The 207,130-nt window shown below is 33.4% G+C and carries 177 protein-coding genes, 42 pseudogenes and 3 riboswitches (1 of these 222 running past the window's edge); of the genes and pseudogenes, 97 read left to right on the forward strand and 122 right to left on the reverse strand.

Going from position 1 to position 207,130, the window contains the following annotated elements; all coding sequences use genetic code 11:
- A protein-coding gene (locus DET63_RS16370) for a BclA C-terminal domain-containing protein (RefSeq protein WP_113937215.1) crosses the window boundary here: on the reverse strand, positions 1–649 show its 5' portion. 578 nt of this gene lie to the left of the window's left edge; the window shows 649 of its 1,227 coding nt (coding positions 1–649); the start codon lies at positions 647–649; its stop codon lies off the left edge, out of view.
- A 704-nt stretch (positions 650–1,353) separates the two neighbouring features.
- Between DET63_RS16370 and DET63_RS16375 the strand changes: the two genes are divergently transcribed.
- The 7 genes and pseudogenes from DET63_RS16375 (at position 1,354) to DET63_RS30640 (ending at position 6,253) form a co-directional block, all read left to right on the forward strand.
- Positions 1,354–1,956 carry a DUF6944 family repetitive protein gene (locus tag DET63_RS16375; protein ID WP_113937216.1) on the forward strand — a complete coding sequence of 201 codons (603 nt, stop codon included), beginning with the start codon at positions 1,354–1,356 and terminating at the stop codon, positions 1,954–1,956.
- A gap of 202 nt (positions 1,957–2,158) precedes the next feature.
- Positions 2,159–2,622: pseudogene (locus tag DET63_RS16380) on the forward strand (ArpU family phage packaging/lysis transcriptional regulator).
- A gap of 17 nt (positions 2,623–2,639) precedes the next feature.
- A complete protein-coding gene (locus tag DET63_RS16385; RefSeq protein ID WP_235661835.1) occupies positions 2,640–3,164 on the forward strand; it encodes a site-specific integrase in 525 nt (174 codons plus the stop codon).
- Positions 3,165–3,469: 305 nt separating this feature from the next.
- Positions 3,470–3,956: pseudogene (locus tag DET63_RS16390) on the forward strand (DUF2716 domain-containing protein).
- Positions 3,957–4,233: 277 nt separating this feature from the next.
- Positions 4,234–5,187, forward strand: a complete 954-nt coding sequence (locus DET63_RS16395; RefSeq protein ID WP_016093785.1) for a nucleoside 2-deoxyribosyltransferase — start codon at positions 4,234–4,236, stop codon at positions 5,185–5,187.
- Positions 5,188–5,562: 375 nt separating this feature from the next.
- Complete coding sequence (locus DET63_RS16400; RefSeq protein ID WP_003193761.1) at positions 5,563–5,838, forward strand: hypothetical protein; 276 nt, start codon at positions 5,563–5,565, stop codon at positions 5,836–5,838.
- Between the two features lie 220 nt (positions 5,839–6,058).
- Positions 6,059–6,253: a hypothetical protein gene (locus DET63_RS30640; protein ID WP_113937217.1), complete on the forward strand. Its 195-nt coding sequence runs from the start codon at positions 6,059–6,061 to the stop codon at positions 6,251–6,253.
- 403 nt (positions 6,254–6,656) lie between these two features.
- On the opposite strand, the gene DET63_RS30280 is transcribed toward DET63_RS30640, so the two are convergent.
- Positions 6,657–6,803, reverse strand: a complete 147-nt coding sequence (locus DET63_RS30280) for a hypothetical protein (protein ID WP_181777923.1) — start codon at positions 6,801–6,803, stop codon at positions 6,657–6,659.
- Between the two features lie 380 nt (positions 6,804–7,183).
- Here DET63_RS30280 and DET63_RS16410 point away from each other — a divergent pair, with 380 nt between their 5' ends.
- On the forward strand, positions 7,184–7,636 hold the full coding sequence (locus DET63_RS16410; protein ID WP_002191492.1) for a CBO0543 family protein: 453 nt from the start codon (positions 7,184–7,186) through the stop codon (positions 7,634–7,636).
- A gap of 464 nt (positions 7,637–8,100) precedes the next feature.
- On the opposite strand, the gene dltB is transcribed toward DET63_RS16410, so the two are convergent.
- From dltB to DET63_RS16430, 4 genes are all read right to left on the reverse strand, one after another.
- Positions 8,101–9,267: a D-alanyl-lipoteichoic acid biosynthesis protein DltB gene (gene dltB, locus DET63_RS16415; RefSeq protein WP_113937218.1), complete on the reverse strand. Its 1,167-nt coding sequence runs from the start codon at positions 9,265–9,267 to the stop codon at positions 8,101–8,103.
- Between the two features lie 92 nt (positions 9,268–9,359).
- On the reverse strand, positions 9,360–9,956 hold the full coding sequence (locus tag DET63_RS16420) for a TetR/AcrR family transcriptional regulator (RefSeq protein ID WP_113937219.1): 597 nt from the start codon (positions 9,954–9,956) through the stop codon (positions 9,360–9,362).
- A 414-nt stretch (positions 9,957–10,370) separates the two neighbouring features.
- Entirely contained in the window at positions 10,371–11,594 is a 1,224-nt protein-coding gene (locus DET63_RS16425) for a multidrug efflux MFS transporter (RefSeq protein ID WP_113937316.1), read from the reverse strand.
- A 115-nt stretch (positions 11,595–11,709) separates the two neighbouring features.
- Positions 11,710–12,279 carry a cysteine hydrolase family protein gene (locus DET63_RS16430; RefSeq protein WP_078178481.1) on the reverse strand — a complete coding sequence of 190 codons (570 nt, stop codon included), beginning with the start codon at positions 12,277–12,279 and terminating at the stop codon, positions 11,710–11,712.
- A 114-nt stretch (positions 12,280–12,393) separates the two neighbouring features.
- Here DET63_RS16430 and DET63_RS16435 point away from each other — a divergent pair, with 114 nt between their 5' ends.
- Positions 12,394–12,993: a TetR/AcrR family transcriptional regulator gene (locus DET63_RS16435; RefSeq protein ID WP_113937317.1), complete on the forward strand. Its 600-nt coding sequence runs from the start codon at positions 12,394–12,396 to the stop codon at positions 12,991–12,993.
- A 384-nt stretch (positions 12,994–13,377) separates the two neighbouring features.
- Here DET63_RS16435 and DET63_RS16440 read toward each other — a convergent pair.
- Positions 13,378–13,902: pseudogene (locus tag DET63_RS16440) on the reverse strand (transposase); the annotation flags it as partial.
- Positions 13,903–13,986: 84 nt separating this feature from the next.
- On the opposite strand from DET63_RS16440, the gene DET63_RS16445 reads away from it, so the two are divergent.
- The 3 genes from DET63_RS16445 (at position 13,987) to DET63_RS16455 (ending at position 15,954) form a co-directional block, all read left to right on the forward strand.
- Positions 13,987–14,694 (forward strand): IS6 family transposase, encoded by a 708-nt coding sequence (locus DET63_RS16445; protein ID WP_049946777.1) that lies wholly within the window; start codon positions 13,987–13,989, stop codon positions 14,692–14,694.
- Between the two features lie 430 nt (positions 14,695–15,124).
- Positions 15,125–15,403: a hypothetical protein gene (locus DET63_RS16450; protein ID WP_113937220.1), complete on the forward strand. Its 279-nt coding sequence runs from the start codon at positions 15,125–15,127 to the stop codon at positions 15,401–15,403.
- A gap of 359 nt (positions 15,404–15,762) precedes the next feature.
- Positions 15,763–15,954 carry a hypothetical protein gene (locus DET63_RS16455; RefSeq protein WP_016093776.1) on the forward strand — a complete coding sequence of 64 codons (192 nt, stop codon included), beginning with the start codon at positions 15,763–15,765 and terminating at the stop codon, positions 15,952–15,954.
- Positions 15,955–16,132: 178 nt separating this feature from the next.
- Here the strand turns inward: DET63_RS16455 and DET63_RS16460 are convergent, their stop codons facing one another.
- The 3 genes and pseudogenes from DET63_RS16460 to DET63_RS16470 all read right to left on the reverse strand — a co-directional run bounded on the left by DET63_RS16460 (position 16,133) and on the right by DET63_RS16470 (position 18,542).
- On the reverse strand, positions 16,133–16,840 hold the full coding sequence (locus DET63_RS16460) for an IS6 family transposase (protein WP_113937221.1): 708 nt from the start codon (positions 16,838–16,840) through the stop codon (positions 16,133–16,135).
- Positions 16,841–16,961: 121 nt separating this feature from the next.
- Positions 16,962–17,287: pseudogene (locus tag DET63_RS16465) on the reverse strand (helix-turn-helix domain-containing protein).
- Positions 17,288–17,498: 211 nt separating this feature from the next.
- Entirely contained in the window at positions 17,499–18,542 is a 1,044-nt protein-coding gene (locus tag DET63_RS16470) for a tyrosine-type recombinase/integrase (RefSeq protein WP_016093774.1), read from the reverse strand.
- A gap of 235 nt (positions 18,543–18,777) precedes the next feature.
- On the opposite strand from DET63_RS16470, the gene DET63_RS16475 reads away from it, so the two are divergent.
- The 4 genes and pseudogenes from DET63_RS16475 to DET63_RS16495 form a co-directional block, all read left to right on the forward strand.
- Positions 18,778–19,128: a zinc-finger domain-containing protein gene (locus DET63_RS16475; protein WP_113937222.1), complete on the forward strand. Its 351-nt coding sequence runs from the start codon at positions 18,778–18,780 to the stop codon at positions 19,126–19,128.
- A 21-nt stretch (positions 19,129–19,149) separates the two neighbouring features.
- Positions 19,150–19,662 carry a helix-turn-helix domain-containing protein gene (locus DET63_RS16480; RefSeq protein ID WP_002187134.1) on the forward strand — a complete coding sequence of 171 codons (513 nt, stop codon included), beginning with the start codon at positions 19,150–19,152 and terminating at the stop codon, positions 19,660–19,662.
- A 535-nt stretch (positions 19,663–20,197) separates the two neighbouring features.
- Positions 20,198–20,389: pseudogene (locus DET63_RS16485) on the forward strand (HNH endonuclease); the annotation flags it as partial.
- A 431-nt stretch (positions 20,390–20,820) separates the two neighbouring features.
- Positions 20,821–21,159, forward strand: a pseudogene (locus tag DET63_RS16495) (SMI1/KNR4 family protein); the annotation flags it as partial.
- Positions 21,160–21,236: 77 nt separating this feature from the next.
- On the opposite strand, the gene DET63_RS16500 reads toward DET63_RS16495, so the two are convergent.
- Positions 21,237–21,617 (reverse strand): DUF4878 domain-containing protein, encoded by a 381-nt coding sequence (locus DET63_RS16500; protein ID WP_113937224.1) that lies wholly within the window; start codon positions 21,615–21,617, stop codon positions 21,237–21,239.
- Between the two features lie 570 nt (positions 21,618–22,187).
- Between DET63_RS16500 and DET63_RS16505 the strand changes: the two genes are divergently transcribed.
- The 6 genes and pseudogenes from DET63_RS16505 (at position 22,188) to DET63_RS16535 (ending at position 31,384) form a co-directional block, all read left to right on the forward strand.
- On the forward strand, positions 22,188–22,487 hold the full coding sequence (locus DET63_RS16505; protein WP_113937225.1) for an ArsR/SmtB family transcription factor: 300 nt from the start codon (positions 22,188–22,190) through the stop codon (positions 22,485–22,487).
- Positions 22,488–23,801: 1,314 nt separating this feature from the next.
- Positions 23,802–23,989, forward strand: a pseudogene (locus tag DET63_RS16510) (ThiF family adenylyltransferase); the annotation flags it as partial.
- 529 nt (positions 23,990–24,518) lie between these two features.
- Positions 24,519–26,150: an insecticidal delta-endotoxin Cry8Ea1 family protein gene (locus DET63_RS16515; RefSeq protein ID WP_113937226.1), complete on the forward strand. Its 1,632-nt coding sequence runs from the start codon at positions 24,519–24,521 to the stop codon at positions 26,148–26,150.
- Positions 26,151–26,733: 583 nt separating this feature from the next.
- Positions 26,734–27,822 carry a phosphotransferase enzyme family protein gene (locus tag DET63_RS16520; protein WP_181777924.1) on the forward strand — a complete coding sequence of 363 codons (1,089 nt, stop codon included), beginning with the start codon at positions 26,734–26,736 and terminating at the stop codon, positions 27,820–27,822.
- Between the two features lie 1,647 nt (positions 27,823–29,469).
- On the forward strand, positions 29,470–30,312 hold the full coding sequence (locus DET63_RS16530) for an arylamine N-acetyltransferase family protein (protein ID WP_113937227.1): 843 nt from the start codon (positions 29,470–29,472) through the stop codon (positions 30,310–30,312).
- Positions 30,313–30,687: 375 nt separating this feature from the next.
- Positions 30,688–31,384 (forward strand): annotated as a pseudogene (locus tag DET63_RS16535) (IS6 family transposase).
- Positions 31,385–32,128: 744 nt separating this feature from the next.
- Here the strand turns inward: DET63_RS16535 and DET63_RS16540 are convergent.
- Complete coding sequence (locus tag DET63_RS16540; protein ID WP_181777925.1) at positions 32,129–32,977, reverse strand: LysR family transcriptional regulator; 849 nt, start codon at positions 32,975–32,977, stop codon at positions 32,129–32,131.
- A 654-nt stretch (positions 32,978–33,631) separates the two neighbouring features.
- On the opposite strand from DET63_RS16540, the gene DET63_RS16545 reads away from it, so the two are divergent.
- From DET63_RS16545 to DET63_RS16565, 5 genes are all read left to right on the forward strand, one after another.
- On the forward strand, positions 33,632–35,737 hold the full coding sequence (locus DET63_RS16545; protein ID WP_113937229.1) for a peptidoglycan D,D-transpeptidase FtsI family protein: 2,106 nt from the start codon (positions 33,632–33,634) through the stop codon (positions 35,735–35,737).
- Positions 35,738–36,201: 464 nt separating this feature from the next.
- A complete protein-coding gene (locus DET63_RS16550; protein WP_113937230.1) occupies positions 36,202–37,647 on the forward strand; it encodes a L,D-transpeptidase family protein in 1,446 nt (481 codons plus the stop codon).
- 541 nt (positions 37,648–38,188) lie between these two features.
- On the forward strand, positions 38,189–39,007 hold the full coding sequence (locus DET63_RS16555; RefSeq protein ID WP_113937231.1) for a C39 family peptidase: 819 nt from the start codon (positions 38,189–38,191) through the stop codon (positions 39,005–39,007).
- Positions 39,008–39,033: 26 nt separating this feature from the next.
- Positions 39,034–39,714 carry a response regulator transcription factor gene (locus DET63_RS16560; protein WP_002069011.1) on the forward strand — a complete coding sequence of 227 codons (681 nt, stop codon included), beginning with the start codon at positions 39,034–39,036 and terminating at the stop codon, positions 39,712–39,714.
- Positions 39,711–41,558, forward strand: coding sequence for a sensor histidine kinase (locus DET63_RS16565; RefSeq protein WP_033707378.1), 1,848 nt, complete (start codon positions 39,711–39,713; stop codon positions 41,556–41,558). The genes DET63_RS16560 and DET63_RS16565 overlap by 4 nt, the downstream gene beginning before the upstream one ends.
- 259 nt (positions 41,559–41,817) lie before the next feature.
- On the opposite strand, the gene DET63_RS16570 is transcribed toward DET63_RS16565, so the two are convergent.
- The 3 genes from DET63_RS16570 to DET63_RS16580 form a co-directional block, all read right to left on the reverse strand.
- Positions 41,818–42,759: a DMT family transporter gene (locus tag DET63_RS16570; RefSeq protein WP_113937232.1), complete on the reverse strand. Its 942-nt coding sequence runs from the start codon at positions 42,757–42,759 to the stop codon at positions 41,818–41,820.
- A gap of 186 nt (positions 42,760–42,945) precedes the next feature.
- Complete coding sequence (locus DET63_RS16575; RefSeq protein ID WP_113937233.1) at positions 42,946–43,674, reverse strand: hypothetical protein; 729 nt, start codon at positions 43,672–43,674, stop codon at positions 42,946–42,948.
- Between the two features lie 134 nt (positions 43,675–43,808).
- Complete coding sequence (locus DET63_RS16580) at positions 43,809–44,393, reverse strand: TetR/AcrR family transcriptional regulator (protein ID WP_060487330.1); 585 nt, start codon at positions 44,391–44,393, stop codon at positions 43,809–43,811.
- A gap of 314 nt (positions 44,394–44,707) precedes the next feature.
- Here DET63_RS16580 and DET63_RS16585 point away from each other — a divergent pair.
- Both DET63_RS16585 and DET63_RS16590 read left to right on the forward strand, forming a co-directional pair.
- Positions 44,708–46,138 (forward strand): annotated as a pseudogene (locus tag DET63_RS16585) (IS4 family transposase).
- A gap of 578 nt (positions 46,139–46,716) precedes the next feature.
- Positions 46,717–47,544: a DUF1835 domain-containing protein gene (locus tag DET63_RS16590; RefSeq protein WP_113937234.1), complete on the forward strand. Its 828-nt coding sequence runs from the start codon at positions 46,717–46,719 to the stop codon at positions 47,542–47,544.
- 124 nt (positions 47,545–47,668) lie between these two features.
- Here the strand turns inward: DET63_RS16590 and DET63_RS16595 are convergent, their stop codons facing one another.
- On the reverse strand, positions 47,669–47,857 hold the full coding sequence (locus DET63_RS16595; RefSeq protein ID WP_002069016.1) for a hypothetical protein: 189 nt from the start codon (positions 47,855–47,857) through the stop codon (positions 47,669–47,671).
- A 359-nt stretch (positions 47,858–48,216) separates the two neighbouring features.
- Positions 48,217–48,362, forward strand: a riboswitch (cyclic di-AMP (ydaO/yuaA leader).
- An 88-nt stretch (positions 48,363–48,450) separates the two neighbouring features.
- On the opposite strand from DET63_RS16595, the gene DET63_RS16600 reads away from it, so the two are divergent.
- The 10 genes and pseudogenes from DET63_RS16600 to DET63_RS30645 form a co-directional block, all read left to right on the forward strand.
- Complete coding sequence (locus tag DET63_RS16600; protein ID WP_080448148.1) at positions 48,451–49,947, forward strand: amino acid permease; 1,497 nt, start codon at positions 48,451–48,453, stop codon at positions 49,945–49,947.
- Between the two features lie 25 nt (positions 49,948–49,972).
- Positions 49,973–50,464, forward strand: a complete 492-nt coding sequence (locus DET63_RS16605) for an MgtC/SapB family protein (protein ID WP_113937235.1) — start codon at positions 49,973–49,975, stop codon at positions 50,462–50,464.
- A gap of 1,231 nt (positions 50,465–51,695) precedes the next feature.
- Complete coding sequence (locus DET63_RS16620; RefSeq protein WP_016093763.1) at positions 51,696–52,382, forward strand: response regulator transcription factor; 687 nt, start codon at positions 51,696–51,698, stop codon at positions 52,380–52,382.
- Positions 52,379–53,455 carry a HAMP domain-containing sensor histidine kinase gene (locus DET63_RS16625; protein ID WP_113937236.1) on the forward strand — a complete coding sequence of 359 codons (1,077 nt, stop codon included), beginning with the start codon at positions 52,379–52,381 and terminating at the stop codon, positions 53,453–53,455. Before DET63_RS16620 ends, DET63_RS16625 begins: the two co-directional genes overlap by 4 nt.
- Before the next feature lie 256 nt (positions 53,456–53,711).
- Positions 53,712–54,473 carry an ABC transporter ATP-binding protein gene (locus DET63_RS16630; RefSeq protein WP_113937237.1) on the forward strand — a complete coding sequence of 254 codons (762 nt, stop codon included), beginning with the start codon at positions 53,712–53,714 and terminating at the stop codon, positions 54,471–54,473.
- Between the two features lie 16 nt (positions 54,474–54,489).
- A complete protein-coding gene (locus DET63_RS16635; protein ID WP_113937238.1) occupies positions 54,490–56,325 on the forward strand; it encodes an FtsX-like permease family protein in 1,836 nt (611 codons plus the stop codon).
- 392 nt (positions 56,326–56,717) lie between these two features.
- Positions 56,718–57,062, forward strand: a complete 345-nt coding sequence (locus DET63_RS16640) for a hypothetical protein (RefSeq protein WP_257140375.1) — start codon at positions 56,718–56,720, stop codon at positions 57,060–57,062.
- Between the two features lie 752 nt (positions 57,063–57,814).
- Positions 57,815–59,347 (forward strand): alpha/beta hydrolase, encoded by a 1,533-nt coding sequence (locus tag DET63_RS16645; RefSeq protein ID WP_113937240.1) that lies wholly within the window; start codon positions 57,815–57,817, stop codon positions 59,345–59,347.
- A gap of 107 nt (positions 59,348–59,454) precedes the next feature.
- Positions 59,455–60,441: a choloylglycine hydrolase family protein gene (locus DET63_RS16650; protein ID WP_002069031.1), complete on the forward strand. Its 987-nt coding sequence runs from the start codon at positions 59,455–59,457 to the stop codon at positions 60,439–60,441.
- Positions 60,442–60,598: 157 nt separating this feature from the next.
- Positions 60,599–60,679 (forward strand): annotated as a pseudogene (locus DET63_RS30645) (serine hydrolase); the annotation flags it as partial.
- A 104-nt stretch (positions 60,680–60,783) separates the two neighbouring features.
- Here the strand turns inward: DET63_RS30645 and DET63_RS16660 are convergent.
- Positions 60,784–61,911 (reverse strand): FtsW/RodA/SpoVE family cell cycle protein, encoded by a 1,128-nt coding sequence (locus DET63_RS16660; RefSeq protein ID WP_113937241.1) that lies wholly within the window; start codon positions 61,909–61,911, stop codon positions 60,784–60,786.
- Positions 61,912–62,098: 187 nt separating this feature from the next.
- Positions 62,099–62,275, reverse strand: a riboswitch (M-box (ykoK) riboswitch).
- Between the two features lie 509 nt (positions 62,276–62,784).
- A riboswitch (M-box (ykoK) riboswitch) is annotated at positions 62,785–62,952 on the forward strand.
- Between the two features lie 277 nt (positions 62,953–63,229).
- Between DET63_RS16660 and mgtE the strand changes: the two genes are divergently transcribed.
- Positions 63,230–64,558: a magnesium transporter gene (gene mgtE / locus DET63_RS16665; protein WP_113937242.1), complete on the forward strand. Its 1,329-nt coding sequence runs from the start codon at positions 63,230–63,232 to the stop codon at positions 64,556–64,558.
- A 160-nt stretch (positions 64,559–64,718) separates the two neighbouring features.
- Positions 64,719–65,816: a phosphodiester glycosidase family protein gene (locus DET63_RS16670; RefSeq protein ID WP_113937243.1), complete on the forward strand. Its 1,098-nt coding sequence runs from the start codon at positions 64,719–64,721 to the stop codon at positions 65,814–65,816.
- A 479-nt stretch (positions 65,817–66,295) separates the two neighbouring features.
- Here the strand turns inward: DET63_RS16670 and DET63_RS16675 are convergent, their stop codons facing one another.
- Positions 66,296–67,165: a LysR family transcriptional regulator gene (locus tag DET63_RS16675; RefSeq protein WP_113937244.1), complete on the reverse strand. Its 870-nt coding sequence runs from the start codon at positions 67,163–67,165 to the stop codon at positions 66,296–66,298.
- A 332-nt stretch (positions 67,166–67,497) separates the two neighbouring features.
- On the opposite strand from DET63_RS16675, the gene DET63_RS16680 reads away from it, so the two are divergent.
- The 4 genes and pseudogenes from DET63_RS16680 to DET63_RS16695 all read left to right on the forward strand — a co-directional run.
- Positions 67,498–69,255 carry an ABC transporter ATP-binding protein gene (locus tag DET63_RS16680; protein WP_113937245.1) on the forward strand — a complete coding sequence of 586 codons (1,758 nt, stop codon included), beginning with the start codon at positions 67,498–67,500 and terminating at the stop codon, positions 69,253–69,255.
- Positions 69,252–70,997: an ABC transporter ATP-binding protein gene (locus tag DET63_RS16685; protein WP_113937246.1), complete on the forward strand. Its 1,746-nt coding sequence runs from the start codon at positions 69,252–69,254 to the stop codon at positions 70,995–70,997. The genes DET63_RS16680 and DET63_RS16685 overlap by 4 nt, the downstream gene beginning before the upstream one ends.
- A gap of 321 nt (positions 70,998–71,318) precedes the next feature.
- Entirely contained in the window at positions 71,319–71,537 is a 219-nt protein-coding gene (locus DET63_RS16690) for a hypothetical protein (protein ID WP_113937247.1), read from the forward strand.
- Positions 71,538–71,747: 210 nt separating this feature from the next.
- Positions 71,748–72,131 (forward strand): annotated as a pseudogene (locus DET63_RS16695) (C40 family peptidase); the annotation flags it as partial.
- Between the two features lie 281 nt (positions 72,132–72,412).
- Here the strand turns inward: DET63_RS16695 and DET63_RS16700 are convergent.
- Positions 72,413–72,625, reverse strand: a complete 213-nt coding sequence (locus DET63_RS16700) for a hypothetical protein (RefSeq protein ID WP_086390030.1) — start codon at positions 72,623–72,625, stop codon at positions 72,413–72,415.
- Between the two features lie 333 nt (positions 72,626–72,958).
- Here DET63_RS16700 and DET63_RS16705 point away from each other — a divergent pair, with 333 nt between their 5' ends.
- The 6 genes and pseudogenes from DET63_RS16705 to DET63_RS16740 all read left to right on the forward strand — a co-directional run bounded on the left by DET63_RS16705 (position 72,959) and on the right by DET63_RS16740 (position 80,187).
- Positions 72,959–73,294, forward strand: coding sequence for a transposase (locus DET63_RS16705; protein WP_113937248.1), 336 nt, complete (start codon positions 72,959–72,961; stop codon positions 73,292–73,294).
- Positions 73,295–73,321: 27 nt separating this feature from the next.
- On the forward strand, positions 73,322–73,510 hold the full coding sequence (gene hfq, locus DET63_RS16710) for an RNA chaperone Hfq (protein WP_113937249.1): 189 nt from the start codon (positions 73,322–73,324) through the stop codon (positions 73,508–73,510).
- Positions 73,511–74,588: 1,078 nt separating this feature from the next.
- Complete coding sequence (locus tag DET63_RS16720) at positions 74,589–75,584, forward strand: ETX/MTX2 family pore-forming toxin (protein WP_113937251.1); 996 nt, start codon at positions 74,589–74,591, stop codon at positions 75,582–75,584.
- 818 nt (positions 75,585–76,402) lie between these two features.
- Entirely contained in the window at positions 76,403–77,113 is a 711-nt protein-coding gene (locus DET63_RS16730) for a hypothetical protein (RefSeq protein ID WP_101168930.1), read from the forward strand.
- A gap of 85 nt (positions 77,114–77,198) precedes the next feature.
- Positions 77,199–77,995, forward strand: a pseudogene (locus DET63_RS16735) (Tn3 family transposase); the annotation flags it as partial.
- 527 nt (positions 77,996–78,522) lie between these two features.
- Complete coding sequence (locus DET63_RS16740) at positions 78,523–80,187, forward strand: M4 family metallopeptidase (RefSeq protein WP_113937252.1); 1,665 nt, start codon at positions 78,523–78,525, stop codon at positions 80,185–80,187.
- A 286-nt stretch (positions 80,188–80,473) separates the two neighbouring features.
- Here DET63_RS16740 and DET63_RS16745 read toward each other — a convergent pair whose 3' ends face one another.
- Complete coding sequence (locus DET63_RS16745; RefSeq protein ID WP_113937253.1) at positions 80,474–81,067, reverse strand: TasA family protein; 594 nt, start codon at positions 81,065–81,067, stop codon at positions 80,474–80,476.
- A 1,013-nt stretch (positions 81,068–82,080) separates the two neighbouring features.
- On the opposite strand from DET63_RS16745, the gene DET63_RS16750 reads away from it, so the two are divergent.
- Together DET63_RS16750 and DET63_RS16755 are read left to right on the forward strand one after the other, a co-directional pair.
- A complete protein-coding gene (locus tag DET63_RS16750) occupies positions 82,081–82,845 on the forward strand; it encodes a DeoR/GlpR family DNA-binding transcription regulator (RefSeq protein ID WP_113937254.1) in 765 nt (254 codons plus the stop codon).
- 18 nt (positions 82,846–82,863) lie between these two features.
- Positions 82,864–83,484 carry an HAD family hydrolase gene (locus DET63_RS16755; RefSeq protein ID WP_113937255.1) on the forward strand — a complete coding sequence of 207 codons (621 nt, stop codon included), beginning with the start codon at positions 82,864–82,866 and terminating at the stop codon, positions 83,482–83,484.
- A gap of 455 nt (positions 83,485–83,939) precedes the next feature.
- Here the strand turns inward: DET63_RS16755 and xerS are convergent, their stop codons facing one another.
- Complete coding sequence (gene xerS / locus DET63_RS16760; protein ID WP_113937256.1) at positions 83,940–85,013, reverse strand: tyrosine recombinase XerS; 1,074 nt, start codon at positions 85,011–85,013, stop codon at positions 83,940–83,942.
- A 1,141-nt stretch (positions 85,014–86,154) separates the two neighbouring features.
- A complete protein-coding gene (locus tag DET63_RS16765) occupies positions 86,155–86,454 on the reverse strand; it encodes a hypothetical protein (RefSeq protein ID WP_258550633.1) in 300 nt (99 codons plus the stop codon).
- Between the two features lie 325 nt (positions 86,455–86,779).
- Between DET63_RS16765 and DET63_RS16770 the strand changes: the two genes are divergently transcribed.
- Entirely contained in the window at positions 86,780–88,123 is a 1,344-nt protein-coding gene (locus DET63_RS16770) for an alpha/beta hydrolase (RefSeq protein WP_235661815.1), read from the forward strand.
- Positions 88,124–88,715: 592 nt separating this feature from the next.
- Positions 88,716–88,937 carry a hypothetical protein gene (locus DET63_RS30650; RefSeq protein ID WP_078178978.1) on the forward strand — a complete coding sequence of 74 codons (222 nt, stop codon included), beginning with the start codon at positions 88,716–88,718 and terminating at the stop codon, positions 88,935–88,937.
- Between the two features lie 506 nt (positions 88,938–89,443).
- Here the strand turns inward: DET63_RS30650 and DET63_RS16785 are convergent.
- The gene (locus DET63_RS16785) at positions 89,444–89,668 is read right to left on the reverse strand and encodes a hemolysin XhlA family protein (RefSeq protein WP_016093737.1); all 225 of its coding nucleotides are present in this window, start codon (positions 89,666–89,668) and stop codon (positions 89,444–89,446) included.
- Positions 89,669–89,802: 134 nt separating this feature from the next.
- Complete coding sequence (locus DET63_RS16790) at positions 89,803–89,991, reverse strand: glutathione S-transferase family protein (protein WP_235661812.1); 189 nt, start codon at positions 89,989–89,991, stop codon at positions 89,803–89,805.
- A gap of 199 nt (positions 89,992–90,190) precedes the next feature.
- On the opposite strand from DET63_RS16790, the gene DET63_RS16795 reads away from it, so the two are divergent.
- Positions 90,191–90,466: a hypothetical protein gene (locus tag DET63_RS16795; protein ID WP_048560205.1), complete on the forward strand. Its 276-nt coding sequence runs from the start codon at positions 90,191–90,193 to the stop codon at positions 90,464–90,466.
- A 67-nt stretch (positions 90,467–90,533) separates the two neighbouring features.
- On the opposite strand, the gene DET63_RS16800 is transcribed toward DET63_RS16795, so the two are convergent.
- The 5 genes from DET63_RS16800 to DET63_RS16820 all read right to left on the reverse strand — a co-directional run bounded on the left by DET63_RS16800 (position 90,534) and on the right by DET63_RS16820 (position 93,776).
- Positions 90,534–90,767: a YuzF family protein gene (locus DET63_RS16800; RefSeq protein WP_113937257.1), complete on the reverse strand. Its 234-nt coding sequence runs from the start codon at positions 90,765–90,767 to the stop codon at positions 90,534–90,536.
- A gap of 194 nt (positions 90,768–90,961) precedes the next feature.
- Positions 90,962–91,195, reverse strand: coding sequence for a hypothetical protein (locus DET63_RS16805; protein ID WP_103945655.1), 234 nt, complete (start codon positions 91,193–91,195; stop codon positions 90,962–90,964).
- 272 nt (positions 91,196–91,467) lie between these two features.
- The gene (locus DET63_RS16810; RefSeq protein ID WP_070169564.1) at positions 91,468–91,632 is read right to left on the reverse strand and encodes a BC1881 family protein; all 165 of its coding nucleotides are present in this window, start codon (positions 91,630–91,632) and stop codon (positions 91,468–91,470) included.
- Between the two features lie 556 nt (positions 91,633–92,188).
- On the reverse strand, positions 92,189–92,650 hold the full coding sequence (locus tag DET63_RS16815) for a CarD family transcriptional regulator (RefSeq protein WP_002130368.1): 462 nt from the start codon (positions 92,648–92,650) through the stop codon (positions 92,189–92,191).
- A gap of 217 nt (positions 92,651–92,867) precedes the next feature.
- Positions 92,868–93,776 carry an acyl-ACP desaturase gene (locus DET63_RS16820; protein WP_113937258.1) on the reverse strand — a complete coding sequence of 303 codons (909 nt, stop codon included), beginning with the start codon at positions 93,774–93,776 and terminating at the stop codon, positions 92,868–92,870.
- Positions 93,777–93,965: 189 nt separating this feature from the next.
- On the opposite strand from DET63_RS16820, the gene DET63_RS16825 reads away from it, so the two are divergent.
- Both DET63_RS16825 and DET63_RS16830 read left to right on the forward strand, forming a co-directional pair.
- Positions 93,966–94,379 carry a GNAT family N-acetyltransferase gene (locus tag DET63_RS16825; protein ID WP_235661811.1) on the forward strand — a complete coding sequence of 138 codons (414 nt, stop codon included), beginning with the start codon at positions 93,966–93,968 and terminating at the stop codon, positions 94,377–94,379.
- Between the two features lie 356 nt (positions 94,380–94,735).
- Positions 94,736–95,035 carry a hypothetical protein gene (locus tag DET63_RS16830; protein ID WP_113937259.1) on the forward strand — a complete coding sequence of 100 codons (300 nt, stop codon included), beginning with the start codon at positions 94,736–94,738 and terminating at the stop codon, positions 95,033–95,035.
- A 323-nt stretch (positions 95,036–95,358) separates the two neighbouring features.
- Here the strand turns inward: DET63_RS16830 and DET63_RS30940 are convergent.
- Positions 95,359–95,481, reverse strand: a pseudogene (locus DET63_RS30940) (recombinase family protein); the annotation flags it as partial.
- 90 nt (positions 95,482–95,571) lie between these two features.
- On the opposite strand from DET63_RS30940, the pseudogene DET63_RS30655 reads away from it, so the two are divergent.
- Positions 95,572–95,766, forward strand: a pseudogene (locus DET63_RS30655) (hypothetical protein); the annotation flags it as partial.
- A gap of 129 nt (positions 95,767–95,895) precedes the next feature.
- Here the strand turns inward: DET63_RS30655 and DET63_RS16850 are convergent.
- The 5 genes from DET63_RS16850 to DET63_RS16870 all read right to left on the reverse strand — a co-directional run bounded on the left by DET63_RS16850 (position 95,896) and on the right by DET63_RS16870 (position 100,373).
- Positions 95,896–96,321, reverse strand: coding sequence for a DUF4879 domain-containing protein (locus DET63_RS16850; RefSeq protein ID WP_113937261.1), 426 nt, complete (start codon positions 96,319–96,321; stop codon positions 95,896–95,898).
- A gap of 411 nt (positions 96,322–96,732) precedes the next feature.
- Positions 96,733–97,671, reverse strand: a complete 939-nt coding sequence (locus tag DET63_RS16855) for a hypothetical protein (protein ID WP_113937262.1) — start codon at positions 97,669–97,671, stop codon at positions 96,733–96,735.
- A gap of 102 nt (positions 97,672–97,773) precedes the next feature.
- Positions 97,774–99,351 (reverse strand): M56 family metallopeptidase, encoded by a 1,578-nt coding sequence (locus tag DET63_RS16860; protein ID WP_113937263.1) that lies wholly within the window; start codon positions 99,349–99,351, stop codon positions 97,774–97,776.
- Between the two features lie 2 nt (positions 99,352–99,353).
- Positions 99,354–99,755 carry a BlaI/MecI/CopY family transcriptional regulator gene (locus DET63_RS16865; protein WP_113937264.1) on the reverse strand — a complete coding sequence of 134 codons (402 nt, stop codon included), beginning with the start codon at positions 99,753–99,755 and terminating at the stop codon, positions 99,354–99,356.
- Positions 99,756–100,016: 261 nt separating this feature from the next.
- Positions 100,017–100,373, reverse strand: a complete 357-nt coding sequence (locus DET63_RS16870; protein WP_113937265.1) for a carboxymuconolactone decarboxylase family protein — start codon at positions 100,371–100,373, stop codon at positions 100,017–100,019.
- Positions 100,374–100,590: 217 nt separating this feature from the next.
- On the opposite strand from DET63_RS16870, the gene DET63_RS16875 reads away from it, so the two are divergent.
- The 4 genes from DET63_RS16875 to DET63_RS16890 all read left to right on the forward strand — a co-directional run bounded on the left by DET63_RS16875 (position 100,591) and on the right by DET63_RS16890 (position 102,545).
- Positions 100,591–101,019: a ferritin-like domain-containing protein gene (locus DET63_RS16875; protein WP_113937266.1), complete on the forward strand. Its 429-nt coding sequence runs from the start codon at positions 100,591–100,593 to the stop codon at positions 101,017–101,019.
- 154 nt (positions 101,020–101,173) lie between these two features.
- Entirely contained in the window at positions 101,174–101,347 is a 174-nt protein-coding gene (locus tag DET63_RS16880; RefSeq protein WP_001025956.1) for a hypothetical protein, read from the forward strand.
- Between the two features lie 120 nt (positions 101,348–101,467).
- Entirely contained in the window at positions 101,468–101,662 is a 195-nt protein-coding gene (locus tag DET63_RS30450) for a homing endonuclease associated repeat-containing protein (RefSeq protein ID WP_220182451.1), read from the forward strand.
- A gap of 544 nt (positions 101,663–102,206) precedes the next feature.
- Positions 102,207–102,545 (forward strand): DUF378 domain-containing protein, encoded by a 339-nt coding sequence (locus DET63_RS16890; RefSeq protein WP_113937268.1) that lies wholly within the window; start codon positions 102,207–102,209, stop codon positions 102,543–102,545.
- Positions 102,546–102,667: 122 nt separating this feature from the next.
- Here the strand turns inward: DET63_RS16890 and DET63_RS30945 are convergent.
- The 4 genes and pseudogenes from DET63_RS30945 to DET63_RS16910 form a co-directional block, all read right to left on the reverse strand.
- Positions 102,668–102,790 (reverse strand): annotated as a pseudogene (locus DET63_RS30945) (recombinase family protein); the annotation flags it as partial.
- A 15-nt stretch (positions 102,791–102,805) separates the two neighbouring features.
- Entirely contained in the window at positions 102,806–103,258 is a 453-nt protein-coding gene (locus tag DET63_RS16900; RefSeq protein WP_113937269.1) for a hypothetical protein, read from the reverse strand.
- 524 nt (positions 103,259–103,782) lie between these two features.
- The gene (locus tag DET63_RS16905; protein ID WP_113937270.1) at positions 103,783–104,673 is read right to left on the reverse strand and encodes an Rpn family recombination-promoting nuclease/putative transposase; all 891 of its coding nucleotides are present in this window, start codon (positions 104,671–104,673) and stop codon (positions 103,783–103,785) included.
- 84 nt (positions 104,674–104,757) lie between these two features.
- A pseudogene (locus tag DET63_RS16910) lies at positions 104,758–105,315 on the reverse strand (recombinase family protein); the annotation flags it as partial.
- 203 nt (positions 105,316–105,518) lie between these two features.
- Here DET63_RS16910 and DET63_RS16915 point away from each other — a divergent pair.
- The 3 genes and pseudogenes from DET63_RS16915 to DET63_RS16925 all read left to right on the forward strand — a co-directional run bounded on the left by DET63_RS16915 (position 105,519) and on the right by DET63_RS16925 (position 106,844).
- Positions 105,519–105,894 (forward strand): annotated as a pseudogene (locus DET63_RS16915) (hypothetical protein).
- Between the two features lie 461 nt (positions 105,895–106,355).
- Positions 106,356–106,551 (forward strand): annotated as a pseudogene (locus DET63_RS16920) (IS3 family transposase); the annotation flags it as partial.
- Between the two features lie 62 nt (positions 106,552–106,613).
- Positions 106,614–106,844 (forward strand): transposase, encoded by a 231-nt coding sequence (locus DET63_RS16925; protein ID WP_113937271.1) that lies wholly within the window; start codon positions 106,614–106,616, stop codon positions 106,842–106,844.
- A 252-nt stretch (positions 106,845–107,096) separates the two neighbouring features.
- Here the strand turns inward: DET63_RS16925 and DET63_RS16935 are convergent, their stop codons facing one another.
- Both DET63_RS16935 and DET63_RS16940 read right to left on the reverse strand, forming a co-directional pair.
- Positions 107,097–107,927 carry an ABC transporter permease gene (locus DET63_RS16935; protein WP_002144230.1) on the reverse strand — a complete coding sequence of 277 codons (831 nt, stop codon included), beginning with the start codon at positions 107,925–107,927 and terminating at the stop codon, positions 107,097–107,099.
- Positions 107,920–109,125: a quaternary amine ABC transporter ATP-binding protein gene (locus DET63_RS16940; protein WP_113937273.1), complete on the reverse strand. Its 1,206-nt coding sequence runs from the start codon at positions 109,123–109,125 to the stop codon at positions 107,920–107,922. Before DET63_RS16940 ends, DET63_RS16935 begins: the two co-directional genes overlap by 8 nt.
- A 247-nt stretch (positions 109,126–109,372) precedes the next feature.
- Here DET63_RS16940 and DET63_RS16945 point away from each other — a divergent pair, with 247 nt between their 5' ends.
- Positions 109,373–110,230 carry a glycine betaine ABC transporter substrate-binding protein gene (locus DET63_RS16945; protein ID WP_002187328.1) on the forward strand — a complete coding sequence of 286 codons (858 nt, stop codon included), beginning with the start codon at positions 109,373–109,375 and terminating at the stop codon, positions 110,228–110,230.
- 100 nt (positions 110,231–110,330) lie between these two features.
- Positions 110,331–111,026, forward strand: coding sequence for an IS6 family transposase (locus DET63_RS16950; protein WP_113937274.1), 696 nt, complete (start codon positions 110,331–110,333; stop codon positions 111,024–111,026).
- Positions 111,027–112,427: 1,401 nt separating this feature from the next.
- Here DET63_RS16950 and DET63_RS16955 read toward each other — a convergent pair.
- Entirely contained in the window at positions 112,428–112,658 is a 231-nt protein-coding gene (locus DET63_RS16955; protein ID WP_235661810.1) for a hypothetical protein, read from the reverse strand.
- A gap of 135 nt (positions 112,659–112,793) precedes the next feature.
- Entirely contained in the window at positions 112,794–112,961 is a 168-nt protein-coding gene (locus tag DET63_RS30285; protein ID WP_158080635.1) for a hypothetical protein, read from the reverse strand.
- A gap of 816 nt (positions 112,962–113,777) precedes the next feature.
- Between DET63_RS30285 and DET63_RS16965 the strand changes: the two genes are divergently transcribed.
- Positions 113,778–113,972, forward strand: a complete 195-nt coding sequence (locus DET63_RS16965; protein ID WP_016096711.1) for a hypothetical protein — start codon at positions 113,778–113,780, stop codon at positions 113,970–113,972.
- A gap of 143 nt (positions 113,973–114,115) precedes the next feature.
- Here DET63_RS16965 and DET63_RS16970 read toward each other — a convergent pair.
- The 7 genes and pseudogenes from DET63_RS16970 to DET63_RS17005 all read right to left on the reverse strand — a co-directional run.
- Positions 114,116–114,337 (reverse strand): annotated as a pseudogene (locus DET63_RS16970) (recombinase family protein); the annotation flags it as partial.
- Positions 114,338–114,663: 326 nt separating this feature from the next.
- On the reverse strand, positions 114,664–114,858 hold the full coding sequence (locus tag DET63_RS16975) for a hypothetical protein (RefSeq protein ID WP_071748230.1): 195 nt from the start codon (positions 114,856–114,858) through the stop codon (positions 114,664–114,666).
- 214 nt (positions 114,859–115,072) lie between these two features.
- Positions 115,073–115,346, reverse strand: a pseudogene (locus DET63_RS16980) (hypothetical protein).
- Positions 115,347–115,717: 371 nt separating this feature from the next.
- Positions 115,718–115,996 (reverse strand): hypothetical protein, encoded by a 279-nt coding sequence (locus tag DET63_RS16985; protein WP_033729712.1) that lies wholly within the window; start codon positions 115,994–115,996, stop codon positions 115,718–115,720.
- 887 nt (positions 115,997–116,883) lie between these two features.
- Entirely contained in the window at positions 116,884–117,255 is a 372-nt protein-coding gene (locus DET63_RS16995; RefSeq protein ID WP_078179034.1) for an ArpU family phage packaging/lysis transcriptional regulator, read from the reverse strand.
- Positions 117,256–117,393: 138 nt separating this feature from the next.
- Positions 117,394–117,994, reverse strand: a pseudogene (locus DET63_RS17000) (Holliday junction resolvase RecU).
- A 565-nt stretch (positions 117,995–118,559) separates the two neighbouring features.
- A complete protein-coding gene (locus DET63_RS17005) occupies positions 118,560–118,841 on the reverse strand; it encodes a hypothetical protein (protein ID WP_033728670.1) in 282 nt (93 codons plus the stop codon).
- Between the two features lie 792 nt (positions 118,842–119,633).
- Here DET63_RS17005 and DET63_RS17015 point away from each other — a divergent pair.
- Together DET63_RS17015 and DET63_RS17020 are read left to right on the forward strand one after the other, a co-directional pair.
- Positions 119,634–119,882: a hypothetical protein gene (locus DET63_RS17015; RefSeq protein WP_033728672.1), complete on the forward strand. Its 249-nt coding sequence runs from the start codon at positions 119,634–119,636 to the stop codon at positions 119,880–119,882.
- A gap of 192 nt (positions 119,883–120,074) precedes the next feature.
- Positions 120,075–120,673, forward strand: a pseudogene (locus tag DET63_RS17020) (undecaprenyl-diphosphatase).
- Between the two features lie 438 nt (positions 120,674–121,111).
- On the opposite strand, the gene DET63_RS17030 reads toward DET63_RS17020, so the two are convergent.
- The 6 genes and pseudogenes from DET63_RS17030 to DET63_RS17055 form a co-directional block, all read right to left on the reverse strand.
- Positions 121,112–121,270 carry a DUF3954 domain-containing protein gene (locus DET63_RS17030; RefSeq protein WP_002204060.1) on the reverse strand — a complete coding sequence of 53 codons (159 nt, stop codon included), beginning with the start codon at positions 121,268–121,270 and terminating at the stop codon, positions 121,112–121,114.
- Positions 121,271–121,344: 74 nt separating this feature from the next.
- Positions 121,345–121,707, reverse strand: coding sequence for a cell division protein SepF (locus tag DET63_RS17035; RefSeq protein WP_078179031.1), 363 nt, complete (start codon positions 121,705–121,707; stop codon positions 121,345–121,347).
- Between the two features lie 129 nt (positions 121,708–121,836).
- Positions 121,837–122,545, reverse strand: a pseudogene (locus DET63_RS17040) (IS6 family transposase).
- A gap of 172 nt (positions 122,546–122,717) precedes the next feature.
- Entirely contained in the window at positions 122,718–125,081 is a 2,364-nt protein-coding gene (locus DET63_RS17045) for a putative mucin/carbohydrate-binding domain-containing protein (RefSeq protein ID WP_113937277.1), read from the reverse strand.
- Between the two features lie 1,688 nt (positions 125,082–126,769).
- Positions 126,770–127,381, reverse strand: a complete 612-nt coding sequence (locus DET63_RS17050; RefSeq protein ID WP_016096720.1) for a GTP pyrophosphokinase — start codon at positions 127,379–127,381, stop codon at positions 126,770–126,772.
- A gap of 126 nt (positions 127,382–127,507) precedes the next feature.
- Positions 127,508–129,007 carry a DHA2 family efflux MFS transporter permease subunit gene (locus DET63_RS17055; RefSeq protein WP_002069076.1) on the reverse strand — a complete coding sequence of 500 codons (1,500 nt, stop codon included), beginning with the start codon at positions 129,005–129,007 and terminating at the stop codon, positions 127,508–127,510.
- A 185-nt stretch (positions 129,008–129,192) separates the two neighbouring features.
- On the opposite strand from DET63_RS17055, the gene DET63_RS17060 reads away from it, so the two are divergent.
- Positions 129,193–130,098 carry a TetR/AcrR family transcriptional regulator gene (locus DET63_RS17060; RefSeq protein ID WP_002204066.1) on the forward strand — a complete coding sequence of 302 codons (906 nt, stop codon included), beginning with the start codon at positions 129,193–129,195 and terminating at the stop codon, positions 130,096–130,098.
- 303 nt (positions 130,099–130,401) lie between these two features.
- Here DET63_RS17060 and DET63_RS30290 read toward each other — a convergent pair whose 3' ends face one another.
- Positions 130,402–130,569, reverse strand: a complete 168-nt coding sequence (locus DET63_RS30290; RefSeq protein ID WP_016096722.1) for a hypothetical protein — start codon at positions 130,567–130,569, stop codon at positions 130,402–130,404.
- 168 nt (positions 130,570–130,737) lie between these two features.
- Between DET63_RS30290 and DET63_RS17065 the strand changes: the two genes are divergently transcribed.
- Together DET63_RS17065 and DET63_RS17070 are read left to right on the forward strand one after the other, a co-directional pair.
- Positions 130,738–131,403: a response regulator transcription factor gene (locus DET63_RS17065; RefSeq protein ID WP_002069079.1), complete on the forward strand. Its 666-nt coding sequence runs from the start codon at positions 130,738–130,740 to the stop codon at positions 131,401–131,403.
- Complete coding sequence (locus DET63_RS17070) at positions 131,396–132,820, forward strand: sensor histidine kinase (protein ID WP_033707389.1); 1,425 nt, start codon at positions 131,396–131,398, stop codon at positions 132,818–132,820. The genes DET63_RS17065 and DET63_RS17070 overlap by 8 nt, the downstream gene beginning before the upstream one ends.
- Before the next feature lie 351 nt (positions 132,821–133,171).
- Here DET63_RS17070 and DET63_RS17075 read toward each other — a convergent pair whose 3' ends face one another.
- From DET63_RS17075 to DET63_RS17085, 3 genes are all read right to left on the reverse strand, one after another.
- Positions 133,172–134,371 (reverse strand): S1C family serine protease, encoded by a 1,200-nt coding sequence (locus DET63_RS17075; RefSeq protein ID WP_181777927.1) that lies wholly within the window; start codon positions 134,369–134,371, stop codon positions 133,172–133,174.
- An 879-nt stretch (positions 134,372–135,250) separates the two neighbouring features.
- Positions 135,251–137,335, reverse strand: coding sequence for a serine hydrolase domain-containing protein (locus tag DET63_RS17080; protein ID WP_113937278.1), 2,085 nt, complete (start codon positions 137,333–137,335; stop codon positions 135,251–135,253).
- Between the two features lie 93 nt (positions 137,336–137,428).
- A complete protein-coding gene (locus DET63_RS17085) occupies positions 137,429–138,598 on the reverse strand; it encodes a serine hydrolase domain-containing protein (RefSeq protein WP_016096726.1) in 1,170 nt (389 codons plus the stop codon).
- 790 nt (positions 138,599–139,388) lie between these two features.
- On the opposite strand from DET63_RS17085, the gene DET63_RS31050 reads away from it, so the two are divergent.
- The 3 genes and pseudogenes from DET63_RS31050 to DET63_RS17100 all read left to right on the forward strand — a co-directional run.
- Entirely contained in the window at positions 139,389–139,499 is a 111-nt protein-coding gene (locus DET63_RS31050) for an HU family DNA-binding protein (RefSeq protein WP_372475978.1), read from the forward strand.
- Between the two features lie 114 nt (positions 139,500–139,613).
- Positions 139,614–140,006, forward strand: a complete 393-nt coding sequence (locus DET63_RS17095) for a hypothetical protein (RefSeq protein ID WP_016096727.1) — start codon at positions 139,614–139,616, stop codon at positions 140,004–140,006.
- A gap of 137 nt (positions 140,007–140,143) precedes the next feature.
- Positions 140,144–140,491 (forward strand): annotated as a pseudogene (locus tag DET63_RS17100) (RNA-guided endonuclease TnpB family protein); the annotation flags it as partial.
- A 469-nt stretch (positions 140,492–140,960) separates the two neighbouring features.
- Here the strand turns inward: DET63_RS17100 and hepT are convergent.
- The 3 genes and pseudogenes from hepT to DET63_RS17115 form a co-directional block, all read right to left on the reverse strand.
- Positions 140,961–141,374 carry a type VII toxin-antitoxin system HepT family RNase toxin gene (hepT, locus tag DET63_RS17105; RefSeq protein WP_002204073.1) on the reverse strand — a complete coding sequence of 138 codons (414 nt, stop codon included), beginning with the start codon at positions 141,372–141,374 and terminating at the stop codon, positions 140,961–140,963.
- Positions 141,364–141,624, reverse strand: a pseudogene (gene mntA / locus DET63_RS17110) (type VII toxin-antitoxin system MntA family adenylyltransferase antitoxin); the annotation flags it as partial. The gene hepT and the pseudogene mntA, both read right to left, overlap by 11 nt.
- A 77-nt stretch (positions 141,625–141,701) precedes the next feature.
- Entirely contained in the window at positions 141,702–142,349 is a 648-nt protein-coding gene (locus tag DET63_RS17115) for a lysozyme family protein (protein ID WP_002069780.1), read from the reverse strand.
- A gap of 482 nt (positions 142,350–142,831) precedes the next feature.
- On the opposite strand from DET63_RS17115, the pseudogene DET63_RS17120 reads away from it, so the two are divergent.
- A pseudogene (locus DET63_RS17120) lies at positions 142,832–143,975 on the forward strand (RNA-guided endonuclease InsQ/TnpB family protein).
- Between the two features lie 255 nt (positions 143,976–144,230).
- Here DET63_RS17120 and DET63_RS17125 read toward each other — a convergent pair.
- The 4 genes from DET63_RS17125 to DET63_RS17140 form a co-directional block, all read right to left on the reverse strand.
- Positions 144,231–144,587: a YxeA family protein gene (locus tag DET63_RS17125; protein WP_113937280.1), complete on the reverse strand. Its 357-nt coding sequence runs from the start codon at positions 144,585–144,587 to the stop codon at positions 144,231–144,233.
- Between the two features lie 341 nt (positions 144,588–144,928).
- Positions 144,929–145,504, reverse strand: a complete 576-nt coding sequence (locus DET63_RS17130) for a replication-relaxation family protein (protein WP_016096731.1) — start codon at positions 145,502–145,504, stop codon at positions 144,929–144,931.
- 22 nt (positions 145,505–145,526) lie between these two features.
- Positions 145,527–146,693 (reverse strand): FtsK/SpoIIIE domain-containing protein, encoded by a 1,167-nt coding sequence (locus tag DET63_RS17135; protein WP_113937281.1) that lies wholly within the window; start codon positions 146,691–146,693, stop codon positions 145,527–145,529.
- Between the two features lie 15 nt (positions 146,694–146,708).
- A complete protein-coding gene (locus DET63_RS17140) occupies positions 146,709–147,023 on the reverse strand; it encodes a hypothetical protein (protein ID WP_113937282.1) in 315 nt (104 codons plus the stop codon).
- A gap of 291 nt (positions 147,024–147,314) precedes the next feature.
- Between DET63_RS17140 and DET63_RS17145 the strand changes: the two genes are divergently transcribed.
- The 3 genes from DET63_RS17145 to DET63_RS17155 all read left to right on the forward strand — a co-directional run bounded on the left by DET63_RS17145 (position 147,315) and on the right by DET63_RS17155 (position 149,256).
- Positions 147,315–147,545, forward strand: a complete 231-nt coding sequence (locus DET63_RS17145) for a helix-turn-helix domain-containing protein (protein WP_002090389.1) — start codon at positions 147,315–147,317, stop codon at positions 147,543–147,545.
- A 107-nt stretch (positions 147,546–147,652) separates the two neighbouring features.
- A complete protein-coding gene (locus DET63_RS17150) occupies positions 147,653–148,918 on the forward strand; it encodes a Y-family DNA polymerase (protein ID WP_002069795.1) in 1,266 nt (421 codons plus the stop codon).
- Positions 148,915–149,256: a YolD-like family protein gene (locus DET63_RS17155; RefSeq protein WP_016096734.1), complete on the forward strand. Its 342-nt coding sequence runs from the start codon at positions 148,915–148,917 to the stop codon at positions 149,254–149,256. The genes DET63_RS17150 and DET63_RS17155 overlap by 4 nt, the downstream gene beginning before the upstream one ends.
- Positions 149,257–149,733: 477 nt before the next feature.
- Here the strand turns inward: DET63_RS17155 and DET63_RS30455 are convergent, their stop codons facing one another.
- The 3 genes and pseudogenes from DET63_RS30455 to DET63_RS30660 all read right to left on the reverse strand — a co-directional run.
- Positions 149,734–149,868, reverse strand: a complete 135-nt coding sequence (locus DET63_RS30455) for a cytochrome c biogenesis protein ResB (RefSeq protein ID WP_142675685.1) — start codon at positions 149,866–149,868, stop codon at positions 149,734–149,736.
- Positions 149,869–149,940: 72 nt separating this feature from the next.
- Positions 149,941–151,146, reverse strand: coding sequence for a macrolide family glycosyltransferase (locus DET63_RS17165; protein ID WP_113937283.1), 1,206 nt, complete (start codon positions 151,144–151,146; stop codon positions 149,941–149,943).
- Positions 151,147–151,435: 289 nt separating this feature from the next.
- Positions 151,436–151,729, reverse strand: a pseudogene (locus DET63_RS30660) (tyrosine recombinase XerS); the annotation flags it as partial.
- 286 nt (positions 151,730–152,015) lie between these two features.
- Here DET63_RS30660 and DET63_RS17175 point away from each other — a divergent pair.
- Together DET63_RS17175 and DET63_RS17180 are read left to right on the forward strand one after the other, a co-directional pair.
- Positions 152,016–153,110 carry a Rap family tetratricopeptide repeat protein gene (locus DET63_RS17175; protein WP_181777928.1) on the forward strand — a complete coding sequence of 365 codons (1,095 nt, stop codon included), beginning with the start codon at positions 152,016–152,018 and terminating at the stop codon, positions 153,108–153,110.
- A complete protein-coding gene (locus DET63_RS17180; RefSeq protein ID WP_113937285.1) occupies positions 153,107–153,238 on the forward strand; it encodes a Phr family secreted Rap phosphatase inhibitor in 132 nt (43 codons plus the stop codon). Before DET63_RS17175 ends, DET63_RS17180 begins: the two co-directional genes overlap by 4 nt.
- A 115-nt stretch (positions 153,239–153,353) precedes the next feature.
- Here DET63_RS17180 and DET63_RS17185 read toward each other — a convergent pair whose 3' ends face one another.
- From DET63_RS17185 to DET63_RS17265, 16 genes and pseudogenes are all read right to left on the reverse strand, one after another.
- Positions 153,354–153,647: an ArsR/SmtB family transcription factor gene (locus tag DET63_RS17185; RefSeq protein WP_113937286.1), complete on the reverse strand. Its 294-nt coding sequence runs from the start codon at positions 153,645–153,647 to the stop codon at positions 153,354–153,356.
- Between the two features lie 89 nt (positions 153,648–153,736).
- Positions 153,737–154,168 (reverse strand): disulfide bond formation protein B, encoded by a 432-nt coding sequence (locus DET63_RS17190; RefSeq protein ID WP_113937287.1) that lies wholly within the window; start codon positions 154,166–154,168, stop codon positions 153,737–153,739.
- Between the two features lie 33 nt (positions 154,169–154,201).
- Positions 154,202–154,495: a hypothetical protein gene (locus tag DET63_RS17195; RefSeq protein ID WP_113937288.1), complete on the reverse strand. Its 294-nt coding sequence runs from the start codon at positions 154,493–154,495 to the stop codon at positions 154,202–154,204.
- 75 nt (positions 154,496–154,570) lie between these two features.
- Entirely contained in the window at positions 154,571–154,771 is a 201-nt protein-coding gene (locus tag DET63_RS17200) for a hypothetical protein (protein ID WP_113937289.1), read from the reverse strand.
- Between the two features lie 65 nt (positions 154,772–154,836).
- Positions 154,837–155,478: a thermonuclease family protein gene (locus DET63_RS17205; protein WP_113937290.1), complete on the reverse strand. Its 642-nt coding sequence runs from the start codon at positions 155,476–155,478 to the stop codon at positions 154,837–154,839.
- Between the two features lie 411 nt (positions 155,479–155,889).
- On the reverse strand, positions 155,890–156,006 hold the full coding sequence (locus tag DET63_RS17215) for a DNA topoisomerase I (RefSeq protein ID WP_002203966.1): 117 nt from the start codon (positions 156,004–156,006) through the stop codon (positions 155,890–155,892).
- A 398-nt stretch (positions 156,007–156,404) separates the two neighbouring features.
- Positions 156,405–156,770: pseudogene (locus tag DET63_RS17220) on the reverse strand (M60 family peptidase N-terminal accessory domain-containing protein); the annotation flags it as partial.
- A gap of 459 nt (positions 156,771–157,229) precedes the next feature.
- On the reverse strand, positions 157,230–158,438 hold the full coding sequence (locus DET63_RS17225) for a macrolide family glycosyltransferase (RefSeq protein ID WP_113937292.1): 1,209 nt from the start codon (positions 158,436–158,438) through the stop codon (positions 157,230–157,232).
- Between the two features lie 242 nt (positions 158,439–158,680).
- Complete coding sequence (locus DET63_RS17230) at positions 158,681–159,520, reverse strand: YitT family protein (protein WP_201055298.1); 840 nt, start codon at positions 159,518–159,520, stop codon at positions 158,681–158,683.
- Positions 159,521–159,618: 98 nt separating this feature from the next.
- Positions 159,619–160,230, reverse strand: a complete 612-nt coding sequence (locus DET63_RS17235) for a GTP pyrophosphokinase (RefSeq protein WP_113937321.1) — start codon at positions 160,228–160,230, stop codon at positions 159,619–159,621.
- 35 nt (positions 160,231–160,265) lie between these two features.
- On the reverse strand, positions 160,266–160,889 hold the full coding sequence (locus DET63_RS17240) for a TetR/AcrR family transcriptional regulator (protein WP_113937294.1): 624 nt from the start codon (positions 160,887–160,889) through the stop codon (positions 160,266–160,268).
- Positions 160,890–161,068: 179 nt separating this feature from the next.
- Positions 161,069–163,024, reverse strand: coding sequence for an ABC transporter ATP-binding protein/permease (locus DET63_RS17245; RefSeq protein ID WP_113937295.1), 1,956 nt, complete (start codon positions 163,022–163,024; stop codon positions 161,069–161,071).
- 656 nt (positions 163,025–163,680) lie between these two features.
- Positions 163,681–165,537: an ABC transporter ATP-binding protein gene (locus DET63_RS17250; protein WP_113937296.1), complete on the reverse strand. Its 1,857-nt coding sequence runs from the start codon at positions 165,535–165,537 to the stop codon at positions 163,681–163,683.
- Entirely contained in the window at positions 165,524–167,293 is a 1,770-nt protein-coding gene (locus DET63_RS17255; protein WP_113937297.1) for an ABC transporter ATP-binding protein, read from the reverse strand. The genes DET63_RS17250 and DET63_RS17255 overlap by 14 nt, the downstream gene beginning before the upstream one ends.
- 169 nt (positions 167,294–167,462) lie before the next feature.
- A complete protein-coding gene (locus DET63_RS30665) occupies positions 167,463–167,594 on the reverse strand; it encodes a hypothetical protein (protein ID WP_258550634.1) in 132 nt (43 codons plus the stop codon).
- 144 nt (positions 167,595–167,738) lie between these two features.
- Entirely contained in the window at positions 167,739–169,238 is a 1,500-nt protein-coding gene (locus tag DET63_RS17265; protein WP_002204021.1) for a DHA2 family efflux MFS transporter permease subunit, read from the reverse strand.
- A 193-nt stretch (positions 169,239–169,431) separates the two neighbouring features.
- Here DET63_RS17265 and DET63_RS17270 point away from each other — a divergent pair, with 193 nt between their 5' ends.
- Positions 169,432–170,337 carry a TetR/AcrR family transcriptional regulator gene (locus tag DET63_RS17270; protein WP_016093733.1) on the forward strand — a complete coding sequence of 302 codons (906 nt, stop codon included), beginning with the start codon at positions 169,432–169,434 and terminating at the stop codon, positions 170,335–170,337.
- A gap of 497 nt (positions 170,338–170,834) precedes the next feature.
- On the opposite strand, the pseudogene DET63_RS17275 reads toward DET63_RS17270, so the two are convergent.
- From DET63_RS17275 to DET63_RS17285, 3 genes and pseudogenes are all read right to left on the reverse strand, one after another.
- Positions 170,835–171,056 (reverse strand): annotated as a pseudogene (locus DET63_RS17275) (DDE-type integrase/transposase/recombinase); the annotation flags it as partial.
- Positions 171,057–171,059: 3 nt separating this feature from the next.
- Positions 171,060–171,324: pseudogene (locus DET63_RS17280) on the reverse strand (tautomerase family protein); the annotation flags it as partial.
- Positions 171,325–171,368: 44 nt separating this feature from the next.
- Entirely contained in the window at positions 171,369–171,917 is a 549-nt protein-coding gene (locus DET63_RS17285) for a DUF4865 family protein (protein WP_113937298.1), read from the reverse strand.
- Positions 171,918–172,154: 237 nt separating this feature from the next.
- Between DET63_RS17285 and DET63_RS17290 the strand changes: the two genes are divergently transcribed.
- Positions 172,155–172,979 carry an MBL fold metallo-hydrolase gene (locus DET63_RS17290; protein WP_113937299.1) on the forward strand — a complete coding sequence of 275 codons (825 nt, stop codon included), beginning with the start codon at positions 172,155–172,157 and terminating at the stop codon, positions 172,977–172,979.
- A gap of 328 nt (positions 172,980–173,307) precedes the next feature.
- Here the strand turns inward: DET63_RS17290 and DET63_RS17295 are convergent, their stop codons facing one another.
- The 6 genes and pseudogenes from DET63_RS17295 to DET63_RS17320 all read right to left on the reverse strand — a co-directional run bounded on the left by DET63_RS17295 (position 173,308) and on the right by DET63_RS17320 (position 179,423).
- Positions 173,308–173,847, reverse strand: a complete 540-nt coding sequence (locus DET63_RS17295) for a helicase (protein WP_098800994.1) — start codon at positions 173,845–173,847, stop codon at positions 173,308–173,310.
- 385 nt (positions 173,848–174,232) lie between these two features.
- Complete coding sequence (locus DET63_RS17300) at positions 174,233–174,805, reverse strand: tyrosine-type recombinase/integrase (protein ID WP_113937300.1); 573 nt, start codon at positions 174,803–174,805, stop codon at positions 174,233–174,235.
- Positions 174,806–175,443: 638 nt separating this feature from the next.
- The gene (locus DET63_RS30670) at positions 175,444–175,653 is read right to left on the reverse strand and encodes a hypothetical protein (protein WP_113937301.1); all 210 of its coding nucleotides are present in this window, start codon (positions 175,651–175,653) and stop codon (positions 175,444–175,446) included.
- 180 nt (positions 175,654–175,833) lie between these two features.
- A pseudogene (locus tag DET63_RS17310) lies at positions 175,834–176,494 on the reverse strand (IS6 family transposase).
- Between the two features lie 406 nt (positions 176,495–176,900).
- Positions 176,901–178,268 (reverse strand): family 8 glycosyl hydrolase, encoded by a 1,368-nt coding sequence (locus DET63_RS17315; protein ID WP_113937302.1) that lies wholly within the window; start codon positions 178,266–178,268, stop codon positions 176,901–176,903.
- 390 nt (positions 178,269–178,658) lie between these two features.
- Complete coding sequence (locus DET63_RS17320) at positions 178,659–179,423, reverse strand: ADP-ribosyltransferase (protein WP_002204075.1); 765 nt, start codon at positions 179,421–179,423, stop codon at positions 178,659–178,661.
- A gap of 725 nt (positions 179,424–180,148) precedes the next feature.
- Between DET63_RS17320 and DET63_RS17325 the strand changes: the two are divergent.
- Both DET63_RS17325 and DET63_RS17330 read left to right on the forward strand, forming a co-directional pair.
- Positions 180,149–180,854, forward strand: a pseudogene (locus DET63_RS17325) (IS6 family transposase).
- A gap of 63 nt (positions 180,855–180,917) precedes the next feature.
- Complete coding sequence (locus DET63_RS17330; protein WP_082179736.1) at positions 180,918–181,055, forward strand: DUF3956 family protein; 138 nt, start codon at positions 180,918–180,920, stop codon at positions 181,053–181,055.
- 130 nt (positions 181,056–181,185) lie between these two features.
- Here the strand turns inward: DET63_RS17330 and DET63_RS17335 are convergent, their stop codons facing one another.
- A complete protein-coding gene (locus DET63_RS17335; protein WP_002204078.1) occupies positions 181,186–181,380 on the reverse strand; it encodes a hypothetical protein in 195 nt (64 codons plus the stop codon).
- Between the two features lie 414 nt (positions 181,381–181,794).
- Between DET63_RS17335 and DET63_RS17340 the strand changes: the two are divergent.
- Positions 181,795–181,953: pseudogene (locus DET63_RS17340) on the forward strand (IS4 family transposase); the annotation flags it as partial.
- A 345-nt stretch (positions 181,954–182,298) separates the two neighbouring features.
- On the opposite strand, the gene DET63_RS17345 reads toward DET63_RS17340, so the two are convergent.
- The 3 genes from DET63_RS17345 to DET63_RS17355 form a co-directional block, all read right to left on the reverse strand.
- Positions 182,299–182,751: a CBO0543 family protein gene (locus DET63_RS17345; RefSeq protein WP_113937303.1), complete on the reverse strand. Its 453-nt coding sequence runs from the start codon at positions 182,749–182,751 to the stop codon at positions 182,299–182,301.
- A 458-nt stretch (positions 182,752–183,209) separates the two neighbouring features.
- On the reverse strand, positions 183,210–183,452 hold the full coding sequence (locus DET63_RS17350; RefSeq protein ID WP_113937304.1) for a hypothetical protein: 243 nt from the start codon (positions 183,450–183,452) through the stop codon (positions 183,210–183,212).
- 45 nt (positions 183,453–183,497) lie between these two features.
- On the reverse strand, positions 183,498–184,691 hold the full coding sequence (locus DET63_RS17355) for an oxalate decarboxylase family bicupin (protein WP_016093805.1): 1,194 nt from the start codon (positions 184,689–184,691) through the stop codon (positions 183,498–183,500).
- A gap of 289 nt (positions 184,692–184,980) precedes the next feature.
- Here DET63_RS17355 and DET63_RS17360 point away from each other — a divergent pair, with 289 nt between their 5' ends.
- Positions 184,981–185,178: a hypothetical protein gene (locus DET63_RS17360; RefSeq protein ID WP_113937305.1), complete on the forward strand. Its 198-nt coding sequence runs from the start codon at positions 184,981–184,983 to the stop codon at positions 185,176–185,178.
- A 172-nt stretch (positions 185,179–185,350) separates the two neighbouring features.
- Here DET63_RS17360 and DET63_RS17370 read toward each other — a convergent pair.
- A pseudogene (locus DET63_RS17370) lies at positions 185,351–186,775 on the reverse strand (IS4 family transposase).
- Positions 186,776–187,117: 342 nt separating this feature from the next.
- Here DET63_RS17370 and map point away from each other — a divergent pair.
- Positions 187,118–187,858 (forward strand): type I methionyl aminopeptidase, encoded by a 741-nt coding sequence (gene map / locus DET63_RS17375; protein WP_016093807.1) that lies wholly within the window; start codon positions 187,118–187,120, stop codon positions 187,856–187,858.
- A 408-nt stretch (positions 187,859–188,266) separates the two neighbouring features.
- Here map and DET63_RS17380 read toward each other — a convergent pair whose 3' ends face one another.
- From DET63_RS17380 to DET63_RS17390, 3 genes and pseudogenes are all read right to left on the reverse strand, one after another.
- Complete coding sequence (locus DET63_RS17380) at positions 188,267–189,175, reverse strand: PhzF family isomerase (RefSeq protein WP_113937306.1); 909 nt, start codon at positions 189,173–189,175, stop codon at positions 188,267–188,269.
- A 247-nt stretch (positions 189,176–189,422) separates the two neighbouring features.
- A pseudogene (locus tag DET63_RS17385) lies at positions 189,423–189,942 on the reverse strand (transposase); the annotation flags it as partial.
- A gap of 23 nt (positions 189,943–189,965) precedes the next feature.
- Positions 189,966–190,391, reverse strand: a complete 426-nt coding sequence (locus tag DET63_RS17390; protein WP_002167259.1) for a DUF4879 domain-containing protein — start codon at positions 190,389–190,391, stop codon at positions 189,966–189,968.
- 426 nt (positions 190,392–190,817) lie between these two features.
- On the opposite strand from DET63_RS17390, the gene DET63_RS17395 reads away from it, so the two are divergent.
- A complete protein-coding gene (locus tag DET63_RS17395) occupies positions 190,818–190,934 on the forward strand; it encodes a YjcZ family sporulation protein (RefSeq protein ID WP_002069235.1) in 117 nt (38 codons plus the stop codon).
- A 677-nt stretch (positions 190,935–191,611) separates the two neighbouring features.
- On the opposite strand, the gene DET63_RS17400 is transcribed toward DET63_RS17395, so the two are convergent.
- Both DET63_RS17400 and DET63_RS17405 read right to left on the reverse strand, forming a co-directional pair.
- Positions 191,612–192,250 carry a nuclease-related domain-containing protein gene (locus tag DET63_RS17400; protein ID WP_002204088.1) on the reverse strand — a complete coding sequence of 213 codons (639 nt, stop codon included), beginning with the start codon at positions 192,248–192,250 and terminating at the stop codon, positions 191,612–191,614.
- A 16-nt stretch (positions 192,251–192,266) separates the two neighbouring features.
- A complete protein-coding gene (locus DET63_RS17405; RefSeq protein ID WP_113937307.1) occupies positions 192,267–192,650 on the reverse strand; it encodes a hypothetical protein in 384 nt (127 codons plus the stop codon).
- A 125-nt stretch (positions 192,651–192,775) separates the two neighbouring features.
- Between DET63_RS17405 and DET63_RS17410 the strand changes: the two genes are divergently transcribed.
- Together DET63_RS17410 and DET63_RS17415 are read left to right on the forward strand one after the other, a co-directional pair.
- On the forward strand, positions 192,776–193,360 hold the full coding sequence (locus DET63_RS17410; RefSeq protein ID WP_113937308.1) for a hypothetical protein: 585 nt from the start codon (positions 192,776–192,778) through the stop codon (positions 193,358–193,360).
- Positions 193,344–193,958 (forward strand): hypothetical protein, encoded by a 615-nt coding sequence (locus tag DET63_RS17415; protein WP_113937309.1) that lies wholly within the window; start codon positions 193,344–193,346, stop codon positions 193,956–193,958. The genes DET63_RS17410 and DET63_RS17415 overlap by 17 nt, the downstream gene beginning before the upstream one ends.
- Positions 193,959–194,011: 53 nt before the next feature.
- On the opposite strand, the gene DET63_RS17420 is transcribed toward DET63_RS17415, so the two are convergent.
- The 7 genes and pseudogenes from DET63_RS17420 to DET63_RS17445 all read right to left on the reverse strand — a co-directional run bounded on the left by DET63_RS17420 (position 194,012) and on the right by DET63_RS17445 (position 197,755).
- Positions 194,012–194,647, reverse strand: coding sequence for a hypothetical protein (locus DET63_RS17420; protein ID WP_002069133.1), 636 nt, complete (start codon positions 194,645–194,647; stop codon positions 194,012–194,014).
- Entirely contained in the window at positions 194,647–195,276 is a 630-nt protein-coding gene (locus tag DET63_RS17425) for a hypothetical protein (protein WP_113937310.1), read from the reverse strand. Before DET63_RS17425 ends, DET63_RS17420 begins: the two co-directional genes overlap by 1 nt.
- Before the next feature lie 318 nt (positions 195,277–195,594).
- On the reverse strand, positions 195,595–196,308 hold the full coding sequence (locus DET63_RS17430) for a transposase (protein ID WP_113937311.1): 714 nt from the start codon (positions 196,306–196,308) through the stop codon (positions 195,595–195,597).
- A gap of 16 nt (positions 196,309–196,324) precedes the next feature.
- Positions 196,325–196,896, reverse strand: a pseudogene (locus DET63_RS17435) (hypothetical protein); the annotation flags it as partial.
- 65 nt (positions 196,897–196,961) lie between these two features.
- Positions 196,962–197,081 (reverse strand): annotated as a pseudogene (locus DET63_RS17440) (DUF6094 domain-containing protein); the annotation flags it as partial.
- A gap of 102 nt (positions 197,082–197,183) precedes the next feature.
- Positions 197,184–197,321 (reverse strand): hypothetical protein, encoded by a 138-nt coding sequence (locus tag DET63_RS30295; protein WP_181777929.1) that lies wholly within the window; start codon positions 197,319–197,321, stop codon positions 197,184–197,186.
- 48 nt (positions 197,322–197,369) lie between these two features.
- Positions 197,370–197,755 (reverse strand): annotated as a pseudogene (locus DET63_RS17445) (DUF6018 family natural product bioysynthesis protein).
- A 411-nt stretch (positions 197,756–198,166) separates the two neighbouring features.
- Between DET63_RS17445 and DET63_RS17450 the strand changes: the two are divergent.
- Positions 198,167–198,475: pseudogene (locus DET63_RS17450) on the forward strand (amidohydrolase family protein); the annotation flags it as partial.
- A 155-nt stretch (positions 198,476–198,630) separates the two neighbouring features.
- Here DET63_RS17450 and DET63_RS17455 read toward each other — a convergent pair.
- The 9 genes and pseudogenes from DET63_RS17455 to DET63_RS17500 form a co-directional block, all read right to left on the reverse strand.
- Positions 198,631–198,726, reverse strand: a pseudogene (locus tag DET63_RS17455) (helix-turn-helix domain-containing protein); the annotation flags it as partial.
- A 269-nt stretch (positions 198,727–198,995) separates the two neighbouring features.
- A pseudogene (locus DET63_RS17460) lies at positions 198,996–199,454 on the reverse strand (Rpn family recombination-promoting nuclease/putative transposase); the annotation flags it as partial.
- A gap of 43 nt (positions 199,455–199,497) precedes the next feature.
- Entirely contained in the window at positions 199,498–200,199 is a 702-nt protein-coding gene (locus DET63_RS17465) for a YrrS family protein (RefSeq protein WP_113937313.1), read from the reverse strand.
- A gap of 238 nt (positions 200,200–200,437) precedes the next feature.
- Positions 200,438–200,872, reverse strand: a complete 435-nt coding sequence (locus DET63_RS17470; protein ID WP_002013690.1) for a hypothetical protein — start codon at positions 200,870–200,872, stop codon at positions 200,438–200,440.
- A gap of 261 nt (positions 200,873–201,133) precedes the next feature.
- Positions 201,134–201,340 (reverse strand): hypothetical protein, encoded by a 207-nt coding sequence (locus DET63_RS17475; protein WP_042889830.1) that lies wholly within the window; start codon positions 201,338–201,340, stop codon positions 201,134–201,136.
- 187 nt (positions 201,341–201,527) lie between these two features.
- A pseudogene (locus DET63_RS17480) lies at positions 201,528–201,752 on the reverse strand (DDE-type integrase/transposase/recombinase); the annotation flags it as partial.
- Positions 201,753–201,775: 23 nt separating this feature from the next.
- A complete protein-coding gene (locus DET63_RS17485; RefSeq protein WP_113937314.1) occupies positions 201,776–202,270 on the reverse strand; it encodes a hypothetical protein in 495 nt (164 codons plus the stop codon).
- 395 nt (positions 202,271–202,665) lie between these two features.
- Positions 202,666–203,058: a hypothetical protein gene (locus DET63_RS17495; protein ID WP_016096790.1), complete on the reverse strand. Its 393-nt coding sequence runs from the start codon at positions 203,056–203,058 to the stop codon at positions 202,666–202,668.
- A gap of 707 nt (positions 203,059–203,765) precedes the next feature.
- Positions 203,766–203,984, reverse strand: a complete 219-nt coding sequence (locus DET63_RS17500; protein WP_002144183.1) for a hypothetical protein — start codon at positions 203,982–203,984, stop codon at positions 203,766–203,768.
- Positions 203,985–204,348: 364 nt separating this feature from the next.
- Between DET63_RS17500 and DET63_RS17505 the strand changes: the two genes are divergently transcribed.
- Positions 204,349–205,449 (forward strand): response regulator aspartate phosphatase, encoded by a 1,101-nt coding sequence (locus tag DET63_RS17505; RefSeq protein ID WP_016096792.1) that lies wholly within the window; start codon positions 204,349–204,351, stop codon positions 205,447–205,449.
- Positions 205,449–205,607, forward strand: coding sequence for a Phr family secreted Rap phosphatase inhibitor (locus DET63_RS17510; RefSeq protein ID WP_016096793.1), 159 nt, complete (start codon positions 205,449–205,451; stop codon positions 205,605–205,607). Before DET63_RS17505 ends, DET63_RS17510 begins: the two co-directional genes overlap by 1 nt.
- A 61-nt stretch (positions 205,608–205,668) precedes the next feature.
- Here DET63_RS17510 and DET63_RS30675 read toward each other — a convergent pair whose 3' ends face one another.
- Entirely contained in the window at positions 205,669–205,791 is a 123-nt protein-coding gene (locus DET63_RS30675) for a hypothetical protein (protein ID WP_256508295.1), read from the reverse strand.
- Between the two features lie 517 nt (positions 205,792–206,308).
- Between DET63_RS30675 and DET63_RS17515 the strand changes: the two genes are divergently transcribed.
- Entirely contained in the window at positions 206,309–206,983 is a 675-nt protein-coding gene (locus tag DET63_RS17515) for a hypothetical protein (RefSeq protein WP_113937315.1), read from the forward strand.
- Positions 206,984–207,130 lie beyond the last annotated feature (147 nt).

The raw sequence follows: 207,130 nt of genomic DNA on the forward strand, positions 1-207,130 counted from the left end.
GAGTTATTCCAGTAGGTCCAGTAGGCCCCGGAGGTCCACCAGAAGGTCCGGTTGCTCCAGTTATTCCAGTAGGTCCAGTAGGCCCCGGAGGTCCACTAGAAGGTCCGGTTGCTCCAGTTATTCCAGTAGGTCCAGTAGGCCCCGGAGGTCCACCAGAAGGTCCGGTTGCTCCAGTTATTCCAGTAGGTCCAGTAGGCCCCGGAGGTCCACCAGAAGGTCCGGTTACTCCAGTTACTCCAGTTATTCCAGTAGGTCCAGTAGGCCCTGGAGGTCCACCAGAAGGTCCGGTTGCTCCAGTTATTCCAGAAGGTCCAGTAGGCCCTGGAGGTCCACCAGAAGGTCCGGTTGCTCCAGTTATTCCAGAAGGTCCAGTAGGCCCCGGAGGTCCACCAGAAGGTCCGGTTACTCCAGTTATTCCAGTAGGTCCAGTAGGCCCCGGAGGTCCACCAGAAGGTCCGGTTACTCCAGTTATTCCAGTAGGTCCAGTAGGTCCAGTAGGCCCCGGAGGTCCACCAGAAGGTCCAGTAGCTCCGGTTATGCCGGTTGGCCCAGAAGGTCCAGTAGCTCCAGTTATTCCAGTAGGCCCTATTTGAGGCAAAGGAAAGGAACATGGAAAAGGTATGTGACAATTCTTTTTAAATTTACTCATTTTTACACCTCCCTTATAAATTAACTACCAATTTATATTTATACTTTAACAACTTATGAGTAAACAGACGCACGGGTGTAAGGAGGAAACCTATAATAATTACATAAAAGGTTTTAAGAGCAAGCCTTTATTTCGCATTCCATACCAAAAAGAGCACTATATATAAGTGCTCTTCGTATCAAAGCTCTTAGTGTAAAAGAGTACGTGATACCAAATGAAATTTTTTCATGGGCGTGAAGTATTTGAACAAAAAAGCTATTTAAATACTAAGTTATCGAGATGAAAAATGGTGCACAAAGTTTTTTGTGCACCACTATATATAAACTATGTCTTGTCTTGTTAATAATATGTCTACCGCATAAAATTGTGAACAGATTAAAGAGAAGATTAAAGAGAAGATTAAATTTAAAAGAGCAACCTTTGAGGATGCTCTTATGACCAGTACCATTACTGTAAAAGAATACGTAATATCGGATCTGTATTTTTCAAAAGGTGTGAATTATTTGAACCCAAAATTAATTTGGCACAACAAAGCAGCTAGCTGAAGTAGCTAACTGCTCCAAACAGTGATGTAACTCTAGATGTATGTATAGTATTGACGAAATATTGAGCTTTATTCAGGAGGGAGAGAAGTAGGCCATTAACATGAAGATGCTCCAATACATATCTTGCAAGTAGTAAATTAATGACGGGGTAGATTGAGAATGGATGATCCGATTAAGGAGATAGTTGGCGCATGGTTTGTTGCAGTAGGGACAATTATTGCTGCGATTGGGAGTACACCTTTAAAAAGATTGAACAGCGAATTAAGAAAAGATTTGAGCGTATGGGGGAATGTATTACAGGCAACGGGGAATGGTCTGGAAGCTGATGGACAAGGAGAAATATCCCTTGAATTGATTGGGAGCGAAATCCAATCAATTGGTAATGTAACGGTTCTAACAGGACTCATTATAGAATTTGAAGATGAAACAAAAAAAAAATTAGTAATTGCAGGAAATTGGATACAAGCATTAGGTGGTGTTACATCAATAGGTGGGGAAATAGAAGATAGTTCCAATATGGATGAATCGTATATCATTATCGGGAATGTGTTACAAGCGACTGGTAATTCATTACAGGCAATAGGTGGAATAGATGAATTGAAAGCTAGTCGGGATAAAGTGGAGGGAATTTCGGAAGACGATGAGGAGGATGGGCAGCTTATAGTGATTACGGGGAGTTGGGTCCAAGCGGTCGGTTCAGTAGTTTCATTAATCGGTCAAATAAGAGAAGAAAGCCAAGAGATAGAAGAAAGTATTTCATAGAGGACTTAATAAAATAATCCTTTTCAAATAACAAAGTTACTAAAATATGAGAAAATGATATAATAATACCAATTAAATATTTAGTCCTACTGGAAGAACCAGCGGACATCAAACCATAAAGAGCATAAGTGATAGTGCTCTATGGTTTGGTGTCCGCTTTTTGTTTTTTTATTAATAAAATAGATAAGGAGTGTTTTTATATATGACGCAATTAACTTTCTTACCTAAAATTGATCGTAAAGCAACACAAGTTCGTTTAGAAGAGATTCTTGAAAATGTTCGTATTTATAGAAAATTTGGGATGATTAGAAATGAGGTGAAGGTCACAGCTTCTTGCGAGGTAAGATATCATGGCCCAACAAACATGGTAGGCAAGCCAGCTGAAGATGTTGCTTTAGCAAATGTTGCAATGAGTGAAAGAGAATTAAAATTACAACGTTTATCTTTTCAAATTGATAAACATTAAGTCGATTTAGCAAAAATCAACGAGATATCATTGTAAAACGATATTTGGAAGATGAGGAAGTCTTTGATTATATGGTTTATAACGATATTGGTATGAGTGAACGTACATATAGAAGAAATAAATCAAATGCTTTTTATAAATTAGCATTTGCTCTTAGATTAGAAGTTTATGAGACTGAAGAATCTGGAGGTAATGAATAATGAATTTTGTTTAGCCAATACGTGATCCAGAGCGAATACAACAGCTAAAAGAGTATTTTAAGGAAAAGAGCTTACGTAATTACATTCTCTTCATTATGGGTATTAATACAGGTCTCAGAATCTCAGATATTTTGAAATTGAAGGTAGGGGATGTTAAAGGCAGCCATATATCTATGCGGGAAAAGAAAACAGGGAAAGAGAAACGAATACAAATTACTGCAGCGCTGAAAAGAGAACTTAAATGGTTTATTGTAGAAAGAGAAGACAATGAGTATTTATTGCAAAGCAGACAAGGTAAGAATCGTCCAATTGGTCGTAGCATGGCATATAAGATATTAAGCGGAGCAGCGGCAGAGTTTGGGTTAGATGAAATAGGAACACATACGTTAAGAAAAACATACGGGTATCACATGTACATGCAAACGAAAAACATAGCATTACTTATGGAGATATTCAATCACTCGTCAGAGAAGGTCACGTTACGTTATATAGGTGTAAATCAAGATGCAATGGATAAAGCAATGACTAGGTTTAAAATCTAATCACTGCTTATTTCTTTTTAAATCTAGGGTATTGCAGCATTTTGGAAAAACTCATGCTAAGAGTATGCAAGATTTTATACAGTTCTAGTAACAAACAAGAATCCAAAAACCGTGCTAGGATAGGAATGTATAAAAAAGTGCATAGATCCATAGAACAAAAAAAGAAGGTTCCTTGGTGAGAGTACGGTTTCCTCCCTTTTCCTTGCTACCAATAAAATGTGTTATGTAAATTAGCAATGAATAAAATATACAATTTCATCGTGGTATTTTAATTATATAATAATATTAGAAAGTAGGTACGGAGTTTGAAAGAATGGATTTTGTTAAATGAACAAGAATATGAGAATGTTTGGGATAGATTTTATGATGAATTTGCTTTTAATCCTAATATAGATGGTGAACAGTCATTTAAATTTTCTTGTCCATATATTACTTATGATTTACCTAATTATTTTGAAGGAAAATGGACTGATGACGATGATTATATTTTTGATCATATATTATTGAAAGCTCTTATTTTATGTACCGAGAAACATGAATATATATATGCGTTAGATTGGCATCATGATAGCTACTGGATGAATCCTAGTTTAAATTTAAACTAGGATTCATCAATGGAAAATCCCATTTTTTCCGGATGGAGATTATTATTTCTTTTTGCAAAAAGACTTTAAGTGGGGTTATTTAGGGCATCCATGGGAAAAAGTTATTTATATTTTCGGAGAAGAATTAATCAAGAATTTCAAAGAATTAAGGGCTAGTAGATTAAAAAAGACCAATGAAAAAGTATAAATTTCACTTCCCATATCGATAATTATGTAAATAAGCTGTCCACATGGGCAGCTTATTTTATTTTTCCGCATAGCGTAGGTTATTTTACAAAATGTTGGTGGTATCCCTATACAGTTACTCATAATTTTCGTACTGTGTAACCCAAAAGAGAAAGTTAAATGAAATCAATGATATCAAGGGATTTAGCGAAGGGGGCAGTTACGCACAATATAAGATATGGGTAAGTCGATTATTTATATGTTAAGATTATACTATAAAAAAGAAAGTAGTGATTGTGATGAGTGAAAGATGTCCGGTTTGTCAAAACTCTATTGAGGAACAACAATTAGTGGGAGTGGGAGGAGGACGTGTAGAGCAATATAAATGTGAGAATTGTGGTACATTTTCCATGGCTGAAGAAGCGAGATTTGAATTAAATGTAGAGCAGAAGAGAAAACTTTCTGCAATTTTAAGAAAGAGAACCATTAGAGGGATGGGGAAAATAATGATTTTTCTTAATCGACCAGATAAAAATCTTTCAGAATTTCCGTATCCTATTTATCTTTTAGAGGATCTATTAAGTGAATATCCAGATAGTGCTTCTGATAGGTTGGATGAATCATTAATAAACTTAGCTAAATTGTCCAAATTTCCAGGTGACCCAGTATATATTCGTGAATCAGATAAATCTCTATTTTTTGTACAGAGTGTTCACTTGTTGGAAATGAAATATATAGCGACCCAACTATTTCAGGACGAACTGATTGAGATATCTAAGCTATCGGCAGCAGATTTCCCTGCACATATTACAGTTACAGCGAAAGGGTGGAATCGTATTGCAGAATTAGAAAAAGGAAGAGAAGCGGATAATAAGCAGGCATTTGTCGCGATGTCGTTTAGTCCAAAAATGGATGGTCCATATAAGAATGCAATCACAAAAGCTATAAAAGAGGCAGGATACCAGCCTATCAGAATTGAAGAAGCGGAACATAATAATGACATAACTGATGAAATTATAGTCAAAATAAGACAAAGTAAATTTGTAATTGCAGATTTTACCGGACACAGAGGTGGAGTTTATTTCGAAGCTGGTTATGCGATGGGACTAGGTAAGACTGTTATATGGACATGTAAAGATGACGATTTTAAAGATATTCATTTTGATACTAGACAATTTAGTCATATTAAGTGGTCAACAGAAAACGAATTATACCAAAAATTATTAAACAGAATTAAAGCAACAATTAATTAAAAACATGGCAGAGTCGTGACCGCTTTTTGGCAGTAAATGTGCCGGTTGTTTTGGAGTTAACGTGATATATTTGTATTGTGAGAAGTGGCTTAAAACACAACTCATAAAGATTCCTTTATAATCTATATGTTGTCTAAACGGTTTCATAATGACGGCACATAAAATCCGAAACCAGCAGATGGTAGTGATTGAATGATACCGTTATTAAGGAGAGCTTTTGCTCTTCTTCCAGTTACTTAATATTGTTGGAATAGTGTAGCGACATTTGGTGATTGGAAGAAGAATAAAACTTCATTTACCGTAATTAAAACACAAATCAATAATTGCTATAAAAGCATCCATTCGGGTGCTTTTTATTTTGGAGGAGGATGAATAATAGATTTAACATTAGATGGATTAGAGCGGTGTTTTAATGAGGCTGTAAATGAAGGTGCAGAGTATTTAGCTGTTCAAATCGAAATGGACGGATTCCCTAGTGATGAAGTAATTATTAATCATAAGCAAAATATTGATACTAAGTTAGAGTATTATAGGAAAACGTACAACGAGGATTTAGAATATAGATACGCTCCAGGTATTCGTATTGTTGGATTTGCATATGGCTATTCGTTCTCAGGGATTCAACACGAATTAGGATTATTAGCGGAATAATGATTAAACCAATAGCAATTATCGTAGGCGCTGCCGTGATCTGGGTGGCGTCTTGTTTGTTGTTAAGGGGTGATAAGGGCTGAAATAGACTTGCAATTTGAAGATTAGATAATAATATTATTACTTTAAAATGCAGAAAGTAGACTAATAAACAAGCTGTTTTTAACTTTTAATCATAGAATATGAGGAATTCTATTCTTAAGAGGAGGTAATCATATTTATGGGATGTAATTGTAATTTCAGACATTGCAGAGATTGTAATAGATTTTGGGATGATTTAATGTTTTGCAGACGCAGACATAGAGATTTTGATGACTGTCGTTGTAGACGTGACCGTGACTGCGATTGTGATGATTGTCGTCGTAGACGTAATCATCATCATGACTGTGATCGTGATGATCGTCGAGATTGTTAAATCTCTTTGAACGAGTGCTTTGAAGAAAAGTACTCTTTTTTTATTTTCATAAAAATATGGATTTGGTGGCCTATTTATTTTAATAATTGTATTGTTTATTCTTTTAATTAACATTGGAGATATTTGTTTTTTTACGTTATTTGTACAAATAACATGATAGCATGAAAAGGAATAATTGCTGTACGTATGAATGTACTAACATTCTTTTTCTATTATTATTTTAAATTAACTAAAATGTACATCAATAAAAGATATAGTTCTAGTTCCTGTTGGTTTGTTATGGATAAGTGATGTTATGTAAGAAGGTTGGTACAAGTTAATAGATGGCAATAGGTAAGATGACTCTAACCGATGATGCAAGGGTTAATCTTATCTATTGTCATCTATATTCAATTATAAAGTATTAGAAATCAAGGCTATAGATAACTGGTATATCCATTCTAGGGAAACCGCCCATACCTGTACCAGGGAAACCGCCTATACCCATTCCAGGAAAACCACCCATACCTGTACCAGGGAAACCTATAATACGATGAGAATCTAATGTCATGTTTTCACCTACTTTTTATAAATAGTTCATATTCTTTTACATGCTATGCTTAAAGAATATAAAGGAGCTTATTCTCATTTTAAATTAGGCAGACTAACTACTGATAACGGTAATTATGTGAACGAAGAGTCTCTTAAGAAGATCGGAAGAGACTTTCATAGGTTTCTAGATACCTTGACTGCTGATAAGTGGTTTTATGTAAACTAGATGTGTATATGGGGTATATTTTTGAGAACAAAATAAGAGATAAGCAGCCTTATAATTTAATCATAACTCAGTTGATTGTAATTATCATGTTGCGTTGGTTTGGAAAACTTTTTTAGTTTAAATTATAAGGAGTAAGGTGAAGATGGTTATAAGGAAAGGAAGGTAGAGTCAAGATGTTATTTAATATTCTAATTGCATTTGTGTTACCTTGGACTGTTGGAATTCTTCACCTTTACAAAAAAGAGAGAAGAATTATCCCTCTGATTGGCTCATTCTTTTGTGTCGTTGCTTTTGTCGTAAATGAATTCGGCTTTTATTGTGGTTTTTGGAGGATTGCTCCTTTCCTTGATCAAAAAACTTTTTCTGCGTTACCCTTTAATATAGGAATTTATCCGATTTTGGCAAGTTACTTGATATTCTTTATAAAGAAAACCAAAAGACCTTACTTGATGGTCTTTTTCATATCCCTATTTACTACCCTTCTTGAAATGACATTAGTTTTAAGTGGAGAAATCGTATATGGTAACGGCTGGAATATTATTTGGACATTTTTTTCCTATATCATCCCTTATATGTGGGTGTACTGGTATTACCTCTATTTAAGAAAGTTAGAAGTCATGAACTAAATCCTGAAGGCAACATAATAGAATTCGAATGTTTTTGATTGCCGAAAACGGGAATTATGTAAATACGAACCCCCTTCAGTAAGCAAACTGAAGGGGGTTTTTCTAGATATATTTAATACAGAGAATAATGGATTATGTTAATAAAAATATATGTGTTATTGATAAAAAAAACGCCATCCTTTCTGCATATTTCTACAAAAAGAATAATGTTTTTTTTCGTAATATGGATAGAAATTCTTTTTAATTTAATAATAATGGAGGATAACTGTTTATAAAAAAAATTTATTCTCACTATACTATACTTTCAATTTCTTCTCTACACTAAAAAACATAATAGTTATTAATAGTATCATAAGAGCCATAATTAAAAGAATTATAGAAGAATATCTAAATAATAAACTGACTCCCATGTTTACAAGCGCAAATATGTGTAACTTCTTAGTTGTGAGAAAAGAGGTCATTCATTAAAAAAAATTGTTTAGGTGACCAGAGAAGATTAGGAAACCGAAACATACGAAATGGAATGTAATCACAATTGCAAGGACATGCATGAACGTATTGTTGGGCCAAAATTTATGCTTCTTATTTTTCCGTTCGAAAATATCAAATGAAATAAACAGAAAAATATGATATAGAGCATAAATAATATATTGAGCAATATCATGACCAGTAATGTGCCAAATTCCCATGACAAAAAAGTTTAAAAAGACGCCAATATATGAAATCATATAGCGATTTTTAATGAGCTTTTTCTTTGTTGCAAAAAAGACAAAGCGCATGTAAATAAAATCACGGAGCCAGAATGATAAGCTCATATGCCAACGATTCCAGAAATCTTTAATATTACGACTGATAAACGGTTTATTAAAGTTTTCTGGTGTTTTAATACCCATCATATAACTGACACCAATTACGAATGAACTATAACCTGCGAAGTCAAAAAATAGATATAAACTATAGCTATACATGTAAATCATATTTGATGAAATTGTGTTTTGGTGAGCTAATGTTGCATCTATAATATTTTCTTTTATTAGGTAAGCAAGTATAAACTTATACAGAAAACCTTGGAAAATACGGTTAATTCCCGTGTATAGTAGGTTTTGATATTCTTCAGCGCTTGGTGGTTTTTGAATATCTTTTTGGAACCTGCGATACCTATCGATAGGTCCGGTCGAAATAGCAGGGAAGAACAAAATGAATTCCCAGAAATTAAAAAATGAGCATTCTTTAATTAAGCCATCGCGAATTTCAAATACCATTTGTACTGCTCTGAATGTTACATAAGATATACCAGTAAAAACAATGAATTTTAATTCAGGTACAAATGGTGCGACTTTTGCCAAAATCAATGGCAAAATCGACAAAATAATAGCCATGCAAAACATGAACGTATTATTATTTTGTTTTCTTAGTAGTAAATAGCCTTTAATAAGGACATATTGCCAAATAATAAATACTACTAACATCATTGCTTGATTTGACTTATCCGAGAAGATAATAGCAAGCATAATAAGCGTTAAGATAGCATTATATTTGCGCAACATTTTACCTCTTAATCCAGCTACGATAGTAGGTATCAATAAAATCCCCACTATAGCAAAAAAATAAAATGATCCATATGCGGTCATGCTGTAACCTCACTTTATAATGTTTTGCAATCCTTCATTCCATTTGGTGTCATGGAATAATGGATTGGCACATGAATTTGGAATTATATAGTTTAATAATCACTCATTGCGTTTTTTGGGTTGCAGATGTTAATAAATACTTTTTCTATAATCGCATATGCCGGAGCAATTTGTTCTTCTGAAGCCCCATGCATAACTTGTAACGCTAATCCATTCATCGAAGCCAATAAAGCCCTAGAAAACGCTTCTAGATCTGGGATTTCTACAGTGGAAGTTTGAGCATATTCTTGAATTAGGTCTATCAATTGGTTCTGTAGAACTCGAATTTCTTCCATAATTTTCGGTGACCAAGCTGCTGCTGCCAATAAACTAAAATACACTTTTCTCCATTCAGAACTTTTGAACTGGTGATGTACTACAAATATTAGTTTTTTCATTTTCTCTGAGAAATCTTGTATATTTGAGAGTTCCTTCTGAATTTCTTTAATCTGTTTTTGCATGACATAGGAGGTAGCGTTAACTAATAATCCCTCCTTTGTTGGAAAATAATAATGAATTAAACTTAAAGTAATTCCCGCTTTTGTAGCAATATCTCGTAATGTAATAGCGGTTGTGCCTTTTTCAGCTAAGCATTCAAACGTAGCCATTAGTATTTGATCCCGAGTAGCTGTTTTTTTAGAATTAGACATTGTATTTCACCTTCTCTTTTAGTTTGGTCAACCGACCAATAAATATAAATTTATACTACTCTATTAGAACATTTTTTACAATACTAAGTACCATCCCCATGTCCACCAAGCTAAGGTTTTGATGTACACCTATATGAAAATTATCTTTCTCTACAGTTAGTTATTTTGAGAATTCAGCTCATTTTTTCTTTTTGGGGGTGTCTACTTTTCTTAAGTTGATGGGCATGGGGTCCCTCCTACATCACGCGATTATCTTAACTTCGATGTGAGAACTATTGGAATAACAATGGTTCTCACATCATTTACATGTATTCAAAGTAAAATTGGTTTATATAATAATCGATCTTTTATACTATTTTATCGAACTATAGAACCCCGTGAACAAGGATTTAGAATACCTTTATTTAGAGACCATCAAGTGATTGTTTTTCTTCTTAATAAGTCTTCTTCTTTTAAATTAAGCTTTTTATATACTCTGTAGTAAACCCACACAGCATTTATCAGTAACAATGTACTTGTAATAAAAAATACATATCGGATACCTATATGGGCCGCCACTTGCCCTCCTAGAACAGAACCTCCAAATACACCCATATATCCTGCTGACATGTTAAAGCCAAAAACCCTACCTGTTAGAGCAGATGGTGTGATTTTCTTAATTAAAACGTTGACTGCAGGAGCCAAGCCAGCTGTGGTTAATCCCAATAAAAATTGAAGTACCATTAACTGCCAAGGATTTTTCACAAAGGCTTCTGGTATAAAAATGAGTCCCGCTACTACAAGGGCGACTAATATTACTTTCTGGGGCCCTATTTTATCGGAAATTTTACCCAATCTTGGTGCGGCAATTATATTTGCCATCCCTGAAGCAGAGAATACGATACCAGCTATCATTGCAATATGACTAGTATCACGGGACAATTGAGTCACATATACTGTGATGATTGGTTCCATTGTATACAATGCCATATATATTATAAAAAAAGTCACAAACATGGTAAGAGTTAAGCTCTTTTCAGGTACATTCCTCCATGTTTCCTTGGCACTAAGCACTTTTTTGTCCTCGCGGTTGAAGGACTCCTTTACAAATAAAGCGGTAATAATAAATGCAATAAGCATCATTGCCCCCGTTATAAAGAATACATTTTGTAATCCAAAATTCTCCGCCATGAAGCCACCGATCATGGGTCCAAGTAAAGAACCCGAAATACTTGCCGTTGAAAGGGTACCTAAAGCCCACCCTGAATGTTCCTTTTCCGTCTGAGTTGCAATTAGTGTAGTACAGGCTGAACTGTATCCTGTTATTACACCCTGTAATAATCTTAATCCTATCAATACATATACATTCGAAGCAAAACCCATACTACCTATAACTATTGCCATACCAAGGCTCGCCCGCAAAAGCATTGGTTTTCGTCCGTATTTATCCGCAGCAAGCCCCCAAATTGGTGAAAAAATGGCAGAAATAATAAAGGTTATGCCGAAAGAAAATCCGGACAACTGTGCAATTAAAGCTGCATTATCAACTCCAAGATGCTTGATATAAAGCGGCAACACTGGTGCAAGCTGACTCATTCCCACACCCGTGACAAACATCCCAAACCAGCAAACAATTAAATTTCTTTTCCAAATCGGCATGAGTATAACCTGTCCTTTCATTTTTTTATTTCTATAACAAATGATGTTCTGAGTAAAATCAAACAAACGCCACTTTAGGAGAAAATCCTTGAGAGGCGTTTGCTTAGTTATGATATTAATCCAGTGTTTTAATCCAAGCGTCAACAGTAACCACATCTGCTTGACGAGGGAATACCTTTTCCATAAGAACGCGGTGAACCTCAGAATCGGCATCTAGACAAGCATCAGAAAGTACCGTTATTGCAAAGTCTTTGTCTGCTGATTCCCTTAAAGTGGATAGAACCACACCGCTTGTAGAAATACCGCAGAGAACAAGCGAATCGATTTGCTGTGCACGGAGGATAACCTCCAGATTACTACCAGCGAATGCACTAAATCTGTACTTCGTTACAACAGGTTCATTTGCTTCAGGCTGAACAGATTCGTGAATTTGTGTCCACGCATCCGAGATAGTCATTCCGCCCATTTTAGTAATGGCTGAGAATCCTTTATTTTGTGGACTCACTTCTGGATAGCCTTCGCTAAATCCTAATCGAATAAAAATAACAGGAATATTATTTTGGCGTGCCGCTTCAACAGCTTTCTGGAATGGAAGTAATACATCTTTATTTTCTGAGAAACGTGATACAATACCATTTTGTAAATCCATAACTAATAATGAGGGTTTACTATTTTGATTTTGCATATTTGCATAACTCCTTTACAATAGGTTAAAATCAAGTGGAGAGTTCTCCGTTTAAGAATTATAAGTGGAGAGTTCTCCGTTTGTCAAGGGATATAAATGTTAGGGAGTGATGGTATGGCAAATAATCAGAATACAGCCCATAATCGGACTGAGCGACGTGACGCTGCCGAGAATCGCCAACGTATATTAAATACGGCTCTTAGGCTATTTGAACACAATGGTGTTGAACAAGTCAGTATGAATCAAATAGCAACAGAGGCAGGAATTGGTGCAGGAACGCTTTATCGCCGTTATAGAAATAAAAGTGAGTTGTGTCTTGATTTGATCAAAGATAATATTGATATGCTTTTTGAGAATATCGAAGCATACTTGAAGCAGAACCAGACTGAGCCGCCAAATCAACGAATAAAAGGCGTACTCAGCTTATTTGTCCGTTTCAGAGAAAAAAAGGCACAATTGCTTACAGGAGTAGAGAATTCTACTTCAAGTAATCCACGATCAAAGGATAAGAGTCCTTTATATTATGAATTGCATCAGCTATTCGTAGAATTATTTGACGAGATGCATAGAACCGAGAAAAACCAACCTAACAGCGTCTTTAGAGCTGATATGTTACTGGCTGCTTTGAGCAGTGATTTCTATTTGTTTCAAAGAGAAATCCGTGGCTATTCGGCTGATATGATTTTGGAGCAACTTTGTTTAACGTTTTGTTAAGATATGAATAATGTCAATTTGCAATTTATCAATTTCATTATATATTTTATAAAAAAGAAGACATAATGAAATTGCCACCATAAAAGGTTCCTTAAATGGGAATCTTTTATCTTTATATCTCCCTTTTCTATCTTCAACAATTAATTCTGCCAGTTAGCAGAATAATTTCCATTTCCAATTATTCCTCCCTTCATTATTTACTATACATACTATAAAAATCAGTATAGTTATATAGTCTTTAAAGGGGTATCGCCACATCGCTATCAAGCTAAGCCCGTGTAACGTCAATGATAAGCAAGATTGTTTCTTTTTTTCGAAAGTCTATACGTAGATGCTTTAAAGATTTGCATACGAAATAAACCCTAACGGGTTTCCTTTTTTGAATTAAGCTGCTTGGTTATCAGACATGGTACAATTATAAACGACACCTAATATATCAAAGACTGTTTTCTTCTCATACCTAGGGGATTTCCGCCCGTTTTGCTGTAGGAGATTGAACAGGCGAAGTAACACCTTTGATAGCTCTTGGGTGTTTTTTTGTATAGTTTGGAATAGAAGAAGAAAATAGTCTTTAATCATATATATGGCTTTATACTCACTAAGCTCTCGTTTTTTCTTCATGAGGAGTAATTGGCGCATTTGAAACATGATAGAAGAACAGAGTAGAATGGCAATCAATTGACCATATAAATGGCACTCCAATCGTTCTGGTTTTATCTTTTTACAATGATGGATTTGAAAGAATGACTTCCACGTTTTAAATAAAATTTCGATTTGCCAACGCAAAGAATATCAGTCATGTACCTGTCCCATCGGGACAATATCTATAGGGGTGTTGGTCATATATACATTGATACCACTGAGTCGTTTACTACGAGGAGAACACTTCATTCCTTTCTTTTTTCTCTTACAACTTGATCTGGTTCTGGTGCAAAAAATCTATAAAACTTGGACATACTGATATTACTACTCTAGAAAAGGTGTGTGATCAGTATAAAAAAGGAAAATTTATTCAAATGGAAGCATTATCAGCCTGATTTAATTTTGTTAACGGTAAGATGGTACCTACGGTATAACCTCAGTTTTCGTGATTTGGTGGAAATGATGAAGGAACGGGGCTTATCTATTTCTCATACCACGATTATGCGTTGGGTTCATCAGTATGGTCCTGAATTGGACAAACGAATTCGTCGTCACCTCAAGCAAACCAATGACTCTTGGAGAGTTGATGAAACATATATAAAAGTTAAAGGGCAATGGATTTACCTGTACCGTGCTGTTGATTCGAAAGGAAACACAATCGATTTTTGTCTAAGCAAAACAAGAGACCGAAAGGCTGCAAAGCGCTTTTTCAAAAAAGCTTTGCGGTCTTTTCATGTATCAAAGCCACGTGTGATAACAGTCGATAAGAATCCGGCTTATCCTATAGCAATTGAACTGTTGAAAAAAGAAAAAAGCATACCTGATGGTATGCAACTTAGACAACAAAAGTACTTGAATAATATAGTAGAACAAGATCATCGCTTTATAAAGAAGCGTATCCGTTCTATGCTAGGGCTCAAATCTTTTGACACAGCTATATCCATTCTTTCTGAAGTAGAAGCAATGCATATGATTAAAAAAGAACAGATTAATTTACGGAACCAGTCTATCCAAAATCAGAAAGAATTCGTCCATCAATTGTTTGGACTTGTAGCATAAGATACGATTCCGTTAGGAATATATATGCTTTATTCTCTTTTACTTTATTTTTGCACCAGAACCTGCAGGAAGAAATACACGCGTCTTGATATACATTCTTTCAACGTTGTGTAAAGGGAATTGGCGAAAATGACATTAAGTAGCCGACTCTACGGAGTATAAACAAGAAGATTCTTAGTCTTCTCCAAGTCACCGAACTAACCAAATGTGAAGCGTGTAGCTAATATATAGTGTTGCGGTGACTTGGAGAAGGTTGGGAGTTATCTTGACCTTGGAAGAGGAACTTTTGCCATTTGTTTTTTTATTTCTCTCTATTAAATATGTGAACTATGGGGATTTTTATAAAACGTAATTTTTGAATTATATAATAAAAGTATATATAATTATACTGATGTAAATATATTAACTGGTTAAAAATGGGGAAATAAAAATGAAGATTAAATTTGATGTAGTTAAAGATGAAAATTTTGATTTTACTTTATTAGAAACAAAATTGCTGAAAACTTTTAAAGAAGTAGATAATGTAGCAATAATTGAAAAGGTTGAAGATAAAATTTTTGAAAAAGATGATGTGCAAACCCATTTAGTGGAGATTACTATTAATGTTACAGGAAATAATATTGGATATAGATCAGCTTCAGCTAGTATATTCATTGTTCTAGAAAGTCTATCAATAGAGCTATTCAATATTAATATTAGTATACATTAAGCATCCAAAACGGGTGCTTTTTTCTTTGTTATATAGAAATTACACATTAAAACAGTGAAAATTCTAATAAGACAAGCATATGATGAATTCGTGACGAGTTATCATATGAGGTGAAACTTGGGGCACCATACTTATTTGTTGAAGGGTACCTAATGACGGGTACTCTTTTTATTTTGCACCTTTTAATAAGGACAAGCATATATTGGAGTATGGGGTTGCCCCACTTCATATATTTGAGCACCTATCGATTATGGGTGCTCTTTTATTTTGTACAAAATGGACATTTGAATTAAATAATTATATAAATAGGTAGAATCTAATTATATGATGTGCATTTTAATCCAAGGGGTACAAATTCGATGCGACGTGAAAAGGATTTGTTGATACAATGGAAGGCGGACTTGCAAGCTGTTCAAGAAGAGAAGAGGCTGAAGAAGAAGGCTAAGAAAAAGAATAAGAAATATAGCATTCCTGATAATACAGCTGACTTCATGAATGGTAAGAATACTTATCGTAAAGAGAATGGGGTATGGAGGCAAAGAAATAAATAGTGTAAGGATAAATGAGTTTGATTAAGTTTATAGCAATTATCGTAGGCGTTACTGTAATCTGGGTGGCGTCTTGTTTTTTGTTAAGGAAAGATAAGGGGTGAAATAGATTTGAAACGGTTCTGGTGCAAAGATTGTATTTATTTGAAAGAGGTATATAGATTCCTAATGGAATCTATTCTTATGCAGCCATTCCAAATAGTTGATGAATAAACTCCACTTCATTTTTGACAGACTTTTCCCGTAAAATAAGTTGGCCTTTTTTAATGATATGCATCGCTTCTATTCCTGAAAGAATAGATTTAGCTGTACGAAAAGATTTCAATCCTAGCATTGAATGAACTCTCTTTTTAATAAAACGATGATCTTTCTCTACAATGTTATTAAGGTATTTTACCTGCCTTATTTGGATGCCCACAGGCATCTTTTTCTCTGTCTTCAACTCTTCAATCGCTATAGGATAGGCCGGGTTTTTGTCCACTGTAATCACACGGGGCTTTGAAACATGAAAAGACTGCAAAGCTTTCTTGAAAAAACGCTTTGCAGCCCTATGATCTCTTGTTTTGCTTAAATGAAAATCAATTGTATATCCTTTTGAATCAACAGCACGATATAGGTACATCCATTGACCTTTGACTTTCACATACGTCTCATCGACTCGCCAAGAATCATTGGTTGACTTAAGATGACGTCGTACTCGCTTATCTAATTCGGGACCATATTGATGAGCCCATCGCATGATAGTTGTATGAGCCAGGGATAGCCCGCGTTCTTCCATCATTTCGACTAAATCACGAAAACTGAGGTTGTGCCGTAGGTACCATCTCACGGTTAATAAAATAACATTCGGTTGATAATGTTTCCACTTGAATAGATTTTGCTTTTCCATACCAATCACATCCTTTTTTAGAGTAATAATATCAGTATGTCCAAGTCTGAAAGACTTTTTTTAGATATTTTGAAGTTTTTGCACCAGAACCTATAAAAGGTGCTATACGAAAAATTTAAATTCATTTAGTGAAATGTTTTTTAATGAAATTAGTATAATCAATAAGAACATCAAAAACTTCCTGTTGTTTTTTAGGGGATAGATCTGACGCTGCTACTTTAATTGATTCTAATTTACTTTCTAGAGGTGCGTTTCGTCCAAACAATTCATTAATGGATACATTGTATAAGTCTGCAATACTCATGATTGAATCTGCGTCTGGGTCAGTTTTTCCATATTCCCAATTGGCATATGTGGTACGTGCGATATTCAGGCGATATGCTACATCGAATTGAGTATACCCCTGTTTTTTCTCAACTCAGCAAGTCGCTTACTTAGTTGAGACATATCATCACATTTCCTTTCTGATTTATAACGTTAGTGTAAAACAGAAAAGTTAAATTGCATCCTTATGACTTATAATAAGTCATAAATTATTTTTATTTGTAATAGTTAGTCTTAATGTTGTGATAATAGAAAGCCATTTATAATTCTATACGCGAAAAAATAGGAAGAAATCGATACATCAAATCGAGAATCTTCCTATTATATATGTTTACTAAAACAATGAATTTCCTATATCTATTGTGGCCAAGTTTTGACGTCTTGTACGTTCCCTTAAATAGCGTTCCGTCGTCATAATAGATTCGTGTCCTAAATAGTCACGTATTTTCTTAAGTTCGACACCTTTTCCCATCAAATGATTCGCAAAGAAATGTCTGCAGGTATGGGGGGTAATTCTATCCTTTCGGTAACGTAAAAATGGTAAGTTTGTTTCTTCAATCTTTTCTGCTACATATTTTGATAAGTAGTCGGCCCTATAGTAAGAGCCATCGGCTTTAGGTAGAAAAGCAGATGTACTAGAGGCGTCCAATTCACTTGTTTGTTTACGCAATTGACGAAGGCGACAGATATCGTCGAGTACATCTTCAAAAATACGAACTTCCCTGGCTTTATTTCCTTTCCCAACTACACGCAAGAGATAAGCATTTAATGAGGAATGGAATACAAGATCTGCCCATTTTGCGTTTGCAACTTCCTCAATCCGGAGTCCAGTAGTCGTAAGAAGGAAAAACAATGTATACATAAAGAAACTTGTTTTCTTCAGTGCATCTAGTATTTCATTTACTTCTTCAGGAAAGAGGTCACGATTGACCAGATCTTCTTTTTTTACAGATACTTTTTTGAGACGACTACTATAGTCATCTGAGAGACCCGTGTTATCATAAACGTATTTTAGAAACTGCTGGACTACCGTTTTCTTTCGACGTAATGTAGTGGCAGCATACTTCTTACTTAGTTGATAGAAGTAGATTTCCATCTCATTATGGGATAAATCGTGAATTGTTCCGATTGTTTCTTTTATGTAGCGAAGAAAATGAGACAAATCATGCAGATAAATCTTTTTTGTTCGTTCACTTCTTTTTTTCGTTAAAGAAGGTTCATCGTGTAGAAATAAATAAACCAATGATTCTTCACTTAATTTAGAATAGTCAATATTCCTGATGCCCATACCCATAATTTTTTCAAAATGACTGCTATCAAAAAAATCTGATTTTGATTTTACAAGTTGGTTACTATGTTCGTAATTTATAATATTCAAATTTAAACACAACCTTTAGTAGAATGAAATATTAAACAAATAATTTGTATATAAATTTTTATGATTCTAATTATACCACAATAAATGCATTATTTATTGTGGTATAAAATGAAATGTTTAAATATATATATTTATTTACCTTAGTGTTTAACGTTTCTATTTAGATGATGTATAACGGAAATGTTTAATTTGTTTTTTGTACATTTCAATCCAAGTGCGGTAGGAGGAGATTTTTTTGACTAATCTTCGTCGGAAAATTTTACATGAAATCTATAAGTTAGAAGATACCCATTGTTCAATTTGCCCTCTGAACAACCTATCAGTGAATTGTACAGATGAGCAAGAACAGGCAAAACAAAGAAACTACAAACATTGCAAAGGTTGTCCCATTTTCGATTCCATCCGAGAGAAAGGAGAGCAATTGAATTCTTTATCGAAAAAGAGTACATTTAATAAGGTACGAGAACGTTATATGGAAAATCCATTTAAGTATCTGCAGTATAAGGAGTACTCAATCACAGATGTAGTAAAAGAAACAGGTTTAACAAAGTATCAACTAAGAAAATGTAAACAACAGCTAGAATAAAAGTTTCGGATGAGGTGAGAAATGGACTATTTATCTTTAGAAGAGGTATGCGATAGGGTAGGTTTAACAAAAAATCAATTAGGCTATTTAATTAAGTATAAACACATCGAACCTATCAATCTGGATACCTGGAAAGCAGATGGTGGATATCGTTTTGAGCAAGAAGATGTAAAAAGGTTAGAGGAATTATACAAAGACTCTTTAACATTAAAAGAAGCGGCTGAATTTCTAAATAAATCTAAGACTTACGTTCATAATGCAGCTAAAGATGGGATATTGCCCTTTAAAGAGATTGCTAAAGGGAAATCTACTGAACGATTGTACTTAAAAAATGATCTGGAAATTTTCAAAGAAAGAATTGAAAATAGATCAAAAGAGGAGTCGAAAGAAAAAAAGCAGCATTTAAGTCTATATCTTGATGAAAAGGTAGTAGAAGCAATAAAGAAAAAGGCTGCAAAGAAAGGATATAATGGCTACAAGAAGTTTGCTGAAGACATTTTATCCGCAGAAGTAAAAGAAGACATAGAAGAATAGAAATTCTAGTGAGAATAGACCTCTAAAAAACACAAAAACGTTCTAAGTGGTCTATTTTTATTTTTAAGAGACTTTTTAACTATCAGGTCTAAATACATTACCTAAGATGACAATGTTGTTTACAGATGAATTTGAGAGGTCGTTTTTTTGGGTCCGTTCCGTAAAAAATTCATTGTAATTACAAAAAAGGGTTTATATATATAATATAGAAAATAGAGGGAAAGATAACAGATAATTTTAAGAGCGTTTTATTTAAGTTGAAAAAAGTGTAAAGAAAGAAATGAGAGGTAAGGATCCCAGGATTATAAATACAAAGACTTCATTTGGAACTTGGTAGGCCTATGAGAATGCTAGAGAGTTCGGGCAGACATATATCGCGGAATACATCAAAAAGCATACAAGCTTTATTTGAAATTTACATAATAAAAAACAGCATATCAAACTATAATAAATTATGAAAAAACAAGAAATATAGTATACATATTTAGGTTATAGTAAACTAAAGTCTTTTCAAAATCCTAAACTAATAGATTATGAAAAGACTGAATTAGCTTTAAAATTTACGGATGAAGAAATTCAATTATTTAAAATAGGAAAAACTCCAGTGCATTATACATGGCATCATCATCAAGACACTGGAAGGATGCAACTTGTAGATTATCAGACTCATCATGATACTGGTCATACAGGTGGATATAAAATTTTTGGAAAAGATAGCGATAAATAGGGAGGTACTTAGCCATGAGTCACATTACATGGATTAATGTAAATGAAAAAAGAGTAACAGATGACCAAATTAAACAATTAGAACAATACGTGAACTACTCGCCACTTAGCAAAGCTTGAAGTGGGAGCTTCTCAGTTCCACGACGAAAGTAACCTTTCGTCTCCCTGAGCGTTACTTTGGGGTGTTCCACCCCTAGATGTCCAACGCTTGGACGCTCTTTTGGTACGGTTGATATTTTACGCAGGAACCGAATGGCTTGGTTTTCGCACTCAATTTTCTTCCTGCAACCTCATATATCAAGTTATCAAAGAACTTCATATAGCTAGTTTATCAAAAGTTTTGGGCTATGCCAAACCGAAATGCATCTCCCACCTACCGTTGGGCTATGCCCTTCACACGCTTGAGGAAGGAGAATTCTTTCGGGGAATTCGTTAAATATTAAATTTCCTAATGATATTCTTGTGTGTGTACAAGAATATGATGGTGGATATCCAACGCCAGATACATTTAATATTCCAAATCAAGATGAAAATTCACTTAATAATCTTTTAACCTTAGATTCTGATAGAAAATATTCATTTCTAGAAACATATAATAATACGAAAGATAGATTACCTGACAAAATATATCCTTTTGCTAGAGATCCATTCGGCAATCTTCTATGCTTTAATTATCGAAACAACACTGATTCACCAACAATCGTATTCTGGGATCATGAGGAAGAAGACATAGAGTAAGCAATATATCCTGTTTGCTCAACACTTACATAATTACTTGCTAGTCTACGTGATTTCGAAGAAGAAGATTGAGGAAACTAAAAAACGACCTAGAATTCTAGACCGTTTTTTTATGATTTACTAATTTTCCAACCATCATCCGTTTTCTCTAGTTCAATTACGATTACTTTTTTAGGATTACCTTTATATACAGCATCAACAGTTACTGTAGCAATTTCATTTTTCTCTTCGATTTTTCGAATTTTATAGCTTTTAAGATCCTTGCTAACGGATTTGATTAGTTCTGCATTTCCGCCCACAAAAGCAACGATTTTCTTCGCTTCAGGAGTGAATAACTCTCCAAAATCTTTTACATTTCCTTCTTTTGCATCTTCGAAATACGCTGTAGCAACTTCTTCGGGATCACGATTATTTCCACATGCTGCAAGTGCTGTAACTGATAAAGCCATTACCACCATTAACATGATTATTCGCGTTAATTTGTTCTTCATTCAAACCACTCCTTATATATAACGTAATTTTAACCCTTAAAAAGGGCTAAATTACTTGTATAAGTATATAATAATTAAAATCGTAAAACTATATATTTTTAGATATTATTTTTATGATATTAAAGGTATTAAAAGTGAAGGGAAGTAGGGGAAATCTACCTATTACTAAAATTTAGATTTCAATTATATACACTAGTATAATAATACTGTCAGAGCATGCTCTGATCAGTCAGCGTTATAGTGGTATAACAGACACATTCATTTTTAAAATCATAAAATCGGATTCACTTATCTTTACTTTAAAAATGGGTATATTGATGGCACTAGTATTTTTATACTGCATAATTCATTAATTCAAAGCTACAAAGAGATAAAATTTCTTTGTAGCTTTTTTAATTACTAAACACATCTAAAAAACTTCACGACAAACACATATTAACTCCGCACATAGCACAAGTTGAAATTATATAATTAATTCATAGTTAAACGCACAAAGAATTTTAATATAATAATATTAGGAATATACATAAAAAATTCTAATAAAATATAAATTGAATGCGAGGTTGTATTATGAACAAATTTAATAATGATAATGTACAAGGTTTAGTTTCTGAAGAAAACGTTGAACTATTAAAAGTTATGGCTCATCCAATACGTCTACAAATTGTTAGTGAATTGGTTAAGAGTAAGAAATTAAATGTAACACAATTAACTAATATTTTGGATATTCCACAATCAACAGTATCGCAACATTTATCCAAAATGAAAGGGAAAGCACTGAAAGCTGAAAGAAAAGGGTTAGAGATTTACTATCATATTCAAAACTCCAAAGCTGATAAAATCATACAAATACTAGATCATGCTAATTAAATTAAAAAAATAGGTGGATGTATACCCAAACACGGATTACAATTCACCTATTTTTTATTTTATAAAAACATAAAAACGTTATAGTATATTTACAATGTCTACTTAAAAGGGATACTACCAAACTTCCATCAACTTAAGGATGTAGACTATTCTTGAAGTTAAAATCCCATACCACCCCCAGAACGAAATTTTTTTCATTTTGCTTGTATTTATTCTCGTTCTTTTTAGCTTGATAGCGATGTGGTACTACCCCCTATAGAAATAGTCTACATTTAGTTTTATTCCTAATTAATCCGTTAAACGGATAATGAATAGTTCTTTGTAACTTATCTTGTGCTCTAGACAAAATAAGTTTAAGTAATAATAGTTTAATCTTTGCCCATCCCCGCGAAGAGGAGAGATTAGAAAAAAAGCGAGCTTTTCTTTTAAGAAATCTTGCTTTTTTCTAATATAAATTCGTATTCTTTGACTCTTGGGGCATGTATGGTGCCCCCTAATATGAGAATAAATCATAGGTGTAAGTGCTCTATAGGCATACGGCAACCATTCCTTCTTTTTTGAGCCACTAGGTAATTTTCATAGTTATTAAAGCAGTTTATTGTACAGAATGTGATTTCGGTGCAGTTATGCAATAAAAAGTCAGCAGTTTTCTTTACCGAACTCAAAAACTAAAAAATAGGCTTACAAGGCACATTTTTTTCGAGTGGCTCCAAAAGTAACGAATTGTTACCTTATGCATATATAGGAAGATACACGATTTAAAATAAACGAATGTATTATACTTTCAACGGTTTTACTTATTATGGAAACGCCACTGCTGACTAGAGCAGGAATCCTGTCACTAGGCCAATTAGATAAGAAATTTCACCAAATAAATTGCGACAGTAACTGCCACAATAACTATTGAGGTTATTAATAGCTCCTCTAATTTTTTTATTTTTCATTCCCTACACCCCTACACAATTGTTTTTTACAATTTTATTCATATATCTTGGACGGCCAAACAAAAACCTAATATATTTATTGTAATTGTTTCCCTTCCTTTTTTAACCCGGTTTTAAAAGCCATTGTTATCCTTCTTTCTTCAATTGTGTTCCGTAAACAATATCTATTATATTAAGTTTAATAAGTTAACGGAAGACATCTTCTGTTATAATTGGAAGTTTTTTATTTTTTTACAAATAGAACACAAATAGAACACATTTTAATCTTATTGTTAAATATAGGGACTATTTTATATAGATAGTCCTTTTTAAAATAATTATTACATACACAGGAGGTTTTTCAATGGATAGGTCTTCCTATTAATGGGAAATGGCAAAAAAGAATATTGGTGTTTATTCAAAAGCGGAACTATAATGACTTGAAATAAGAAAGTCATTATTATGGGAGTAGGTGGATATGAAACAATTCGGTTTTCTAGAATGGGAATAGGGCATATTACAGGTGTTGATCCCGATGAATTTGAAGTTTCTAATATTAACAGAAAAATGATAGCGCTTTGTATAGGGATCCACTTACAACAAACTTAGTGTTTTAATTAAGCTGTAAGATTCTTACAGCTTATAAGATACAAGAAAGTAATCTAATTTTTATATTTATCTTTGATATAAGTTCCTAGAGGGATAATTTTATAGCTAAGCAATATGTACAGGTAGCTATAATTTATGATTACATTCTCGTAATTAATATCAATATAACTATTTATAAAAATAATATATTGTCATTTTTTCTAGAAAGAGAATAAAACTTAGAGTTTAATATAACTGTTTTATCAAGAACTATTAACAATAGAAGGAATTAACATAAAAAAACATTAGTCGCAGGTCTATTGGCTACGGCGGTATCCACAAGCTGTTTCACGCCTGTAAATGCTTTTGGTGCAGAAAATAAGCAACCTCAATTCAAATAAGTTGATGGGCGCGTATGGTGAGGCCTATATACAATATAAATCAACAAGTCTATACATATATCATATTACTTCTTTGATAGGATACATGTAAAAATAATACAACCAGAAAGGACGATTTGATGAAGTACAAAGATCGAAAAGATGCAAAACGTAAATACAAACAAGCCATTCTTACAACAGTAGCAACAATGACTTTAGGAGTTAGTACATTAGGACCCACAGCCTCTGCATTCGCTGCTGAAGGAGATAACATTTCAGTAATCAACCATGTGGAGACTAAAACGGAAAATTCTAAACTGTTAGAAAATAAATGGATGAACAAATTTAATGCTGAAATGACTAATCTAAAGTCGGTGGGAAAATTTACGGGAACTACAATGTCTGAAATTTATAAATTTGCGAATAAAGGCCCTGAACAATTTAACGATACCTTAAGGGCGATAACTATAGCAAGCACTGATCTCATTCCATATGGAGGAATGTTTATTGCTCCGCTAATTAGTGCTATTTGGCCAGAAACAAATGGGATTCAATCACAGCTAAACGCATTAAGAGAAGACCTTACTAAGCTGGTGACAAATGAAATTGATAACGAACAACTTAACTTTCTTAACTCTGAATTTAAAACATTAATTGACTTACAAACAGATCTTGAGCATGCAATAAATGCTGATAATAGCCAGAATACTGATGAGAACACCAAGAATCAACGTGGTGCATGGGCAAATGGCATTGAGCAATCATTTAGGCGTCTTTTAGATCACACTTCGAGTGATAAACACAAAATAACAAATTTACCTATATACACTAAAGTTGCGCTTGCTCATTTACTGTTTTTAGACTCATTAAATAATAAAGCAGTATCTTCTAAAATGAATATTACAGAGCAAAGCTTAAAAGAACTATATACGAAAGATGGGGTTAAAACACTTGCTAATGATTATGTATTGCATATAATGAAAACATATTATGATGCCCCACAAATCAAAAAGATAAAACAGGTACCAGAATTCCACTTCAACCCTGATGATGCAGAGAATCAGAAAAAAGATTTGAAAGATAGACTAAGTAAGGTCGAAGCTGAAAACTCTCAATGGCAAATGAATATAGCGTCTGCTGGGGGCTTTGGGTCGGTGGAAAATAAAGAATATAAATTTAAAAAAGCTATCTTGGAGGATGCTATATCTTCTTATGAATTCGTAGAAAAATTGTACAATACAACAGTCGGTGACCCAATGATTAAAGAACTAGTAGAAGGTAGTGGTGACCCAAGGATTAAAGAACTAGCAAAAGATAGTAGTGAGGTATTTGTTGCTGATGGACCTTACAAAATAGTATATTCAAAAGCAAACAAGGTTGTCAATTTTGGTTCTGATGGGATAGAACATCCAGTAATAGGGGATTTTCATTATGGAAAGAACAGGGAGCGGCAATGGTGGGAATTCAAATATGATGCTGATAAAAAAGCTTATCAAATCATCAACAGAGCTGATGGCAGAGTCTTAGCCTATAATACTACACCTAATGCGGATGATACAGCCCTTGTTACAGAAAATCAGCATAAGCCAGAGCATTATTGGATTTTAGAAGATGCCGGAGCTGGCAATGTCTTGTTAGTGAACTATGAGAACAAAAATAAAGTATTAGATGTTTACGATGAAAAAACAGACGATGGTTCAAGAGTATATGTTAGGGACAAACTCAACAATAGCAATGCACAAAAATTTAAATTAGAATTTCTAAATATTTGACCATACAAAAATTGTTAGACTCGATTTGGTTGTCATACCCCATGCCCATCAACTTAAGGCTTTTACTACCCACAAGTACAAAAAAATCTGGTGCAAAGGTATTGAGATATCAAAAGAGGACAACGGATGCCTAGATACATTTTAATTATTAAATATGCATTCGATTAGAAGGATTCGCTATAAATAGCGAATCCTTCTGTTTTTGTGCAAATAATGACAAATCAAACGTTTGTTTAAAAATTACGGCATGGATGTACCCAGTGTGACATGTGTAATAGCAACCTCTATCTATCAAGGGAATTCCCTTAACAGGTATCACGTCTTCGCCAAATTTTGCAGGACACGGAGTATGGATGCTAAGGTGCCAAATAATCTCTATTTAGCTAGAAAGTCGGCTTAGCGTACACCATACATCTTATTTTGTGTCTAAACGTACATTTTTCTCTTTTTGATATGCTGACCCCATGCCCATCAACTTAGGAAATTCATCGTTCCCCAAAATAAATAAAATAATTGTAAAATTTCCCTATTCACAATATGATAATAATGCAAGGAAAAATAAGGAAGTGGGGGACGTCGATTTATGAGTGTAGGTATTATGCCCCATAACGAGGTTATTAGAATCGGTGATGCATATTTACTTCCATTAGTATCAAACTTGTACGGGTTGCAAGGCTATGAAGTCAAGCCGGTTAAGGCACATACCGGAGGGCGTAATGTCGTTTATACCTGTGAGAAAGAGGGCACTGATGCCAAGATACTTAGAATCTCCTTTTTAAATGACAGAAGTCGAGAAGATTTTCTGGGAGAAGTTGAGTACATCAGGTATTTATTCAAGCATGGAGGAAGTGTATCGGATGTAATCAGCTCAAAGAAGGGGAAACTGCTGGAAGAGATTATCTATAATAATCATACCTTTTTTATCTGTCTATTTAAAAAGGCAAAAGGAAAAATGCTTGTGGAAAATAATTATAGGTACCGGGAAGGAGTTCCGATCTCCGAGTATTATTATAATTGTGGTAAATCCCTAGGAAAACTGCACCAAATATCAAAGGGGTATACTCCTGTCCACCACCGGAATAGTTTTTCTGAAAAGTATAATGCCGAATATATCGATAAACTTATACCTGACTCGTTATCGCTACTTAAGGAGAAGATGATACAGCTCCTTAAAACCTTAGAAGGATTGGACAGGAACCGTGAGTCTTTCGGTATGGTCCATTTTGATTACAACGATGGGAATTATTCGATAGATTTTGATACGGGGCAAATAACCGTATATGATTTCGATAATTCATGTTACTGTTGGTATATGTTTGACCTTGCAAGTCTCTGGACAAACGGAATGGGTTGGATACAATTTGAACCAGATGCCGATAAACGTAAAAAGTTTATGGATAATTATTTTGAAGTAGTCCTCGCAGGATACAAATCTGAGACCAAAATTGAAAATGCGATGTTAGAAAAGTTACCCTTATTTATCAAAGTAAACCTCATGGAATCTATTATAGAGGAATTCGACTGTATGCGGAACAATGGTGAAGAACCGGAATGCGATGAAGAGTTGTCATATCGCATAAAATGCTTGGAAGACGATATTCCGTATATGGGATTTTTCCATAAAATTTACTCGTGCAAAGAACCCTTTGAGTATGAGGAGCGAAATATATAGCCTTTTTGTAGCAACCTTTAATAATTTCTTAAGTTGATGGATGTGTGGCGGTACCCCATGCCCATCAACGTAAGAATTTAAAATTACTCCAAAACGAAAAAATAAGTTTTTTTGTTACAAGTTAGCACAAAATTTCATTCTGGGGGTACTATAAAATTTCCGCTTGATGGCGATCTGGTAGCTACTCCAGTGTACACAATGACAGCATTTCTTGCACCAGAACCAACAAAAGTAATTAAATGTAAAAAATGGTTAAAAATCAAAATGCATGCTATTATTATATAGAGAATTATAAATTAAAAGTGGCATCTGGAAGGAAATATTTATAAATGAAAACAACAAAAGGGAAACTATCTTTTAGCATTGATATTATAGGCTTTATAGCTTCTATAATAATGATTATTGTAACTTTGGTTAATTTTAGAACATGGTTACATCCACTTACATTCTTTACCGTAGGACTAATCTTCTTTATTAATATAGTAAAGACCCTTAAGGGAAAAGGGCGTAATTCAAATTAAAAATTTGATTCTTAAATGCTTATATTTATAAATTTTGTTATTTTCTGTTGCAGAATCCTTATAATAAGGATTCCTTTTTTTGTATCTAAAATTTACAAATAAAAAAAGATAAGATCGGAGAGGATGATCTTATCTTAAGCATAAGGGAAAAACAAGTGACACAAACCATCTTAATTTTTATGATATTATATTTTTGTTAATTTTCGATATAAAACCCATATTTAACATCTATATCAATATTGAGAAATTTATTACAAAATTAGCTATAAATGATTCAAAATCCGAATGTAAACTTTTAGCCATTAGTTTACTTTCACACACCTAAAAACACTAACTTTATTCTAATTCTCCTGGTATCCTCAAAATAGAAATTTATTATTTGATATCAAAAAATAAAGATGTAATTGATTGTAAGATAGTTATCTATGGGTAATTTAACTTGTTTTTTCTTTTTGGGGATATTTGTTTTTTTAGCTTAATAGCGATACATTAGTACCTTCTTGTAGGACAAGGGTTATAACGGGTGTCGGAAAGTTACAAATAATTAGAAAAATTTATATCAATTTACTATATATTACATTTATGTAAAGATTATTGTGAGTACATTTTTTAAAACTTTCCCCTAATAAAGTTTTGAAAGAGTTGTCTCAACATTCTCCATGTTGTAAGTATGCCAAGGAAAGAGAGCCTATATGGGTTCTCTTTTCTTTTAAAATTAATTTTTTAATCTCATATTTAAGTAGTATAAAACTCTATCAGGGATACCATTGCTGTATTTAACAACAAGGGAAGATAAAACCAATAGTATTGTTTTCGCCTTTTTCATAAATGATTATTAAAGATACTATATGAGAAAAGGGATAAATAAGTATATTTTTCCAGAAATTAAAAAATTAGCTAGCAAAAGTTAATTGCCCTGTAAATAAGAAGAACATCAATAGAAAATGAAAGTTTGCCTGAATTATGTCTAAGCTTACAATTTTCTTTTTTTGATATGGTGAGGCTTCTTATGTAAAAACAAGCCATAAAATAACTTGATTTGTTTTTATTACACTTGATTATATATTTATTTAGTGTATCATTATGTTCGATGGTTAAATTTTCTATAAATGGGAGGTTATATACAATGTTGACTGATTTACAAAAAAAATTTTTCTCACGGTTACAGATATCTCCGAAAGAAGATGTAAGCTTTGAAAATTTACATGAAATTCTTCAGCAAATGGCATATGTAATACCTTATGAAAATTTAGACGTTATGAACAAAAATATCCGGAAAATTACTAGAAAAAATGTTCAAGAAAAATTACTCCTAACTCAACGCGGAGGACTATGTTACGAGCTCAATACCGTATTATATTATTTTTTACTTGATTGTGGATTTGATGTCTATCGTATATCTGGTACGGTCTACGATTTAGGTGGTGATAAGTGGAAGCCTGACGATGGACATGTGATTATTATTTTAAATTATAATAATCAGAAATATATTATAGATGGGGGGCTTGCCTCACATCTTCCATTACACCCAGTTCCATTTAGTGGTGAAGTGATCTCATCTCAAACGGGAAAATATCGTATTCGTAAACAGAATACTGAAAAAGGAACTTACCTACTAGAATTGAAAAAAGGAGAAGATGGGGAGAGTGCCCAATTCCTTAATTCTGAACCTACTAGTACATGGTGCACTGGGTTTGCGTTTTCATTAGATGAAATAGATACAAACAAAGTAAATGCTATACAAAATATTATTGTAGAGCACCCCGAATCACCTTTTAACAAAGGATACATTGTCTGCAAATTAATTGAAGATGGACATATTTCACTTACTAAAAAAAGTTTTACAGAAACAAGAAAAGGCCAAAAAAGTAAACGAACTATAAATGAAGAAGAATATCAGCAGATTCTTAAAGAAGTATTTAATATTTCTCTAAATAAATACCTCGATAAAATTTTAGAAAGAGACTAGCTTAAACTAACTCATATAAAATTTCTTTGTCGTTTAAAAATAGATTTGTTTAAATAAAATTACATTTTTATACCTTTATATAATTTCAATTGAGATAGTTAGTATACTTTATTTACAATATGTTTTAAGAGTGGAAAAGTATAATTTTTTATGCAGTATTAGAAAAAGCACTCGAAAGAGTGCTTTTTTCGTTCATAAAATTATAAATCAATATAGCTATAAGAGTAACTGATTTGTATTTTACTTTTAATAGAATAATTTCGAATAATATTGTATTTTAAGGGGTTCTGGTGCAAAAACTTAGAGAAAATTGCAATGAATCTATAAATTTTGGACATACTGATACTATTACTCTAGAAAGGGTGCGTGATCAGTATGGAAAAGGAGAATTTGTTTAAATGGAAGCATTATCAGCCCGCACTAATCTTATTAACAGTAAGGTGGTACCTGCGGTACAATTTGAGCTTCCGTAACCTGGTGGAAATGATGGAGGAAAGAGGATTATCAATTGCTCACACAACGATTATGCGCTGGGTTCATCAATATGGACCTCAATTAGAAGAGAAAGTACGACACAACAAATGACTCGTGGAGAGCCGATGAAACCTATATTAAAGTAAAAGGTCAATGGATGTACTTATATCGTGCGGTTGATTCAGAGGGCAATACAATTGATTTTTATCTAAGTAAATCAAGAGATAAACAAGCAGCCAAGCGCTTTTTCAAGAAAGCCTTGGCTTTTTCGTATGTTTCTAAACCTCGCGTGATAACAGTAGATAAGAACCCTGCCTATCCTGTAGCGATTCAAGAGTTGAAAGAAGAGAAACATATGCCTGAAGGCATACAACTAAGGCAAGCTAAATATCTCAATAATATAGTGGAACAAGATCATCGTTTTATTAAGAAACGTGTGCGTTCTATGTTGGGATTCAAGTCATTTAAAACAGCAACCTCTATATTGAGTGGTGTTGAAGCCATGCATATGATAAAAAAGGGACAGATTAATTTACCGAATCAGTCTGTCCAAAATCAAAAAGAGTTCATTCATCAAGTGTTTGGACTTATAGCATAAAATACAATTCCGTTAGGAATCTACTATTATTCGTGTCCTTCTTCAAATATTTGCACCAGAACCCTTTATTCTCCTATATTTTATTTTTGCACCAGAATCATATTACTTAATTTATTGGGCTATCGTTGTAAGTACGCATTACCCAGACGTAATCCCTTATATAAGAAAATATTTACTATATTAAAGAGTTAGATATTTGCATAATCCCCACGCTATTAACATTTTGTGAATGATTTAAGATTTCGTCATTTTATACATTCCTGTAATAATGTGCATCTTTCTATTTTGCTTTCCAGCATATATTGCTTGTTCAGAGGACTGTTTTAGTTGGGGAGAAGGAGAATTGTGGCGGGAAGTGCAAAATAACCGACATGTATTTATAAAAAGGAGACACAGAGATGACGAATCTCAGTGTTTTTACTTTGCGGTTTATAGCAGTAACCAATGAACGTTTAGTGATAGGATCACATAGATACCAAACTGTTCTTGATTTATTGTAACCACTAATCGCAATCCAATTTATAATTTTGTACCCCCCCTTGTTTCGCGACGATTCCTTCACCATTTAATTTTTTTATCGCTTCAAAAAGAAGGTCACCATCAACTGCGGTTATTTTCCGTAAATTATTCAAATCAATTATAGGAATGAGAAGTTTAGAAGAAATCGCAAAGGAATATGTTTCAATTGAAATGTGTGAAGGAAGTCATATTTGTTATAAAAATATTATTATTTATAGATATTTACTATAAACTCTGTATATTTTCTATGAATTTTCTCATAGTAAGCGACAAAGCCATATCCTTATTTCTAACAAATGTTGTTTCAATTTTTCCATATTGTTCAGGTATTTCATGCCAATAAATATTGGGAATGTTTGAGAAAAAATTTAGAGCTGTAACTGGAAGAACCGTAATGCCTAGACCAAGTGATACGCTATGTAAAATCATTTCTAACATATTAAACTCCATAATTTTCTTAAGAAGAATTCCTTCATCTTTCAACCATTTTTCTAAAACAAAACGATAGCCACATCCGGGGCTAAATACTAAAAATGTTTCATTTTTCAAATCTTGTATATCAAATGTAGGACGATTTGAAAATAGAACAAGTGTCTTCGTACTTACCTTATATTGCTCTAAAGAAGAATCTTGAATCGGACTTGTTACAAAAGCACCATCTAGCTTAAATTCTAGGATGTCTAAGATCAGACGTTGACTAACATCAGTTTTTAAAGAGATATCTACATTAGGAAATTGTTTATGATAGCTGGCCAAAATGGTTGGTAAGGGATGAACAGTATCTACAGTTCCAATATTGAGAAGACCTGTGGGATTATTATCATCTGTAAATGTATTTTGTAATTCTTCGAATTCTTTTAACAATTTATTAACTTTCTTAAGAAATATTTGTCCATCACCAGTTAATGTGATACCCCGAGCATGTCGATAAAACAACAATGTATTTAGCTCTTGTTCTAGCAGTTTAATGCGCGCTGTTACATTTGATTGTACATAATTAAGGTTTCGTGCAGCTGCGGTAATATTTTGAACTCTTGCTACGGTTTGAAAAATTTTTAAGTCTCGAAAATCCAACGTTCTCTCCACCTTTATATGTTATTGTGATCATTTTGAATGATGTGTTCCATTATTTTTAACAATTTTTCATAATACGATTGATAAGTATAGAATGTACTAAAGATAGATTTTTAACTCTTAACTGTAAAAATAGCTTTAGTACATAGAAACTATGGGGGTCTCAATGTACTAAAGCTCAAATATACTAATACATTTATACTTTAAAGAGCTTAAACTTTAAATAATGATGGCTATGTGTTTTGAATTTTTCTTGAATTACATTATTACTTACGACAATATCTTTAATCAACGTATAACTTTTATTTCGTATGTTACAATTATACATTTTTGGAATAAACAGATTTATATAAAAAATCAGTCTGTTGAGAACTTTTATATAAATTCTACGTATTAAATATTTATTTTTCACATGAATTTACACCCTAAATTTTTTCTTGAAATATACATCTTTATATAATCTTTATATAAAATTTATGTTGTTTTCTGTTGCATATGTTTTTATCTAGTGAGTATGGAAATTTTATTATTGGAAAATTTTCAAATAGTTATTGTAGACATAATGTAAATGCAGGGGGAAATACTTTTGGGTTACGTGATGGGGATTTTTTAAGGATATTAGTTCATTGTATTGAGTATTAAAAGGAGATTAATATGAAGCAATCAAAAACATTACAAAAAAACAGGGTATCTATAAGGTTAAATATACTATTTTTGTGCATTTTTTTATCATTTTCAGCTATTATCATTCGGCTTGGAAAAGTACAAATTGTTGACGGGGAGGGTTATAAGAATGCAGTTGAAAAGCAAGAAAATGCGACGGTTAGTACTACTGTTCCACGTGGTCAAATTTTTGATAGGGAAGGTGAGAAAGTGGTTAATAATACTGCTGTTCGTACCATTTCGTATACAAAGGGGAAAGATATCACTTCTGAAGAAATCTTAAAAATAGCAAAAAAGCTCTCGAAAATACTTGAAATAACAGAAGAAGATATAAATAGGTTGACTGAAACAGACAAAAAAGATTACTGGATGCAGTTAAACAAGGAAAAAATGAAAAAAAAGATTACAAAAAAAGATGAAGAAAATCTACGTAAACAAAATATTGAAGGAAAAGAATTTGATAAGAAAATAGATGAATTGAGACGAGGACGCGTCACAGCAGAGGAATTGAATGAATTAAGTCCACAAGACTTAAAGATATTAACTATTAAAGGGAGAATGAATTCAGGTTATAAAATGACACCACAAATTATAAAGAAAAATGTATCTGAGAAAGAATACGCTACAATTAGTGAAAACTTATCTGAATTTCCAGGAGTTGATGCAACTATTGACTGGGAACGTAATTATGTAAATGGTGAATTATTCCGTTCTGTACTAGGTAATATAACAAGTACTGAAGAGGGGCTTCCAAAAGAAAATTTAGATTACTATTTAGTTCGTGATTACGATCGCAATGATCGTATTGGAAAGAGTTATATCGAGCAACGATATGAAGACGTACTACATGGAACTAAGGCAGAAGTTAAGAATGTTACTGATAGAAAAGGGAATGTTATTCAAACGGAAACGATCTCTAAAGGGAAAAATGGCAATAATTTAATTATGACAATTGATATGAAATTACAGAAGGCGGTAGAAGAAATTCTTGAAAAGCAATTAAAAGCTTATAAGGGGTCAGAGCCTCTTTTAGATCGGGCATTTGTAGTGATGATGAATCCGAATACTGGAGAAGTATTATCTATGGCGGGTAAAAAATTAGGGAAGAAAGATCGGAACATAGAAATAGCTGATTATGCTTTAGGTACGATGACGAGCTCATATGAGCTTGGATCAACTGTAAAAGGTGCCACAGTGTTAACGGGATTTGAAACGAAGGCTATTACACCTGGTACAAACTTTAATGATGCGCCTATGAAGTTTAAAGGGACAAAGGAGAAGAAATCTTGGAAAGATTTTGGGATTGTTGATGATTTAAGAGCCTTACAAGTTTCTTCTAACGTCTATATGTTTAATACGGCATTAAAAATAGCAGGAATAGATTACGTACCAAATAGTTCATTAGATATAAAGGCAAGTGCATTTGAAAAAATGAGATATTATTTTGGGCAATTCGGATTAGGGGTTCCAACTGGAATTGACCTCCCAAACGAAACATCTGGAATAATGAAAAAAGAAAATTATCAACCAGGTTTCTTGTTAGACTTAGCTATCGGACAGTACGATACGTATACTCCTTTACAACTTGCACAGTATGTTTCTACTATTGCAAATGGAGGAAATCGATTGAAACCACAAATTTTGAGGGAAATTAGAGAACAAACTACAAAAACTGAAGACATTGGTAAAATTGTGAAATCAATGGAACCAGTTGTATTGAACCATGTAGATATGAAAAAAGAATATATAGATCGAGTAAAGGAAGGGTTTAGACGTGTATTTCAAGAAGGTGACGGAACTGGTGTGAGTACTTTCAAAAACCTTCCTTATAAGCCTGCTGGTAAAACTGGAACAGCACAAACAGTTTATGGAGGTGATGATAATAGTGTTGGTAAGGATCAGGAAGGCAATCGTGTTCGTTGTTATAATTTAACTTTAACAGGGTACGCTCCATATGATAAACCGGAGGTGGCATTTTCTGTTGTTGTCCCATGGATAATTAATGACAAAGGCAATAAAGTTAATTCAATAATTGGTAAAGAGGTTTTAGATGCGTATTTTAATTTGAAAAATAATCAGGGGAAGTATGCAAACTAAAACTATGTAATAAGGAAGTAGAACTAAATTGACTTAAGGCAGTAATCTGAATGAATACTGTAGAAAGACATGGAATTGGGAACTATTTTTAAAATATGAAATAATTTGATAGCGATGGGGGCCGTAGCTATCAAGTTACAACTTTAAAGCCCCTAAATGGAAAAGTTGTATTTTTTGTGGCACCGAATTTCATATTTATCGTTTTGGGAAACTTGTTTTGCTAGATTTTCAGGCATAGAGTGGGGCCACTATTTATAATGATTTATTACTTATATAAAAATATTTAGTGTGAATGAAAAATTTATCTATCATTTTTTATGTGTCGTTTATTAAAAGTCTAAATTAGATCAATTAATTGCGATAGAATCTGTTCAAAGATAATGGGATTTTAAGAATAATAAGGTACATTAGTCAATAATTTTAGTTTAAAATCTATTGACTTTGGTGTAAACGGGGGAAGTTTGATGAACAACAATAGAATAAATGAGTCAGTTGAAGAAGCTGATAAAAAAAGAGTAAGATCAAGCAAATGTTTTACAAATTGGAATCTTATTGCAGTGGGTGGTGGTATAATCACACTTCTCATTGGGGGAATGATTTATTATCAGGCAACCCACTTCAATTCGAATGTTACAATTAACGACACAAAAGTCGGTGGTCTGAGCGCTGATCAGGCAATACAGAAATTAAAAATATCTGGACTAGCAAACAAAGTCTATGTAGACCAACAACAAATTTTAGATGAAAAAGATACAAAAATGGAACTTGCAGAAAAAGATTTGCCTCAAATTAAGAAACTATTAAAAAGCCAGTGGACACTTTTCCCTTCCTCAAAGGAAAAGAATTATTCATTGTTACCAGAAAAGGCAGATCAATATCGTAGTAAAACGATGAAAAAACTTGTAGAAGAAAAGCTCATCTCTATGAATAAAAAATTAAAAGAGCCTCAAGATGCTATGGCGAAGCTCGAACAAGGCAAAGTTGTTATCTCCAAAAGTGTTGAAGGAAAACAGTATGACATTACGAGTTTACTGAAAGATTATGACAAGCAGAAGCATAGAAGCGAAATTCATTTGAAGTCTGTATACATACAGCCTATCAAAGAAGACGATCCGATTATCAAAAAAGAGGAGAAAGCACTACAAAATCTTCTTCAGCAGTCCGTTGATTATAAAGTGCAGAATGAAGTTTATCCTTTAAAAGCGAAAGGTTTAATTCAAAATGCCTCTATGTCAAAGGATATGAAAGTTACAATCGATGTGAGCAATATTAAGAACAAGGTTACTGAAATTAACAATGCTAAATCAACATTAAATAAAGATTTTACATTTAAAACTCATTCTGGGGCGGTCATATCAGTAAAAGGACAAGGCTATGGCTGGGCACTGGATGTTGAAAAAGAAGCAAAACAAATTCAACAAGGCTTTGAGAAAGGCGAAAAATCACTTTCTACTTCTAATATTCACGGAAATGGTTGGAAGAAGGAAGGGATCGGCTATGAAACAACATCGAATAATGGCATCGGAGACACGTATGTGGAAATTTCAATTGCAGAGCAACAAATTTGGATTTACAAGGATGGAAAATTAGCAGTTACAACAAATGTAGTAACTGGGAAACATAGCACGGGTGAAGATACTTCACCAGGTGTGTGGTACGTTCTTTATAAACGATCACCGTATACACTTAAAGGTAGCGCAGTAGGTAAAGGTGATTATGCAGTTAAAGTAGATTACTGGGTTCCATTCACAAATAGCGGTCAAGGATTCCACGATGCTGGCTGGCGAACAAACTGGGCAAATAATGCCTATTTAACTGGAGGATCGGGAGGATGTGTTAACCTTTCTCCTAGTATTGCAAAAAATGTGTATGATAATTTAAGCACTTATGAACCGGTTATCGTGTACTAGTAAATATCAATCTCGTGTGAGGCGATGTATGTATTAAGAAATTAAATTTATAAAAGAATCAGTGAAATCAATATGGAGGATAGGATGGAACTTTAATTAGCTGGAATACTACGAATCATATAGAAAAAGTTGAACAAGCAAATAATCAACACGAAAATAATGCTGATGTATGGATTTGGTCTAAATTAGACGAGTAAACGTTTCGTTTATGTATGACTTTTGAATCGGTACTTTTGTATTCAATCCAGATATGAAAAGTATACCGTGTGAATTTTAAACATATTAAGCAAACTACATTATTGTAAGTAGGTGCATTTTTTCCCTGTTTTTGAATTCATGATGTGTGATGAAATGGTTCAATGCATAAAAATAGTAAATATTGCATATCGATAGCACGATTTTTTACACATACGATTAATACGTGTAAGAGTCGTTTTTATATAATCTTGATATAAATTTTACTTTGTCTTTCTATAAATATGATTTTATATAGATATGAACAAATTAAACTCTCCTTAGAAAGTAATAAGGAGAGATACTCATGAATAAAATTAGAACGACAACATTCTGTTTATTCACTCTAGTGGTGTTAGGTACAAGTATTGAGATGTCAAATAATGATAGCCCAACAATTACTAATAAACAACGTGCCTTAGCAAATGAAGTGAAACAAAGATTAGAAGTAGAAGAAAAGCGTAATGTATCTGTAGAATCCGCCAATGAAGTGGTAGTTGAAAATGAAAATGTGCCTATAGGACAAGAGAAAGAAATTGCAAGACCATTGGATGTTCCACTGATTTTACAAAAGCCAGAATTGATGCGTGGTTGTGAAGTAACGAGCCTTGCAATGGTACTACAGTTTTCAGGTGCGCAAGTCGACAAGATGGAGCTTGCTTCAAAAATAAAACATGTACCATTTCAGAGAAATGGTTTGAAGGGAAATATGCATAAAGGGTTTATCGGGAATATGGCTACTTTTGATAAACCTGGATTAGGTGTATATGTGGAACCGATTTTAAAATTGGCAAAGTTATATGTCCCAGAAGAAAAAGTGAAGGATTTAAGCCACAAAGAACCTCAGCAAATCTATGAGGCGATAGATCAAGGGTTCCCTGTATGGGTATTAACAAATGCTCGTTTTAAACTGTTACCCGATGATCAATTTTATACATGGAGAACATACGAAGGGGAAATGAAAGTGACATATCATCAGCATAGTGTCGTAGTGATAAATTATGATGACCAATATGTATATATTAATGATCCGCTAAAGACAGAGAAACATATAGCGATTAATCGAGATGATTTTGAACAATCATGGGTTCAAATGGGAAGGCAAGCCATGACCATTTCCATATAGATAAGCATAGATCGGATGAGAATTATATGAAGAAAGTGTTGATTATTGAAGATGAAAAAATCATAAGAGAGGCGGTAGCACAATATTTCTCTCATGATGGATATGAAGTAATAACAGCGGAGGATAGCCGAATAGGATTAGAATTATTTACTGCACATGATGATATCAATTTAATCATATTAGATATTATGCTCCCAGTCATGGATGGATGGTCAGTGTGTAGACGTATTCGTAAGAACTCTACTGTTCCTATTATCCTATTAACAGCTCGAAGTGATGAGGATGATACATTACTTGGGTTTGAACTAGGAGCCGATGATTATGTAACAAAACCATTTAAACCAGCTATTTTACTAGCGAGAGCAAAGCGTTTATTCAAAGAGACAACTCAAATTGTACAATTCCAGGACTGCATTGATTTATGTGGTATTTATTTAGATAAATCGGCACGTTCTGTTTCTATAGATGGAAAAAAAGTAGATTTTACACATACAGAGTTTGAAATTTTACTATCGTTAATGCAGCATAAGGAGCAAGTATTGACAAGGGACACGTTAATTACGAACATTTGGGGATATGATTATGTTGGAGATGATAAAACATTAACTGCACATATGCGTAATGTACGTGTGAAGCTAGGCGACAGGGCAAAACATATTACAACTGTTGTTCGAACGGGCTATAAATTCGAGGTAGACAGAAGATGAGAAAGAAAATAGTTTTTCAATTGTTTTTTCTAACGTTTTTATTATGCTGTATGATTATTGCTGTTATATTTTTTGGACAAATGTATGTGATGAATTACTTGTATATAGATAAAGAAAAAGAACATGTTCAGAAGCAATTACAACAGTATAATACATTTTATGAAGCTTATAAACAGGATGAAAATAAACTGCAGAGTAAAGAACTCTCATATGAAAATCAGAAAGGCATTATGATTGCAAGGCTTGATGAAGCAGCAAATATTAAGAAATTACCGTCAGGAGATTATTATATAAAAGCGATAAATAAAAATGATCCAAGTCGAACATCTAAAGTTGTATTTAATAATTTAATTAATGCAAAGAAAGATATGGATCCTAATTTCAGTATTTTAATTACAAGTTTAATTAATAAGACGACCAAAATAGCTATTATGGATACTGCAAGTAAAGGGTCAAATAAAGACATAGTTATTCCTACAACATTAAAAATAAAAGGTTATGATGGAGGGTTTGTCTCGCCTACCTATTATCAAATAGACAAAATCATGATGTCAGGTGTTAAAAATGGGATGAAGATTTTTTCAAAAGAAGAAAGCGAAAAATATTATTTTTTAGAAGGAATTGTAAAAGAAATAAGTTTCCCAGTTTACTTCAATTCAAAAATTGATAACACATTATATAGTAACGAAGTGTTTGCAAATCGTATTTTACAATTTCAATCGGAGTGGATTACCGATAAAGTGAAATTAAACGGAGAAGAATGGGTACAAAACGAGATTAGTATAAATGGAATCAAGTATTTAGAAACCATTAAACCAATATTAAAAGATGGACAAGTGAAAGAATTTATTTATTCATTGTCTTCTCTACAGCCAATTACAAAAGCAACAGATATAATGAGCGATTACTATGTATATATTATTGCATTTGTGCTGGTTCTATCGCTTATTGTGTCTTTCTATTACTCAAGAATCATTACAAAACCATTATTGAAAATTAATGAAGCAACCAAAAAAATCATGGAATTTGAGTTTGAAGACCAGCTTTCTATAAAGTCTAAAAATGAAATTGGGGAGCTATCCTCCAATATTAATCAGCTTTCAGAGAGAATGGAAGGGTATATCAATCAGTTGAAAGAAGATTTAGAAAAAGAAAAGCAATTAGAACAAACAAGAAAAGATTTTATTGCAGGTGTTTCACACGAATTGAAGACACCACTCAGTGTCATGCAAGTATCGGCATCTATGTTGCAAGACGGGATTGCGCCTGAAATGAACCAATATTATTGGGAAGCGTTAGAAAAAGAAATAGAGAAAATGAATGTACTGATTGATGAGATGCTCAATTTGGCTAAATATGAATCAGGAACGTATCAAATACAGATGGAACAAGTCAATATGGGGGATTTTATTCAACAGGCTGAAAAAGATTTACACGGTCAAATTGATGAAAAGTCACTGCAAATCAAAATGAATATTGATGATGTGCGTGTGAAGGGAAAAGCTAATTTATTGGAACAAGTGATAACGAATCTGTTTACGAATGCAATTCGTTATACAGATGCGAGACGAATGATTGTGATAGAGGTAATAGAAGAAGAACATGGCGTATATATAGGGTTTGAAAATAAAGGATCGCATATTGCAGAAGAAAATATAGAGAAAATATGGGATCAATTTTATAGAGTGGATAAATCAAGAAAACGAGTATGCGGTGGTACTGGCCTAGGTCTTTCGATTGTAAAGAACATATTCGAATTACATACTGCAGAATACGGTGTAACCAATACGGAGGATGGGGTATTGTTCTACTTCCGTTTAGAAAAGTGGGATACAAAACAGTAACGTGCTTTTAGCTTCAAAAATAGTCTAAATCCTTAAGTTGATGGATGTGGGGTACCGCCACATCGCTATCAAGCTAACAAAACAAAGTACCCCTAAAATGAAAAAACGCTGATTTCTCAAAGTAATTAACTGTAGTGAAAGAAAATTTTCATTGTGGGGGTACATTAAAATTTAGCTTGATTGCCGTGGGGCACTAATAAAAATATAAAAAACTACTGAACTTATTCGTTACTCCCAAAAGAAGATATTGATGAATGCTTTAAAATACCCGGATTAAAGAAACACCAGCTATCATAACAATTAAACCGAAAATTTGTATTGGTTTGACTCGATTTTTCGAAGAATTAAGCAGGCCAAATTGTTCTACCAGCAAACTACCAGTGATTTGACCAAATAAAGTAAGGATTACAGTTTGTCCATTTCCAATTTGATTAACGAGGTATACATTTATTAGAACATAAGCCCCACCTAATATCCCTCCAATCCATATCCACCATGGAGCTGACTGCTTAATAGGTTCTTTAATATTTGTGTAAGAGCGATCCATTATCCCGGCAATTATAATTAAGGTAATGGTGCCTACAAAGAATGAAACAAAGGCTGCTTGTGAAGAAGAATGAAGAACCTTTCCTAATTGACCATTGATAGCAATTTGTATAGCCAGTAACATTCCAGCTATTATACCTACTATACGCCAAATCCATTGATTTAACATGCTTTCCCTGTCTGTTTGAGAAGGTTGTTTTTTATTTTTTGTCTCTTGTATAGCTATAGCTAAAAAGACTCCTATTAAAACTAATACCACACCGAAGATTCGGTTTAATCCAAAAGAATACTGTATTGAATTAAACAAACCGTAATTATCTATTAACATACTCATTAAAGTCATTCCCAATATGGGCATTATCGCTGTTTGTACACTACCTAATTTAGGGAATAAAAGTATATTGGTCGTTAAAGCAACTGCACCACCAATTCCCCCCAGCCATATAAAGATTGGTTGACTCAGAAATAAGTCTAATGGAATACCTAATGGTGAACCACTAATTAATAGTGTGATAAGTAAGAAAATTAGTCCTACACCAAATGAGATCATTGAAGCTAAAAACGGAGAAATCACGAATTTTCTTAATTTGGCATTAATGGCTGTTTGCACAGCAAAAATAGCTCCGAAACTTATAGCTAGAAGTATTGCAAACATAGAAATCCCCCCTATTTTATCGAATTAAAATTCAGTCTTTTCCACTGAAATATTCTCTTTTAAAAAAATTAAAACGACGACATTAATTATTTCACAGTCGTCGTCACATATAATGAATACAATACGTTCAGGATTAATTACATTTAAAAAACTTATGTTTTTTATTTCAAGAAGGCTCTGTCATTATTAATTTTTTTGATCTTTTATCCATTGTAGCCAATAAGAAAACTCACATGCTAAATGCATTTGATGAGATTTAATAAGGCTATTAGGACAAAGTGCTGGAAATTCAACACTAGCTCTTACTTCAACCCCCTTGTTAGTATTTTTGAATTGGTGTCGAACTCCACCAATAACAGTACCGTCTTTCGTACGTGCAACACCTGCAGATTGGTACTGATAAGAGTTGTCTCTAGGTGTTTTTAATCCTGTTTCGTCACCATAAACAATGAAGAATTGAACAGGAAATGGAGAATTACCAGTAAATTCAATGACCTCTTGTCCATTTTCTTCTATAGGTCTTAATACATAATGATCTGGGCAAGCGGATAAATTTACTAGATCATTTTCTGGTGATTGCTTTAGCATAAGATTATCAAATTCACGTGAAATGTCCTCTGCTGTAATTCCATCTAAGTGGAAATCTGTTTTGGAAAATTTTCGTCTCTTTCCAGAAAAAGTAACACAGAGACGCATAATCATTTCGCCTAGACTAAGTTTAGATTTTAACTTATCGTACATTTCATTATAGGAATAACGCATCTTTAGTTCAGTTAGTTTTTTTACTAATTCGTCCGTATCTTTTATTTGTGGCTCTTTATGCCCCAGTATACGAAAAGTCTTTTTAATACGTTTTCTTTTCCATTTTGTAAGTTGTTCATTGGAAATATTTTTTCCTTCAATATAAATTTTCATATTAATTCTCCTGTATTCTTAATCAATTGTTTTTCCAACAATCGTTTTTCAAACTTATTGTTAGTCAGTTTACTGAATAAAACCAAAGTATTTCTTTAAAACATATCTAGGAATAGAATTTCCATGGTGCTATTTTAGATATCTTCTTTTTGATCGTACTTTAATGTGGTTAATATTAGATTAATCATCTCTTTCTTCGTATCAAGATTTAAATTTATCTCCGAATGGGCAATACTACTAAGACCATATAAAATAAATCCAGAAGTTAAAAATGAGTTGTCGGTGTGGAAAATCCCCACTTTCACCCCGTCTTCAATTACCTGCTGAATTAGTGGGCGTAATTGCATGAATAATTTTTGCTCAAGTAGGTAATGTTGTTCTGTCTGAAATGAACTCGCATCTTTGTATGGTGCTAGTTTTTCAACAAATGTCCAAAATATATCTAGAGAATTTTTCATTTTTTGCATAACGAGCAATTCATTCGAAGTAAGTATTTGCTGAATTATTTCTATATTTTTTACAATAAAATCATTTAAAATCTCATCAACAAAATCTTCTTTAGATTTAAAGTAATAATAAAATAAACCTGTCGCTACACCTGCATGATTAACGACATCCTTTATGCTAAATCCTCCCATACCGTTTTTCATATAAAGTTCAAAACCTATATCCATTAATTCTTGACGCCTTATATCAGGTTCTTTTGATATTCTTTTCATAATTTATCTCCTACCGTATTATTTTTACGACTGAATCTGATTCAATGATAAATGACTGAACTTAATTCAGTCAAGCGTTATTGAATCAGATTTAGTCAGTTATTAATAGAAACATTGCATCCATATTTAAAACATCGTGACTTTATTTTGAACCCATATGTACAATTTTTCGTTTTGGGAGTACTTTAAAAGCATAGCTTGACAGCAATGTGGTGCTATCCTATCGCTATCAAGCTAATAAAAAGAAATGTCACCCTAAAATGAAAAAATACGCTATTCTTTCTGTAGAATCATAGGAAAGGATGGCGTTTTTTATGTCTGTTTCTGTGTCTGACGAATTACAACTATTTGCTCAAGAGATCCAAAGCTTTTTATCTCCAAATACCTTACGGGATCTTGCTAGAGATGTTGGTTTTGTACAACGAACCAGTAAGTATCAAGCAAAAGATTTAGTAGCTTTATGTGTATGGGTGAGCCAAAATGTAGCTATGACTTCTTTAACTCAGTTATCTAGCTGTTTAGAAGCATCAACAGAAGTACTCATCAGTCCTGAGGGACTGAATCAACGGTTTAATAAGGCGGCCGTCCAACTTTTACAACACCTACTAGCCGAACTATTAAACAAAAAATTAACCTCATCTATGCCGATTTCTTCTCCATATACTTCTGTTTTCAAGCGTATTCGTATTTTAGATTCAACTGCATTTCAACTTCCAGATCCTTTTTCATCCGTTTATCCAGGTGCAGGAGGATGCAGCCATACAGCGGGAGTAAAGATTCAGCTTGAGTATGATTTATTAAGTGGACAGTTCCTTCATATTCATACAGGTCCAGGGAAACAACATGATCGAACCTACGGTTCCCTGTGTGCCCCAACTGTGACAGCGAATGATTTATGTATCCGAGATTTAGGCTATTTTCATTTAAAAGACCTTCAATATATACAAGATAAAGAGGCCTACTATATCTCTCGTATCAAGTCGAATACACGTATTTATCAAAAAAATCCTAACCCTGATTATTTTCAAGATGGAAGAATTAAGAAAGGTACGGAGTATATACAGATAGATATGGAGACGTTAATGAACTCCCTTCAACCAGGACAAACATTTGAAATAGCTGATGCTTATGTAGGAATGATTGATAAAGTGCCAGCTCGTGTAATTGTTCATCGATTAACAAAACAATAGCAACAAAAACGATTACAAGATCAAGCTGTAAGAGAAAAAAAGAAAGGAATGAAGTATTCTCCTCGTAGTAAACGACTCAGTGGTATCAATGTATATATGACAAACACCTCTACAGATATTGTCCCGATGGGACAGGTACATGACTGGTATTCTTTGCGTTGGCAAATCGAAATTTTATTTAAAACGTGGAAGTCATTCTTTCAAATCCATCATTGTAAAAAGATAAAACCAGAACGATTGGAGTGCCATTTATATGGTCAATTGATTGCCATCCTACTCTGTTCTTCTATCATGTTTCAAATGCGCCAATTGCTCCTCATGAAGAAAAAACGAGAGCTTAGTGAGTATACAGCCATATATATGATTAAAGACTATTTTCTTCTTCTATTCCAAACTATACAAAAAAACACCCAAGAGCTATCAAAAGTGTTACTTCGTCTGTTCAATCTCCTACAGCAAAACGGGCGGAAATCTCATCGATATAAGAAGAAAACGGTCTTTGATATATTAGGTGTCGTTTACAATTGTACTATGTCGGACAATCAAGCCGCTTAATTCAAAAAAGTGAAACCCGTTAGGGTTTATTTCGTATGCAAATCTTTCAATCACCTACACTTTCCCTTTAGAAAAAAGAAACAATCTCGCCTAAAATTGACTTTGTAAAAGCTTAGCTTGATAGCGATGGGGTACCGCCACATGCCCATCGACTTAAAAATCTTCACTGCCCTCAAGTGTCAAAAAGCGTTATTCTTTCTAAACAAGCTAGATTAAAAAGGATTACGTTTTTTTATGAATAACACATATATTTCAATTAACATAATCCAGTATTCTCTGTATTCAATGTATCTAAAAAAACATCTGTTTGCTTACTGAAGGAGGGAGGCGTATTTACATAATTTTCGTTATAGGATGATAAATGTCACTTTAAAACTTTAAAAACAAGACCTTCAATTTTTTTACAGATAAAATCATCTGCAATGATAGGAAATCGTCAACCTTACAAAAGTGTAATGTAATTTTGGTAGTTATTTTTTTGTAAGCTATTTATAATAACTTTAGTAAGAGGAATTCTCATATATCCTATCTATATAGAGAAAAATAGCTGTATTAAGTTAATAAGGAGATTACATATTATGAATGTTATACATATTACCTTTGGAGATTCTGCATATGGAAATTTAAAGAATGCTTTTCAACAAAGAAATGAGTACAAAAATGAAAAAGTGATTTGTGTTAATGAGGATTTTTCGATAGGTCCTATTTATAAATTAGATTCTATTGAAGGAATGCAAGAAAGAAAACAATGGCTAAAAGAGGTGTTAACAACAGTTGGCCCCACTTCAGACTTAGATTACTTAGATTGGATTGAAACTACGCTTAAACAGAATTCGCAAATTGTAGAAGAGGTTCCAAGTGGGAGTAAAGTAATCTTATGGTATGGCGAAAATGCATCTGATGTCATTGGTGTAAGGTTTGTTTTATCACTGCTTCATGATAAAAATATGCAGGTTGAAGAAGTGAATGTTACAGATTTTAGCCATCATATTGAATTTACAGTGCGTGATTTACAGGACAAAGAAATTCCACATGTACTAAAAAGTTTAGGTGAAATGCCTTCTGAACTGGTTTTAGAAGCCATTCAAAGGAAAAAAAAATTGTCTCAAGAACAAGTTCAAAGTTTAATACAAGATTGGAAAAAACACTCCCAAACGAATGGTGTCTTAAGAATATTAGTAAATGGACAACTAACTACTGTATCTGAAGATTATTATGATGTATCCATCTTGGATAATACGTCAAATGAATATCAACGTGCGATCCGTATTGTTGGAAAAGTGATGGGGGAGAATGAACAACGTATAGGTGATACTTATTTAACTTTCCGTGTTCACAAATTAATTCAACAAGAGAAATTAAATTTCCAAGGTAATTTAGTAAACATAGAAATCCGATTACCATAGATAATTGCATATTTTGAACAAAAATGCTATTTCTCATAGAAAATTCCAATTAGAGAAATAGCGTTTTTGTTCTAAAAATAACACAATTTCTTTTTTAACGAAAATAATGTTATTCTGTAGATCTTTAAACATTTAGTTTATAGTTTTTTGCTTCAACAAATACGTCAAAGTTTAGATATTTTTGTCCTTGTACATATACATTCTTAATAGTATTATAAGGAATTTCTAATTTTAATTTTAAAGCAAAGAACCCTGTTACCCCACTTAACTTTAAAATTACACTTTGATTATCAAATAATACTTCTCTTCCCATGAACTCCCTCCTAACTTTGATTAACATGTATTTTCTAAATTATACCCTCCCCATACGAAAACAATATATACTTAGTTACCATAACCCCACTTATCAGTAGTCCATGTAATTAAAAATAGTAAAGACACTAGTAGATAATAGACTCAATAAAAATGTGGCACAGTATTTTTATTTAATTCAAACTCTTCTTCATGCATTACTATACTTGTAATTCTCACTTTTTTTAAAGTATGTAACTTAATTTAAGAATTCAAATTATAAATAAAGTGTACAGCGCGAAAAATCCACCCTTGAAAAAACGTTTATTTTCTTGTTTACAAACAAGAGGGCATAGGAGTAATATATTGTACATAAATTCATATCACTATTCGCTGAATCCATATGGAGCGGGGGAACCAAATTTTGTGCGATTGCACTTGGGGTGAATCCTTCTTAAATGAAGGTAGGGCTACTCTCAAGGCCCGAATCCGACAGCTAACCTCGTAAGCGTTTCGAGAGGGGATACTATGGTGACTTTTAAAAACACTGGGTGAACTTTGGTGTCTTTTTTTATACTCTTTTTCTGGAAAATAATTCAAAAAAGGATGAGGCACTTGAAAGAGACACCCATAAAAACGAAAAATCCACTTTTTTCTTTCCCTTCTAATTCCCAGCCTTCTGAATTAAGAAGAGAATTAGGGATGAGACATTTAACAATGATTTCTATAGGTGGAAGCATTGGGACTGGGTTATTTATAGCAAGCGGAAATACGATTCATACAGCAGGACCTGGTGGAGCAATTATAGCTTATTTGTTGATGGGGTGTATTGTTTACCTGTTGATGACCAGCTTGGGAGAGATGGCAGCGTATATGCCTACATCGGGTTCTTTTAGTACGTATGCTTCTAAATTTGTAGATCCTGCATTTGGTTTTGCAATTGGTTGGAATTACTGGTTTAGCTGGACTATTACTCTTGCAGTTGAAATTTCATCAGGAGCTATTCTTATGAAATATTGGTTTCCATACAGTCCATCTATTCTTTGGAGTGCGTTATTCATCCTGTTTATGTTTGGAATTAATATTCTTTCAGTGAAACATTATGGAGAAATGGAGTTTTGGCTTTCACTTGTAAAAGTTATTACTATAGTCGTGTTTATTATGTTAGGAATAGCCACGATATTTGGAATTTTCAAAGGAAATCCCATTGGATTTCACAATCTAACAATTGGAGATGCACCCTTTCATGGAGGTTTTCTTTCTATTTTTAGTGTGTTTATGATTGCGGGGTTTTCCTTTCAAGGTACAGAAATGGTCGGAATTGTAGCTGGAGAAAGTAAAGCTCCTGAAAAGCATATTCCAAAAGCTGTGCGGCAAATCTTTTGGAGAATTCTCTTATTTTACATACTTACCATTTGCGTAATTGGAGTCATAGTTCCCTACACAGATCCGAATCTAGTTAACAATGATATTAGTAATATTACAATGAGTCCCTTCACATTAGTATTTGAGAAAATTGGATTCGCATTTGCAGCTTCTATTATGAATGCAGTTATCTTGGTATCAGTTCTATCAGCTGGTAATTCTGGAATGTATGTTGCAACCCGAATGTTATGGGTAATGGCAAGAGAAGGGAAAGCTCCAAAGTGTTTAAAAAAAGTAAATAAACAAGGTGTTCCTATTAATGCATTACTTATGACAACGGCTGTGGCAATCGTAGCGTTTGCAGCTTCTTTATTTGGAGAAGGGCAAGCGTTTATATGGCTTTTGAATGCTTCGGGACTTTGTGGATTTATTGCATGGTTAGGGATTGCTATAAGCCATTATCGTTTTCGACAGGCTTTTTTACATCAAGGAAAGAATTTAAATAAGCTCCCGTATCAAGCAAAGTGGTATCCTATCGGTCCTATTTTAGCTTTTGTAATATGTACTATTATTATTTTAGGACAGAATTATTCAGTCATTATAGGGTCACATGTCGATTGGTATGAAGTACTTGCTACTTATATTGGTTTACTGCTGTTTCTTGTATTTTGGTTCGGCTATAAAATTATAAAAAAAACAAAGGTGATTCCATTACAACAAGTCAATTTAGAGCATGATGATCATTAAGGATGGAAATTAAGGAGACAGAAATATGGAACTAGACATTCTACTCAGGTTACTTGTAGCAATACTTGTTGGAGCAATAATTGGTTTAGAACGTCTATGGCACAATTGCATTGCTGGATTACGTACAAATGTACTTGTTTCCGTTGGTGCTGCACTTTTTGTACTATTAAGTGTACTCACTCCAACTGATAATACACCTACAAGAATAGCTTCTCAAATTGTAAGCGGGATTGGTTTTTTAGGTGCTGGAGTTATTATGAAAGATGGATTGACAGTTCGAGGACTGGATACCGCAGCAACCTTATGGTGTTCTGCGGCTGTAGGAACATTAGCAGGTAGCGGCTATTTACTTATAGCTATAACAGGAACCATTCTTATTGTCAGCATAAATAGTTTACTAAGACCTGTTTCAAAATGGATTTCCGAAAAATCTGAAAAATGTTTTAGATATTCCCAACAAGTTACCGCTCTCTCTTATAGAGTAAAACATAAATCATCAGAGAAAAAAGATTGTTAAAGAGAAGCTAATTTTAACGAATTCCCCGAAAGAATTCTCCTTCCTCAAGCGTGTGAAGGGCGTAGCCCAGCGGTAGATGGGAGATGAATTTCGGTTTGGCATAGCCAAAAACTTTTGATAAACTAGCTATATGAAGTTCTTTGATAACTTGATATATGAGGTTGCAGGAAGAAAATAGAGTGCGAAAACCAAGCCATTCGGTTCCTGCGTAAAATATCAACCGTACCAAAAGAGCGTCCAAGCGTTGGACATCTAGGGGGGGAACACCCCGAAGTAACGCTCAGGGAGACGAAAGGGTACTTTCGTCGTGGAACTGAGAAGCTCCCACTTCAAGCTTTGCTAAGTGGCGAGTAGTTCACAGTGTTTTATTCAAAATGTATAATTAGAGTTTTTATGGAGTCAAGATCGTTGTTTGTTATTCTTTTCTAAATTCACATAATTTTCAAATATATAAAGGTCATATATTAATATTTTTTGTATACTATAATCAACCCGTGGTTATAGTGTTTGCTCCGATTCAAATTATGAGATAGTTTGTTTTAACTTTTTTACATTATTTAAAAAAGAACTTGTAGGGATTCCTACAAGTTCTTTTTGTCCTTCGGATTGACGAATAGTAAGTGTTATTGGGGATACCGCTAACATTTCGAGAGTCGTCATATATTCTTATGACAAAATGCTGTAGAAAGCTTAAGAATTCTTAAGAACTTTTGCCCCTTTTTCTTAAGGTTTGGACTCTAGAGTATGATTATGAGTTCAAACCTGTGGGATGATTAGGTATGAAAACAATTCGCTTTCTTATTTCTGTATATAATGCACTAAAAATCAGTTGGTGCAGCCATTCCAATTTTAAGGTTTCTTGGAGACAAAATAATTGAAGGAATTAATTTGAAGAAAGTAAATTACATTGTCAAATATGGACTGAGTACAGGTGTATTCACAGAAAAATTAATTAAAAGAAGAAATCTCAAGACAATTATTTAATTAGTGGAAAATAATAAGGAATTTTATTTTTTTACTAAAAGCAAAAGTTAAAGAAAAAGGGAACTTATTTATTGTATATGGATCAGTAGTAAATATTGAACAATATATTAGGGAGAACGATATTACGTATATACATTATGTTATTTCTTGTCTTCCGTTTGCAAGCTTAAGAAAAAGAGAAGATAGAAATGTCTCACCTGCTTATGTCTTTAGCTGTTTAATACGAGAAAAAATATGGAGGAATCATATGGAGTCAAAAATTCTTATTGTCGATGATGATAAAGAGATTAGAAATCTTATCTCTGTTTATTTGGAAAATGAAGGTCTGAAAACTCAAAAGGCAGAAGATGCTATGGAAGCTTTACAACTGTTAGAAGAAAAGGAGTTTGATCTTATTATTTTAGATATTATGATGCCTAATATGGATGGTATTGAAGCGTGTATGAAGATTAGGGAAGACCGCAATATGCCTATCATTATGCTATCTGCAAAATCTGAGGATATAGACAAAATTCAGGGTCTAGCCTCTGGTGCAGACGATTATTTAACAAAACCGTTTAATCCATTGGAATTAATCGCTAGGGTAAAATCCCAATTAAGAAGGTTTAAAAAATACAATACGTCAATAAATCATAATAAAAGCATCCTAGAAATTGGTGATTTAACCGTGAATACAGATACACGTCAAGTATGGGTAAGGGGAAAGGAAACAAGGCTAACTCCAAAAGAGTTTGATATTCTCGAACTACTTGCCCGTAACAAAGGGATTGTCCTGAGTGTTGCAAAAATATATGAAGCCGTTTGGAAAGAGGTTTTTTATAAATCAGATAATACCGTCATGGTGCATATTACAAAAATAAGAGACAAAATCGAAGAGGATTCTAAACATCCCATTTATATTAAAACTGTTTGGGGAATTGGGTATAAAATATGAAGAGGGTTAGTTTTAGAAATAAAATAATTATAAAACTTCTTGTTGCTGTTGCAGTTAGTTTTTTTGCTTCGTTTGGTTTAACAATCCTCAATTTTCTATACATCATAGTACCATTATTTATAAAATACGACCGTTTGGGTATGTTTGCATTCTATTTCGCAATATTCTTCTTAATCGCGTTCGCAATCTTTACTTTTATAATAATTTTTTTGATATTGGTTCGAAAGAAAATAGTATATTTGAAGCTCATTTCTGATAATGTGAATGATATTGCCAATGGAAAACTGGGTTTGACAATTGGGATTAAGGGGAAGGACGAATTGACCCAACTTGCTCAAAATATAAATTATATGTCTAAGGAATTGGAGCATACATTTGAACAGGAAAGGCGATTGGAACGTACAAAAAATGAACTTATAACCAATGTATCTCATGACTTACGCACACCGTTGACATCTATTATCGGCTATGTAGATTTATTAAAAAGAGGGCAATACGACAGTAAAACACAATTACAGGAGTATCTCGAAACCACATATTTAAAATCACAGAGATTGAAATATCTAATAGATGAACTATTTGAGTATACCCGTTTATCAGGCATCGATACTAAGTTAAACTTTAATGAAGTTGATTTATCAGGTTTGTTAGAACAAATAGTTGGAGAATACATTCCTATATTTGAAAAGGAAAGTTTAATCGTTCAAAAATCAATCACGGAAGAAACAATACCTATCTTCATAGATATAGAAAAAATGGTACGTGTTTATGAAAATCTGTTTATGAATGCGATAAAGTACAGCATGAAACCATCCGAATTATCAATAAGTCTTGAACTAATAGGTAACAAAGCAATTTTAAAAGTATCAAATAAAGTCGAGAAGCCACCTGTTAGCGATCCAAATAAATTGTTTGAAAGGTTTTTCAGGGGAGATAAGGCAAGAAAAGATGACCAGGGAAATGGTCTAGGACTTGCTATCTCAAAAAGAATTGTTGAACTTCATCATGGTAATATACATGCAGAGTATAAAGACGGCTGGATGTCCTTTATTGTTGAACATCCAATCAAATAGAATGGCTTATGGAATTACAGGTTCCATAAGCTTTTTTTTTATAAAATCTTAAGAATTCTTAAGGTTTTTACGGGGTGTTTTCTAATTTTCATAGTTTATCATGTATATATTGAAAGCGATGAGGTGAGTGAAGTAGATAAAGAAGAAAGTTTTCATTTTAGCTTTAAGGTGGATGCAACATGAAAATTTTATTAAAAGCAAATAAGAATAGCAGCTTATTTTAAAGAAATGAAAAAACAAACGTAGGAGGATATATATGACAAAACCAGTTGTAGATGTGAAAAACGTCCAAAAAGTGTACGGTAAAAAAGGTGATAATCACTCACACGCGTTAAAAGGTGTTTCATTCTCAATTCAAGAGGGTGAGTTTGTCGGAATTATGGGACCTTCTGGTTCTGGTAAAACGACATTATTAAATGTAATTTCAACGTTAGATAAAGCAACGGGCGGCGTTGTTGAAATTGCAGGAACGGATATTACGAAAATGAAACAAGGTGAGCTTTCTGATTTCCGTTCACAAAAGTTAGGATTCATTTTCCAAGACTTTAACTTATTAGAGAACTTATCTATTTACGAAAACATCGCTCTTCCACTTTCACTTCAAGGTGTTTCATCACGAAATATTGGACCGAAAGTAGAAAAAGTAGCTGATATGTTAGGCATTTCAGCAATACTTCAAAAGTATCCATCTGAAGTATCTGGTGGACAGAAGCAACGTTCAGCAGCAGCACGTGCGTTAGTGCATGAACCAGCAATTATTTTAGGGGACGAGCCAACAGGATCGCTTGATTCTAAAAATGCAACGAGTTTACTGGATGCGATGACAAACTTAAATAAAGAGCAAGGGGTATCTATTATGATGGTTACGCATGATCCGTATAGTGCAAGTTACTGTCAGCGTATTTTATTCATTCAAGATGGTGAGCTATATAAAGAAATTCATCGCGGTGGTACACGTGATGAATTTTATAAAAAAATTTTAGACGTGCTTGCAGACTTAGGCACACAAAAAGCGTAAGGAAGGAAGTTCAATCATGTTATTTAAGCTTTCCATGTCAGGCCTAAAAAGTAAGTTGCAAGATTACATTGTCTTACTTGTTGGTCTTATTGTCTCTATTTCAACTTTTTATATGTTTCAAACATTAGCACTCAATAAGGCGTTCCTTGAATCTAACTCTTCTATTGGGGATATTGTGTCTGTATTTAAAATTGGGTCCTTTTTGTTAGCGTTTATCACATTTTTTTATATTTTATATGCAAACTCGTTCTTATCATCTCTTCGCCAAAAAGAATTTGGTATGTATATGATGTTAGGAGCAAAAAAGCATAAAGTTACCTTACTTATGTTTATCGAAACAATTATATTAGGTGCCGCATCTCTTGTGATTGGAATTACAGTTGGTGTAGGGCTCGCAGAAGGTATCGGTCAGCTATTAATGAAACAACTCGAGTTTGCTGGCGAAGGTTATAAAGCATTTTATCTGCCATCTATAGCTATTACTTGCGTCTTCTTCTTTGCACTATTTGTATTATCGGCAATTATAAATAGTATTAAATTATCTCGTATTTCTGTACTGCAACTTGTACATGCAGATGAACAAACAGAACGTGTCGCCATAAAAGGAAAAATGACAGTTGTAGTTGCAATCCTTGGTGTGATTTTATTGGGTATTGGTTATGCATCACTAATCTATATGAAATATGCAAACCCGCTAATGGGTCTGGGATTAATGGCCGTTGGATTAATCACAGCAACCGTTGGTACTTACATGTTATTTGGATCACTTCTCCCAGTTATGATTAATAAGTTAAAGAGTAATAAAAAACGTAGTGAAAAAGGTCTCAATGCTTTTACTTTTGCACAATTAAATTTCCGCATTAACGGCCTAACAAATGTGCTTGCCACGGTAGCAATCTTAGTGGCTCTTGGCACTGGCGGAATTGCGTGTGGTATGGCATTTAAAAACAACGTAATAAAACTAGTTAATGGTAGTGAAATTTACGATTCAGTCGTTCATAATCCAACAGCTGAAGAAAAGAAAATTTTGAATACTATCTTATTTACAGAGAAGCTTGAATATCATTACAAAATAGAAGGTCAGTCGATTTATTATTTAAAAGAGGATTTAGAGAAAAATCGTCCTTTAGTATTGAAAAATAAAAATGAAAGAGCAGAGTTTGGGAAAACAAAGAGAGTTTCAGAAGAGTTGCCAATTGGTGCAAACGTGAAGAAGACACCGCAACAATGGAGCGACGCTTTCCAAACAATCCAGCCAAAGTATATATATCCTGATCATAAAATAAAAATTGTAGACAAAAACATGTATCATAGTATAAAGGGTCCAGAAAGTACTATGTTTATGGGGAAAACAGATGATTTTAAATCATATTTAAAAGAATGGAAACAACTTGACGAATTACAGTTAGCTAAATATACAAGTATGAAACCTGAAGAACTGAAGAGTAAATATCAAATGTATAATTCTCTTCATGGTATGTTAAGTGGATTGATGTTCATGGGCTTCTTCGTCGGAATTGCGTACTTAGCAATGATGGCAAGTTGCTTGATGTTTAAAGTTCTGTCTGGTGCATTCAAAGATTGTACACGTTATCAAATGCTTCGTAAAATCGGTGTTCGCCAAGAGTTATTAGCACAATCAATTTATAAGGAGTTATTCTTTGTATTCTTAGTCCCAGCAATTGTGGGTATTGTTCACGTATTAGTTGGTATGAACATGTTCAGCGTTCTTTTGCCTGATCCGTACAATCGTATTTGGGTACCAATTATTATTTTTGTAGTAATTTACTTGATTTACTATTTTACTACAGTTCAATTGTATAAAAGAATTGTACTTCCAAAAGAAAATTAGTTTTACAAAACATACAAAATGTTAAACTTATAAAACCCAGTGATATCAGTATGTGTGCATGAAATCACTGGGTTTTTATTTGGATATTTAATGGTGTGTTTTACAAATTATAAAAAGATATAAACTTAGTTTTACTTTTTAAATATTATCCGTCCTAAAAAATGACCAATGTTCATAAAGGTACAAATTTTAAAACATGTTTAATGTTCATATTTTGAAAATGAATTTTACAAAAATATGAACTAAATTACATACTCAAAACTCTACAAATGAAGTGATTAATACAAAGGAAATCAATAAATTCTATAGAATATTTTATTAGATCATTACATTTTATACTAATAGATATAAGGGAGATAATTGATAATACGTTTAAAAATGAGTTTGATAAGATAAAATCAAAAACCGCTTCAATTATTTTAACAAACGGTGTTACAGCATCTGAGCGCAGGATTGCTACAAAAGACCCTAATGACCCAAATGATTTAACTCCTGAAAGCACTTTGGAGGAGGCAATTAAAATAGGATTTAACACAACAGAAAAAGAAGGACTTCTGTATTGGGTAGATGATAACTTGGATAATGAAGTGCCGATTCATGAAACAGTTGTTAAAATCTCTTATGATGAAGAAACAGCTAATGAAATCCAAACACAATTAACCAACTTGAATGATAATCGAGTTTACAACGTCACACTTAAATCAGGTATGACGATTACAATTACAGCAAAGAATTAATAATGGAATTAAAAACGTATAATCCATATTTGATTTATTGATGTGGATGCAAAAAATACATATTTTTAATTAGGAATCCTTATTATGAAAAGGATTCTTTTTTTGTCCCAAAAGGTACAATTTGTAACAGTTAAATAATTTAAAAATTATTTAACTGTTACAAATTCATTAATCCATTTGAATCGTTACATTAATATGAATGAATTAACAAGAATGATGGTATAAGTCATTAGGTAAGAATGGGAGTATCTTAAACAAGATTAAATGGGGTTAGTTCTGTAAATCTATAAAATTTAGTTTTAGAGTTTCTTGTCCCAACCAATATCTAAAAGCGAAAGTTTAGACTTTCTTGTCTAAATAGTTTGGAGTTTTATGTCCTTTTACATTTACATCTGAGATAGAAAGGGGGATTAACTCATATCACCCAAGTGTTCGTTAAATTCTCAATTAGCGAACACAATAATTATAAGAATCTATAGTCGATTGTCTGCTGGCGATCGACTATAGAGTTAATCAGCACGAAGCACATGCAATAAATAATTTTGTTTTAGATAACATCCATCTAATCAAAAAATCGAGTTATAAAAAGAGGGGGAAGGCATTTTTTATTGAAGTTTGTTTATAATAGTTTTTTAATTTGTTAGGGGGAATCGTAAAGTAGATTATTAATCTCTTTGATAATTTTTATTTCCCTTATAGTATTTGGCATACTGTATTAAAAATTTTAAATTTTGAAGGGAGAATCAATAAATATGGGCAAGAAAAAAAGAATAGGTAATAAGTTATTATTTGTCAGTGCAATTTGTACAATAACGATTCCTTCAGTTTCATATGCGGAGGAAGTAACTTTACCTAAAAATTTCGCGATTGCTTCAAGTCTGTATGAGGAACGGAATATGGATGTATTGAAAACAAGTGTATATCCCAATACATATAATAATCCGTTTAACCATCAATTTATTCCGACATTAAAGGAAACAAACACAACTATAAAAAAAGTAGACAATATTGATGATGAAAATCCTATTATATCTACTACTCTTTCATTTATTCGCCATATGAATAGTGAAGATTATAAATCTGCATTTGATTTAACCTCAAGGTCATTACAGAAAATAATATCCGAAGAATGGCTGAAGAGCTATTGGGAGGGACTCCCATTGCAATTACAAGCAGGTTCTTTTATAGGAATTGGAGAGGTAATACAAAAAGAGACAAATTCCGTGCATGCGAATATAGAAGTTAAATTAGCTTTTGAACAATTTACTGTACCTTTACTAATTAAACTAGATCCATCTGGAAAAATAGACGATTTTCAACTCAGCATGTCGTTTAGTCCTGTTGCAGAGCGTCCATCATATAGTAAGCCTGAATCATTTGTTGATAAAGAAGTAGTAGTTGGAAGTGGTGCATTTCCATTACCAGGAACATTGTCTGTTCCAAAAGGTAAGGGTCCTTTCCCAGCAGTTATTCTTGTGCAAGGATCTGGAGCAACCGATCAGGATGAAACAGCGTTTGCTTTAAAACCATTTCGCGATTTAGCTGAAGGTCTTGCCTCGAAAGGAATTGCTGTCCTTCGCTATAATAAACGGACTTATGAACATGGATTGAAAACACAATACAGTCCTTTTTATACAGTTGATAAAGAGACAACAGATGATGCTCTTCTTGTGACTCATTTTCTTCAAAATGAACCTATGATAAATAAGAATCAAATTTATATTCTTGGTCATAGTCAAGGTGGACTGATGCTTCCGAAAATGATTGAAAAAGACCAAAATCAAAATATAGCTGGAGCAATTGTGATGGGAGGACCAGCCCGTACAATCCAAGATGTTGTTTTAGATCAATTCGAGTATCTTTTTTCTATTGGAGCAATGAAATCGGATGAATATAAATTTTACAAATCGCAATTTGAATTATTAAATGATCCCAATTTCTCTAGTCAGAATCCTCCAAAAGATTTTTATTTAGGATCAGCAGTATTTTGGGATTCTATTCGTAAAATTAAAGCAGCAGAAATGTCAAAAGAACAAAAGACACCGCTTCTTATTATTCAAGGAGAAAGAGACTATCAAGTTCAATCAAAAATCGAGATTCCTCTTTGGAAAGAACAATTAAAAGAGCGAGATAACGTTGATTATCGACTATATCCAAAGTTAAATCACTTCTTTACAGAAGGAGATGGGGAGTTAAGTAAACCGGATGAATATTATAGTCCTGCTAATATCCCTGAGTATGTTATAAATGATATTGCTGCTTGGGTGCAAGGAAGATCGAAATAAAATTAGCAATCATATTTTTTAATAAAGGTCACGATACATGCCTATTAACTTAAGGATAGAAATTAAATGGTTTTTGTTCAAATAAACTAAATAAAGGGGCGTTCTTTATGTGTACCAGTTTGACATTACAGACAAAAAGCGGTCAGCATCTTTTTGCAAGAACGATGGATTTTACATTAGATTTCAATCAAGAAGTAATAATAGTTCCTCGTAGTTATCAATGGAACAATATAACTGGTGAAACTATCGAGGCGAAACAAGCTGTTGTAGGGATGGGGATTAACCATCAAGGAAGGATCATCCTGGCGGACGGAGTAAATGAATCAGGTATGACATGTGCAACACTCTATTTTCCAGGATTCGCAAGTTATAGTAACAGTATAGATGAAAATAAAACGAATCTGGCTCCATTTGATTTTGTGGCATGGAGTCTCACACAATTCAATTCTGTCGAAGAGTTAAAGAACTCTGTAGATAGTATTTCCTTTTTGGATGTACCATTACCTGTTTTAGGGGTTACTCCACCGCTACATTGGATTTTAGCGGATAAATGGGGAGATTGTATTGTACTAGAGCCGACAACTGAAGGACTAAAAATATATGATAATCCTCTTGGGGTAATGACCAATAGTCCTGAGTTTAACTGGCATTTACAAAATTTAAGACAATATATCGGTCTTAAATCGCAGCCATATGCGCCAACACAATGGGGGGATGTACCATTAAGTGCTTTTGGACAAGGTTCAGGTTCGATGGGACTCCCTGGGGATTTCACCCCACCATCAAGGTTTGTTCGGGCAGCGTATGGCAAACAAAATATTCAAGGTATAGATAACGAAGAAGAGGGCATATCGGCCATTTTTCATATCTTATCAAATTGTGAGGTTCCAAAAGGTGGAGTAATAACGGAAGAAGGTACATTAGATAATACCATTTATACAAGCGCAATGTGTATGGAGTCTGGTACATATTATTACCATACCTATGATTGTAGACAAATTATAGCTATTCATTTATTTCATGAAAATTTAGATACAGATGAAATTAAAACTTATCCGTTCCAGCGGAAACATAAGATACTTTATGAAAACTAATCAGATTTGGAATAACATAAAAAAAGAAAACTTAATTAAGTTTTCTTTTTTTTATAGGCGATACGACAATACAACAGTGATCCAATTAAATTCAATATAAGAAAAATAACAAGTCAATATATTTCTAATCATTTTAGGTGAAGGGTATGTGATTGAGATGAATAATACATATAATGAAAAGACACATACATCGATTAAACAATTATTTAACAAGTTTTCACCAAAAGCTCCTGCCTTTTTTGGTATTAAAATTAATATTCATACAGTTAAAAACCTAATTAGAAATTATTTGAACATAGATTGCTCAATGAGGTTAAATTTTATAATCTCTAAAAAATAGAATTATATATTATAATTATTAAACTTAATTTTATTGAAAATTGAAATATTAAGCAATATTCCTATTGCTATTAAATTGACCATTAAAGAACTTCCACCAAAACTAACAAATGGAAATGGGGTACCAGTAAGAGGAAATAGTCCCGTAATACCACCTAAATTTACAATGGATTGCATACCAATCATACATCCTATACCAATTGCTATAAAACTTCCGAATGGATCTACACATAGTTGTGCAATTTTTAAGGAACGAAGAACGATAGTCAAAACCCCTGCCAATACAATAAATACACCAATAAACCCTAGTTCTTCAGAAACTATTGCCATTATAAAATCAGTATGTGGTTCTGGAAGATAGCCGGTTTTTTGAATGCTATTTCCGAATCCACGTCCAGTAATTCCTCCAGAGCCAATGGCAATAAAAGAATTTACAAGTTGATATCCTTTTCCTTGCGCATCAACAAAGGGATTGAGAATTGTAGTAATACGTGTCTTTTGAACTTCTGACAAGCTAAATTGAATTAAAAAGTATAAAAAAGGTAACCAAAAAATAGAAGCGATTATAATTCTTTTAATTAATAGATTTACATTTATTCCAGAGCAAAGAAATATGCTAAAACCTATACCTAATATTAAAAGTGCAGATCCTAAGTTTGGCTGTTTATAGATTAGGAAAAAAATTGCAGCTAAAAAAAATAAAAGTTTTCCGCTACCACTCCAAATATTTTTAGCTTGTTCTTGTCGTAATGCAAAAAAACGGGCTGTTACAAGTATTGTTCCTAATTTAAGAAATTCAGCTGGCTGTATTCCAAAGATCCATGATTGAGCATTATTTACCACTTTTCCTTTCCACAAAACCATAATTAATAAAAAAATTCCCCCAACCATAATACAGATAGAGACTATTCGTTTTTTCCATATTTCATATGGGAGAATAGCACAAACTATTAACCCTATTGTTCCTAAAAATAGCTTTGTTAATTGAGAATCAACAAAATGCCTACTGTTATAACCGTAATGTTGAACAGCAACAATGGAGCTCGCGCTATACATCATGATAATACCTAAAGTACATGTTATGAATAGAGGGAGGAGCAATAGATAATCGAGTTTTAATATTTTTTTCATTTTAATATCCTCCTGATTACATTAACACTTAATATTACATTTGCTAATGAGTAGAATCTTGTTCTCATCAACTACTAAATAGTATTCTTGTTTTGAAAGATTCTATAGCTTACACCCTGTTTTCTTACGCAAAAATCCCCCCTAGTTACATACTAGGGGGGATTTAAATTGGCATGACTAAATAAAGCTTTCCTCCCCCTAGTAGAGCTTTGGCACTATACAACGTAAAGTAATGGAAATTGATTACTTAGCTATCTTAAGAAGAGCCTTAATCCGACAATTCCTGTTCTACCCATTGGCGTCTTTCGACATTTTTGGGCAATAGCCTGTGTTTGTATAGGAGCCTCACCTAACAGGTTTAGCAATATAAGTTTTATGTATTTATTTCGTGTAGCCAGCATAAATATTTTTTTTTTGCTTGTCAAGTAAGCATATTGCTAATTTTATATTCTTTATTGTTTTATGAATTTTGAGAAATAATGCAAGGAAATGTATTTAATCATCTCGTATAGATACTTATTTTCGGCCTGTAGTGGATTATTTGATTAAGTGGTTTAACCATATAAATTTGATAAACGGTAAAGAAGATTTTAATCATAAAATAAGATTTTTGAAGAATGTTCTTTTGAAGTACGGTATGACTAATAATTCAACTTCTGCTATAAAGTTACAAATAAATCATAAACAATAAGTTTCCTATACGAAATTTCATATATTTTATAACGTTTCTTCGAACTAATTGTATATCTTTTAAGTTGAATTTCAAATTTACAATAGAGTCGAATTACATTTCTCTAAAAAAGAATTTATTATGAATCGAATCGAAAGTTAGTTGACAAATATTAAATTCTGGTTTAAATTTTGAAGTAATTCAATAATCTTTGTTAGGTGAGGCTCCTGTATAGAGAAACGCTGCTGCCCAAAAATGTCGAGAGACGCCAATGGGTCAACAGGAACGGTCGGATTAAGGCCCTTTTTAATGTAGCTGGTTATAAAAACCTATGCTATACAGTGCTAAAACTCAACGAGGGAGTGGTATACGATTTGATAGAAAGGCACCTCTGGGATTTTTGCAGAGCTGTCTTAATAATCATTTATTTGTATTGTAAAAAACCTTTACTCCTTTTTGAGTAAAGGTTTTTTTGTTTAATGTTATTTATTTTTATCTTGTCTATATTCAAAAAGGAGGTAGTTCTAAATAATAAATTGATTGCAATGTAACTATTAATGCTCTAATAAAAATTTTAGACAGATAAAATAACTCAAAACCACTCATGAAACTCTAGAGTCTCCCTTAGCAATATAAGGAGGAGTTAACATGAAGAAATTATTAAATGAATTACTTGTAACCCAAAATAATTTGGATGCAGAGAAAGTTTTACGTCATCCGTCGTATGATGTTGCGCAAGAAGTAAAACGGTTTTCAATTGAAGATCAAGTCATATTACTAGATAAGATTCCTGTATTAAAAAGCTCAAAAATTCTTCAACATTTGAGTACAGAAGAAAAATATAATATCTTAATTCACTTATCTGAAAACAAAGCTAAAAAGTTACTAGATTTACAACCGATTGATGAAACAGTAGATCTACTTCTAGCGGTTCATCCGGAAAAACAAGCTAAATTAATGGCGTATTTAAATAAAATTACAAAACATAATGTAAAAAAATTAATGGCTTTCAAACCTGAAACGGCAGGAAGTCTTGTCACAAGTGATTTTGTTGCAGTTAGAGGGAATTGGTCAGTAAAAATGACATTGAAGTACATTAGGGAGCATTCTGAAAATGTAGAATCAATATCTTATATCTATGTTCTTGATAGTCATGGTTATCTTAAGGGAATCGTTTCCATACATGGGCTATTACTAGCAGCAGATGAGGAGATATTATCTACTATCATGATTCAAGAGGTAATTTCAGTACACGCTGAAGTTGATCAGCAAGAAGTTGTAAAAAAGCTACTGAATTATAATTTAGCAGCATTACCCGTAACAACAGCAAATAATGAAATGATTGGTATTATAACATTTGATGACGTAATGAATGTTATGGAAGCAGAAGCTACAGAAGATATCCAAAAGTTAGGCGGAAGTGAACCGTTAAATCAATCTTACTTTGAATCTAGTATTTGGAGCATTTTCTTCAAACGTCTACCATGGTTATTGCTTCTTTTTGTTGCTGAAGCATATACAGGTACAGTACTAAAGTATTTTGAAGACGAAATTGAAACAGTAGTTGCCCTAGCTTTCTTTGTACCGTTATTAGTAGGTACTGGAGGAAATACAGGAACACAGGTTGTAGCAACAATTACTCGTGCAATCGGTATTGGAGAGGTGAAATTTAAAGACATTTTCCGTGTAATGAAAAAGGAATTTGCAATTGGCATGCTTCTCGGACTTGCACTTGGGTTAGCTGGGCTCACTCGTGCTTATATGTTAGGAGTTGGAACAGAAGTTGCACAAGTTGTAGCAATCACTTTATTATTTATTGTTATTTGGGCCTCTCTTGTTGCAGCTGTTTTACCTTTGATTCTGAGAAAATTAAAATTAGATCCTGCAGTCGTTTCTGGTCCATTTATTACAACATTTGTTGACGGAACAGGATTAGTAATTTATTTCATGGTTGCAAAAACGTTATTAAATTTGTAAATATACACTGAAATAAATACGAAATGTAGAATAAATATTTTGCTTTGCTTGCCAAGACATAATGGGGAACTCGGGAATGAGGGAAATAACCACTTTTGTCTTTAGGCAAATAATATCTTAAAGGATTCATTGAATGTAATTAATGCCGGAGGAGAAACCTATGAAACATCTAAGAAAAATCTTCAAACGAATTTTGCTTCTTTTTTCTATTTTCATACTTATTGGCATAGGAATATTATTTGGTACTAACTATGGCCGAGATCTTCGTGTAACAATTGCTGGAAGTATACTAACTTCTCAGCATCCACAATATGCGAAATATACATTCCTATCCCAAAAGGAACTAGATAAACTGCAAGATAGAATTAATCATCCAAAATGGTCAAATAGTGATGAGGCCATTTATAAAAAAATAGCAGGAAAAAGATTAGAAGAATTAAAAAATCAGCCATTAGAAATTGATGTAGAAACAATTAAAAGTAATAAAGATAGTCGTTTTCTTTTCGAAGGGAAGTTAATTACCATTAGCAATCCCTTCAATGTTAAACTTGTTAGCCATCAAGGAACACAAGGAGCTAACAGGGGAGAAAAAATTAGTGTAATGGCAAAACGTAATCATGCACTTGTTGCAGTGAATGCAAGTGGATTTGCTGATGAAACAGGAAGGGGTGGAGGAAATATTGCAACTGGAATAGTAATAGAAAATGGGAAAGAAATTGATACAAATATAGATAAAAATACCCCTACAATTATTACGGGCTTAACAAAGTTTGGACAAATGATAACAGGGAATTATTCTACCCAACAACTTTTGGATAAACAAGTCGTTTCAGCAGCAGGATTTATGCCACAGTTAATTGTTAATGGAGAAAAAATGATTACAGAAGGAGACGGTGGTTGGGGCTCTGCTCCGCGAAGTATTATGGCACAAAAAGAAGATGGCACAATAATGTTTCTAGTGATTGACGGTAGGCAGACACATAGCATAGGAGCTACGTTAAAAGAGTGTCAAGATATTCTATATGAAAAAGGAGCAATAAATGCAATGGCTATGGATGGAGGTTCTTCTGCTACGCTATATTTAGGAGGAAAGGTTATAAATTCACCTTCTACATTATCCCATGAAGATCGTTATTTACCGAATGCTTGGATGGTAACAGCAAACCAAAAACAAGAAATAAGAGTGACAATAGATGGGGAAAAAATAGATACTAAAAAATCAGATGAATTTGATGCGAACATTTCAACGAATTTATAAATTATTAAAAATGGTACAAATACATGATTTTTATTCCATTCGTTGGCAGATTCCAATTATCTTTAAGACTTAGAAATCCTTATTTCATATTCATGATTGGCACAATTAAACCAGCTATAAGAGCTGGTTCTTTTTTGTAATTCAATCTGTGACTCACTTTCGGTAGCTGTCATTTATTTTTAGAAAAGCTGTTTGGCGGGGAATTTACTACAAGTATTGAAAGTTTAGAAGTTGGCTATTGATAAAGTAAAGTGATTTGTTGTTGTTGTTTTTAAAATGGTAGATGATGAGAAAATTGATGCCAGAGAGCTATGCAATATCAAATCACACGCCCAGTTTGCAGCTACTGCCTTTTTAATTAAAAAATAGTTATAAATAAATAATCAGAGGCGCCTGATCTTTCCTCATGAAAAGATCAAAAAAGCCCTCAAAGATTTGGAGAGAGAAGGAGTGAACCGACTGTTCACTCCTTTCTTTTATTATTCCTTACTGAAATTTTCCAAGAACTTTCTGGCCAATGAGGACATGTAACGGTCCTTAATCCAGATTGCCGCGATCCTGGTCTGGAGGGAAGGACTGTCGATTTCCTTATAGATCAGACTACTGTGGTTCGCCAGCTCAAACGCGGATTTCGGGATAATTCCGATTCCGAGGCCGGCATTGGCCCATAGTAGGGTGGTACGTGCATCATCATTTTTACAGAATAGGTTTGGCTCGAAGCCGGCTTTCTGACAAGTCTCGCGAATCAGCTGTTCGAATCGGCGGTAAATGACCAGAGGGCGCTCGTGCAGCTCTTCGATTCGGATTGCATCCTGCCCGCTGCTCCAATCCAGCTCCGGGGTCATCACGGCGATCATCGGCTCGTTTTCCGCACATTTGTATCCCATCCCCGCATTATGAAAGGGAGTTCTGACGATTCCCAGTTCGATGACCCCACTTTGTAGCAATTCAATGACCCTGAACGTGTTTCCCTCATGGATTTCAAATTTGATCCCGGTGTAAGCTTTGTGAAATTCGGATAATCTATCCTTTAATAACGTTGCTCCAGAGGAGGAAACCGTTCCAATTGCCAATGTTCCCTTCAATCCTTTGGCAAAGTCACTGACCTCTCTTGACGTCGAATCTGTTAAATCTACAATTTGCTGCGCTCTGCGGCGCAGCATCTCCCCGGCGTCCGTGAGTCGGATACTGCGTGCACCGCGCTCTACCAGCTTTACGCCAAGCTCCTCCTCCAACAGCTTAAGCTGCTGGCTGAGCGGGGGTTGAGCCATTTGCAGTTTTTTGGCGGCCGAGGTAATCTGGCCTTCTTCCGCAATCATCAGGAAGTATTTCAATTGCCTAATGTCCATAAGGTTCTCCTTTTGAATTGCCATATTAATTTCATATAGATTAGATACTAATCAAATATTATTAATATGGAAGATGTTATGTTATTTTTTAATCATATCCGGTAAATAAAATTCGTCAAACCTTTTGAATTGCATTAAATTAAATATTTTAGTCCAATTTCAGAATGGCCGCTTTTTAGTACTGAGAAATTTGGATGAAGCTAGGCCATGAGGAGCGGAGCGTACATAGTTTGTACGTGAGCGCAGGAATGCCCAGGTGAATTCAAGATTCGATATCGAAATCACTTCATAATCAAAAGCGACCTTATGACAATTATGATGGGGATGATACTTTGTTTAGACTCACAACATTTTTAAAACCTTATAAGAAGGAAAGTATTCTTGGCCCTTTCTTTAAGCTGGTGGAAGCAATTTTCGAGCTTCTTCTGCCGACGATTGTGGCCCTGATTGTCAACCATGGAATAGGCAGGCATGATATCGCTTATGTATGGAAGATGGGTGGTTTAATGGTCGTCATGTCGATAATGGGGTTCGGTAGCTCGCTGATTTGTCAATATTATGCAGCCCGGGCATCACAGGGGTTCGGTACAACACTGCGTAATACGCTGTTCCGGCATATCTCGACGCTGTCTTATACTGAGATTGACCGCTTTGGGACACCATCATTGATCAACCGTATCACAAATGATGTCAATCAGCTCCAGATTGCAGTAGCGATGCTGATTCGGCTTGTGATTCGTGCCCCGTTCATTTGCATTGGTGCAATCATTATGTCGATGCTGCTTGATTTTAGACTATCGCTTGTTCTGATTGCGGCGACACCAGTGTTTGCTATTATTCTATATTTAATAATTACCAAAACAGCACCTATGTATCGGTTATACCAGAAAAAGTTGGACAGAATCGCACTAGTATTGAGCGAAAATTTGACGGGAGTTCGCGTCATCCGTGCGTTCGCCAAGAGACAGGCAGAGAAGGTGAGATTTAGCGAGGCTTCCGACGACATTACGGCCACTGCAATCCGAGTAGGGCGGGTGTCTGCGCTGCTTAATCCGGCAACGACGGTTGTTGTCAACGGAGTAATTATCGCTATTCTATGGATTGGTGGTTTCCATATTAATGCGGGGACATTATCTTCTGGCGAGGTCATCGCCTTTATTAACTACGTAACGCAAATTTTGCTCGCTTTGATTGTCGTGTCGAATCTGATTATTATTTTTACCAAGGCAGCGTCCTCAGCATCACGGATCAATGAGGTGTTCGAAACCGTTCCTACCATCGCTGACCTTGTGCCTGAGGAGCAAAAACAGTCTGCAGCGAAAATAGAAGACAAGAAGGATGGTCCTGCTGTTACATTTAATCATGTTTCCTTCGGATATAGTACAACGAGTGAACCGGCACTGACAGATATATCGGTGGAGATAAAACGTGGCGAGACTGTGGGAATTATCGGTGGTACTGGTTCAGGCAAATCTACATTTGTGAACTTGATTCCGAGATTTTATGACGCTACCTCCGGACAAATACTCGTCAACGGAATTGATGTAAGGGATTATAGTCTACATGAGCTACGCGGCGAAATCGGGATCGTTCCGCAGAAGGCACTGCTCTTCACAGGGACGATTGCCGATAATATCCGCTGGGGTAACGAATTAGCTTCGGATCAAGAAGTCAAACGGGCAGCTATCATTGCCCAGGCCGATGAATTCATAACGAAAATGCCAGAAGGCTATAACACTCTGGTGTCAAGGGGCGGACTTAATTTGTCGGGTGGGCAGAAGCAGCGCTTAACAATCGCCAGGGCAATTGTCGCCAGTCCCGATATTCTCATCCTTGATGATTCTTCGAGTGCACTTGATTTTGCCACAGATGTGGCGTTAAGAAGGTCGATCCGGGAAAACAGCCAGGGAATTACGGTATTCATCGTCTCGCAGCGGGTTAGCACCGTGCAGCAGGCGGATAAAATCATCGTCATCGAAGACGGACGGATTGCTGGCATCGGCACCAATGCTGAACTCAAGCGAGATTGTAGTGTCTATCAAGATATTTGCCGCTCACAGTTCGCTAATGAGGAGGTAGGACAACAATGAACATGAAGCAAACATGGGGAAGACTACTAATTTATACAGGAAAATATAAAAGGTATACAATCTGGGCCTTCATTAGTGCGATTATTAGCGTAGCCTCCAGCTTGATCGGTCCATTTATGATTGGGATTACGATCGACCATATGGTCGGCAAGGGTGCTGTTGAGTTCGCGGACATATTCAGACTGCTTATACAGCTTAGTCTGGTGTATCTCATCGGAGGCTTGTTCGGTTGGCTGTTGACATATCTTACGAATCGACTTGCTAATCAAACAGTAAATGATTTGCGCAGCGAAATGTTCGACAGGCTGAATGTACTGCCACTGAAATATCATGATAATCATCCGCAAGGGGACAGCATCAGCCGATTCGTAAACGATATGGATGCCATATCGGACGGGTTGCTGCAGGGATTCTCCACATTATTAACCGGTGTTGTTACAATCATCGGGGCGATCGCGTTCATGTTGTATACGAATCCGCTCATGACCATCGTCGTGCTGTTATCTGCACCAGTGACTTTCTTCGTAGCGCGGTTCATCACGATGCGCTCTCAGCAGTTATTTCGTGATCAGGCCCGTATATTGGGTGGGCTGAATGGCTATGTCGAGGAGATGATCGGCGGGCAGAAGGTTGTTCAGGCCTTCCGTTATGAAGACCACTCTTTTGCGGAGTTTACAGCGCGAAATGATGAATTGTATCACACCGGGGTAAAATCACAATTCGTCAGCTCTCTGTCAAATCCATCCACCCGTTTCGTGAACAATGTTACCTTCTCAATCATCGCCTTAATTGGGAGTATTATGGTCATTATGTCTAGAATATCGGTCGGGGGACTATCGAGCTTCCTGATTTATGCCAATCTGTTCGCTAAACCGTTCAACGAGATTACCGGAATAATTACACAGTTGCAATCAGCTACGGCCTCGGCACAACGTATCTTCCAGGTACTTAATAAATCGGCGGAGTCACCGGACGTTGAAGATGCAGTTCATATCCCAGCTAAGCAGGGGACGATTACATTCCATCATGTGAAGTTCGCTTACCAGCCTGACCGCCCCCTTATTACCGATTTGAACCTAGTTGTCGAACCAGGAACACGTGTCGCAATCGTGGGACAGACGGGTGCTGGCAAGACAACGTTAGTGAATCTGTTAATGCGATTCTATGATGTTAGTGCCGGCGAGATTGCGATAGATGGTATTAACATTAACGATATGGACCGTGACAGCTTACGCCATACCTTTGGGATGGTGCTACAGGATACTTGGCTGTTTGGCGGGACAATTCATGACAATATCGCCTACGGGAAACCGAATGCTAGCCAGGAGGAGGTTATTGCTGCCGCTAAGGCAGCTAACGCCCACAGCTTCATCAAGCGGCTGCCGCAGGGCTATAATACAATAATCAATGGCTCCGGTGACAGCCTATCCCAGGGACAGAAACAGCTATTGACGATCGCTCGGGTTATGTTGGTTGATCCGCCTATGCTAATTCTCGACGAAGCAACGAGCAGCATTGATACGCTTACGGAGATTCGTATCCAGGCGGCGTTCCTGAAGATGATGGAAGGCAGAACGAGCTTCGTTATCGCCCACCGTTTGTCGACAATCCGTGAGGCAGATATGATCCTCTACATGAAGGACGGGGATGTCGTCGAGAGCGGCAGTCATGAGCAGCTGCTGGAGCGCAGCGGCTACTACGCCAATCTGTATAACAGCCAATTCGCGGCTGTTAATGGTTAGTAGACCACCATTCCAAAAGTGCGCACAATACGTGGACAGGGTCTTGGCCTAACTAATCTCCATCATATGATAACTATAGTTATCATATGTATTAGAGGATAGTGTAACATCAAAAATTAACCCTGATACAGTGTAGTCATATTGTATCAGGGTTTGTATTATTTTATAAAAAACATAATATATTCAGTTGAATAAACTTTGTTGTAATGAGTAATAAGAGTAATCAATGTGTCTCAGTAAAAACACCTATTGCTTTCTTTAACTTATTATTTCTCCCTTCTTTCCATTCGGAAGAAAAGGAGGTAATATAACAAGGAATTATTGTTTGAACTTTTAAAAGAAATTGCCAGGGCAGTTGTGCGTGAGCTTTCAGCCTACGTATTAAGAAAGCAACTGCAAAAAAGGACAGCAAAAAAAACCAAGCTTCACTGTAGGAAGCTAATCGCCAAAAACGCAGGAATTGAATTTGATAATATTAATAAAGTTGTTAAAAAATATTATGGCACATACAGAATAAAGTCTGTTGCTCAGCTATCATAAAGACGTATATATACTAGGTGAATTGGAATTTAAGATATACTTAATATCAGTAATTCATGTAATTAGGAGTGAGTTCTATATTTAAGGAAAATGCAAAAAGGATACTCCTGTCATTAGTAACAAATCCAATACTAATAATTGTATACGGGATTTTTTGTTATGAGTTAGCCTTATACTGTAAGTACGGAAAAATGAATTATAATATTTATATTAACTGCGAGCCAATTTAGCAAAGTCTATGCAGAGATGAAAAAATATGAAGGTAAACCATATAAATATGGTGGAAATAGTCCTAAAACTGGATTTGATTGTTCGGGATTAATGCAATGGGGATATGGAACACAAGGGATTAAATTACCGCGTACAGCACAAGATCAATATAATAAAACAACACGCGTTGAAAAAAAGGCTCTTCAACCAGGAGATTTAGTTTTCTTTAAAGGAACGGTCGCGGGCAAATCAGGTATTACTCATGTTGGTATGTATATTGGTAATAACAAGTTTTATAGTGCTAGTAATTCCGGAGTAGGTGAAGCTAGCTTAGATAGTACGTATTGGAGTAAATATATTGCAGGATATGGTCGAATCAAATAAAAAATGGATTATAAGGTTCCAGAAAAAGAACTGAAGTCAATTTTGACTTCAGTTCTTTTTGATTAATTAATGTCCTCGGACAACAAAAGTACTAATCACACGGCCATTGTAAGTTACCTCATATTTATTTCCCTCTGTGATTGGCATAGGGAAAACAACCGAAAAAGACGGTCAATATTGAACCGTCTTCTAAGAAATAAAATGCAAATGTACATTCATATATGACAGCTAAAAACCATATAGAAAACTATGTGCCATACGGAATGAAATACCAATATCTTTTAACAGCATTTCTCTTTCATAGCTTTCATCATAGACATAGTAGAAGTCATCATTTCATCACATTCATGCATTGTATTCATCATAGCTTTATCCATGTTTACATTCATTTGCATCATGTTGTTCATCATCATCTTCATACACTTCATTTCACACATCATTTTTTCCATAGACATCATCATATTTGTTGTACCTACCATCATTGTTTTTTCCATTTTAACATCCTCCTACATTTTTAATTTTTTTATCTAGCAATTATAAACATTCTTTTTCTTTTTACAAATACCTCCAAATTTCTTCCTAGATAGATATTGATAAATAATTTCTAGTTAGGATAAAGAAAAATATTATAAAAAGAATAATCTTTTTCATGTAAAAAGCTTCCTTAACGTACAATTTTCTTTTTTGATATGGTGACGCCTTAATGGAAACTGTATTGTGTGTTTTGGATAGATTTCTTGCGAAATATGTACCTAGAGCAGTATTTCAATTTAAATGTGATACGATAGTTATATATTCGTTTTGCTAGTAAAAGGGGAGGAGTGTCGATGAAAAACCAGATAAAAGTAAATGGAAAAATCCTTCAAACAAATAAAAAATGGTCACATCTCAAGCAAAGACAAAGACAACATATTTCTAATTGGTTACGTAGAGAATATACACAGTTTGTAAAAACACATTATAGAAAACCTAGAAAGTATGAACATGATGAGATTCTTCATGAAGTGATGAATCAAATACAGGAACGTGAAATTTGGATTCCTAATGGCGAAGTAAAAAGATATTATCTAAGCAAAATAGGAAAATGGTTTAGAAAAATAGAAAGCGAATGGGAATCACAAATATCCAACAGTGAAAAGCAGCAGGTATTAGAAGAAAAGTAAATCCAAACAAACTAGGGGGCGCATTTCATGTTTAATTTACAAGAAGATATGTATGAACAATTGAAAGAGAAAAAAGGGGAAGTTACTGTATTTTTAAAGAATGGCGTTCCAGTGCGTGGGCAGATCCTTGCAACGGATAAATTTACCGTTCTTATGATGGTTCAGAGTAAACAACAACTAGTCTACAAGCAAGCTATTTCCACAATTGCTATGTAAAAATAGTGTCTTCTTAATAATTAACAAAAGAGAACAGGAGTCAATTTTGACTCCTGTTCTCTTAAAATTATGAAAGTATTATCTCATAAAATATAGCGACCCCTAATATAGGATTTATGTCATTTGGGTATCGAGACCTCATATAGATCTTGCAACATTAAATTTATATTTCATCTCCAAAACCTTTGTAAAGGTGTGGATAATCCATGTTTCCTTAACCATCTTTTACTATATATTTGTAATAAATCAGCTTTTGTTAATTTCTCTTTTTCTTCAATTGTCCAACGTAATGCTTCGAGTCCTGCTACCGATAATGAGACGTTATGTTAACCTCACGTGAATACGGTATACATTGATTTTCACTTTTGAATTTTACATAAACTAAAAAAGCTAATTTATATAGAATTAGCTTTTTTTAAATCATTATTAGAAACATTCCTAAACTTATAAGTAGTAAAGATCCCCCAAGTTGAATAACCCAAAATGGTATAACTATTGTTTTTATAGTTGTACCATATTTGGAAAATCTGAAACAAAGACTTTTATAAATATTATAACCACCAATAATAATTAAAAATATACCAACTATGTAAGCAAATAGGTTCATATTTTAATTCCCCTTATTTTGTTTAATAAAATCATAGTTTATCACCAAATCAACATAAATTGTAATTGAAAAGAAGATGTTAAACTATCGAGAAATATATTTGAATTATTTACTTCCGTTTTCGATAATTATGTAAATAAGCTGTCCATATGGACAGCTTATTGTATTTTTGGCTTAGCGTGGTTTTTTTCCGAAATGCTGGCGGTACGCCAGAAAGATAAACACATTTAAAAACATTGTAGAATTTATGACAATTAACAGTAGATTTCTTAATTTCTATATATCTTTTTATCTTAAATATGACATTAACAAAAAAAATTAACATATTTCTAGATGCATATATGTAATAAAACGTAAAAAACTAGTTAATTTTATCCGATAGCGACTAATTAAATGGAATGTTGAGTATTTTCTGTCAATTAGATATATTAATAGCATAATGCTAAATCTATTAAGAGAGGTGGAATATTGATGAAATCATATAAAAAAATGGCTGTAATGATGCCATTCGCATGTATGTTAAGTATAGGAGTAGTAAGTATGCCTACTACTTCTTTTGCGGATGCTACAAAAAGTACAATATTAAATGTTAATACAAAGAGTGATAATGTTTATAATGAAGATAAGTTTATACAAGATATAAAAGATAGAATGACTCCAGAAGGTACTGCAGCTAATCCAAATACTGCAACTAAATATGTATCTAAGCCCGAATATCATACTGATGTTAATAACTTAGATATAACAGCACATTTTGATAGTTGGGGACCTACACAACAAATAGAACTACTATCATACAAAAATGATGGATTAGTAGACCAAACATGGTATTCTCCTGAAAAAAGTATCAAAACAACAGAGTCTTTTACCTATTCAAACCAAGAAGGGGCTAAATTAGGAGTATCTTCAAAATCAACGTTAGCAGTTAAAATTCCTTTTGTTGCTGAAGGCGGTCAAGAGATCACACTTTCATCTGAATTTAATTATACTCATACAAGTTCTAACACATCTACTCATGAAGAACAAATTATATTTAAATCACAGCCTGTAATTTGTAAGGCTGGTTATACCACAACATATTTTGGTATAGTGAAAGCCGCTAATTTCTCAGGAACATTTAAAACGAAATCAAAAGTTCATGTTCCGAAACTATCCTACTATGATCAAAATGGATATGGATGGACGTGGCAGGAATCACGTCCTAATTTTTACAATTCAAAAGTGTATTCTTTACTTACGAATGGTTCAAAACCAACACCATCATATTTAAACTTTGAATCTTATGTACAACCAGATAATAAAAATATACAAATACCAGTAGTAGATATTCAATCTGAGTTTAGCGGTGAAGGTGGTCATTATTCTGAGATATATGTTAAAGCAACTCCAATAGATGCACCAAATAAATCTATTACACTACCCCTTAAAGAATATCAAAATAGAGTAGCCAAAGGATTACCATTATAATAAGAACTAAATTTATATATTTTTCTGTAAAGAGATATAAAAAAAGATTATTATTATGGAGTTTTAATTTATGTATGAAAAGTTTATTCAGAATACTCAATACGCAAAATATCTCTTACAAATATATAATGTAAATTCTCTTCTATCTCAATTATCTTGTGCACCAGAGCTACAATCTTTTATATTTTGTTATTTCCTGTTGCAGAATCCTTGTTATAAGGATTCTTTTTTTGTATCAAAAATCTACAAAGAAAAAAGATAAGATCGGGAACACAATCTTATCTTTAGCACAAGGAGTAAACAAAGGGAATAACCATCACATTTTTATTATAATTTATTTCTTGTTAATTTTGAATATTATAACCATAATTAACAAGTATATCTATATTGAGAAATTTATTACAAAATTAGTTATAAAATGATTCAAAACTCCAATGTAAACTTTTAGCCATTAGTTTACTTTCAAATTCACTTAAGTTATACATTTTCTCGTTTCAAAAACCACCTGTTTATAAAGTTATACCTTTAAGGAAGAAACTTTACTCCTTATGAAATCAAGGTTTGTCATGTTTATAAACATGTAACGAAATATTTATAAACGTATATTAAGTACCAACGACCTTTATAAATCTCTTAGCGTACAATTTTCCCAGAATGATATGGTGACCCCTAAAATAATATTTGGATGGAAATCCAATACATATTATTAAAATTAAAGTGGTTCAAGTCGGAGAAAGGCACCTTAGGGTGTCTTTTTTTCTACCTATAACTGTTTAATTGTTATATAATAATAATATTGTATTTTAGGAGGAACATAAATGAACAAAAAACTAATCATTGGAATTATCGCTGTAATAGTAGCTATCATTGCTTCCGTAGCTATTTTTAAGGATTCCAAATCAGAAGATATGAAACCTAAGTATTCACAAAAAGATATGGATAAACTTATCGATCAACACTTTAATGAACAGCAAGAATTAAAAACACAAATCAAAGAGTTAAAATCTAAAGTAGACTCCTATGAAAAAGAGCAAACTAGGTCACTTCAAAAAACTACACAGCCGAGTCAAGAAACACCTAAACCGCAAGAACAACCAGAACAAGAACAGCCTAAAAAAGAAGACACTGCCGCAAAAGAGACGGTTAAAACAGTTTACTGGGGAAATAAGGTTAAAGAAGTTGCATCGAGTGATAAATCTACAACTGAAAAGTTTGATGAAGTAAGCAAATATGCTCAAGGTTACAAACCATCCAAAGATGAAGTTAAACAATTTGGTGACGAAATTATTAAAGAATATAAAGATAAAAACTATATTAAAGATGTATCTAACCATGAATACATGTTAAACAACCTTTTCAAGTCGCAAGTTGTTGATAAAAATGCATCAGATAAAAATTTAAAAGATTTTGCTTTTGATTTCTGGCAAAACTCTAAATATAATTACCGTGGTGTAGAAAATGCAACAAGTAGTGCTACTCAAGCTAATGAACGTCAAATGGATAAAGCTTTAAGTAAAATGAATAAATAGATATTGAATAGAGGAAATAAAAAAAGCCGCCCAATTATGATGTGCACCCCAATTGTTAGACACGAAAGACAATTGGAGGTGTACTTTTTATGTACAAGTTATTAGTTCTTCAGAAGAAGCGCCACATATTATTGATGGCTTACTATATCATGAAACAGATTTGGAAATTGAAGAACATTATACGGACGCAGCGGGCTTTGTAGACCATGTCTTTGCCATGTGTCATATGCTAGGATTTCGATTAAAACGTTTAATAAAAATAAAATCTATACTTTTGAAAAGCTCATAAATCAACCACATCTAGAATTTATGATTGGTGGAACAATTCATACAAAGAAAATAAGAGAAAATTGGGATGACTTATTGCGATTAACTAGCTCTGTTCGTAATGGGACCGTCACAGCTTCCCTTATTCTCAAGAAACTTGCGGTCTATCCAAGGCAGAATAGCTTATCTGTAACTTTACGTGAAATAGGAAGAATTGAAAGAACTTTATATACATTAGAATGGTTGCAAAGCCCTGAGCTTAGAAGACGTGTACAGGTCGGTTTAAATAAAGGTGAAGCAAAACATGCACTTGCTAGAGCTGTGTGTTTTAATCGATTAGGGGAAATTCGTGATCGTTCTTATGAGGATCAATTACATAGAGCGAGCGGTTTGCAACTTCTTATTTCTGCAATTGTATTATGGAATACTGTATATATATCGCGTGCAGTAGATGCATTACGTGCAAAAGGCGTAAACATTCCAGAAGAATATTTACAACATATATCCCCACTTGGCTGGGAACATATTACATTGACGGGTGACTATGTTTGGAACTTAAATGAAAAAACAAATTTTAATAATTTAAGACCATTACGAGACAAAATCTATATATAAAAGTAGTAAAGTAAGTAAGCCGGTTCCTTAACGTACAGGGAACCGGTTGATTTGTGTCCAAATTATGTCTAAACGTACAATTTTCTTTTTTGATATGGTGACCCCTACTATACAACATCGGTAGAATAACCCCTTACTTTTGAAGTAGTAAGGGGTTATTCTTGCAAATTTTAGCTTGATGGGCGTGTATGATGCCCCCTTTTATATACAGCTTCTTGTTTTAGTTTTGTAAGTGGATCCAAAAAGAAGTAATCGTTGCCGCACCCCTTTTTCGGAGGATGGACAACGATTCCCAATTAAAATTTATCCGATATGCGAAATTGCATATTCATTATGAAAACCTAGAAAACTCAACACTTTAAGGTCTTCTACAACCAGAATTATAAGTAAATAGATATAAATAATATGAATTATTTCCCATTTATTACAATCTCCTACCTTTACAGAATCTATATATAAAAATATAATTTTCAAAAAATATAAATATTCTGTTTAAAACAGGGTGTAAAAACAAAGGAGAAGAAAATATGAAAACAAAGAAACAAAGTCTAGCAGTTTTATTGTCAGCTGGTGTTATTGCTACATCAATTAGTTTACCGACACATAGCTATGCCGCTACATCAAGTAATGTGCTGTCTACAGAGAAGTATAATGAGGTCATTAAGTCCCCAGAATTTATTTCTGGGCAGCTGACTACACCATCTTCAACAAAAACTGAGGATGTAGTATTTCGATATGTTGATGAAAATAAGGACAAATATAAACTAGGTACAAAAAGTGCTAAAGAATCATTCACTGTAAAGAAACAAGAAGATGACAATTTGGGTGCAAAAGTTGTTCGATTACAACAAACATATAGCGGTGTTCCAGTATGGGGATCTACACAAGTTGCACATGTTGATAATAAGGGGGTATTAACCGTTTTTTCTGGAACCGTGATTCCTGATTTAGATAAAAAATTACAACAACCAAATCAAAAAGTCTCTGCCGATGAGGCAGTGTCTATTGCTGAAAAGGAACTAAGTTTTAAACCAAACTATGATGTAAAACCGACATCTGAACTTGTAGTATATGCAAAAAATGACACAGTATCCTATGCATATAATGTTCATTTAGGATTTTTATCTCCACAACCAGGTAACCATGATTATTTTGTAGAAGCAGAGACTGGAAAAATCTTAGATCATATTGAAGTTTTACATACAGCAAGCACCCCAAAAAATATTATTGGGACAACAACAACGGGAACAGGAAAAGATTCATTTGGAAATACAAAAAATTTGAATCTCTTACAATCTAATAATACTTATTATTTAGTAGATCAGACCCGTGGAAAGGGAATTTATACGTATGATGCACAAAATCAAGGAAGTGATGATGACACTTCGTTTCTCCCAGGTGTCCTTTTAAGTAACAGCACTAACAGTTTTACAAGCAAAAATGCACAGGCAGCTGTGGATGCTCATACTTATGCCGGAATTGTATATGATTATTATAAAAACGTTCAGGGAAGAGATTCCTATGACGGAAATGGAGCCAAAATTGTTTCATCTGTTCATTTTGGAAAACAGTATGAAAACGCATTTTGGGATCCAGACCTAAAACAAATGGTTTATGGAGATGGAGATGGATCAACCCGTTCATTTACAGCCGCAATTGATGCTGTTGGTCATGAACTAACACATGCAGTAACAGAATCATCATCCAACTTAATTTATCAAAATGAATCTGGCGCACTTAATGAATCAATGTCAGATATTTTCGGAACATTAATCGAATATTATAATAACTCAAATCCCGATTATCTAATCGGAGAAGATTTATTCTTCCAATCGGGACAAGCCCTTCGTTCTATGAGTGATCCAACACAATACGGTGATCCAGACCATTATTCTAAACGTTATACAGGAACGAATCAAAGCAAATTAGTACACACAAATAGTGGGATTATCAATAAAGCAGCGTATCTTGTTGCAGAGGGTGGTACTCATTATGGAGTAACTGTGAACGGTATTGGTAAAGATAAAATGGGTAAAATCTTTTATCGCGCAAATACTCAATATCTCACAGAATCGGCAACATTCTCTCAGACAAGACAAGCTCTTGTACAGTCAGCCGCAGATTTATATGGAACACAATCAGCTGAGGTTACCTCTGTAACCAAAGCATTTGATGCTGTTGGTGTTAAATGATTTGGTTTTGGTGCAGCTCTTGCAAGTAATCTCCTAAACTTGGACATACTGATAGTATGACTCTAAAAAAGAACTTGTAGGGATTCCTACAAGTTCTTTTTGTTTTTCTAGCTCAACACAAAATACAACGTTCAAACAACCGTATACCTTGAAAATAGAATAAAAAAATACAAAATGTTAATTTTATAAAAGCCATTGATATCATGCGCAAATACTAATATCAATGACTTTTGGTATGGATGTGTAGTAAGCAGTTTTACTTTTTACCAACAATATGTTCGTAAAATTATTTTTCTTGTCCCTCTGTTTGATTGGCTTGGAACTCCATTTTTAGTGCAATACTATCCCCCTGGAACACATTTTGATCCATTCCGTTGTCTTCAAATATAAACTTCATCCAAAACCAATCCATTTTCCCAGACTTTAATCCCCCTGTTTCAGCCCACTTAGGATGAAATACTTTTTTGGAGGCAATTTCTGGACTTTGTGATTTTAGTTCTGCAAGAGTTGTTTCGTGTACAGGGCTTTTTGCTGGATCCCAATCCCAAAGAAATTGTACTTTAATATATTTGCCGAAATCCTCTGTATTATTATTTTGTTTTAAATCGTTTACGGTATAATCAATTTTCATCATGATATCTTTAATATCTAATGTACCACTATTTGTTAAATTGAATTTCTTTAATATTTTGTCCCCGGGTTTCAAATTTCCTAAGTTAAGTGAAGTAGTTGGTTGCATAGCTAAATCTAATGTACCTGCAGCAAATGTATTATTTGTTACAGCTTGATCGCTAAAATATGCATATGTTCCCCCACCAATTAAAGATAAGCCAAGAGCGGCTGAAACCACTCCAATACCTAATTTCTTTTTCAATGACATTTTTTTGTTCCTCCCATATCATTTTTATAATTTTTCTCCCTAATTAACTGAAAAGCTCCCCTTAATACAGGTATAACACTAATTGTAAAAAATTTATATTAAAATCAAAAAAATACTTATTGAGAAAATTATGTCATCGTTTAGCTTTTTGATAGTTACGAAATGTCCCAAGATTGGTATCGTATATATTGTTTAAATACGTTATCAAAACTTCTGTCAAAAACAAATTAGTATTAACTAACCTTTATGATTAGAATTTTTATCTCTTTAGGCTTATTTCATTGTATCAAAAGGTACGCCTTTTGATGTAGTTATATTTCTTTAAAAATCAATGTGTCGAAAGGTTCGAGATAACATTTTGAAGGACTTCAAAAATACATAGACCTTTTGAATCATATATGAATTGTTGGGAAAAGTTTTCCTTTAAGATAATGTAATTCCCGTAATCCATTTGAATCATTATATTTACATGAGTGCATTAACAAGAATGATGGTATAAGTCATTAGGTAAGAATGGGAGCATCTTACACAAGATTAAATGGGGTTAGTTCTGTAAATCTATAAAATTTAGGTTTAGAGTTTCATGTCCCAACCAATAATCTAAAAGTGAAAGTTTAAACTTTCTTGTTCAAATAGTTTGGAGTTTCATGTCCTTGTACAGATGGGGGAAGGGGGTTACTCCCATCATCCACCTAAGTGTTCGTTAAATTCTCATTTAACGTAAACAACAATTGTAGGAATCTAAAATTATCATTTATTTAATCTGTGATTTGAACCATAACTTTGCCGTTTAGGCAAGGTTATGGTTCTTTTTCTTAGAGGAAAATTTATGCTTCCAACGATAAAATTTTAAATCATTCATAAAATCGCTTAAAATTATAAAGGCATTAAAAATGAAATTCCACCAAATTCACTTAAAACAACTTAATTTTATAGTATTTTCGTATCAAATCACTTAAACTAACTTGAAAATAAACTTATTTTAACTTAATATATCTTTATGGAGGTTACTTATGAATCAAGAAGAACGATTGATACGAGTCTTTAATTATTTAGAAACACATAAAACCATGAATATAAAACAAATGTGTGAAATGTTTCATATCTCACGAGATACTGCAAGAAGAGATATAGTAAAACTTTCAAAAAATAAAGCAATAGTTAGAACTTATGGTGGAGTGGCTTTAGCTACTTTTCATAAGAAAATTGATACGTACCAAAAGCGGTCACAGACTGAATTAGAAACAAAAAAATTGATTGGAATGAAGGCTGCAAATATAATTGCAAACAATGACATGATTTATTTAGATGTTTCAACAACAGTCAACTTTGTAGCGCAACATTTGCAATCGAAGAACGTAACTATTGTGACGAATTCAATTGATACTGCTTATATGTTAGCTCAATCTGAAGATACGACTATTCACCTTTTGGGAGGAACTTTAAATAAGGTTTCTCGACATACTACAGGGACTTCTACCACTGAAAAACTCAAAGATTATCACTTTGACAAGGTGTTTATTGGAACCGCTGGTATTACAGAAGACGGGATATACTATGGTTTTGAAGAAGATATTTATTTCAAGCGTGAATTAATAAAACATGCTGATCAAGTAATTTTAGTGGCAGATCACACTAAATGGAATCAGCGTCGAAATTATAAGGGTTTAATGATTGAATCTATAGACACTTTCATTACAAATCAAGTTATGTCTGATGATTTATATAACACTTTAAAAGAAAACGGTGTTGAAGTAGTAATTGCGAGTGATGATTAAAAATAGGGAGGATTTATTTTGATTACATCTCTTGTTTTTGACGTAGACGGTACAATTTTAGACACAGAAAAAGCAATACTAAAATCCTTACAAAAAGTTTTAAAGGAAGAACTAAAGAAAGATTATGCGTTAGAGGATTTAAGATTCGCATTAGGGATTCCTGGAAAAGAAACTTTAAAAAAATTAAATGTACAAAATATAGACGTTGTTCATCCGAAATGGGCCAAATCTGTACTAGATTTTTCTCATGAAGTCTCCGTATTTGAAGAATTAGAAAGCATTATTAAAGAGTTATCCCCTAGTAAATTAAAGCTTGGTATTGTTACATCAAAAACTAAGCAAGAATTAATAGATGAGTTCGAGCCGTTTGGTCTAAGCGGTCATTTCGAACATACAATTTGTGCGTGTGATACGGATAAACACAAACCACACCCTGAACCACTATTAGTTTGTTTGAAACAATTAGATGTTCCTAATAATGAGGCCGTATATATCGGAGACTCTATATACGATATGCAATGTGCAGAAAGTGCTGGTGTGAAATTCGCACTCGCTTTATGGGGCTCAAAGACAAAAGAAGGTTTTGAAAAAGCTGATTATATATTAAATACCCCAAAAGATATTTTAGCTTTAATTTAATTAAGCTCATTTCTAATAAAGACATTAAATTACTCATTAAAAAGTCGATTTCTTAATGTACAGGAAATCGACTTTTTATTAATAGTTTTTTTAACATCAAAATACCTTAATTCTTGTTAACTTTATGCTTCTTATTACAATTTAAGGAAAGTTTATGGGTTAATAATTAATTTACGGCAAAGTTATGATTCCATTTTCTTTGGAAAATTAGATAAATCTCTTCTAAAATAAGCAATTTCCGGCAAGTTTATGCTTCCAATTGCGGTATACTTATGAGTAAAGTGACATAATCTAACAAGAGAGAGCTTTTATATACCAATTAGATTAGAATTTAAACTATGTATTTTTTATATAATAAAATTAAAGATGAAATGAATAATACATAACATTTAAAACTACTACCTCTAGCAGGGAAAATAATAAAAGTTCAGCAATTTTGCATTGCTGAACTTTTATTATTTATTTTTTCCTATTCTGCCTAAGCTATCTTTAATAGTTGTTTCTCCAAGCTGTGTGTATAATAAGGCCGTATCTTGGCTGGTATGCCCAAGTTGCTGCATCACTTGTAATGAGTCTTTTTCCTCCATATATAATTTATTTGCCAGTGTATGTCTTAATTTATGAGGAGACATCTTTTTACCATAAGCCTTAGTATATTTTTCTACTATATCTTGGATAGCCCTAACCGAAAGAGGCTGTGCAGTATGTTTATACTTCGATAGAAACACATTTTTTAATTCCTTCCCTGGAGCATATTTCTTATCTCTAATTTCCATATACTTTTCAAGATCATTCAATGCAATTGGGGTAATCCATACGGAATCTTCTTTGTTTCCTTTTCGGATTACATCAATTAATCTTTCTTTTAAGTTTATATCTTCCATACGAAGATCGGCCAATTCACTTACACGAATACCACTACCAAGAAAGAGGGAAAGAATAGCTACATCACGATCTTTATCTCTTAGGAAATAGAACAACTGATGTTTTGTTAAAGACTTTTCATGCTCGTACTTAATATAATTCAAAAACTCTTGATCATCATTATTATGAAATATTTTAGATCTCATACGTTTTGCACGGGCATTTAATGTTTCCTTATCTTTATGTATTTCAATTTTAGCCATTACATTTCTATAAAAATAACATTCTCCATCATCATTCTCTGATAGGGAGGTAAGGTACTTAAATAAAGACTTTAAGGCTGAAATTTTTCTGTTAACAGAGGAATTCTGCATATTTTGTTGTAGTTTTAAAAACCTCATAAAGTTCTCAACATCTTTTTTCTTTAAATTCTCCAAATCAGAGAAGGATATGTCTTTAATGGGCTTAAATTCAATAATTTGTTCAGATAATAGCCAATTAAAGAAAACTCTAAAATCATATACATAATTCAGTAGGGTGGAGGGAGAGGCATCATGCAATTCTTTGTACTCCACAAATTCTTCTATGTAAAAGGGCATTTCATTTAAATTCTCGTATAATTTCTTACGATGTACTGATTTTTGACGTTGCTTGCTGTAATCCATAAAAATCACCTCATATATACTATAACAGAAAAAACACACGAACACAAGTTCGCATTAAATTCAATTTTTACACGAACTTATTTACATAATTAAATTATGTAATACTAAAATTCACTCGAAATTGAATGGGAAAGTGTAATTATTCTAATAAAAGTTATAGATAACCAAGTGATAAATTCATATTTGGCGATAAAAATTATATATGTATATAAAATAAAACGATTTTCAAATATAAGTTCTAACAAAATGAATACATGAACACAGTTTGAAAATCATTATAAAATGTGAATTGGTTAATTTAATCAAGGTTAATCAGGAGTTAGTTAGATCAACACAAGAAAAGCTCTTATAAATTAAAATGTAATTCACTATAAAAATTGTTTATGAGTAATTCAGCATTTGATTATTCTTATATAAAATATCAATTATATGGCGTATACCAATATACTAAAATTCATGCACTTGGGCTTGAAATCCCTAGATACTGTATTTGATTTTTATATAATCGTATTATTCTGCGTAAAATTGGTATTTCGCGCGAAGTTGTTGAAGTATGTTTTTTCTCCCTTCTTTCCATTCTTTTATGTTCATCCAACAGAATTCATTATTCACTTTTCATCAGTAAGTAATATTTTTTATTCCAGCTCTGTCCGCTTTTACATATCTTTGTTTATTGTACGTTTACTAATAGAGTGTAAACAACATAAAAACTCAAAATTAGATAAATTTAAGACAAAACAGCTCAGTTAAGCCCTTAGGGCTAAATCGGCTGTATTATACTCGAAACTGAGGTGTTTATAATATCGAAAGAGATGGTTTCTTTTATTGCTTTTTACTTCAAAAATGTTCTTTGTTACTCTTGTTTTATGTAAAAGTTGAGCCCAATTTAATTATAATACAGAATTGAAAACATAGCTTTGAAATTCTTTTAACTGTCTCAATAAGATAAGAATTCTTTTCATTTTGAGACAGACTTCGCTTTAATTTCCACAACTTCTGATAAGATATGTTATGTAAACTGATTATAAGTAATTGATTGTGGATACCTTTATATCAGCGGGTTTCCAGCAACCTACCTTTCCCTACTATTACACGATTACAATAAAAACTCACACCACATGACTCGTATGTATCAACATAACTAACCATAGTTCCCACCAAATGATATCGTCGCTTTAACGATTTTGTTCTTGTATTGCTTCTTATTTTCCCCTGGTACTGGCCTCATCGTTTGCTCAATCAATTCTGGGTGCTGTATTTTACCCGTATACTCTTCTTTTTTTACAGGCACGGATATGGTTTCATAATTATCCTGTTCATTATTATTTCCCTTTGTTTCGCTTCCTATCTTCTGGTCAAACTCCTTATCCTCGTATGTTATTTGAGTATAAACGTGACCTTTGCTGCTACACCCTGTTACCAATCCTAAAGCGATACACATTGTAGAAATCATCCACAAAAATTTCTACATCTTATTCCTCCATCTCTTATTGCTTTTCTTCCCCTACATCATAACGAGGTTGTAATAGTTGTCTGAAAAACTATTGATTTCTATGGTATATCGCGGGTTCGTGTATCTATACGTTGCTATAATCCCCTACTATTTCAAACGTGCTTTTTATGATATTTATGCAGGATTCCCCCTTACATGTACCGAAACTCCAAGAGGGAACCATTCCACTAATTACCACCCCAATTTCTTACTATCGCATTTTGGAGGTTAAAACATGACAAAAAAACGGAACATATAAAAATCAGCACTTTCCATTACCCTTCTCTTATCTTTAGGGGTTTCATCTTTTCCAATTACATCGCCTATTCACGCGGATACACGCGCGGAACAATCTGTAGAAAAGAAACAAATCACTTTAACCGATCGTACAACATTATTTTTTGAATATCTCCAGCATGGTAAATATGCAGAAGCCCTGCAATTAACATCCGCTGCTTTTCAATCGAAGTTTACGGCACAAAAATTGCAAGATTGGTGGACACAAAGTAGTGGTGGTGGGATTAAAAACATAGGAACAGCAGAAGTAAAAGAACGTAACTTGGTTCATCAGACAGTTGAGATTCCAATAGAGTTCGAAGGAACTACGATTCCAGTTTTGCTTAAATTCACACCAGGCGGGAAAGTAGATGAAGTTGGGCAAAGGACACCTAAAAAAACATATGCCATACCGCATCCTATCTATGATCGACCTGCCTCCTATCAAGAACGAGAAATCGTAATTGGAAATTCTACATACCCTTTACCAGCCACGTTAACGATTCCGAAACATAAGCCTGGTGAAAAGGTGCCCGTTGTTGTTCTTGTTCATGGTTCTGGTATGAATGATCGTGATAGTACAAACATGGGGACAAAATTGTTTAGAGACCTTGCAGCGGGCCTTTCATCTAACGGAATTGCAGTCTTACGCTATGAAAAACGTTCCTTAGAACACACATTAAAGATGAGTGAAGAACCTATTACCTTAGACCGAGATACAACAGAAGATGCCATATACGCAGCAAAATCAGCAGCGCAGCAGGAAGGCGTTGACCCAAGTAACATTTTCATTCTCGGACATAGCCAAGGAGGTGGCGCGATGCCGCGTATACTGAGCAAAGCACCTTCTTCACTTGTTCGAGGCAGTATATTACTTGCACCACCCGCACGACCTATAACTGATGTGCTCATTGATCAGTATCAATACCTCGGGGCACCAAAGGAAGTAATCAATGAACTAAAAAGACAATTCGCCTATTACCAGGATCCTACTTTTGATCCAGACCACCCACCAGCCGGTTACAATTATCCATCCCCGCATTTCATGTATGATGTTGCTCGCTGGCGTCCTGTTGAGGAAGCAAAAACACTTAAAGAATCATTATTGATTCTGCAAGGAGCACGCGATTATCAAGTAACAGTAAAAGATGAATTTACAAGATGGCAAGAAGGACTCTCAAACCGCGGGAATATTCAGTTCAAAACATATCCGAAATTGAACCATGCCTTTACAGAAGGAGATGGTGATTTAAGTCTTCCTAGTGAGTATGAAATCCCTGCAAATGTTCCCGAGTACGTCATTCAGGACATTATTAACTGGGTCAATGAGACAAAAAAATAAGTAAACCTCCAAAAAATCTTCATGCAATCATCATTGCGTGAAGGGGTTGTTACTAAAGCGGAGGATCATGAGAGAAATAAAAAAATATATACATAATAGTAATTAAAGTAGTGAAGAGTCCTGAACATCCAGGACTCTTTCTTATTTTATAATGGGGTAGCACCCATTGCTATCCAGTTATAACTGCATTACAAAATTTTCAGGAGTGTTTTTTATTACTTTTTTAAGTGGATTCTGGATGCTTTGAAATCAAGTTACCTTTTCCGGACTTATCGTTCCAAAACCTATATACTAATTCAGATTCTCCAAAATGCTCAATGGCCCGTTTAAAGGATTCTAGTTTAGAGAATACTCATATTTTAACAACGTTAAGATGTTTTTTAATTTTGATAAGTGTATATGAGACATTCAAAAGCCTTATAATGTGTCAAACAACCATATTATCAAAAGAGTATACCTGTATTGATAATACTTGATATGACTAGGTTTATCTCACTATCGTTATAAATCTGCATAATCCTGATGTGACCGCGTTTAGTTTTTAGACATATTATATAAATGTCAATTTAATTATTAACTGAGGTGAATTATTATGATAAATCCTTACTGTATTAAAAACAGGGCAATTGGCTCAGTCTATACAACCCATGGAGCTCAATCAACAATGCATGCAGTATATCATGCAATGCAGCATATGCCATACTATCAACATCCCGCTATACCTTATTATGAAACCATACAATATCATCCCTCTATAGGATATACACCTCAAAGTATATATCCTACTATTTTCACAACAATTCCACTTTATTAACCATCCTCTTGTTTTTAATTATTTTTAAACTGTACAGAAAAACTCCTCCCTCACTTTTTAAGGGGGGGGGTAGATGTTGACAAAAGAGGATCTGGACATGTCCCATTTTATTTTTTCTACTGTTTCATTAATTGGAATTGCCACAAAATTATCTAAACCTCTGTTCATTACTTCAACTTCAGTTTGGTTTGAATAAAATAAATACATTTATCTATTAAAGCCCTTACCCCTGAACTCTTCAATTGTAGTTACCCTCTCTATTCGCGCCTGTTTTCCAATTACTCCGTTTTGTAATCTAATTAAGACCATTGTAAGAATCAGAATCATAACTGATTAAGAGGTTTTGTTAAATGCCCAACATGATATTTCTCATCAAAGCTGATAACACTGAGAACTTGTTGAACATCGCTTCTTACTTCCTATCATTCTTCCACTTTGTCCACCTCATTTCAAAATAAAAAGAGAGACGCTTGTCCCTCTATAGCAAATACTTTTATACAAACAACCTAAATACCACCTTTTATTATTAACCCTAGAACTGCCATAACTATTGCGCTAATAACAATTCGTAAAATCCATGTGGTATTCAGACTGATTTTTTCTAATTGCTTATTGATTGTAGAAATATCTTTTTCATTTATAGTTGTACGAGTTTCCAAGTTACGAATATCTCGCATGATTTCTTTTTGCTCTGCTTTTAGGCTGTCGATTTTTGCATATACATCTTCCATACATTCACATCCTGTTCTAAAAAAATAATACAACAATCTTTATATATTATGAGACAACCCTATTCAGTGTGAATTTGTAAAAGATATTTCTTTACCTAAGCCGTAATTAATACAAAATAAAAAAGACCGACATATTAAATTGCTCCTCTTTGGTTTATTCGTTTTCGATTGACCGACTTTTGTGCCACTAATTGTTCCTCAAGTAGTTTAAGTCTTGCTCCAATTTCTGCTTTTACCCTTTCTAATTCTTCTCTTGTAGTCGCAAAATATATCGCTTTTATTGATTTTTTCATTTGATGATTAATTGCTTGCAACTCTCCCACCCATACCAAACCTTAGCTTGAGAGGTATGGGGTCACCATATCAAAAAAAGAAAATTGTACGTTTAGACACAAAAATGACATATTTAGATTAGTTTGTATATTTAAGGAGATGTGCGAGACAGGTGTAAATTTAGGGGGATCCAATATTTTTCATTCAAATATGATAGAATGGAAATATATCCAAAACGGGGGAAAACAAATGAACTCAAACACGAAACAGTTTATTTATGATATCCAGCAAAGAAAGAACAATTATATAGAAAATGTATTAATAGCAATACAACACCCTAAAAAAGAGCAATCTGAACAGGTCATTCAAAATATAGTAGAGAAGATGGATATGATGATTAGTCTAGTTACTACGTACATGAGGATTGAAACGGGATCTACGGAAGAATTAAAAGAACTGCAGAAAGAAATTATTCATGCTCAAGCATATATCCAAAAACGAAAATTTGAAGAAACACAGAGATAAAACCCTGTGTTTTTATTTGGTCGTCTATGAAACCAATTTGTTATAAATCAAATTAGATGTAATTTGATCATTGTTTTGGCATAATCCATACAATTTGTTGAATGCGTACAATATATGGTACTGTATCTTCAATAAGCAAATGATCTGGTTTCACATCCTTTAACTCTCCCCTTACATTGCCTCTTACAGTTTCAATAACCACATGTTTACCAATTATCGATTGTAATGTCTGATATACGTAGGGATTAGGTACACTTACCATATTTTGTTCACTCAAGTCATTTCCCTCTAAATAACTCATTCTATAAGACTCCTTTCTAACTTACATTCTTTCTCTTAATATATGATGTAAATCTTTTAAATATGCTAGAAGGATAATTCATTATAGGAACGAAACTAACATTTTAATAAGGTTCCTTTTGCTAGTTAATAGGTGATGATATAAGAACAACCTGAATGTACATTCAGGTTGTTCTTTTCAAAATATGTGTTATTTTAAATATGCCCTTTATTAGCATACTGCTCATACTTTTTTTGAGATTCTTTCGTAATACGTGCGTTAAGTAAAATCGCTACCAACAAAAACACTCCATATTCCCCCCCTGTAGCTCCTATGATAATTACACTACTACAAACAAGTACAATTAATAGGAGCAACGAAACTAAAGAAATCCGTTCATAGTTCTTTGACATCTTCTCGTATTTTATGCGTTGTTTCCTTGCATACATCTAAATTCCTCCTTAAAATTATCAATTTTCCTATAAAATAAATCTCGCCCTTAAAAAGAAAACAATCTATCGGTTCAAATAATTAGTTTTTTTAAGCAACTAATTTATATAACATAAAAAGAAATCCTACCAATATTAAGCTTACCACTATGATAATCCCGACCCTCTCCTTCCTTTTAACCCCAATACATTAGATGAAAGTTATGTATATCCCATATTAGCTGCAGCAAACAAAAAGGATCATCCCTTTTCGTAAAGGATCATCCTTTTCTTCATTCAACAATTTTTAGGTATTCTTGATTAATTAAAATAACAGCCGGTCCATCTACAACAATTCCACCAACTTCAATTTTTTCATAAGACTCAATCTTAATAGAAGTAATCCCTTTCCGCTTCTTTAACTCGTTACTTAATTCTTGCGTTGGCATGCGTTTCATATCTTCACTCCTTCTTATTGTTTCATTTCATCTTATTATGTTAAATAAATTGTAAAAATGGGTTCTAGTTCTAGAAATCCCATCAATTTGTATCGTTGACCATATATTTAGATGTTACCAACTCGCGTATCTCTTTTATGAAAAGAAGATAAACAATTACTATTCACTGTCTCAGTAAATGTAGAAAATTCTTAAAGATAGAGATGAGATTGATTATTTTTTCTTCTAGAAATAATGACTTAGATATATATACCTAAAACAATGAAAGCCCTACCTCTCTTTCATCCTTACGGCTCCTTGTCCGTGCCAGTGTGAATCAGGATTGCAAAAATCAAGTGACTATTTGATCGAGTTATTTGATGAAACTTCGAACGTTCGTAAAAGAAATGTAAAAATAAAAATGGATTAGATTGAAGTAATAACAAAAGAGGTTCCTACTCTAAAAGTGAGTTGAAGAAGTTGAATGTCTTTGAAATGATTTACTTTTAATAATAATCATATTCCCGAAAAATTCAGGATATTTTCGGGGGATGTAATACATTATCTATAATGAACCTTAACAGAAACTTTTTAATTGATTTTCAGTGATCCCTTTAATTAAACCCAGTTCACTAATCAAAAATTCATGTGCGTTATCCAACATTTTTTTTTCGCTTGTATTCAGTGCCTTTTCTTTCTTCATACGCATTAAATCACGTACAACTTCAGCACCTTCTTGTATTTCACCCGTTTTTATTTTGTCCGTGTTCACTTTATACCTTTGTTTCCACGGCAATAATTTATCTGATTCTCCATGCTGAAAAATGTGTATAATGTGTTTTAATGCAAGTATATCAGTAACTGGGCGTATACTCGAACTTAATATTTTACCCATAGGAATCATGACTTGCATATTACTGATTGACATTTTTATAACAAAATACTGTTGTTTTTTCCCTGAGAATTCTTTTTCTTCTATGGCTTCAATTATACCTGCTCCGTGCATTGGATAAACAATGTTATCGCCAATTTGAAACATATAATCCACCTCCATATATGGTAACCTTCTTAACCTTAACATATATGTGTTTTTTTATCAAATATTTTATAATATCATAAAATTATTTTTAGTGTCAACTACTTTTTTCTTTAAAAATTAAATTAAATAAAAACACCCCCAAAACAATAGGGAGTGTGTCAGATTCTCAATAAAGGGACGGTCAATTTGCCCATATACATCCTAAAATATCGATTAATTAACATAGATCAGTTTTCCCTTGAAAACGACCAAATCGATCCCGTATTTTTTTCAATCTTGTGTGGTACTCCAAAATCTCAATTCTTGCTTTTTCAGCTAGGGGTGCAATGGGGCGTAAGTCTTTTAACCCCCAATAATCAACCACTACATCAAGTACTTGATCAAAATATTGTAGTGGTCCATAATTCGCTTCTTTTGCAATCACAGCCATTCTATTTTCAAAATCAGGCATGACGGCACCTGGCATTTTAAAATTCTTAATCACATTGGCAATATGATAGCAATAATTAGGTTCCAATTCCAAATGTGTTCGAATGACGTCTCGATAAAACGCATAATGAAGAGTTTCATCTTTTGCAAGACGGCGTAATAATGTAGCAAGATCTGGATCATGCTTACTTGCAACCTTAGCTACATTATTGTAAAACACCATCGTTGCAAGTTCTTGTAGGGTCGTATATGTCATTGCTTCGATTGGTGTGTGAAAATCAGGTTCAAATCCACCCTCAACGACTGACTTTCTTAATTCATGTAATCGTTTAGGGTCCACACTTCGAGTCAGTAGTAAATATGTCTCCAACAAATTCGAATGTTGATCTTCTTCTGAAGTCCAAGTATGAATAAAGTCCGTAATAACAGAAAGGGATCCTTTAAAAGTTGCAGATAAATACGTTGTAAACCATGGTAAATTTACTTCTGTTAATAAAGCTGTTTCAATAGCTGTAATTACACCAGAAGGAAGAGTAACTTGGCTTTCATCCCAAGGAACTCTTTTAAAGTCCATCCCCTTATCCCAAGGTAAAAACTCATGATACCCCCAGTCTATCTTTTGCGCTCTTATTTTATGTTGTTCATACAGTTCTTTTAAACGTGGTTCTAATCGGAAATCTAAATCATTGGTTAGCATATATAAGTGGCCCCTTTTCTTATCATAGATAGTCATCCTATTTTTACATTCATTTTTATCCTTAAAAATTTTCTACAAATAAATATTACTTTCCTTTTTTTAAGCCCAACATAATAAATTTGTAACAAAACTCCTTAAGAGCGCTATGTTTTTATATGATTTTTTCATATAAAAAGGGATACTTTAAAAATGTCAAACTTTCAGCCGAAATATATAAAGCCTGCTAAGCAGGATGTAGAGTTTATCAGGAAGACAATCAATGAAAAGGATTCGGATATTTTAATAGCTGAAATCGATAATGGTACAGTAGGTTTTTTACTTATTCAAGAACTAATCACACCATCCTATAAGTGTTTGGTTGAACATAAATACGCTTTTATTACTGATATAATTGTTGGAACCAAATATCAAAATCAAGGAATTGGTTCCGCTTTGTTATTAGAAGCAAAAAAATGGGCTGAAAATCGAAATTTAGATTACTTAGAGTTAAATGTACTATCTGAAAATATTGGCGCTATTACTTTATATGAAAAGCAAGGATTCAAAGATGTAAGACATACAATGCGCTATGAATTTTCATTGAAAAGGCATAAGGAGCATTAATGTGTTGAGAAACTATTTATTACAAGTGCGTTAGTACAATAAGGAGTATTAAAATAATCAAACTTTTTTATAAAAAACTCGTACCTAGCTATAAAAGAAACTCCATTTTGATCAATCTTTTTTCAAAATGGAGTTTTTCTATTTATTGTTAAATAAAGATTGATAGTATTTTATACACATTATCAACTTATTTAGACGTAAGATCCAATTTATTAGATTAAGCGCTTGAAAAACAAATACAGTTGATGAGATAGCCTTAAACGATAATTCCCAACAAGATTACTGTACATTAGCTATGATGAGTTAGACCTTATTTTTGGAAACAGTATACAGCTCCAAGGGAAGAGGCGATAAACATGCAGTCAACGGAAGCTCATATGAAGGAAAAACAACGTAGAGAAAAAATAGAAATAATATTTAGTCACAGGGTAAAAGGAGAGAGTTATTTTCATGGTTCATCCTATCAATGGAAAAACATTGTATACCAAAATTTTAATAAGATACAACAAAAAGAGTTGAAAATGGAACAACTCATTTTCGAAATGGAAAAAGAAGGGATTCTATTTGCGCAGCACCGTTCACTCATACACTATCCCGTCATTGATTTTATTAAATATATAGCTAAGGTTTATAAGGAAACCATTGAAATACAATAATCATGATTATATTTTTAAAATAAATAATCATATTCAAAGAAAACCTTTACAAAAAGTTTATTTTTGAACATTGTTAACAAAAAGCTCAAAAACTCATTCAAATATTTTTTATTCAAAATACTATTCGTTTTTGTTATAATAATAACCATAATGTATTATAGTCGTTTGTATATCTTCAGATTTTGTGAAATTTATTACACAAAAAGACAGCTCTTAATTAGAGTTGTCTTTTATTTTTTCTCGATATATATAATACTGTTCTGGTGCAAAAAAACCAGGATTCTTTCAGCTAGGGAAAAATTGGATTTTCCATAGGAAAGATGCTACTTTTTTCTCTCACATTCCTTCATTATTTTATAAAACGTATTTTTCTTTAGCTCTAACATTTCCGTAAATATAATAGCTATTATTTCCCCACTTCTCCATTTAGAATAAGTTTCTTCTATATTAATTATGATAATAGGTGGTTTTAAGGCTACTGTTGGTTCAACCTTACTTATTTTGCGGTCTATGACAACTACTCTGTCACTACCCCATTTAGTAAGAGAGAAGTTTTAGAGAAAGCTAAGAAGTACTATGATGAGCCAGGAAACTCAGCTCCAATACTATTCTTTCCTATATACGCTAAAGGCGATTTCCTTCCACAAGTAAATGGTGATATAAAACCATTAAGCAGGTTATTGAATCCGCTTTTATTTTTCGGAAAATATGATAAAATTGTATTTGGATAGAAGTCCAAAACATATTATTAAAAGTAAAGTGGTTCAAGTCGGAGGAAGGCACCTTAGGGTGTCTTTTCTTTATGAAAAAATCCCCACACAAGGTGCAGGGATTTTTATGCTACGAATATATAAAACTGACTATTTAATATATAGTGAAGTACGCCACGTATCTCTTGGATAGTTTATTGAAGTCTTTTGATATTCAAAAGTCCCTTCTTGATGATTTGATGCATCCCATTTATATTCCCAACCTACAATAGGATTACCACCAATTATTTGTGAACCAATATTTTTCACATCAAATCCATTCATTTTAGCAAAAGGAAACTGGCCATACCCTATTTCTTTTGTGTAAACATATAAGTAACTTCCCCCATGATCTTTAGTTGTACTAAAACTATTAGGAGTAATGTATTCAACCCCACCCAATTGTGACTCTACTTTCACTACACTTAAAGAAGTTAGAGGTGCCGCTGGTCCTGCAGATGCCTCCGATGCCATTCCTAAACCAACTACCGATGCCATTGCTAATGATGATATCCCTAATATAACTTTTTTAAACATATAAACATCCCCTTCTTTCTATATAGGTACAAGTTTGATATTAACAGAATTTTATAAGAATAACCCTTATTTTGAAAATGTTAACAAATTATACTTTTTTAGATATGTAATTTAGCATATTGATTGACATGTATGATAATATATCCGTTGCTTTCAAGATAAAAACTCGATAATAGGGGTAACTTTTGTTAAGTCAGACTTGTATAGTGATTCCCTTTATTTGAACGAATATATACCTTTTTCGCTTACAAACTTTATGTACAGGTTACTTAATAGAATTTTAATTTTTTTTTGCAACTTTTTTTGTTATTTTCAATTTTCTCTTATAATATAAGAGAAACCCTATAGAAAAGCCCTTTTTCAAATGTCTATTCTATAGGGTTTAATATCTATATTCTTTTTTATTTTTTCTTATTCATCTAAACTAGGATGGCTCCAGTACCTAATTGCTATCTTAGTTAATTCTTTTTCATTACCTGCCCCATGCCTGTATTTTTGTATTCCTTTATAATCAAAAGTTATTTTTAGAGCATTATTTCTCAAACTTGTATTTTCTGTTATCGGTGGCAATTTCCAAGAGAAATTGATTTGATTAATACCTCTATCAGAAGCTAAGTTATATAACATATTAGCCGTGTCATCTAAAATGCTATGTTTTATATCTGAGAATGTAACACCTTCCCTACTTTGTAAGGATAAATTAATTATTTGTTTATCCGCTTCTTTTGAATTCATATCCTTTTTAATTTCTAATTTAATAAGCCTTTTCTGTCCAATTACTTGATCTACAACACCTTTTATTCTATTTTCCAATATTTGCTGATTAGCTGTTAATGTTTGCTTTTCTTTTTTAGAATCGCTCTCTCCTTCATTCATAATGAGATTAATACTCATGACAGAGATCAGTATATAACCTATAACAGCTAAAGACATTTTCCATTTATGCAGGGAACGGAATCCTATAATTTTACGAAACCATATGCGTTTTATTGTAACAACTTGGATAGAAGGAATGGAGTGGATTAAATGTTCTATACCCTTAAAGTGTTGCATTGGTGTGAATATAAATGTACGATTTGTACCAATAAATTTCATGAGTGTTTTAAAAGCAAAATGTTCAATAGTTACCCTGTCAAACTCCGCTAGCTGGTAAGCTTGAACCCTTACAACATCTTCCTTTTCCTTATCATACTTGAATAAATGAATGTGCTCTTGGCTTACTGCAGCGTATCCATACTCAAATTTATCAACTTTAAAAATTGTTACAACAGATGAAGTTATATAACGTTCTTTTATTATTTTTTTCGCTTGTATTAATTTAATAATCCTCTTCATTACTCTAATAATCATTTTATTCTTTCCCTTAATTAAACTATTTTATTTTCAACTAGCATTTTTACATCTAGATATTCAATTTCAGATAACATTTTTACTATTTTATAAACCTTCAGTCTACTTCCATGCCTGGAAGTAGACATAGTACGTTTTTCCATATTTTGTTTCGTATTCCTCCGCAGGTATTACATCCACTTCTCCAACATGAGGTGGACGAACTGCAATTCCCTCTTCATTGACTACAGATTTCACCAAAGATACTAGGACAAGATTTGTTGATTTAAATTCTTCAGCCGTTTGCTCTTTAGGGAACCCTCTATCAATAAGAGACTGTCTTTGCTTTTCTGTAAGTTTAAGTGTTACAGGAATACCTTTCTTCATATCAGTACGCCCTTCTTGATGTCTTATCAATTCATTCCTTTCACCTGTATTATCCCCCCTTACTACGTCACTTTGTTCAAGGGAAATATTTTTCTCACTTTCATTCCCTTGTTCCGTTTTCTTTTGCTCAGATTGATTACCTTCTTTATTTTTTACTAATTGTTTTTCCGTACTTTGTTCACCGGATTTTATAATTTGTGACTCTGCTTTTTTTGAAGAAGATTCTTCAGCCTTTGCATTCATTAAAGCGAATGTAGATACTCCAATTACACACACTATCCCCAAAGCTGACAAGCGATACGATTTTTTATTAAACTTTTTAATCATTACAATTCTCCTTTTTAAATTATGTTTATTTCGACTTAAATTTGCTACTGTTGGTATTGGATAACAATTCGTACGTTGCTCCAATAAGGCGATAATGGTATGTCCATACTCCAAATTATCTTCTGAATTTACATATGTAAGAGCTAGTGCATCACATGCAATTTCCTGATCCTCTCTTATACACTTGCTAGCATACCAAATAATTGGATTAAACCAGTGCAGTATCACTAGATGATGCATAATCAGATTAATTCCCACATCTTTTCGTTTATAATGAGATAATTCATGATAAAAAATAAATCTTAATTGATTATCATTTAACGTATCGATATGTTTTTCTGTAAGTAAAATACAAGGTTTTCTTATCCCGACAAGTGTTGGACTGGGAAGCTTACCAGCAAAAATTAGCGGAATGTTTTTTTTAATTTTCATTTCATGCTTACAGCTATTAAAGATATCTATGATTCTTTTATCTGTTATAAGGGGCTGTTTTCGTATATAGAGAGATAGTTTTTTATTCACAACTAACGTTACTAAAATACAGCATAGAATTCCCAATAACCAGATATAGGAAATCGTTTCATAAACTGATATCGGTGACGTCTCATACTTAGGGCCATGATTCGTATCATCTGTAACATTAGTATTAGATTCTTGCGAATTGTGTACAGTAAAATCAGATGTTGTATTTACTGTACTATTCACTCCTTCTACCCCTTCTGGATTTTTCAGTAAAACGGAATGAATTGGTTTAATTTCTTTTGAAAGTAACGAATATATACTATAGGAACTATCTGGAGACCAAGGTGAAATTAATCGTATCATAAGGATAAACCAGATCAAATAGTGCCATCTTGCTGTCAATCGATTCCTTAGTACCACTTTCAAGCATAATAGTAAGATAATTAATATGCTTGCCATAACGGAAGTGTCTATAATCCACTCAAACGTTACTGGAAGGTAAATATTCCAAAATGCATACAGCATAATTATTTATCCTTCCTTTTATTAACTTCGCTTCTTTCATCCAAAATTTGTTTCAACTCCTGAATATCTTCAGAAGAGAGCTTATCTTCTTTTATAAAATTCACAAGTAAAGGCTTCAAAGCAACCCCATAAAACCGCTTTAGAAATGACTTTGTTTCCTCTTGTAAATAAGCATCTTGTGAAATTAAAGTTGTGTATGTATACATTCTTTTATTCTCTTGATTACAAGAAAGCGCATTTTTTTTTACTAATCTATTCATTAATGTTCGAATTGTTTTAGGACTCCAATCATTTTGTTCTTTAAGATGCTCCACCACCTCTTTTGCACTTAGTGGTGTTATTTGGGTCCAAAATACTTTCATGACTTCTAGTTCTGCCTCTGAAATTCTAGGTAACTTTTTCATAGATATATATCCCCTTTCTGACTACACGTGTAATCCATATGAATAAAGTATTACATATGTAATACTTATAAATCAACCTCTTAATTAAAAAGGATTAATTTAACAAAATGTAGATTATAAAAATCACCTTGTAAAAGGGGGCCCGCCACTCATCCATCAACTTAAGGATTGAGACTATTTTTGAAGTTAAAAGCACGTTACTATTCTCTTATGTTAATAAGAGAATAGTAACAAATTCCTCAATCCATGATGATACTCCTATTACTGCAGTAACTCTTGCATACATTCTTGTACAAGAGTTACTGCCTGACTCATAGTGCCACCACCACCAAATGCAGCTGTCACTCCCACCGCCTCAAAGATCTCCTGTTCTGAAGCTCCTTGATCTAGACATCCTTTAATGTGATAAATGATACAATATTCATCCTGAGAATAAAGGCTAATACCTAGAGCAATTAACTGTTTTTGTTTTTTGGATAAGGTGCCTTCTTTAAAGCATTCCTCTGTAAAGGAATTAAATTGTTCAGCTAGTTTAGGCATCTTCTCAGTAAATAAACCCAGACCATATTTATAATGAAGAAGTGAAGATTCAGTAGAATTTCTACCTTCAAATTCCATATTTAATCCAACTCCATTTCTCATATTTTTTAAACAAAAGTTAGTATGAACCTAATGGGAAGTGATTAAACATAAATGATATTTATTTCAAAGTGAGTGAAAGAGGAGAAAGGATTTAGAGGCACGATATAACAAAAAATTAACTAATAGTATTGTACACACGTATGGATAATCGATCGACTTCTGTAAAAGGATAACGTAAAAAGGAAGTGATGATATGGAAAAACAGAGTGTAGTCAATACATTAAATGCCTTTCTAAAAGGGCAGTACATGGGTATTCATGCCTATGAGCATTATATAGAGAAGCTAAAAGATCCAGAAATAAAAAAGGAATTTCAAAAAATACAACAAGATCACAAACAACATGCCTTAAAAGTAGCAGAAAGAATACAAAATCTTGGAGGAGTTCCGGTTGATAATGAAGGAATAGTTGGCTCTCTTCAAGGTTTGATAAGTCAATTTACAGTACCAGATACAACAGAAGGAACTGTAAGTAGCGCGTTAAAGGGCGAAGGTTATTATGGTGTTCAAATATCAGAAGAAATTGTACAAGGTGATTTAGATCCAGAAAGTCATATGTTAATACATGATATTTTAGATAAAGATAGGGAACATGTAAATGTATTAAAACAACTTATGTATTAACATTTTTAGTTACGCTGTATCATAATTAAAAGAAGATATTTAAAATAACTCCACATATTTTCACAAGACAGGAAAATACTAATACTTGTTTTAGTACTTTAATTCCAAAGTATTAAAGCAGTATTACTAACTGCGATACTAGGAGGACGTTACTATGAATATTCGTGAAGGATTAATTCCGACTACATTAGGTACAGCAGTTACAGCTGCGGGCTATGCTTTGAAGCAAACTCGTGGATCCAATAAGATGATTGCAAATACAGTATTTGGATTTGGTTTAGCTCACGTTGTTTTAGGTGTAATTGATCTTGTGGAACATCGTCGTTAGAAGAAAGGGCAAGCACATTTTGATGCTTGCCTTTTTAATATCTTCAGTATGTATTATTTTTTTGATTTATTAAAGTAATTCATAAATGAAGAACTATGAAAAGGCGGTTACATGCTCAATATGTATACAAGAAGGATTTTGTTATCCAGGCTAAAGGAATGGGCTCATGCCTATCAAAAATTACCGACTGCCAAAGAAATATTAAAAGATCCTAATATGCCTGCCTTATCCACATATGTAAGGTATTTTGGCAGTTGGAATGAGTCCCTAAGGCAAGCTGGTTTCCAACCAAGAAAAAAGGCAGATAAAATATAAAAAATAAACAAAGCAGTCAGTTCAATAAACTGTCTGCTTTGTCCACTTGTTATGAAACGTTAGCCATTTATATGAGCTTTTTAACGGCTCATATGTAGTATGAACGTACTGCTGTATATTATGCAAAATAGAAGAAGCAAGCCGTTTTAGGAAAGGTTAATTTCTGTAATATAAAGAAGCCCTTGTAGAAATAAAAATAATAAATTCAGTATGTATTAGATATTTTGTGTATGAAACCATTGTTAATTTCTAATGATAAGATTGAATCCTAGCAACTAACATGATAGCTAATATGATGCAAAAAGTACCCATATTAAGTATTACAGTACAGATAACCGTAATATCATCCAGTCTTATGGCAGTACTAAACAATAAAAACATTAAAATATTTGTCAAAGTTTATATTATGGCATTTGAATGTAATTATGTTGAATTATGGGCTATCACTTTAAATGAAGATGAAAGCTAACGATTCAAGCAGGAATAATACATAGTATTCCTGTACATAGTTTTAAAAGTTGAGACAGAAGGAGGTGTTATATCCATGAGAACTATACAGCGAATTGCCTTAGCTTTAGTTATTATTGGTGCTATTAATTGGGGGCTAATTGGTTTCTTTAAGTTTGATTTAGTAGGAACAATATTTGGTGGACAGAATGCCTTTTTAGCAAGAGTAATCTTTGCTCTTGTTGGACTAAGTGGATTAATGTGCTTAACACAGTTGTTTCAACCGATGAAAGATGCGAATCAAGAGATGAATCGTAAAGAATATGGAAAACCTAATTATAGTACTGAATTTGGTGAGGAAACACATATAACAAATTTAAACAGAACTTCTACGGACGTTTATAAGAATAACCATAATACATTAGATGAAGATTAATACAATAAAAAAGCCAAAGCCATGTATACCACATGGCTTTGACTTTTTTATTTTGGATAATTCATGGGAGTACCTGCTTACTTACTAATAGGAGTAAAGTAGCAATTCTTATAAGATAGATGTTACGTTGCTTCTCTATGTTCTTTCATTATTTTATAAAGTGTGTTTTTCTTTAGTTCTAACTTTTCCATAAAGATAACAGCTGTTATTTCTCCACTCTTCCAATTCGAATGAGTTTCTTCTAAAAATATAGCTGCATTTTATTCTGGTAAGTAATCTAGTAATTTAATTAAATCTTTTACGAATCCAGGGCTAGCTAATTTTAATAAAGCGGGTACTTCTTTAAAATGATTTTTAAGGCCAGCATCGACTTTCTTGGAGTAATCTTTTTCATTTCCTACCAATAAATCGACTATATCAATTTTTAACTGTTTACTTACTTTCCCCCATAAAAATTCAGATTCTTGAAAATGCTTATTTATGAATATTTTAACTTGATTAATAAAAGGGTCATTTTTTTGTTGTACAGCATCTTGTAATTGTCTCATAGACATATCTTCAGCTTTAATTCCTTGGTTTACAGTTACATAATTTGTATTTTCAGCGGCACTTACACTCGTCCCCAAAACACCAAGACCACTAAAACCGATAGCACTCGCTAATGCAATCCCTGTTAATTTTTTTATGTCTAAATTATGATTAAATCGTTTCATATTTTTAATCCCCCTTAAATAATTATGGTACACAAATAATATACAATTATTTGTAGTAGACAAGGGTGTTTTTCATATAATTGCAAATCATTATATTTTTGCGAACGATACGCATTACAATCACATTAGCATCAATACAAAAAAATGTAAATTGATAATATTTATGCAGAAAATTACCAATATTTAATATGAAAACTTTTTACTATAGCTATAGGAGAATATGATTTTATTCTGTTATGAAGTCTTGTTTTATAGCATAAAGAGCAATAATTAGATTAGAAAGTCTACGATGTATTTAAGAATATAACATTTTTACATAGTAAACTTTATGATATATGGTGAACCCTTATATAGGATTTTTAATCAAACTTTTTACCAACGGTACAACTTACTTTTAAAATCACACTAATATAAATTAAAAGCGAACTGTATAAAAAAGGAAAAACATTTTAAGGAGTTGATGTTTAAAGGACTAAATAAAAAACTTTGCGATATTTTTCGCAAAGTTTTTGTAATAATACGTATTACAATAGTAATTTTCGTATTTCTTCTGTACTTAGACCTGTGAATTTTGCAATGTCTTCTAATGGCATACCATTTTTATGCATACCACGAATTAATTGAATTTTCCCTTTCTCAATACCTTTTTCAATGCCTTCCTCTAAGCCCTCTTCTCGAGCATGTGCTAACTTAGCTTGCTCATCTAGAAGTAACTTTTCACGAGCTTCATAAGCTGTTCGGAAAGAAGAGTCATGGCTCATATTTTCCCACTTATTCATCGCTTTTTGTAAAATTGGATCTTGATTCATTGCAATCTCCTCCAATGTTTGAGTTAAATGTTCATCTTCATGTGCTGGTAATAGTAACATCCAGCGAACAAATGCATTTTCCCATGGATTTACTTTTTCTTCACGCCATTGTTTGACCAATTTTGAAATTTCTACAAAATGAATTTCAATATCATCGCTTAGTATCTGTTGCTTTTGGGGATTCCATAATTGTCCTATGGTGTGAAATGAATCATCCTGGGAGAATAATATAAAATCTAATAAGTTAATGGTAATTGTTTTCCGTAGTGAACGATACGGCATCCCTTCTTGCATTTGGGATGTATAGAGTTTACTCCAGTAATATAAAGAGCGTTTGACCATATCATGTGTGTTCCGTAATTGAATCTCGATATTAACTTGTGTTCCGTTATCTAGTGTTGCTAATAAGTCTAATATGGATAACTTATCATCTTCATAAGATTTATGAAGATGTGGATCTTCTAGTTGTAGAGATACAATAGGTACATCTAAAGATTCTTCTAGGATAGCGTTTAGAAATCCAGTTAAAATCTCTTCGTTTCCCTTCGTTCCGAATAACTGTTTAAAAGCGAAATCAATACGTAAATTTACTAATTTTGTGGACATGGGTTTCCTCTCCCTGTCTTTCTATTCTTCTTACTATTTTATAATATAATTCTTTATATAAGCAAATTCATCTTTTTCAGTTTATTTATTTTTTCGTATGTATCGGTAAAGCGTAGCCTGACTAATACCTGTCATGTTTACAATTTCTTGTATGCTATATTCTTTAGAATCATATAACTTTAATGCCCTTTGAATGAAGCTATCCTTAACACGAGGACGTCCACCGACTCTCCCCCTTGCTCTTGCACTTTCAAGTCCCTCTTGTGTACGTTGAGAAATTAAGTCTCTTTCAAACTGGCTGAATGCTTGAAATACTGTTAACATTAATTTTCCTTGAGGTGTATTAGTATCAAATTGCTCTTTGATACTAATTAGCTTAACTCCCTTATTCTCAAAAAAATCAACAAGTTCAATTAAATCTTTGGTACTTCTTCCTAATCTAGAAAAGCTTTCAACAACTAATGTATCACCTGGTCTAATTTTATCTTTTAATCGAGTAAGCTCTGGACGATCACTTTTCGTACCTGTTACTTTTTCAGTTAAAATTTCAGTACAGTTATAATTTTGAAGCATGTCTAGTTGACGAATCAAATCTTGTTGTTGAGTACTTACCCTTGCGTAGCCATAAATGTATGAATTCATGAAATCACCTAACCTTTACAAGATAATTTTATCATAAAGGGGAGTTAAAGTTAATATGATTTTGACAATAGTTTTGATAACGTAGTTAAGCGATTTGCAAAGATTAAATTTTGTTCATTTCACAATTATCAAAAACCATTGTTTTTGAAACACCTATAAATAATAAATCTAATAATTATGTACTTTGTAATAGGTAAGAGTTTATGATAAAAATAGGGAATATCCCCAAAAAACACACGAGGGGCGTTGATTAAGATTTTTTTTAAAGACTTTAACTACAAAAATGAAGGTGATTATTTATATCCAGTTGAGTATTATCAATTTCGCCAAGCAAGCACACATAATACATTCAAAGTTGAACTATTATGTTTTGATGATCGTTATGATTTCCATTTAACAATTGATAATGAAGCTATCCCTTCAAAGTATAGACTTGTAACAAGCATCTCCTTTGAAATTTATGAAGAATTTGGATTTGAGCCTTATGATTTTAGTTCTAAACACGCTACTCTACAAAGGGCAATTGATATGGCAAGTGCAATTGCAAAGAAATATTGTGAAAATTCAATTAATCAATAATAAGTAAAGACCGGGATATTATATCCGGTCTTTTTTGTATTTGCTGTATGTTAAGGTGATTTTTCTGTTAAATTATCACAATTATTAATGCGTCTTTTAAATTTGAGGTTAAGGACTCAAATTTAAAAGAAAAAGAGAACCCAAATGGATTCTCTTTTCTTGGCATATTTACAACATGGAGAATACTGAGACAACTCTTTCAAAACTTTATTAGGGGAAAGTTTTAAAAAATGCTCTTATAACAATACTTACATAAATGTAATATATAGTAAATTGATACAATCAAGACTGACTATTCTTAATTTTTAAAAAACTAAACCCTCGCCATACTAATGTGGTTAGATATCCAGTACTTCATGAAACATTAATAGAAATTGAAATTACTCTTCTTCTATCTCGTATTCATTAAGATATTAATAATTGGATGTATCTGTTCATGAATATGGTAATCTGATTAAGATTCTCACTACACAAGTCCTACCCACCATAAATTAGTGAAAAAGAGGAAACTGTTGGGATAAATCACCACAAGAATCGTTTTTGGACTATCTGAAAGATAAAGCATATATAAAACCTTACGAGTGTTTTACTGAGTTGAAACAAGAGATAAAGAAATATATGACATACCTTAATCATTATAGATATCACTGGAATTAAAAAGGATTGGAGATGCTACAATAAATTGCACACTAAGTTAAAAGAAAAAGGTGATTCAGTTTATGAGTAGAAAAGTCTATAATCGTCAATTTAAATTGGCTGTAGTCCAATTACTATTGGAAGAGAATATGTTTGTGAAAGAGGTTTCAAAAGAATTATCTATCCATTCGAATGCTCTTTATCATTGGATAAGTGAATATGGAGAAAGTGCGTTACCATTGGGAATTTGTTTTACCCACATTTTCAATAGAGTAGCAATTGGCATTCGTAGTTCTTTAGCAATCGCATCATAGCTCCGTCCATCATTTTTATACAAATGTACAGCTTTCAATTTAAATGTCTCTGCATATTTTTGAAATGTTGTTCTTTTTTTGCCATTAAAATATCCCTTCAAGTATAGTGTAACATTCCACATTAAGAATGTAGTCTTTTTACACTATCTACTTAAAAGGGATAATACCAACTAATATTACCTTACTTGCACCAGCTTTAAGCAATAAATTTCTCGCGGTTTCAAATGATAACTTTTAGTATGTACATTATAATTATTTTTTATGAAAACCTTGTGTAATTCGATCTAATATAATTGCAATTACTACAATAGCAAGGCCTGCTTCAAAGCCCATACCTATATTAACTTGTGTAACCGACCGATAAACGTCTACGCCAAGACCTGGTGCACCGACAAGAGATGCAGTGACAACCATTGATAGAGAAAGCATAATACTCTGATTTACACCAGCCATGATTGTTCCAGTTGCAAGTGGAAGCTGTACTTTGAATAGTTTCTGTGACGATGTTGAACCAAAGGCATTAGCTGCTTCAATTAAATCTTCTGGTACTTGCCTAATCCCTAACTCAGTAAAGCGAATAGTAGGTGGCATTGCAAAAATAACAGATGCAATAATACCTGGTACTACTCCAACACCAAAGAATGTAATTGCCGGAATAAGATAAACAAATGCAGGCATTGTTTGCATAAAATCAAGAGTTGGTTTTAAAAATTTGGAAAACCTTTCGTTCTGAGATGCCAAAATCCCAATTGGTATACCTATAATGATAGAGATAATAACAGACGTCAAGACAAGCGCTAGTGTTTGCATGGTCTGTTCCCAATAGTTAACGTTAAGGATAAACAGAAATCCAATTAAAGAAAATACTATAAGTGAAATTTTACGGGAGGTGTACCAAACTAATAGGCATGTGATTGTAATAAAAATAATGGCTGGGATAAATATTAATAGATTTGTTAATAAATCAACAAATCCTCCGATAATAAAAGAAAATCCTTTGAAAAACCCTTCGAAATGCTGATACAAACTTGTAACAAGTGTATCAACCCATTCTCCTAAAGGAATACGTGGAATACTATTCATTATCATTCACCTCTTCCTCTACATTTCCTGCTAAAGCTTGAATAATACTTTCACGCTTTATTATCCCTCGTAATCTATGTTTATCATCTAGAACAGGAAGAGGTAACTTTGCCTTAACCATTTTTATATACATTTCTTCTAATAGAGTATCTAAATAAACAGGAGGAATGTCTGTTACTAATAAATCCGCTATCGGAACCTGTCTTTTAACAGCTTTACTAGCATTATCAGCAGTTAAGACACCTAAAAACTCATGTTTCTTATTCACTACATATACGCTAGAAACACTAGCATTTTTCATGATTTGGAGTGCAACACGTGGACCGCGATCAATTAATAAGGTTTCCGGTCTTTTCATAATGGATTCAGAGGTTAAAACTTTTCCTAAATTTACATCAGCAACAAATTGCTCTACAAATTCATTTGCAGGGCTCACCATAATTTCTTCTGGTGTTCCAATTTGAACAATTTCTCCGTCTTTCATTAAAGCAATACGATCACCAATTCGGAGTGCTTCATCTAGATCGTGTGTAATAAAAATAATCGTTTTTTTCATTTTATCTTGCAGTTCTAATAATTCATTTTGCATTTCTTTTCGAATAATCGGATCTAAAGCACTAAATGATTCATCCATCAGTAGGACATCTGGATTATTTGTTAGTGCTCTTGCGATACCAACACGCTGCTGCATACCACCGCTAAGTTGTTCCGGATAACTATCTTTATTGTTTTCTAGACCTACTAATTTTAGAGATTCTAACGCTTTTGTTTCTCGTTCTTCTTTTGATACTTTTTGTATTTCTAAACCATATGCAACATTTTGTAAAACCGTTCGATGAGGGAATAAGGCGAATTTTTGAAATACCATACTCATTTTGTTTCTTCTTACTTTTCGAAGAGATTCTTTTCCCATTGTTGCGATATCTTCACCATCAATATATATATGGCCAGAAGTCGGTTTGATTAACTGATTTAACATACGAACAAGTGTAGATTTCCCACTACCGGATAATCCCATAATGACAAATATTTCACCAGCATAAACATCGAATTTTGCCTGGTTCACGCCAATATTCATACCAGTTTCTTTTAATATAGCAGCTTTGCTTTTTCCCTCTTTTAGTAAAGCGATTCCTTTAGAAGGATTCTTTCCAAATACTTTCGTAACGTTTTCAACACGTAATTTCGTTTCTTTCATTCTTTCACTCCTTTTCTTTGACTCTAAACAAATACTGTAACTATTTCTAAACCAAATAGTACATTACAATAGTTCATCAAAGACTTTTTTTTATTTTTTTGTTAAGCTATTAATAGTTAGTTTATATTATTCATAGTTATAATTATAAAATATTTATTTATAATTATAAAGTATTTAGCTTTACTGAAATAATTTTCTACGTTAGTTAAAGAAGAAATATCTAATCATAGAGACTAGGAGGAGCTTGATGAAGAAAAAAATATGGCTTCTGTGCATACTATTATTAATTAGCATAATTACTACTTCTTGTAGTGGCGCGAACAGTAATGCAAAGGGAAAAATTAAAATTGGTGTAACGAGTTGGAAAGAAAACATAGCTACCGCAAATATGTGGAAAGTATTACTTGAGGAAAAAGGTTATAAAGTTGAATTGTTATATTTAGAAAAGGCAGCCGTTTGGACCGGGGTAGCACGAGGAGATGTGGACGCCAACTTAGAGGTCTGGCTACCAATTACTGATAAGCCATTATATGAAAAATATAAGGATGATGTTGTAATAAAGTCAGCGTGGTATAAAGGTACTGGTCTTGGTTTAGTTGTTCCTTCATACATGACAGATATCAATAGTATTGAGGATTTGAATGCGAATAAGGATAAATTTAACAATAAAATCATTGGTATTGAACCTGGCAGCAGTTTAATGGGCTTAACAGATAAAGCGATACACAAATATGGGATAGAGCTAAATCTTGTTCAATCTTCAGAAGCCGCTATGATGAGTGAATTAAAAAAAGCATATAATCAAAAGAAACCCATTGCAGTAACATTATGGAATCCACATTGGGCTTTTTCAGAGTTTGATCTTAAATATTTAAAAGATCCTAAAAAGGTGTATGGAGAAAAAGATGATATTTATTACTCTGTTCGTAAAGGATTTGAAAAAGATTATCCAGAGCTTATAAAGTATTTTGATAACTGGAACATGACCGATGAGCAACTCGGAACGTTGATGACCATGATTAATGAATCGAATGACCCTGAACAGGCCGCTGAAAAATGGATAAAAAAGAATAAAAAATTAGTAGATACATGGATGAAAAAGTAACCATTTATGGGGTACGGCAACCATTCCTTCTTTTTGGAGCCACTCGTAAATACAAAGAAAGAGAAGTGATGTTTTCATATAATCATTTCTCTTTCTTTTTATTATATTCAAGTGGAAACATTATCAACCGGATGTTATTTTATTAACCGTGAGATGGTACCTACGGTACAACCTCAGTTTTCGTGATTTAGTCGAAATGATGGAAGAACGCGGGCTATCCCTGGCTCATACAACTATCATGCGATGGGTTCATCAATATGGTCCCGAATTAGATAAGCGAGTACGACGTCATCTTAAGTCAACCAATGATTCTTGGCGAGTCGATGAGACGTATGTGAAAGTCAAAGGTCAATGGATGTACCTATATCGTGCTGTTGATTCAAAAGGATATACAATTGATTTTCATTTAAGTAAAACAAGAGATCATAGGGCTGCAAAGCGTTTTTTCAAGAAAGCTTTGCAGTCTTTTCATGTTTCAAAGCCCCGTGTGATTACAGTGGACAAAAACCCGGCCTTTCCTATAGCGATTGAAGAGTTGAAGACAGAGAAAAAGATGCCTGTGGGCATCCAAATAAGGCAGGTAAAATACCTTAATAACATTGTAGAGCAAGATCATCGTTTTATTAAAAAGAGAGTTCGTTCAATGCTAGGATTGAACTCTTTTCGTACAGCTAAATCTATTCTTTTAGGAATAGAAGCGATGCATATCATTAAAAAAGGCCAACTTATTTTACGGGACAAGTCTGTCCAAAATGAAGTGAAGTTTATTCATCAACTATTCGGAATGGCTGCATAAGAATAGATTCCATTAGGAATCTATATACCTCTTTCAAATAAATACAACCTTTGCACCAGAACCCACTTTTCTATCACTATCCCCTGCTAATATAATAGAAGATTTATTTAAATGATATTATGATGAAGGGATAGCTATTAAGCTATCCCTCCTCTGCGTTTATTATTGTTACTTAATTAGAGAATCCCATTGATATTAGTGACAAAAATGTGATGTGATTTGCAATGTTTGCACCTCAAAAGGGAACCCGCTAGTACGTAACTGCCCTCTTTTTATTACTGATTTCTTTTAGAATATTTCAAAGGATTCTATTTCTCTCTCATTTGATTATTCTGACATTTTTTGAACTTCTTGTTTTACCTGTTTTTCTTGTATTGATACCTGATTATTATCAGATGTCATTTTATATCCAAAATAAATTACAAAAAACAACAAAATAATTATCCAAATACATATAAACACTTTATAAGAATTTTTCACTTTATATACCTCAATCACTCTATTTAAATCCATCTCGAGATTAATTTTTTAATGCTGTTTATAATTACCAATCTCTTCATTTATTTCGATACACTCAAATGCAAAAGTAGCTGTGCAGCAATTAGACTGAACCTTAAATATGTACTAAATTATGTGGGGAAGGAAGTACATTTTATATAATCTCATTACCTAAAAACCCCTATATAGTTGGTATTCTTCTTCTTTTAAGACAGAAAGGATTTTTAATATAATGTATGAAGTTCTAACTCAGACTTCTTACTACACACACTCTTACGCACATAGAAATAACGCTTTTAGTATATGATTTGTAACGAAAAATAAATAACAAGAAAACAAAATGAAACAAAAGTCACATAAAGTAATATTTTTGTAACATCAATGTAACATATAATTTTTTAACATACAATAGTTTTTTTACAGTATTTTTTATAAGCATATACTCATTGAACATCTGCCTTCCTTACAATATATCCCCAGATACTTTAAATACCGTTGCTATCCCTTCGATGTATTTTTCAGGCTAGATACAGTTTTTTATTTACTACTATTCTTAAAACTACATTGGTTTGAGAGCTTTCTTTTCAACCTCTCATATTTGCAACATTGTCTTCTTCATATGTCACTTATTACATAATTCCTCTAAAAATATGTGTATCCTATGCTCTCTTATAGTATCTATGCACTACAACTCAATAAATAAGCACACCCTCTTCAATAGTAATCTCAAGATTCGTTCCGCTTTCATTTTCGTGCACTCTACTTTCACACAAAGGAGAATTGACAAATAAATAAGTGCTAATATAAGAAATATATATAATGCCATACTTCATCAATATTGTATGCTTGCTTGTTTCTTTCATCTTTCACAACAAATTCTATATGATAATAGGTGCACTTCTTCTATTCATGAAGTTTTTGATGTACCATTATGACTCTGTCAAAACAGTCACTTCTTTTTTTTATTTTTTCTTTCTCAAATAGTTCTGATTTTCCCATTGATTCTTTTACCATAAATGTATAACCGCCATAAGATTGTTTGGATTGTAGAGGTAAATCTTTATTTTCGATGACGGATTGTATATCAAATCGTTTTACACCAAAAAGTATACCTACTTCTGTTTCATCCATCATAGCTAAACAACACAGTGATACTGTCGCTCGTCTCTTTACTTTGGTTGCACAAGTCATCAGTGTATGAGCTAACTGAGCGGGACTAAGTTTTCTTCCAACTTCTGTACTAATAGGAACTGCACCTATAGCTGTAGTTCACTTACTTCCCTTAAACCGAATAAAAGCAAACGACTCTGTAAATGGATCTAGTCCATATTTTCTGCATACAAAATGATAATATTGCCGCTTTTCTTCCTCTGCTAGCTGTGATAAATCACTATTTATTGCCAATCTACCTAATATAATTTGTATTTCCTCAACCACTGTTGGTCTTTCCTTCGTACTAGGTATAAAAGAGCGTTCTAATATATTCGGAAACGTATTGAGTTCTTGCTTTTGTTTCTTATAATAAGTGACAATTTTTCACTTTGAGCTGACCTTACATAAGGCGTGTCTTACTTGAGACAGAGTAACTTTGACTCCTTTGTTTAAAAGATAACTGTACAGCTTTCGATACCCCATTCACCCTTTTAAAAGTTTAAATTGCATGACAATATAAGCCACTGTCTTTTTACGTCTTTTCTTATTTTCAGTAGGCTTACGATGAATAAAATCTATGTATATATAAAATAACCTTATATTTATTATGAGGAGCATTTATGGTTGCTGTTGCAAAGTTAAAAAAGCATACTCAGATTAATAAATGAATAATATTTCAAGTAATTGTTTTGGTGTATTTCATGCTGAAAAGCAGGAGCTTGATTAAAGATTTCTTCTCTGTTTTTATAGGCTCAAGTGCAAGGAACGGAGAAATTTATCGACATGAGGCATTACAATTGGCAAAAGGAAAATTTGTATGTTATCTGAGTGACGATGATTCATGGTTTCCTGATCACTTACAATACATGGAGCAAGCTTTATCCAAAGCAGATTTTGTACATAGCCGCTATATGGCTATTGTGAATAAGTAACAAATGATGGCCATTCAGGGATCATTGGAGGAACTTGAGACTCGCGATCGTATGTTGAAAGAGTCATATAAATTTTAGTCCTACGATTGCTGGACACCGCATAGATACCTACCATCGTCTTCTTGAAGGATGGAGCCCTGGACCAGAGGATGTGTGGAGTGATCTTAATATGTGGCGAAAATTTCTAAAGCTAGATAATATAACTTTTCATTCAATACCAGCTGTAACTGCTCTTATTCTTCCTTCTCCCTTTAGAACTAACATGACATTACAAGAAAGAGAAGCAGAAACGGCATTTTGGGCAAAACAAATTCGTTGCCAATCTTTTCGTTCTACTATTCAAGATACATTTTTTACACTCTAATTCTAGATGGTCCTGCTGCAAAGATGCCTAAAATGTAGAAAGAATTGGATGAAGGGATTATAAATAAAAAGTCGATTTCCTGTACGTTAAGAAATCGATTTTTTAATGAGTATTTTATGTCTTGATTAGAAACGAGCTTAATTAAATAAGTCCTGTGTACTTCTTGTAATACGTGCTAATTCAGTAACTACAATTACATCACCTTCACGCAGATTCTCTAACATGCGTAATAACTCTGGTCCGTCTGTTGTAGCTCCACTAACTTTTTTTTCAAACACATAATCACATCCATAATCACTCAATTGTTTGAGTTACCTTGCTAAGTTCTGATCTTGTGTTGGTACACGAGCATATCCGAGAATCATTCCGTTTCTCCCCTTTTGTCCGTTTAAGTGTCCATAAATTAACTATAGCTTAATAACAGCATTTAATTTCCGTACATGTAAACCGAACAAATAGGTTGTTGGAAAATAAGGGTTCTAAATATGTCTAATTTGTGAACAAACATAATTCAAAATAAGTACACCCATATCGGACGTTTTATCCTCTATTTTCGTTCGCTGTGTTCGTTTGTTTTGTTAGACCTTAAACCGAATCGCAACTATATTCTTCATATTTAGTAAGTAGCAATTTAGAAAACCTATAAATAAAAAAAAGAGTGCTGTAAAGAAGCACACTCATTCAAAGGACTTTACCAATCCTTACGCTTATCACAATCACAGTCACGATCATGATTACGTCTGCGACGACATTCATCACAATCACAGTCGCGGTCACGTCTACAACGACGGTCATCACAATCTCTATGTCTGCGTCTGCAAAACATTAAATCATCCCAAAATCTATTACAATCTCTGCAATGTCTGAAATTACAATTACATCCCATAAATATGATTACCTCCTCTTAACTTTAAGATTCATCATATTCTATGCTTAAAAACAAAAGCAGCTTGTTTACTAGTCTACTTTCTGCATTTTAAAGTAATAATATTATTATCTAATCTTTAAGTTTCAAATCTATTTCATCCCTTAATAACAAATAAGACGCTAAACCAATATAACGGCAGCGCCTACGATAATTGCTATTGGTTTAATCATTACTATGGTAGTAATCCTAATTCACGTTGAATCCCAGATAACGTATGTCCATACGCATAACCTACAATACGAATACCTGGAGCGTATCTATGCTCTAAGTCTTCATTGTAAGTTTTCTTGTAATACTCTAATTTTAAAGTAATATTGTGTTTATCATTAATTATTAACTCATCAACTAGGGAATTCGTCCATTTCGATCTGTACAGCTACATAGTTAGCATCTGCATTTGCAGCCTCATTAAAACACTCTTCTAAACCTTCTAATGTTAATTCCATCGTTCATCCTCCTATTTAAATATCCATTTTGTTCAATAAAAAAAGAACACTATAAAGTGCCCTAAGCTTCTGAGTATTAAATATACGACAATGCCCAGCCCGTTCTAATGGCGCAACATAAAAGAGCTTTATAGCGGAATATATATAGCTCTCGGAAAAGGAATAAGTTGGTTGGCATTGACTCGATATTGTATGTTTGGGAATTCCTTATGTGCAATAAAAAAAGAGCCCTATAAGGTGCTCGTCCGATACGATTATAAAGAATGGATACGTCGTGTTCAGTTATTAGTATATGCTTGTCTCATTCAAAGTTTTACTGGTTTAATGTGTAATTTCTATATAACAAAGAAAAAAGCACCCGTTTTGGATGCTTAATGTATACTAATATAAATATTGAATAGCTCTATTGATAGACTTTCTAGAACAATGAATATACTAGCTGAAGCTGATCTATATCCAATATTCTTTCCTGTAACATTAATAGTAATCTCCGCCAAATGGGTTTGCACATCATCTTTTTCAAAAATTTTATCTTCAACCTTTTCAATTATTGCTACATTATCTACTTCTTTAAAAGTTTTCAGCAATTTTGTTTCTAATAAAGTAAAATCAAAATTTTCATCTTTAACTACATCAAATTTAATCTTCATTTTTCTTTCCCCATTTTTAACCAGTCAATACATTAACATCAGTATAATTATATATACTTTTATTAGATAATTCAAAAGTTATGTTTTATAAAACTCCCCATAGTTCACATATTTAATAGAGAGAAATTAAAAAAAATGGCAAAAGTTCCTCTTCCAAGGTCAAGATAACTGTCAACCTTCTCCAAGCCACCGCAACACTATATAACATCTACATGCTTTACATTTGGTTAGTTCGGTGACTGGGAGAAGACTAAGAATCTTCTCGTTTATACTCCGTGGAGTCGGCTCAATACTTCGGCTACTTAATGTCATTTTCACCAATTTCGTTTACACAACGCTTAAAGGATTAATATCAAGACGTGTATATTTATTCCGACGCCTTGTTTGAACCAATACACTAGAGGGACGGAGGGGAATATACCGCTGTATTGGCTCAAACAAAGAGCGAAAGCTCTCTGCTCGTTTAATCGTTTAAGAAGAACAACCTGACTTATACTAGTTACTGTCGTGAGCAATTACCAATATAATTGAGTTATTTCTTTTTGCTAGGAGACGCGGTCCATTCAATCGAACAGACCAACATCCCCACTTGTAAAACAATCCAGTTTTAACATAGAAATCAAGAATTCACATGACAGGTGTGATTTTACTACCTATGAGTTTACAAACGAAAGGCGGTACGTTTATACACTCAATGAGAAGTAAAATATAAATAATTTCGGGAAGCTCTTATCCCCTCTAGCCTCCGCGTCACCGAGTAACGTTATTATAATGGGAACGCTATCCCCAAAACGTATTCTCTTTTCAAAGAACTGTTTATAGGAATAGCTTATAATTTTCACGGTTTTATTTAGTCCCCCAAAAAGTTCGCATTTTGTTCGCTATTTTTAGATTATCCCTAATGCCGTAGCAATCAATTTAACCGCACTTTGCTTCTTCTCATAGAAATATGTCTTCTTGAGTAGTAGATTATGATAAACATCCGAGTCTTTTACCCTTTCGTTTGTCAGAAACTTCCGCTCTACAATATTACGCTCATCTTCATCTAATAAATTGTTAAGTGCCTTTTCAACCTGCTGCACCTTCCATTTACTCGTGTTCCTTGAATCACGTATTTCCGGAAACAAGCTGATTCCTTCTTGCTCCACTTCATTACTAAATCGCATCTTGAGTGCCCTGTATTCCTTTAAAATGCTCACTACTTCCTTCTGTACTTTCTTATCATCGATATCCGGTAACAAAGATAATTGTCTCTCCAAGTTGGAATCCCCCTATTTCAAATTTAGGTTTTTACATTCACGTCAGGTACGTGAAATTTTACTATCAAATTACTGAATAAGGGAACGATGACTACAATACAGCCCCCACCACACTGTTAGTCATTGTTCCGCTATCCATTAAGCCTTTAGCAATTTACGTTTCTTGTTATTCATCTTCTCTTTTGCTGCTTCAATGTTATTTGCTACCCTTGTATGGTCCTGATCAATTTGAATCATGCCTTCTAACATCGCTGGAATTATTCCTTGTTCATCGATGTATTGCAAGTAATCAACTGGCGCTCGTTCTGTCTGCTCTCGGTATAGACTTCTTGCCCTTTGGTTGTCGCGACATCCTTACATAAGATTGGATGATTGATAGTGGTACAACAAATACCGACTTATCCTTACTAAACTCTATAAGAAAGAAGCATATTGCTCCCATCTTTTCTGCTTTCTCCAGATAATCCAACTGGTGCTGCGCAATGTTCTTTAAATCAAAGCGATTAGCATTTTCTGTAGACTTCGCTTCAAATGCGATAGCTCGTCCCTTATACACGCCGTCATAGTCTACTGTACTTTTAGCTTCATAGAATCCATTTAGTACACGGCCACCTTTACTTTTTAACACCTTCACAGGAGTCGGACGCTTGTTTATAAGCGCCACTCTCCCTCTTTGATACATTTCATTCGCTAGATTGATAATCTTTTCAAATGCCATTCCACGGTTACCTTGTCCCATTTTTATTCCTCGCTTTCTATTCAAAAGATTATTTTGTTCAGATTCTGAAAGAATGTTAATATTCTTCATAAAGGAGGTCTACTGATGAAAAATTCATGGAAGAAAGTTTCTTTTATTGCTTTCATAGTAATTGTCCTTTTAATAATTTTATATTTTGGCGGTATGTCACTTTTTTGGAACCAGCCTTGAATAAAACCCAATATTCCGTCAATACTGTAGATGACATTAGATTTTCTCCTTGTTCCCCCTTGGAGAACCGAACAGTTAGCTTTTGCTAGCTGCTCTTTGTTTGTAAAAAGCACTCAATTAACTGGGCATACATATAATATTCTGTGTTCCTCTCTCTATACATTGAAATAGTCTTTACAAATGGATAATCTCGTCACAAGAGCACTTTATTAAGTTCTCTTTTTGGGTTTTAAACTAATGAAAAAATGAAATTTTTACCATAAAGGTAATTGTTAAATATTTTACGCTTATACAGTATAATAGGATAGTTATTGTGTATTGGCATTAAGGGGAGCGTCCTGATTAAGCGCTTCTCTTTTTTTATAAACCAGCATTTTTATTGTAATCTTCCTCTGTATATCTTCTTGATCTGCGCTTCAGTGAATCCCTCGTACACAGCAAACACTTCAGGAAACTCACTTAAACACAAATCGATGATAGTATTATCTGTCGTGCGTATATAAAAGTACTTAACCAATCCGATGTAATCATGGTGTAGGTAATAACTCTTAATCTCGTAGTGATAGTTATTAGCTTCCAAGACTTCGTACAATTTGTTTTTCGTTTCATCCATATCGAACATGGATAACTGCCCTTCGATCTCCACTTGTTCTAACATTTCCCCATTCCCCTTTCGGTTAAAGCAGCGTTTTTGTTCAAAATGATGCCCTATCCATTTGGACACATTTACCAGTGTTTTTACCAAAAAATTCATGATATGGTTAATTAGTCGAGTACGTCATTACTTGACGATTACCCTTAGAGGCCCCGCAGACAATCGGGGTTTCTTTTATTTAAATAACAATTTTGTTCACTTTTATAGCTTACTATTCCTCATAGTTGTGTTTTTCTTCTAGGACTTTTATAAAGTTAAAGTGTCCATCGAGATAACAATCATTGATATAACCCCCAAAATATATTTCATTAACTTCGCTTAAAGTAAAATTTTCATTTTTTCATTCAACCAAGTTCATAACATATTCTTTTCCTCCGATAAAATAATGATTAGGTGCCCCACGCGCATTTTATCCACTGGAAATAACACCTTTTACGTACTTAACTATTAGAAACTTCATTTCTGCTACTTCTGCAATAGCAATTTTGTTCACTTTTTTGATACATTTATGAAACATTCACATGTTATCTTCAATACGTTCGATCCTTTTTATAAAACCGTGTGAGATATACCAAAACAAGAATCCCTAGAGCCCTAACTCTAGGGACTCTTGTTTTTAAATAAGGATTTTGTTAAATATACAATTGAACCTTTTTACACTCTCCATATTACTAGCCCACGAAATATTCAGAAACCTTATGAAATTGTAATAATAATGTAAGGTTTCTCAATATGAACCAATGTATTTATGTAGTAAACTATTTATCGGCAATACATATAAAAGGAGAAACATTTATGACTTTTGAAGACAATCGTAAATTAGGCATTCAACAAGGGTGTATAGTAATAACAGATCAATCGCAATATCTTGTTGTTAAAAAGAATGAAAATTATTCTTTATTAAGCATCGCAACTGCGGAATGCATAAACTTTGAAGTTTCACTTGAACATCTTGAAGAAATGGTCCAAGTAGATTTAAAAGAAAAAATTCGAGATATCATTCCACCAGAGAATATTAAAATCGTAGCTCAAAACAGAATATAAAATGTATTTTCTAAGAGCACTTTCTTTAGTGCTCTTTTTTCGTGAATAGTTTCAAATAACTATTTTATTAAAAATCTTTAATGAGCTAATCCTTACAGTTTTGTAAGACTACTGTCACTGAAATCAATTTTTTCACTACAAACTATTTACCATAATTTTCCTTATACACAAACAATAAGGAGCGATTTAAAAATGTTTTTTTCTCAATTAAATATTGATGCTTTTCGAGCTATCAATAATTTAGGGAAGCAATATTCATCCCTAAACTCCACTATGGTATTTTTAGCGGAATATATGGTGTATTTTTTAGGTTTAATTATTATTGCTTATTGGTTTACTCAATCTAAAAAAACAAAATGATGATTATTCAAGCAATAGTTGCTTTCGTAACTGCTGAAATAATTGGAAAATTAGCAGGGAATTTGCATTTGAATTATCAACCATTTGCAGTATTACCTAATGTTAATAAACTTGTCGATCATGCAGTAGATAATTCATTTCCTAGCGACCATACGATTCTATTTTTTTCAATTTGTTTTTCATTCTGGCTTGTTCGTAAAAAGGCTAGATGGTTATGGCTTGTACTTGCATTCTGCGTAGCTATTTCTCGTATTTGGGTAGGAGTTCATTATCCTTTTGATGTCATAACAGGAGCTTTAATAGGAATTATTTCAGCACTATCTTCATATTGGTTAACACCGAAAATTACATTCATCAAACAATTACTTAATCTTTACGAAAAAATAGAACAAAATGTAATACCCTCCAAAAACAAGTCGAAAAACTTTTGATTAATCTCACAAAGCTAAAAAGATTACATATATTACCAAGTATTTTTCAATATTGTCTTGATCGAAGAACGCTCCCTTGGGCGCTCTTTAATTTTAAAATAACGCTTTGATTAAAATCTATGAATCCATTTCTTAGGTGAAAAACTTTTATAGAAACACCTTTTTTGGACAAATTTACCGGGTGAATTAGCGGAAATTTCGTGTTATTCTGAACTTGTTGAATAACCCAATACATTCAACAATGCTCTTGATTGCATACTTAGTATGCAATCATCCATCCAGATACCTTAGCTAATACCTCCCCCTAATCGTTGTTATAGCTAAGGTATCTTTTTAGATGCCCTGTGTGCAGGGCTTTTTCATTTCAGTGATGATGCTCTTTATCCCATCTAATTATCGATGCTTTCAGTCCAATTTCTTAATAAAATTCAAATTTGATTAAAGTAACTGTGTTTTTCGTTCTTCCATACGGATTACTTTTCCACTTTGAGGTGGTTGTATTAGTTGGACCTGACCATTTTTAACAACATATATTCCGTTTATTTTCAAATCTATTTCAGCTGTCATTTCTACAAGATTTTCTTTTCTAATTCCCACCAAGATCACTCCCATATGTTATAATTAATTTGTCGAATAATTATGTCGAGAGCAATCTCGGCTTTTTTGTTTGTCTACAAATATCGCACAACATTTTCTGGAACAAATGATTGTTCAAGTGATAAATGAAGCCGTATTGGAATAGGCTTTTTTTCATCCCGTGCTCGCTTACACATTTCCTCTGCTTCTTCCCAATCAAATTGTTTACCCTCCACTCGCTTATAACGCCAAATTCCAATTGTGTAATCTTCAAATAACTCATAACGCTCATCAGGCGCTGTCGTTGGTTTTAATTCATCAATCGCTTTGGCTTGACGTGGTATTTGTACAACAACGTCGGCAAAACGTAGTTTAGAATTTAATCGATGATCATGAGCCTTCTTAAAATCAAATGACACAACTGGTTCAACATCAAAGATTGTTAACTGCTTTGGCATTGCTTTTCCCCTCCAATACGTGCAAGCTTGCAATTAAGATTCCTTCAAGCTGCGTTAACGTTAGCGGTTCTGGTGCAAATACTTAGGAAAGATATAAAGAGGCGAAAAGTTTCCTAGTGGAATCTAGTCTTAAGCAACAATTCCAAATAGTTGATGGATGAACTCCACTTGATTTTGGACAGACTTGTCCAGTAAAATAAGTTGCCCTTTTTTTACCATATGCATAGCTTCTATTCAAGAAATAATGGCTGTAGCTGTGCGAAAGGATTTCAATCCTATCATCGAACGAACTCGCTTTTTAATAAATCGATGATCTTGTTCCACTATATTATTGAGATATTTTACATGCCTTAGTTGGATGCCTAATGGCATCTTTTTTTCTTTTCTCAATTCTTCAACTGTTATAGGATAAGCTGGATTCTTATCAACTGTCACGACACGAGGCTCAGAAATATGAAAAGACTGCAAAGCTTTCTTGAAGAATCGCTTTGCAGTCTTGTGGTTTCTTGCTTTGCTTAGGTAAAAATCGATGGTATTTCCTTTCGAATCGACAGCACGATACAGGTAACATCCATTGACTTTTTAATTTGATATATGTTTCATCAACTCTCCAAGAGTCATTGGTTTGCTTGAGATGACGACGGATTCTTTTGTCTAATTCAGGACCATACTGATGAACCCAACGCATAATCGTTGTATGAGCAACGGATAAGCCCCGTTCCTCCATCATTTCCACCAAATCGCGAAATCTCAAGTTGTACCGTAGGTACCATCTTACTGTTTGCAAAATAATATCATGATGATAATGCTTCCACTTGAATAAATTTCGCTTTTCCATAATGATCACGCACCTTTTTAGAGTAATCGTATCAGTATGTCCAAGATTTAGAAATTACTTGAAGTTTTCGCACCAGAACCAGAAAAAGGCACCTAAAAGGTGCCTTCTTCTTATGAGATAAAAATTATTTAGCTAGTTATGAAATAATTATTCTCTCAAATAGACGATATCATCAACTTATTGAAATTGTTTTCCATAAGGACAACGAGAATATCCAATTCGAATCTCCATTTCCTTGGTAACTTTGAACAGCTTCATAGATTTTCCCTTGATACTCTACTCTATCCCCTTTTGTATATGCTTTCCTCGGATCCCATTTTTCATAAGAGGTATTTTGCTCTTTTGTTTTTATACTAAGAACACTACTTTGAATAGACTGATTTCCAGCTGCATCTATAGCCTTCACAGTATATTTGTATTCCATGTTAGCAGTCAGTTTACTATCAGTAAATGTGGTTCCCTGTACCGTTTGAATGAATCTTCCGTCACGTAATATTTGATATTCTTTCACACCTACGTTATCTGTTGATGAATTCCATTTTAACTCTACGCTATTTGTAGTAATGTTGGCTGCTTGTAATCCTTCAGGCCGTGTAGGAGCTTCCGTATCTGGGCTAGGGTTAATAATTTGATCAACTTTCTTAAGACCATTAACTGTAACTTGATACACTATCTTCTTACCAAAGCTCTCCTGTATATTTTTATCCACATTTATAAGAGTCGCCCGGTTTCCACCCTCTAAATGTGTAAACTCAATATAGTCTCCGACTTTCATCGGAATTTTTTGTGTTTCAGCATTTTGTTGCCTGTTTCCATAAATATCTTTATTATATACCACTTTTCCAGATGAATTTTGGACTTTCACACTCGCATATGTACTATCAAAGTAATGATGTGGTACACCTGCTTTTAATTGAATTTGCATTTCTTCTTTTGTCTTATTAAAATCCAATTTTGCAAACTCAAAATCTCCTATTCCTTTCATTGACCATACAAATTGGTTTCCCTCTAAAACATTATTTGATATATCTGGACTATATCCCAAATTTGACAGGATTGACTTTAAATCTGGCAAAACACCGATTTTATCTGTTAACGGATTTTGGGATTTGGTACCTGTATTTTGATTACTTAGTATATTTCTTAATTCAGCTGGTTTATATGGACGACCTAAATGTTCTTTAGCCACACCTTGTATTGAAGTCGCTGCTCCAGCAATAATTGGAGAAGCACTAGATGTACCACTAAAGCCTGTTGTATAGAGATTTTTAGTAATCCTATTAGGCTCAGCACGAGTTGTATCTACGTTTTCTCCCCAACCATAAACATCAATTCTACTACCATAATTTGAAAACCATAAACGTTTATGAGGAACAGTTGACGATGCGGCTCCAATCATTATAGCTCCTGAATCTTTAAAGTCCGGACTATTGCGATTTAATACCTGTTTTCCATTCCGATCTCTAAATTGATCAAGGTCATTAGAACCATTTGCCCCGGCTTCTATCACAATAATTCCTTTATCCGTTCCAGCTCGTATTGCATCAAAGATATCTGGCTGTACTTCAACAGGTAAATATTTATCTCCATATCCATCATATGAAGCTTGTGCCTCTAATAATAAAATATCCCCAGCTTGTAAATTATGTACAGCATTTATTATCGCATCAGCCGTATTATAAGACCCATCACCTCTTATTTGGGATACTACTTTGACCTTAGCCTTTGGTGCAATTCCTATATTACCAATCTCATTATCTTCAGCAGAAACAATCCCAAGAACAGATGTTCCATGACCAACGTGTTGATCTATATTTCTACCAGATATAAGCTCAACTTTTTGATTTACTAAATCTTCATGGTCTAATAACCACCCATACTCCATATCTACAAAAGTAGTTCCTTTTCCATCTCCACCTTTAATGCTCCATGCATAAGATGCATTAATCCCATATGGTGCTTCCTTAAGATATCCCTGGTTTAAAAATCTTGGATCGTCGTAAGGGTTAAGCGATACAGTAGGTAATTGTACTTCTGGTAAAAGAGTTGGTTTTTCTTGCATATATACTTCTTCAACAAGATAAGATTTCTTAAACTTGTCCATCAATGTTTCAGCTGTTACTTTATTAGGTACTTCTACAATATAATAATCTAGTAAATTAGAAGATGATTTTTTTTCAGTTTCCCTCGTATCTTTATCAATATTTTCAATCTCTTTTGGGTCCACAGATGTAAATAAACGTTTTAATGTTAGCTGTGGAAATTCAGAAAAGATTTTTACTAATTCCAGATCGCTATCTTCGTTTTTTATTTGTTTCTCAAGTCCATCCTTATACGGGAAATTCACTTCACTTTTAAACTTTACAATAATTTGATCTTCTTCTTTAATATCTGCCTCAGATTGACTTATATTTTTTACAGGACCTTTCGAATCTGCATACACTACATTGGGATTTTCATGAAATTTAATTAGCTCTAATCCTGTAAAGGCCGTAAGTGCAATCGTAGAAACGAATATCCCTTTTATAAATTTCATAATGAATACCTCAATCCTTATTTCTTTATATAACAATTTATAGATTTTTTAAAGGTTCTACTTTGAATAAATAACTCAACATCACTTGTGTGTATTCATAAATTATTTTAAAAAATCTTTTATTATACACTCAACAGGTTGTTTATTTTTTATATACAAATGAACTGTTAACACCTATACCCTTCCCTTCAAACAACACAACACAACACAACACAACACAACACAACACAACACAACACAACACAACACAACACAACACAACAATTGTCCTCATGATATGAAATATAAGTGAAAGCCCTTTGAAAAACGCCAAAAATATTAAAAATTCACTTATAAACAACCGGATAATTTTATTTCTATATTACTTTATAAATAATTCTTTCTAATTGCTAATATTTTCATAGTAGATGGCGGCACGTTTTTCTAACCATATTAATCTTATTGGACAAAAAAATGATGAATGTGATGTTAAAACTAAGACAAGCTACCTATAATGGTAGTTGTGCAGTTTGTGAGATAGAAGAATGTAATTTGTATGCTACGATCTGACATAATTCTAATGGTATGGAATGTATATTTCTCCGTAAAAGTAACTTGCTTTTATCTTTTTTAAACAATTTATTGTATTATTTTCATCTAATTAGGCACAGAAACAATTTAAAAATTCTTACTACTTTTTAGGAAAAACGTTTTTAGGGTACATTTTAAAATAGCTCTTTTTCTTTAAAATGTTTCTGTGCTTAATATTTAAAATATCTTATGTCAAAATTTCCCGCAACTAATATGTTAAATGATTTATAATTATATATAATATGGAATATTATAGTTAAATATTCCATATTATACTCTATTAAATATAGCGTATTTAACTTATTATGAATTGATTTGTTAGTCTAAGTATGAATTATTAAGTATGTTTTGTTTATAATTGTCACAACATAATTTTATCTTCGACGTTTTAATTACTTATAGAACATTTACATATGTTATAACTGTTATTTATGAGATAAAGAATCTCTCTACATATAAGATTTACTTAATTTAGATTTTTTCTCTCTCAATCACTTTGTCGAAAAAAGTCGAATTTTCATATTTTTTCTTTATCTTTTTGTTGTAAACGTTTTATTTTCGTGTTACCATCTTAATCAAACAATAGATGGTAACAAACTTAAAATATTTCTTTCCATTAGACACATATAAACGTTCGGTAACAACATGAAATTATGGTCAAAGAAATATGAACTACCTGATAAAATATTCAAAGGGATTTTTACCACCTAAATTTTCTGTTAATTCAGAATGTAGAACTTTAACATTTTGTCCCTAAGCAAAATTTACATTTTAGCGTGGTAAACCCAAAAAACTAAATCACCCACCCAAATTAATAAATGAAATGTCTGGTTATATCTAGTAATAAGTCATGAGAAAAAGATTTCTTCCTAAGAAAACTTAGCCAATTAATAAAAAGTGTCTAAATTACTATCTTTATTACCATCTATTGTTGATAACATATTTACCAACTATAAAAAAGAACCTATTGAAGGTTCTTTTTTATTATAATCATTAGCATTTCAATTATTGATAATCATTGGTGTTGAATCTTTATTCCCTCAGCTGCAATTAAGCATATGCATCCTTTTATATAACAAGTTGTTTCATGCGATCCTATTTATTCTTAACATGCCTCTTTAACCTTTCAAACCTTCCACTCTTACATGAATGTCCCTCATCTTTTCATCCAAAGATTTTGCAGTTTTGGCCGCGTCAATAAGCTCTTGCTCCAGATAGAAAGGGATTTTTTTGTCATACTTATAATAAATTTTATGTTCTAGACTGGCCCAAAAATCCATCGCTAAGGTTCGAAGCTGTATTTCAACATAAACAGTCTCTACTTTTTGGGATAGTGTTACAGGTATTTGTACAATTACATGTAAACTCTGATACCCATTTGATTTTGGATTTTCAATATAGTCTTTCACCTGTACAATTTTAATATCATTTCGTTTGGATAGCTGAGAATATATATCATAAATGTCATTTACAAAAGAACAAATGATTCTCATACCTGCAATATCATACAACTGTTCTCTTGAGTTTGACATTGTAGGAGTAATTCCTTTTCTATCAAGTTTTAGTTGAATACTTTCGAATGATTTAAGTCTCGTCTTAATATGCTCAATTTGATTATGGTTTTTTAAATACTTTGCTTCTTCAGCTATTATATTAATTTTGGTTGTCATTTCATCTAAAGCAAACTTATATGGTAGTAAAAATTGACCCCATTTTCTTACATCTTCCATGTTAATCCCCCTCTTATTTCAACTTTTCACATGTATTGTTCAATTGAATCAATCACATTAAAAACGTTCATCAGATAGACAGAAAGAAGATGCCTTAACTCTAAAAATTCTTCATTTTTTAAACAACTAATTTATGTTCTCAAGTCGATCATCTACTTGATTTGAAATTGGAACTGTTGTTCTTTTAAGAAAGAACGATAGAATAAATGCTACACCAGCAATAACAGCTGATACTAAAAATGCATCATTGATTCCTGAAATAGTTGCTTCCATGGAGATGTGCTGCTGTATTTTTGCTAAGGCTTCACCAGTAGGTGCATTTGTTAGCTTATTTATAGCATTAGACATCATTTCTTCTACATGTATTGCTGTTCGATTAGACATAATTGTAACGAGTAGGCTACCACCGATTGCTCCTGAAACCTGTTGAATCGTACTATTCATTGCTGTTCCGTGTGGTGTAAATTCTGGTGGTAATTGATTTAAACCATTCGTCATAATCGGCATCATAACCATTGAGATACCAAGCATACGAGTTGCATATAACACAACTAAATGTGTATACCCAGTGGATCCCGTTAGTTGACTAAATAAAAATGTTGTAACGATTACAATAGCTAAGCCAATAAACGCCAACAATTTCGGACCATATTTATCGAATAATTTCCCTGTAATAGGCATCATAATCCCCATGATTAATGCGCCAGGTAACATTAGTAAACCAGAATCCATTGCGGAAATACCACGGATATTTTGTAAATAAATCGGTAATAACAGCATGGCAGAGAACATCGCCATGTTTAAAGCCACTGAAATAATTGACGATAAAGCAAACATTGGGTATTTATATACTCTAAAGTCGAGCATAGGCTCCTCAAGATTAAATTGACGAACAATTAACCCTACCAACGATGCTAGTCCAATAATAATGGTTAAATAAACATTAGGTGCACTCCATCCACTGTTACCAGCAGAGCTGAATCCATATAAAATACCACCAAAAGCCAAGGCTGATAAGACAACAGATAATCCATCAATATTGTCATTGCTTTTTTCTTTGTGATCATGTAATTTAAAGTATCCCAAAATCCAGACTAAAGCCATTATAGGAGCCATCATTAAGAAAAGTACCGGCCAATCATAATGTTGGATAACCCATCCCGATAATGTTGGTCCAATAGCAGGTGCAAAAATCATTACTAAACCAAAAATCCCCATTGCTGAGCCACGTTTTTCAGGTGGAAATGTTGTATATAAAACATTCATTAGTAGTGGCATAATTAAAGCCGCTCCTGAAGCTTGAATCATACGAGCCGAAAGTAAGACTGAAAAACTTGGTGCAAATCCACCTATTAATGTACCAATTGTAAACAACCCCATAGAGGTTAAAAATAATCGTCTAGCCGTATATTTTTTTATTAAAAATGCAGTAGTGGGAATTAAAATTCCATTTACTAGCATATATCCTGTCGATAACCATTGTACGGTTGAAGCACTCACATCAAAATCCTTCATGATAGATGGTAAAGCTATATTAAGCAATGTATTACTTAATAACGCTACAAATGCTCCTATCATTAAAATCGCTAATAAGCTAAAAGAAGCTTTTGTTTGTTTTTCTTTCATGTATATTCCCCCTTCTGTACTATCGGTTTATTTTTATACCTCAAGTCCAACAAGGTTAATGATATCTCATTAGCAATTAATTATCAACAAAAATATACCGGTTGTCCAAAATTGTACTAGTTGTATTTTCTTTGTTACAATATATTTATTAATATAAGAGCATTACCTCTAAAGGAGCTTAGAATATGAATAAGAAGAAAAGAGACGTTTTAGATAAAGCACATGAGCTATTTATAGAACAGGGATATCACGCGACATCTATTCAAGATATTTTAAATCATAGCAATATTTCCAAAGGTTCTTTTTATAATTATTTTTCTTCCAAAGGCGAACTATTCAAAGCTGTATTTAAACTTATCCAAGAAGAGATGCAAGTGGAAAGAGACAAATTACTTATTGGAGAAGATTGTAAAGATATTGCTATCTATATAGAACAAGTCAGCCTCATGATGGAACTTAATAAAAAAAACAAGTTAATGCAATTAATTGAAGATGTGCTTGTATCAAACGATCCAGATCTCATACAATTTATTAAGCAGTCTAAATACTTATTTTTAAGTTGGGTGTATAAACGCTTTACAAATATTTTCCCCGAGGATAAATCAAATTATTTAGTGGATTGTGCGGTTATTTTCATAGGTATGATGCAGAATATTCTTCATACCAGTAATGCATGGAATCAAACAATTACTATAAAGCAAATTGTTACTTATTGTATGGATCGGATAATTATCATTTTGGAAGATATTAGTGAAAAAAGCATTCAATTATTTACACCCGCATATATAAATGAATTTTTACCTCAATCAGATTATAATGATTTTTTTAACAATGAATTCTCAATTGCTACGCTAAACTTAAAAAAAGTGATTGAGAAAAAAAATGGTTTCGAAAAGCAGAAAATGACAACATGTTTAAACCTGTTGTACTTTATTCAAGAAGAGATTATGTATAATAAAGCAGATTCAAGAAAATTTTTAATTGAAAGTGCTTTAACAACTTTAAAAAACAGTCCAGAAATCAATGCCACTCAGGAATATATACAATATGAACAAATTTTAGGGAAAATGGACTATTTTCCGATTTCATAAATTTCATTTTCTTCAATCTAAACTATATACACAAATTTAAAGGTATTCTTATAATGAAAAGACCCTATATCCTGTATATATAGGGTCTTCCAATATATGTTTTTTATCATCATATTTAACGTTGGATGATATTTCTCAGCTATTCCCCTCTGGCCTTTCAAAAGTTTCTTTACCCATTTGAATTAAGTTAATCCCTCTTACAAAAACGATATCTGTTCTTACTCTGGCTTCATTCCTTTTGAAAAGTATTTTAACGTTTAACTCACATCTGATAGAGATAAGGAACTAATTTCTGGATTTTTGTTAACTCGGTTTATATAGGTTTCTTTTATTTACACTTGCGTACTTATATAGATACGGTGATGATTTTACTTTTTGTTTTTTTATTTTTATACGACCATGTTCCGAATGATGGATTATCCACAATTTTATATCTAATAAAGAAAGAATTATGTCTGTTTCAAGTGACATTTTGCTTACCTCCTTCTTTCTTAAGTGTTATGTATACATAATATCTTTTAAATCTGGAGCTGATTTGAAATATATATAGTTTTCCTGTGAAGTCTTTATATTGTTTTCTAGTAATTCTCCATACAAACTCCAGATAGTAAAGTTATAATGGCTACTAGAGGTGATATAATGATCAACCATCATATTCTTGTAATAGAAGACGACCAAGAAATTCAGGAATTAATTAAACAATTTTTATTGACACAACAGTATACAGTTGAAGTTGCATCAGATGGATTAGAAGGAATGATACAATTTAATAAGCAATCCTTTGATTTGATTCTTTTGGATGTGATGATGCCAAACCTTAACGGATTTGAAGTTGCGAAAATGATTCGAAGTCAATCAAATGTGCCAATTATTATGCTGACTGCGTTAGAAGAAGAACAAGATCAAATGAAAGGATTTGATCTTGGAATCGATGATTATATTACAAAACCATTCTCTTTTCATGTTTTGATTAGACGAGTCGAAGCAGTACTAAGAAGAAGCAATGATAAAAGCTTAGATAATCATTTCGTCTTTAAAGAATTGCGTGTCGATGTCGACGCCTATAAAGTATATGTAAATGAAGTTGAAATCTCCTTAACAACGAAAGAATTCGAAATTCTGCAACTACTACTACAAAATGAGAGAAAAGTACTCCTAAGAGAAAGCATCGTAGAAAAAGTTTGGGGCTACGATTATATTGGGGAATCACGAATAATCGATACGCATATTAAAAACATACGAAAGAAATTAGATATCCCTTATATTAAAACCATAAAGGGTATAGGTTATAAAATCGATGAATAGGATCGTAAAAATCCTGAAGATGAAGCGAATTACTTATAAACTCTTTATGACTACATCCCTCATTTTGTTAGCCTTTGCAGTCATGATTTATTTAACTTTATACTTTTTTCTTCCTACATTTTATGAACAATATAAAACAGAGCAGCTTGAAAACGGAATGGAAGAAATAATTGATAAATCTAAGAATCTTACTTTTCAAAATGCACAACCGCTTTTTGAGGAGTATATGCAAAAAAATAATGCAATACTCAGATTTCCAGATTACGAAAGAGTAAACGTTTATTCTACTCCTTATACATTTATTCAAGGAAGTGTTACTCAAGCAGCACGAATAGGGAGTTCCAATAGCCTGAACAAATCATATGATATTCCATTTCAGGATGGTAACCAAACCGTCATAGTATACGCAACATTTCAACCTATTGATGAGGCTTCCAAAGTTTTGGTACGTTTCCTTCCCTATATCAGTATTATTGTAGTTGTTATTGGGATAGGAAGTGCTTATTTATTTTCAAGGTTCATTACAAAGCCACTCATTTATATTAATCGAGGGGCACAAAAAATGGCGGACTTAGACTTTTCCGAAAAAATTGAGATTCGTTCTATGGATGAATTAGGGGAACTATCTAATAGCTTGAATGATATGTCCATTAATTTACAACAAACTATGTTTGATTTACAAAAAGCAAATCAGCAATTAAAAAGTGATATTGAAAAAGAAAGAGAAATAGAAACAAAACGCAGAGAATTTTTTGCAACTGTATCACATGAATTAAAAACCCCTCTCACTATTATGAAAGGATACTTAGAGGGGATGATATATAATATTGGTCCTTATCAAGATCGTGACCAATACTTAAAGAAAAACCACCAAATTATCGAAAAGATGGAAGATCTAGTTCGTGAGATTTTAAGTATGTCTAAATTAGAACAACATACATTTAAACCACAATTAAAAGAAATAAATCTCTCCGAATTAATAGATATAATCACAAAAGATCTCAGTTTTTTTGCTTCTCAAAAAGACATTCAAATCATAAAACAGATTGATTCTCACTTTTCTGTCTATACAGATCGGATTCTTTTAGAAAAAGCCTGTAAAAATATTATTCATAATGCAATTATGTATTCACCGAATAATGAGAAGGTATATATACAGCTAACTCAGGACTCAAAACAAAATTGTATCTTAATTCAAATTATCAATACAGGTGTACAAATTAAAGAAAATGATATACAACATGTCTTCGAACCATTTTATCGAATTGAAAAATCAAGAAATCGAAATACTGGTGGGAGTGGCTTAGGATTATATATTGTAAAACAAATTTTTGAAGCACTAGGTTTAGAGTACGTTATTAATAATGTAGAACAAGGTGTACAATTTGTTGTTATCATTCCAATATCTGACAAATAAACAACCTCCCCTACCAATTCGGGAGGTTGTTTATTAGAGTTTGCTAACATCTCTTACTACTAGTTTCTCTAACAATTTTAGTGCGCTTACCTTTTTATTTTGTACCCTTTACACCTGTAATTCCCATTTCTATTAGTACATTCTGAAGAACATTTTTCAGATGAATAGATTACACGATTGGAAAAACACGAATACCCATTTTTAGATGTATCCAACTTACAAACTTAGCTATGAGTTTTAACTTTACCAGATTCAGATGATCCTAAAATAGTTTGAACTAGAATTGAATTCATGTGTATATAATCAAAAAGGGTTTAATCAATTTACCGGATTAGTCTGTTCAAAATCAGACTATTTTTGATCCGTTAATTTCACCATTTTTGTTATTTTTTCACCATTACGATAAACTGTTACTTTAATTGTGTCCCCCGATTTTTTCTTTCCATATAAATACTTGCGGAATTGAACAACATTTTCTATTTGTTGTTCATCCAATGCAATCACAACATCATGCTGTTGTAATCCTCCTTTTTCTGCTGGTGACTGATTTGAGATATTCCCCAAAACAACACCATTTGTTATCTCTTTTGGCAATTTTAATTGATCACGTGCAGAATTTGTAATTTTCTCTACATCAAATAGCTGTACACCTATCATTGGACGTTTAACTATCCCCTCTTTTTCAAGAGACTCTAGAACTGTTTTAGCTATATTAATCGGAATTGCGAATCCGATTCCTTCAACTGCTTGTTGTGCAATTTTACTTGAATTAATTCCAATGACCTCACCCTGCTCATTAAACAAAGCTCCGCCGCTATTCCCAGGATTAATAGCTGCATCTGTTTGAATCACCTGTGCCTGCCAATCCACTTGCTGATTTCCAAGTGTACTAACAGGTATTACTCGATCCTTGCTACTAATAATCCCCTTTGTTACACTTCCTTCTAACCCTAATGGATTACCAATAGCTATCACAGATTCCCCCGTACGAATTTTTTCTGAATCTCCTAGAGTTGCTACTTTTTTCACATCTGTTCCATCAATTTCTAATACAGCTAAATCTAATAATGGATCTTTCCCTACTACTTTAGCAATAAGATTTTTACCATTATTCAATTTCACTTCTATTTTACTTGCACCGTCTATCACATGATTATTTGTGACAATGAAAACCTTATTACCTGTTTTTTTATATATGACGCCTGATCCTGAACCAGCTTCTTCTGATTGTGCTTGCATAGCAAATGGATCTGAATTTTTTTGATAGTTAATGACACCTACTACAACTTCTTTTGCATCTTCAATCATATTTTGAAGACTACTCATACCATCTGGTTTGTGCGAGACAGGAGTAACCTGATTCACCTCGTTATTTTTAGTGAATTGACCTGCACCTCCTTTAATTTCATCTATATAAGGAGTGGTCAAGCTGATTGTAATTGCACCAATCATTGCACCAATTATTCCGGTTAAAAAATAACCTGTTTTTTTACCGTCTCTATTCATGTTTTTTCTTGTTTGATTTGTATCATAGTGTCCCATTTTGAACACTCCTTTCTCCCTTAATATCACTTGGATATTTCCATCTTTATATTTTCACTATAAGTCCTGCATCTGGAGTGTACATGGAGATAATCGGGAGTTTATCGAGAGCTGTAGACCTTTAATACAAAAAAGAACCCTTATAATAAGGATTCTGCAACAGGAAAACACAAATATATAATAATAATTTGTTATTTTCATACTTTTAAAAAACTAATTTTCACTATATGAAAGTTATACATGTTTTAAAATTTGTATCTTTCGAAACACTTCACAGACGTATTGAGGATTCTTTTTATCTTAAGATGCATGAAAATAAAAACTATTTATAAAGGGGTTCTTTACAAACAAAAAGAAGGCATCTCGAATTAAGATTAATCAAAATGGCCTTCTCTACACATGCCCATCAACTTAAGAATTCAGAATTACCCCAAAACAAAAAAATGAGCTTTTTTGCTACAAGTTAGCACAAAATTTCGTTCTGGGGGTATTTACTTTTCTTAGCTTGATAGCGATGTGGTAGGGCCCTATATTTGACTCTTTTTCTACACCTAGATATTCTAGAGTTCGTTCTAACATAATTGCAGCCTGTTGACATGTGAGTGTGCCATATGGCGTAAACTTAGTAGCTGAAACACCTCGGATAATTCCTGTATCGTATAGGGCTTGTACATCATAATACCGGCTGTGAACGTATTTACATCAAGAAGATTAATGGAGCAAATGATGATTGCCCTGAATTGGTATGATAGCTGTTTTTGCAGAGTTTGAGCGTGATATTATTCGTTGAAATTCTCTTCTTAAAGATAATACGTAAATACAAACAAAACCAGCAAAACACCGTTCCTATGTCGTACTGGTTTTGTTGAAGTCCATCTTGAATTGTAGCTAGTTCAACGTAATTGCAAATTCTGAGTTCGGTGCCCCAGCAATTACAACCGTTCCATTCTTCGGCAGTTTTACTTTGTTATTGCCGCTCACGATGGTAAAGTTGACGCATACTCCATCCTCATCATACACCGCGAACGCACCCTTCGATGGCAATGTCACGGTCATCCTTTTTCCTGCTGCCGCTTGCGGGATCGTAAACCATTTCGCATGCCCATTTGCTTGCAGCGTAACTTTGGATGATTGGCCAGCATCAAGTGGTTTTACGTTGGTTCCACTTACGTATAACAACCCGGCCATTTCCATATATTCATTGCCGCCTTCTGTATAGAAATGCGTTTCCGTCGTATCACGGCCATTCATCACGGGGATCTGGAGCTGATGCGTCGCGGTGTTCGGACCTGTAATTTTTCTGCCCTCCCAATAGCCCGCCAGGCCTTCCTTACGAGTAATTTGTGTGGTAATAAGTTTCGGTTGTACGAGATATTCAATAGAACTAAATTTCTCATTCACGAGATAGAACTTGACACCTTCCCGCTTCGCCCATGCGGCAGCGGTTTTCTTCGATAGCACATTGTCTTCTAGTTTCTCGGCCAAATAGTGAGTCATCGCACCTTGCCCTAAGTCTGGTGTCGATTTATATGTGCTCTCCCTCAAATAAGTTCTTCCATTCTTTTCGGTGACAAAGTTGAGCTTAGAAGTACCCTTCTCATTAATAAAGCTTCCATCCGCAGTATATACATATTTTTCTTCTCGATTAGATGGTAAGAACAGTTCTCCATTCTTCGTAATTTCAATTTTGAAATGAGTTTCGCTATTGCCATAAAAGCCCGCTTTCTTTGCCACGTCTTGAGGCATCTTGACCTTGACCGGCTTGCCAAAAGATTTGTTCGGCTTGATGTTCTTAATTGTACCCTTCTCTTTAAGCACGGCGAGCAGCAATTCAGTTGCCAGCAGTTGATTTGTAGAGCTTCGTCCACCGGATGACAACACAGCCGCTGCCATTTTCTGTTCCGGAAGCACGACCAGTATAGCATGTTGCAGTGACGTGTCGCCGCCCTTAGCCAAGCCTTTTATCCCATATTCACTGAATGGGTATAGTTTCACACTATCCCAGCCAAGACCATAGTTGAAAATATTATCTCCATCCCCCGGCCACATTCCTTTTTTATATTCCTCTTGCTCCATCGCCTTGACTACCTTATCAGAGAGGATCCCTTTTCCCTGTCCCATAAATAATTGTGAGAATCGTACCATATCTTCTGCCGTGGAAGAGACCCCTCCCGTACCAATCACATTCACCGATTCAATTGGAAGCTGCCCTTGGTACGCCGGAAAATAAAGTCCAGCCCGCTTTTCGTCTCTCCATTTGTCCTGCGGCGTTTTTGTATGATTCATCTTTAAGGGTTCTGTAAACCGTTGATGTAGAAATTCGGTAAAGCTCATACCGCTGACTCTTTCCACCAAAATTTCGGCCAGCGTAAAGCCATCGTTGCAGTATACCGAAAACGCGCCAGGGTCTGCTTTCAGGCTCTGGTTGGACAATTGCTGCAACAAGACATCATGGGAATAGGTATCATTATCGTTAAATAAAAATGCATTACTTAACGTGGAACCTTGCAAGCCGGAGGAGTGATTCAACAACATACGCGGGGTAATGCTTTTGTACCGCCCATCTTTCATCTTAAAATCAGGAACATAGTTGACCACAGGAGCATCCAAATCGACTTTTCCTTCGTCGACCAATTTCATTACAGCCGCTGTTGCATACATTTTACTGACTGAACCAATCCCGTATAGAGTATCTTTGGTTAGCGGCTGTTCCCCTTCCATATCGTTCTTTCCAGCCTGCCCCGACAAAGTAAGCTTGCCATTATCAATTAGCGCATACTGCACGCTAGTCGTCCCATGGGACTTCGTGAGTAGCGCAGCCTTTTCTGCTGCAATCTTCTTCAGTTCTTGGCTAGCTACTTCTGCGTTAGATACAACTGTAGTCTTACCGTCAGAAAATGCTTTCGCCCCTGTTGGTAGAATCATAGTTAGCGCTAATGTAGCGGCTAATACACCAGTTAGTTTATTTTTCATGAGGGAATTGCCTCCTTAGATAAGTGATCAATTTCATCATTTATTTGTTTAACTATGAAAATATGATAAAATTTATCCGTTCTTCCTTTTGGCCTACTTGCTAAATTCAGCAAGTAAAATATTTTTAAAAGGATTAGGACTGTCAGTTCTACCCAAACTATTCCAATTGACGACCAACGTATGCTTGCCTCCAAGTTTACCTCCAACAAGAGTTGTAAACCCTAGAATGCCACCGGTGTGTCCCCATATCGAGACACCGCTTGGAAGCTTAGTTTCATAGATTCCAAGACCATATCCATCGATTCCTTCTTTTCCTGTAGGAACTGTAGTAAGCATTTGTTTTAGTTGCTGTTCCTTCAGTAATTTGCCACCGAGCAAGTAAGAGAAGAATTTATTTAAGTCGTCAGCAGTAGAAATCATATCTCCAGCAGAGCTACCTGCACTTGGGTTATAATAAGTAACGTCTTTTAGCTCACTTGCTCCGTCTGGTTGGACATATCCACGGGCATGGTTAGTGCCTGGAATAACACTTGAATTGCCTGGTAGGAATGTATTCGACAATTCGAGTGGCTCAATAATCCGATTTTCAATCTCTTCCGCATAGCTGTTTCTGGTTACTTTTTCAATAAGAATGCCCAGTAATACGTATCCTGTGTTTGAATAAGACCAGCCATCTCCTGGGGCAAAGTCTGGAGGCAGAGAAACCCCCATCTTCACTAACTCTTCAGCCGTATACGATTTTTTTGTATCCGTAAAATCAGCGTTTTTTGACCTTGAGTATTCAGCGATACCACTTGTATGGTTCAATATCTGCCGGATAGTAATCTGGTTACCATCATATCCATTTCCTTGAATGACACCAGGCAACCAGTCTTCGATGTAGTCGTCTAGATTCAGGCGATTCTCTCCAGCTAATTGAAGTACAACTGTTGCGGTGAACGTCTTCGTCACACTCCCAATGCGAAAGCGAAAATCTGTTTTCATTGGTTTCTTGGTTCTCAGATCCGCTATTCCAGCGGCATACCCCCACGTTTTTCCACCCTCAGAAGTTTTAGCAAGTATCCCCGGGTATCCAAGTTGCAATGTATCCCGCATTGCTTGCTTGACGGAAGTACGATCTCGTTGAGTATTTGTTTGTAACGAACTAGATACATTTTGAGTGGGCTCTGCTTTTACAATTGAGGTTGGTGTTGTATATAACAGGGAACTTCCAGCTATTAAAAGGGCCAGACTTGCACATGTAATTTGACTACGTATTTTCATAAGGCATTCCTCTCCTCTATTCATATTGTATAAGTGTTTGCTTACTGTTCCTTACTTCCTGACAAGACTTAGGGAAAGGCCCTCACGCATATAGATTAAAGCCCCAGTACAAAGGTATCTATCAATACCAACAATTTGAGCCATTTAAATCTCCATCCCTTCTATAACAAAATTATTCAAAGGTATGAAAGCATATTATGTACCCTTAGTTATTGTTAGGATTAACACAACATGAGACATAACCCCAACCCATATTTTACTTTATTTATCCATAATATGTATTGAGAAAGAATGTAAATTCGAATCCTTTCCGTACCCCAACTATTGATCGTTTTTTTCATCTATTATAAACTCAACAGAAAACTATTCACTTACGCAAATGTACATCAATATCATCCTTGAATTTCAAAATACAAATTATTAATAAAACAAGTAAAGTAGCTATATTAAGAACATTGAAGATATACAAAAAAACAACACGCCTGTCAGTACATCAGATATAAATCCTTCTCTGACATTTTTTAAATATTGATTAATTTTTTTGAAGACAGCATAACTTTCTCTAGTATAAATATGATAATGCAAGCAAGAATCTCGTTTTACATATAGCAAACACGTTATAATGATTACTGAAATCTTGCCGAATATATAGGTGTGACAGATGAAAAAATGGAACTCATTAAACAAGAAACAAACTTAACATAAAAGATGCGTTTTCAGCGATAAAAATAGGATTGGACCAAATCGTAAAATCTTTACAACATGCCGAAAAAGTACAGTTACTTGTTTTTTGAGGACATCCGAAGTCCAGGAACTTGCAGAGCGTAACGGTCGTAATCCAAAAACAGGAGAAGCGATGAAGATTCTCCCTTCAAAATTACCAGGTTTTAAAACCAGCTAAGAACTTAAATATATGGTAAAGTAAAAAAGTATTTTCCTACATATTAGGAAAATACTTTTTTTAAAGGAACCTCAAAACTCACACATACCCTATACAGTAAAGGAAGTTTGGTACATGCAATTTTCTATAGACGCGATTCGTAATTTCCTCATACATGATATGGAATCTTATCGTGAAATGATCCTACAAGAAAATGATTATGACAATATGAAATGGAGTTACACCACATTCATTGATATGAATAATTACCTAAAGAAAACAAATATGGATCAAGAGGAAATTCAAGAGTTATTATCGGTGAGCCGTGAAGGGATCTCTTTTGGTTCGGTAACAAAACGTGATATGCTCTTTATACATTCTCTTACTAGTCCAAATCGATGTTTGGAACTAGTGGAAACCTATAAATTGATGGAACGAACAAATGAATACGTTCCCAATATGAAAGAAGAATTGCAATGGCTCAAAAATCGATGGGAAAAAGGATTTTATATTTTTGTTAATCAATAAATACGTTGTATTTATAAAAGTGCTTACCATAGCAAATATAGAAGAGTCAAAGAATACGAATATAGCTTAGAAAAAAGCAAATCTTCTTAAAAGGGAAGTTTGCTTTTTTCTTATTCCCCCTTTTCGAGGGGATGGGCAAAAACCACGATGTTATCGGTATAGAAGATTTACAAGTATCGAATATGTTAAAGAATCATAAGTTAGCAAAAGCAAGTAGTGAGGTTTCCTGGTCACAGTTTCAAACCATGTTGGAATATAAAGCAAAATGGTACGGCAAACAAGTCATTGTCGTATCGAAAACATTTGCTTCAAGCCAATTATGTTCTTGTTGTGGATATCAAAACAAAGACGTTAAAAATCTAAACCTACGTAAATGGGAATGCCCTTCTTGTCGTACACACCATGATAGGGATATTAACGCAAGTATCAATCTAAAGAATGAAGCGATAAGGCTTCTAACCGTAAGGACTGCGGGGTTAGCCTAATAAATTAAAGTTCGATAGAACTCTTTACTTAGGAATCCCCCTCTTCTAAACGAAGTGAAAGTGGGGGTGGTTCAATCCTATACTTTACACTACCTAACTCAATATAATCATAATATTCTAGAGCAACTTTTAAACCTTTATTTAATCTAACAATTACAGTAATGTTATTTATATACACATATATACGGATTTTTGTGTAATTATCCTGTTTTTTATGCTATACTTATTAAGAATCGACAAACATGATTTTCTTCTTATTCAAATTTAATAGTTACATCTACTTAAACAGATTGTATATTTTCAACCCCAAAAGACACCTTAAGGTGTCTTTTTTCAATATGTCCATGTTTTACTTGATTTGTTTTTATTTGTTAAAACAAGCAAAGTATTCACAGAAGTACTTTACTCATCATAATGTACAATTGCTATAATGTTCTTCTATGCAATCATGATTCTAAGATTTGTGCTTCTATAAGTCCAAAATTCCCATAACTTCTTTCGTAAATAGTTTAAAGTCTTTTAGATGTTTTTCAATAATTTGACGAACAATATCTAAGTTTACACTTTGATAATCATGAACAGCAATATTTCGAAATCCCACCATCGCCTTTAATTTACTTGCTAGCTCTGCGCTAAGTAAATCTGCTGCAACCAACAAATCAAAAGCGTCTCGACTTGATTGAGGTAATCCTAATTTTTTCCCTGCAACAATATGCATTGCTAAATCAATACTTGCTTCGCAAGCTCTTTGTATGTTCAATATTATAGAATCTTGCTTTGTATAATCCTCCAAATTATCAGGATTATTTCCATATACGTCCTGTATTCTTTTTATACAACGCTCTATTGTAGAAATTTTATTCAAAATGACTTCATTCTTCATAGATAGAACCTCTTTTCTTTATATCATCAAATACTATCTGGCGTTCCTCATTCAATTTTGAATACATTTTTAAAGTCTTCATTTCAAAAATGATTTTTCGTTCTTCATCAGAACAAAATACTGTCTTACCTGTATGTATAATCTGAGCTTAAAAAACTGTAGAAGCTCCTGATAAATCAACTAAATCAACATCTCTATGAACAATATCCGCTAACTCCTGTGCTAATAAAAAACGTTCATAATTCCCTAATTTTATTTAAAATATAAGTTATATTCTAATATTTTATTGTTGATAACTGACGGTATCATTATATTTCATTCTGCAGCTTATTTAGAAGAGTTATATACATTTCGAAGAAGTTCTTCAATAAGTTTTGTTTTTTCATTCACCTTTGTGGCATATGTGAAATCACCATAACAATATGGATACCTAAAATTATTTTTATTTCCACCACAAGTGTACATCGCTGGATTTTGATCAACTTTCATCTTAGAAAACTTTTTAGCCGAATCTTCCGAGTGTTGTTTAACTTCTTGACTGGCGATAAAATCAATATACCCTGGTCCCATATTATAGCTTTGAATAATTGTCTCCATACTAACATCTTTTTCCGTTCCATATTTGTACATTTGAGCAAAGTGTTTTACCCCTTGTTTAATGCTCAAGCTTGTCTCTTGAATTTCATTTAGCTTTAATCCCAGTGATTCAGAAGACTGCATAGGGTCGTTTCCCTCACCTCTACTCTCTTGGTACATAATTCCTAATAAAACTGCTGTTTTCTCTCCTAAATTATATTTTTCTAATTCTTTTTTCAAGGTGAGCTCATATTGCAAAACACGTTTTTCGGTCGCAAGCGCTTTATTTTGTTGAATATTGGTTTTATGATTAAGGTATAGTATTCCAAGCATTGTTCCTAAACCTAAAATACTAATAAAGAATAATATAATAATTCTTATTTTACTCGTATTCTTCATATATTCCTCCTCGTATAAGAAATTCTATTTTTCAAAGGTGATTGGTTATTTACAAAATATGTAATTGACATCTATCTCCCGCTCCTTTTTAGACTTAAACATTAATACTTTAAGGTTTAAAGTTTAATATAAAAATTTAAAGATAAGGTAAAGATAAGATAAAGATAAGATAAAGGGCATTTTTTATGCTTACATTAAAAAGGTATTGGTACAATCGGACATGTGGGACAACTTGTTGATATGAATGGATTTAGTGATAATTCAGAGATTATCGTACAAGTTATTAATTTTGGAGGTATCATTTTAGAAAAAGATTTACCCTATCTTTTTAACGAACTTCAGCCAGAATTCTCCTTCCTCTAAGCGCAGCGTAGGTGGGAGATGAATGGCCCGACCTAACAAAAGTACTTCTGAGTGGTAAAGCATCGTAAAATTTGTTTATAATAGAGTTATTAGAACAAACATTCGGAGGTGACGACATAATGAAATTGAACTACAGGTTTGAAATCTATCCTACAATAGAACAACAACATACACTAGAGAGATGGATTTCCATTTGTCGTCAGCAATATAACTCCGCTTTGCTAGATAAACAACGATATTATAAACAAAACAGACTTAACACGGTATAAATTACAAAATCAGCAAAAACTTGATAAAAAGATATATCATTTCTTAAAAGAGGTTCCTTCGCAACCTCTTCAGGAAGTGTTTGCGCGCTTGGAAAAAGCCTATAAAAAGTTCTTTAAAAAGGATGCTGGCTATCCAAAAATAAAAAGTTTTAAAGAATATCGTTCTATTACTCTTACTCAATTTGGTATGTTCAAATATAAAAAGAAGGATGGTTCGTTGGGGACAAGCCGTCGTATGTGTTCTCTCACAAAAGGCGGTAAACTTCTTATCTCGAAATTAGGGGTGATTGATATCAAATGGCATCGTAAATTAGATGGCCGCGTTAAACAAGTTGTCATAAAACACCAAGGAAACCGTTGGTTTGCGACTTTTTGTGTTGAAAAACACGTAAACCAAGATTCTATTTGTGATGCAAATAAAACAACTGGTATTGATGTAGGCATCAAAAAATTTGCGGTTCTATCTAATGGGGAAGAAGTTCAGAATCCTACGTTCTTACGCAAAGAAGAGCGTAAATTAAAACGTGCACAACGTAAACATTCAAAAATGAAAAAAGGTTCGAAGAACTGGTGCAAACAAGTTGACAAATTACAACAAATTCATGCCAAGATAGCGAATCAACGTAAGGATTTCTTGCACAAACTAAGCTTCCGATTAACCAACAGCTATGGTGTAATTTGTATAGAAGACCTAAAAATCAAAAATATGGTACGTAACCGTCACCTAGCAAAATCCATCCACGATGCAGGTTGGGGGATGTTCCGTACATTCCTCTCCTACAAGGCAAAACTAAATGGTGGATGTTTGGTACTGGTAAAACCGCACTACACGTCACAAAAATGTTCGAATTGCGGGGAAACAGTTAAGAAATCACTTTCTGTTCGTACGCACGTATGCAAACAATGTGGTACTGTACTGGATCGTGACCACAATGCAGCGATTAACATTGAAAAAGCCGGCTTAACGCAAATTGCGTATCAGCCAACATATTAAATGTACATAACATCTATATAACTGTAGGGCAAGGTCTTGTCCGAACAGTATAATCTACGCCTGTGGAGAGCGTGTAAGACCGAATCTCGTAAGAGATAGGCAATGCTTGTAGAATCAGGAAGCCCCCACTTCAAGCAGTGATAGCCGGTAAGTGGTGGGTAGTTCACTATACTTTATATAGAAAACTAAGAGATAAAATATAAGAAAAAACGGCGAACCCTCCACGTAGGAGAATCTACCATCACAAATAACTGATTATTTCACACCTAATTTTCCTTCCACTATCGTAGGAAGCTCGTCTTTCTGCACTTCTTCCCAAGCTGTTACACCTTTTTTATCTGAGTGATATACACGTAGGAATGCTTTTTTACGAAGATTCTTTTGCGCAGTAAATTCTAACTCCTGTTCTTTACCTTCCTTATCAAAACCCGATAATATATATTCATACTCCTTTCCCATCACTTCACCATCCATAGATTTTGAAACTCCCTCTTTTCCATCCATTGTAATTTGAACGTAATATTCATCTTTACCCATACGGTTGATATCACAACCAACTAATAAGCTTGCAAATATAACTAAAATACTAAAAAGTGCAATATGTCTTTTCATGTTGTTCACCTCTTTGATTTTCTATTATACTGTAATCTTATTCTGTTTTCGTTTGAAGAGAAATTCAAAAACATGACGTCCACATTACATTTTCGTAAGATAACAAAATTAACTACGTAAATACTTACAAATGAGATATTATCCCCCTAGACGCTATACAATGAAATATTTGCTTAACCATTGAAAATCATTTGAAGGATTACTTTCTTCTTCATGTTCTTTACTATTTCATGACTTGTTTCAAATTAACTCCCCTCATTTACCGCCTTCTAACAATCCACATCACACACGGCTTAATACATTATCAAAAAGAAAAAAGCTCTGCACTATGCAGGCTTTCTTTATGATTTCACCGCTAAATTATTCATAAAACTTTCTATAGAATTCGCCTGAAATATACGAAAATGGGGAGATTGAACGTCGTAATGTTTGTCAGTAATTATAAGGATTGAAGGAAAGAATTTAGAACCTTTCGGTTGCCAGGATTCATTGTGCCATTCTTGGCTATGGAAGTATAACTCGTATCTGTTTATCTTATCTTGCATTATTTTTTTACTGTACACTGACTTTTGAACTTCAATAAAGAATGGTGATCTACGCCATATAGTAAAAGCATCCGGCTCCATATATTCTTTCCCATACTTTGGTTCAACTTTGAATAGTTTAGGATTTTCATAATGAACGAGTTGTTTGTATACGTCCACAATACCAAGGAAATGAGGGGTTTTTTGACTTGTCTTTCTGATAGAACTCGGTTGCGGAAAATAAATGTATGGGTGCTGCCAAACATTCGCATCAACATAGCCATCTCTTCTTAATCGTTTCATAACCGTATTACAGCAAGTTACCGCATTCTTTAAGCCTTGAAAATGCAAGTCAATAATATCGTCACGGGACATGCATCTAAATCGCTTCAAATCATTCAAAATTCCTTTATCTCTACTCTTCATCATCTAACACCCCAAATAACGGAATTTCTTCTTGCGATGAATTCTGAAGTATTTTCTCCTCTTTAGACGTGCAATATGGTTTAACAATTTGTTTCGCCTTACTTAATTCCAAATAGGGAGCTTGCACTTTCTTTAATCCATTTCGTTTTAAAATCATTTGGCCAGATTGCTCTAAGTGCTCTGAACCAGGAGTACCCATGATATTACTATTAATTGCACTATCACATTTAAAGCCGATTCTAACGGTCATATTTAGTTTTAACTTACCATCTAACACTTTCGCATCTGGCCGCTGCATACTAAGCATAAGAAAAACTCCAAGTGATCGACCGACTGCTGAAATCTTTTCAATTGTAGTCATACACTCTTTTTCATCTTTAAGCATAGCCACTTCATCGATAGCAAGTAGAATATATGGTTTTTGATGATCTGGATTTAATTTGTTGTAGGCATCAATATGATCAACCTCATATTCTTCCATAAGTTTTCTTCGTGCTCTAATTTCCTTCCACACCTTTTGAAGCATTATTTTCATTTCAATTTCTTCCATACAAACTTCTTTTACATGCTTCACTCTTCGCAAGAAATGAAATTCAGAGTTTTTTAAATCTCCAAGATACAAATGCAACGTATCAGGAGACATATATTGAATGAGTGTGGATAGTACAACACGTACCATACTACTTTTCCCGCTTCCCGTTTCCCCTGCAATTAATAAGTGCGGTGAATTGGAGTCAATCATATCGTACGCAATCATTTTTCCGAATTGGTCCCTGCCAACCACAACAGGTAAACGGTAACCTTTTAATAGTGGCTGCCACTCTTTATAACAATAATTGTACGATTTTAGCCCAGCATTTGAACGGAATACATGTAGGACAAATCTTTTCACATCACCTTCAATCGTAATATTCCGTCCTAATATTTGCTGAAAACAAAACCACTTCTTTTCAATCTTCTGTGGATCTAATCCGTTTGGTATGGTAAAAACATACCTCACGCTTTCTGCTGAAGAAGAAACATTATGTACCTTTGGATAAATAGGCACTTTTCCCCCGCGTGTTTGATGTTCCGTATATAAACCTGCTTTTCCGAACACCTCCATAAGCTGATTCCTTAACCTTTGCGTACGAAGCCACTCCTTTATAATCCCCATTACTCCCTTCCCTCCTTAAAACATGATTACGATACGAACAAATACATATCCAATCAAGCAAACTCCACCAATTCGCGTTCCGTGATAAATACCTTCACTTACAAATTTAGCTGCCGATATATAGTCATGTCGCACCAAGTATTTTTCTAACATGACTGCTCCGATTAAAATCGTTCCCATAACTCCTAATGCAATGTAAGTATGTAATACCCGATCCGAAATATGAAGGAATGCGAAAGGACTTAATGAATTACGTATTTTCTTTTCTTTATCTTTGTATAACCGATCCATAAACTCGCGAAAAGGAATTGTTTCTTTCCTAGCACGCATTTAAATGCCCCCTTTATAAACAGAATTTAGAATATAGATATTACCTAGCTTCATCTACTTAATACCGTGGTAGTTTTACCTTGGTAGAAATCTTGATAAATAATGTGGTAATCATTCGCAACTTACTTTGGTAACCTCTTATTCTTCTACCTTAATAAATACCGTGGTAGCTGCTTTGATACATCATATTGTGGACAGCTTGTACATTATGTAAAAAACTTTTTCCGTCTATGCGAATAGTTTTTTACATTTATGTCCACAATGTTGAAAATGGGTTCAGGAGGGATTTAAGTGTTTTGGAAATTCGGAGGTAAAAACCGAACGAAATTAGGTAATTTTTTAGATCGGAATGGCTTCACCCAAAATGATTTAGAAAAGAACGCGAAATTAAGTCGCCCTACAGTTTCAAAGGCGTGCAATGATAAAGAATACATACCTAGTCCAACTGTAATGAAAAAAATTTTAAAAGTTATTAGGCAAATAAAACCCAACGTTAAATCCACCGATTTTTGGGATATGTAAAAACTGGCTAACTAGAGTCAGTTTTATTTTTTTTAAAAAAACCTTTATAACAGAACGCATATTCGTATATAATAAGAACAGACGTTCTTATTTAAGGAGGCATAACGGTGTATGACTACTCAATTTTGCCAAATCGAATTGTTTTATGTGTAGATCTTCGCAGCTTTTATGCAAGCGTGTCCTGTATCAAGATGGGCTTAGACCCACTGCATACTAAATTAGCTGTAGTAGGAGATGTGAACAGGAGTGGCTCCATTGTTTTGGCTGCAACACCACCATTAAAGGCATTAGGTGTTAAGAAAATGGCAAGGTTGTACGAAATACCACGGCGTAAAGACATTCTTGTAGTAAACCCAATCATGGGAACTTATATAAAATGCTCAAATTACATAACAAAATTAGCTTTACAATACGTTCCGATTGAGGATTTCCACCAATACAGCATCGATGAATTCTTTATGGATATTACAAATAGTATCCATCTGTTTGCGAATGAGCCATATGAATTTGCGTTGAAATTCAAACGTGAAATATATGAGAAAACAAGAATTGAATGCACAATTGGGATTGGGCCTAATCCTTTAATGAGTAAGATTGCTTTAGATGTGGAAGCGAAGAAGACAAAAGACTGCATCGCATATTGGAAGTACGAAGATGTACCCATAAAATTATGGCCGATACGACCACTTAGTAAGTTTTGGGGGATTTCGAGTAAAACAGAAGTAAAGTTAAATCGAAAAGGAATACATTCAATTGGAGACTTAGCGCAATACCCGCTCAAATACTTAAAACAAAGCTTTGGGGTTATTGGCGAAGAATTACACTTACATAGCAACGGCATTGATTTTAGCCGTATTGCAGAAAAATACATACCAACAACAACTTCAATGGGTAAGAGCCAAATACTCATGCGTGATTACACAATAGAAGAATTTCCAATTATCCTTCTGGAACATATCGAAGAAGTTTGTTATCGGATGAGAAGACAAAACAAACTAGCTCAAACAATCCATTTTTCCATTGGTTACAGTAAAAATTACGCTGGTGGTTTCAGAAAAACTCACACTATGAACCGACCAACTAATTTAACAATGGATATCTATCATATTTGTACATATTTTTTACATAAGTTTTATACCGGGGAACCAATTAGATCTATCAATGTTTCTTTAACCAATTTAATCAATGAAGGTGAAGAACAAATATCTCTTTTTGACAATGTAATACAACGAGAAAAAGAAATGAAATTAACGAAGGTAATGGATGAAATACGCACTAAGTTTGGTAAGAACAGCATATTAAGAGGAATTTCTTATACAAATAGTGCTACAGCAAGATACAGAAACACATTGTTAGGAGGACACAAATCATGAACAACACTAATATGCCAAAGGGACGAGGAATGGTGAAATGGACGCCATTTGCTGCAATGACAGAACAATTTGACGGTATACGTGAGATTATTAAGGAAAAGAATAAAGTAGCACGTCCAATCTTAACTTCTGAAGAAATAGAACTTATCGAGAACATGTTATTATGCTCATTACTATCTGAAGAAGAGGTGTTGATTACATATTACGAAGATGGCTATCTGCTTACTAACTACATGACCGTGACTGATATTGATCCATTGAATTGTTCTATACTATGTACAGATGCTTTTTATAACAGGATTACTCTTAAATTTATGGATGTTGTTGATGCAAAATAAAAGCATTCAATGCAAAGTATAAATACTAAATGTGATGATTGCGCTCCCCCCTTGGAATAAATGAATTCGAAGCTAAGGATATGAAACTATATTTTAAAGATATAATAAATGAAACATAAGTCAAAAATATCTTATAACAAAAGTGACTCTTGTTTTGTTAGCTTGATAGCGATGTGGCGATACCCCATCGCCATCAACTTAAGTAATTAATTGTTCACCAAAACGCTATGATCGCTTCTTTTAGACGGAAAATTAAGAAATTTAAAGAAAGAATTGAAGAGTTGGAAGATGAAAACAAAAAATTACGCAAAACAGTAAGTACAGAACTAGTAAATTATATGAAAATTTTATAATAAAGTTATGGAAGTAAACTTTGATACATAGAACATAAAAAAGAGACAGCAATCGCTGTCTCTTACTAAACTAAAGGGTGCGTTAGTTAATTAGCAGTTTAAAATTCTTATTTATTCCCTTTTACTAATCAATTTTTTCTATACGCACGCGTTTTATAAATAATGACAACACAAGTCCAATGAGCGAAATAACTGCTATAAAGAAGTACACATACTTAGTTCCTTCAGCTGGAAAATTTATAACTATCGCTTTTGACATAAAAAATCTCTCCATTTCTATATATTTTAGTTAGAGTAGATTTCTAGTTGTCATCTTAGATTGAAATTTATATTATTTCGAAATTTGGTAATTAGAAACAAATTTCTCAATTTCTTCAATAGCTTTTTTGTATCCTCCAGCATCTCGAAGCGTCTCTCCGACTTTACGACTCTTCTCCTTAAATGTTGCATCATCCATTACTTTCTTTACAGCTTCACGTAACAACTCCGGCGTTAATTCTTTACGATCCAGTCTTATTCCAGCCCCTACCTCGGCTACTCGTTTTGCAACTAATGGTTGATCTCCTGTCACTGGAACTACAACTAACGGAACACCATAATATAATGCTTCACTTGAGCTATTCATACCGCCATGTGTAACAAATACATCAGTATGTTTCAATACTTCTAATTGCGGGACATAATTATACACTTTAAAGTTATAGGGAATATCCTTAAATTGGTTTATATTTATTTTTTTCCCAACAACTAATATAACAGTCGCATCGATACCTTTAAAAGCTTCAAAACATTTCTCATAAAACTCTGGCTGCTCATTAAAAACTGTTCCCATAGAAATGAAAACAACTTTTTTGTTCTTTAAATCTTCAATAGGAAAACTTCCTATCTCTTTACGAGTGGCAATTGATGGACCGATAAATTTATACGATTCATCAAATACATCCGAATACGGCTGATACTCTTTAGAAGTATATACAATTGTAATATCTCCAGGATGATTCATAATATCATATAGACTATTACAGTCCATTCCATATCGCTCTTTCCATTGTTCCATTCCAGCTAAACACGATTGGTATAGTGGATCATTTTCATCTATTTGTCTCGATTCTTGTTCATCATTAAATGTAATGTATTGATTAAAAGCAAAAGTCGTACAGGAAGAAACGCTTGGTAATTGTAAGATATTCGCTATAATACGTCCTACTGGAAAATGATTATCATATATCAAATAATTGTACTTTTCTCCTTCTGTTTCATCTACAATTTGAGTAACAATACGTTCTGATGCTTCTATCATATGAGATAGCATCGTTAAAGGACTACCGCCTTCATTCACTCGTTCCATAATATTGATTTGTGAAAGAAAATTCTCAAATGCTCGAAATTCCGCACCTGTTGCTTCAATCTTCTTTCTATAATCCTCAATACAATATGCAACAACTGTTTCTCCACGCTGAATTAACTCACTAACAATTGCTAATGTCGGATTAATATGACCTTCTCCGGGAAAATTTATTACGAGTACATTCGCCATTACACTCTCTCTCTTTCATTTAATATAGTTAAATTAATAATTAATTATGTTAATCAATATCTATTATAAACCAATCTATTCTATTCCTTCATATATTTCTCTTCATTTTACTATTGAGAAATATTTTCTACTGCTACTGCTACTACTATTACGAGCACAAGATCTTAATAACACCTAATAAATTCAACCTTTACTTTTTATATCCCGTATATAAGACTTGTATATTTTAAACCATTTATATATAAATAGTTATTTTTATAATTCTAACAATAATTAAGGTACCTCCAAGTTCTCTATCGCGTTTGAAGATTCTTAACTTACCAGAAGCGTTTTCTTGCAGCATTTGCTCATATTAATTAGAAAAAAAGCGCATAAATTTAATGTCACCAATATTGCGGAAAATAACTTATGAAATTTCTTTTGCTCTCGCTGCAGCGTCAATTTTTTCTTTATGAATTTCCATTTTGGCCTTAACATTTCTATAAAAGTAACACTTTCCATTATTATCTTCAATGTTGCTTGTTAGATAGTTAAATAATAACTTTAGAGCTAAAGATGTTCGTATAACTGTCTTTATTTTATTCTAGTCATACAAAACTCCCCCTAATTATCAGATTGTGTCTAACAATTAGGGGGAGTTCATATTTTAGGACTTTGTTTTGAAATCTCTAATAATTTTTTAAACACTCTCTTTTCAAGCAAACGTGAATTGGTATAGGTCAAAATATTAATATAAGAAAAAATATAAAATAACTATTTTTTCTGAATTTTGTTGAAAAATAAATTGAAATCACTCAAATAATGTTGCTAGTTTGCTATGATGGTAATAAATAGTATTAAGATACTTCTATAGGATGGGGGAATATATAATGATTGTTTCTACAAAGGGGAATAATGAAATTACAAAACTTTTAAATGAGTGGTATATTGAAATCCGCTCAAGACGTATAGGAAATGCTCATCGATTGAAAGAATTAATTGATTCTAAGATTCATAGCATCGAAGAAGATCAGAATTTATTGCTCTACTACTCACTACTAGATTTTAGATATCAATTTGTCATTGATAATTTAAGCGTTTCAAAAAGAAGTTTTGACAAAGTTGAGGCTTTTGATATGCCTACAGATAATTTCTTAGCTTATTATTATCACTTTTTCAAAGGGATTCATGCCTCTACTATTGGCGAATATCAAATCGCAAAAGAGAGTTATGAAAAAGCGGAAACACTTTTAGACTGCGTTCCTGATGAATTAGAAAAAGCTGAATTTTATTATAAAGTTGGAGCTTTTCATTATGATATATATCAAGGGCTCCTGTCTTACAAAAAGGTAACAGAGGCACGAGAAATCTTTGCTCAACATGCTGGGTATGAGATTAATGTAGCGTTTTGTGATAATCTTATAGGCTTAGCTTGTACTCATTTGAGAGAATGGGAACTAGCCGAAGAATATTTCACGAAAGCAATGGATATGTTCCAAAAAACAGATGAAGAGCAATTCATTTTAATGGTGCGTCAAAATTTAGGGTTAATGTATGCTACTCAAAACCTTTCACCATTAGCTATTAGATATCTCTCAGAAGTAAATCAAAAAATGCCTAACAATTATAAGGCACTTTTTATTGAGGCAAGAGAGCATATGAAGAATGGGGATCATTCCGTTGCAAAAGATCTCATAGCAAAAGGATATTCTATTTGTGAAGAGGTTGATAATATAGAATATCTTCACCATTTTAAAATCTTAGACGCAATGAATGCAGATTTTCCTGCCGAAGCGCTTGAAAGAACAGTGCTAGAAGGCGTATCATATTTTAAAGAGCAAGAACTTTTTGAATACATCAAAGAATATGAAGAAAATCTTGCTATTGCACTCTATAAAGAAGATAATCATGTTAAAGCAAGTCAATATTTTTATTCAAGTTCTCAGGCAGGAAAAAAAGCTTTTGAGAAGGAGGCATTAAAATGAAAAAAACATTTTTTGGTTTAGTTGGTGTAATTACTGCTTTAACTTTAATGTTTGGTGCCCAATCCCCTATGGAAACGCAAAAAGCTATTGATGTTGTTCAATACGCACACGGAAATCATGGTGGTTAAAATTTAGATTTAATGAATTTAGAATGGTTAATGCATTATAAAAAGGGAAGAAAAATTTCTTCCCTTTTTTAGATTGTTTTATCTTTTATATACTATTATTATTTATTCTCTCACCCTATAAACCTAGTACACTAACAATCTGGCATGCTTTGGAATTTACAATATGATAGTACATCTCTAATCCCCTTCTTTCTGAACGCAAAATCTTCCCTCGCATTTTAGATAAATGCTGAGATACGGTAGATTGAGGCACATCTAATAACTCTGTTAACTGTGTTACATTACAGATTTTGTGACGTTCTAGTTCCTTCACAATTTGTAATCTAACTGGATGAGCCATAATCTTTAATAATTCTACATCCGCCTCTGGGATTTTGTACATTTCATTACTTACTTGCATTGTTGTCATTTTTAATTTCTCCTTTTCTAAATTCCTTTTTTATTTTTAATATCAATTTATGAGCATTTTATATTTGTACAAGTGTATTTAGATAATAATCAGTGTTTTATTTGGTCTTTTGTCTCTCTGTCAGGTTTAATATATAGAAGTATTATAATGGCTAAAAATCCAACAAAAGATAGCATAGGTATTGAGATGAAACCAAATAAATTTAAGCGATCTTCCGTACAAGAAACTCCTACAGAACATATTTTCATCTCACTCGCAGGGAAGGTTTGAATCGTTATTTGATAAACAGCTAGCAATAAACCACAAAGTGCAACTGGGAATGCATATGTACTTACCAATGGGTCTTTTCTATACATACCAACACCTAATATCAACACTAAGGGATACATGGCCATCCTTTGATACCAGCACAAATCACATGGGGGAAGTTTCATCCATTCACTAAAAACCAAGCTTATAAGCATTGCACTAGTAGCTATCGTCCAAGCAATTGCAATATGATACTTTCGAATTAATGTCATTCTTCATTCACCTCATTTAATGTTCTGCTCTACTTAGCGTCCGTATGTGATTAGCTTATTTCCATGCTTTGAGAATCCTGTCTCGATGGAAAGTATCCAATCGTTGATATCTTCCCAGTCATATCCTTTTTCTTTTAGTTCTATCGGGAACTTATTCTCGAAATCATCCCGCATTTCGTACATACTTTCCAATGCTTTTTCCATTGGACCAAATTTATAAAAAATGTGCGTGTTTACACGTTTGTTTCTCTTTTCTGATACAGCCAAATATACGTATCGTTTTTCTTTCGCTAAAACGAATTTCAAGAATCCCGCTACCTGACTCATCTCTTCCATCTCCTTCGCGGTTTTCCTTACCACTCTCTTTTTAGTGTGAGTAAGGAAAACTTTCTCTCTTACAGTTTAATTCAATGAATATCTCATTTTTTTGCTTTGAAAATAAAAAAAAACACTCATCATCACAATGTTTATTACACCAGCTGCAGCTCCAATTTTTGAAATAACATAGATGTATTCGTTACTACTGAAAGGCATCATGCTCGAAAATATAAAGACAATCGAAATAACAAACGATAAGATCATGTTTCTTTTATTCTCTTTCACACTTAAAAACCTCCTTATTTTAATCTCAAAGCATTAGTATTCTTACTATGCTTGAGTGATATGCGTTAAGCGGCATCATTTCGGTTATAATGATGTTTCTTTTCATCCACAAAACCTTTGATACTCCACACTCCACTTTTAGATGATTTTGCTTTCTTTTCTGCATCTAACATTTGTGGAAGCAGCGTAGTGTTCGGTTTAGTAATATAAGCTACAATTCCGTATCCTGATTTGACCATTAATTCATTTACATGTATTCCCTCGCAAAATAAATACGCTAATTTTCTGCCATACTTGTCTTCTTTTTGTCCATGATCATATACCAGGGTTACATCTTTTCCTTCTATTTGTTTCTTTAGAAAAGAAGATGCTTCTTTACCCATCTTTTGTGGCGGAATCTTTCGAGAAACAGATTCAGGGGTGTCTAATAATAGTAACCTTACCGTCTGCTTCTTCCCGTTTACTTTCACATCTACTGTATCTCCGTCTTTTACATGTATTACTTTTCCTTTACCCGTTTCTAAGCCTTTTAATTTCTCCCTGTATACTTCCGGAATATCAACATTACTCTTTCCTTCTACATTTTGCTGGATTGCTTTCTGGGCCGTTTGTGCAGGCCTCGAATCATTTGTTTGTGTTGAACTGCTACATGCTGTAATTTGAAAGACTAATGATGTTATACAAACAATCTTAATCCATGGTTTCATACCGTAGTATCCTTTCCTATTAGTATCAATATACAAATGGACTATATGCTGGATTAACTTCTTTATAATCACAACATAAGCAAAATCGAACCCACTTTGGATATTCGTTAAACGTAGCCCTGAATGATTGCTTTTTACACTTGGGACATGCTGATATTTCATTCCCCTTATTACGCTTATGACTCTCCACACTCTCAAAAGATACATCTGTAGATGGTATTTCACTCGTACGCAATATATCTTCCCCCTCTCTATTTTTTTAGGGATTTATAGACAACGAAAAAAGGACACACCTATGGCATATGTATGCGTAGGTGTGTCCTTTTGCAGGTAGATTTAGAAGTATTTTGTTACTTTCATCATATCATAATTCTTATTAATTTTATATACAGAATTTAAGATTTTATGATATTATTTCTTTTTCTCATATACAAAAGTAATCCTCTTCTGTTCGGAGTCATATGTTAATTTCGCACCAAACATTTTTCCTGTTTTCTTCGATACAAATCCTTTAATTGTATCCATCATATGTATCAAACCTTTCTTTTTTGGTGTAAAAAGTGTTTTATTACATGATAAAAAGCACCCTACACAAGGATGCTCTTAATGTGATAAGGAGTTAGATATGAGTGAATAAGGAACAACGCAGGGTTGTACCTATACTTGTCCTTATCAAAAGGTGACATAATAACAGCACCCGTTTCCACGAGTACTTTGGTAAAAAAGGGATTAGATGAAATATAACTTGTTTTATACTATATGCTTGTCTCTTTTAAAGTGTGAAAATGAAAAAGAGCACTCTCCTTAAGTGCTCTCTCGTAAAGAATATCGGTAATTATATTTGCAACCGTTCTATATAAGTGTATGCTTCTCAATTATCTTTATGTCTGAAATTGTTATTATATAATCCATTACGGTATGTCATATTTCGTATAAAAAAGAGTAACCATACTTTGATTTGATGTATTTCCAGCTGCATCTACAGCCTTCACTGCATATTTATATTCCTTGTTAGCTGTTAAGTTTTTATCAGTAAACGTCGTTCCTTGTACCTGAATTGTTATTTGTTCATTTGGCTTAGCATATAACCCTGTTGACTCGTATACACTAAAATTTCATTCCCTTCTTTCAATATTTTGAAGTTGGTAGACATCTCCTTTTCCTAAAACTGCAAATACTCGATTTTCCACATTAACAGAATTTTCATACTGTAACATTGTAGATACTTTCTTTTGCTGTGCTTGTTCTTCCGCAAAGACTTCAAATTTAGGCGTTATTCCAGTAGCAAACATAGATAATGTGGCAGTTATCATTACTAAATTTTTTGTTTCTACCCCCTTTTCATAATATCCCTCTGTTGAATTTCTAGATACTTACAATATAAATATACTCATTTATATAAGAAAATGGATATATTTTAATTCACTTGATAAGAAGAATATTCAAATGAACGTATGAGAAAAAGAAAGAGTTTAATACGTTTATTATAAAAAACGTATTAAACTCTTTGAAATGTCGAAATATTAACACATTATACTTTGGTATAAAAACTTCTAAACAGTTGTAACTAATCACCCCAAAACGAAAAAAGAGCTGACTTCTCAAAGTAACTAATGTAGAGAAAGAAAATTTTCATTTTGGGGGTACTTCAAAATCTTAGCTTGATAGCGATGGGGTTTTATAAAATTCTTAAGTTGATGGCGATGTGGCTGGACCTCTTATAGTTTATACAATTCATTAGATTTGTTTCATTATTCATTATTATAGTTTGATTTTGAAAGCACGTGCAGAATTTCATCCACTGCTTTTTTATATCCACCTGCCGCTTGGAAAGAATCCCTAATTTTACAACTATTTTCTTTGAATTCTTTTCTATATAGTACTGCTTCTGTCTCTTCTCGTAATATTTCTGGAGTTAAGCTCGTTTTGTCTAAATGAACACCCGCTCCTAATTCAGTTACTCTTTTAGCAACTAAGGGTTGATCCGCTGAAATAGGTATTACAACTAATGGTACCCCGTAATATAATGCTTCACTCGAACTATTCATTCCTCCATGTGTAATGAATACATCTGTATGCTGTAATACTTCTAATTGTGGAACATATTTATATAGAATAAAATTAGGAGGAACATTTTTAAATTGTTCTATATTTGTTTTTTTACCAATTGCCAATACAATTGTTGCAGGTGTGTCTTTAAAGGCTTCAAAGCATTTTTCATATAAAGTTGTTTGTTGATTGAGAATAGTTCCCATGGAAATGAAAATCACTTTTTTACCTTTTAAATCTTCTATAGGAAAATCTTCCACATCATGACGCGGTGTGATAGAAGGCCCAACAAATATAAAAGAATCATCAAATTCATTTGCATACGGTTGATACTCCTTCGAAGTATATACAATTGTAATATCTCCCGGATGGTTTATTACGTCACGGAAGCTATCGTACGTGACTCCGTATTGTTCTTTCCATTTGTTAATAATGTCTATACAGTTTTTATTTAAAGGAGATTTTTCACCTAAATATTTAGAATTATCGATTCCGAATAACGAAATCGAATCATTAAAAGCAAATGTTGTACATGAAGAAATCTTTGGTAATTGTAAAGCGGATGCTATAATATATCCCGCCGCAAAATGATGGTCATAAATTACATAATCAAATTGTTCACCTTCGATTTCGGATAAAATATCTTTTACTAGTCTATCCATGACAGAGATCATGTTAGATAACATATCTAACTGATTAACTTTTTGTTTAACATCCTTATTGATATCTGTTTTTGGCCGAAAGTTTTCATATGTTCGAAATTCGGCACCTGTCTTTTCAATTTTATCTCTATAATCTTCAATACAATAATAAACAACTTTTTCGCCTCGTTGTATCAACTCACTTACAATTCCAATTGTCGGATTCACATGACCTTCTCCGGGGAAATTAATAAAAAGTACTTTTGACATAATAAACACTCCTCATTTGTATATCTTAATTTATAATTATTTTAATTAAATATTAAAGCGTAATTATTATTTTCAGGGAGAAAATTATTAAATATATTATAAATGAGTCATCTAGAGATGTATGGTGAGGGATATTTTTTATTTTGCCGCTGAAACATATCTTTATATATTAGCTACAAACAATTGAGGAACACCTAAACCAATTTAGATAGCAACCTCCATATTCTGTAATATTTTTACCACTAGTGTATATCTCGTTTTTTAAATCGGCCTCCACGTACTTCTGTAATATCTGCTACAGCTAAGAAAGCAGCTGGGTCTAGTTCTTCAATTAAAGATTTTAATTTAGCCTCTTCAAGTCGGTTAATAATGCAAAAAATAACCTTTTTATTATCCCCCGTATAAGCACCTTCGCCGTGAAGATATGTGACTCCACGACCTAATTGTGAATTAATTGCTTCGCCAAGTTCTTCTTGCTGTTCACTGATAATCCATACAGATTTCGATTGTTCAAAACCATTAACTACGGTATCAATTGCCTTCGATGCAATGACATAAGCTAAAATGGAATACATTGCTCGATCCCAACTGAATACAAATCCTGCGGCTCCTAAAATAAAAACATTAAAAAACATAACAATTTCTCCTACAGAAAAAGGGATTTTCTTATTAACGAGAATTGCGAGAATTTCTGTACCATCTAATGCCCCTCCATATCTAATGACTAGACCAACCCCAACACCAAGTGCCATACCACCAAAAATAGTAGCAAGAAGAATATCATCTGTAAATGCTGGAATTGGGTGAAAAAGTGTAGTCAAAATTGATAAAGTTAATATCCCAAAAATAGTAGAAAACGCAAATGTTTTTCCAATTTGTTTATGCCCCATAAAAACAAAAGGAAGGTTTAATAAAAATAGGAAAACACCTAAATTTAATCCTGTGAGGTGAGAAAGCATAATCGAAATTCCGGTAATGCCTCCATCAATAACTTGATTAGGAATTAAGAAAATCTCAAGTCCTGTGGCCATTAATAGCGCTCCAATGATTATAGCTATAGTTCGCTTAATAATTTGAAGCATGGGTAATCTGTGATGTTTTACTTTTATTTGTGCAGTGTCAGCCAAACGTATGCATCCCCCTTAATAAATTTTCTTTTTCCTTGCTCTCATATTATTGTTTAACAATTTAAATCATTTACTTTTTTATGGATATCCTTCATTTTTTCATCCAAAGATTTTACCGTTTCTGCTGCCTCTTTAAGTTCTTTTTCAAGATAGAAAGGGATTTTTTTATCATACTTATAATAAATTTTATGTTCTAGGCTAGCCCAAAAATCCATCGCTAAGGTGCGAAGCTGAATTTCAACATAAACCTTCTCTACATTTTTGGATAGTGTCACAGGAATTTGAACAACTACATGTAAACTTTGATATCCATTTGATTTTGGGTTTGTAATATAATCTTTCACTTGTACAATTTTGATATCATTTCGGTTAGATAATTGTGAATAGATATCATAGATATCGCTTACAAAAGAACAAATAATTCTCATCCCAGCAATATCATACAAATGTTCTTTCGTATTTAACAGGGAAGGACTAATTTTCTTTCGATCAAGTTTTGATTGAATACTTTCTAAAGACTTGAGTCGTATCTTAATATGTTCAATTTGATTGTGATTATTTAAATATTTTGCTTCCTCAGCTATAATATTGATTTTTGTTTTCATTTCGTCCAAGGCAAACTTATAAGGTAATAAGAACTGACCCCATTTTTTCATATCTTCCATTTGGAGCTTCCTCATTTCTTTGACTTCTAAAACTTTCATTTATTCGAACCTTTATAAAGCCCTTTTTTAAGCAAAGAAAGTTCTAAAGCATAGTTTTTCACTGATTCATCGAAAGGTATTTCCTTTGCGAAATTTTGAATAAGATTTTGAAATGTCACCGCCATGACAATCTTCATGATATGAAATATTTCTCGTTCTTCTACAATGTTCAATTTTTCTTTATTTATTAACACCATGATTTCTGATAATCGACTTTTATTGTTTTCCTCGTTCACATTTCGGATCAATGTATTTTCAACTTTATAATTCATATTCAAAAAGGCATTTCTAAAAAATTTTCGATTTTCTAGGTTCTGAAATTTTGTTAGCATATATTGGTATAATTCAATATGAGCGTCAAATAAATCACCATCCTTTTCTTTTAATATCGAAATAAATTTTTCATTGTTCTTTTTGGAATATTCATCTAATAAAAAGAAGAAAACATCTTCTTTATTCTCAAAGTATTGATAAAAACTTCCCCTAGGTATTCCAGCATCTTTGATGATGTTGGAAATTGATGCTTCAAATAAAGAAACTCTTGAAAATTCTTTCATTGCTGCCTGAATTAATGCTTCTTTCTTTTCACCTGCTAAATTAAAAAATGTTTGTTTGGGCATTTTTTCCTCCGATCATACGAATGACAATATGTCATCCCCGTTTATAAATATGGGTCTTTTTCATTATTAATATTCTATAAAGCGAAAAATTTCATTTAAGTCCTGTTAATGAATACTCTTCATTATCCTAAGGTTAACACAAATTAGATTTGTGTTAACCTTAGATACAAATCACTATTCTATTCAAACCTCAGTGATTCCATTGGATCCAACTTTGCAGCTTTGGATGCTGGCATAATTCCAGCTATTACACTTACAATTATACTTACCGCTATACCTAAAAACATATTTTGAGCTGTTAGATTGATCAGCTCTGCACCAAAGCTATTTGATAACAGGCTATTCCCAATTAAACTAATTACACTGGCACCTGTTACAGCTATTAAACCACTAAATAAACCAAGCAAAGCGGATTCTGAGAAGAAAATTCGTTTTATATCTTTCTTTCTCGCTCCTACAGCACGCAATATTCCGATTTCTTTTGTTCTTTCAACTACACTGATATATAAAACGACTAAAATCATAATACCTGAAACAATTAGAGAGATTCCCGAAATTCCTGCTAGAAGTGCAGTTGCCATATCTAAATAAGATGTAACTTGTTTAAGCATTTCAGCCATTTGGGAACTTTCAAATCCATATTTGTCTAATTCGGTTTTAATTCCTTCTACCTGTTGTTGTTTTTCAGCAAAAGCATTGATTTGAGTAGGGCTTAAAGTCAACCCCTGCTCTGCATATGTTTTCTCTAATGTTTCATATTGTACATATGCCATAGTTATCCCTTGCGGCCCCATATTTTCAGCTTTATATACACCGGATACTTTTAATTTATTCTCGATAGTAACAGGTTTATTGCCCTGTCCTATTTCGTTCACATAGACACTTATTTCTTTGCCAATTAATGAATTGTAGTCTTCTCCATTGCTTAATGATTTAGCTAGTGCCGGTGTTAAAAGAACTTCATTTTTGCTAGGAAGATTTCCTTTTTCTAAATTTTCTTTCTTTACAGAATCGGTCATTGTTGAAAATTTCATAATATCTGAACGCTTATCTCCATATAATGCACTACTTTTCATGTCAAAAGATGTTACTTTTTCTATACTCTTAACGTGTTCAATATTTTTAATTTTTTCAATATCTTCTTCCTTTAAAGGATCTTTTGCCGCTAGCATGGACATGGAATTGTCGGCCTTATCTTCTTTCCCTTTTGTAATTTCAACCATTAAAGGGTTCATGCTGGAGTTGATTTCATCATTCATATACTTTGTAACACCGCTACCTAAAGACAACATCAAAATAACACTTAATATACCGATGGAACCACCTAAAGCAACTAGTATATTTCTTTTTGCATTCAACTTCATATTTTTTAACGCAAGTTTGAGTGAAGAAGTTAGGCTCAGACTTTTGGATTTCACTTGTTTCGTTTTTTTGTTAGATGGATAACTTTCCTTCAAATGTATATCTTCAATAATTCTACCGTCATCGATTTTCACAATCCTACTACCAGAATCGGCAACCTTTTGAGAGTGAGTTACAGTAATTACAAGCCTTCCTTTCTTTGCAATGTTATCTAATAGTTCTAGTATTTGTTGACTTGTTTCTTTATCCAAAGCGCCTGTTGGCTCATCAGCCAAGAGAATGTCTGGTTCGTTTGCTAATGCGCGTGCGATTGCTACACGTTGTTTTTGCCCCCCAGAAAGTTGATTTGGCTTTTTCATCATATGTTCTTTTAAGCCAACTTCAGCTAAAAGTTCTTTCGCCCTTTCATTTCGTTCTTTTTCGCTTTTACTTGCCATTTGCATCGCAATCGTTACGTTCTCTAACACACTTAAGTGAGGAATTAAATTGAAGCTTTGAAAAACAAATCCAATTTTATTTTTTCTATAATCATCAAGTTCATATTCCTTCATAGTCTTTAGGTTCTTTCCTTCTACAAGGACCTCTCCATTAAAGTCAGAGTCCATACCGCCAATGATATTCATTAATGTTGATTTTCCACATCCTGATTCACCAAGTATAGACACGAACTCCCCCTTATTAAAGGTTAAATTTATATCATGGAGGATCGTTGACTTTTCTTTTTTATATATGGTATATGATTTATTAATATTTTTTACTTCTAATAATTTCATTTATGCTCCTCCTAATAAAGTTGATTTTTTTATAATTTAGAAAAACTCTTTTTTTTCCGCTTGAGATATTCTTCTAATAAAATGAGAAAAATATCTGTAATCAAAATACTGATAAATCAACAAATCCTTGTTTAAGAATACTATTCCCCTCCAATCCAACCAACATATGACAACGTGTCACAATTGGGTATAAATCCATATTACATGACAACGTGTCATACGTCAAAGGGAAAATATGACACGTTGTCATAATCATTTAACCAAAATTTATTAGGAATTGAATCAATTTTTGGACTTCTAGATGCATGGAGTACTGAATGAAGATGATATCCATCCGAAAAATGTGGCACCTGACACTTTTAAGATTTAATGTATAAATAAAAGTAAGCTCCATTTTTAATTTAATGGAGCTTACTTTTATTTGCTAAATTTTTTGACCTATGACACAACCGAATAGTATGCCAAACATAAGGTATTTAAATTACATCAGCAATAATCTCAAAACTTGTCTTTGTTCAACCAACCTCATCCAGTAAATTAATTTTATGGTCTGGAAAGAGTCAATATCTATTTCTAGCCCTACCTACTATACCTTCGTACTTCATTCACCAGCTTTTAGCCACAAGGATCCTGAGAAAGAAGTTAGTAATTAATACTTAAGAGACTGATTCAAATTGACTATTATACAGATCCGCATAGAATCCACCTTTAGCTAGTAATTCCTCATGGTTTCCAGTTTCTAAAATGTCTCCCTCTTTCATCACTAAGATCAAGTCAGCATTTTTTATAGTCGAAAGACGGTGTGCAATGACAAAAGATGTTTTCCCAACTGTTAAACGATCCATTGCTTTTTGAATTAATAATTCCGTACGTGTATCAACTGAGCTTGTAGCCTCATCTAGAATTAATAATGGGGCATTTTCAATCATCGCACGGGCAATCGTAATTAATTGTTTTTGTCCAGCTGATAAATTCGCTTTATCATTTAATAAGGTATCATAGCCTTTAGATAAGTTTTTAATCGTATTATGCAGCCCAACTGCTTTGCATGTTGCTATGATTTCTTCATCTGAAACATTTTCCTTGGAATAGACAATATTGTCGCGAATCGTCCCTTCGAATAGCCATGTGTCCTGAAGTACCATACAGAATAGATCATGCACATATTCACGAGTTAATTGATTTATAGGAACACCATCAATAGTAATTTCTCCACTGTTGAGTTCATAGAATCGCATTAATAAATTGACTAATGTCGTTTTTCCAGCGCCCGTTGGACCTACGATAGCTACTTTTTGTCCTGCATTCACTTTAGCAGAGAAGTCTTTTATGATTAGACGATCTTTATCATAGCCAAATTTAACATGATTAAATTCCACATCCCCTTTGACATTGTCTAATCTCATTGTTTTTTCACTTTCATCTGACAATTCTTCTTCTGCTAAAAATTCAAATACGCGTTCACTTGCTGCTGCTGTAGATTGCAGATTCGTTGCAGCTTGTGCTAATTGTGATAAAGGCTGTGTGAACAAACGAATATAGACCATAAAGGCAACGATTGTTCCAATTGTAATTACACCATTTGTCACAAGTAATGCACCAACAATACAAACTGCTACATACCCAAAGTTCCCGATAAATTGCATGATAGGCATCATAATCCCAGACATAAACTGTGATTTCCAAGCATTATCAAAAAGACGATCATTGATTGTATGGAATAATTCTTTTGCTTCCTTTTCGCCGTTATATGCTTTTACGATATGGTGACCTGCATACATTTCTTCAATATGTCCATTGATTTTCCCAAGTTCAGCCTGCTGCTGTACGAAGTATTTTTGAGAACGCTTCATAATCAATGTCATTAGAATAAATCCAATTAAGGTTGCAACAATTCCTGTTATAGCCATAATCCAGTTGGTATAGAACATCATTATCAATGCGCCAACAAAAGTTGCGATTGCCGTTACTAATTGTCCTAGGCTGTTATTTAGCGTTTGGCCAATTGTATCAACATCATTTGTTACACGGCTTAATATATTTCCATAACTCGTTTTATCAAAGTAACTTAAAGGGATTCGATTCATTTTTTGCGATAATTCTGTACGCATTTTTTTTGTGATTTTTTGTGTTACCGTTGCCATTATAAACCCTTGTATATAATTAAATACCAAACCTAATCCGTAGAGAACCACTAAAATGATTCCAATATTTTTGATTGCACCTAAATCAATGTCACCCCTAATCCCTTCTTGGATAATGTCGGTCATTTCACTTAATTTTTCTGGGCCATATACATTAAATGCAGAACCCACAAAAGCTAATATTAAGGCGAAAATAACAATTGGTACATAAGACTTACAGTAGGAAATCAGCTGTTGAATCGTTTTTTTGAAATTGTTTACTTTTTGTCCTTGGGCCCTGCCACCCATTGGACTATGCCCTCCGCCCATCTGTCTCTCATTTTTTGAGTTTTTTTCATGATCTCCAATGGTATAATCATTTTTGGCCATCAGTCAATTCCTCCTTCGAAAGCTGAGAATATGCAATCTCTTGATACGTCTCGCAGTTATCCATTAATTGTTCATGTGTTCCATTCCCAACTACTTCTCCCTCTTCAAGAACAATAATGCGGTCTGCATCTTTAATTGTTCCGATGCGCTGTGCAACAATTAAGGTAGTGGCATCCTTCGTTTCTTTTCTTAAAGCAGAACGTAGAACCCTGTCTGTTTTGTAGTCTAATGCCGAAAACGAGTCATCAAATATATATATTTCAGGTTTTCGATAAATTGCACGAGCAATCGATATACGCTGTTTTTGTCCCCCAGATACGTTTGTACCACCTTGTGATATCTGCCCTTCATATTGTCCTTCAAGTTTTTCCACGAATTCTTTCCCTTGTGCAATTTCCAATGCTTCTTTGACAGCATTTAGTGACGAATGCATATGTCCTGATTCTCCATAGGAAACGTTCGAAGTTACAGTACCACTGAATAACACAGACGATTGCGAAACGTAGCCAATTTTATCGTGTAGAGTTTCTTGTCTGTAATTCTTTACATTTATACCATCAACCAATACTTCACCTTCAGAAACATCATTGAAACGAGGAATTAAATTTACCAAACTTGTTTTTCCACTCCCCGTAGATCCAATAAAAGCTACCGTTTCTCCTTTTTTTGCAGTAAAGCTAATATTACGAAGAATATGGTTCTCTGAATCTGGATATTTAAAGCTAACATCGCGGAACTCAATCTCTCCCACAATACCTGGTTTTCCTTCTGTAACTGTACCCTCTTTAATTGTCGCTTCTGTTTCAAGTACTTCCATAATACGTTTTGCTGATACCGTAGCACGAGGTAACATAATAAAAATCATACTTACCATCATAAACGCCATTACAACTTGCATGGCATACGCTGAGAAAACAACTATATCCGAGAAAATTGTAATTCGATTTATCATCTGTGCTTCGTTAATCAAATAAGCACCAATCCAATAAATCGCAACACTTAAACCAGACATAATCGCAGTCATCCCTGGCCCAATAATTGCCATTAAACGATTGGCAAAAAGATTTGTTTTTGTTAATTCCATATTAGCTTTTTCAAATTTATTTTCTTCATAGCCCTTAGCGTTATAAGCATGTACGACGCGCATCCCTGTTAAGTTCTCACGAGTTACACGGTTTAAATTATCAGTAAGAGTTTGGATGATTTTGAACTTTGGTATTGCAAATAGAATAATCACAGCTAACATCATGCATAAAACGACAACTGCTATACCTGTCGCTGTTGTCAATTGCCAGCTCTTTCCTGAAATTTTCATGATTGCCCAAACAGCTAGAATTGGTGCTTTCACAATTATCTGTAATCCCATTGCCACAATAAATTGAATTTGCGTAACATCATTAGTTGAACGAGTAATCAAGCTTGCTATTGAAAAACGATTAATTTCTTCAAGTGAAAAAGATAAAGTTTTATCAAAAACTAATCCACGTAGACGTTTGGATAATCCCGCCGCGACCTTAGCAGCAAAGTATCCTACAATAACAGCAGTAACCATACTTCCTACTGCACAGAGTAGCATATATGCTCCAGGTCCAATAATTTGAGAAAAGTTCGTACCCTCCATTTGGATTAATGTCGTGATTTCAGCCATATAGTCCGGTAGCTTTAAATCAAGCCAAACCTGTACTGTAATGAATGCTATACTTAATAGAACAAGTATCCATTCATTCTTTTTTAAATACTTAAATATTTTCAACATATCCATTCCCCTTTTACCTTATAGTGTAAGATATTCGAAAAATTATTATGCAGTCCAGTGCTGAACTACAAATTTAGCAATACACATTAAAACTGCCCATTTTTCCGAAGCCTATAAGGGATTTTATATATGATTATAAGAACAAACGCTTTGAAAGCTCTACAAACTTCTACACGTCTTCTTTCCGAAGCTTTTTCAGTTTCATTTCCATTTTCTTAATTCCTTGTTCGTGTTTCTCTAAAATGATTTGTTTACCAGCATCCATAGAAATGATATCAGCTATCTCAAATTTTATTTTCATTTCATCTAGAATTTTAATATATTAACGAAAGAAACAAGTTTGACAAACTTTCACATAGATATAGAAGAATGTAAACCAGAGAATCTTTCTATCCTTTCTGGTTTACATTCTTTTTGGTAAAAAAGAGAATCCTCTTTGAATCGACTAACTTATTTTTTCATTCAGCACATCTGATTGATCCGAAATTGGAACTGTTGTCCGCTTAAGGAAAAATGAGAGAATAAATGCAAAACCAGCAATAACAGCTGAGACAAGAAATGCATCATTGATTCCTGAAATAGTCGCTTCCATGGAAATATGCTGCTGTATTTTTAATAAAGCATCACCTGTAGGTGCACTTGTTAGCTTGCCCATAGTATCCGTCATCATTTCTTCTACATGTATTGCCGTACGATTAGACATAATTGTAACAAGTAGACTGCCACCAATTGCTCCAGATACTTGTTGAATTGTACTATTCATTGCTGTACCATGTGGTGTGAATTTTGGTGGTAATTGATTTAAACCGTTCGTCATAATCGGCATCATAACCATTGAAATACCGAGCATACGTGCTGCATATAAGACGACTAAATGCGTATACCCTGTTGAACCTGTTAGCTGACTAAATAAGAATGTGGTAACAATCACGATAGCTAAGCCAATAAATGCCAACATTTTCGGACCAAACTTATCAAATAATTTCCCTGTAATTGGCATCATAATCCCCATAATTAATGCTCCTGGTAACATGAGTAAACCAGAATCCATAGCAGAAATGCCACGAATGTTTTGTAGATAAATCGGTAATAACAGCATGGCAGAGAACATTGCCATATTTAACGCAACAGAAATGACGGATGATAGAGCGAACATTGGATATTTATATACTCTAAAATCAAGCATTGGCTCATCAAGCTTAAATTGACGAACGATTAACCCGACTAATGATGCCAGTCCTAATACAATTGTTAAATAAACATTTGGTGAATCCCAGCCGCTGTTACCAGCAGAACTAAATCCATATAAAATACCACCAAAGGCTAACGCAGATAACACGACGGATAAAACATCAATGGTATCATTAGTTTTTTCTTTATAATCCTGTAATTTAAAGTAACCTAAAATCCAGACTAAGAACATAATTGGTACCATCATTAAGAATAAAATTGGCCAATCATAATGTTGAATAACCCATCCAGATAAAGTTGGACCAATAGCTGGTGCGAAAATCATTACTAAACCAAACATTCCCATAGCGGAACCACGTTTTTCGGGTGGAAATGTTGTGTATAATACGTTCATTAGTAGCGGCATAATAAGCGCTGCTCCTGAAGCTTGAATCATACGAGCAGATAATAATATTGGAAAGCTTGGTGCAAATCCACCGATTAATGTACCAACTGTAAATAATCCCATAGCGGTTAAGAATAGACGTCTAGCTGTATATTTTTTGATTAAAAATGCAGTTGTCGGGATTAAAATCCCATTGATTAACATGTACCCCGTCGACAACCATTGTACGGTTGAAGCACTCACATCAAAATCCTTCATAATAGCTGGTAGAGCTATGTTAAGTAACGTGTTACTTAATAAAGCAACGAATGCCCCAGTCATTAATATAAACAATAATCCAAAAGAAGTTTTTGATTGTTTTTCGGACATATATATACACTCCCTTCACCTTTTGTACTTCGTGTACATTTATATACTTTCGGTTTAATAAAACTTATGATACATCATTAGCGGTCTATTATCAACAAAAAATATACCATCCGTACAAAATTGTACGGATGGTATATTTTTGTTATAATCTTATTATAAATATGGAAGCATAAATTACAAAGGAGTGCAGATAGTGAATAAGAAAAAAAAGTATGTTATAGATAAGGCACATGAATTATTTATTGAAAAGGGATATCATGCTACATCTATTCAAGATATTTTAAATCATAGTGGGATTTCAAAGGGTTCTTTTTATAATTATTTTTCTTCCAAAGGCGAACTGTTTAAAACTGTATTTAGTTCCATTCTAGAAGAGATAGAAATAGAACGGGATAAACTACTCATTGGAGAAGATTGTACAGATATCACTGTCTATATAGAACAAGTTATTCTTATAATGGAGCTTAATAAAAAAAATAAATTAATGCAATTAATCGAAGACGTGATTGTATCTAATGATCCAGAGTTGATTACATTCATAAAACAGTCTAAATATCTATTTTTAAATTGGGTATATAAACGATTCTTAAATATCTTCCCAGAGAATAAAGCAATTTATTTAATGGATTGTGCAGTTATTTTCATTGGTATTTTGCAGAATATCCTTCATACGAATAATGTCTGGAATGAAACAATTACAACAAAGCAGATTGTTTCATATTGTATGGATCGAGTAAATACCATCTTAGAAGATATTAGTAAAAAAGACATTCAGCTATTTACACCCGATCACATAAATGAATTATTACCTCAATCAAGTTACAATGATTTTTTTAATAATGAGTTCTCAATTGCTACGTTAAACTTAAAAAAAACAATTGAGAAGACATTAAATGATAAAGAACAGAAAATAACTACCTATTTAAGTCTGTTACATTTTATACAAGAAGAAATTATGTATAATAAGGAAAATCCGAGGATATTTTTAATCGAGAGTGCTTTATCAACATTGAAAAACAGTCATGAACTCAATAAGAGGCAGGAGTATATACAGTACGAAGAAATTTTAAAAAGTATGAATTATCATCCGATTTCATAAAAAATTGTAAGTAAGAATGATAATCCAATTGCATCTCGGTTCAAACTAAGGAAAAATATTTCAACAAAGATTAATTAATTTGTAAACATCCTATACAATTAAATACGAATGTATATGTGAAAAATTCAGCTTAAAATCAGATTTGAACTAAAAGTAATCCCATAATCTATTTTTACACGTATCTCAGCTGCCCCATCAAACTACTATTTTGAAGTATTCCCAAAACGAAATTTTCATCTCTCTACAACTATTTATATGAATTTAGTTCGTTTTTTGGGGGATAATAAATTTCTTAACTTGAGGACGATGGGATACCGCTAGCATTTCGGAAAAAAACAAGCTAAGCAAAAAAATAAGCTGTCTATATAGACAGCTTATTTACATAATTATCGAAAACGGAAGTTAATGTATCTATTAGTATTGGGAATCAATGAGTGTATAGGTTTTGCTGCAAAGTTTGAAAAAGCATAAACAGGTTGGTAAATGAGGAACAATGTTTAGGAAGTAGCTAGTAATTGTTGAAGTTCATTGTACGTTGAAAAGGCGGAGTCTCTTTGAAGACTTCGCCTTTGTTTATATAGGGCATGAATGGTCTCGATACCTTTTATAGTACGTGAAGCATGACGAAGATTTTGGAATCCAGAAGATTTGACAAAGCGCCGTTTTACATGTCGATGATCCTGTTCAATCAGGTTATTGAGATGCTTTATGGTACAATGTTTCAAACTCTTTTTTTGATTTATTGTTCTTCCTGGCCCACATGTAATAGAAACATACATTATTTTTTCTGTTCTCTTTTTTTCTCCTTCTAACAGGTAATACGGATCGTAAAAAAATTGGTTAGATGGATAGGGAAAAACATTTGAAAGTAATCATTTTCAGGAACTTCGAAATGTTCAATTAAAGAAAGGTGAATACTATTGCTTACCTTTTTAATTCTTCTTTATTCGATAGACCTTCAGGGTAATAAACGTTAACAAAAGGCATATACTCTCATTCCCTTTCTTGTTGTGTGGTTTTGAGATTAATTGTTATTTTGAAATATGCAAAACTTCATATACTGTAAGGGTGTCTGATGAGTTAACTTTTGGTTTTTCTTGATAAAAACTGAATTGACTATATCCCCATTTATCTGGATTATAAACTAATAAATTCCCCAAACTTTTTTCTGCATTTTCCACATAGTGATTAATAGTATTAAATGGCGTATTGGTTAATGATTTGCTTTCAGTAATATTCCCTGCATATTCAACAACATATTTACTTTTAATAAAATCTTTTTCTAAGTCAATAGACAAAGGAACACCGATATTAATTTGTTGCCATCCGAAGGATTCTAAAATATTGTCATAAAAACCATCAAAGATAAATTTGTTCATTCCTTGATAGTTATTCCAAATATATAACGGTGCATAGGAATTATATGAACTTTCATTCTTCTCTGCCTCAGTGATTAAATACGCTTTAAAGTTAAGCCCTGGAAAACTGTCCGTCTTGTGTCCATTGTCTTGCACCCTTTTTTTAATAATCCCCATATCATAATCTTTTGGCAAAATGACCTTATATTGCATTCCAATCATGTTCATCACTCACTTTCAATATTATATAAATTATGATAAATCGATATTAAATAAATGTAAAATAGGTATAAATTATACACGGTATCATTTATAATGATACCCAATAAGGGGTGTTATGTTAATTAAAAGGTAAGTATATATAATTGTTTTTGAAGATTCTCAATATATAAATAGATTAATTTTAGTTTGAAGTTTATAATTAATTTGTGAGAAATTTTATAACAAAGGGGCATACATATGTTAAATTACATCTGCAATACATGCGGCGTTCAATATTCTAAAAGTCAAGAAGTTCCTTCTGATTGTATAATTTGTAATGAAGAAAGGCAGTATATTAATCCATCTGGACAATCATGGACTACTCTTGAAAAAATGCAAAAAAGTAAATTATATAAAAATGAAATTTTAAAAGAAGAAACTGGTTTATATAGCATTAATACAAAACCTGAATTTGCAATTGGGCAGACAGCTTATTTAATACAAAGTCAAAATTTTAATGTTTTGTGGGATTGTATTACTTATTTAGATGAAAATACAATACAAGAGATACATAAATTGGGAGGTATACAAGCAATTGTACTTTCCCATCCTCACTATTATTCTACACAAGTAGAATGGGCAGAAACATTTAATGTTCCAATTTATATTCATGAAGATGATAAAGAGTGGGTAAATCGTTCAAGTAGACAAATTATTTTCTGGTCTGGAGAATCTTTGGTATTAACTGATGAGATTACAATTTATCGTTTGGGAGGGCATTTTAAAGGTGGAGCTATTTTACATTGGAAAGATGGCAGTGATAAAAAAGGGCTTCTTCTGACAGGCGATATCATTCAAGTTGTTGCAGATCGTCAGTGGGTAAGTTTTATGTATAGTTATCCAAATTTGATTCCGTTACCAGCTAATAAAGTAAAAGAAATGGTAGATAAGATTAAAGACTTACCTTTTAATCGTTTGTATAATGCATTTCATAGAGTAATAATCGAGGATGCAAATGAAGCTGTTCAAAGATCTGCTGATCGCTATGTAAAAGCTTTACAAGGAACACTTTTTCATACTTAAATCTTAAAAATAAAGAATGACTGTTAAAACAGTCATTCTTTATTTTTAGATTTATATAGGGGTACAGCCGCATGCCCATCAACTTAAGAATTTTATAATGCCCCATTGCTATCAAGCTAATATTTTATAGTACCCCCAGAACGAAATTTTGTATTAACTTGTAACAAAAAAGCTTATTTTTTTGTTTTGAGGTATTTGCTTTTCTTAGCTTGATAGTGATGTGGTGATCCCTAAAAACAAGGACAATAAAAAAGACCGTCTAACGACGGTCTCATGAAGTAAAGCCCCCCTTTAGTTGAACAAAAGCAGGTAAGTTTCTCATGATTTCTCACTTCTTAAAATTTTTTTGTTTGACAAAGATAAAGTGGTCTTCAGGCTTCCAAACGTGCAGATGGTCAGCGATGTATCCGCGTAGCCACAACACGCCATTAATTCGTCTAAGATAAAAGCCTTTCGGAAAATCATCGTCTTTAGTTAATATTTCCGATGCTATTGTGATGGAGCCAGATGGAGCTTGATGTTGTTGTGAGGCATTCCCCAAATAACCTTCAGGCTGTTCCAGATACTCCAATCTTAGTTGAGGTCCCAGCTCAAGCGGACACAATTCCAAACCAAGTTCGCTCGCTCTTTTAAAGAGCTGAGCCGTAGTAGCTCCATCAGGAAAGCCAAGGTCTATAACGGTTAGTTCAACGGTCTCCAGGCTGTACTTTGTATTAGAAGTCGTAAATTTATCATCAGCTAGCAGTCTTTCTCCATACTCATTCATCAAAATGGAGTATTGTTGCAATTTCTGAATAAGCTGTGATTTCGTAAGTCCGCCAACCTCTACTGTTCTAGTAATAATTGGACAATCAGGGTATATTCGCATTTGTAGTCACTCCTAAAAAATTGGGTATAAGAATTTAAAATTAATACATTCTACAATTTTCCATAAATCCCTTTGTTGGAGTAAAGACCCATCGCTATTAAGCTAACAAAACTAAACTTTCTTAAAATGAAAAAATACGCTATTCTTTCTGTAGAATCATAGGTAAGGATGGCGTTTTTTATTGATTACAAATGGTCAATTGGTGTTCCCATCCGAAAGAGGTATGAAATAGAGTCTTAAATTACAGTCCAGTTTATAAAAATCACCCTATAAAGGGGACTATGGAAAATGCTAATCCGTCCTATATGAGGTACCATCAACATTTTAACGTTTGTTGATAGTACCTCATATATTTTCAACAAAACAAAAAAGCATTTCATTTAAATTAGATGCGGAATGTGTCAAGTACATTATCTTTTTCTTCCTTATTAATCCCGATGTATCTTAGTGTAATTTGTGGTGTACTATGATTCAATATTTCTTGTAACATAGCAATATCCTTTGTTTGCTTGTAAAACCAATATCCAAATGTTTTACGCATGGTATGGGTACCTAAAGATTCGACTCCGGCAAAACCCCCGGCTTTTTGTAACTGTCGATAGGCTTGAATTTTACTAATGGGTTTATCACCTTTTCGAGAAGGAAATAACCAGATACTTTTTAGATCTTCAGCGTATGGAAGTACTTCCTCAAAAATGGATGTAATATTTATGATACGCTCCTTTTTTGTCTTTCCTTCTTTCACTTTAAATTCTTTCCGTTTTTTTCGCTTCAGTTTTAAAATTTCATTCGTTTCCATTTTGAGTAAATCACTTACACGTAACCCCGTATTAATACCAATTAAAAATAATATATAATCACGATCTGAACAATGACGTTTGAGCGACCATTTCATATCATTAAGCTGTTCTATGCTCCGAATTGGTTGTACATCAATTAAATGTTGCTTTTTATCCATCTGCTTTTCAATCCCTTTATTTTCAATGATTTGAATGTATACTTTTTTGTCTATTTTTATTACATCAGTGAAATTAGATAAAAGTCAATGTTTAAGGAAAAATGAATGTAAACTTTTGGATAAAAGTTTACATTAGAACTTACAATTGAAATTCAACATACAATGCTATGAACATTTACAATATAACTTTGGTCGGTTAATAAGAAAAACCACAGCAATTGTTGTGGTTTTTCTTATTGATGAAACTGAAAGCAAACTTCTATGTAAAAGTTTACTTTCAGTTTATTTTATTATTACTGGCTAAGTAGTTTGGAGTTTCTTATCCTATGTTCAAAAGGTTTAGACTTTCATGTCCCGTTATTGAGACATGAAAGTACCTACAAAATTTATGATAATGGCTATTTATCAACGATTGTTCATGAGATTTTAGTTTAGACTTTTATGTCTTTCTACAGCTGTTGTTGTACAAAGACATGAAACTCTAAACTTTCATTTTTGGAACTTGATTGGGACAAGAAAATCCAAACTAAAATTTTATAGATTTACAGAACTAAATCCATGTAATCTTGTGTGAACGTATAGATTTAAATACTACGTTACTTTTATTTATAAAAGAAAAGACACCCTAAGATGCCTTTCTACTCTGTAACAAATTTAAATACATAGTACATAAAAAATAGACAAGATAGATATGCTAGTCTGCCAGCAAGCGATTCTCTCATAAATTTCATAAGTATGACTTTGACAAGCAATGCTAAGAATAATGGTATAAACAGTACCATAGCAAGTTTGATCGCTATGTCATTTATTGTTGGATTAAATGGTTCAAAATTAATTATAATATTCACTTACCTTTCTGTTATCCATTTATTTATATAATACAAATTATATAATTTTGTCTACTAAAAAGGCACCATAAGGTTCCTTCCTCCAACTTGAACCATCTTAATTTTAACCGGTTCTGTTTCAAATATAGGACACATTTCAAGGAACAATCAGGATTCCTACCGGAATTGCTCTTTACGCTGTTAATCCAAATAATTGATGAATTCTTTTTGATTGTGAACATACTGATTCCGTAAATCAATCTGTCCTTTTTTATCATATGCATGGCTTCAACACCACTCAATATAGAGGCTGCTGTTTTAAATGACTTGAACCCTAACATAGAGCGCACACGTTTCTTAATAAAACGATAATCTTGTTCCACTATATTATCGAGATATCTAACTTGCCTTAGTTATATGCCTTCAGGCATATATTTCTCTTTTTTCAACTCTTGAATCGCTACAGGATAAGCAGGGTTTTTTATCTACTGTTATCACGTGAGGTTTAGAAATGTACGAAAAAGCGCTTGGCTGCCTGTTTATTCATTGATTTACTTAGATAAAAATCAATGGTATTCCCTTCTGAATCAACGGCACGATATAAATACGTCCATTGCCCTTTTACTTTAATATAGGTTTCATCGACTCCCCATGAGTCATTTGTTGATGTAAGGTGATATCATACTTTCTCTTCTAATTGAACCTAGCGCATAATCGTTGTGTGAACAATGGATAATCCTCTTTCCTCCAGCATTTCCACCAAATCACGAAAGCTTAAGTTGTACCGTAGGTACCAACGTACAGTTAACAAGATGATGTCCGGTTGATAATGTTTCCACTTAAATATATTCTCCTTTTCCATACTGATCACGTACCTTTTATAGTGTAGTACTATCAGTATGTCCAAGTTTGATAGACCATTTTCGTATACTTCAAAGTTTTTGCACCAGAACCCATAAAAACGTTTCAATACTTTTCTGTTATTTCTAAGAATCTCTTGTTCAACAATCAAAAATGTTTCCCCTGAATTTCTAGGATTAATATCTTCAATTAAAAAAATTTGTTTGTGTCCATTTGAATAAATATAGCTTATTCATACTGATCACGCCCTTTTTAGCGTGCCAGTATCAGAATGTCCAAGTTTGATAGATTGTTTGCACCAGAATCAGAAATGCTAAGTTGTTAGTGATGAGTACTCCCCCTCATATAAACAAGAAAATGTGTGAACAAAAAACGTAGGAGTATGTATTCCTACGTTTTTTTATAAGCTATTCCTTAAATTCAGACTGAACTTCTGAATTTATTGGGCCTTGTATATTTTTTTCATCAGGAATTGGCTTCCACCAATTCCCAGTTAAAAATAACATGGTCAATAGATTATAACTATCACTGAAATAGCTTTCTTTCTTATTCTTCATCCAATCCCAACCGCTATTCACCCAAGCTTGATTATTACTGTTGGTTGTACCAGCGGCAATAAATGGTGAAACGAATACAGCTGTTGGATAATCACCAATATTTGTTCCATCTAGGCTATAACCGTCTACAATTTTAGATGGATTACCCTTTGTTTTATTTTTTATCCACGTAGTAACCTTCTCAGAAATCACCTTACTTCTCTTTTCTCCATACATTGCATAGTCCATAACAACTCGGAGTGGTACACGACTCGCATTATAGTAATATGCATCGGTATGTTTTGATTCATCTAAAAAGTTTTTAGGTGCAGGTTGTGGTGGATTTTTTACAACAAAATCAGAAATCAATCCTGTAGTTGGCGAGTATTTATTTGTAAACTGCGTATAAGTATTGTAGAGATTGTCAACGACATGAAGCCAAGTTTTATCCCCTGTAAATTCGTAGAACGCTCTTAAATGAGACATCATCCAATCGGAAGGTCTAGTATCAAATGTACTTTTCGAACCCCAATCACCTAAATTCAAACTATTATTTTTGGTCACATTACTAGCCTTAATACCTTTTGTAATCATATTTTGAGCTTCTTTCAAATAGTTGATTGTGCCATTTGATCCCCATTGCTTATGAGCAAGAAGAAGTGAGTAAGCAATGTCTAAATCTCCATCTGTCGCAGAATCAAAATGCCCTTGCGCTTTTTTGCTATCGGCTACAACCCAACCCATTAAATTTGGGTTTTCGGAACTTTTAAAAGCTCTCGCTGTCTTAAATAAGCCATTATAAATAGTTTGGGCGTTTGAATCATAACCTGCCATTAAGACCGTGATTATCATACCATAACCTTGGCCTTCTGAAGTTCCTAACGGTTTAAAACCATCCGCATTCCCTGTAATCTCTCCTTTGACATAGTAGCCACCTGGTAGTGAAGAAAGATCATTCTTTAGATACTTCTTTTTCCAATTGTTATAATAATTTATAACTGAGGTATTCAAACTTTCTTGCGAAACATGATTTGGTTTAATAACACCAGAGTAGTTTACTTGCTGTGGAAAGGGTTTCATCTCTTTAGCAACAGCTGATACTTGGGAAAAATTTGATATAGTTGAAGTATTTCTTAATGAAGTACTGTCTAAAACCTCTGCAGAAGTACAATTAGTATAACTTGCTAATCCTATCCCAAATGCACATATAACGGTGAATATCTGTTTTTTTCGGCTCATTTTTTCTGCTCCTTAAAAAAATATTTTTAAATACAGACACGATCCTATGAACACTACTCTACTAATGTTTCCATTCCATTTTACTTATGATGTAAGTTATGGTTCCTGTAATAGAAATTCAAGTTATCATGGATAATAACCACGTAAGTTTATATACCCTCATGTGTTCCCGCTATCACAACAGCCACTAATAGACCAAATGTACTTTCAATATAACAACTCTATCAAATTTCATAACATGTTAACGTAAGATATGTAGTGCTGCTGTACATCCGTCAACTTATATATTCATACTATTCTATCAATTAAAGTCGCGTTACTGTCTATTTATATAAGTTTCAAAACTTATATTAGAAGAAAGCTTTGAATAATACGAAGGTGATTTTGTTATTACCTTTTTACTAATGCCTCAATCTTTATATGCTTTTCATCATTACTTAATTCCATTTTACTTATAATATAAGTTGTATTTCTAGGTAGTAAAAACTCATATTGTCCTGGATAAGAACTATGTTTTTCTATATATCCTCCGTGTGTTCCAGCTAATGTTTTAAATTCTATTTGGAAAACTTTTGTGCTAACTATTGGAGTATTAGATAGCAAAGAAGTACTTATATATCCATATTCCGTTTTAGATTTCCCTTTATATTTTTCTTTCAATTTATTAAATTCTTCTTTATCGATTTTGCCATTTTTTATTAATTTATTAGGGTCATCCATAAATGCAATAGGGTCATCTCCTCTGAATAAAATTACGTCCTCAGGTATCTCCCCCCTATTTAATACGCTGTCTAAAGCTAGAATATTATTTTTGTCGTTTGGATTTTTAATCTTTGTTATGTCTCCTTTGTTATCTCTAAGTGGTGTATTAAATTTCCCAGCATATTTTGTATAGCTATTTAAAACAGTCTGTTCATTTTTGTTTGGTTTCCATTTATTGTATTGTTTTTCTCCCCATTTTTTTGCTTGTTCTGGCGTTTCACACACTTTATACTGTCCTTGTTTCTTACATTCAGCTGATTCTTTTGCCGCTACTTGATACATATCTTTTTCTTCTGAAAGTGAATCAGCATATGCACTGTGACCACTTACACCGAATAACATTGATGCTGTTACAACAGCAGTTGATAATAAACCTAGTGAACGTTTCAACATTACCACTCCTTAAAATTTATTTACATAACAAACGTACTCTTTTTTTTTTAGTTTCGTAATACTTTTAAATATTTTTCAAAAGAAGTCTGACCTGATATATTTTTTATATTTTTATAACATAGGATATTTTATAAAAATAATTTTCGAAGATTACAGTAACTGATACTCACGAAACTCAACATAAATGAGAAAGAATACATAAGAGAATTAAAGTCATTATTCTTTAATTATCTTGATATTTATACAGATTAATTAAATATTAATATGAAGTGAGGGTAACTATACATATTTTCTAGGAATTAATTGAGAAATAGTTTTATGTATATGAAAGACTATAATGTAATAGTAATATCCTTTTATGATTCCCAGATAAAAGAAATACATAGATAAAAAATAATAGATTCCAAAAAACATGTTCAACATTCGTCTGATTTTATATTTCCCACTATTTTTATAGGAGAATCTTGACAAGAGGTTTGGCCAAGAAATGTAACGATTAATTTGATTGTATTCTCGAATCTTTAGCCAAAGTTTATAATCCGTACCTATCGCTGCCTTTTATACCATCCTCAATAAATTTTTAAATTTCAGATGTTCTTTTCATACTCTCTAAAGACAGGATTGTCTATTAATCTTTTAATGTGCTTACAATTTGGGTTCTGGTGCAAAAAATCTCTTAAACTTGGACATACTGATACTAGTACTCTAAAAAGGATGTGATCAGTATGGAAAAGCAAAACCTATTCAAGTGGAAACATTATCAGCCTGAACTGATCTTATTAACAGTAATATGGTACCTGCGGTACAATTTAAGCTTTCGTAACCTGGTGGAAATGATGGAAGAACGAGGGTTATCAATCGCTCACACAATAATTATGCGCTTGGTTCATCAATATGGACCTCAATTAGAAGAGAAAGTACGCTATCATCTTAAATCAACAAATGACTCATGGAGGGTCGATGAAACCTATATCAAAGTAAAGGGTCAATGGATGTATTTATATCGTGCTGTAGATTCCGAAGAGAACACCATTGATTTTTATCTAAGTAAATCAAGAGATAAACAAGCAGCCAAGCGCTTTTTCAAGAAAGCCTTGGCTTTTTCGTACGTGTCTAAACTCGTGTGATAACAGTAGATAAGAACCCTGCCTACCCTGTAGCGATTCAAGAGTTAAAAGAAGAGAAACATATGCCTGAAGGCATACAACTAAGGCAAGTTAGATTTCTCAATAATATAGTGGAACAAGATTATCGTTTTATTAAGAAACGCGTGCGTTCTATGTTGGGATTCAAGTCATTTAAAACAGCAACTTCTATATTGAGAGGTGTTGAAGCCATGCATATGATGAAAAAAGGACAAACCTCTCAGGGGGGAAGTCTGTCCAAAATCAAGTGAACCTCATTCATCAACTATTCGGTATTTCAGCATGAAAGCGGATTCCGTTAGGAATCTCTTCACTTCTTTATATCTTCAAAAAATGTTTGCACCAGAACCTGACAAGCTGTATTCTATTCGTAAATGACCAACCTTTTTTAGTTGTCTCAGTAGCTGGAATCGAAGTTGCTAGACTTGAGATTTCTCTTGAAGTAGCATTGACTTTAATAGCATTAGGAATTCCAATTTGTTCTTAATTAACCGATTCCAAAAGAGGGCTTCGGCTCTCTTTTTTTATTTATCCTTATCTTCCCTTAACAAATAAGACCAGAAAATTCTTGAACAAAAAAAAGAGCGCTTTTCTTCAAAGCACTCTTCCAAAGGAATTTACCAATCCCGACGGTCATCAAAATCGCGGTCACGATCATTGTTACGTCTGCGACGACATTCATCACAATCGCAGTCACGGTCACGTCTACAACGACGGTCATCAAAATCTCTATGTCTGCGTCTACCGAACATTAAATCATCCCAAAATCTATCACAATCTCTGAAGTTCTCGAAACGACAATCATCTCTCATGAATATAAGTCCCCCCCTTATTTTAATAGGATTCATCATATTCTATGTTTAAAAGTAGAAAACAGCTTGTTTACTAGTCTATCTTCTTTACCTATTTTCATTAACAACAAATAAGACGCTAAACCGATCACGGCAGCGCCTACGAGAATTGCTATTGGGAGTTACCATACATGCCCATCAAGTTAACATAACCCCACTTATCCGTATTCTATGTATCTAGAAACCTAGAAAAGTATTATGAGCACAGAAAAAAGGGTTCTGGTGCAAATATATGAAGAACATGGATGATAGTAGATTCCTAACGGAATCGTATTTTATGCTATAAGTCCAAACACTCGGTGGATGAACTCTCTCTGATGTTGGACAGACTAATACACGTCCTATTTTCAACGTATACGTATTTTAGATGCTACTATTTTTCTTCATTCTTCCACTATGTTCAAAATGAGATAACTGTTACAACAGAAAAAACAAAAAGAATTAAGTGAATATAAAGCGATTTATATGATTCAAGATCATCTATACCTAGTTTATGAAGCTATACAAAAAAATACCCAAAAAGTATCAAGCATGTAGGCAACAAGAACGAAAACGGAAAAAACTATCTTATTTATATTGCATTGTATTTTTTGTTAATTTTTAATATTAAAACTACAAATAGAAGTTGCATCTATTTTGAGAATTTTATTACAAAATTAGTTGTAAAAGTTTAAAAACCCAAATGTAAACGTTTAACCATTAGTTTACATTCGTTTTCTTGATTTTATAGCAAATTACTCATTTTCTCCAAAATCGCTAACAAGAGTATACATTCAAAAAACTGCAAATAAACAAGGTAAGGGTGCATACTACTAGTTCACATAAATCTCGTTATCGACAATCAAAAACATTCGAATTCTATTATGTTGCCTTCAGGATTTAGCTCATGACTTGTAACTTTCTTAAATAGAGGTAATACCAGTACACCCACATATAAGGGATGATATAGGAGAAAAATGTCCAAATAATATTCCAGCCGTTACCATATACGACTTTCCCACTTGAAACTAATGTCATTTCAAGAAGAGTAGTAAATAGGGATATGAAAAAGACCATCAAGTAAGGTCTTTGGGTTTTCTTTATAAAGAATATCAAGTAACTTGCCAAAATCGGATAAAGTCCTATATTAAAGGGTAAAGCAGACAAGGTTTTTTGATCAAGGAAAGGAGCAATCCTCCAAAAACCAAAATAAAGGCCGAATTCATTTACGACAAAAGCAACGACACAAAAAAATGAGCCGATCAGAGGTATAATTCTTCTCTCTTTTTTGTAAAGGTGAAGAATTCCAACAGTCCAAGGTAACACAAATGCAATTAGAATATTAAATAGCATCTTGACTCTACCTTCCTTTCCTTATAACCATCTTCACCTTACTCCTTATAATTTAAACTAAAAAGGTTTTCCAAACCAACGCAACATGATAATTACAATCAACTGAATTATGATTAAATTATAAGACTGATTAACTCTTATTTTGTTCTCAAAAATATATCCCATATACACATCTAGATTACATAACTGCACTTATCGGTATTCAATGTATCTAGAAAAAAACCCTTCAGTTTACTTGGCTAAAGGGGTTTCGTATTTACATAATTTCCGTTCTCGGAAGTTAAAAGATTTTGGTTTCTTGCTCAATTAAAGCACCCGTTAGTTTAAGTTCAAATTTTCACAAAAAGTTTAATAAAGAAAGGTCCTTCAAGATAATTCTTATAGGACTCCTTAAGAACAAACTTTTTAAAATGATTTTCCGCAATTTTCAACTAATTTTAAAAAGCATCTAAGGAATTTCAATAAACGACCCCTGATTGACAATATTTCGATGGTTGGAGGAAATAATTCTCCCCCACGACAACCTCATAGAAAATTAATTGGTTAGATAGAACTCTAAATGTTTTTTTATATAAGTTGGTAACAGCTTCATCACTTAGGTAAGTTTCTATCAATTCTTTTTCGCCATTAATTGCTTCCCCTCTTGCTTTTATAACTGCTTGTGTAATCTCAGCTGAGTGGTCGTAGATTGTCTTGTACATAGTAATCAGCTCCATAACTATATGGATAAACAAATCTACTCTTATTTACCTGTTTTTTGGGTAGTAGGAAAACCCGGGATATTTCACAACTGGCCATTTCTCCTTGCGTAGAGAATCGAGCAATTCTGATCCAACATTTAAGTTGCTTTGAACTAATTCTTTAGGAGTCAGTGCCATCCATTGGTTCAGCGACACATCTTCAAAGCGGTCGCTTTTGAACATTTCTAAAAACCATAATGTTTCTGTACCGGTGTTTTGAATATAGTGTCCAGTTGCAAAGGGTACATATCCGACATCACCGGCTCTATAATCAAATGTACGTGCTGCACCGTTTCCAGTAAATACAGTCATTCGCCCTTGTCCGGTAAGGTAATACTGCCACTCGTCGTTATTGGGATGCCAATGAAGTTCTCTCATTGCACCTGGTTCAATCTCAACGAGTGCGGCTGCGATTGTTTTTGAGATGGGAAAGTTTGTAGAGTCTACAATTCGAACGCTACCACCAGGGGTCTTGATAGGTGTTTGTTTTAACAATTCGTGCTTGAAGGTTAAAGGAATTTCTCCTTCAGGTGACTGGACTTCCTGACTCTCAAGCGAACCCGGTACCTCTCCTTGATAAATATAGATTTGCTCTGAAGGAATAGAGCTAAAAGCACTTTCTGGCACTCCGAAATTAGCCGATAGAACTTCTTTTGGCGTATGTGCAAACCAGTCGGAAATAGATAAAGTAGATAGATCAGAAAAATGTCCATCATCGAAGACAAGCAGAAATTCGCAATGCTCCAATCCTTGAATCGAATGCGGGATACCAGGTGGAAAGTACCAAAGATCACCTGGCCCAACGTCAGCAATGAAATTTCTCCCTTCTTGGTCAACGGCTGTTATGCGTGCCTTTCCTAAAAGCATATATGCCCATTCTGCTTGTTTATGCCAATGGAGTTCACGTACTCCTCCGGCCGTTAAACTCATATTTACCCCAGCAATCGTAGTCGAAACCGGAAGTTCTCTAACAGTAATCTCCCGTGACCATCCCCCGTGATTTAATGTCATAGAAGTGTCTGAGAATGAGAATTTCAAGTTAGGAACTAATCCTGCATCTGTAATAGGTGGGACGAGCATATTCGGATTTTGAATATCTCGCATAATATTACGCGGGCCTGAGTCAATCCCTCCAGCTCCATCACTTCGGATAGGTTGAGGCACGTTCCCACCCACTTGATTAACAGTTCGTTTATCCATCATAACACCCCTCGTTAATGAGATTATTAAGGGAAAATTCTTTTTCATAGTATATGACTTGGGCTTCAAATGGTTACTGTGCCTATTGATAAAAAATACAGGGCATCCCTTAATAAAGAAATGCTCCCTTAGTTTAAAATTAATATTAGAAACCACTTCTAAATATTTTTATGAATACACTTTCAATAACATAAGATCTTTGTTATGTACAAAGACATAACATGTAAAGAGTTCATATCATGTAAAAAGTTCATAACTGATAGCTACGAAAGGAGAGAAATAAGTTATTATGGGAATTTCATATTCTAACGATGCACGGCAATTCGCACTTACATTACACTCTGGACAAGAGACACAGCAGGCAATTCACCATGTGATGATACATGATCCCTTTTTTTCACATGTCATACATCATCATGTTATACACCATGTTATACATCCAACTGGTTTTTCAACAATTCCGTTTGGTTCATCATATTATTTCTAAAGAAGGCTATTTGCTTTCCTTTTTTCTTTATGGGGTACCGCCACATCGCTATCAAGCTAAGCTCATACAACGTCAATTATAGTAGAGAGTGTTTCTTTTTTCTAAAGGTTATGTGTAAGGAATTTAAAGATTTGCATACGAAATAAACCCTAACGGGTTTCATTTTTTTGAATTAAGCCGCTTGATTATCAGACATGGTACAATTGTAAACGACACCTAATATATCAAAGACTGTTTTCTTCTCATATCGATGAGATTTTCTCCCGTTTTGCTGTAGGAGGTTGAACAGGCGAATTAGAATCTTTGATAGCTCTTGGGTGTCTTTCTGTATAGCTTGGAAAAGAAGAAGAAAGTAATCTTTAATCATATATATGGCCTTATATTCACTCAGTTCTCGTTTCTTTTTCATAAGAAGTAATTGCCGCATTTGAAACATGGTAGAAGAACAGAGTAGAATGGCATTCGGTTTTCCATACAAATGGCATTCCAATCGTTCTCATTTTATCTTTTTACAATGATGAATATGAAAGAATGATTTCCACGTTTTAAATAAAATCTCGATTTGCCAACGTAAAGAATACCAATCATGCACCTGCCCCATCGGGACAATATCTGTAGGGGTATTTGTCATATATACATTGATACCGCTAAGTCGTTTACTACGAGCAGAATACTTCATTCCTTTCTTTTTTTCTCTTACAGTTTGATCTTGTAATCGTTTTTGTTCTTTTGTTAGTCGATGAATAATCACACGAGTTGGGACTTTATCCGTCATTCCTACATAAGCGTTGGATATTTCATATGTTTGTCCTGGCTGAAGAGAGTTCATTAAAACCTCCATATCTATCTGGATATACTCTGTAGCTTTCTTGATTCTGCCATCTTGAAAATAATCAAGATTAGGATTTTTTTGATACATACGTGTATTCGATTTGATACGTGAGATATAATAAGCCTTTTTATCTTGTATATGTTGAAGATCTTTCAAATGGAAATAACCTAAATCTCGGATACATAAATCATTCGCTGTTACAGTTGGGGCACACAGGGAACCGTAGGTTCGATCATGTTGTTTACCTGGACCTGTATGAATATGAAGGAACTGTCCACTTAATAAATCATACTCAAGCTGAATCTTTACTCCCGCTGTATGGCTGCATCCTCCTGCACCTGGATAAACAAACGAAAAAAGATCCGGAAGTTGAAATGCAGTTGAATCTAAAATATGAATACGCTTGAAAACAGAAGTATATGGAGAAGAAATCGGTATAGATGAGGACAATTTTTGGTTTAGTAGTTCGGATAGTGTGTGTTGTAAAAATTGGACGGCTGCTTTATTAAATCGTTGATTCAGTCCCTCGGGACTGATGAGCACTTCTGTCGATGCTTCTAAACAGCTAGATAACTGAGTTAAAGACGTCGTAGCGACATTTTGATTCATCCATACACATAAAGCGACTAAATCTTTTGCTTGGTACTTACTGGTTCGTTGAACAAAACCAACATCTCTAGCAAAATCTCGTAAGATATTTGGGGATAAGAAGCCTTGAATTTCTTGAGCAAATAGTTGTAATTCATCAGATACAGAAATAGACATACAAAAACGCCATCCTTTCCTATGATTCTACAGAAAGCATAGCGTATTTTTCATTTTAGGGGGTATTTTGTTTTGTTAGCTTGATAGTGATGGGGTAGCGTCAGGAAAATGCGGATTTACAACGCTAAGCCCATTTTCAAGACGATTCCCCTGTTTTTAACAACGTTAAATTTGTTAAATTACAAATGTATCCAGAGCCTCATTATATAGAAAGCTATCGGAAAAGAACAAATAGTGTTTTCTTCCCTCATTAAAGGGCCAGATTGTTGAAGAAAACCCCGTTCCTGCTAGAAACTAAATGGTATACTAATCATAAAATACTTTAAAAAGGGAGGATATACAATGGTTGCAAAGACTGAAGAGGATTTTAATGGATTAAAAGTAATTGGTGAAATTTGTGGCGCGATTCGAGATGAATTAGTCCATAGTACGAAACCTGGAATTACCACAAAAGAACTCGATGAAATTGCGAGAGAGATGTTTGAAAAAGCAGGAGCTCAATCTGCCCCAAAAAGTGAATACGATTTTCCTGGATATACGTGTATTAGCATAAATGAAGAAGTAGCGCACGGGATTCCAGGGAGACGGACCATTCAAGAAGGGGACATTGTAAATATTGATGTTTCAGGTTCAAAAAACGGATATTTCGCAGATACCGGAATTTCCTTTGTAGTAGGGGAAGGAGAGACAATTTTACAGAAAATATGTGACGTTGCTAAAGAAGCATTCGATGCTGGACTTAAGAAGGCAAAGCCAGGTTCAAAAAAAAGCGCGCTCGGAAAAGCTGCACACAATGTAGCAAAACAGCATGGCTTAACAGTCATAAAAAATCTTACTGGACACGGTGTTGGGCGCTCGATTCATGAAGAACCAAAACACATTTTCAATTACTTCTCTCACTGTGATGACGAAATTTTAAAGGATGGTATGGTAATTGCCTTTGAGCCTATGATCTCTACATTTGAAGAGGAAGTTTTCCAATCCGAAGATGGATGGACCTGCCTAACCGATGAAAGCTTTGTGGCTCAATACGAACATACGATTATCCTTACCAAGGAAGGACCGATTATTACTACATTGTAAGAGCACTAATACCACAATAGGGCGCTTTAATGGAGCAATGAAAAGCCTAATTTTTCATTTTTATGCTGAGAAATTAGGCTTTTTAATATTGAAATTTCCTTAACGTTGTAAATCCGCATTTTCCTGACGGTACCCCATCGCTATCAAGCTAAGATTTTGAAGTACCCCCTAAATGAAAATTTTCTTTCTCTACAGTTAGTTATTTTGAGAGGTCAGCTCATTTTTTTGTTTTGGGGGTGTTTACTTTTCTTATTTATTCTATTTAACAAAAGCACCTTTTTGTTTGAATGTATTATTTCACAAATTCCCCGTCATAGAAATAACTTTATTATGATTTACAGTTTACAATGATTGAAATTCATATTAATAAAGACCTCCATTTACGATTCGAACTTTGCATATGAATTGCTAATCAAGTAATAAATCGGACTTAAATACGATTACAGCATTTCCTGCAATTCTTACTTCCTCTGGCTCCTGATTACAAATTTTCACTTGAACATCAATGATACCCTCCCGTTTTATAGCTTCGCCCTGCACTGCTTTAAAACTAAATAAAGTATTATCATGTTTGACAAGTCTATGATGTATCAAGTATGCGCCTAAAGGACCGTTCGCATTACCTGTAACAGGGTCTTCGTTAATACCAATTGCAGGAGCAAACATTCTTCCATGAATTAAAATATCAGAGTCGGGAGCATTCATCGTAAACACATAGAAACCATTGCAATTAATTAATCCACTGACTTTTGTGAGTAAATCCATATTAGGGTTTAATTGGTTAAGAAGTTCCGAATTTTTCATTCCAATCATCACCTTAGAATGCCCGGTTGAAACGATTTGTACTGGACAATCTTCTAATAAATCATTTTCACTAATATTGAAAGCTGTAAATATATTCTCTAAAGCTACACCTTCAATCACAGTTTCAAAACTTATACTACCCTGCGTCATAATAATTTTGTAATCATTATCTTCATTAATCACATCGACTGGTAAAATGCCGGCACCAGTTTTATGATAAACTTTAACTGTATTTAAACTATTTTCAACTGCACGAGCATAGTGGGCAGCAATCGTCGCATGTCCACAGATAGGGACCTCATGAGTAGGCGTAAAAAAACGAATATGTACATCAGATTCGCTATTGTCTGATTTAAAGATAAATGCCGTTTCCGAATTGTTAAGCTCTCTAGCAATCCTCTGCATCTCACCCGAGGATAAACCATCTGCATTTGTTATTACACCAGCCGGATTACCTGATAATTTTTTCTTCGTAAATGAATCAATTTGATATAATCGGTACTTTCTTTCCATGTCATTTTCCACCTTTAATATATTTAATTTTTGGCCCTTTAAACTATCTTTAATTCTTATTATATTAAAGTTCCCCCGTTACTTCTATAAGGAGCTTGATAGCGATGGGGTAGTACCACATCGCTATCAAGCTAAGCTTATGCAAAGTCAATTTTAGGCGAGATTGTTTCTTTTTTCTAAAGGGCAAGTGTAGGTGATTGAAAGATTTGCATACGAAATAAACCCTAACGGGTTTCACTTTTTTGAATTAAGCGGCTTGATTATCAGACATGGTACAATTGTAAACAACACCTAATATATCAGACCGTTTTTTTCTCATATCGATGAGATTTCCGTCCGTTTTGCTGTAGAAGATTAAACAGACGAAGTAACACCTTTGATAGCTCTTGGGTGTTTTTCTGTATAGTTTGGAATAGAAGAAGAAAATAGTCTTTAATCATATATATGGCTTTATACTCACTAAGCTCTCGTTTTTTCTTCATGAGGAGCAATTGGCGCATTTGAAACATGATAGAAGAACAGAGTAGAATGGCAATCAATTGACCATATAAATGGCACTCTAATCGTTCTGGTTTTATCTTTTTACAATGATGAATTTGAAAGAATGACTTCCACGTTTTAAATAAAATTTCGATTTGCCAACGCAAAGAATACCAGTCATGTACCTGTCCCATCGGGACAATATCTATAGGGGTGCTTGTCATATATACATTAATACCGCTGAGTCGTTTACTACGAGGAGAATACTTCATTCCTTTCTTTTTTTCATGCTACGAATATATAAAACTGATTATTTAATATATAACGAAGTGCGCCACGTATCTCTTGGATAATTTATTGAAGTCTTTTGATATTCAAAAGTCCCTTCTTGATGATTTGATGCGTCCCATTTATATTCCCAACCTACAATAGGATTACCACCAATTATTTGTGAACCAATACTTTTTACATCAAATCCATTCATTTTGGCAAAAGGAAACTGGCCATATCCTATTTCTTTTGTGTAAACATATAAGTAACTTCCCCCATGATCTTTAGTTGTACTAAAACTATTAGGAGTAATGTATTCAACTCCACCCAATTGTGATTCCACTTTTACTACACTTAAAGAAGTTAGAGGTGCTGCTGGTCCTGCTGATGCCTCCGATGCCATTCCTAACCCAACTACCGCTGCCACCGCTAATGATGATATCCCTAATGTAACTTTTTTAAACATATAAACATCCCCTTGTTTTATAATAAGTACAAGTTTGATATTAGCAGCAATTTATAAGAATATTCCTTATTTTGAAAACGTTAACAAATTCTACTTTTTTCGATATGAAATTTAGCATATCGATTGACATACAGGATTATCCATCCACTATTTTCGATATAAAAACTATTAACCCCAAATATAGATTTGAATCATATTTCTCAATGAACAGAATAACTTAACGTGGTAAAATATTATTTGGATGGGAGTCCAATACATATTATTAAAATTAAAGTGGTTCAAGTCGGAGGAAGGCGCCTTAGGGTGTCTTTTCTTTATTTTCAAAAGGACCTGCTCAATTAATCCGTAAAAACATAAGGTAAAGTGAACCCGTTAAAATACATGAATGACCTTAATTTTCCCCTCCTACTCAAAGGAGAGATTAAAATGGGATTTGGTGGTAGTTGCGGTAGTTGTGGCGGCGGCGGCTTTGCTGGAGGCTTTGCTTTATTAGTTGTATTATTTATTTTATTAATCATCGTTGGAGCTTCTTGCTTCTGCTAAAAAAACTATCGGAAAAGACACTCTTATATGAGTGTCTTTTCTTTATGCGTTAAAAAGCCCACCTATTTCCGTAGGTGGGCCTTATCTTTATTACACAATACCAAAGTATACTCTCTTTTTCTCATAAACTTTATGTAATTATACATATTCGTAATAATTACACTAAATAAATATTACATGTAATAAAATATAAATTGTGGACACGTTCTATAAAGCAGATTCTCCGATTAGAAGGCGTAACACATCTCAACCATATAGATGTGGCGTTGCTTTAATCTAGCCAAACAAATAATCTCGATTCTCTTGTATTTGTACACTAACAATCTAGTAAAAAATAAATGATTCTGTTTTATAGGACGTGTTTACTTAATATCCAGTAAATTGGTTCAAGTCGGAGGAGGGCACCTTATGGAGGTCACCATATATAAAGGTACCATTCTAAGACATTATCAAAACAAAAATAAAAATGATTTATAATAACCATGCGCGAATACTAAAGTCCATTTCAATTGAAATGGACTTTAAAACATTATATAAGAAAACCTCTAATCATTTTTCTTCATTATTAAATCTTCTGAGTTTCCTTTTAGTTTGTAATACTTCATGTTAAGGCGAATAGCTATTACAGATATTACGACAAACCCTATTATATATAACATGTCTCTTTCCTCATTTTCTTATTGTTTAGCGAACTTATTATGTAAATATTTCAAATGTTTCTTTTCAATATCCTTATCAGTAATATTTGCTCGCAATATAGTTTGATAGATACACTGGACCTCTTCTTTTGTTAATTGAACGTCAGTATAAGATTCAATGCATTTCTTCAGATTGTTATAATATAAGACGTGTTTAGCTTTAGAATGAACGTCTACCCTTTTCAGGCTACATTTTGGATGGAATGTTGCAATGGATATGTACGGCAGCTGCTGCTCCATAATCCATTCAACCGCTTTAATATGTTTATAGTTTTGTCTAAACGGATTTTGGAAGGAGTGTTTTTTTCTAAAAATACCTTGTGTCCATCTTGCCGCTTTCTCGCTCCCATAGATCCAACCTTCATAATTTTTTGTTTCAATAATGAATACACCTGTTTCCGCTATTACAATATGGTCAATTTGCGTTGTATCACCATACTCAGTATTAACTGTCACATCATGTAACACATAATAACTTTCGGGTTCTAATTTGCTTAAGATGCGTTTCACCATTTTTTCTCCGGCTTTTCCTTTCCATTTTGGTACATGTCTTTTTACAATGATATTCAACGGAATCAGAATCGCAATGAGAACTAATTCAAATATTAATACTTTCATAATATAAGCCTCCCTTTCACACTCTTGCGTTTCTGCGCATTAAACGATACACATGAGTTTCTAATCCTAAAATAAAATATGAGATACATAGGCCTTTTATCACCATCTCTACAAATCCCAATGCTAATGAAGCAATAAGCCCACCCCGAAATTGAAAGGGTCTTGTCACCCTTCGATTCACTGGCTTTTCAATGACGCCAAAATTAGCCCAGGTAGGTAAACGCTTTTCCACATTCTTTACGGTACCCATTAATCCATATTTAAGCGACAGAATGAAACATCCAATTAGTAAATACACAATAGAAGAAAAATAGATAGATAGACCTATAATGATAATTGTAAGCAGCCAACCTATTAAAATAGAATTTCGCAAAACAATATATTCTCGATTTCTTTTCAAAACAAACATTCCTTTCAAAATAAATTAGGGTATTTTTAAATGGTAAATATTTACATTTAATTATAAGCATGATATGATACGTCTATATTAATTTACGAACTAGCCTAAAAAGGATTGTGATAGACATGTTAAAACTTGTAGTAGATAATACGGTAACAGAACAAGAAACAGATTCAGCTTTTTCAAACCTTTTCACCTGCAAAGACTGTGTATACTATCTTTCAAAATCGGATTCTTGCAGTCTACAATTAGCAGCTGATTCAAATAATCCCCTTATCCCTTATGAGTGTGGGGATTTTGAGGAAACCTATGAAATCGGAACGGAAGATCCATTGAATTCACATATTCATCAACAACTTCGTGAAGAAAAAGCACAAATACTAGCTGAAAATTATCCAGCACAGCCTTCTATTGATCCGATTCATAAAGAAGCATTATGGTATGGAACAGCAGATTATGGTTGTTGGATTGTAAATGATGCAAAGAAACGTTTTGCTCTTGCAGGACAGGTTCCTTTCGGTGATAATAATATGTCATCTGAAAAATACGCATCTCCTTTCCCTTTACATGATCATGGAGCAAAAGAAGGTATTAGGCACTATATGTGCTGGTATGTAAACGAAAAAGGAATAGGCGAATACCATCTACTTATTGGTGGTGTCATCATGAAAATTGCAGAAGGAGTTAAGAAACTTGGATTCAATTACTAATCACATCTACAAGAAAAGAATGTTAGAACATACGATATTATTTAGCCTGGTACATCTGGTACCAATCCTTATCTTTACCGGCATCATATACTTAGTACTAGAGCTTTCTAAGTCGGAATGGCATACTTGGCTTATTTATGAAGGAATCTTTACGATCCTGTTCCTCATAACGAGATTCCAAGTCTTTCAAACGAAAAAAAGTATTCTTTCTATGAAGCAATACGAGAAATGGTTTTCGAAGTTAAATATTATTTTAGTTTCTATTTTCCTTGTCTGTTTTGCAGGCATACCAGCTCTACTACAAATTGTGTTCATTCTACAAATGGCACTCATTTTCTACCTGTTAGAGCGTAGTTGTCTGTATATCGAAAGATTACCAATACATAACGTCTATAAAATCAAGGCAATTATTTACGACAAAAAACAACTGAAAATTGAACGAATTATTCCCAATAACGAGGAACACGGCACTCTTACAGTTCAAACAAAAGATGAACAATACTTTTTATATACAGCTGTATATCTAAGTGGCATATTATCCCCTATATCACCGGAGGTATTTGAAGAATACGAACGAAGAAATCATATGGGTAGATAAAAGGTACTGAATATAGATTCAGTACCTTTTTCATTCCTCTTATATGTGTTTCTTTACATATTCGCAAATAACCATGGAGCGAGTACTGCTAACATACAGAGTAAACAAGATCCTGTTATGACACGATTGGACCAACGATAATACTCAGGTTGTTTCGTACTCTCATGAATTTTTCGTAAACGAATACCTGCAATTAACATAAATGGTGTAAAAATAAGTGCTGTTGATTTAAAAAGGTCTAAAAAATCCGTAAAGATGTTCATAAACGAAACTACATCGGAACTGAATAAGAAGTACACACTTAGTCTCATCGCCATCATACTAACGAATGAAAAGATCATACTCCCTGTCGCCCACTTCATCCATTGACCATTCTTCGTAATTAATGCCATAACCATGACAATAACGCCTAATACGAAAGAGATAGAAAAGATATTTACCCCTACTTTAAAGGCAGGTGCATACATACCCTCAATTTTTTGTATTAATGATGAACCGAATGAATCATCCTTCTCTGGTGTTTTGGTTCGATTGTTTAATCCCTCTTTAAAGGATGACGAAACATCATTCCCTTTTAATTCATTAAAGTCCACTTTTACAGATGCATGAGCTGCTTGTAAGGGGATAAGAAGTAAAACCATCAAAACAAGCGTACATAAGACTCCTATCATCCCTTTTTCTTGTTTCATCACACATCACCCGCTAATTTTGGTTTAACGCTCTTTAATTTGATTTGATTTCCTTCTGCAACATAATAGAGATCTGCTGAGTAATAGATATTTGCTTTTGTATATGCTCCCATAATTGCATTCGCGATTTCTTCCTTCTCTACTGCCATGTATGTTTCATTTTCATTATAAAATTCAATTTCAATTCGATTAATATTATTATTTAATACTGTAATATGTAACTCTTTTAAGCTATCTAAACGATTGCCTAATCCACACACTAACTTAAATACTTTATTTGCAATCGTTGGTGGTTTGACATAAGTCGTATTAAAATGAAGAGTTTCATCATCTATCACACCATCTTCCTCAACTGCACACGTCATAATGAAAGAATGATTTTGTTTTTCAATTTCTTGTTGACTCAACTTGCGATCAATGACATACTTCACGCTTGTTGATAGGTTTTCTATATATTCATCCAGTTCGGTATTTGAAATTTTAACCTCTGAGAATTCCGGAAAAATCATGTAAGCGTGTGTATTAGAACTACTTTTACTTACACGTAATACCTGGATTTGTTTCTTTTCATAGCGCACCGTTTGTTCTAATTTTTCTACTACGTTGTTGCTTATATGATCGATTGCCATATATTATCACTCCTATTTACTTTGATAAAAATTTTTTCATACAATACTCATGATTTGATACTATCTATTTAAAGCATTGTAATATTACGAAAAGTTCTCAATTCTCCTGTTCTAAGACTGTTAATCACCTAAATCTCAAAACATTGTAATATTACAATGACGTACAATGTTTCATTATAGTCGAATATCCTTATATGGTGAATCATTCTGTCCCACTCATTTGTACAAAAATAAAAATTATTTTATCCTTGTACAAATGAGTGGTAAAACGCTGTATTTCATGCTATTTATCTAAGAAAATACAACTAGGAAATAGATTCATATATTCCCTAGTTGTCTATTTCTCCATTCAACTAATGTATAAGAATACGGTGAATCGGCTTGTAATTCTATGTACAATTGTTGATTTTCTGGTAATATCTCTCCCTCTGTATGAATCCAATAACGCTTATTATCAGACATATTAAGTACGCGTGTCAGTCCTTGTTCTCGTCCTATTACTTTTACAGTCCACTTTACCAAATTCATATCATCTACCCCTGATACTCCTTGTTGAATAGGAAAGATATGCTCTGTTTCTAGTGGGATCGGCAACTGTTCTAGTTCCGGAAATGTCTCCTCATATTCTAATAATTCCTCTGGTATATCCTCATCGCTAGGAAAAGGGATATCGTATCCTGCTTCAGAAGCAGGAGTATGGTGAAAATCTTCAGCATACTCCACTTCTTTTGCAACTTCCTTGTCCTGTTCTAACGTTTTTTTTTCTTCACCTAAATTCATTTGAACCGACGAAGCAACTAAATCATATATACTTGCTACATCTTTTTCTAAGGTGATTTCCTTCGTAGGAGCAGTAATGCGTTCCTGTTCCCTGCCAATGGGTCTATTTTTTCTCGGACACCAATAAACAGGTCGTTCCACCGGTTCTGGTCCTTTTTCTTTTTTCTTTTCTTCTATCAACATATGTTTTCTTGTTTTGTAAACAACAAAACACATATAGCAAATTAGTGCGATAAGAAGTATTGTAAACATGATTTTCTCCTCTCATTTAACCAAATAAATCGAACTCGAATTGTCCATCAATTACTTTACTTTTTCGTTTCCCTTTCTTTTGAGAAGCATCTACTTCAACTATCAATTCATCCCAGAATGCAATATCTTGTTTTTGTACAAGCATACGCTTATCTGTATTCAGTGTTGTTAAAGCTCGTATGAGATCTTCTTTTTTCCATCTATTTCAAGTACATTGTGCTTCATTCGAACACCAGGTAATTGCTCTTTTTTAATACATTCAACAGCCCTTTGTACAAATAGAGCCTCTTTCATAAATGCAACGTCCATTGTTTCTGGTAATTTTTCCACCCAATTCGTGAATTGAATTTCAATTGTTTCAAATACAGGCGTAATTACATTACCGATATTTGCAAGAACACGTTTCGATTCATCAGATGCTGCTTTTGTCCATTCCTCTGTTGAACCTTTTAATTGATTGCCACTCTTAATATCTTGAATTAATAGAGTCTGTATATCCCCTGTATCACCAAGCATTGCATTCAGACCACCGCTTGTTGCATCACCGTTCATTGCTTCTGCAGCTTTGTTCTTTTGGGCAATTAACTGAGTTGGTCGAAGATGGGCGCACAGCTTAACTGTGTTTCCCATCAGCTCCCGTTGGAACCGTACGAGCAACTTTCGAAGCAAGCATAAGCTCGCTCTGATTCCATTTGTAATAGTTGTACTAAGTGTTTCCCTACTGTTAGTGGTGTTGGATAAAATCCAGCCGCCAAATCATTTCCTATACGCATAACGATTCCCTCCGAGTTCTTTTTTTACAATAAAAAAGGAAGATCCAAGTATATACATCACTTAGTTCTTCCTTCTACCTTCTATAAACTACCCCGACTTTATTAAAATGGTAGTTCTTCATCTGTAATCTCCGATAGCTCATCCATACCAGCAAAAATATCATCCGGCTCTTGGGATTGCTCTTTTGTTTCCTGCTCTTTTGGATCATCTAATACTGTCCAAATGTTATCTTTTTTCATATCTATATCCCTCTATCCTTCTTATTTTTCAGTTTCATAAACCACTTCTTAATAATCGAAAAAATAATCTTTCATCTTACACATGAATTTACGAAACTTCGGTTCAGCTACAATCTTTGAACCATGGTAAAAACTTTGTTGCCCGACAAAGCGCCATAAGATGACATAGCCTTCTTTTGTTTCCTGGATGCCCTTAATAAATAATGTAATTTCTTGAGTAGCTTTTTTTCATGAATAGAGTTTGGTTTAAAATATTGCTTTTTACCATCAGGTAATATGATTTCTGCCTCTAAACAACCTCGTAATTGATTAATTCTCGATCTAGAGTCGGTTAACAGTGCAGATAAAGCATATGACTTCTGATTTTTTTCCATTCGTGTTTTATGTTCCTCTACTGTTGGTACTAGTCTTAAGTTTCTACAATCTTTTTTCATTTTACTATCTCCTCTACTATTTACTTTGTTATGTTATGAATCATAAATAACCCTGCCTACAAACTTGAAAACAACACAAAAAGGGCTTCTTCAAGTCGATTAATAATGTGCATAGCAAAATAAGCTATATATACACTAATCGGCTCAAAGAAGCCCTTTCAAAAATGAAACAAGACGCAACTTGCTTCTACAACTCAACCACAACACAAAAAGGTGTGGGAATAAACGGAATCAAATAAACTAACAATATACCTATATATTACATAATAACATTATTTATTTCAAGAATTATTAATTAAAATTAACGCATTATCCAAACGAATTCTTATTCCTCAAGCTTGTGAAGGCCGATAGTCAAAAGGTATTTGGGTAATACGTTAAGGGTTAAGTGTCTTACCAACTTCAATCCATGCACCTCTCCCCTTCTTTGACAACAATGGGGAGTATGCAGGCCTTCAAGTTGGAAAAGTATCTTCGCTATTTCACGAAGTACGAGAATCTGTTTTAGTGGAAGGTATTCCGTTAGAAACGGCACTAGAAGTCATTACCATGAATCCCGCACAATTGCTGAAACTTTCAAGTAAGGGCTGTATCCAAACCGGGAAGGATGCTGACATCGTATTGTTGGAAAAAGAAACGTTGGACATTCACAGCGTCATTGCAAAAGGCAAGTGTATGGTAGAAAATAAAGTTCCGATAGTGAAGGGAACATTTGAATAAGAAAGATAAGAAGCTTCTATTACAAAAATCATTTAAAGACACTAGAAAAATATGACACTTATACAAATGAATAATATATAAACAAAAGACCATCGGTTTAATAAATCAGTGGTCTTTTGTTTAGAGAAGAATTTAGCTAATTTATTTCATGTTTTGAATACAAAGCGATTGCAACCAATGGTTTTAGCAATTAATATTTCTTGTTTCTTATTTAGGTAGATATGAAATTTATATGCTTTACTTACTAACATAGGGTGCACCTCACCTTTTTATACGATATCTACAGTAAAAAAAACGTAGGCTTAAGCCTACTGATATTCATCTCCCACCTAAAATTAGTGTTTCACACCTTTATATTTTGAGGAAGGAGTTTTCAGTCTTGGATTATTTCGTTTTCATTAGCTTGATATTGATGTTTCCGTATCCCCTAAAAATAGAAAAAGAAGATTGAGACATCTCATCTTCTTTTCAGGCAGAGTTAGAGAAAGCATTTTATTGGATAAAATGCTTTCTCTAAGAACTAGCTCTGCAAAAATCGCTGTATTTCTATTTCTTGTAATCCTGTAAGCTTTGCAATGTCTTCTACAGACACACCATTTTTATGCATGCCTCGAATGAGTTGCATCTTTCCTTGCTCAACCCCTTGTTCAATTCCCTTTTTAATTCCTTGTTGTTCTGCATGAGCAAATTTTGCTGCCTCATCCATTAAGGCCTTTTCTCTTGCTTCATATGCTTGACGGAAAGAAGAATCTTGACTCATACGTTCCCATTTATTCATTGCTTTTTGTAAAATCGGATCTCGGTTCATGGCAATATCCTCCAATGTTTGTGTGAGATGTTCATCTTCATTCGCAGGTAATAATAATAACCAACGAACAAACGAATCTTCCCACGGATTGACTTTCTCTTCGCGCCATTGCTTCATCAACTTTGGAATCTCTACTATATGAACTTCTATATCATCACTTAATAGCTTCTTAGTCGCTCACAACAAGAGAGGATAGCATTTACATTTTGCTTATTTATTTTACCACCTGAACAAATACTGGTTTCCAGCCCTGATTCTCTACCCAATCAATATCAACCTTATATTTTTTATTACTTTGCTTATCTCGTACATTACCGTAGGCTTTATTTTCACCATTATTTCCAATAAAATCAAAAATCAATTGACCCTCTGGAACATCAACAGCATAAGAAATTGCTTTTTTCATCTCATTCCAATCTACTGTTCCTTCTTTAAATTTCATTGCAGGTTTTGCTCCTTGCTCTGTACCAATTGGCTTCCAAGAAGGATTAGTTTGAGAACCCTTTTCTTGAGATGCCGTTTTTTCTCCCTCTTTATTTTCATTTTCGCTCGTTTTTACCGATTTTTCTGCTTTTTGTTTCTCTTCTAACAGTGCTGCTTCTCTCTCTTCACGTTTCTTCTCTTCTAACAGTGCTGCTTCTCTCTCCTCACGTTCCTTCTCTTCTAACTGCGCCGCTTCTTTCACTTCACGTTTCTTCTCTTCTAACTGCGCTGCTTCTTTCTCTTTATGTTTCTTCTCTTCTATCTTTGTTGCTTTCTTTTCTTGAGCAATTGCTTTCTTTGATGTATCAGAAGGGGAAAACAACTGGTATATCACTATACCAACTGTCACTAATACCAAAGTAAATGCAATATTAAAAATCACCTTTTTACGACGATTTTGTTGTTTTTCTTGAAACCTGCTTCCTTGTCCCATTTTTTAAACCTCCGAGTTTATTTTCTCTTCTAATCTTTATGCATTATCCTTATAATTCTTAATATTTTCATTAAACAATGGAAATGAATTACAATTCCCATACAATATTTCATATCATAATAAAATTTGTGTTGTTTCAAGCATCTGACATATGTTATTCAAAAATATTTTAATACATTAAAAATTGATAAGCATCTGTTCGTAAGAAACCTTCAATTTTATTCAAAGGTGATTCCAATTACGTCCACATTAGATCTCCTGTAGAAATCTTTTTAACAATTAAGCCCCTTCTTCCCTTATTTATAATTTTCAAATTAAACTGCCCTCTATGGTACAATAAAGATGTGTTGTTTTCTACTGGGGTATGTCGTAAAATCAAAAGGGATTTTATCTCTTTTACCTTTTTTTCAGAGTAACTTTCACCACTAGGAGACTCTATTATTCCTAATGTAATCTTTAATTCGCTTTCATCAAAAATCCAATCTTTATTAAGTTCCCTTATCTTTTGTATAAAGCTTCTTTTGGTTTTTCCTATATAGATCAATGTTTCATTCTTAGCATATACTCTAGAGATTGCAAATATTCCCTTCTTAAAAGCTTCTTCTCTATTATAAAAATCATTTAAACTATACAATCCATACCATTTAATATGTACTGTTTCTATTAACCTCACCTCATTTTTATGATAATATTATAATTTCTGAATGTTCAAATTATTATGGATACATAGCCCTGATTACTTGAATTATAAATAGTGCTTTTCAATAATACATTTTATTATTACTAATTTCAATAATGAATATGTACATATGTAGTATTGGATGGCCGCAAAAAAACATGGGAATTTAATTCAAGCCCTATATCAAAATGAAAATAAAAAACACCTGTGATATACACAAAGTGCTTTTCTCTTGTCAATTTATCTATTTTCTTTTTATAACTCAAACTCCTTCGAATCGTACTTTTCTAGAGTTTGCTGCAATTCATTTTTTTCATATGGAATATGTTTATCTGTCTGTATATCTTCAACATTTTCTCCACCCGCTAATAATCTCCTGTACTTAAAAGAGTGCCCTGTTAATAATGGTGTAATTAAGTTGTATGGCCCTCCTTTTGTTTGATTACTTGTATCATAAAACAAGTATCTGAAGCTGATATGTGGTCTACTTTACTGATAAAAATAACAAATAAAAAAGGAAACCTGCATGTTCGTTATAGTGATTTTCATGTTATATATACTCATATAAATTCATTAATATGCAATATTACATATTAGGTTCCTGTATCTTCATGATATTGATGTATTTATGATACTTTTATCTTCATATTTAGAAAGGAATACTATTGTACGTTGAAAAGGCGGAGTCTCTTTGAAGACTTCGCCGTTGTTTATATAGGGCATGAATGGTCTCGATACCTTTTATCGTACGTGAAGCATGACGAAGATTTTGAAATCCTGCAGATTTAGCAAAACGTCTCTTGACATGCCTATGATCCTGGTCAATAAGATGGCTAAAATTCTTGATTCTACAATGGATTGTAGTTTGATAAACCGAGAGACCCTTTAGAATAGAAATCACTTTTGACACAAAACAATGATTTTATATGGTGTAGTTTGAGCTGGTATACTCATTGTTGTAAAACTATAAATAGCTATTAAATTTCGATTTACAAGATTACCTGTAAAGAATTGACCATTTGTTAATAAAATTTGAGTAGAAGGAGAAATATTTAATTTTAATTTTCCATCACTACTCTCCAACTGTTCATTAAAATAGTCTACTTTTACATTTTGATGCGGTGTATATTTTGCCATAACAATCGCTTGAAATTGTGGTGGGAAAATAAGAGGAGCAGGAGCTTCGGCATCATAAAACCCAGTTACTTTATCTCCTACTACTACCGTTGCATAGTCGATAAAATACGTATTTGGTTTCACTACAAAATTTATTAGATTCCCATAACCATTATCTACGGACATTAATTTATTACATCCTATATCTTCGTTTGACCCTGTTACAAAATCGTTAATCATAGTTATTGTACCATCAAATGATTGAAATTTTTTCATTCAAATACCTCTTTTGTTTATATAATTAAACCCCTATCGTTACTCTATAATTTTTAACGAATTCCCCGAAAGAATTCTCCTTCCTCAAGCGTGTGAAGGGCGTAGCCCAACGGTAGGTGGGAGATAAATTTCGGTTTGGCATTGCCAAAAAATTTTGATAAACTAGCTATATGAAGTTCTTTGATAACTTGATATATGAGGTTGCAGGAAGAAAATAGAGTGCGAAAACCAAGCCATTCGGTTCCTGCGTAAAATATCAACCGTACCAAAAGAGCGTCCAAGCGTTGGACATCTAGGGGTGGAACACCCCGAAGTAACGCTCAGGGAGACGAAAGGGTACTTTCGTCGTGGAACTGAGAAGCTCCCACTTCAAGCTTTGCTAATTGGCGAGTAGTTCACAAACATGTAAATGAAATAATCCTTCTCGTATCAATTCCAAAAATAACCCAAAACCTACCGTTCCATCTAAAACCAGCAACAGACCTTGGTCCTACAAAAATCGGGAAATACCAAAACTGTTCACCATTACTAAGCCATATATAAGTATTTCGAAATAAACATAATGAAATTGCTCCTGGATCAACAGCAAATGGTGAAGCAGTTGATTGTTGAGGAATAAATGATGGGGGAGGAGATGTTGGAGCTTGTGAACTTTGCTGTCCTGGAAAACTTGGTACACCCGGAAAACCTGGCATTCCAGGTATACCTGGAATCTGAGGACCAGGGAATTGACGATCGAAGCATTGATCATAATTTATATAAGGATAATATATTGACTCATTATACATTTAAAAACCACCTCTTTATTTTTAAAACCCACTAAATTATTAATATGTAATGTGGTTCGTATAGGAAGCTTATTCGCATCCTATACGAACCATATTTTAAACAGGAAAGTATACCTATACCCTTTTTTTTCGGTATGGGGTAATGGAAATTCCAGTGTCATCTTTGCTACTACGCCCTGTTACCAATCAAACATGCACAATGTAGAAATATGGCCCGATTGTTGAATAACATGACTGGCGTTTTTTAAAGAACCTTATTTTGTTTTAAACGACTTTATTGTAAATTAAACAACCTTATTATCTCTGTACATGTTAAGTTTTGTTCAACATACGTGTACGTACTTGCATTTAGTACGACAATTGTGGTCAGGTAATGCCTGTCCACATAAAAATTGCAATATCAATGTACGATTTAATTGTCACAAATAATATATTTCAAACCAGAAAAAACGACCTACAATGAATTATGATGCCTCTTCTCTTCACTTGTCGGTGCTTTCCTGTAAATGAATCTTTTTCTGTCAAACAAATAGTATTAAGTCCCCCTCTCCTTGCCTAAAATAACGATTCCTTTCATTCGCCATCCTTCTCCTTTACTATTTTTGCAGTATTTTATCATTTTTCTATTTGAAGCAAAGGCTACATCCTCATTTCTACGCAAAATAAAAACGCCTCCTGTAAAGAAACGCCCCATAATATCAGTTTTTCTATCCTTCTAAATGACTTATTATATATCGTTGCTTATTTATGTCTTGACGTTTTAAAGCCGTCACTAACTCTCGATTAACATCTGATACTGGTAACGGTTCTCCGTATATATCAAACAACTTTATTCCTAACTGACTTATAATCTTTATATTATTACGATTCCTACTCTCTTGTGTATAACTAATGATAGTGCGTAAATTAATCCCAAAACTTATCATACTAACCAACGCCCCTTTTTCATTATAAATAGATATAGGTATACTTCTATTTATCTTCGTGGAATCCCTTGAAGTTTAATATCGCTATATATTTCTCAATACACTAGCGGTGTATACCATCTCCGTTTCTGTCATAATTCTACGCCACCTCCTATAAGAAAAATTCAGTAGGAACGGTTTAAACATCTAAAAAATCCATCGACGAAACTCATACTTTCTTATATTTTGTCGCATTAAATAAAGTATGGACACTCAATCTATTCAGAATATTCTGTATATTTATGAAAAAAACTCATAGTGAAATTTAAAGTATCTAATTCCTGTTATTATCAGAATAAGCCTATACGGAGAAAAGGGGGATATTATGACTGTTCAAGAAAAAAGCAATGACCAATTGATGAAAATATTAAATGAATGGTATGAAGAAATCCGTTCATATCATGAAAAAGAAGCAAAACAAACATATCTAAAAGTACAAGAAAATTTAAAAGGAATAGAAACAGACCAATATTTATCATTCTATTATTCACTACTGAATTTTAGATATAAGGTCTTGGTAGATGGAATGAGTATTACTAAAGATTCTTTTAATAAAATAGAAGAGCTCCCTAATATCAAAGATGAATTTTCATTTTTAGCTTACTACTATCATTTCTTTAAGGCAATCCACTCTACAATTATAGCAAATTATACTGAAGCGAGAACACATTTTGAAAAGGCGGAAGAACTTTTAATTGATATACCTGATGAAGTAGAAAAAGCCGAGTTTAAGTATAGAATTTCAACTTACTTTTATCAGTCTTATCAACCATTTGAAGCGATTCAACATGTAGTAAAAGCGAAAGAAATATACCTGAATCATGTAGGATATGAAATCAATATTGCTTTATGCGACAATGTATATGGTTTAGCTTGTATAGATCTAAGAGAGTTTGAAAGAGCTGAAGAATGTCTCAATACGGTTATTGATGTTTTTAAGAAGTATGATAAAGAACATTTATTATTAAGAGTACGTTACAATTTGGGCTGGTTATATAATATTCAAGATTTATATCCATTGGCGATCCGACAGAGTTCTGAAATTATAAATAAAATACCGAACCATTTTAAAGCATTATTTGTCTTAGCAAGAGCATATTATAAATTAGAAGGCGTTGAAACAGCAAAATCATATATCGAACAGGGAATGAAATATACAAATGAATCCGGAAATGAGGAATATAAGCACCGTTTCGCAGTTTTAAATGAACTAATCACAGAACTGCCTAGAATTAAACTAGAAAAAGTAGTTACTGATGCAATTTCTTATTTTGAAAAAGAGGGCATGTGGGATTGTGTAAAAGAACATGCAGAGATTTTAGCACTCCAATTTTACCAGGCAGATAATCATGTTAAGGCGAGCAAATATTTCTACATTAGCAATAATGCCAATAAGAATCATTTGAGAAAAGGAGCGTTAAAGTAATGAAAAAAATGAAAAAAATTGTATTAAGTATGGTAGTAGTAAGTGCATTAGCATGTAGCATGATTAGTTTACATGTATCACAACCTTCTTCCTTTAATGGTGGAGATACACCATCACCCACAATACCGAGTGTCTCTGTTGAAGTATCTATTGATTAACGTAATATCATTTGTCCTGCTTAAATAAGCATAATGTTCAACTTTTAATCCGCAAAATTGTTTAATCAAAATGAGAGAAATTGTGAATCCCTAGTCCGAAACAAATGTGTTTCGGACTATTCGCGTTACTATTTTTATTTTGAAAAGGATTGGTTAAAACAAATCTATTCTCTATTTTAGGCATTCTCCCCTCCCCCCAGGAACTACGTATTAACTAGGAAACGAACCCTATTAAACAATTATTAAATCTTCTTTCATCCAAGGCAAAGTAACTACAAAGTTTACTTCTCATTCCTACCACCTTCTCATACATAGATGCCTTTACAACAGCCTTTGATTTATTTCATTTGTTGTTATTCCATTTCTAAAAATTTCTGATATCCCCTTTTGAAAATCCCCTGCATTAATTCAATTTCTATCTCTCACAAATGAATGGTATTGCGTATTATACCCAACCAGTTTATAGATTTTAATAATATTAATTACAAAACCTTCCTAAATTCAAATAGAAGGACTATTTTATTCTGTCAACTCCCCCTATATTGATAAATATGAAATATTCAATTTGTTTGACATTTCAATGACTTATAACAGGGAAATATATACATTAAATGAAACCTAATGTATCTTTGATTTGTAAGTCGTAGTTAGTTGGCCAACTTTCCATGCAATTTAATAATAAAAATTAAGGGGGACCTAAAATGAAACAAGTATTAAGGAAAAGTAAGAGAAAAATGATATATCTAGTTGGTTCACTTCTAATTGCTCTATCAATGTTTGCAACTACAAGTTTTGCAGCTACAGAAGGTGCTGTAAAAAGTGTTACAAATAGTAACTATACCGGGATTGCAGCTGATATAAATCTACCAAAATCAGTTGTTGTTAAGGATGGATATGTGAATTGGTATTTAGGTATTGGAGCATCTAAAGTTGAGGGTGGTATTTCAAAAACATCAAGTGGATATAAAGTATTTCTTAATTCAGGATATAATGAATCAGGTCAAAACAGTAAGTATTGGAACACACAGTATGATACATCAATTAAAGATGGTGATCGAGTAAACCTTAAACTAGTTAATAACGGAAATGGTACGGTTACTATGTATGTAAATGGAAGTCCTAAATATATAAATCAACCTGTATATGGTACGTTTTCTCAATATGAACCAGTAAAAATGGTTCAGGGCGCTGAAGATACTGGAAGTAATTCTTTTAGCCAAGCTAGCTTTTCAAACGTACTTCTAAGAGCAGATACATCTGGATCTACCTACAAAAGTTGGAACAGCTCAATTTCTTCCTCATTTTCTCAACACGGTACTTATGGTAGTAATTTCAAAGTTTATTCTCAAGTACCATTAAGCGCAAGTTTACGTTAAGGTTTTTATTTGCATAATAATGTTTGTATGAAAAAAAGTAGCTGCGCTTTTGTAATCTGTACCCTTTGTAAAGGACATTTTGAAAAAAGTTAGGCAACATCAAGAAGATGATTTCTGTATCCAACAGGAGTCATCTTTTTTTAATTC

This window comes from Bacillus sp. DB-2 (assembly GCF_003315125.1).
Taxonomy (GTDB): domain Bacteria; phylum Bacillota; class Bacilli; order Bacillales; family Bacillaceae_G; genus Bacillus_A; species Bacillus_A mycoides.

Coding starts and splice junctions, on each gene's coding strand:
- DET63_RS17005 (WP_033728670.1), bottom strand. CDS start 118,841: ATGTTAGAACAAGTGGAGATCGAAGGGCAGTTATCCATGTTCGATATG.
- DET63_RS17055 (WP_002069076.1), bottom strand. CDS start 129,007: ATGAAAGAAAAACAAACAAAAGCTTCTTTTAGCTTATTAGCGATTTTA.
- DET63_RS30665 (WP_258550634.1), bottom strand. CDS start 167,594: ATGAAAATAAAATTTGAGATAGCTGATATCATTTCTATGGATGCTGGT.
- DET63_RS17125 (WP_113937280.1), bottom strand. CDS start 144,587: ATGAAAAGACATATTGCACTTTTTAGTATTTTAGTTATATTTGCAAGC.
- DET63_RS30650 (WP_078178978.1), top strand. CDS start 88,716: ATGATAAATCCTTACTGTATTAAAAACAGGGCAATTGGCTCAGTCTAT.
- DET63_RS17360 (WP_113937305.1), top strand. CDS start 184,981: ATGGGAATTTCATATTCTAACGATGCACGGCAATTCGCACTTACATTA.
- DET63_RS16670 (WP_113937243.1), top strand. CDS start 64,719: ATGAAACATCTAAGAAAAATCTTCAAACGAATTTTGCTTCTTTTTTCT.
- DET63_RS17320 (WP_002204075.1), bottom strand. CDS start 179,423: ATGTTGAAACGTTCACTAGGTTTATTATCAACTGCTGTTGTAACAGCA.
- DET63_RS16625 (WP_113937236.1), top strand. CDS start 52,379: ATGAAGAGGGTTAGTTTTAGAAATAAAATAATTATAAAACTTCTTGTT.
- DET63_RS16905 (WP_113937270.1), bottom strand. CDS start 104,673: ATGTCCACAAAATTAGTAAATTTACGTATTGATTTCGCTTTTAAACAG.
- DET63_RS17215 (WP_002203966.1), bottom strand. CDS start 156,006: ATGATGGATACAATTAAAGGATTTGTATCGAAGAAAACAGGAAAAATG.
- DET63_RS17245 (WP_113937295.1), bottom strand. CDS start 163,024: ATGAAATTATTAGAAGTAAAAAATATTAATAAATCATATACCATATAT.
- DET63_RS30295 (WP_181777929.1), bottom strand. CDS start 197,321: ATGAAAAAAGATAACATTTGGACAGTATTAGATGATCCAAAAGAGCAG.
- DET63_RS16875 (WP_113937266.1), top strand. CDS start 100,591: ATGGAAAAACAGAGTGTAGTCAATACATTAAATGCCTTTCTAAAAGGG.
- DET63_RS16900 (WP_113937269.1), bottom strand. CDS start 103,258: ATGAAACGATTTAATCATAATTTAGACATAAAAAAATTAACAGGGATT.
- DET63_RS17015 (WP_033728672.1), top strand. CDS start 119,634: ATGACTTTTGAAGACAATCGTAAATTAGGCATTCAACAAGGGTGTATA.
- DET63_RS16720 (WP_113937251.1), top strand. CDS start 74,589: ATGAAATCATATAAAAAAATGGCTGTAATGATGCCATTCGCATGTATG.
- DET63_RS17085 (WP_016096726.1), bottom strand. CDS start 138,598: ATGAAAATACGTAGTCAAATTACATGTGCAAGTCTGGCCCTTTTAATA.
- DET63_RS17095 (WP_016096727.1), top strand. CDS start 139,614: ATGCAATTTTCTATAGACGCGATTCGTAATTTCCTCATACATGATATG.
- DET63_RS17250 (WP_113937296.1), bottom strand. CDS start 165,537: ATGGCCAAAAATGATTATACCATTGGAGATCATGAAAAAAACTCAAAA.
- DET63_RS17295 (WP_098800994.1), bottom strand. CDS start 173,847: ATGCGAATATACCCTGATTGTCCAATTATTACTAGAACAGTAGAGGTT.
- DET63_RS16435 (WP_113937317.1), top strand. CDS start 12,394: ATGGCAAATAATCAGAATACAGCCCATAATCGGACTGAGCGACGTGAC.
- DET63_RS16945 (WP_002187328.1), top strand. CDS start 109,373: ATGAAGAAAAAAATATGGCTTCTGTGCATACTATTATTAATTAGCATA.
- DET63_RS17400 (WP_002204088.1), bottom strand. CDS start 192,250: ATGAAAGTATTAATATTTGAATTAGTTCTCATTGCGATTCTGATTCCG.
- DET63_RS16375 (WP_113937216.1), top strand. CDS start 1,354: ATGGATGATCCGATTAAGGAGATAGTTGGCGCATGGTTTGTTGCAGTA.
- DET63_RS16555 (WP_113937231.1), top strand. CDS start 38,189: ATGAATAAAATTAGAACGACAACATTCTGTTTATTCACTCTAGTGGTG.
- DET63_RS17390 (WP_002167259.1), bottom strand. CDS start 190,391: ATGTTTAAAAAAGTTACATTAGGGATATCATCATTAGCGGTGGCAGCG.
- dltB (WP_113937218.1), bottom strand. CDS start 9,267: ATGACCGCATATGGATCATTTTATTTTTTTGCTATAGTGGGGATTTTA.
- DET63_RS17380 (WP_113937306.1), bottom strand. CDS start 189,175: ATGGAAAGAAAGTACCGATTATATCAAATTGATTCATTTACGAAGAAA.
- DET63_RS17070 (WP_033707389.1), top strand. CDS start 131,396: ATGAATAGGATCGTAAAAATCCTGAAGATGAAGCGAATTACTTATAAA.
- hepT (WP_002204073.1), bottom strand. CDS start 141,374: ATGAAGAATGAAGTCATTTTGAATAAAATTTCTACAATAGAGCGTTGT.
- DET63_RS16620 (WP_016093763.1), top strand. CDS start 51,696: ATGGAGTCAAAAATTCTTATTGTCGATGATGATAAAGAGATTAGAAAT.
- DET63_RS17285 (WP_113937298.1), bottom strand. CDS start 171,917: ATGATTGGAATGCAATATAAGGTCATTTTGCCAAAAGATTATGATATG.
- DET63_RS17165 (WP_113937283.1), bottom strand. CDS start 151,146: ATGGCGAATGTACTCGTAATAAATTTTCCCGGAGAAGGTCATATTAAT.
- DET63_RS17300 (WP_113937300.1), bottom strand. CDS start 174,805: ATGGATAAAAAGCAACATTTAATTGATGTACAACCAATTCGGAGCATA.
- DET63_RS30290 (WP_016096722.1), bottom strand. CDS start 130,569: ATGTCACTTGAAACAGACATAATTCTTTCTTTATTAGATATAAAATTG.
- DET63_RS16925 (WP_113937271.1), top strand. CDS start 106,614: ATGAGTAGAAAAGTCTATAATCGTCAATTTAAATTGGCTGTAGTCCAA.
- DET63_RS17430 (WP_113937311.1), bottom strand. CDS start 196,308: ATGTTTACAATACTTCTTATCGCACTAATTTGCTATATGTGTTTTGTT.
- DET63_RS17035 (WP_078179031.1), bottom strand. CDS start 121,707: ATGCCAAAGCAGTTAACAATCTTTGATGTTGAACCAGTTGTGTCATTT.
- DET63_RS16575 (WP_113937233.1), bottom strand. CDS start 43,674: ATGAAAATTTATATTGAAGGAAAAAATATTTCCAATGAACAACTTACA.
- DET63_RS17155 (WP_016096734.1), top strand. CDS start 148,915: ATGAACAACACTAATATGCCAAAGGGACGAGGAATGGTGAAATGGACG.
- DET63_RS16870 (WP_113937265.1), bottom strand. CDS start 100,373: ATGGAATTTGAAGGTAGAAATTCTACTGAATCTTCACTTCTTCATTAT.
- DET63_RS17175 (WP_181777928.1), top strand. CDS start 152,016: ATGATTGTTTCTACAAAGGGGAATAATGAAATTACAAAACTTTTAAAT.
- DET63_RS16595 (WP_002069016.1), bottom strand. CDS start 47,857: ATGGGAAGAGAAGTATTATTTGATAATCAAAGTGTAATTTTAAAGTTA.
- DET63_RS16815 (WP_002130368.1), bottom strand. CDS start 92,650: ATGTTTCAAATTGGCGATAACATTGTTTATCCAATGCACGGAGCAGGT.
- DET63_RS17190 (WP_113937287.1), bottom strand. CDS start 154,168: ATGACATTAATTCGAAAGTATCATATTGCAATTGCTTGGACGATAGCT.
- DET63_RS17335 (WP_002204078.1), bottom strand. CDS start 181,380: ATGAGAGATGATTGTCGTTTCGAGAACTTCAGAGATTGTGATAGATTT.
- DET63_RS16765 (WP_258550633.1), bottom strand. CDS start 86,454: ATGTGTATCGCTTTAGGATTGGTAACAGGGTGTAGCAGCAAAGGTCAC.
- DET63_RS16650 (WP_002069031.1), top strand. CDS start 59,455: ATGTGTACCAGTTTGACATTACAGACAAAAAGCGGTCAGCATCTTTTT.
- DET63_RS16830 (WP_113937259.1), top strand. CDS start 94,736: ATGCAGTCAACGGAAGCTCATATGAAGGAAAAACAACGTAGAGAAAAA.
- DET63_RS17080 (WP_113937278.1), bottom strand. CDS start 137,335: ATGAAAAATAAACTAACTGGTGTATTAGCCGCTACATTAGCGCTAACT.
- DET63_RS16565 (WP_033707378.1), top strand. CDS start 39,711: ATGAGAAAGAAAATAGTTTTTCAATTGTTTTTTCTAACGTTTTTATTA.
- DET63_RS16985 (WP_033729712.1), bottom strand. CDS start 115,996: ATGAAGATTAAATTTGATGTAGTTAAAGATGAAAATTTTGATTTTACT.
- DET63_RS16685 (WP_113937246.1), top strand. CDS start 69,252: ATGAACATGAAGCAAACATGGGGAAGACTACTAATTTATACAGGAAAA.
- DET63_RS16660 (WP_113937241.1), bottom strand. CDS start 61,911: ATGAAAAAAATATTAAAACTCGATTATCTATTGCTCCTCCCTCTATTC.
- map (WP_016093807.1), top strand. CDS start 187,118: ATGGTTGCAAAGACTGAAGAGGATTTTAATGGATTAAAAGTAATTGGT.
- DET63_RS17225 (WP_113937292.1), bottom strand. CDS start 158,438: ATGTCAAAAGTACTTTTTATTAATTTCCCCGGAGAAGGTCATGTGAAT.
- DET63_RS17410 (WP_113937308.1), top strand. CDS start 192,776: ATGTTAAAACTTGTAGTAGATAATACGGTAACAGAACAAGAAACAGAT.
- DET63_RS17290 (WP_113937299.1), top strand. CDS start 172,155: ATGTTAAATTACATCTGCAATACATGCGGCGTTCAATATTCTAAAAGT.
- DET63_RS16750 (WP_113937254.1), top strand. CDS start 82,081: ATGAATCAAGAAGAACGATTGATACGAGTCTTTAATTATTTAGAAACA.
- DET63_RS16515 (WP_113937226.1), top strand. CDS start 24,519: ATGAAGTACAAAGATCGAAAAGATGCAAAACGTAAATACAAACAAGCC.
- DET63_RS16740 (WP_113937252.1), top strand. CDS start 78,523: ATGAAAACAAAGAAACAAAGTCTAGCAGTTTTATTGTCAGCTGGTGTT.
- DET63_RS17195 (WP_113937288.1), bottom strand. CDS start 154,495: ATGAGTCAGGTAGCGGGATTCTTGAAATTCGTTTTAGCGAAAGAAAAA.
- DET63_RS16635 (WP_113937238.1), top strand. CDS start 54,490: ATGTTATTTAAGCTTTCCATGTCAGGCCTAAAAAGTAAGTTGCAAGAT.
- mgtE (WP_113937242.1), top strand. CDS start 63,230: ATGAAGAAATTATTAAATGAATTACTTGTAACCCAAAATAATTTGGAT.
- DET63_RS17425 (WP_113937310.1), bottom strand. CDS start 195,276: ATGGCAATCGATCATATAAGCAACAACGTAGTAGAAAAATTAGAACAA.
- DET63_RS16460 (WP_113937221.1), bottom strand. CDS start 16,840: ATGGAAAAGCAAAATCTATTCAAGTGGAAACATTATCAACCGAATGTT.
- DET63_RS16745 (WP_113937253.1), bottom strand. CDS start 81,067: ATGTCATTGAAAAAGAAATTAGGTATTGGAGTGGTTTCAGCCGCTCTT.
- DET63_RS17345 (WP_113937303.1), bottom strand. CDS start 182,751: ATGCTATTTAATATTCTAATTGCATTTGTGTTACCTTGGACTGTTGGA.
- DET63_RS16675 (WP_113937244.1), bottom strand. CDS start 67,165: ATGGACATTAGGCAATTGAAATACTTCCTGATGATTGCGGAAGAAGGC.
- DET63_RS16730 (WP_101168930.1), top strand. CDS start 76,403: ATGAACAAAAAACTAATCATTGGAATTATCGCTGTAATAGTAGCTATC.
- DET63_RS16430 (WP_078178481.1), bottom strand. CDS start 12,279: ATGCAAAATCAAAATAGTAAACCCTCATTATTAGTTATGGATTTACAA.
- DET63_RS16420 (WP_113937219.1), bottom strand. CDS start 9,956: ATGTCTAATTCTAAAAAAACAGCTACTCGGGATCAAATACTAATGGCT.
- DET63_RS16455 (WP_016093776.1), top strand. CDS start 15,763: ATGCGACGTGAAAAGGATTTGTTGATACAATGGAAGGCGGACTTGCAA.
- DET63_RS17495 (WP_016096790.1), bottom strand. CDS start 203,058: ATGTATAATGAGTCAATATATTATCCTTATATAAATTATGATCAATGC.
- DET63_RS17510 (WP_016096793.1), top strand. CDS start 205,449: ATGAAAAAAATGAAAAAAATTGTATTAAGTATGGTAGTAGTAAGTGCA.
- DET63_RS16500 (WP_113937224.1), bottom strand. CDS start 21,617: ATGAAGAACAAATTAACGCGAATAATCATGTTAATGGTGGTAATGGCT.
- DET63_RS30450 (WP_220182451.1), top strand. CDS start 101,468: ATGTATACAAGAAGGATTTTGTTATCCAGGCTAAAGGAATGGGCTCAT.
- DET63_RS16935 (WP_002144230.1), bottom strand. CDS start 107,927: ATGAATAGTATTCCACGTATTCCTTTAGGAGAATGGGTTGATACACTT.
- DET63_RS17180 (WP_113937285.1), top strand. CDS start 153,107: ATGAAAAAAACATTTTTTGGTTTAGTTGGTGTAATTACTGCTTTAACT.
- DET63_RS16880 (WP_001025956.1), top strand. CDS start 101,174: ATGAATATTCGTGAAGGATTAATTCCGACTACATTAGGTACAGCAGTT.
- DET63_RS17235 (WP_113937321.1), bottom strand. CDS start 160,230: ATGGAAGATATGAAAAAATGGGGTCAGTTCTTATTACCTTATAAGTTT.
- DET63_RS17265 (WP_002204021.1), bottom strand. CDS start 169,238: ATGTCCGAAAAACAATCAAAAACTTCTTTTGGATTATTGTTTATATTA.
- DET63_RS30675 (WP_256508295.1), bottom strand. CDS start 205,791: ATGCCTAAAATAGAGAATAGATTTGTTTTAACCAATCCTTTTCAAAAT.
- DET63_RS16505 (WP_113937225.1), top strand. CDS start 22,188: ATGAACAAATTTAATAATGATAATGTACAAGGTTTAGTTTCTGAAGAA.
- DET63_RS16630 (WP_113937237.1), top strand. CDS start 53,712: ATGACAAAACCAGTTGTAGATGTGAAAAACGTCCAAAAAGTGTACGGT.
- DET63_RS17485 (WP_113937314.1), bottom strand. CDS start 202,270: ATGAAAAAATTTCAATCATTTGATGGTACAATAACTATGATTAACGAT.
- DET63_RS16810 (WP_070169564.1), bottom strand. CDS start 91,632: ATGAAACGCATGCCAACGCAAGAATTAAGTAACGAGTTAAAGAAGCGG.
- DET63_RS16800 (WP_113937257.1), bottom strand. CDS start 90,767: ATGAGTTATTTAGAGGGAAATGACTTGAGTGAACAAAATATGGTAAGT.
- DET63_RS17065 (WP_002069079.1), top strand. CDS start 130,738: ATGATCAACCATCATATTCTTGTAATAGAAGACGACCAAGAAATTCAG.
- DET63_RS17140 (WP_113937282.1), bottom strand. CDS start 147,023: ATGCGTGCTAGGAAAGAAACAATTCCTTTTCGCGAGTTTATGGATCGG.
- DET63_RS16865 (WP_113937264.1), bottom strand. CDS start 99,755: ATGAAAAAGTTACCTAGAATTTCAGAGGCAGAACTAGAAGTCATGAAA.
- DET63_RS17255 (WP_113937297.1), bottom strand. CDS start 167,293: ATGTTGAAAATATTTAAGTATTTAAAAAAGAATGAATGGATACTTGTT.
- DET63_RS16850 (WP_113937261.1), bottom strand. CDS start 96,321: ATGTTTAAAAAAGTTATATTAGGGATATCATCATTAGCAATGGCATCG.
- DET63_RS17395 (WP_002069235.1), top strand. CDS start 190,818: ATGGGATTTGGTGGTAGTTGCGGTAGTTGTGGCGGCGGCGGCTTTGCT.
- DET63_RS17135 (WP_113937281.1), bottom strand. CDS start 146,693: ATGGGGATTATAAAGGAGTGGCTTCGTACGCAAAGGTTAAGGAATCAG.
- DET63_RS16530 (WP_113937227.1), top strand. CDS start 29,470: ATGTTGACTGATTTACAAAAAAAATTTTTCTCACGGTTACAGATATCT.
- DET63_RS16795 (WP_048560205.1), top strand. CDS start 90,191: ATGAACTCAAACACGAAACAGTTTATTTATGATATCCAGCAAAGAAAG.
- DET63_RS16480 (WP_002187134.1), top strand. CDS start 19,150: ATGGACTATTTATCTTTAGAAGAGGTATGCGATAGGGTAGGTTTAACA.
- xerS (WP_113937256.1), bottom strand. CDS start 85,013: ATGGATTACAGCAAGCAACGTCAAAAATCAGTACATCGTAAGAAATTA.
- DET63_RS17500 (WP_002144183.1), bottom strand. CDS start 203,984: ATGATAAGTTTTGGGATTAATTTACGCACTATCATTAGTTATACACAA.
- DET63_RS16705 (WP_113937248.1), top strand. CDS start 72,959: ATGAAAAACCAGATAAAAGTAAATGGAAAAATCCTTCAAACAAATAAA.
- DET63_RS16700 (WP_086390030.1), bottom strand. CDS start 72,625: ATGGAAAAAACAATGATGGTAGGTACAACAAATATGATGATGTCTATG.
- DET63_RS17465 (WP_113937313.1), bottom strand. CDS start 200,199: ATGGGACAAGGAAGCAGGTTTCAAGAAAAACAACAAAATCGTCGTAAA.
- DET63_RS16825 (WP_235661811.1), top strand. CDS start 93,966: ATGTCAAACTTTCAGCCGAAATATATAAAGCCTGCTAAGCAGGATGTA.
- DET63_RS16410 (WP_002191492.1), top strand. CDS start 7,184: ATGTTATTTAATATTCTAATTGCATTTGTGTTACCTTGGACTGTTGGA.
- DET63_RS17205 (WP_113937290.1), bottom strand. CDS start 155,478: ATGAAACCATGGATTAAGATTGTTTGTATAACATCATTAGTCTTTCAA.
- DET63_RS16820 (WP_113937258.1), bottom strand. CDS start 93,776: ATGCTAACCAATGATTTAGATTTCCGATTAGAACCACGTTTAAAAGAA.
- DET63_RS16805 (WP_103945655.1), bottom strand. CDS start 91,195: ATGTATGCAAGGAAACAACGCATAAAATACGAGAAGATGTCAAAGAAC.
- DET63_RS16580 (WP_060487330.1), bottom strand. CDS start 44,393: ATGAAAAGAATATCAAAAGAACCTGATATAAGGCGTCAAGAATTAATG.
- DET63_RS16855 (WP_113937262.1), bottom strand. CDS start 97,671: ATGATTATTAGAGTAATGAAGAGGATTATTAAATTAATACAAGCGAAA.
- DET63_RS17315 (WP_113937302.1), bottom strand. CDS start 178,268: ATGAGCCGAAAAAAACAGATATTCACCGTTATATGTGCATTTGGGATA.
- DET63_RS30640 (WP_113937217.1), top strand. CDS start 6,059: ATGGGATGTAATTGTAATTTCAGACATTGCAGAGATTGTAATAGATTT.
- DET63_RS17515 (WP_113937315.1), top strand. CDS start 206,309: ATGAAACAAGTATTAAGGAAAAGTAAGAGAAAAATGATATATCTAGTT.
- DET63_RS30280 (WP_181777923.1), bottom strand. CDS start 6,803: ATGACATTAGATTCTCATCGTATTATAGGTTTCCCTGGTACAGGTATG.
- DET63_RS16890 (WP_113937268.1), top strand. CDS start 102,207: ATGAGAACTATACAGCGAATTGCCTTAGCTTTAGTTATTATTGGTGCT.
- DET63_RS17350 (WP_113937304.1), bottom strand. CDS start 183,452: ATGTACAAGACAATCTACGACCACTCAGCTGAGATTACACAAGCAGTT.
- DET63_RS17230 (WP_201055298.1), bottom strand. CDS start 159,520: ATGCTTCAAATTATTAAGCGAACTATAGCTATAATCATTGGAGCGCTA.
- DET63_RS16605 (WP_113937235.1), top strand. CDS start 49,973: ATGGAACTAGACATTCTACTCAGGTTACTTGTAGCAATACTTGTTGGA.
- DET63_RS17185 (WP_113937286.1), bottom strand. CDS start 153,647: ATGACAACAATGCAAGTAAGTAATGAAATGTACAAAATCCCAGAGGCG.
- DET63_RS16570 (WP_113937232.1), bottom strand. CDS start 42,759: ATGTTTGCAATACTTCTAGCTATAAGTTTCGGAGCTATTTTTGCTGTG.
- DET63_RS16860 (WP_113937263.1), bottom strand. CDS start 99,351: ATGCTGTATGCATTTTGGAATATTTACCTTCCAGTAACGTTTGAGTGG.
- DET63_RS16550 (WP_113937230.1), top strand. CDS start 36,202: ATGAACAACAATAGAATAAATGAGTCAGTTGAAGAAGCTGATAAAAAA.
- DET63_RS16785 (WP_016093737.1), bottom strand. CDS start 89,668: ATGGAAGATGTATATGCAAAAATCGACAGCCTAAAAGCAGAGCAAAAA.
- DET63_RS16955 (WP_235661810.1), bottom strand. CDS start 112,658: ATGATGGATGAAACAGAAGTAGGTATACTTTTTGGTGTAAAACGATTT.
- DET63_RS16545 (WP_113937229.1), top strand. CDS start 33,632: ATGAAGCAATCAAAAACATTACAAAAAAACAGGGTATCTATAAGGTTA.
- DET63_RS16590 (WP_113937234.1), top strand. CDS start 46,717: ATGAATGTTATACATATTACCTTTGGAGATTCTGCATATGGAAATTTA.
- DET63_RS17050 (WP_016096720.1), bottom strand. CDS start 127,381: ATGGAAGATGTAAGAAAATGGGGTCAATTTTTACTACCATATAAGTTT.
- hfq (WP_113937249.1), top strand. CDS start 73,322: ATGTTTAATTTACAAGAAGATATGTATGAACAATTGAAAGAGAAAAAA.
- DET63_RS16645 (WP_113937240.1), top strand. CDS start 57,815: ATGGGCAAGAAAAAAAGAATAGGTAATAAGTTATTATTTGTCAGTGCA.
- DET63_RS17240 (WP_113937294.1), bottom strand. CDS start 160,889: ATGCCCAAACAAACATTTTTTAATTTAGCAGGTGAAAAGAAAGAAGCA.
- DET63_RS17045 (WP_113937277.1), bottom strand. CDS start 125,081: ATGAAATTTATAAAAGGGATATTCGTTTCTACGATTGCACTTACGGCC.
- DET63_RS30455 (WP_142675685.1), bottom strand. CDS start 149,868: ATGTCAAAAGCGATAGTTATAAATTTTCCAGCTGAAGGAACTAAGTAT.
- DET63_RS16940 (WP_113937273.1), bottom strand. CDS start 109,125: ATGAAAGAAACGAAATTACGTGTTGAAAACGTTACGAAAGTATTTGGA.
- DET63_RS17060 (WP_002204066.1), top strand. CDS start 129,193: ATGAATAAGAAGAAAAGAGACGTTTTAGATAAAGCACATGAGCTATTT.
- DET63_RS16965 (WP_016096711.1), top strand. CDS start 113,778: ATGTGGCGAAAATTTCTAAAGCTAGATAATATAACTTTTCATTCAATA.
- DET63_RS16520 (WP_181777924.1), top strand. CDS start 26,734: ATGAGTGTAGGTATTATGCCCCATAACGAGGTTATTAGAATCGGTGAT.
- DET63_RS17505 (WP_016096792.1), top strand. CDS start 204,349: ATGACTGTTCAAGAAAAAAGCAATGACCAATTGATGAAAATATTAAAT.
- DET63_RS17420 (WP_002069133.1), bottom strand. CDS start 194,647: ATGAAACAAGAAAAAGGGATGATAGGAGTCTTATGTACGCTTGTTTTG.
- DET63_RS16450 (WP_113937220.1), top strand. CDS start 15,125: ATGAAGATTAAATTTGATGTAGTTAAAGATGAAAATTTTGATTTTACT.
- DET63_RS16395 (WP_016093785.1), top strand. CDS start 4,234: ATGAGTGAAAGATGTCCGGTTTGTCAAAACTCTATTGAGGAACAACAA.
- DET63_RS16425 (WP_113937316.1), bottom strand. CDS start 11,594: ATGCCGATTTGGAAAAGAAATTTAATTGTTTGCTGGTTTGGGATGTTT.
- DET63_RS16560 (WP_002069011.1), top strand. CDS start 39,034: ATGAAGAAAGTGTTGATTATTGAAGATGAAAAAATCATAAGAGAGGCG.
- DET63_RS16975 (WP_071748230.1), bottom strand. CDS start 114,858: ATGGGATGTAATTGTAATTTCAGACATTGCAGAGATTGTAATAGATTT.
- DET63_RS17115 (WP_002069780.1), bottom strand. CDS start 142,349: ATGAAGAATACGAGTAAAATAAGAATTATTATATTATTCTTTATTAGT.
- DET63_RS17355 (WP_016093805.1), bottom strand. CDS start 184,691: ATGGATAAACGAACTGTTAATCAAGTGGGTGGGAACGTGCCTCAACCT.